The organism is Sphingomonas leidyi, from assembly GCF_011761945.1.
Taxonomy (GTDB): Bacteria; Pseudomonadota; Alphaproteobacteria; order Sphingomonadales; family Sphingomonadaceae; genus Sphingomonas; species Sphingomonas leidyi.
This window is the reverse complement of record NZ_JAASQV010000002.1, coordinates 447,959-669,313: the sequence shown is the minus strand read 5'-3', so window position 1 is coordinate 669,313 and position 221,355 is coordinate 447,959. Positions and strand designations below refer to the sequence as shown.

General features: G+C 68.9%; 230 protein-coding genes, 1 tRNA gene, 1 other RNA gene and 1 riboswitch (2 of these 233 only partly in view). Of the genes, 150 read left to right on the top strand and 82 right to left on the bottom strand.

Going from position 1 to position 221,355, the window contains the following annotated elements; genetic code table 11:
• The 3 genes in view from FHR20_RS12970 to hemC are tightly spaced (at most 31 nt apart) and all read right to left on the bottom strand, a layout consistent with a single transcriptional unit that may run on beyond the window.
• On the bottom strand, nt 1-392 hold the 5' portion of the coding sequence (locus FHR20_RS12970) for a hypothetical protein (RefSeq protein WP_167300027.1). 442 nt of this gene lie to the left of the window's left edge; the window shows 392 of its 834 coding nt (coding positions 1-392); the start codon lies at nt 390-392; its stop codon lies off the left edge, out of view.
• Between the two features lie 31 nt (nt 393-423).
• Complete coding sequence (locus FHR20_RS12965; protein WP_167300026.1) at nt 424-1,092, bottom strand: uroporphyrinogen-III synthase; 669 nt, start codon at nt 1,090-1,092, stop codon at nt 424-426.
• Complete coding sequence (gene hemC, locus FHR20_RS12960) at nt 1,089-2,003, bottom strand: hydroxymethylbilane synthase (RefSeq protein ID WP_167300025.1); 915 nt, start codon at nt 2,001-2,003, stop codon at nt 1,089-1,091. The genes FHR20_RS12965 and hemC overlap by 4 nt, the downstream gene beginning before the upstream one ends.
• A 204-nt stretch (nt 2,004-2,207) precedes the next feature.
• Here hemC and tsaD point away from each other — a divergent pair, with 204 nt between their 5' ends.
• From tsaD to FHR20_RS12945, 3 genes are read left to right on the top strand one after another with little or no spacing between them, the layout of a single operon-like run.
• A complete protein-coding gene (tsaD, locus tag FHR20_RS12955; protein WP_167300024.1) occupies nt 2,208-3,233 on the top strand; it encodes a tRNA (adenosine(37)-N6)-threonylcarbamoyltransferase complex transferase subunit TsaD in 1,026 nt (341 codons plus the stop codon).
• Nucleotides 3,230-4,210, top strand: a complete 981-nt coding sequence (locus tag FHR20_RS12950; RefSeq protein WP_167300023.1) for an NAD(P)H-dependent glycerol-3-phosphate dehydrogenase — start codon at nt 3,230-3,232, stop codon at nt 4,208-4,210. The genes tsaD and FHR20_RS12950 overlap by 4 nt, the downstream gene beginning before the upstream one ends.
• Nucleotides 4,207-4,743 carry a DUF1697 domain-containing protein gene (locus tag FHR20_RS12945; protein WP_167300022.1) on the top strand — a complete coding sequence of 179 codons (537 nt, stop codon included), beginning with the start codon at nt 4,207-4,209 and terminating at the stop codon, nt 4,741-4,743. Before FHR20_RS12950 ends, FHR20_RS12945 begins: the two co-directional genes overlap by 4 nt.
• On the opposite strand, the gene FHR20_RS12940 is transcribed toward FHR20_RS12945, so the two are convergent.
• Nucleotides 4,740-4,898: a DUF1674 domain-containing protein gene (locus FHR20_RS12940; protein WP_167300021.1), complete on the bottom strand. Its 159-nt coding sequence runs from the start codon at nt 4,896-4,898 to the stop codon at nt 4,740-4,742. The genes FHR20_RS12945 and FHR20_RS12940 overlap by 4 nt on opposite strands.
• Nucleotides 4,899-4,933: 35 nt before the next feature.
• Here FHR20_RS12940 and FHR20_RS12935 point away from each other — a divergent pair, with 35 nt between their 5' ends.
• From FHR20_RS12935 to purH, 5 genes are all read left to right on the top strand, one after another.
• Nucleotides 4,934-6,229, top strand: coding sequence for a transcription antitermination factor NusB (locus FHR20_RS12935; protein WP_167300020.1), 1,296 nt, complete (start codon nt 4,934-4,936; stop codon nt 6,227-6,229).
• Nucleotides 6,230-6,266: 37 nt separating this feature from the next.
• Entirely contained in the window at nt 6,267-6,923 is a 657-nt protein-coding gene (gene rpe / locus FHR20_RS12930; RefSeq protein WP_086127823.1) for a ribulose-phosphate 3-epimerase, read from the top strand.
• Nucleotides 6,920-8,653: a heparinase II/III domain-containing protein gene (locus tag FHR20_RS12925; protein WP_167300019.1), complete on the top strand. Its 1,734-nt coding sequence runs from the start codon at nt 6,920-6,922 to the stop codon at nt 8,651-8,653. The genes rpe and FHR20_RS12925 overlap by 4 nt, the downstream gene beginning before the upstream one ends.
• A gap of 35 nt (nt 8,654-8,688) precedes the next feature.
• A complete protein-coding gene (locus FHR20_RS12920; RefSeq protein ID WP_167300018.1) occupies nt 8,689-8,895 on the top strand; it encodes a hypothetical protein in 207 nt (68 codons plus the stop codon).
• A gap of 102 nt (nt 8,896-8,997) precedes the next feature.
• Nucleotides 8,998-10,569, top strand: a complete 1,572-nt coding sequence (purH, locus tag FHR20_RS12915) for a bifunctional phosphoribosylaminoimidazolecarboxamide formyltransferase/IMP cyclohydrolase (RefSeq protein WP_167300017.1) — start codon at nt 8,998-9,000, stop codon at nt 10,567-10,569.
• An 18-nt stretch (nt 10,570-10,587) separates the two neighbouring features.
• Here the strand turns inward: purH and FHR20_RS12910 are convergent, their stop codons facing one another.
• The 5 genes from FHR20_RS12910 to nadB form a co-directional block, all read right to left on the bottom strand.
• Nucleotides 10,588-12,117 carry a lipopolysaccharide biosynthesis protein gene (locus FHR20_RS12910; protein WP_243857309.1) on the bottom strand — a complete coding sequence of 510 codons (1,530 nt, stop codon included), beginning with the start codon at nt 12,115-12,117 and terminating at the stop codon, nt 10,588-10,590.
• Nucleotides 12,114-14,870 (bottom strand): DNA polymerase I, encoded by a 2,757-nt coding sequence (gene polA, locus FHR20_RS12905; protein WP_167300016.1) that lies wholly within the window; start codon nt 14,868-14,870, stop codon nt 12,114-12,116. The genes FHR20_RS12910 and polA overlap by 4 nt, the downstream gene beginning before the upstream one ends.
• Nucleotides 14,871-15,053: 183 nt before the next feature.
• Nucleotides 15,054-16,175, bottom strand: a complete 1,122-nt coding sequence (locus FHR20_RS12900) for a serine hydrolase (protein WP_286712379.1) — start codon at nt 16,173-16,175, stop codon at nt 15,054-15,056.
• 163 nt (nt 16,176-16,338) lie between these two features.
• Entirely contained in the window at nt 16,339-17,736 is a 1,398-nt protein-coding gene (locus FHR20_RS12895) for a glycosyltransferase family protein (protein WP_167300015.1), read from the bottom strand.
• A 32-nt stretch (nt 17,737-17,768) separates the two neighbouring features.
• Nucleotides 17,769-19,373, bottom strand: a complete 1,605-nt coding sequence (gene nadB, locus FHR20_RS12890) for an L-aspartate oxidase (protein ID WP_167300014.1) — start codon at nt 19,371-19,373, stop codon at nt 17,769-17,771.
• A 78-nt stretch (nt 19,374-19,451) separates the two neighbouring features.
• Between nadB and FHR20_RS12885 the strand changes: the two genes are divergently transcribed.
• Nucleotides 19,452-20,360: a CE1 family esterase gene (locus FHR20_RS12885; RefSeq protein ID WP_208413578.1), complete on the top strand. Its 909-nt coding sequence runs from the start codon at nt 19,452-19,454 to the stop codon at nt 20,358-20,360.
• A 55-nt stretch (nt 20,361-20,415) separates the two neighbouring features.
• Here FHR20_RS12885 and FHR20_RS12880 read toward each other — a convergent pair whose 3' ends face one another.
• From FHR20_RS12880 to FHR20_RS12870, 3 genes are read right to left on the bottom strand one after another with little or no spacing between them, the layout of a single operon-like run.
• Nucleotides 20,416-21,087: a TrmH family RNA methyltransferase gene (locus FHR20_RS12880; protein WP_167300012.1), complete on the bottom strand. Its 672-nt coding sequence runs from the start codon at nt 21,085-21,087 to the stop codon at nt 20,416-20,418.
• Between the two features lies 1 nt (nt 21,088).
• Nucleotides 21,089-22,012, bottom strand: a complete 924-nt coding sequence (locus tag FHR20_RS12875; RefSeq protein ID WP_167300011.1) for an ABC transporter ATP-binding protein — start codon at nt 22,010-22,012, stop codon at nt 21,089-21,091.
• Between the two features lie 48 nt (nt 22,013-22,060).
• Nucleotides 22,061-23,155: a sensor histidine kinase gene (locus tag FHR20_RS12870; RefSeq protein ID WP_167300010.1), complete on the bottom strand. Its 1,095-nt coding sequence runs from the start codon at nt 23,153-23,155 to the stop codon at nt 22,061-22,063.
• Nucleotides 23,156-23,253: 98 nt separating this feature from the next.
• On the opposite strand from FHR20_RS12870, the gene FHR20_RS12865 reads away from it, so the two are divergent.
• A complete protein-coding gene (locus FHR20_RS12865; protein WP_086127833.1) occupies nt 23,254-23,487 on the top strand; it encodes a zinc-finger domain-containing protein in 234 nt (77 codons plus the stop codon).
• Here FHR20_RS12865 and FHR20_RS12860 read toward each other — a convergent pair.
• Complete coding sequence (locus tag FHR20_RS12860; RefSeq protein WP_167300009.1) at nt 23,484-24,554, bottom strand: sensor histidine kinase; 1,071 nt, start codon at nt 24,552-24,554, stop codon at nt 23,484-23,486. The genes FHR20_RS12865 and FHR20_RS12860 overlap by 4 nt on opposite strands.
• An 81-nt stretch (nt 24,555-24,635) precedes the next feature.
• Between FHR20_RS12860 and tldD the strand changes: the two genes are divergently transcribed.
• From tldD to FHR20_RS12845, 3 genes are read left to right on the top strand one after another with little or no spacing between them, the layout of a single operon-like run.
• On the top strand, nt 24,636-26,057 hold the full coding sequence (tldD, locus tag FHR20_RS12855) for a metalloprotease TldD (RefSeq protein ID WP_167300510.1): 1,422 nt from the start codon (nt 24,636-24,638) through the stop codon (nt 26,055-26,057).
• The gene (locus tag FHR20_RS22865; RefSeq protein ID WP_167300008.1) at nt 26,054-26,557 is read left to right on the top strand and encodes a CPBP family glutamic-type intramembrane protease; all 504 of its coding nucleotides are present in this window, start codon (nt 26,054-26,056) and stop codon (nt 26,555-26,557) included. The genes tldD and FHR20_RS22865 overlap by 4 nt, the downstream gene beginning before the upstream one ends.
• Nucleotides 26,558-26,567: 10 nt before the next feature.
• Nucleotides 26,568-27,506 (top strand): DUF5996 family protein, encoded by a 939-nt coding sequence (locus FHR20_RS12845; RefSeq protein ID WP_167300007.1) that lies wholly within the window; start codon nt 26,568-26,570, stop codon nt 27,504-27,506.
• A 4-nt stretch (nt 27,507-27,510) separates the two neighbouring features.
• Here the strand turns inward: FHR20_RS12845 and FHR20_RS12840 are convergent, their stop codons facing one another.
• Both FHR20_RS12840 and FHR20_RS12835 read right to left on the bottom strand, forming a co-directional pair.
• Nucleotides 27,511-27,807, bottom strand: a complete 297-nt coding sequence (locus FHR20_RS12840; protein ID WP_167300006.1) for a CcdB family protein — start codon at nt 27,805-27,807, stop codon at nt 27,511-27,513.
• Nucleotides 27,807-28,013, bottom strand: coding sequence for a type II toxin-antitoxin system CcdA family antitoxin (locus FHR20_RS12835; RefSeq protein WP_341786443.1), 207 nt, complete (start codon nt 28,011-28,013; stop codon nt 27,807-27,809). The genes FHR20_RS12840 and FHR20_RS12835 overlap by 1 nt, the downstream gene beginning before the upstream one ends.
• 87 nt (nt 28,014-28,100) lie before the next feature.
• On the opposite strand from FHR20_RS12835, the gene FHR20_RS12830 reads away from it, so the two are divergent.
• Nucleotides 28,101-28,301 carry a putative signal transducing protein gene (locus FHR20_RS12830; RefSeq protein ID WP_167300004.1) on the top strand — a complete coding sequence of 67 codons (201 nt, stop codon included), beginning with the start codon at nt 28,101-28,103 and terminating at the stop codon, nt 28,299-28,301.
• A gap of 1 nt (nt 28,302) precedes the next feature.
• On the opposite strand, the gene FHR20_RS12825 is transcribed toward FHR20_RS12830, so the two are convergent.
• Together FHR20_RS12825 and FHR20_RS12820 are read right to left on the bottom strand one after the other, a co-directional pair.
• Nucleotides 28,303-28,794 (bottom strand): hypothetical protein, encoded by a 492-nt coding sequence (locus tag FHR20_RS12825; RefSeq protein ID WP_167300003.1) that lies wholly within the window; start codon nt 28,792-28,794, stop codon nt 28,303-28,305.
• 129 nt (nt 28,795-28,923) lie between these two features.
• Nucleotides 28,924-29,454: a TetR/AcrR family transcriptional regulator gene (locus FHR20_RS12820; RefSeq protein ID WP_167300002.1), complete on the bottom strand. Its 531-nt coding sequence runs from the start codon at nt 29,452-29,454 to the stop codon at nt 28,924-28,926.
• Between the two features lie 129 nt (nt 29,455-29,583).
• Between FHR20_RS12820 and FHR20_RS12815 the strand changes: the two genes are divergently transcribed.
• The 7 genes from FHR20_RS12815 (at nt 29,584) to FHR20_RS12790 (ending at nt 37,412) form a co-directional block, all read left to right on the top strand.
• Entirely contained in the window at nt 29,584-30,198 is a 615-nt protein-coding gene (locus tag FHR20_RS12815; protein WP_167300001.1) for a glutathione binding-like protein, read from the top strand.
• A 122-nt stretch (nt 30,199-30,320) separates the two neighbouring features.
• Nucleotides 30,321-31,484, top strand: coding sequence for a lycopene beta-cyclase CrtY (crtY, locus tag FHR20_RS22860; RefSeq protein ID WP_243857308.1), 1,164 nt, complete (start codon nt 30,321-30,323; stop codon nt 31,482-31,484).
• Nucleotides 31,481-32,959, top strand: coding sequence for a phytoene desaturase (locus tag FHR20_RS12810; protein ID WP_286712389.1), 1,479 nt, complete (start codon nt 31,481-31,483; stop codon nt 32,957-32,959). Before crtY ends, FHR20_RS12810 begins: the two co-directional genes overlap by 4 nt.
• A gap of 64 nt (nt 32,960-33,023) precedes the next feature.
• Nucleotides 33,024-33,605: an LOG family protein gene (locus FHR20_RS12805; RefSeq protein WP_167299999.1), complete on the top strand. Its 582-nt coding sequence runs from the start codon at nt 33,024-33,026 to the stop codon at nt 33,603-33,605.
• Nucleotides 33,602-34,615, top strand: a complete 1,014-nt coding sequence (locus FHR20_RS12800; RefSeq protein WP_167299998.1) for a squalene/phytoene synthase family protein — start codon at nt 33,602-33,604, stop codon at nt 34,613-34,615. Before FHR20_RS12805 ends, FHR20_RS12800 begins: the two co-directional genes overlap by 4 nt.
• A 44-nt stretch (nt 34,616-34,659) precedes the next feature.
• Nucleotides 34,660-36,486: an ABCB family ABC transporter ATP-binding protein/permease gene (locus FHR20_RS12795; protein WP_243857307.1), complete on the top strand. Its 1,827-nt coding sequence runs from the start codon at nt 34,660-34,662 to the stop codon at nt 36,484-36,486.
• 8 nt (nt 36,487-36,494) lie between these two features.
• A complete protein-coding gene (locus FHR20_RS12790; RefSeq protein ID WP_243857306.1) occupies nt 36,495-37,412 on the top strand; it encodes an alpha/beta fold hydrolase in 918 nt (305 codons plus the stop codon).
• Here the strand turns inward: FHR20_RS12790 and FHR20_RS12785 are convergent.
• The gene (locus FHR20_RS12785) at nt 37,409-38,869 is read right to left on the bottom strand and encodes a helicase HerA domain-containing protein (protein ID WP_167299996.1); all 1,461 of its coding nucleotides are present in this window, start codon (nt 38,867-38,869) and stop codon (nt 37,409-37,411) included. The two genes, FHR20_RS12790 and FHR20_RS12785, sit on opposite strands and share 4 nt — an antisense overlap.
• Nucleotides 38,870-39,015: 146 nt before the next feature.
• Here FHR20_RS12785 and FHR20_RS12780 point away from each other — a divergent pair, with 146 nt between their 5' ends.
• The 8 genes from FHR20_RS12780 to FHR20_RS12745 all read left to right on the top strand — a co-directional run bounded on the left by FHR20_RS12780 (nt 39,016) and on the right by FHR20_RS12745 (nt 45,366).
• Complete coding sequence (locus FHR20_RS12780; protein ID WP_167299995.1) at nt 39,016-39,546, top strand: hypothetical protein; 531 nt, start codon at nt 39,016-39,018, stop codon at nt 39,544-39,546.
• A gap of 38 nt (nt 39,547-39,584) precedes the next feature.
• Nucleotides 39,585-41,354, top strand: coding sequence for a DNA helicase RecQ (gene recQ, locus FHR20_RS12775; RefSeq protein ID WP_167299994.1), 1,770 nt, complete (start codon nt 39,585-39,587; stop codon nt 41,352-41,354).
• On the top strand, nt 41,351-41,839 hold the full coding sequence (locus tag FHR20_RS12770; protein WP_167299993.1) for a hypothetical protein: 489 nt from the start codon (nt 41,351-41,353) through the stop codon (nt 41,837-41,839). The genes recQ and FHR20_RS12770 overlap by 4 nt, the downstream gene beginning before the upstream one ends.
• Nucleotides 41,836-42,270 (top strand): protein tyrosine phosphatase family protein, encoded by a 435-nt coding sequence (locus tag FHR20_RS12765; protein ID WP_167299992.1) that lies wholly within the window; start codon nt 41,836-41,838, stop codon nt 42,268-42,270. The genes FHR20_RS12770 and FHR20_RS12765 overlap by 4 nt, the downstream gene beginning before the upstream one ends.
• Nucleotides 42,267-42,626, top strand: coding sequence for a hypothetical protein (locus FHR20_RS12760; protein WP_341786442.1), 360 nt, complete (start codon nt 42,267-42,269; stop codon nt 42,624-42,626). The genes FHR20_RS12765 and FHR20_RS12760 overlap by 4 nt, the downstream gene beginning before the upstream one ends.
• A gap of 66 nt (nt 42,627-42,692) precedes the next feature.
• Complete coding sequence (locus FHR20_RS12755; RefSeq protein ID WP_167299991.1) at nt 42,693-43,664, top strand: sterol desaturase family protein; 972 nt, start codon at nt 42,693-42,695, stop codon at nt 43,662-43,664.
• The gene (locus tag FHR20_RS12750) at nt 43,598-45,175 is read left to right on the top strand and encodes a GMC family oxidoreductase (RefSeq protein ID WP_167299990.1); all 1,578 of its coding nucleotides are present in this window, start codon (nt 43,598-43,600) and stop codon (nt 45,173-45,175) included. The genes FHR20_RS12755 and FHR20_RS12750 overlap by 67 nt, the downstream gene beginning before the upstream one ends.
• Nucleotides 45,175-45,366 carry a hypothetical protein gene (locus FHR20_RS12745; RefSeq protein WP_167299989.1) on the top strand — a complete coding sequence of 64 codons (192 nt, stop codon included), beginning with the start codon at nt 45,175-45,177 and terminating at the stop codon, nt 45,364-45,366. Before FHR20_RS12750 ends, FHR20_RS12745 begins: the two co-directional genes overlap by 1 nt.
• Nucleotides 45,367-45,465: 99 nt before the next feature.
• On the opposite strand, the gene FHR20_RS12740 is transcribed toward FHR20_RS12745, so the two are convergent.
• Entirely contained in the window at nt 45,466-46,881 is a 1,416-nt protein-coding gene (locus tag FHR20_RS12740; protein WP_425057381.1) for an ammonium transporter, read from the bottom strand.
• A 26-nt stretch (nt 46,882-46,907) separates the two neighbouring features.
• Nucleotides 46,908-47,246, bottom strand: a complete 339-nt coding sequence (locus tag FHR20_RS12735) for a P-II family nitrogen regulator (RefSeq protein WP_086127851.1) — start codon at nt 47,244-47,246, stop codon at nt 46,908-46,910.
• Between the two features lie 243 nt (nt 47,247-47,489).
• Here FHR20_RS12735 and FHR20_RS12730 point away from each other — a divergent pair, with 243 nt between their 5' ends.
• The 6 genes from FHR20_RS12730 (at nt 47,490) to FHR20_RS12705 (ending at nt 53,046) form a co-directional block, all read left to right on the top strand.
• Nucleotides 47,490-48,230 carry a sterol desaturase family protein gene (locus FHR20_RS12730; RefSeq protein ID WP_167299987.1) on the top strand — a complete coding sequence of 247 codons (741 nt, stop codon included), beginning with the start codon at nt 47,490-47,492 and terminating at the stop codon, nt 48,228-48,230.
• A 73-nt stretch (nt 48,231-48,303) separates the two neighbouring features.
• A complete protein-coding gene (locus FHR20_RS12725) occupies nt 48,304-49,152 on the top strand; it encodes a MipA/OmpV family protein (RefSeq protein WP_167299986.1) in 849 nt (282 codons plus the stop codon).
• 36 nt (nt 49,153-49,188) lie between these two features.
• A riboswitch (TPP riboswitch) is annotated at nt 49,189-49,298 on the top strand.
• Between the two features lie 33 nt (nt 49,299-49,331).
• A complete protein-coding gene (gene thiC / locus FHR20_RS12720; protein WP_167299985.1) occupies nt 49,332-51,191 on the top strand; it encodes a phosphomethylpyrimidine synthase ThiC in 1,860 nt (619 codons plus the stop codon).
• Between the two features lie 254 nt (nt 51,192-51,445).
• On the top strand, nt 51,446-51,925 hold the full coding sequence (locus FHR20_RS12715; protein ID WP_167299984.1) for a DUF1579 domain-containing protein: 480 nt from the start codon (nt 51,446-51,448) through the stop codon (nt 51,923-51,925).
• A 136-nt stretch (nt 51,926-52,061) separates the two neighbouring features.
• Entirely contained in the window at nt 52,062-52,427 is a 366-nt protein-coding gene (locus FHR20_RS12710; protein ID WP_167299983.1) for a hypothetical protein, read from the top strand.
• Between the two features lie 109 nt (nt 52,428-52,536).
• Nucleotides 52,537-53,046: a Rid family hydrolase gene (locus FHR20_RS12705; protein ID WP_167299982.1), complete on the top strand. Its 510-nt coding sequence runs from the start codon at nt 52,537-52,539 to the stop codon at nt 53,044-53,046.
• A 108-nt stretch (nt 53,047-53,154) separates the two neighbouring features.
• On the opposite strand, the gene FHR20_RS12700 is transcribed toward FHR20_RS12705, so the two are convergent.
• Nucleotides 53,155-53,478 (bottom strand): hypothetical protein, encoded by a 324-nt coding sequence (locus tag FHR20_RS12700; protein WP_167299981.1) that lies wholly within the window; start codon nt 53,476-53,478, stop codon nt 53,155-53,157.
• 8 nt (nt 53,479-53,486) lie between these two features.
• Nucleotides 53,487-54,413 (bottom strand): hypothetical protein, encoded by a 927-nt coding sequence (locus FHR20_RS12695; protein ID WP_167299980.1) that lies wholly within the window; start codon nt 54,411-54,413, stop codon nt 53,487-53,489.
• Nucleotides 54,414-54,664: 251 nt separating this feature from the next.
• Between FHR20_RS12695 and FHR20_RS12690 the strand changes: the two genes are divergently transcribed.
• Both FHR20_RS12690 and FHR20_RS12685 read left to right on the top strand, forming a co-directional pair.
• A complete protein-coding gene (locus tag FHR20_RS12690; RefSeq protein ID WP_167299979.1) occupies nt 54,665-55,066 on the top strand; it encodes a VOC family protein in 402 nt (133 codons plus the stop codon).
• Between the two features lie 53 nt (nt 55,067-55,119).
• Entirely contained in the window at nt 55,120-55,329 is a 210-nt protein-coding gene (locus FHR20_RS12685; protein ID WP_167299461.1) for a hypothetical protein, read from the top strand.
• A 64-nt stretch (nt 55,330-55,393) separates the two neighbouring features.
• Here the strand turns inward: FHR20_RS12685 and FHR20_RS12680 are convergent, their stop codons facing one another.
• The 4 genes from FHR20_RS12680 to FHR20_RS12665 form a co-directional block, all read right to left on the bottom strand.
• Complete coding sequence (locus FHR20_RS12680) at nt 55,394-56,050, bottom strand: DUF6891 domain-containing protein (protein WP_167299978.1); 657 nt, start codon at nt 56,048-56,050, stop codon at nt 55,394-55,396.
• Nucleotides 56,051-56,125: 75 nt separating this feature from the next.
• Nucleotides 56,126-57,580 (bottom strand): S41 family peptidase, encoded by a 1,455-nt coding sequence (locus tag FHR20_RS12675; RefSeq protein ID WP_167299977.1) that lies wholly within the window; start codon nt 57,578-57,580, stop codon nt 56,126-56,128.
• Between the two features lie 68 nt (nt 57,581-57,648).
• Complete coding sequence (gene ung / locus FHR20_RS12670) at nt 57,649-58,350, bottom strand: uracil-DNA glycosylase (protein ID WP_167299976.1); 702 nt, start codon at nt 58,348-58,350, stop codon at nt 57,649-57,651.
• Between the two features lie 30 nt (nt 58,351-58,380).
• Nucleotides 58,381-59,067 (bottom strand): endonuclease III domain-containing protein, encoded by a 687-nt coding sequence (locus FHR20_RS12665; protein WP_167299975.1) that lies wholly within the window; start codon nt 59,065-59,067, stop codon nt 58,381-58,383.
• A 78-nt stretch (nt 59,068-59,145) separates the two neighbouring features.
• Here FHR20_RS12665 and FHR20_RS12660 point away from each other — a divergent pair, with 78 nt between their 5' ends.
• The 4 genes from FHR20_RS12660 to FHR20_RS12645 all read left to right on the top strand — a co-directional run bounded on the left by FHR20_RS12660 (nt 59,146) and on the right by FHR20_RS12645 (nt 60,854).
• Nucleotides 59,146-59,493 carry a GFA family protein gene (locus FHR20_RS12660; RefSeq protein WP_167299974.1) on the top strand — a complete coding sequence of 116 codons (348 nt, stop codon included), beginning with the start codon at nt 59,146-59,148 and terminating at the stop codon, nt 59,491-59,493.
• Nucleotides 59,494-59,531: 38 nt separating this feature from the next.
• Nucleotides 59,532-59,903 carry a tRNA-binding protein gene (locus FHR20_RS12655; RefSeq protein WP_167299973.1) on the top strand — a complete coding sequence of 124 codons (372 nt, stop codon included), beginning with the start codon at nt 59,532-59,534 and terminating at the stop codon, nt 59,901-59,903.
• Between the two features lie 78 nt (nt 59,904-59,981).
• Nucleotides 59,982-60,554 (top strand): hypothetical protein, encoded by a 573-nt coding sequence (locus FHR20_RS12650; protein WP_167299972.1) that lies wholly within the window; start codon nt 59,982-59,984, stop codon nt 60,552-60,554.
• A gap of 87 nt (nt 60,555-60,641) precedes the next feature.
• Entirely contained in the window at nt 60,642-60,854 is a 213-nt protein-coding gene (locus tag FHR20_RS12645; protein WP_167299971.1) for a DUF4287 domain-containing protein, read from the top strand.
• Here the strand turns inward: FHR20_RS12645 and ubiG are convergent.
• Nucleotides 60,851-61,582 (bottom strand): bifunctional 2-polyprenyl-6-hydroxyphenol methylase/3-demethylubiquinol 3-O-methyltransferase UbiG, encoded by a 732-nt coding sequence (gene ubiG, locus FHR20_RS12640; protein ID WP_167299970.1) that lies wholly within the window; start codon nt 61,580-61,582, stop codon nt 60,851-60,853. The genes FHR20_RS12645 and ubiG overlap by 4 nt on opposite strands.
• Before the next feature lie 84 nt (nt 61,583-61,666).
• Here ubiG and FHR20_RS12635 point away from each other — a divergent pair, with 84 nt between their 5' ends.
• From FHR20_RS12635 to FHR20_RS12620, 4 genes are all read left to right on the top strand, one after another.
• Nucleotides 61,667-62,947, top strand: coding sequence for an aspartate kinase (locus FHR20_RS12635; protein WP_086127871.1), 1,281 nt, complete (start codon nt 61,667-61,669; stop codon nt 62,945-62,947).
• Between the two features lie 163 nt (nt 62,948-63,110).
• A complete protein-coding gene (locus FHR20_RS12630) occupies nt 63,111-63,833 on the top strand; it encodes a hypothetical protein (RefSeq protein ID WP_243857305.1) in 723 nt (240 codons plus the stop codon).
• A gap of 38 nt (nt 63,834-63,871) precedes the next feature.
• Nucleotides 63,872-64,903, top strand: a complete 1,032-nt coding sequence (locus tag FHR20_RS12625) for an NAD(P)H-dependent flavin oxidoreductase (RefSeq protein WP_208413576.1) — start codon at nt 63,872-63,874, stop codon at nt 64,901-64,903.
• Between the two features lie 39 nt (nt 64,904-64,942).
• The gene (locus FHR20_RS12620; protein ID WP_167299968.1) at nt 64,943-65,383 is read left to right on the top strand and encodes a TonB family protein; all 441 of its coding nucleotides are present in this window, start codon (nt 64,943-64,945) and stop codon (nt 65,381-65,383) included.
• Here the strand turns inward: FHR20_RS12620 and FHR20_RS12615 are convergent.
• Both FHR20_RS12615 and FHR20_RS12610 read right to left on the bottom strand, forming a co-directional pair.
• Nucleotides 65,380-66,348 (bottom strand): hypothetical protein, encoded by a 969-nt coding sequence (locus FHR20_RS12615; RefSeq protein ID WP_167299967.1) that lies wholly within the window; start codon nt 66,346-66,348, stop codon nt 65,380-65,382. The genes FHR20_RS12620 and FHR20_RS12615 overlap by 4 nt on opposite strands.
• Complete coding sequence (locus FHR20_RS12610; protein WP_167300506.1) at nt 66,348-66,689, bottom strand: PadR family transcriptional regulator; 342 nt, start codon at nt 66,687-66,689, stop codon at nt 66,348-66,350. The genes FHR20_RS12615 and FHR20_RS12610 overlap by 1 nt, the downstream gene beginning before the upstream one ends.
• Before the next feature lie 181 nt (nt 66,690-66,870).
• Here FHR20_RS12610 and ptsP point away from each other — a divergent pair, with 181 nt between their 5' ends.
• The 6 genes from ptsP (at nt 66,871) to FHR20_RS12580 (ending at nt 74,662) form a co-directional block, all read left to right on the top strand.
• On the top strand, nt 66,871-69,150 hold the full coding sequence (gene ptsP / locus FHR20_RS12605) for a phosphoenolpyruvate--protein phosphotransferase (protein ID WP_167299966.1): 2,280 nt from the start codon (nt 66,871-66,873) through the stop codon (nt 69,148-69,150).
• Nucleotides 69,151-69,259: 109 nt separating this feature from the next.
• Nucleotides 69,260-70,186, top strand: coding sequence for a helix-turn-helix domain-containing protein (locus FHR20_RS12600; RefSeq protein ID WP_167299965.1), 927 nt, complete (start codon nt 69,260-69,262; stop codon nt 70,184-70,186).
• Between the two features lie 77 nt (nt 70,187-70,263).
• Nucleotides 70,264-71,232, top strand: coding sequence for a tol-pal system YbgF family protein (locus tag FHR20_RS12595; RefSeq protein ID WP_167299964.1), 969 nt, complete (start codon nt 70,264-70,266; stop codon nt 71,230-71,232).
• Nucleotides 71,210-72,211 carry a tRNA lysidine(34) synthetase TilS gene (tilS, locus tag FHR20_RS12590; protein ID WP_167299963.1) on the top strand — a complete coding sequence of 334 codons (1,002 nt, stop codon included), beginning with the start codon at nt 71,210-71,212 and terminating at the stop codon, nt 72,209-72,211. The genes FHR20_RS12595 and tilS overlap by 23 nt, the downstream gene beginning before the upstream one ends.
• Before the next feature lie 68 nt (nt 72,212-72,279).
• Complete coding sequence (gene ftsH / locus FHR20_RS12585) at nt 72,280-74,241, top strand: ATP-dependent zinc metalloprotease FtsH (RefSeq protein WP_167299962.1); 1,962 nt, start codon at nt 72,280-72,282, stop codon at nt 74,239-74,241.
• Nucleotides 74,242-74,302: 61 nt separating this feature from the next.
• Nucleotides 74,303-74,662: a hypothetical protein gene (locus FHR20_RS12580; RefSeq protein WP_167299961.1), complete on the top strand. Its 360-nt coding sequence runs from the start codon at nt 74,303-74,305 to the stop codon at nt 74,660-74,662.
• Between the two features lie 4 nt (nt 74,663-74,666).
• Here FHR20_RS12580 and FHR20_RS12575 read toward each other — a convergent pair whose 3' ends face one another.
• Nucleotides 74,667-75,743, bottom strand: a complete 1,077-nt coding sequence (locus tag FHR20_RS12575; RefSeq protein ID WP_167299960.1) for a DUF3667 domain-containing protein — start codon at nt 75,741-75,743, stop codon at nt 74,667-74,669.
• Between the two features lie 50 nt (nt 75,744-75,793).
• Between FHR20_RS12575 and FHR20_RS12570 the strand changes: the two genes are divergently transcribed.
• From FHR20_RS12570 to FHR20_RS12530, 9 genes are all read left to right on the top strand, one after another.
• Nucleotides 75,794-77,047, top strand: coding sequence for a glutamate-5-semialdehyde dehydrogenase (locus FHR20_RS12570; RefSeq protein WP_167299959.1), 1,254 nt, complete (start codon nt 75,794-75,796; stop codon nt 77,045-77,047).
• Nucleotides 77,044-77,391 (top strand): hypothetical protein, encoded by a 348-nt coding sequence (locus FHR20_RS12565; protein WP_243857304.1) that lies wholly within the window; start codon nt 77,044-77,046, stop codon nt 77,389-77,391. The genes FHR20_RS12570 and FHR20_RS12565 overlap by 4 nt, the downstream gene beginning before the upstream one ends.
• Nucleotides 77,388-78,056, top strand: a complete 669-nt coding sequence (locus FHR20_RS12560; RefSeq protein ID WP_167299957.1) for a nicotinate-nucleotide adenylyltransferase — start codon at nt 77,388-77,390, stop codon at nt 78,054-78,056. The genes FHR20_RS12565 and FHR20_RS12560 overlap by 4 nt, the downstream gene beginning before the upstream one ends.
• Before the next feature lie 80 nt (nt 78,057-78,136).
• Entirely contained in the window at nt 78,137-78,445 is a 309-nt protein-coding gene (gene rsfS, locus FHR20_RS12555; RefSeq protein ID WP_167300505.1) for a ribosome silencing factor, read from the top strand.
• A gap of 28 nt (nt 78,446-78,473) precedes the next feature.
• Entirely contained in the window at nt 78,474-78,896 is a 423-nt protein-coding gene (locus FHR20_RS12550; RefSeq protein ID WP_167299956.1) for a 23S rRNA (pseudouridine(1915)-N(3))-methyltransferase RlmH, read from the top strand.
• A 4-nt stretch (nt 78,897-78,900) separates the two neighbouring features.
• On the top strand, nt 78,901-80,073 hold the full coding sequence (locus FHR20_RS12545) for a peptidoglycan DD-metalloendopeptidase family protein (protein ID WP_167299955.1): 1,173 nt from the start codon (nt 78,901-78,903) through the stop codon (nt 80,071-80,073).
• 66 nt (nt 80,074-80,139) lie between these two features.
• Nucleotides 80,140-81,492, top strand: a complete 1,353-nt coding sequence (locus tag FHR20_RS12540) for a S41 family peptidase (protein WP_167299954.1) — start codon at nt 80,140-80,142, stop codon at nt 81,490-81,492.
• A gap of 3 nt (nt 81,493-81,495) precedes the next feature.
• Complete coding sequence (locus tag FHR20_RS12535; protein WP_167299953.1) at nt 81,496-81,981, top strand: disulfide bond formation protein B; 486 nt, start codon at nt 81,496-81,498, stop codon at nt 81,979-81,981.
• The gene (locus FHR20_RS12530; protein ID WP_167299952.1) at nt 81,978-82,511 is read left to right on the top strand and encodes a demethoxyubiquinone hydroxylase family protein; all 534 of its coding nucleotides are present in this window, start codon (nt 81,978-81,980) and stop codon (nt 82,509-82,511) included. The genes FHR20_RS12535 and FHR20_RS12530 overlap by 4 nt, the downstream gene beginning before the upstream one ends.
• A gap of 234 nt (nt 82,512-82,745) precedes the next feature.
• Here FHR20_RS12530 and FHR20_RS12525 read toward each other — a convergent pair whose 3' ends face one another.
• Nucleotides 82,746-84,230 carry a hypothetical protein gene (locus FHR20_RS12525; RefSeq protein ID WP_243857303.1) on the bottom strand — a complete coding sequence of 495 codons (1,485 nt, stop codon included), beginning with the start codon at nt 84,228-84,230 and terminating at the stop codon, nt 82,746-82,748.
• A gap of 98 nt (nt 84,231-84,328) precedes the next feature.
• Between FHR20_RS12525 and FHR20_RS12520 the strand changes: the two genes are divergently transcribed.
• The gene (locus tag FHR20_RS12520; protein ID WP_167299951.1) at nt 84,329-85,576 is read left to right on the top strand and encodes a putative DNA modification/repair radical SAM protein; all 1,248 of its coding nucleotides are present in this window, start codon (nt 84,329-84,331) and stop codon (nt 85,574-85,576) included.
• A gap of 34 nt (nt 85,577-85,610) precedes the next feature.
• Here FHR20_RS12520 and FHR20_RS12515 read toward each other — a convergent pair whose 3' ends face one another.
• The gene (locus tag FHR20_RS12515; protein WP_167299950.1) at nt 85,611-86,084 is read right to left on the bottom strand and encodes an Lrp/AsnC family transcriptional regulator; all 474 of its coding nucleotides are present in this window, start codon (nt 86,082-86,084) and stop codon (nt 85,611-85,613) included.
• 108 nt (nt 86,085-86,192) lie between these two features.
• Here FHR20_RS12515 and FHR20_RS12510 point away from each other — a divergent pair, with 108 nt between their 5' ends.
• The 11 genes from FHR20_RS12510 to FHR20_RS12465 all read left to right on the top strand — a co-directional run bounded on the left by FHR20_RS12510 (nt 86,193) and on the right by FHR20_RS12465 (nt 97,683).
• Complete coding sequence (locus FHR20_RS12510; protein WP_167299949.1) at nt 86,193-86,552, top strand: VOC family protein; 360 nt, start codon at nt 86,193-86,195, stop codon at nt 86,550-86,552.
• A gap of 63 nt (nt 86,553-86,615) precedes the next feature.
• Nucleotides 86,616-87,806: a parallel beta-helix domain-containing protein gene (locus tag FHR20_RS12505; RefSeq protein WP_167299948.1), complete on the top strand. Its 1,191-nt coding sequence runs from the start codon at nt 86,616-86,618 to the stop codon at nt 87,804-87,806.
• Nucleotides 87,803-88,822 (top strand): SO2930 family diheme c-type cytochrome, encoded by a 1,020-nt coding sequence (locus FHR20_RS12500; RefSeq protein ID WP_167299947.1) that lies wholly within the window; start codon nt 87,803-87,805, stop codon nt 88,820-88,822. Before FHR20_RS12505 ends, FHR20_RS12500 begins: the two co-directional genes overlap by 4 nt.
• 22 nt (nt 88,823-88,844) lie before the next feature.
• Complete coding sequence (locus FHR20_RS12495; RefSeq protein ID WP_167299946.1) at nt 88,845-90,242, top strand: UdgX family uracil-DNA binding protein; 1,398 nt, start codon at nt 88,845-88,847, stop codon at nt 90,240-90,242.
• Between the two features lie 75 nt (nt 90,243-90,317).
• The gene (locus FHR20_RS22700; protein ID WP_208413574.1) at nt 90,318-90,464 is read left to right on the top strand and encodes a hypothetical protein; all 147 of its coding nucleotides are present in this window, start codon (nt 90,318-90,320) and stop codon (nt 90,462-90,464) included.
• A gap of 106 nt (nt 90,465-90,570) precedes the next feature.
• On the top strand, nt 90,571-91,194 hold the full coding sequence (locus FHR20_RS12490; RefSeq protein ID WP_167299945.1) for a CerR family C-terminal domain-containing protein: 624 nt from the start codon (nt 90,571-90,573) through the stop codon (nt 91,192-91,194).
• Complete coding sequence (locus FHR20_RS12485; RefSeq protein ID WP_167299944.1) at nt 91,191-92,198, top strand: HlyD family secretion protein; 1,008 nt, start codon at nt 91,191-91,193, stop codon at nt 92,196-92,198. The genes FHR20_RS12490 and FHR20_RS12485 overlap by 4 nt, the downstream gene beginning before the upstream one ends.
• Nucleotides 92,199-92,316: 118 nt before the next feature.
• Nucleotides 92,317-94,044: an ATP-binding cassette domain-containing protein gene (locus tag FHR20_RS12480; protein ID WP_167299943.1), complete on the top strand. Its 1,728-nt coding sequence runs from the start codon at nt 92,317-92,319 to the stop codon at nt 94,042-94,044.
• Nucleotides 94,041-95,171, top strand: coding sequence for an ABC transporter permease (locus FHR20_RS12475; RefSeq protein WP_167299942.1), 1,131 nt, complete (start codon nt 94,041-94,043; stop codon nt 95,169-95,171). Before FHR20_RS12480 ends, FHR20_RS12475 begins: the two co-directional genes overlap by 4 nt.
• Nucleotides 95,171-96,274 (top strand): ABC transporter permease, encoded by a 1,104-nt coding sequence (locus tag FHR20_RS12470; RefSeq protein WP_167299941.1) that lies wholly within the window; start codon nt 95,171-95,173, stop codon nt 96,272-96,274. Before FHR20_RS12475 ends, FHR20_RS12470 begins: the two co-directional genes overlap by 1 nt.
• A gap of 5 nt (nt 96,275-96,279) precedes the next feature.
• Complete coding sequence (locus FHR20_RS12465; protein ID WP_167299940.1) at nt 96,280-97,683, top strand: efflux transporter outer membrane subunit; 1,404 nt, start codon at nt 96,280-96,282, stop codon at nt 97,681-97,683.
• A gap of 25 nt (nt 97,684-97,708) precedes the next feature.
• Here FHR20_RS12465 and FHR20_RS12460 read toward each other — a convergent pair whose 3' ends face one another.
• From FHR20_RS12460 to FHR20_RS12450, 3 genes are read right to left on the bottom strand one after another with little or no spacing between them, the layout of a single operon-like run.
• Nucleotides 97,709-99,301, bottom strand: a complete 1,593-nt coding sequence (locus tag FHR20_RS12460; RefSeq protein WP_341786441.1) for a sensor histidine kinase — start codon at nt 99,299-99,301, stop codon at nt 97,709-97,711.
• Nucleotides 99,286-99,987, bottom strand: coding sequence for a response regulator transcription factor (locus FHR20_RS12455; RefSeq protein ID WP_167299939.1), 702 nt, complete (start codon nt 99,985-99,987; stop codon nt 99,286-99,288). The genes FHR20_RS12460 and FHR20_RS12455 overlap by 16 nt, the downstream gene beginning before the upstream one ends.
• A gap of 11 nt (nt 99,988-99,998) precedes the next feature.
• Complete coding sequence (locus FHR20_RS12450; RefSeq protein WP_167299938.1) at nt 99,999-101,606, bottom strand: DUF4153 domain-containing protein; 1,608 nt, start codon at nt 101,604-101,606, stop codon at nt 99,999-100,001.
• A 112-nt stretch (nt 101,607-101,718) separates the two neighbouring features.
• On the opposite strand from FHR20_RS12450, the gene FHR20_RS12445 reads away from it, so the two are divergent.
• On the top strand, nt 101,719-103,008 hold the full coding sequence (locus tag FHR20_RS12445; protein WP_167299937.1) for an Hsp70 family protein: 1,290 nt from the start codon (nt 101,719-101,721) through the stop codon (nt 103,006-103,008).
• Between the two features lie 150 nt (nt 103,009-103,158).
• Here the strand turns inward: FHR20_RS12445 and copD are convergent, their stop codons facing one another.
• Complete coding sequence (gene copD, locus FHR20_RS12440) at nt 103,159-104,076, bottom strand: copper homeostasis membrane protein CopD (protein WP_167299936.1); 918 nt, start codon at nt 104,074-104,076, stop codon at nt 103,159-103,161.
• A gap of 2 nt (nt 104,077-104,078) precedes the next feature.
• Nucleotides 104,079-104,447: a copper homeostasis periplasmic binding protein CopC gene (gene copC / locus FHR20_RS12435; protein ID WP_167299935.1), complete on the bottom strand. Its 369-nt coding sequence runs from the start codon at nt 104,445-104,447 to the stop codon at nt 104,079-104,081.
• A 196-nt stretch (nt 104,448-104,643) separates the two neighbouring features.
• Between copC and FHR20_RS12430 the strand changes: the two genes are divergently transcribed.
• The 5 genes from FHR20_RS12430 to FHR20_RS12410 all read left to right on the top strand — a co-directional run bounded on the left by FHR20_RS12430 (nt 104,644) and on the right by FHR20_RS12410 (nt 108,874).
• Nucleotides 104,644-104,910, top strand: coding sequence for a hypothetical protein (locus FHR20_RS12430; RefSeq protein ID WP_167299934.1), 267 nt, complete (start codon nt 104,644-104,646; stop codon nt 104,908-104,910).
• Entirely contained in the window at nt 104,907-105,347 is a 441-nt protein-coding gene (locus tag FHR20_RS12425) for a periplasmic heavy metal sensor (protein WP_167299933.1), read from the top strand. Before FHR20_RS12430 ends, FHR20_RS12425 begins: the two co-directional genes overlap by 4 nt.
• Nucleotides 105,344-105,910, top strand: a complete 567-nt coding sequence (locus tag FHR20_RS12420) for a sigma-70 family RNA polymerase sigma factor (protein WP_167299932.1) — start codon at nt 105,344-105,346, stop codon at nt 105,908-105,910. Before FHR20_RS12425 ends, FHR20_RS12420 begins: the two co-directional genes overlap by 4 nt.
• A 76-nt stretch (nt 105,911-105,986) precedes the next feature.
• The gene (locus FHR20_RS12415) at nt 105,987-107,891 is read left to right on the top strand and encodes a copper resistance system multicopper oxidase (RefSeq protein ID WP_167299931.1); all 1,905 of its coding nucleotides are present in this window, start codon (nt 105,987-105,989) and stop codon (nt 107,889-107,891) included.
• Nucleotides 107,888-108,874 (top strand): copper resistance protein B, encoded by a 987-nt coding sequence (locus FHR20_RS12410; RefSeq protein ID WP_167299930.1) that lies wholly within the window; start codon nt 107,888-107,890, stop codon nt 108,872-108,874. The genes FHR20_RS12415 and FHR20_RS12410 overlap by 4 nt, the downstream gene beginning before the upstream one ends.
• Nucleotides 108,875-108,916: 42 nt before the next feature.
• Here FHR20_RS12410 and FHR20_RS12405 read toward each other — a convergent pair whose 3' ends face one another.
• Complete coding sequence (locus FHR20_RS12405) at nt 108,917-110,146, bottom strand: MFS transporter (protein WP_167299929.1); 1,230 nt, start codon at nt 110,144-110,146, stop codon at nt 108,917-108,919.
• A 71-nt stretch (nt 110,147-110,217) separates the two neighbouring features.
• Between FHR20_RS12405 and FHR20_RS12400 the strand changes: the two genes are divergently transcribed.
• The 3 genes from FHR20_RS12400 (at nt 110,218) to FHR20_RS12390 (ending at nt 112,536) form a co-directional block, all read left to right on the top strand.
• A complete protein-coding gene (locus FHR20_RS12400) occupies nt 110,218-110,997 on the top strand; it encodes an AraC family transcriptional regulator (protein ID WP_208413573.1) in 780 nt (259 codons plus the stop codon).
• 91 nt (nt 110,998-111,088) lie between these two features.
• Nucleotides 111,089-112,183, top strand: a complete 1,095-nt coding sequence (locus tag FHR20_RS12395; RefSeq protein WP_167299928.1) for a membrane dipeptidase — start codon at nt 111,089-111,091, stop codon at nt 112,181-112,183.
• 89 nt (nt 112,184-112,272) lie between these two features.
• The gene (locus FHR20_RS12390) at nt 112,273-112,536 is read left to right on the top strand and encodes a hypothetical protein (protein WP_167299927.1); all 264 of its coding nucleotides are present in this window, start codon (nt 112,273-112,275) and stop codon (nt 112,534-112,536) included.
• A gap of 115 nt (nt 112,537-112,651) precedes the next feature.
• On the opposite strand, the gene FHR20_RS12385 is transcribed toward FHR20_RS12390, so the two are convergent.
• Complete coding sequence (locus FHR20_RS12385; protein ID WP_208413572.1) at nt 112,652-113,362, bottom strand: class I SAM-dependent methyltransferase; 711 nt, start codon at nt 113,360-113,362, stop codon at nt 112,652-112,654.
• Between the two features lie 260 nt (nt 113,363-113,622).
• Here FHR20_RS12385 and FHR20_RS12380 point away from each other — a divergent pair, with 260 nt between their 5' ends.
• Nucleotides 113,623-114,744, top strand: coding sequence for a sensor histidine kinase (locus FHR20_RS12380; protein ID WP_243857302.1), 1,122 nt, complete (start codon nt 113,623-113,625; stop codon nt 114,742-114,744).
• Complete coding sequence (locus FHR20_RS12375; protein ID WP_167299924.1) at nt 114,734-115,474, top strand: LytR/AlgR family response regulator transcription factor; 741 nt, start codon at nt 114,734-114,736, stop codon at nt 115,472-115,474. Before FHR20_RS12380 ends, FHR20_RS12375 begins: the two co-directional genes overlap by 11 nt.
• Nucleotides 115,475-115,526: 52 nt before the next feature.
• Here FHR20_RS12375 and FHR20_RS12370 read toward each other — a convergent pair whose 3' ends face one another.
• Nucleotides 115,527-115,868 carry a UrcA family protein gene (locus tag FHR20_RS12370; protein WP_167299923.1) on the bottom strand — a complete coding sequence of 114 codons (342 nt, stop codon included), beginning with the start codon at nt 115,866-115,868 and terminating at the stop codon, nt 115,527-115,529.
• A 312-nt stretch (nt 115,869-116,180) separates the two neighbouring features.
• Between FHR20_RS12370 and FHR20_RS12365 the strand changes: the two genes are divergently transcribed.
• Nucleotides 116,181-118,040, top strand: coding sequence for a beta-propeller domain-containing protein (locus FHR20_RS12365; RefSeq protein WP_167299922.1), 1,860 nt, complete (start codon nt 116,181-116,183; stop codon nt 118,038-118,040).
• Nucleotides 118,041-118,293: 253 nt separating this feature from the next.
• Here the strand turns inward: FHR20_RS12365 and FHR20_RS12360 are convergent.
• Nucleotides 118,294-118,384: transfer RNA gene (locus tag FHR20_RS12360), tRNA-Ser, on the bottom strand.
• A 78-nt stretch (nt 118,385-118,462) separates the two neighbouring features.
• Between FHR20_RS12360 and FHR20_RS12355 the strand changes: the two genes are divergently transcribed.
• A complete protein-coding gene (locus FHR20_RS12355) occupies nt 118,463-119,335 on the top strand; it encodes a peptidylprolyl isomerase (RefSeq protein WP_167299921.1) in 873 nt (290 codons plus the stop codon).
• 48 nt (nt 119,336-119,383) lie between these two features.
• Here FHR20_RS12355 and FHR20_RS12350 read toward each other — a convergent pair whose 3' ends face one another.
• From FHR20_RS12350 to FHR20_RS12335, 4 genes are read right to left on the bottom strand one after another with little or no spacing between them, the layout of a single operon-like run.
• Nucleotides 119,384-119,983 (bottom strand): ABC-type transport auxiliary lipoprotein family protein, encoded by a 600-nt coding sequence (locus FHR20_RS12350; protein ID WP_167299920.1) that lies wholly within the window; start codon nt 119,981-119,983, stop codon nt 119,384-119,386.
• Between the two features lie 8 nt (nt 119,984-119,991).
• Nucleotides 119,992-120,957, bottom strand: a complete 966-nt coding sequence (locus FHR20_RS12345; protein ID WP_086127924.1) for an MlaD family protein — start codon at nt 120,955-120,957, stop codon at nt 119,992-119,994.
• Nucleotides 120,957-121,778: an ABC transporter ATP-binding protein gene (locus tag FHR20_RS12340; RefSeq protein WP_167299919.1), complete on the bottom strand. Its 822-nt coding sequence runs from the start codon at nt 121,776-121,778 to the stop codon at nt 120,957-120,959. Before FHR20_RS12340 ends, FHR20_RS12345 begins: the two co-directional genes overlap by 1 nt.
• Nucleotides 121,775-122,887: an ABC transporter permease gene (locus FHR20_RS12335; protein ID WP_167299918.1), complete on the bottom strand. Its 1,113-nt coding sequence runs from the start codon at nt 122,885-122,887 to the stop codon at nt 121,775-121,777. The genes FHR20_RS12340 and FHR20_RS12335 overlap by 4 nt, the downstream gene beginning before the upstream one ends.
• 61 nt (nt 122,888-122,948) lie before the next feature.
• Between FHR20_RS12335 and FHR20_RS12330 the strand changes: the two genes are divergently transcribed.
• Entirely contained in the window at nt 122,949-123,620 is a 672-nt protein-coding gene (locus FHR20_RS12330) for an HAD family hydrolase (protein ID WP_167299917.1), read from the top strand.
• 59 nt (nt 123,621-123,679) lie between these two features.
• Here FHR20_RS12330 and FHR20_RS12325 read toward each other — a convergent pair whose 3' ends face one another.
• From FHR20_RS12325 to FHR20_RS12315, 3 genes are all read right to left on the bottom strand, one after another.
• On the bottom strand, nt 123,680-124,885 hold the full coding sequence (locus tag FHR20_RS12325) for a DUF445 domain-containing protein (RefSeq protein ID WP_167300502.1): 1,206 nt from the start codon (nt 124,883-124,885) through the stop codon (nt 123,680-123,682).
• A gap of 88 nt (nt 124,886-124,973) precedes the next feature.
• Nucleotides 124,974-128,129: an efflux RND transporter permease subunit gene (locus tag FHR20_RS12320; protein ID WP_167299916.1), complete on the bottom strand. Its 3,156-nt coding sequence runs from the start codon at nt 128,127-128,129 to the stop codon at nt 124,974-124,976.
• Nucleotides 128,130-128,141: 12 nt separating this feature from the next.
• A complete protein-coding gene (locus FHR20_RS12315; RefSeq protein ID WP_380926316.1) occupies nt 128,142-129,341 on the bottom strand; it encodes an efflux RND transporter periplasmic adaptor subunit in 1,200 nt (399 codons plus the stop codon).
• 246 nt (nt 129,342-129,587) lie between these two features.
• Between FHR20_RS12315 and FHR20_RS12310 the strand changes: the two genes are divergently transcribed.
• Entirely contained in the window at nt 129,588-129,848 is a 261-nt protein-coding gene (locus FHR20_RS12310) for a GlsB/YeaQ/YmgE family stress response membrane protein (RefSeq protein WP_086127930.1), read from the top strand.
• 80 nt (nt 129,849-129,928) lie between these two features.
• Nucleotides 129,929-130,651 carry an SIMPL domain-containing protein gene (locus FHR20_RS12305; protein WP_167299914.1) on the top strand — a complete coding sequence of 241 codons (723 nt, stop codon included), beginning with the start codon at nt 129,929-129,931 and terminating at the stop codon, nt 130,649-130,651.
• 61 nt (nt 130,652-130,712) lie between these two features.
• Here FHR20_RS12305 and FHR20_RS12300 read toward each other — a convergent pair whose 3' ends face one another.
• The 3 genes from FHR20_RS12300 to FHR20_RS12290 form a co-directional block, all read right to left on the bottom strand.
• Nucleotides 130,713-130,967, bottom strand: coding sequence for a GlsB/YeaQ/YmgE family stress response membrane protein (locus tag FHR20_RS12300; protein ID WP_086128432.1), 255 nt, complete (start codon nt 130,965-130,967; stop codon nt 130,713-130,715).
• A gap of 181 nt (nt 130,968-131,148) precedes the next feature.
• Nucleotides 131,149-131,448 carry a CtrA inhibitor SciP gene (gene sciP / locus FHR20_RS12295; protein ID WP_086127932.1) on the bottom strand — a complete coding sequence of 100 codons (300 nt, stop codon included), beginning with the start codon at nt 131,446-131,448 and terminating at the stop codon, nt 131,149-131,151.
• A gap of 104 nt (nt 131,449-131,552) precedes the next feature.
• Complete coding sequence (locus FHR20_RS12290; RefSeq protein ID WP_306298540.1) at nt 131,553-131,747, bottom strand: hypothetical protein; 195 nt, start codon at nt 131,745-131,747, stop codon at nt 131,553-131,555.
• A 190-nt stretch (nt 131,748-131,937) separates the two neighbouring features.
• Here FHR20_RS12290 and mnmA point away from each other — a divergent pair, with 190 nt between their 5' ends.
• Nucleotides 131,938-133,047 (top strand): tRNA 2-thiouridine(34) synthase MnmA, encoded by a 1,110-nt coding sequence (gene mnmA / locus FHR20_RS12285; protein WP_167300501.1) that lies wholly within the window; start codon nt 131,938-131,940, stop codon nt 133,045-133,047.
• A gap of 193 nt (nt 133,048-133,240) precedes the next feature.
• Here mnmA and FHR20_RS12280 read toward each other — a convergent pair whose 3' ends face one another.
• On the bottom strand, nt 133,241-134,131 hold the full coding sequence (locus tag FHR20_RS12280; RefSeq protein WP_243857300.1) for an alpha/beta fold hydrolase: 891 nt from the start codon (nt 134,129-134,131) through the stop codon (nt 133,241-133,243).
• 172 nt (nt 134,132-134,303) lie between these two features.
• On the opposite strand from FHR20_RS12280, the gene FHR20_RS12275 reads away from it, so the two are divergent.
• The gene (locus FHR20_RS12275; RefSeq protein WP_167299912.1) at nt 134,304-134,786 is read left to right on the top strand and encodes a nuclear transport factor 2 family protein; all 483 of its coding nucleotides are present in this window, start codon (nt 134,304-134,306) and stop codon (nt 134,784-134,786) included.
• 83 nt (nt 134,787-134,869) lie between these two features.
• Here the strand turns inward: FHR20_RS12275 and FHR20_RS12270 are convergent, their stop codons facing one another.
• From FHR20_RS12270 to pdxH, 3 genes are read right to left on the bottom strand one after another with little or no spacing between them, the layout of a single operon-like run.
• Nucleotides 134,870-135,673, bottom strand: a complete 804-nt coding sequence (locus tag FHR20_RS12270; protein ID WP_167299911.1) for a PhzF family phenazine biosynthesis protein — start codon at nt 135,671-135,673, stop codon at nt 134,870-134,872.
• Nucleotides 135,674-136,582, bottom strand: a complete 909-nt coding sequence (locus tag FHR20_RS12265) for a cation diffusion facilitator family transporter (protein WP_167299910.1) — start codon at nt 136,580-136,582, stop codon at nt 135,674-135,676.
• Nucleotides 136,583-136,592: 10 nt separating this feature from the next.
• A complete protein-coding gene (pdxH, locus tag FHR20_RS12260; RefSeq protein ID WP_167299909.1) occupies nt 136,593-137,231 on the bottom strand; it encodes a pyridoxamine 5'-phosphate oxidase in 639 nt (212 codons plus the stop codon).
• A 29-nt stretch (nt 137,232-137,260) separates the two neighbouring features.
• Between pdxH and ku the strand changes: the two genes are divergently transcribed.
• The gene (ku, locus tag FHR20_RS12255; RefSeq protein WP_167299908.1) at nt 137,261-138,103 is read left to right on the top strand and encodes a non-homologous end joining protein Ku; all 843 of its coding nucleotides are present in this window, start codon (nt 137,261-137,263) and stop codon (nt 138,101-138,103) included.
• Nucleotides 138,103-140,517, top strand: a complete 2,415-nt coding sequence (ligD, locus tag FHR20_RS12250; RefSeq protein ID WP_208413570.1) for a DNA ligase D — start codon at nt 138,103-138,105, stop codon at nt 140,515-140,517. Before ku ends, ligD begins: the two co-directional genes overlap by 1 nt.
• On the opposite strand, the gene FHR20_RS12245 is transcribed toward ligD, so the two are convergent.
• Nucleotides 140,496-141,665: an acyltransferase family protein gene (locus FHR20_RS12245; protein ID WP_167299907.1), complete on the bottom strand. Its 1,170-nt coding sequence runs from the start codon at nt 141,663-141,665 to the stop codon at nt 140,496-140,498. The two genes, ligD and FHR20_RS12245, sit on opposite strands and share 22 nt — an antisense overlap.
• Before the next feature lie 179 nt (nt 141,666-141,844).
• Between FHR20_RS12245 and FHR20_RS12240 the strand changes: the two genes are divergently transcribed.
• From FHR20_RS12240 to FHR20_RS12195, 10 genes are all read left to right on the top strand, one after another.
• Complete coding sequence (locus FHR20_RS12240) at nt 141,845-143,974, top strand: TonB-dependent siderophore receptor (protein WP_167299906.1); 2,130 nt, start codon at nt 141,845-141,847, stop codon at nt 143,972-143,974.
• A 23-nt stretch (nt 143,975-143,997) separates the two neighbouring features.
• The gene (locus tag FHR20_RS12235) at nt 143,998-144,624 is read left to right on the top strand and encodes a DUF4198 domain-containing protein (protein WP_167299905.1); all 627 of its coding nucleotides are present in this window, start codon (nt 143,998-144,000) and stop codon (nt 144,622-144,624) included.
• Between the two features lie 107 nt (nt 144,625-144,731).
• Complete coding sequence (locus FHR20_RS12230; protein WP_167299904.1) at nt 144,732-147,215, top strand: circularly permuted type 2 ATP-grasp protein; 2,484 nt, start codon at nt 144,732-144,734, stop codon at nt 147,213-147,215.
• Complete coding sequence (locus FHR20_RS12225; RefSeq protein WP_167299903.1) at nt 147,215-148,192, top strand: transglutaminase family protein; 978 nt, start codon at nt 147,215-147,217, stop codon at nt 148,190-148,192. The genes FHR20_RS12230 and FHR20_RS12225 overlap by 1 nt, the downstream gene beginning before the upstream one ends.
• The gene (locus FHR20_RS12220; protein ID WP_167299902.1) at nt 148,192-149,145 is read left to right on the top strand and encodes a DnaJ C-terminal domain-containing protein; all 954 of its coding nucleotides are present in this window, start codon (nt 148,192-148,194) and stop codon (nt 149,143-149,145) included. Before FHR20_RS12225 ends, FHR20_RS12220 begins: the two co-directional genes overlap by 1 nt.
• Before the next feature lie 72 nt (nt 149,146-149,217).
• On the top strand, nt 149,218-150,102 hold the full coding sequence (locus tag FHR20_RS12215; RefSeq protein ID WP_208413569.1) for a YihY/virulence factor BrkB family protein: 885 nt from the start codon (nt 149,218-149,220) through the stop codon (nt 150,100-150,102).
• The gene (gene fabI, locus FHR20_RS12210) at nt 150,099-150,902 is read left to right on the top strand and encodes an enoyl-ACP reductase FabI (protein WP_167299901.1); all 804 of its coding nucleotides are present in this window, start codon (nt 150,099-150,101) and stop codon (nt 150,900-150,902) included. The genes FHR20_RS12215 and fabI overlap by 4 nt, the downstream gene beginning before the upstream one ends.
• The gene (locus tag FHR20_RS12205) at nt 150,899-151,423 is read left to right on the top strand and encodes a GNAT family N-acetyltransferase (protein ID WP_167299900.1); all 525 of its coding nucleotides are present in this window, start codon (nt 150,899-150,901) and stop codon (nt 151,421-151,423) included. The genes fabI and FHR20_RS12205 overlap by 4 nt, the downstream gene beginning before the upstream one ends.
• Nucleotides 151,423-152,493 carry a chorismate synthase gene (gene aroC, locus FHR20_RS12200; protein WP_167299899.1) on the top strand — a complete coding sequence of 357 codons (1,071 nt, stop codon included), beginning with the start codon at nt 151,423-151,425 and terminating at the stop codon, nt 152,491-152,493. Before FHR20_RS12205 ends, aroC begins: the two co-directional genes overlap by 1 nt.
• A 194-nt stretch (nt 152,494-152,687) precedes the next feature.
• Complete coding sequence (locus tag FHR20_RS12195; RefSeq protein ID WP_167299460.1) at nt 152,688-152,960, top strand: hypothetical protein; 273 nt, start codon at nt 152,688-152,690, stop codon at nt 152,958-152,960.
• A gap of 93 nt (nt 152,961-153,053) precedes the next feature.
• On the opposite strand, the gene FHR20_RS12190 is transcribed toward FHR20_RS12195, so the two are convergent.
• Together FHR20_RS12190 and FHR20_RS12185 are read right to left on the bottom strand one after the other, a co-directional pair.
• Nucleotides 153,054-154,343 (bottom strand): adenylosuccinate synthase, encoded by a 1,290-nt coding sequence (locus FHR20_RS12190; RefSeq protein WP_167299898.1) that lies wholly within the window; start codon nt 154,341-154,343, stop codon nt 153,054-153,056.
• Between the two features lie 138 nt (nt 154,344-154,481).
• Complete coding sequence (locus FHR20_RS12185; RefSeq protein WP_167299897.1) at nt 154,482-157,796, bottom strand: PAS domain-containing protein; 3,315 nt, start codon at nt 157,794-157,796, stop codon at nt 154,482-154,484.
• 137 nt (nt 157,797-157,933) lie between these two features.
• On the opposite strand from FHR20_RS12185, the gene FHR20_RS12180 reads away from it, so the two are divergent.
• Both FHR20_RS12180 and FHR20_RS12175 read left to right on the top strand, forming a co-directional pair.
• Nucleotides 157,934-158,938 carry a fumarylacetoacetate hydrolase family protein gene (locus tag FHR20_RS12180; RefSeq protein ID WP_167299896.1) on the top strand — a complete coding sequence of 335 codons (1,005 nt, stop codon included), beginning with the start codon at nt 157,934-157,936 and terminating at the stop codon, nt 158,936-158,938.
• 36 nt (nt 158,939-158,974) lie between these two features.
• The gene (locus FHR20_RS12175) at nt 158,975-159,547 is read left to right on the top strand and encodes a methylated-DNA--[protein]-cysteine S-methyltransferase (protein WP_167299895.1); all 573 of its coding nucleotides are present in this window, start codon (nt 158,975-158,977) and stop codon (nt 159,545-159,547) included.
• Here FHR20_RS12175 and FHR20_RS12170 read toward each other — a convergent pair.
• The 4 genes from FHR20_RS12170 to FHR20_RS12155 form a co-directional block, all read right to left on the bottom strand.
• The gene (locus tag FHR20_RS12170; RefSeq protein WP_167299894.1) at nt 159,544-160,083 is read right to left on the bottom strand and encodes a 2'-5' RNA ligase family protein; all 540 of its coding nucleotides are present in this window, start codon (nt 160,081-160,083) and stop codon (nt 159,544-159,546) included. The two genes, FHR20_RS12175 and FHR20_RS12170, sit on opposite strands and share 4 nt — an antisense overlap.
• The gene (locus FHR20_RS12165; RefSeq protein WP_167299893.1) at nt 160,083-163,424 is read right to left on the bottom strand and encodes an error-prone DNA polymerase; all 3,342 of its coding nucleotides are present in this window, start codon (nt 163,422-163,424) and stop codon (nt 160,083-160,085) included. The genes FHR20_RS12170 and FHR20_RS12165 overlap by 1 nt, the downstream gene beginning before the upstream one ends.
• Nucleotides 163,421-164,989 (bottom strand): DUF6504 family protein, encoded by a 1,569-nt coding sequence (locus FHR20_RS12160; RefSeq protein WP_167299892.1) that lies wholly within the window; start codon nt 164,987-164,989, stop codon nt 163,421-163,423. The genes FHR20_RS12165 and FHR20_RS12160 overlap by 4 nt, the downstream gene beginning before the upstream one ends.
• A 166-nt stretch (nt 164,990-165,155) precedes the next feature.
• Entirely contained in the window at nt 165,156-165,905 is a 750-nt protein-coding gene (locus tag FHR20_RS12155; protein ID WP_167299891.1) for an ImuA family protein, read from the bottom strand.
• A gap of 124 nt (nt 165,906-166,029) precedes the next feature.
• Here FHR20_RS12155 and FHR20_RS12150 point away from each other — a divergent pair, with 124 nt between their 5' ends.
• The 9 genes from FHR20_RS12150 (at nt 166,030) to FHR20_RS12110 (ending at nt 174,765) form a co-directional block, all read left to right on the top strand.
• Entirely contained in the window at nt 166,030-168,168 is a 2,139-nt protein-coding gene (locus FHR20_RS12150; RefSeq protein ID WP_243857298.1) for a M3 family metallopeptidase, read from the top strand.
• The gene (locus FHR20_RS12145) at nt 168,165-168,818 is read left to right on the top strand and encodes a hypothetical protein (RefSeq protein ID WP_167299890.1); all 654 of its coding nucleotides are present in this window, start codon (nt 168,165-168,167) and stop codon (nt 168,816-168,818) included. The genes FHR20_RS12150 and FHR20_RS12145 overlap by 4 nt, the downstream gene beginning before the upstream one ends.
• 150 nt (nt 168,819-168,968) lie before the next feature.
• A complete protein-coding gene (locus tag FHR20_RS12140) occupies nt 168,969-170,240 on the top strand; it encodes a 3-methyl-2-oxobutanoate dehydrogenase (2-methylpropanoyl-transferring) subunit alpha (protein ID WP_167299889.1) in 1,272 nt (423 codons plus the stop codon).
• A 29-nt stretch (nt 170,241-170,269) separates the two neighbouring features.
• Nucleotides 170,270-171,274 carry an alpha-ketoacid dehydrogenase subunit beta gene (locus FHR20_RS12135; protein ID WP_167300497.1) on the top strand — a complete coding sequence of 335 codons (1,005 nt, stop codon included), beginning with the start codon at nt 170,270-170,272 and terminating at the stop codon, nt 171,272-171,274.
• Nucleotides 171,275-171,279: 5 nt separating this feature from the next.
• The gene (locus FHR20_RS12130; RefSeq protein WP_167299888.1) at nt 171,280-172,545 is read left to right on the top strand and encodes a dihydrolipoamide acetyltransferase family protein; all 1,266 of its coding nucleotides are present in this window, start codon (nt 171,280-171,282) and stop codon (nt 172,543-172,545) included.
• 2 nt (nt 172,546-172,547) lie between these two features.
• Entirely contained in the window at nt 172,548-173,120 is a 573-nt protein-coding gene (locus FHR20_RS12125) for an MAPEG family protein (RefSeq protein ID WP_167299887.1), read from the top strand.
• A 9-nt stretch (nt 173,121-173,129) separates the two neighbouring features.
• Nucleotides 173,130-173,630: a GNAT family N-acetyltransferase gene (locus tag FHR20_RS12120; protein WP_208413568.1), complete on the top strand. Its 501-nt coding sequence runs from the start codon at nt 173,130-173,132 to the stop codon at nt 173,628-173,630.
• Between the two features lie 9 nt (nt 173,631-173,639).
• Nucleotides 173,640-174,464 (top strand): protein phosphatase 2C domain-containing protein, encoded by an 825-nt coding sequence (locus FHR20_RS12115; RefSeq protein ID WP_167299886.1) that lies wholly within the window; start codon nt 173,640-173,642, stop codon nt 174,462-174,464.
• 1 nt (nt 174,465) lies between these two features.
• Entirely contained in the window at nt 174,466-174,765 is a 300-nt protein-coding gene (locus tag FHR20_RS12110; protein ID WP_167299885.1) for a YciI-like protein, read from the top strand.
• A gap of 6 nt (nt 174,766-174,771) precedes the next feature.
• Here FHR20_RS12110 and FHR20_RS12105 read toward each other — a convergent pair whose 3' ends face one another.
• Nucleotides 174,772-175,710 (bottom strand): hypothetical protein, encoded by a 939-nt coding sequence (locus FHR20_RS12105; RefSeq protein WP_167299884.1) that lies wholly within the window; start codon nt 175,708-175,710, stop codon nt 174,772-174,774.
• Nucleotides 175,711-175,825: 115 nt separating this feature from the next.
• Here FHR20_RS12105 and rarD point away from each other — a divergent pair, with 115 nt between their 5' ends.
• The 5 genes from rarD to FHR20_RS12080 all read left to right on the top strand — a co-directional run bounded on the left by rarD (nt 175,826) and on the right by FHR20_RS12080 (nt 178,604).
• On the top strand, nt 175,826-176,734 hold the full coding sequence (gene rarD, locus FHR20_RS12100) for an EamA family transporter RarD (protein ID WP_167299883.1): 909 nt from the start codon (nt 175,826-175,828) through the stop codon (nt 176,732-176,734).
• Nucleotides 176,735-176,901: 167 nt separating this feature from the next.
• Nucleotides 176,902-177,237 (top strand): ArsR/SmtB family transcription factor, encoded by a 336-nt coding sequence (locus FHR20_RS12095; RefSeq protein WP_167299882.1) that lies wholly within the window; start codon nt 176,902-176,904, stop codon nt 177,235-177,237.
• Complete coding sequence (locus FHR20_RS12090; RefSeq protein ID WP_167299881.1) at nt 177,234-177,629, top strand: VOC family protein; 396 nt, start codon at nt 177,234-177,236, stop codon at nt 177,627-177,629. Before FHR20_RS12095 ends, FHR20_RS12090 begins: the two co-directional genes overlap by 4 nt.
• Nucleotides 177,626-178,072, top strand: coding sequence for an SRPBCC family protein (locus tag FHR20_RS12085; protein WP_167299880.1), 447 nt, complete (start codon nt 177,626-177,628; stop codon nt 178,070-178,072). Before FHR20_RS12090 ends, FHR20_RS12085 begins: the two co-directional genes overlap by 4 nt.
• Nucleotides 178,065-178,604, top strand: coding sequence for an SRPBCC family protein (locus FHR20_RS12080; RefSeq protein ID WP_208413567.1), 540 nt, complete (start codon nt 178,065-178,067; stop codon nt 178,602-178,604). The genes FHR20_RS12085 and FHR20_RS12080 overlap by 8 nt, the downstream gene beginning before the upstream one ends.
• Before the next feature lie 255 nt (nt 178,605-178,859).
• Here FHR20_RS12080 and FHR20_RS12075 read toward each other — a convergent pair whose 3' ends face one another.
• On the bottom strand, nt 178,860-180,053 hold the full coding sequence (locus tag FHR20_RS12075; protein ID WP_167299879.1) for an acetyl-CoA C-acyltransferase: 1,194 nt from the start codon (nt 180,051-180,053) through the stop codon (nt 178,860-178,862).
• A 97-nt stretch (nt 180,054-180,150) separates the two neighbouring features.
• Here FHR20_RS12075 and FHR20_RS12070 point away from each other — a divergent pair, with 97 nt between their 5' ends.
• A complete protein-coding gene (locus FHR20_RS12070; protein ID WP_167299878.1) occupies nt 180,151-180,519 on the top strand; it encodes a DUF427 domain-containing protein in 369 nt (122 codons plus the stop codon).
• Here the strand turns inward: FHR20_RS12070 and FHR20_RS12065 are convergent.
• The 5 genes from FHR20_RS12065 to FHR20_RS12045 are packed head-to-tail and all read right to left on the bottom strand — an operon-like array spanning nt 180,509 to nt 183,951.
• A complete protein-coding gene (locus FHR20_RS12065; RefSeq protein ID WP_167299877.1) occupies nt 180,509-181,285 on the bottom strand; it encodes a crotonase/enoyl-CoA hydratase family protein in 777 nt (258 codons plus the stop codon). The genes FHR20_RS12070 and FHR20_RS12065 overlap by 11 nt on opposite strands.
• A gap of 39 nt (nt 181,286-181,324) precedes the next feature.
• Nucleotides 181,325-181,924 (bottom strand): winged helix-turn-helix domain-containing protein, encoded by a 600-nt coding sequence (locus FHR20_RS22855; protein ID WP_286712480.1) that lies wholly within the window; start codon nt 181,922-181,924, stop codon nt 181,325-181,327.
• A gap of 49 nt (nt 181,925-181,973) precedes the next feature.
• Nucleotides 181,974-182,852: a transposase gene (locus FHR20_RS12055; RefSeq protein WP_208413566.1), complete on the bottom strand. Its 879-nt coding sequence runs from the start codon at nt 182,850-182,852 to the stop codon at nt 181,974-181,976.
• A complete protein-coding gene (locus tag FHR20_RS12050) occupies nt 182,840-183,772 on the bottom strand; it encodes a hypothetical protein (RefSeq protein WP_167299876.1) in 933 nt (310 codons plus the stop codon). The genes FHR20_RS12055 and FHR20_RS12050 overlap by 13 nt, the downstream gene beginning before the upstream one ends.
• 17 nt (nt 183,773-183,789) lie before the next feature.
• The gene (locus tag FHR20_RS12045; RefSeq protein WP_167299875.1) at nt 183,790-183,951 is read right to left on the bottom strand and encodes a hypothetical protein; all 162 of its coding nucleotides are present in this window, start codon (nt 183,949-183,951) and stop codon (nt 183,790-183,792) included.
• Nucleotides 183,952-184,074: 123 nt separating this feature from the next.
• Here FHR20_RS12045 and FHR20_RS12040 point away from each other — a divergent pair, with 123 nt between their 5' ends.
• On the top strand, nt 184,075-184,515 hold the full coding sequence (locus FHR20_RS12040) for a PaaI family thioesterase (RefSeq protein WP_167299874.1): 441 nt from the start codon (nt 184,075-184,077) through the stop codon (nt 184,513-184,515).
• Nucleotides 184,515-184,886, top strand: coding sequence for a PaaI family thioesterase (locus tag FHR20_RS12035; RefSeq protein ID WP_167300493.1), 372 nt, complete (start codon nt 184,515-184,517; stop codon nt 184,884-184,886). Before FHR20_RS12040 ends, FHR20_RS12035 begins: the two co-directional genes overlap by 1 nt.
• Here the strand turns inward: FHR20_RS12035 and FHR20_RS12030 are convergent.
• On the bottom strand, nt 184,883-186,121 hold the full coding sequence (locus FHR20_RS12030; protein ID WP_167299873.1) for a PQQ-dependent sugar dehydrogenase: 1,239 nt from the start codon (nt 186,119-186,121) through the stop codon (nt 184,883-184,885). The two genes, FHR20_RS12035 and FHR20_RS12030, sit on opposite strands and share 4 nt — an antisense overlap.
• Nucleotides 186,122-186,481: 360 nt before the next feature.
• Between FHR20_RS12030 and rimP the strand changes: the two genes are divergently transcribed.
• From rimP to pnp, 13 genes are all read left to right on the top strand, one after another.
• A complete protein-coding gene (gene rimP, locus FHR20_RS12025; RefSeq protein WP_167299872.1) occupies nt 186,482-187,030 on the top strand; it encodes a ribosome maturation protein RimP in 549 nt (182 codons plus the stop codon).
• Nucleotides 187,030-188,640: a transcription termination factor NusA gene (nusA, locus tag FHR20_RS12020; protein WP_167299871.1), complete on the top strand. Its 1,611-nt coding sequence runs from the start codon at nt 187,030-187,032 to the stop codon at nt 188,638-188,640. Before rimP ends, nusA begins: the two co-directional genes overlap by 1 nt.
• Nucleotides 188,640-188,867, top strand: a complete 228-nt coding sequence (locus FHR20_RS12015; RefSeq protein WP_167299870.1) for a tautomerase family protein — start codon at nt 188,640-188,642, stop codon at nt 188,865-188,867. The genes nusA and FHR20_RS12015 overlap by 1 nt, the downstream gene beginning before the upstream one ends.
• On the top strand, nt 188,848-189,612 hold the full coding sequence (locus tag FHR20_RS12010; protein ID WP_167299869.1) for a DUF448 domain-containing protein: 765 nt from the start codon (nt 188,848-188,850) through the stop codon (nt 189,610-189,612). The genes FHR20_RS12015 and FHR20_RS12010 overlap by 20 nt, the downstream gene beginning before the upstream one ends.
• Nucleotides 189,613-189,620: 8 nt before the next feature.
• Nucleotides 189,621-192,338 (top strand): translation initiation factor IF-2, encoded by a 2,718-nt coding sequence (infB, locus tag FHR20_RS12005; RefSeq protein ID WP_167299868.1) that lies wholly within the window; start codon nt 189,621-189,623, stop codon nt 192,336-192,338.
• Between the two features lie 108 nt (nt 192,339-192,446).
• Nucleotides 192,447-192,872, top strand: coding sequence for a PaaI family thioesterase (locus tag FHR20_RS12000; RefSeq protein ID WP_167299867.1), 426 nt, complete (start codon nt 192,447-192,449; stop codon nt 192,870-192,872).
• Complete coding sequence (gene rbfA / locus FHR20_RS11995) at nt 192,869-193,273, top strand: 30S ribosome-binding factor RbfA (RefSeq protein ID WP_167299866.1); 405 nt, start codon at nt 192,869-192,871, stop codon at nt 193,271-193,273. Before FHR20_RS12000 ends, rbfA begins: the two co-directional genes overlap by 4 nt.
• 66 nt (nt 193,274-193,339) lie before the next feature.
• Entirely contained in the window at nt 193,340-194,023 is a 684-nt protein-coding gene (locus FHR20_RS11990; RefSeq protein WP_167299865.1) for a hypothetical protein, read from the top strand.
• A gap of 17 nt (nt 194,024-194,040) precedes the next feature.
• Nucleotides 194,041-194,616 carry a thymidine kinase gene (locus tag FHR20_RS11985; RefSeq protein WP_167299864.1) on the top strand — a complete coding sequence of 192 codons (576 nt, stop codon included), beginning with the start codon at nt 194,041-194,043 and terminating at the stop codon, nt 194,614-194,616.
• 56 nt (nt 194,617-194,672) lie between these two features.
• The gene (locus tag FHR20_RS11980) at nt 194,673-195,068 is read left to right on the top strand and encodes a DUF6491 family protein (RefSeq protein WP_167299863.1); all 396 of its coding nucleotides are present in this window, start codon (nt 194,673-194,675) and stop codon (nt 195,066-195,068) included.
• Nucleotides 195,069-195,106: 38 nt separating this feature from the next.
• A complete protein-coding gene (truB, locus tag FHR20_RS11975; protein WP_167299862.1) occupies nt 195,107-196,099 on the top strand; it encodes a tRNA pseudouridine(55) synthase TruB in 993 nt (330 codons plus the stop codon).
• A 20-nt stretch (nt 196,100-196,119) separates the two neighbouring features.
• Nucleotides 196,120-196,389 carry a 30S ribosomal protein S15 gene (rpsO, locus tag FHR20_RS11970; RefSeq protein ID WP_086127986.1) on the top strand — a complete coding sequence of 90 codons (270 nt, stop codon included), beginning with the start codon at nt 196,120-196,122 and terminating at the stop codon, nt 196,387-196,389.
• A gap of 171 nt (nt 196,390-196,560) precedes the next feature.
• On the top strand, nt 196,561-198,915 hold the full coding sequence (gene pnp / locus FHR20_RS11965) for a polyribonucleotide nucleotidyltransferase (protein ID WP_167299861.1): 2,355 nt from the start codon (nt 196,561-196,563) through the stop codon (nt 198,913-198,915).
• 94 nt (nt 198,916-199,009) lie between these two features.
• Here the strand turns inward: pnp and FHR20_RS11960 are convergent, their stop codons facing one another.
• Nucleotides 199,010-199,903, bottom strand: a complete 894-nt coding sequence (locus FHR20_RS11960) for a LysR family transcriptional regulator (RefSeq protein WP_167299860.1) — start codon at nt 199,901-199,903, stop codon at nt 199,010-199,012.
• A gap of 107 nt (nt 199,904-200,010) precedes the next feature.
• Here FHR20_RS11960 and FHR20_RS11955 point away from each other — a divergent pair, with 107 nt between their 5' ends.
• From FHR20_RS11955 to FHR20_RS11940, 4 genes are read left to right on the top strand one after another with little or no spacing between them, the layout of a single operon-like run.
• Nucleotides 200,011-201,000, top strand: coding sequence for an aldo/keto reductase (locus FHR20_RS11955; RefSeq protein ID WP_167299859.1), 990 nt, complete (start codon nt 200,011-200,013; stop codon nt 200,998-201,000).
• Complete coding sequence (locus tag FHR20_RS11950; RefSeq protein ID WP_341786440.1) at nt 200,997-201,491, top strand: (R)-mandelonitrile lyase; 495 nt, start codon at nt 200,997-200,999, stop codon at nt 201,489-201,491. The genes FHR20_RS11955 and FHR20_RS11950 overlap by 4 nt, the downstream gene beginning before the upstream one ends.
• Entirely contained in the window at nt 201,491-201,715 is a 225-nt protein-coding gene (locus FHR20_RS11945; RefSeq protein WP_167299858.1) for a tautomerase family protein, read from the top strand. The genes FHR20_RS11950 and FHR20_RS11945 overlap by 1 nt, the downstream gene beginning before the upstream one ends.
• 37 nt (nt 201,716-201,752) lie before the next feature.
• Complete coding sequence (locus tag FHR20_RS11940) at nt 201,753-202,817, top strand: NAD(P)-dependent alcohol dehydrogenase (RefSeq protein WP_167299857.1); 1,065 nt, start codon at nt 201,753-201,755, stop codon at nt 202,815-202,817.
• Nucleotides 202,818-202,872: 55 nt separating this feature from the next.
• Here the strand turns inward: FHR20_RS11940 and FHR20_RS11935 are convergent, their stop codons facing one another.
• Nucleotides 202,873-204,324 (bottom strand): nucleotidyltransferase family protein, encoded by a 1,452-nt coding sequence (locus FHR20_RS11935; RefSeq protein ID WP_167299856.1) that lies wholly within the window; start codon nt 204,322-204,324, stop codon nt 202,873-202,875.
• Nucleotides 204,293-204,632: a transfer-messenger RNA gene (gene ssrA, locus FHR20_RS11930) on the bottom strand. Before ssrA ends, FHR20_RS11935 begins: the two co-directional genes overlap by 32 nt.
• 58 nt (nt 204,633-204,690) lie before the next feature.
• Between ssrA and FHR20_RS11925 the strand changes: the two genes are divergently transcribed.
• Nucleotides 204,691-205,122 (top strand): RrF2 family transcriptional regulator, encoded by a 432-nt coding sequence (locus FHR20_RS11925; protein WP_167299855.1) that lies wholly within the window; start codon nt 204,691-204,693, stop codon nt 205,120-205,122.
• A gap of 48 nt (nt 205,123-205,170) precedes the next feature.
• Here the strand turns inward: FHR20_RS11925 and mscL are convergent, their stop codons facing one another.
• Nucleotides 205,171-205,602 (bottom strand): large conductance mechanosensitive channel protein MscL, encoded by a 432-nt coding sequence (gene mscL, locus FHR20_RS11920; RefSeq protein ID WP_167299854.1) that lies wholly within the window; start codon nt 205,600-205,602, stop codon nt 205,171-205,173.
• 158 nt (nt 205,603-205,760) lie between these two features.
• Here mscL and FHR20_RS11915 point away from each other — a divergent pair, with 158 nt between their 5' ends.
• The 5 genes from FHR20_RS11915 to FHR20_RS11895 all read left to right on the top strand — a co-directional run bounded on the left by FHR20_RS11915 (nt 205,761) and on the right by FHR20_RS11895 (nt 208,983).
• Nucleotides 205,761-206,351 carry a LemA family protein gene (locus FHR20_RS11915; RefSeq protein WP_167299853.1) on the top strand — a complete coding sequence of 197 codons (591 nt, stop codon included), beginning with the start codon at nt 205,761-205,763 and terminating at the stop codon, nt 206,349-206,351.
• Between the two features lie 173 nt (nt 206,352-206,524).
• Entirely contained in the window at nt 206,525-206,926 is a 402-nt protein-coding gene (locus FHR20_RS23035) for a TPM domain-containing protein (protein WP_167299852.1), read from the top strand.
• Nucleotides 206,923-207,783, top strand: coding sequence for a TPM domain-containing protein (locus FHR20_RS11905; RefSeq protein ID WP_167299851.1), 861 nt, complete (start codon nt 206,923-206,925; stop codon nt 207,781-207,783). The genes FHR20_RS23035 and FHR20_RS11905 overlap by 4 nt, the downstream gene beginning before the upstream one ends.
• A 1-nt stretch (nt 207,784) precedes the next feature.
• On the top strand, nt 207,785-208,456 hold the full coding sequence (locus tag FHR20_RS11900) for a TPM domain-containing protein (RefSeq protein WP_167299850.1): 672 nt from the start codon (nt 207,785-207,787) through the stop codon (nt 208,454-208,456).
• Nucleotides 208,453-208,983, top strand: a complete 531-nt coding sequence (locus FHR20_RS11895) for an NUDIX hydrolase (RefSeq protein ID WP_167299849.1) — start codon at nt 208,453-208,455, stop codon at nt 208,981-208,983. The genes FHR20_RS11900 and FHR20_RS11895 overlap by 4 nt, the downstream gene beginning before the upstream one ends.
• 45 nt (nt 208,984-209,028) lie before the next feature.
• Here FHR20_RS11895 and FHR20_RS11890 read toward each other — a convergent pair whose 3' ends face one another.
• A complete protein-coding gene (locus FHR20_RS11890) occupies nt 209,029-209,313 on the bottom strand; it encodes an NADH dehydrogenase ubiquinone Fe-S protein 4 (RefSeq protein WP_167299848.1) in 285 nt (94 codons plus the stop codon).
• A gap of 11 nt (nt 209,314-209,324) precedes the next feature.
• On the bottom strand, nt 209,325-211,754 hold the full coding sequence (gene hrpB / locus FHR20_RS11885; protein ID WP_167299847.1) for an ATP-dependent helicase HrpB: 2,430 nt from the start codon (nt 211,752-211,754) through the stop codon (nt 209,325-209,327).
• 60 nt (nt 211,755-211,814) lie between these two features.
• Here hrpB and FHR20_RS11880 point away from each other — a divergent pair, with 60 nt between their 5' ends.
• Nucleotides 211,815-212,030: a hypothetical protein gene (locus tag FHR20_RS11880; RefSeq protein WP_167299846.1), complete on the top strand. Its 216-nt coding sequence runs from the start codon at nt 211,815-211,817 to the stop codon at nt 212,028-212,030.
• A 3-nt stretch (nt 212,031-212,033) separates the two neighbouring features.
• Here the strand turns inward: FHR20_RS11880 and FHR20_RS11875 are convergent, their stop codons facing one another.
• Entirely contained in the window at nt 212,034-213,047 is a 1,014-nt protein-coding gene (locus FHR20_RS11875; protein WP_167299845.1) for a polyprenyl synthetase family protein, read from the bottom strand.
• Between the two features lie 76 nt (nt 213,048-213,123).
• On the opposite strand from FHR20_RS11875, the gene FHR20_RS11870 reads away from it, so the two are divergent.
• The 5 genes from FHR20_RS11870 to FHR20_RS11850 are packed head-to-tail and all read left to right on the top strand — an operon-like array spanning nt 213,124 to nt 217,816.
• On the top strand, nt 213,124-213,408 hold the full coding sequence (locus FHR20_RS11870; protein WP_167299844.1) for a chorismate mutase: 285 nt from the start codon (nt 213,124-213,126) through the stop codon (nt 213,406-213,408).
• The gene (locus FHR20_RS11865; RefSeq protein ID WP_167299843.1) at nt 213,405-214,118 is read left to right on the top strand and encodes a hypothetical protein; all 714 of its coding nucleotides are present in this window, start codon (nt 213,405-213,407) and stop codon (nt 214,116-214,118) included. The genes FHR20_RS11870 and FHR20_RS11865 overlap by 4 nt, the downstream gene beginning before the upstream one ends.
• A gap of 10 nt (nt 214,119-214,128) precedes the next feature.
• Complete coding sequence (locus FHR20_RS11860; RefSeq protein WP_167299842.1) at nt 214,129-215,250, top strand: glycoside hydrolase family 130 protein; 1,122 nt, start codon at nt 214,129-214,131, stop codon at nt 215,248-215,250.
• The gene (locus FHR20_RS11855) at nt 215,247-216,812 is read left to right on the top strand and encodes an alpha-amylase family glycosyl hydrolase (protein WP_167299841.1); all 1,566 of its coding nucleotides are present in this window, start codon (nt 215,247-215,249) and stop codon (nt 216,810-216,812) included. Before FHR20_RS11860 ends, FHR20_RS11855 begins: the two co-directional genes overlap by 4 nt.
• Nucleotides 216,809-217,816: a glycosyltransferase family 4 protein gene (locus tag FHR20_RS11850; protein WP_167299840.1), complete on the top strand. Its 1,008-nt coding sequence runs from the start codon at nt 216,809-216,811 to the stop codon at nt 217,814-217,816. Before FHR20_RS11855 ends, FHR20_RS11850 begins: the two co-directional genes overlap by 4 nt.
• 96 nt (nt 217,817-217,912) lie before the next feature.
• Here FHR20_RS11850 and FHR20_RS11845 read toward each other — a convergent pair whose 3' ends face one another.
• The 5 genes in view from FHR20_RS11845 to FHR20_RS11825 are tightly spaced (at most 50 nt apart) and all read right to left on the bottom strand, a layout consistent with a single transcriptional unit that may run on beyond the window.
• Nucleotides 217,913-218,902 (bottom strand): D-cysteine desulfhydrase family protein, encoded by a 990-nt coding sequence (locus tag FHR20_RS11845; RefSeq protein ID WP_167299839.1) that lies wholly within the window; start codon nt 218,900-218,902, stop codon nt 217,913-217,915.
• Nucleotides 218,899-219,672: an enhanced serine sensitivity protein SseB C-terminal domain-containing protein gene (locus FHR20_RS11840; RefSeq protein ID WP_167299838.1), complete on the bottom strand. Its 774-nt coding sequence runs from the start codon at nt 219,670-219,672 to the stop codon at nt 218,899-218,901. The genes FHR20_RS11845 and FHR20_RS11840 overlap by 4 nt, the downstream gene beginning before the upstream one ends.
• Before the next feature lie 30 nt (nt 219,673-219,702).
• The gene (locus FHR20_RS11835; protein ID WP_243857297.1) at nt 219,703-220,179 is read right to left on the bottom strand and encodes a hypothetical protein; all 477 of its coding nucleotides are present in this window, start codon (nt 220,177-220,179) and stop codon (nt 219,703-219,705) included.
• A gap of 50 nt (nt 220,180-220,229) precedes the next feature.
• Complete coding sequence (locus tag FHR20_RS11830; protein ID WP_167299837.1) at nt 220,230-220,373, bottom strand: hypothetical protein; 144 nt, start codon at nt 220,371-220,373, stop codon at nt 220,230-220,232.
• A protein-coding gene (locus FHR20_RS11825; protein WP_167299836.1) for an AAA family ATPase crosses the window boundary here: on the bottom strand, nt 220,370-221,355 show its end. It continues 2,422 nt past the right edge of the window; only the last 986 of its 3,408 coding nucleotides appear in the window; its start codon lies off the right edge, out of view; the stop codon is at nt 220,370-220,372. Before FHR20_RS11825 ends, FHR20_RS11830 begins: the two co-directional genes overlap by 4 nt.

The following is a 221,355-nucleotide window of genomic DNA, read 5'->3' as shown; positions in this document are numbered from 1 at the left end:
AGCGGCTGGCCGCGCTCGAGCGCGCGGCGCGTCGCGAGGACGATCATCATCCGCTCGGCCCGCGTCGCATAGGAAGCGGCGTTGCGGGCGCTGCCATCGGCGTCGCGCAGCCGCAGCTCGATCTGGTCGAGCTTGCCCGCCAGCTGCGTCTCGCGGGCGCTGAGCGTGGCAAGGTCGGTGCCCGGCGGCAGCGCCGGGATTGCCGGCTGGGCGCTGGCATTGGGAGAGGGCAGGGGCGCCGGTGCGGGCGCGCGCGGCGAAAGGCCGCCGGCCAGTCCCACGGCACCGATGGTCACACCTATTCCGCCGGCGAAGGCGATCGTGCCGATCAGGCTGGCGCTGCGCCACCAGGGCACGCGCGGCGCCGCGGGCGCGAAGGTCTCGTCGCTCATGGGCCCTTATTCGCCGTGTGGCCCTGCCCGGTCAATCGGCGAGCTGCAGGGCGAGTGCGATCAGCGTGTCCGCCTGCACGTCCGCGGCGATCTCGACGCGGCGCCAGCCCGGGCCGGCCGCGGCGGCCGCGCGGGCGCTGATCGCGGCGATGCCGATGGTCGCGCGGTGCTCGGGCGCCACCAGTTCGGCGAGCCGGGCTCCGGCCCGGGCGGACTGGACGAGCGCGATCGCCCCGTGCAGCCGCGCCGCCTGTTCGGGCGCGATCGCCAGCGGCTCGCTGGCATAGACGGTGATCGCCCGGGCGATGATGCCGCCGGCTTCAAGCATCCGCGTGCGTCCGCCCAGCAGCAGCGCGCGGCGCACCCCGGCGGCTGCGGCCGCGACCAAGAGGGCGGCCCCGTCCTCCCTGCCGGCAGAAGCGATGGCGAAGCCCGCGTGCCGCGCCGCCTCGGCGGTCGCGCTGCCCACGGCATGCACGGGCAGGCCCCGTAGCGCGCCCAGCTGCGGCCCGCCATGGCGCAGGGCATTGGCGCTGGTCAGCAGCAGCGCGTCGAACGCCGCGGGATCGGGCGCGCGCCAGGGGACCGGCCCGGCGGCGAACAGGGGCAGGCGGATCGCCGTCCGCCCCGCCGCCTCGATCGCCGCGGCGGTCGCGCCGTTGCCGGGCTCGGGCCGGAGCACGGCGATCGGGCGGCTCACCCCTCGAACAATCGGCGCACCGCTGCCGGCGCCCGTGCCAGCAGGTCGCGGGCAAGCGCGGCGGGCAGGGCATGGTCGAGCGGTGCCCCCTCGATCGCGCCATGGACATGGGCGGCGCCGTCTTCCGAGAGCAGCTCGGCCTCGAGCGTCAGGATGCCGCCCGCGATCGTCGCCAGCGCGGCGACGGGCGAGTGGCAGCCGGCCTTGAGCGCCGCCAGCAGCGCGCGCTCGGCGGCGATGCAGGCATGCGTCTCCACATGGTCTATCGCCCGCAGCATCTCGCGGGCATGGGCATCGTCGGCGCGAATCTCGACGCCCACTGCTCCCTGGGCCGGCGCGGGGAGGAGGATGTTGGTGGGGATCGGCGTGCCGACGTCATGGCGCCGGAGCCGGTCGAGTCCGGCCGCGGCGAGCAAGGTCGCATCGGCCTCGCCCTGCGCCAGCCGGGCCAGCCGCGTGTCGACATTGCCGCGGAACAGCGTGACCGAAAGATCGGGCCGCAGCCGCCGGATCTGCGCGGCCCGGCGCGGCGAACTGGTGCCCAGCACGCCGCCCTGCGGGATCGCCGCGATCGACGGGGCACCGACCAGCCGGTCGCGCACATCGGCGCGGGGCAGCATCGCGGCGATGGCGAGCATATCGGGGCGCAGCGTCTCGACGTCCTTCATCGAATGGACCGAAGCGTCGATCTCGCCGGCGAGCAGCGCCCGGTCGAGCTCCTTGGTCCACAGCGCCTTGCCGCCGATCTCGGCGAGCGGACGGTCCTGCACCTTGTCGCCGGTGGTGCGGATCACGACGATCTCGAAGTCGCTCGCGGGCCGCCTGTGCGCGGCGGCGAGCGCGTCGCGCACCATCTCCGCCTGTGTCAGCGCGAGCGGCGAACCCCGGGTACCCAGTTTGAAAACGGCCATGTCCGCCGCCTTACCGGCTTGGTCGCCGCTTGTCGAAGCGGACGCGGAGGCGCGGAGCACGCGGAGATGGGGCAACCGGCCGCGCCGCGGCCCCGTCTCCCCATTTCTTCTCCGCGCCTCCGCGTGAACCAAAAGCCGCCCGAACTTCGACAATCGCCGCCCGACACCCTAGATGCGCAGACAACGGAGTATGAAACGAACGACATGGCCCTGATCCTCGGCCTCGAATCGAGTTGCGACGAAACCGCCGCCGCACTGGTCACCACCGACCGGCGGGTGCTGGCGCACAAGCTGGCGCGGCAGGAAGCGGCGCATCGCCCCTATGGCGGCGTGGTGCCCGAGATCGCGGCGCGCGCGCATGTCGAGGCGCTGGGCCCGTTGATCGAGGGCGCCTTTGCGGAAGCCGGCGTCACGCTCGCCGATGTCGACGCGGTCGCGGCGACCGCCGGCCCCGGGCTGATCGGCGGAGTCATGGTCGGCCTCGTCGCCGGCAAGGCGCTGGCGCTGGCGGGCGGCAAGCCGCTGATCGCGGTCAACCATCTCGAGGGGCATGGCCTGTCGCCGCGGCTCACCGATCCCGATCTGGAATTTCCCTATCTGCTGCTGCTCGTCTCGGGGGGCCATTGCCAGTTGCTGCTCGTCGAGGGCGTGGGCCGCTACCGGCGCCTCGCCACCACGATCGACGACGCCGCGGGCGAGGCGTTCGACAAGACCGCCAAGATGCTGGGACTCGGCTTTCCCGGCGGCCCGGCAGTGGAGGAAGCGGCGGCGCGCGGCGATCCCGGGGCAGTGCCGCTGCCGCGCCCGCTGCTCGGCTCGGCGGAACCGCATTTCTCCTTCGCCGGCCTGAAGAGCGATGTGGCGCGCAAGGTCGGCCGCTATGATGCCGAGGATATCGCGGCGTCCTTCCAGCAGGCGGTGGTCGATTGCCTGGTCGATCGCACGCGCCGGGCGCTGGCGAAGGTGGAGGCGACGGCGCTGGTGGTGGCGGGCGGCGTCGCGGCGAACAAGGCGGTGCGCGGCGCCCTGGAACGATTGGCCGCGGAAGCCGGCATGCGCTTCGTCGCGCCGCCGCTCTGGCTCTGCACCGACAATGCGGCGATGATCGGCTGGGCGGGAGCCGAACGGTTCCTGGCGGGGTTCAGCGATCCGCTCGACACGCCGGCGCGGGCGCGCTGGCCGCTCGATCCGGATGCGGAGAAGGTTCGCGGCGCGGGAGTGAAGGCATGAGGATAGGCGTGATCGGTGGCGGCGCCTGGGGGACGGCCCTGGCCCAGGTCGCGGCGCGGGGCGGCAGCGAGGAGGTGCTGCTCTGGGCGCGCGAGGCACAGGTGGTGGAGAGTGTGAACCTCCGCCACCGCAACGATCTGTTCCTTCCGCAAGTGCCCCTCAGCCCGAGCATCCGCGCCACGCGCGAACTTGGCGACCTTGCGGACATGCAGGCGTTGCTGGTGGTGGCCCCGGCCCAGCATGTCCGCGCCGTCCTGTCCGAGACGCCGGTCGGCGACACGCCGCTGGTCCTCTGCGCCAAGGGGATCGAGGCCGGTACCAAGCTGCTGGTCGGCGAAGTAGCCCATCAGGTCGCCCCGCGGGCACCGCTCGCGGTGCTCTCCGGTCCCACCTTCGCCCACGAAGTCGCGGCCGGCAAACCCACTGCCGTTACCCTGGCCTGCGAGGACGAGGGGCTGCGCACCCGCCTCGCCGAGCGGCTGGCGGGGCCTGCCTTCCGCACCTATGGCTCGGGAGATCTGGTGGGCGCGGAGATCGGCGGGGCGGTCAAGAACGTCCTCGCCATCGCCTGCGGCGTGGTGGAGGGCGCCGGCCTGGGCCTCAATGCCCGCGCCGCGCTGATCGCCCGGGGCTTTGCCGAGATGACGCGCTTCGGCCTTGCCCGCGGCGCCCAGGCGGAGACGCTCACCGGCCTGTCCGGCCTGGGCGATCTCGTTCTCACCTGCTCCTCCACCAATTCGCGTAACTTCTCCCTCGGTCTCGGCCTCGGCCAGGGGAAGCAGGCCGCGGCGCTGATGGCCGACCGCAAGACCGTGGCCGAAGGCGCCTTCACCGCGCCCGTCCTGCGCGAAGCCGCGCGGGACGCGGGGATCGACATGCCCGTCACGCGCGCGGTCAACGACCTGCTGGAGGGCGCGCCCGTCGCCCGGGTGATCGAGGAGCTGCTCAGCCGGCCCTTGCGGGAGGAGCTGCAGTGAAGTGGGCGGCGATGCTCCGGGGAATCAACCTGGGCAAGCGCCAGCTCAAGTCGGCGGAGCTCAAGGCCGTGGTCGAGGGGATGGGCTTCACCGAGGTGAAGACGATCCTCGCCTCGGGAAATGTCGTGTTCGAGGCCGGCGACGCGGCGCCCGAGGCCATCGAGCGCGATCTCCACGCCGCGCTGGAGCGCGCCACCGGCCTCAAGTCCGAAGTGTTCGTGCGCAACCGGGCCGATCTCGAGAAGCTGGTCGAGGCCAATCCCTTCCCCGAGGAAGCGAAGGCGCGGCCCAGCTATCTCCTCGTCACCTTCCACCGCGCGCCGCCGGACCGGGCGGCGATCGGCCGGCTGGCGGAAAGCCATGACGGCCCCGAGCGCATGGTGGTGGTGGGCCGCGAACTGTTCACCGACTTCCCCGAGGGCCAGGGCCGTTCGACCCTGGTTCCCGCGATGCAGAAGGCTAGGCTGGCCCAGGGCAATACCGGGCGCAACTGGAACACCGTGCGCAAGCTGCTCGCCGCGCTGGGCGACTAGAAATCGACGGCGATGCCCTTCAGCTCCCAGTCGCCATAGCGGGTGGGATTCTGGCCGAGCGGGTCCCGGGTCTCCCTTGCCGGCTCGGGCTTCGGCACCGGCGGACTCGGCGTCAGATACGCGGGCGGTTTCACATTTGCGGGGCGCTGGGCCATAGGCAGCAGATCGTCCTTCCCAACGCCGAGGTCAAGTGAAGCCGCCGCGCCGCCATTCTCCCCGTCCTTCTCCCCGCCAGGCGCCCGACGCTCCCGGCGTTCCCACGCGCCGGGCCGCGCTCAGGCTGCTCGATGCGGTGCTCCGGCGCGGGCTGGCGCTGGAGCAGGCGCTCGACTCGGCGGCGCAGGGCCTTGCGCCCAATGATCGCGGCCTTGCCCATGCCATCGCCGCCGAGGTGCTGCGCCGGCTCCCCGATCTCGACGCGCTGATCGATTCGGCGACGAAGCAGCGTCTTCCCGACGATGCCAAGGCACGTTTCGCGCTGCGCATCGCGCTCGTCCAGGCGCTGGCGCTCGGCACGCCGGGCCATGCCGCGATCGCCACCGTGCTGCCGCTCGTCGATGGCGGACCGCGCAAGCTGGTGCACGGCGTGTTCGGTGCGCTGGTCCGCCAGGGTGCGACGCTGCCCGAGCCGCCGACCCTGCCCGATGCGGTGGCGCTGCGCTGGCACGCCGCCTGGGGCGACCAGGCGATCGAGGATGCCGAGCGTGCCATCGCGGTTCCGCCGCCGCTCGACCTGACCCTGCGCGACCCTGCGATCGTGCCCGACCTGCCCGGCACCAGCCTGATCGCCGGCCATCTCCGCCTCGACGAGAAAGGCGCGGTGGCAATGCTCCCCGGCTATGCCGAGGGCGAATGGTGGGTACAGGATCTCGCCGCCTCGCTCCCCGCCCGGCTGATCGGCAAGGGCAACGGCACCGCGCTCGACCTCTGCGCCGCCCCGGGGGGCAAGACGCTCCAGCTCGCCGCCGCCGGTTGGCGGGTGACCGCGGTCGACATTTCCGAAAGTCGTCTGGCGCGACTTCACGAAAATCTGGAGCGCACCGGCCTCGGCGCCGAAGTGATCGCCGCGGACCTGCTCGGCTGGGCGCCCGCGGCGCCCGCCGATGCGGTCCTGCTCGATGCGCCGTGCAGCGCCACCGGCATTTTCCGCCGTCATCCCGACGTGCTCCATCGCGTCCGTCCGAGCCTGATCCGGGAAATGGCCGAGCTGCAGGGCAGGCTCCTCGCCCGCGCCGCGGATTGGGTGAAGCCCGGCGGCACGCTCGTCTTCTCGACCTGCTCGCTCGAGCCCGAGGAGGGCGAGGCGCAGCTCGCCGCGTTCCTCGAGGCGCGTTCCGACTATGCGATCGCGCCGGTCCGGGCCGAGGCGCTTCCCCATGGCGTGGTGCCCCGCGACGACGGCAGCCTTCGCCTGCTCCCCGGAACGCTTGCCGATGCCGGCGGGTTGGACGGTTTCTTCATCGCGAGGCTCGTCCGCAACGGCTGAGGTTGCGCGCGAATCGCGGGGTGCCTAAGGATTCGTCATGGCCGTCCGCATCGCACCTTCGATCCTCTCCGCCGATTTCGCCAAGCTGGGCGAGGAAATCCGCGCCATCGACGCGGCGGGAGCCGACTGGATCCATGTCGACGTGATGGACGGGCATTTCGTGCCCAACATCACGATCGGCCCGGGCGTGATCAAGGCGTTGCGCCCGCACACGGCCAAGCCGTTCGACGTGCACCTGATGATCGCCCCGGTGGATCCGCTGCTCCAGGCCTTTGCCGATGCCGGTGCCGATTGCATCTCGGTCCATCCGGAATCGGGCCCGCATCTCCACCGCACGCTCCAGACGATCAAGGGCCTGGGCAAGCGCGCCGGCGTGGTGCTCAATCCTTCCACGCCGGTGGACGCCGTCGACTATGTCATGGACATGATCGACCTCATCCTGGTGATGAGCGTGAACCCCGGCTTCGGCGGGCAGAAGTTCATCGAGAGCCAGCTGGGCAAGATCGCCGAGCTGCGCAGGCGGATCGATGCCAGCGGCCGCGCGATCGACCTGGAGGTGGATGGCGGGATCGACCGCGAGACGGCCCCGCGCGCTATCGCCGCGGGTGCCGATGCGCTGGTCGCCGGCACCGCCACCTTCACCGGCGGCCCCAGTCGATACGCGGCGAACATCGCCGCCCTGCGAGGCGGGTGAGCGATGAGAGGATCGACTCCGGAGCCGACGGAGTCGAGCAGGGCAAGCGGCTCATCCGCACGGGCGGGGAACGCGGGCTCAGCCTTGCCGAGCGCATCTCCGAGCGCTTCCAGCGCCTCGCCTGGCGTACGCCGCTCCACAATATGCGCCTGAAGGGCCGGCACCCCCTGAAACTGATCGCGGTGGGCGAGGACCCGTTCTTCGGCGATGTCGAACGGGGCAACGCGCTGCTCGACGGCATGGTGCGTTTCCGGGGGGAAGAGCGTTCGATCGCCGGGCTCGACTTCACCCGGCCCGACTGGTCGGTGGCGATGGGCGCGTATCTCCACGGCTTCGGCTGGCTGCGCGATCTCTCCAGCGTCACCACCCGCGTCACCGCGGCGCCGATCGCCGAGGCGCTGATGCAGCGATGGCTCGCCGTGCATGGCGACAAGGTCTCCGATCCCGCCTGGCGCGCCGACCTGGTCGGCCGGCGCATCCTCGCCTGGACTGCCCATGCGCCGCTGATCCTTTCGGCCAACGACCTGGTCTATCGCTCCTCGGTGCTCCACGCGCTGGCCAAGGGCGCGCGCCATCTCGATCGCGCCGCCGATCGCGTCCCGCTCGGCACGCCGCGCATCGCCGCCTGGTGCGGCGTGCTGGCTGCCGGGCTGATGATCCCGGGCGGCGATCCGCGCCGTTCCTTCGGCGAGACCGGGCTGCGCCGCGCGCTCGAACAGTCGATGTTCGACGATGGCGGCACCGTCGGCCGCTCGCCCTGGGGCCAGCTCGATGCGGTGCAGCTGCTGACGATCCTGGCCAACGCCTATGAGGCGCGCCGGCTCGAGCCGCCCGCTTTCGTCGCCTCGGCGCTGGGCAGGATGGTCACCGCGCTGCTCGGCGTCTGCCATGGCGACAAGGGCCTGGGCAGCTGGCAGGGCAGCGCCCCCGTGCCCGGCGCGCTGATCGAGCAGGCGGTGGAGGCGACGGGCGTGCGCACCCGCCCGCTCAAACAGGCGCGCGAATGGGGCTATCAGCGGCTGAACGCCGGCGGCACGGTGCTGATCGTCGATGCGGCACCGCCGCCGCTCGCCCGGCTGGCCGCGGGCGGCTGCGCCTCGACGCTCGCCTTCGAGCTTTCGGACGGGCCGCACCGGATCGTCGTCAATTGCGGCGGCTCGAACATGGCCAATGCCGCGCTTCCCGCCGCGCTGAGCGAGGGCCTGCGCACCACCGCCGCGCATTCCACCCTTGTGCTGGCCGACAGCAATTCGACGGCGATCCACCCGGACGGCTCGCTGGGCCGCGGCGTTGTGGAAGTCGAGCTGGCGCGCACCGAAAGCGAGAATGGCAGCCGGATCGAGGCGAGCCATGACGGCTATGTCCGCCGCCTGGGCTTCGTCCATCGCCGGCTGATCGCACTGGGCGGCGATGGGCGCGACGTGCGCGGCGAGGACATGCTGCTTCCCGCCGACAAGCGGAAACGCAAGACGAACACGCCGTTCGCGATTCGCTTCCACCTGGCGCCCCAGGTCGAGATCTCGCCCACGGCCGACGGCCAGGCGGCGATCCTGCGCCTGCCGAGCGGGCATCTGTGGCAATTCCGCTGCAAGGGCGGCGCGCTTGCCTTCGAAGACTCGCTCTGGATCGACGGCACGGGCAAGCCGGTGCCGACGAAGCAACTGGTGATCACCGGCGAATCGCTCGCGGGCGGTGCAAACGTCAGCTGGCTGTTCCACCGCGCGAAGTGATAGGGCTCCCCCGCTGATTCGGGGGAGGAAGCGGGATGGCGCAGGTCGAAGTGTTCGATGAGGAGGACGCGCGCGAGCCGTTGTTCGTCGGTGAGTTCGGGTTTCTGCCGCGGGCCGGCGAAAGCCTGTCGATCGAAGTCGACGGCGCCTTCAGCTACTATCGGGTGACCGAAGTGTGGTTCCGTCACGACGAGGAAAGCGACGCGTTCCAGCCCTGCCTGCGCGTCGAACTCGAAGACTAGTCGTTTTCGGTAGGGCGGCACCGGCCCGCTCGCGATTCAGCGAAGCCGAAAACGACGCTAGGGGTTGCGCCCGGCGCCCCGATCCGTAGAGGGGCTTGCCGCATGGATCAGGTGAAAATCAGGCGCGCACTCCTCTCGGTCTCCGACAAGACCGGGATCGTCGAACTCGCACAGGCGCTGGCGGCGCAGGGAGTCGAGCTCGTCTCGACCGGGGGCACCGCCACCGCGCTCCGCAATGCCGGGCTCGCGGTTCGCGACATCTCCGACCTCACGGGCTTTCCCGAGATGATGGACGGACGCGTGAAGACGCTGCATCCCAAGGTGCATGGCGGCCTGCTCGCGATTCGCGGCAACGAGGACCATGAGACGTCGATGGCCGAGCACGAGATCGCCCCGATCGATCTCGTCGTGGTCAATCTCTATCCCTTTGCCGAGACGGTGGCGCGCGGCGCGAACCGCGACACGATCATCGAGAATATCGACATCGGCGGCCCCTCGATGGTGCGCTCCGCGGCGAAGAACCACGAGAGTGTCGCGATCCTCACCGATCCGGCCGACTATGCGCTGGTGGCGGACGGCACGACCACGCTGGCCCAGCGGCGCAAGTTCGCCGCCAAGGCCTATGCCGCCACCGCCGCCTATGACGCGATGATCGCCAGCTGGTTCGGCGTGGTCGATCAGGGCGAGCAATTCCCCGACACGATGCACCTTGCCCTCAAGCGCGGCCAGGAGCTGCGCTATGGCGAGAATCCGCACCAGAAGGCAGCCTTCTACATCCATGGCGGCCCGCATGTGCAGGGCATCGGCCAGGCGCGCCAGGTCCAGGGCAAGGAGCTGAGCTACAACAATTACAACGACGCGGATGCCGCCCTCGAGCTGGTCAGCGAGTTCCGCGACGGCCCGCCGACCGTCGTGATCGTCAAGCACGCCAATCCCTGCGGCGTGGCGAGCGCGGCGACGCTTGCGGATGCCTATGCCGCGGCCTTTGCCTGCGACACCGTCTCGGCGTTCGGCGGAATCATTGCCGTGAATCGTCCGCTCGACCGCGCCACCGCCGAGCAGATCACGTCGATCTTCACCGAAGTCGTGGTCGCTCCGGGGGCCGATGAAGAGGCGCTCGCGCTGTTCGAGGCGAAGAAGAATCTGCGCCTGTTGCTGACCGAGGGCCTGCCCGATCCGGCGCGCGGCGGCCTCACGGCCAAATCCTTCGCGGGCGGCTGGCTGGTCCAGAGCCGCGACAACGGCATCGTCGCGCGCGAGGACCTGAAAGTGGTGACGAAGCGCGCGCCGACCGAGCAGGAGCTGGCGGACTGCCTGTTCGCCTGGACGGTGGCCAAGCACGTCAAGTCGAACGCGATCGTCTATGCCAGGGACGGCAGCACCGCCGGCATCGGCGCCGGCCAGATGAACCGGCTGGAGAGCGCGCGCATCGCCGCCTGGAAGGCGAAGGACGCCGCCGACAAGGCCGGCTGGGCGCAGCCGCGCACGATCGGCTCCGCGGTCGCCTCCGATGCCTTCTTCCCCTTTGCCGACGGTCTGCTCGCCGCGGTGGAGGCCGGGGCGACGGCGGTGATCCAGCCCGGCGGCTCGATCCGCGACGACGACGTGATCGCGGCGGCCGATGCGGCCGGCCTCGCGATGGTCTTCACCGGCATGCGGCATTTCCGGCACTAAATGGGGAAGGAAGGGGAGCTAGAGCTTCCCTTCCGTCGGCAGCGTCGCTTCGCCGGCCGCCGGCATCTTGCGGAACAATGCCCGGTCCTCCGGGCCGAAGCCGAACTTGATGATCACGAACAGATAGGTGACCAGGATCGCCGGCATGCCGATGCTGAGCTCGGCCCATTCATAGTGCTTGGGCAGGCTGGCGAATGCGCCGCCGACCAGGCTGGCGATCGCGATCGCGGCAAAGAAGCTCGGGCGGATCGAGACGACCGGCGCGCCGGTGAGGCGATAGAGCAGGGCGGCCTTCACCGCGGATCCGATGGTCAGCGACACGGCCAGCGCCAGCGCCGGTCCGGCCGCCTGGACCGGTTCGGGCCAGCCCTGCGCCCGTGCGACGAAGACGAACACGAAGCTCAGCGCGATCTGCAGCAGCAGCACGCATACCGAGACCGCCAGATTCTTGTGGCGGGCGATATAGACCAGGCCGGTCTCGCAGACCGCGCCGGTCGAGGCGAGCACTTCGGCGACGAGCAGGATGCACAGCGCGCCGGCGCCGATCACGAACTCCTTGCCGATCAGGCCCATCACGCCCTCGGCCGGGAGCGAGAACATCACCGCCAGCGCCGCCTGCGCGCTCGTCACCCAGAAGCCGACCTGGCGCACCTGCTTGGCGACGGCGGCCCTGTCGTCCTCGGCCAGCGCCTTGGTGACGACCGGCCCCAGGATCGGATCGAAGCTGGATTTGAGCCGCTGCGGCACCGATGCCACCTGCTGCGCCATATAGTAGATGCCCACCACGGCCGGGCTGAACAGCAGCGCGAGAATGAAGCGGTCGACATTGCGCGTCGCCCATTCGATCGCATCGGCGCCGGCAAGCGGCGCGTTGGCGCGTGCGAGCCACCAGATCGAGCTGGGCCGCGGCCGCCAGCCATGCGGCAGGCCATATTCCCTGACGAAGGGCAGGATCGAAGCGGCGAGGGCCGCGACCATCGACAGCGCATAGGCGAAGATCAGCCCGTCGCGCGCCGAGACATAGGAAAAGGCCCAGGCGGCGATGCTGATCGTCCAGGGCTCGATGATCGCCCGCGCGGTCACCGCCGCGCCGATATTGTGGCGATAGGCACAGGCCGAGAGCGCGACGTCGGAAAGCGCCGGGCACAGCACCACCAGCGCGATCAGCGGCTCGAGCCCGGTCACCTGGCTGTTGGGAAACATCGCCTGGGGGAAGAGGATCAGCACGCCGCTGGCGATCAGCGAGGCGATCAGCGCCACCACCATCGCATCCCACACGACATGCGCATGCGGCCGATCGGTATCGGCCAGCGCCTGGGCAAGCCCGCGCTTGAGGCCCAGCGTGGCCAGCAGCGCCGCAACCTCGATCACCAGGACTGCGATCGCATAGCGGCCGACAATGTCCGGGCCATAGGCGCGGCCGGCGATGAACAGGAACGGCAGGCGCGCGGCGAGGCGCAGGACGAAGCCGAGGATGTTGGTCCGCCCGCCCCGGGCGAGCGCGTTGATGTCTTCGCCCCCCGACAGCGCCGTCACGGTCTCGCTCAATGCGCCGCGCCCCAGCTCGGGCCCACGCCGATCTCGACGCCCAGCGGCACGCTGAGCTTCACCGCGGGCTCGGCAGCGGTCGCCATCACGCGCTGGATGACCGGCCTGGCGGCCTCCACATCGCCCTCGGGCAGCTCGAACACCAGCTCGTCATGCACCTGGAGCAGCATCTTTACGTTCGGCAGGCCCGCTTCGAGCAACGCCGGGCCCATCCGCGCCATCGCCCGCTTGATGATGTCTGCGCTGGTGCCCTGGATCGGCGCGTTGATCGCGGCGCGCTCGCTGCCGGCGCGCTCGTTCGGATTTGCCGACTTGAGGCGGGGGAAATGCGTCTTCCGGCCGAACAGCGTCGTGGTGTAGCCGCGCTCCTTGGCCAGGTTCAGCGTATCGGCGATGTAGCGGTTGATGCCGGGGAAGCGCTCGAAATAGCGGTTGATCATCGCCTGTGCCTCGTCCGGCGTCACGTCGAGGCGGCCGGCCAGGCCCCAGCGCGAGATGCCGTAGAGGATCGCGAAGTTGATCGTCTTGGCGCGACCGCGCGTGTCGCGGTTCACTTCGCCGAACAGCTCCATCGCGGTGCGGTTGTGAATGTCCTCGCCGTGCTCGAACGCCTCGCGCAGGGCAGGCACGTCGGCGATGTGCGCGGCCAGGCGCAGTTCGATCTGCGAATAGTCGGCCGAAAGAATCACATTGCCGGGTTCCGCCACGAACGCGTCCCGGATTTGTCTGCCGGTCTCGGTGCGGATCGGGATGTTCTGGAGGTTGGGATCGGTCGAGGAGAGCCGCCCGGTCTGTGCGCCGGTCAGGCTGTAGCTGGTGTGCACGCGCCCCGTCGCCGGGTTGATCTGGGCCTGGAGCGCATCGGTATAGGTGGATTTGAGCTTGGTGAGCTGGCGCCAGTCGAGCACCTTCAGCACCATCTCGCGGCCGGGCGAATCCTTGTCGGCCGCGATGCGCTCCAGTTCGTTCACGTCGGTGGAATAGACGCCGGACTTGCCCTTGCGCCCGCCCTTGATCCCCATCTTGTCGAACAGCACGTCGCCCAGCTGCTTGGGGCTGCCGATGGTGAACTTGAAGCCGGCCAGCCCGTGGATCTCTTCCTCCAGCGCGGCGATCTGGTGCGAGAAGTCGGTCGAGAGCCGGTGGAGCACCTGCGCATCCACCTTGATGCCTGCGCGCTCCATGCCCGCGATCACGCCGACCAGCGGCCGGTCGACCATCTCGTAGACTCGAGTCGAGCCCTCATAGGCGAGCCGCGGCTTGAAGCGGCGCCACAGCCGCAGCGTCACGTCCGCATCTTCGGCGGCGTAGCGGGTGGCGGCCTTGAGATCGACCTGGCCGAAGCCGAGCTGGTTCTTGCCCGTGCCGACCACGTCCTTGTAGGCGATGCAGCTGTGCGAGAGGTGAGTGGCGGCCAGTTCGTCCATGCCGTGCCCGTGCAGGCCGGCATCGAGATCGAAGCTCATCACGATCGTGTCGTCATAAGGGGCGACTTCGATGCCGCAGCGGCCGAGGACGATCAGGTCGTATTTGAGGTTGTGGCCGATCTTGAGGACGGCGGGATCCTCGAGCAGCGGCTTCAGCTTGGCGATCGCCGCGGCGCGATCGATCTGCACCGGCTTCTCGGCGAACATGTCGGTGCCGCCATGGGCGATGGGAATGTAGCAGGCCTTGTTCGGCGCCAGCGCCATCGAGACGCCGACCAGCTCCGCGCGCGTGGCGTCGACCCCGGTGGTCTCGGTGTCGACCGCCACCCAGCCCTGGTGCCGCGCCTGGGCGATCCACCGGTCGAGCGCGACTTCGTCCACCACGGTCTCATAGCCGTCGTGATCGCAGGGCGGATCTTCCTCCAGGCCCGGCGTCTCGTGCGTCTCGACCGGCGCATCCGCCACCGCCGACAGCCGGTTGAGCAGCGTGCGGAAGCCGTGATGCTCGAGGAACGCGCGCAGCGGCGCGTCCGGGATGCCCTTGAGCTCGAACGCTTCCAGCGGCTCGGGCAGCGGCACGTCGCTCGCCAGCTGGACCAGCTTGTGCGAAAGCCGGGCCATCTCGGCATGCTCGATCAGATTGTCGCGCATCTTCGACGGCTTCATCGAAGGCGCCGCCTCCAGCACGTCCTCGACCGTGCCGAATTCCTGGATCAGCTTGGCGGCGGTCTTGGGGCCGACGCCCTTCACGCCGGGAACATTGTCGACGCTGTCGCCCATCAGCGCCAGCACTTCGCCCAGCTTCTCGGGGAGCACGCCGAACTTCTCTTCGGTATCCTTGGGCCCCAGCCGCCGGTTGTTCATCGTGTCGAGCATGTCGACGGACGGGTCCGTCATCAGCTGCATCAAATCCTTGTCGGAGCTGACGATGGTCACGCTCCAGCCCTGGGCCAGCGCCGCCTTGGTATAGCTGGCGATCAGGTCGTCGGCTTCCCAGCCCGCTTCCTCGATGCAGGGCAGCGAGAAGGCGCGCGTCGCGTCGCGAATCATCGGGAACTGGGGCACCAGGTCCTCGGGCGCGGGCGGGCGGTGCGCCTTGTACTGGTCGTACAGCTCGTTGCGGAAGGTGTGCTCGCTCTTGTCGAGCACCACCGCCATATGGGTCGGGCCGTCGGCCTTGTTCAGTTCGTCGACCAGCTTCCACAGCATGGTCGTATAGCCATAGACGGCGCCCACCGGCTCGCCATGCTTGTTGGTGAGCGGTGGCAGCCGATGATAGGCGCGGAAGATATAGCCGGAGCCGTCGACGAGATAGAGATGGGGCATCGCCGCGCCGGGATAGCCGAGCCCGTGCGCCGAACAAAGCCCGCTTTGCTCCAGTTTGCGCGGTGGCGGAGGATTTCGGGCCCGTCCCGCCGTCCCGGACGGATTTGGCCGGCGTCGCGGGGCATGGCCGGGCGGTAGCCGTCGCGCATCGGGCGACCGGGCATTCCGCCCCCTGCGCGCGAACTAGTTGCGATAGGTCACGATTGCCTGCGCCACCTGCTGCATCAGCATCTGGCGTTCGCGCACCGGGCGGTGCGTGTCGCCGATCATGATCGCCAGCGCATAGGATTTGCCGTCCGGTGCCGTGAGGATGCCGACATCGTTGAAGCCTGCGGTGCGCGCACCCAGGTCCTGGCCGGTGCCGGTCTTGTGGCCATAGGTCCATCCCGGCGGCACCGCGCCATGCACGCGGGCGCGGCCGGTCTTGGCGCCGTCCATGGTCTGGAGCAGCCAGGCGGTCGCGGTCGGCGACAGCAGCTCGCCGCGCTTCAGCCGGGCAAGCGCCACCGAGATGCCCGCGGCGGCGGCGCCGTCGGGCGGATCCTTCACATAGGATTCGAATGCCGCGAGGCGCACGGCGGGCGAGAGGCGCGAGCGGGCGATCGCGAAGCTGTTGCCCATCGAATATTCGGGCTTCCAGGCGAGGCCCGCGGTGCCGGCCTGGAGCAGTTTCTCGCCGGGGCCGAAGCGCACGCCGGTGATGCCCTTGCGCGCGAGGAAGGTGCGGACGGCGTCGGGCCCGCCGACCAGCCGCAGCAGCTTGTCGTTGCAGGTGTTGTCGCTCATCTGCATCGCGCGGCGGATGATCTCGCCGACGCTGGCGGTATAGCCGGCATCGCCCTTCACCAGCGCGGCGACCGGCTGGTGGAACAAAGTGAAATCGGCCCTGGTGATCGTGATCGGGTCCTCGAGGCGGATCCTGCCCTGGTCGACCTGGTCGAGCACCGTCATCGCCACCCAGAGCTTGGACACGCTCTGCTGCGGCATCGGCCGTTCGCCGTTGGAAGCGACGATCCAGCCATCGTCGATGCTGGTCACCGCGACGCCGACAAGGCCTTCGAAATTGTTGGTGATGCCGCGGATCGCCTGGTCGAGCGCGCGCGGCGCCGGGGCAGTGGGCTTCCATGCCGAAGCCTTCGCCTTGGCATCGCCCCATGGGAAGGCGAGGCTCACGCCATAAGCGGCGGGCAGATAGGTGGCGAGCGACGGATCGCCATGCACGGTACAGCCTACCAGCATCGCCGGGCCGAGGCCCGCGATCGTCACTGCACGCTGAAACGTCGAGAAGTCCTCGAACTTAAACACTTAACACGACCCCTTGCCCGTCTGCGACCATGCGGCGGATGTGTTTCGCGGGAAAGTCCGCGCCACGCCGGGTTGCGACGAATACCAGCCTTGTAGCGGTGAAGCGTGAACGCAGCGAAAACGCTCCGCGATTTTTCGGCGGAACCCGGGGAAAGACCGGAGCTCAGTTGCCGCTGGCGCGAAGCCATGCGTCGATCCCGGTCGCGGCGGGATCGGGGGTGCAGCCGCCGGCGCGGCGCAGGACGCAGCCTGGCGCGTCGGTGCGGCCGGGCGCGGCGCAGGCCTCGAGCCGATATTGCTTCGGCAGCTCCGCGGCATGGGCGCGCGGCGCCACCACCGTGTCGAAGGCCCCGGCATGGCGCATGGCTTCCTCAGGCGTTCCAAGCACATAGATCGGCGTATCGCGGCGATAGAGCGCATAGGCGCCCGCAACGGTGTCGCGCGGGCGATAGAGCGCCAGGCCGCAGGTTCCCGGCGGCCGGCCCGCGCGTTCGAGCGCGGCGGCGAGATCGGCCTCCAGCGACCAGTTGGGGCGGAAATGCCCGGCCGCCAGCGCCGCCGAAGCCATGCCCCACAGGGCGAGCGTCCCCGCGGTTGCCAGCGCCAGCCGACGGCGCGGCAGCCGGCGGAGCAGTTCGGCGCTGCCGATCGCGGCCAGGATCACCAGCAGCGCGGTGCTCGCCAGCACGAAGCGATATTCCTTGTGCCCGATCAGCGAATGGAAACCGAGATGCACCAGCGCCACCCAGAGCAGCGCCGGATAGCGCTTCGCCCCGATCCAGGCGAGCAGCAGGATCGGTGCCGTCGCCAGATACCAATACCAGGCGATCAGCGAGAAATAGCCGTAAAGGGGCATCTCGCCATAGGCGCGGGCGCGCCCTTCGATCAGGTTGATCCGCGCCGCCTCGATCATCCAGCGGAACGGCGAGGCGCCCATGGCGAGGTTGGCGGCGGCGTCGATCGCCAGCGCCGCGCAGCCGCCCGCGATCATCGGCAGCCAGGCGCCGCGCCAGTCCCGCCGCGCGGCGAGGATCGCCAGGGTGAGCAGGGCGGGGCCATATTGGATGCGCGCGACGAAGCAGAGCCCCATCAGCAGCCCGGCGGCCGCGAATTGCCGGGGACCCGGCCGCGCATGCGCGAGCAGCAGCCAGATCGCGCCCATCAGCAGTGCGAGACCGATCGGCTCGGAGAGCGCGCGCGGGGCGAAATAGACCAGTTCGAACCAGGTCGCCGCGACGAATCCCGCCACGATCCCGTGCAATCGCGAGAGCCGGAGCCCGAGCGACACCGCCGCGCCCACGATCACCAGCGACAGCGCCGCCAGCGCCAGCCGCACCAGCAGCAGGTGGAGCATGGTATCGGGCGAAAGCGCGTGCCCCAGTCCCATCGGCACGGCGAGCAGCTCGGGGATCAGCCAGCTGCGCAGGCCCGCGCGATAGTCCCAGGTCTGCACCCAGGGGCCGGCCACCAGGTGCCAGGCCGGCTCCAGATATTGCCAGATCTCGTCGAACCAGCCGACCATGAAGGGAATCGAGGCGGCGATGCGCAGCGCGGCCGCCAAGGCGATCGCGCCCCAGAAGATCCGTCCGCCGCTCAGGGCACCAGCACCGTGTCGACCGCCACCGGCAGCGTCTCGGGATAGTCGAGCGTGTAATGGAGCCCGCGGCTTTCCTTGCGGTGGAGCGCGGAGCGGACGATCAGGTCGGCGCTCTCGAGCAGGTTGCGCAGCTCGATCAGGTCGGGCGTCACGCGGAAATGGCCGTAATAGTCCGCCACTTCCTCGCGCAGCATCTTGATCCGGTGCGCCGCCCGCTCGAGCCGCTTGGTGGTGCGCACGATGCCGACATAGTTCCACATGAAACGGCGGATCTCGGTCCAGTTCTGCTTGATCACCACTTCCTCGTCGGAATCGGTGACCCGGCTCTCGTCCCAGGGGCGGATGGCGGGGGGCGGGGCAAGCTCGCCCCAATGCGCGGTGATGTGGCGGGCCACCGCCTCGCCGAACACGAAGCATTCGAGCAGCGAGTTGGACGCCAGGCGATTGGCGCCGTGCAGCCCGGACTGGCTGACTTCCCCGGCGGCGTAGAGATTGGGCAGGTCGGTGCGCCCGTCGCGATCGATCACCACGCCGCCGCAAGTATAGTGCTGGGCGGGGACCACGGGGATCGGCTCGCGCGTCATGTCGATGTCGAGGTCGAGCAGCCGGGCATGGATGGTCGGGAAGTGCTGCTTCACGAATTCCGCGCCCATATGGCTGATGTCGAGATGGACATAGTCGAGGCCGAGCCGCTTGATCTCATGGTCGATCGCGCGCGCCACGATGTCGCGCGGCGCCAGCTCGGCCCGGGGGTCGAGCTCGGGCATGAAGCGGCGGCCCGCCTCGTCGCCCGCATCCGGCGGCAGCAGCAGCCGGCCGCCTTCGCCGCGCACCGCCTCGGTGATCAGGAAGTTCTTGACCTCGAGATTGTAGAGGCAGGTGGGATGGAACTGCATCATTTCCATGTTCGAGATGCGGCAGCCCGCGCGCCACGCCATGGCGATGCCGTCGCCGGTCGCGCCGCGCGGCGCGGTGGAGAAGAGATAGGTGCGCCCCGCGCCGCCGGTCGCCAGCACGGTGGCGCGCGCGGTGAACAGCTCGACGCGGTTGGTCCGCCGGTTGAAGGCATAGACGCCCCAGACGTTGCCCGCGCCCGAATAGCGTTCCTCATGCCGGCTGGTGGCGAGGTCGATCACCACCATGTCGGGCACCAGGGTGATGTTGGGATTGGCCTGGGCCGCCTTGAGCAGCGCGGTCTGCACCGCCAGGCCGGTCGCGTCGTCGACATGGACGATGCGGCGATGGCTGTGCCCGCCCTCGCGGGTGAGGTGGAGCGTGCCGCCCTCGGTGTTGAAGGGCACGCCGATCTCCGCCAGCCGGGCGATCGCGGCGGGGGCGTTCTCCACCACCATCTCCACCGTCGCGCGGTCGTTGAGTCCGGCGCCGGCGATCATGGTGTCCTCGATATGGCTCTCGAACGTGTCGCCCGGCTCGAGCACCGCGGCGATGCCGCCCTGCGCCCAGGCAGTCGATCCTTCCGCGAAGCCGCCCTTGGCGAGCACGGTCACCTTGAAGCGCTGGGCGAGGTTGAGCGCGGCGGTGAGTCCCGCCGCGCCCGATCCGATGACGAGGATGTCGCTGCTATGGGGATCGTGCGCCATGTCTTCGCTGGATGTCTCTTCCGCTGGTTCCCGCCCGGACTAGGCGCTAGGCAGGGGTGCTGGCAACGGGAGAGAGATATGCGCCGCCAAAGCCTGGGTTTCGCGATCGCCGCGCTGGCGGCGCTCTGGGCCGCTCCCGCCGCCGCGGCCGGCTGCACGCTGGGCGCGCCCGGCGAGACGGTGCGCGTGGCGGTGGGCGCGACGGGGCGGTCCGCGATGCTGCATCTGCCCGAAGGCTTCGCGCGCACGCGCCCGGCGCCCCTCGTCCTGCTGCTCCACGGCAGCGGTGGTTCCGGGAAGGCGATATTGGAGAATTCGAAGCTCGCTGCGGCCGCCGATCGTCACGGCTTCATCGTCGTCGCGCCCGATGCCGGCATCCCGGTGCAGATGGGCTTTGTGTGGAACATACCGGGCGTCCCCACCGTCACCGGCAGGATCCCCACTGCGGAGGACGCCGACGACGTCGCCTTTCTGAAGGGCGTGATCGACTGGCTGGCGGCCAATCGCTGCGTCGACCGGACGCGCGTCTATGCCACCGGCCTTTCGGGCGGCGGGCGGATGAGCAGCTGGCTCGGCTGCGTCGCCGCCGATCGCTTCGCCGCGATCGCGCCGGTGGTCGGCCTGCGCGCCGGCAACCCGCTGGCGAGCGATCCGCGCCTGCCCGATCCCGCCACCTGCCGGCCGGACCGGCCGCTGCCGGTGATCGCCTTTGCCGGCGATGCGGACAGGACCAACCCGATCCAGGGCGGCGGCGCGGGCTATTGGCAATATACCATGGCGACGGCGCTCGCCCGCTGGGCCGATCTCGACTTGTGCCGGGCGGGGCCGGTGCAGCGCGACATCGACGCCAAGCTCTACGAGATCCGCTATTCGGACTGCCGCGCCGGCGCAGAGGTGACCGGCCGGATCACCCGCGGCGCCGGCCATGTCTGGGCGGCGGACAATGACGCGATATGGGCTTTCTTCGCCCGGCATCGCCGCCGCTGATGGGCGCAGCGAAGCGCGGCGCATACCGGGGATGGGACGGATCGCGGCCGAAATCTCAATCCTGTGGCATCACCGTCGGCAGCGGGACCTCGCGCGGGCCGCGTCGGTCGCGTAGCCGGTACTTGCTCTGATATTCGCGACGCTGGCGGCACACCTCGTACATCACGATGCCCGAGCTGGTACCCAGGTTCAGGCTCTCGATCATTCCGAACATCGGGATGCCGACGCACATCTCGCTGCGCTCGACGGCGCGGTCGCTGATACCGATCGCTTCGCTGCCGAACCAGACCGCGAGCTTGGTAAAGGCAGTGAAATCCCCCTCGTGGAGGTAGATGCTCCTCTTGCCCTTCACATGGGGCGAGGTCACGATCGAGATGAAGCCGTTCTTCTCGAGATGATCGAAACAGGCATCGGTCGAATCGAAGCGCTTCACGAAGGTCCATTTGACTGCCGAAACCGAGGTCTTGGAGATTCCCCTGTCTCCTCGCAGTTCCTGCCAGTCGTCTGGTAGCGATCCGCGACTGTCCACCACATAGACCTTCTCGACTCCCAGCGCGTTGGCGTTGCGGATCACGGTGCCGATGTTCTTGATGTCGGTCGGGTTCTCGATCACCGCGATCAGGTTCTTGCAGCGAAAGTCCTTGATCGCGTCGGCGCGCAGCCGCGCAGTGTTCTTCGGCTTGGCCCGATCCTCGGGTGTGGGTATTTCGTCGTCGGTATCGTGCATGTCAGCCGTTCGCCGCCCGGGTGAGGTTGAGGAACACGTCCTCCAGGTCCGCCTCGCGCGTCGAGACGTCGACGATGCCCAGGCCGGCGCCCTGCACCGCGCCCAGCACCTCGCCGGCATTGGCCTGGTCCTTGCGATAGGTGATGACCAGCGTGCGCGCGCCCTTCATCTCCACCTTCTGGAAGCAGGGATTGGCCGGCGGCGTCGCCACGTCGCGGTCGACGGTCACCTCGACCACCTTCTCCTGCGCCATCCCCACCAGTTCGCGCGTCGGCTTGTTGGCGATCAGCCTGCCATGGTTGATGATCGCGATCCGGTCGCACAATTGCTCGGCTTCCTCGAGATAATGGGTGGTCAGCACCACCGTCACTCCGCGCTGGTTGAGCTGGCGGACATAGGCCCAGAGCTGCTGGCGCAGCTCGACGTCCACGCCCGCGGTCGGCTCGTCGAGCACCAGCACCGGCGGCGAATGCACCATCGCCTTGGCCACCATCAGCCGGCGCTTCATGCCGCCCGACAGCGTGCGCGAATAGGCATCGGCCTTGTCCTCCAGATGGACCGCGCGCAGCAGCCCCATCGCATCGAACCGGTCCCTGGCCACGCCGTAGAGCCCGGCCTGGATCTCCAGCGTCTCCTTGGGCGTGAAGAAGGGATCGAAGATGATCTCCTGGTTGACGATGCCGATGCTGGCCTTGGCGTTGCGCGGATGCGCGTCGATGTCGAAACCCCAGATCGAGACCTTGCCGCCGGTCTTGTTGACCAGCCCCGCCAGGATGTTGATCAGCGTCGACTTGCCCGCGCCGTTCGGGCCGAGCAGCCCGAAGATCTGCCCGCGCGGCACGTCGAACGTCACCCCGTCGAGCGCGCGCTTGCCGCCCTGATAGGTCTTGGAGAGGTCCTGGATCGCGATGGCAGCCTGAGTCATGCGCTCGCGCATATCGCGTTGCGGCGGCCGGGCAAAGGCCCGGCGGCGTCAGGCGGCGTCGCGCAGCCCGACGGCCGGGGGAATGGGCAGCCGGATCGTCGCCCGATAGCCCTGGTCGATCGGCCCCCCTTCGAGCGAGGCGGCATCGGCATAGACCATCTCGAGCCGCGTGCGCGTGTTGGCCAGGCCGATGCCATGGCCGTCGCGCCGGTCCTGGGGGGCGTTCTCTCCCTCCCAGCGATTCTCCACCGTCAGCACGAGCATGTCGTCCTCGCGGCGGGCGCGTATCGCGATTTCGCTCTTGCCCGACACCGTCTCGACCCCGTGCTTGATCGCATTCTCCACCAGGGGCTGGAGCAGGAAGCTCGGCACCGGCGCGGCACCGAGCCCGGCGGCAACGTCCATGATGATTTCCAGCCGCTCGCCGAAGCGGGCGCCTTCGATCTCGAGATAGCGCTCCACCGTTTCCAGCTCCTCGGCAAGCGGCAGGCTCTGGGTCTCGATGTCCATCGACGCCTGGAGGAAGTTGGCGAGCCCCTCGGTCATCTGGTTCGCCTCGCTGGTGCGCCCGGTCACGATCAGGCTGGAGACGACGTTGAGCGAATTGCACAGGAAATGGGGGTTGAGCTGGAGCCGCAGCATCGTGAGCTCGGTCTCCAGCTGCACCACCCTGGCCTCGGCCAGTTCGCGCTCGCGCAGCCGGATCTCGCGAATGGTTCCGGTGATGACGAACAGCGACAGGTTGCAGGCGTCGATCATCATGTAGATCATGTTGACGACGAGCAGCGCCTGGCTGGAATGATCGGGAATGCGCGTCGGCAGGAATTCGTGAATCGCGAACTGCCCGCCATAATCCGCCGCGGTCTGTAGCGTGGCGGTAAGGAACAGCCCCGCCACTCCCAGCGGAATCACGAGCACCAGCCGCTTGCCGACCGCCCATCGCAGCATCGCATACGGCAGCACGGTCAGCAGGATCGAGCTGGCCGTTCCCCAGATCAGGGCCATCAGCTCGCCCAGGCCCGCCACCTGACCCGTGAGAAACTGGCCCGGCATGATCACCGAACATACCGCCCCCCACATCACGGCCGTGAGCTGGGCCGCCTGTTTCGGGGTGGGCGGCACGATGTCGAACCGGTTGGTCATGGCGTGGCAGGATACTGACACACGGCGCCGATAGGCAAGCTGCACGGAATCTCGCGCACGCGTTGCGAGACGCGACCGCGCTTGCTATCGGCAGATTCATGACCGCGCCCCTGCCCGAGACCATCCGCACCGCTTCCGCCCGCGTCGCCTGTGACGGCACCGGCCCCGGCTTGCCCGCTGCCCTGGGCCATCCGCGCGTGTTCCTGCAGATCGACGAGCATGGCTATGTCGATTGCGGTTATTGCGATCGCCGCTTCGTGCTGATCGGCGGCCCGGCCGACGGCGCCGACCAGAGCCGGCTGCCCGATCATCCGGCCGGCGCGAGCATCTAGCCTCCCGCCAGCTTCAGCGGCAGCCGCACCGCCGCCCGGAATCCGCCCGCGACGGCACCGGTTTCCAGTGACGCCTCGCCGGCGAACAGCATCTCCAGCCGCGCCCGCGTATTGGCCAGGCCGATGCCCCGGCCGGGCCGAGACGGCGCCGTGGCCGGTGCCGCCGATCGGTTCTCCACCGTCAGCACCAGCTGTGTGCCCGCCCGGGCCGCCGCGATGCGAAGGCTGGCCGCGCCGGGGCTCGCCTCGACGCCGTGCTTGATCGCATTCTCCACCAGGGGCTGGAGCAGGAAGCCCGGAACCAGCGCGGTGCCCAGCGCACCCGGGGCATCGGTCGCCACCGTCAGCCGTTCGCCGAAGCGCGCCCGTTCCAGATCGAGATAGCATTCGATCAGCTCCAGTTCGCGCGCCAGCGGCACTTCGGAGCCGTCCAGGTCCATCGCCGCGTGGAGGAACTCGGCCAGGCCTTCCGCCAGCCGGCTGGCCTCGTCCGCCCGGCCGAGCGCGATCAGCCCCGAAAAGGCGTTGAGCGAATTGTACAGGAAGTGCGGGTTGAGCTGGAGCCGCAACAGCGTGAGTTCGGCGCGGAGCCGCGCGATCTCGGCGCGGGCAAGTTCGCGCTCGCGGCTGCGGATTCGCTGGAGCACGCCGGTCACCACGAAGACGGCGCCGGCACAGGCATAGATCAGGAAATAGATGATCCGGACGATCAGCGTCTCTTCGGGCGAATGCGTGGAAAGGCGGGTGGGGAGCAGGCGGTGGACGAACGCCTGGATGCCGAAATCGCTCGCGGTCTGGATCACCGCCGCGCCCGCCAGCGCGGTCAGGCCGATCGCCGCACCCAGCCAGAGCGGCTTCCCGTTGCTGGCGGAGAGGCCGAGATAGACGGTCACGGTCAGCGCCGCGCCGGAGAGCATCACGCCGGTCTGCGCCACCCATTCGGCGCCGCGGAGCTGGTCGGCGGCGGCCAGGCTCGGCAGCAATATCGCCGCGATGCCGATCCACAGGATCGCGCCGAGCCGGATAGCCTGGCGTGGCGGGGGAATCTGGAAGTCGAGCCTGGGCATGCGCATCCGGAGCTGGGAATCGTGGCAGATACCGTCGCAAAGCCATATGGCGTCCGTCGGCGGCGCGCCTATATCTGGGGCATGTACAGCGATCCACGCAACTTCCTCTATCGCGACGGCTTCGATCCCGAGGCCGCGGCGAAGCTCACTGCCGAGGCGCTTCGCAGCGCGGAGGATGGCGAGCTCTATCTCCAGTATCGCAAGACCGAGGCGTTCGGCTTCGACGACGGCCGGCTGAAGACCGCTTCGTTCGACACGCAATCGGGCTTCGGCCTGCGCGCCGTATCGGGCGAGACGACGGCGTTCGCCCATGCCAACGAGATTTCGCCCGCGGCGATTCGCCGCGCGGCCGAGACGATGGCGCTGATCGATCCGGCGAAACGCGGCAAGGCGCCGCCGCCCCAGGGGAACAACCGCCACCTCTATACCCATGCCGATCCGCTCGACCTGGTACCCTTCGCCGACAAGGTGAACCTGTGCCAGTCGATCGACGCCGCCGCGCGCGCCCGCGATCCGCGCGTGGCGCAGGTCTCGGTCGGGCTCACCGGCTCGTGGAGCGTGGTCGAGATCGTCCGGCCGGACGGCTTCGTCGCCACTGATGTCCGCCCGCTGGTCCGCCTCAACGTGTCGATCGTGGTCGAGCAGAACGGCCGCCGCGAGACCGGCAGCTTCGGCCTGGGCGGCCGGACCCTCTACGACAATCTCTTCCGGCCGGAGACGTGGAACCGCGCGATCGACGAGGCGCTGGCCCAGGCACTCGTCAATCTCGATGCAGTGGATGCCCCTGCGGGCGACATGACCGTGCTGTGCGGTCCGGGCTGGCCCGGCGTGCTGCTCCACGAAGCGGTGGGCCATGGGCTCGAGGGCGATTTCAACCGCAAGGGCACTTCGGCCTTTTCGGGCCGGATCGGCGAGCGGGTCGCGGCGCCGGGCGTTACCGTGGTCGATGACGGTTCGATCACGGACCGCCGCGGATCGCTGTCGATCGACGATGAAGGCACGCCCACGCGCGAGACCGTCCTGATCGAGGACGGCATCCTCAAGGGCTATATGCAGGACCGGCTCAATGCCCGGCTGATGGGCGTCGATCCCACCGGCAATGGTCGCCGCGAATCCTTCCAGCATGCGCCGATGCCGCGCATGACCAATACCTTCATGAAGGGTGGCCAGGACGATCCCGCCGAGCTCCTGAGCCGCGTGAAGAAGGGCATCTACGCCAAGTCCTTCGGCGGCGGGCAGGTCGACATCGTCTCGGGCAAGTTCGTCTTCTCCTGCACCGAGGCGTACAAGATCGAGGACGGCAAGCTGGGTGCCCCGATCAAGGGCGCGACGCTGATCGGCGACGGCCCGTCGGTGCTCACCCGCGTCACCGGCATCGGCAACGACTTCGCGCTCGACGAAGGCGTCGGCATGTGCGGCAAGGGCGGGCAGAGCGTGCCGGCCGGCGTCGGCCAGCCGACCCTGCTGGTCGAGGGGTTGACGGTGGGCGGCACCGCGGCGTGAGCCGGGTCGGGCGCCGTCTCCGCGCGGCGCTCGGCACCTGGCCGGACGCGCACGGCTGGCGGCGGGTCGGGTTCGAACTCCTCTGGGGCTTGCCCCTTGTCGCGCTGCTCGCCTTCGCGGCCGGGCTCGCGCGGTTCGATCCGATGGCGTTCGGCCCGCAATGGCTGGCATTGTTCTTCGGCCTGATGCTGGTGCCGGCGCTAGGCGAGGAACTGGCGTTCCGCGCGCTGCTCGTCCCGCCGCCCGGTCGCCCCTTCGCGCCGTGGCAATGGGCAATCGCGGTCGGCGCGTTCATCCTCTGGCATCCGCTTCAGGCGCTCATTTTCGGCCCGCCCTGGTCGGCGATCTTCCTGGCGCCCGGTTTCCTGGCCATCGTGGCGGTGCTCGGTAGCTTGCTGGTCCGTCTCTATCGAGCGACCGGGAGCATCTGGCCGTGCGTCCTGGTCCATTGGTCGGTGGTGGCCGGGTGGAAGCTGTTGTTCGCCGGCCCGATCGGATAGGATCGGGGGCATGACCCAGGCGTTGCCCCGACTCGACTGGTCCGGCTGGCGCGAGACCGCGCAGCATCTGCACCTGATCACCCAGATGATCGGCAAGATCCGTCTCGCGCGGACGCCCTGGCTCAACCATGGCTGGCACGTCGCGCTCTATCCGACGGCGCGGGGCCTCACCACCGGCCCGATCCCCTGTCCGGAGGCGACGCTCCAGCTCGATCTCGATCTGCAGGCCGGCGAGCTGCTGCTCGCCACCGATGGCGGGAGCGAGGCCGGCCTGCCGCTCGGCCCGGGCAGCATCGCCGATTTCCACGCGGCGCTGGCCGGCGCGCTTGCCGCGCTCGGCACGCCGGTGACGTTCAACGGGGTGCCGAGCGAGATACCGGAAGCCGTCCCGTTCGCGCAGGACGGGGCGCACCGGCCCTGGGACGGCGAGGCGGTGCGCGATTTCCACCGCGCGCTGCTGTGGATCGATCGCGGCTTCCAGCAATTCCGCACCGGCTTTCTCGGCAAGGCGAGCCCGGTGCATTTCTTCTGGGGCAGCTTCGATCTTGCGGTGACTCGCTTCTCCGGGCGGACGGCGCCGTTGCATCCCGGGGGCATTCCGGGGCTTCCCGATGCCGTGACTTGCGAAGCCTATAGCCATGAGGAAGCGAGCGCCGGCTTCTGGCCCGGCAGCGATGCGTTCCCGAAGCCGGCCTTCTACGCCTATGGCTATCCCGCGCCCGCCGGCTATGGGGAGGCGAAGCTCCCGGCACCCGCTTATTACGACACCGGTCTCGGCGAATGGCTGCTCGACTATGACGCGGTGCGCGCGGCGGACGATCCCAGGGCGCTGCTGCTGGACTTCCTCCAGGCGAGCTATGATGCCGTCGCCGATCTCGGCCATTGGGACCGCGCCCATCTCGAATGCGTGCCGGGCGTCCCCCGCCGCCCGCGCGCGGTCCAGCGATGAGGATTCAGAAGCCCGAGATCAGCATGTCGAGGGCGCTGGCCACGGAAAACTCCTGATCGGCGACCGATGCGATGCAATGGCCGAGCGCGCCGACGGGAATCGCGGAAGCGAAATGGGTGAGCATCAGCATTTCGCTTCCCGCAACGTCGAGCAACGGCGTCAGCCCGCGATCGACTTGGACGGCGTCGTCGGGGCGGACCAGCGGCGCGACGAAACGTGTGTTGAGATGGCGCAGCAGGTCGCTCTGACAGTCGAGCAGCATCGATCCATCGATCGAACGATAGACGTCGAATTTCGCCATCAGAACATGCGGTATTTGGCAAGGGGCAGGCCATGCTCCGCAACCCAGGCGTTGTTGGCGTCGATGGCTTCCTTGCTTTCTTCCTGCCATCGCCGGATCCGTTCCTTCTTGCTGGCATCCCGCAATGCCGCCTCGCAAATCTGCGACAGGTTCAGCCCAGCCTCTCGCGCCGCCGCGACCACGCCGGTATCGAGCGAGAGATTCACTGCTTTGCGCTTGCCCGAAGAAAGGGAATCCGGTTTCATGCGCAGAAATTATGCGCATGGTTCTTGCGCGTCAACATGGAGGGAATCATGGCCCTGGTCGAACTCGGCCGCTACGACAGGCAGGAGGCTTTCATCGTCCAGGGGCGGCTGGAGGACGAGGAGATCCCCAGCTTCGTGTTCGACGCCGGGACCAGCATCGCCGATGGCTCGTACCTGCTGATCCCGGTGCGCGTGATGGTGGACGACGAGGACCTGGCGCGGGCGCGCGCGATCCTCGACGCCGTTTAGTTCAGGTCACGATCTTGACGGGGACCGTCGCGATCGCCTTCTTGCCGCAGAGGATCACGACCTCCTTGTATTTCGGCAGCGCGTTCTTGATCTCGGCCTTCACTTCCGCCGTCGTCACGACCTGCGGAGCCGGTCCGGTCGGCGCAAATGCGACGAAGTCGAAATACTGGGTCGGCGGCAGGTTCTTGGTGGTCGCGCCCCGGTTGAGCATCAGTTTCCAGCCGCCCGTCGAAGTGGTTGCCTGTCCGGCCACATGAAGCGTCGGAGTCTTGTGCGGTCCGGGCATCTTGTCGAGCCACGCTTTCCAGCCGGTCGTCTTGACCTTCTCGCAAGCATTGACCGGTGCGGTCGCGACCTTCGTCGATGTGCCCGAGACGTTCGCCGCGGCGGCATTCGATGCCGCTTGGCCGGTGGCGAGTGTCGCAATGACGGCCAGGCAAGGCCAGGCTATACGCTGCATGTTCCATTCTCCCCATGAGTCGTGGTCGGGCAATGCTGCGCTAGTTCGACTAGAAGTCAAACGGGTTCGCCGCCGAAATGGACATGCAGTGCAAGTCGCTGGATTGAAGCTTGATAACAAAGCTATTTGGCATCGTCGCCGAAATGCCCGCGAAGTATTTGTTCAGGCAAGGAGCAGTGCGGTTGCTTTCTTCGCGATGGCGATCAGTTCGGCGCGCGGGGTGCCGGCGCGGGCGCGGGTGCTCAGCGAATGGATCACCGAGGAAGCGATCTGCGCGTCGCCGCGCGGATCGGCGGTGCCAGCCTGTTCCATCAGCTTCTCGATCCACCCGTCCTGCAATTGCATGAAGTCGGCCAGCGCCGCGCGGATATCGGCATCGGCCACTGCCTCGGCCGCCGCGGTGTTCACCGCGATGCAGCCCGAAGGGCCGTACTCGCCGGTCAGAAAGCCCTCGATCGCGCCGAGGAACAGCGCCTTGAGCATCTTCTCCGGCGGATAGTGAACATCGTGGAGCGCGGCGAAGGTCGAATCGATGATGGCGTGCGTGCGCGCGAGGCCGGCAAGGTACAGCGCCTTCTTGTCTCCGAACGTCGCATAGAGGCTCGGCCGGTTCACGCCCGTCGCCGCGGCCAGCTCGTCGAGCGAGGTATTGGCATAGCCGAGCGTGCGGAAGCGCTGGAGCGCGGCGCGCAACGCCGCCTCCCGGTCGAACTTGCGCGGCCGTCCCCGCCCGCGCGGCGCTATTTTTGTATCGTTTCGCATTAAATTCCTTGACGCCCCGATTTTTGTGCGGGATCGTACAAAAATCAAGGGAGACTCGTCATGAAGCTCTATTTCACGCCTTTCGCCTGCTCGCTCGCCGCGCGCATCGCGCTCGAGGAAGCCGGGCTCGATGCCGAATATGTTCAGGTGCCCCGGGATCTGCGCCTGCCCGACGGACGCGATTTCACCGAGATATCGCCAATGGGCTATGTCCCCGCGATCGAGACCGGCACCGGCTTCGTCCTCACCGAGGGGCCGGCGGTCCTCACCTATATCGCCGAGCTGGCGCCGGAGGGTTCGCTCAGCTTCACCGGCTTTTCCGACGCGCATTACCGGATGCTCGCCTGGCTGAACTTCGTCAGCACCGAACTGCACAAGGCGGTGTTCATGCCGATCCTCGGCAAGGGTTATGGCGCGGCCGAGCAGGATGCCGCCCGGGCCCGCCATGCCCGGCCCTTCGCCGTGCTGTCGAAGCATCTCGAGGGCCGGGAGTATCTCGACGATCGCTTCACCGTCGCCGACGCCTATCTGCTCGCGGTGCTCAACTGGTGCGAATATTCGAAGGTGCCGATCGCCGAATGGCCGGTCCTGGCCGCCTATCGCGAACGCATCCGCGCCCGTCCGGCGGTGGCACGCGCGATGGCTGCCGAATGGCCCCTGCTCGAGGCCGCCTGACTCCTCTCCCGGGCTCCGGGCGTGGCCGCATCGCGGTCGTTCCCGCCACACCTGCCCCTTCCGCACGCGCGGAAGGGGCATTTTTGTTGGAATCGCGCGAATCGCTGGGTTAGGCCTGTGTCATGCCCGCAACGATCAACTGCGACGTGGCGATTGTCGGCGGGGGTCTTGCCGGCGGGCTGATCGCGCTCGCGCTGCGCCGCAAGCGCCCGGATTGCGATGTGCGCATCGTCGAGGGCGGGGGGCGGATCGGCGGCAATCATCTCTGGTCCTTCTTCGCTACCGATGTCGCGCCGGCCGACCGCTGGCTCACCGCGCCGCTGATCGGCCATGGCTGGACGAGCTACGACGTCGCCTTTCCGGCGATCTCGCGGACCCTGCGCACCGGCTATTATTCGATCGAATCGCGCCGGCTCGACCAGGTCGTCCGCGCCGAGCTGCCCGCGCATGCGGTGATGACCCGGCGCAAGGTGCTTGCCGCCAGCCCCACCGCGGTCGTCCTTTCCGACGGCGACCGGATCGAGGCGAAAGGCGTGATCGATTGCCGCGGCCCCGCCGATCTCGCGGCGCTGCACTGCGGGTGGCAGAAATTCCACGGCCGCGAGCTGGCGCTGGCCGAGGCGCACGGCCTGGCGCGGCCGAAGCTGATGGACGCCACGGTCGAGCAGCTCGACGGCTATCGCTTCGTCTATGCGCTGCCGTTCAGCCCCACCTGCGCGTTCGTCGAGGACACCTATTACAGCGATACGCCGGATTTCGACGCCGCGCTGCTCGGCGCGCGGATCGCCGCCTATGCCGATGCGCAGGGCTGGCAGGTCGACCATGTCGTGCGCGAGGAGAGCGGGGCGCTGCCCGTGGTGATGGGGGGCGACTTCGAAGCCTATTGGCAGGCGGGCGGCAACAAGGTCGCCAAGGCGGGCGGGCGGGCGGGCCTGTTCCATCCGCTCACCAGCTATGCGCTGCCGGATGCGGTGCGTACCGCCACGCTCGTCGCCGCGGCGAGCGATCTGGGCGGTGCGGCGCTGCATCGGCTGCTGCACGATTTCGCCCGATCGACATGGCGCCGCCGCCATTTCTACCGCATGCTCGCCGCCATGTTGTTCAAGGCCGCCGAACCTGCGGAGCGCTACCGCATCCTCCAGCGCTTCTACCGGCTCGATCCACAGCTGATCGGGCGTTTCTATGCGGGGCATTCCACCCTGTTCGATCGCCTGCGCCTGGTCTCCGGCAAGCCGCCGGTGCCGGTCGGCCGCGCGGTCTCGGCGATCCGGGAGTCGTTCCGGTGAAGCGGGCCGTGGTGGTCGGCGCGGGGATCGGCGGGCTGGCGCTTGCGATCCGGTTGCAGTCGGCGGGCGTCGAGACGGTGGTGCTGGAGGCGCGCGACAAGCCGGGCGGGCGCGCCTATTTCTGGGAAAGGGACGGCTTCACCTTCGACGCCGGACCCACCGTGATCACCGCTCCCGAGGCGCTGCGCGAGCTCTGGCAGCTTTCCGGGCACGACATGGCCGCCGATGTGAAGTTGAAGCCGGTCACGCCCTTCTATCGCCTGTCCTGGCCCGATGGCACGCGCTTCGACTATTCGAACGACGATCACCAGCTCGCCGCCGAGATCGCGCGGCTGGAGCCGCAGGACGTCGCCGGCTATGGCCGCTTCCTCGAATATGCCGCCGGCGTGTACGAGGAAGGCTATGTGAGGCTCGGCCATGTCGCGTTCCAGGACGTCATGTCGATGGTCCGCGCCGCGCCTGCGCTCGCCAAGTACGGCGCATGGCGTTCCGTCTATGCCAAGGTGGCGAGCTTCATCCGCAACGAGAAGCTGCGCCAGGCCTTTTCCTTCCACACGCTGCTGGTCGGCGGAAATCCGATGACGGCGAGCGCGATCTATGCGCTGATCCACCAGCTCGAGCGCCAGAGCGGGGTCTGGTGGGCGGAGGGAGGCACCAACCGGCTCGTCGCCGGGATGGTCCGCCATTTCCAGCGGCTGGGCGGCACGCTGCGGCTTGGCGATCCGGTGACCGGCATCGACACCCTGGGCGATCTCGTGACCGGGGTGCGCACGGCGAGCGGCCGCGAGCTGCAGGTCGATGCGCTCGCCTGCAATGCGGACGTGGTCCACAGCTATCGCGACCTGCTGAAGGGCTCGCGCTCCAGCCAGCGCGCGGCGCAGGCACTGGTGCGCAAGCGCTTCTCGCCGTCGCTGTTCCTCGTGCATTTCGGCGTGCGCGGGACCTTTCCCGATATCGCGCACCATTCGGTGCTGTTCGGCCCCCGCTATCAGGGCCTGCTCGCCGACATCTTCGATCACGGCGTGCTGAGCGAGGATTTCTCGCTCTATCTCCATCACCCGAGCGCGAGCGATCCCATGATGGCACCCGCCGGCCATGCGACCTTCTATGCGCTGGTCCCGGTGCCGCATCTCGGCAAGTTCCCGGCGGACTGGAGCGAAATCGCTCCGATCCTGGAGGAACGCATCCTCGCCGAGATCCAGCGGCGACTGATCCCGGATCTCAAGGATCGGATCGTGACGAAGTTCAGCTATGCGCCGCCGGACTTCCGCGACGATCTCGGCGCGCATCTGGGTTCGGCCTTCAGCCTCGAGCCGATCCTCACCCAGAGCGCCTGGTTCCGCACCCACAATCGCGACGATGCGATCCACAACCTGTTCTTCGTCGGCGCCGGCACGCATCCCGGCGCCGGCATTCCCGGCGTGGTCGGCAGCGCGAAGGCGACCGCGGCGTTGATGCTGGGGGACGGCAAGTGAGCGGCTTGCCCCGGCGCGCATTCTGGCCGAAGGCGGGTCGGATCATGGCTATCGGGAAGATCAAATGAAGCGCGTCGCAGTGTATTGCGGTTCGGCCACGCCGGCCGACCCCGTCTATATCGAGGCCGCGCGCCATGTCGGCCGCACGCTGGCACAGCGCGATATCGGCATCGTCTATGGCGGCGGCCGGCTCGGCCTGATGGGCGCGGTCGCCGATGCGGCGCTGGAGGCCGGCGGCGAAGTGATCGGCGTGATCCCCGAGCTGCTGGTCAATGCCGAAGTCGCGCATCGCGGCTGCACCGAGCTCCACGTCGTCGCCACCATGCACGAGCGCAAGGCGCGCTTCACCGACATCGCCGACGGTTTCATCAACTTGCCGGGCGGCACGGGCACGATGGACGAGCTGTGGGAAGCGCTCAGCTGGGCCCAGCTCGGCTATCACACCGATCCCGTGGGCCTGCTCAACATCGCCGGCTATTATGACAAGCTTGTCGAGTTCTGGCAGCATATGGGCAGCGTCGGCTTCGTCCGCCCGCAGCACCAGAACATGCTGATCGTCGACAGCACGCTCGAGGGGCTGCTCGACAAGATGGTCGGGGCCAAGCCCGTCGAGACGATCGTCCAGATGCGGCGCGGCGATCTGTGAGATCCCCGCTTCCTGCGCGTGCCGCGATCATCGCGACCGCGCAGGAAGCGATTGCGCGGGGCTCGAGGAGCTTCGCCGCCGCCAGCCGGCTGTTCGAGCGCGAGACGCGCGAGCGGGCCTGGCTGCTCTATGCCTGGTGCCGCGCCTGCGACGACCTTGCCGACGGGCAGGATCATGGCGGCGAGGCGCGAGCGGCGGATGCCCGGGCCGGCCTGGCGCGCATCCGGCTGCTGACCGACGCGGCGCTCGCGGGGGAGCGGGTGGGCGATCCCGCCTTCGATGCGCTGCGCATCGTCGCTGCCGAGGCGAACCTGCCGCACCGATTTGTCCGGGATGTGGTCGAGGGCTTCGCGCTCGATGCGGCGGGGTGGATGCCGCGGCACGAGGACGACCTGTATCGTTATGCCTATCACGTCGCCGGCGCTGTCGGCTGCCTGATGGCGGTGCTCATGGGCGTCTCGCCGGAGGATGAAGCGACGCTCGACCGCGCCTGCGACCTCGGCATCGCCTTCCAGCTCGCCAATATCGCGCGCGATGTCGAGGCGGACGACCGGATGGGGCGCTGCTATCTGCCCCGGGACTGGCTGACCGAAATGGACATCCCGCCCGGGCAGCACCTGCAGCCGCGCTTTCGCCCGCGCCTCGCCATTCTCGCCGGCCGGCTCACGCGGAGCGCGGCGGATCATGCCGAGAGCGCCCGGGGCGGCACGCCGGCGCTCGGCTTTCGCTCGGCCTGGGCGGTGCTCGCTGCCGCCGGCATCTATGGCGATATCGCGAAGAAGGTCGCCGAGCGCGGCGAGCATGCATGGGATCGCCGCGCCGCCACCTCCGGCTTCGAGAAGATCGGCTGGATCGCCCGGGCCTGGTGGCAGGCGCTGCGCCGGCGGAATTTCCATCCTGCGGCCCCGCGCGATCCAGCGCTCTGGACGCGCCCCCGCCAGCCCGGGCCGGGGCCCGCCGGCGACTCCCCGCGGGCCGGTCCATCACGCTTCCCTGTCCGGGGCCCGTAGCCAACCGTTGCATCCCGGCGCCGAGCGTCCCAGATTTGGCGGCGATGGCTTCCAATCCCGATGCACCCGCCGGCGAGCGCCCGATGCTCGCGACGCTGCGGCGTTTCCTCCCCTATCTGTGGCCCAAGGATGCGCCGGGGTTGCGCGTGCGCATCGTCGTCGCGCTCGGCCTGGTGGTCCTGTCCAAGCTGGTCCAGGTCTATGGCGCGCCCTTCGCGCTGCAGGGCGCGATCGATCGGATGGCGGGCGGGTCGCGCGATGCGGTGTGGCTCGTCGTGGCGCTGGTCGCCGGCTATGCCGCTGCGCGCTTCGGCACCGTCCTCTTCGACAATCTGCGCAACGCCGTGTTCGAGAAGGTAGGGCAGGACGCCACCCGCCGCCTGGCGGCCGATGTGTTCCGCCACCTCCACCAGCTTTCGCTGCGCTTCCATCTCGAGCGCCGCACCGGCGCGATCACCAAGGTGGTCGAACGCGGCACCAAGAGCATCGATACGATGCTCTATTTCCTGCTGTTCAACATTGCCCCGACGATTCTCGAGCTCGCGCTCGTCCTGGGCATCTTCTGGACGCGCTACGGGGCGTGGCTGGTTGCCGGCACCCTGGCGATGGTGGTGCTCTACATCGCCTTCACGCGCTGGGTAACCGACTGGCGCTCCAAGCTGCGCGAGAAGATGAACGACCTCGATACCGGTGCCGTCGCGCACGCGGTCGATTCGCTGCTCAATTTCGAGACGGTGAAATATTTCAACGCCGAGGCACGCGAGGCGCGGCGCTACGAGAATGCCGTCACTGCCTATGCCCGCGCGGCGACCACCAGCGAGAACAGCCTTGCCTGGCTCAACATCGGCCAGGCGCTGATCACCAACTTCATGCTCGGCGCGGGCATGGCGCTGGTGGTGTTCGGCTGGAGCAGCGGCAAGTTCACCGCGGGCGACGTCGTGCTGGTCTCGACGCTGCTGTCGCAGCTGTTCCGCCCGCTCGACATGCTCGGCTGGGTCTATCGCACCATCCGCCAGGGGGTGATCGACATGGGGAGCATGTTCGACCTGCTCGACGCGCATGCCGAGGTTCGCGATGCGCCGAACGCCGCGACGCTCGTCGTCACTCGCGGCCATGTCCGTTTCGAGGACGTGCATTTCGGCTATGACCCTGACCGCGAGATATTGAAGGGCATCGATCTCGACATTCCGGCCGGCGCCACCGTCGCGGTGGTCGGCCCCTCGGGTGCGGGCAAGTCGACGCTGGCGCGGCTGATGTACCGCTTCTACGACGTCACCGGCGGCCGCATCACCATCGACGATTGGGACATACGCGACGTGACCCAGGCGTCGCTGCGCGGCAGCATCGGCATCGTCCCGCAGGACACGGTGCTGTTCAACGACACGATCGGCTACAACATCGCCTATGGCCGAGAAGGCGCGAGCGACGACGAGATCGCAGCGGCGGCGCGGGGGGCGGCGATCGCCGGCTTCATCCAGTCGCTGCCCGCGGGTTTCGATACCCGGGTCGGCGAGCGCGGGCTCAAGCTTTCGGGCGGCGAGAAGCAGCGCGTCGCCATCGCGCGGACGCTGGTCAAGGATCCGCCGATCCTGATCCTCGACGAAGCCACGAGCGCGCTCGACAGCCGGACCGAGGCGGACATCCAGGCGACGCTGGAGGCGATCGAGCATGGCCGCACGACCATCGTCATTGCCCATCGGCTCTCGACGGTGGTGCATGCCGACCGGATCATCGTGCTGGAGGCCGGCCGCGTCGCCGAGCAGGGCACGCACGCCCGGCTCTTGCGCAAGAACGGTCTCTATGCCGAGATGTGGGCGCGGCAGGCGCAGGAGCGCGCGGCCGAGGGCGGAGAGGAAGTCCCCGCCGAATAGGAGGGATGATGCTCTGGTTCCTGGTGGCGCTGGCAGTGGTGGTCGGCGCGCTCGTCCTCTGGTCGGCCTATGTCTCGCGCGGCGTCGAGCGCTGGGTGCCGATGGACGGCAGGCACGTCGAGGTGCCGGGCGCGCGGATCCATTATGTCGAGACGGGCCCTGCCGATGCACCCGCCATCGTGATGATCCACGGCATCATGAGCCAGCTGCGCGTCTTCACCTATGCGCTGGCCGGCCGGCTGGCCGCGGACCGCCGCGTGATCGTGATGGACCGCCCCGGCTGGGGCTATTCCACGCTCACCGGGTCGCGGCTCGACATTCCGGGCCAGGCCGATGCCGTCGCTGCCGCGATCCGGGCGCTGGAGCTGGAGAAGCCCCTCCTCGTGGGCCATTCGATGGGCGGCGCGGTGAGCCTGGCGCTGGCGCTGCGGCACCCCGATGCGGTGCGCGGCCTCGGGTTGATCGCGCCCTATACGCAGCCGATCGATGTGCCGCCGGCGCCACTCGCCGGGCTGCAGGTGCCGGCCTTGCTTCGCCCGCTGATCGCCTGGACGATCGCGGTGCCGCTCTCGATGCGCACCGGCAAGGCGAAGACGGCCGCGGTCTTCGCGCCCGATCCGGTCCCCGGGGATTTCGCGATTCGGGCCGGCGGCGCGCTCGCCATCCGGCCGCGCAGCTTCCAGATGGGCTGTTACGAGATCGAGATGGGGCCCGCCGCGATGCAGGCCCAGGCGCCGCGCTATGGCGAGATCGCGGTGCCGGTTTCGATCCTCTACGGCCGGCAGGATGCGCTGCTCGATCCCGAGCTGCATGGCGGCAGGACCGCCGGCGCCGTGCGGAACGGCAACGTCGAATATCTCGATGGCGGCCATATGCTGCCGGTGACGCATGTCGACGCCACCGAGGCCTGGCTGCGCAGGCTCTAGCCGCCGATCTCCGCCGGCTGGGTGGTCCAGCCGAGCCGCGGTATCGTGATCGAGCGCTTGCCCGAAAGGTCCGTGCGGGTCACGAACAGCTCGCGGCTCTCGATATATTGCAGCAGCCGGCGCACGCGGCCGAGCGAGCTGGTGCCATAGGTGGCGGCGATCTCGGTGTCGCTCGGACAGGGTGCCCCTTCGCGTGCCGCGCGGGCGACGAGCAGGAACGGGCCCAGCATGTCGTCGGGCAAGGCGCGTGCCGCGTCCAGCGCCTGGGCCCAATCCGCGTCCGGATCGCCATGGATGCCGGCGCGCGCAGCCGAGAGCCGGCGGACGAAGGCGGAAAGATCGAGCGGCGGCCGGGCGAGGCCGACCATCCGGCAGCGCACCAGGAAATCCTGATAGAGCACGGAAGGCGAGCGATAGGCGCTCTCCGTATCGGTGACGATGTCGCGCAGCACCTCGGCGATCTTGGCGGCGGCTTCCTCGGGATCGACGTCGGGGATTTCCTCGCGCGCGGGCGCCGAACGGGCAAGCGCTTCGAGCAGCCGGTCCGAGGCGAGCTGGGGCGCCTGCACCGGCGCCGGCGGGGCAGGGGGCGTCCATTCGGGCTCGGCGGGGGCGAGCAGCAAGTCCTTCAGTTCCGCCGAGGGTGCCTCGGGCAGCGGAGTCAGCTTGGGGCTGCCGCTGCGCGCGCTGGTCTCCACCGCGCCGATCTGCACCGAGATCGGCCGGCGCGACACGGCGGGGCCGAGCGCGAGGAAATGGCCGCGCGCGAGATCGCGGATCGCCTCGGCCTGGCGGCGCTCCATGCCGAGCAGATCGGCGGCGCGCGCCATGTCGATGTCGAGGAAGGTGCGGCCCATCAGGAAATTGGAAGCCTCGGCCGCCACGTTCTTGGCCAGCTTGGCAAGGCGCTGGGTGGCGATCACGCCCGCCAGGCCGCGCTTGCGCCCGCGGCACATCAGGTTGGTCATCGCCGAGAGCGAGGCGCGGCGCACCTCCTCCGCCACTTCGCCGCCTCCCGAAGGCGCGAACAGCTGGGCCTCGTCCACCACCACCAGCGCCGGATACCAATGGTCGCGCGGCGCATCGAACAGCGCATTCAGGAAAGCGGCGGCGCATTTCATCTGCCCCTCGGCTTCCAGCCCCTCCAGGCTGAGCACCACCGAAGCCCTGTGCTCCCGAATCCGCGTGGCGAAGCGCGCGATCTCGCGTTCCGAATAGTCGGCCGCCTCGATGGCGATATGGCCGTATTTGTCGCCGAGCGTGACGAAGTCGCCCTCGGGGTCGATCACCACTTGCTGGACATGGCCGGCGCTCCGCTCGAGCAGCCGGCGCAGCAGGTGCGACTTGCCCGACCCCGAATTGCCCTGGACGAGCAATCGCGTCGCCAGCAGCTCTTCGAGATCCATGGCGACGGCATCACCCTTGCCGTCCATCCCCATGTCCACGCGCACCGTCATCGCCGGATGCTTTGGCCGATGGCGGTGGCGGGGGGAAGCTCGGTTCGCCGAAAAGCTGTGGGCGGTATGCGTTCGCGGCGCCGGGCCGCGCTTGCCGTGTCGCGCCGCTTCGCGGATAGTCGCCGGGCGACGGGGAGGCGATGGACATGCGAACACGGGCTTCGGGGGCGTTCATCGCCGCATTGCTGCTGCCGGCGACCGCGCAGGCCCAGGCGGTGAAGCTCGCGCCCGGCGAGGAAGCCGCCTTTTCGCTCGACGGGCGGGCGCCCGGCGAGGTCCGGCGGGCACCCGCCACGCCGACGCCGTTCGAGGTCGCGGTCGGCCGCGAGTTCGCGGGCCTGACGCCGCCCAAGGCGCCTGTGCCCGAAGCGGCGCCGCTGCCGAACGATGCCGGCCTCCCGCCCATGCCGGTGCCGGATCCCGGCAAGCTCCGCTTCCGTTTCCTGCTGGTGCCGGGCGCCGGCCATGCGCTGCTGATCGTTCACAACGGCTATCGGCAGGCGCTGCTCTATCGCGCGCGGATCTGGGCGAAGGGCGGCAACGGGCCGACCGATGTGTGCCTGGTGATGCCCGGCAAGCCCGGGATCGAGCATTGGCCCTATGCGATTGCCGCCATCGAGGTCAGCGCCTTCGAACTGGTCGACTGGAAGCCCGAGGACGGCGTTCCCTGCAAATAGCCTCGACTTCGCCGGTCGTCCCCCGCTAACCGGGCGCGATGGCTCCCGCGATCGAAACCCTTCGCCGCGTCTTCGGCTTCGACAGTTTTCGCGGCGTCCAGGCGGATGTGGTGGATCGTGTCCTGGCCGGCCGGCGCACCCTTGCGGTGATGCCTACCGGGGCGGGCAAGTCGCTCACCTATCAGCTGCCCGCGGTGATGCTCGAGGGCACCTGCGTCGTCGTATCGCCGCTGATCGCGCTGATGCACGACCAGCTGCGCGCCGCCGAAGCGGTCGGCATCCGCGCCGCCACGCTCACTTCGGTGGACGAGAATCGCGCCGAGACGATCGAGCGCTTCCGCGCGGGCCAGCTCGACTTGCTCTATGTCGCGCCCGAGCGCGCCTCGGGCGAAGGCTTTCGCAACCTGCTGGGGCAGGCGAAGCTGTCGCTGTTCGCGATCGACGAGGCGCATTGCGTCTCCGAATGGGGGCATGACTTCCGCCCGGATTATCGCCTGCTCCGCCCGCTGCTCGATCGCTTTCCCGACGTGCCGCGCCTCGCGCTCACCGCCACCGCGGACGCGCATACCCGCGCCGACATCCTCGAGCAGCTCGGGCTGCCGCAGGAGGGGCTGATCGTCGCCGGCTTCGACCGGCCCAATATCCGTTACGCGATCACCCCGCGCGAGAACACGACCCGCCAGGTGATCGACCTGATCGCCGAGACGCCCGGCCCCGGCATCGTCTATGCCCAGACCCGCGCCGGCGTGGAGAAGCTGGCCGAGAAGCTCGCCGCCGAGACTGGCCGGCCGGTGCTGCCCTATCATGCCGGGCTCGATCCGGCGGTCCGCCGCCGCAACCAGGCGGCGTTCGTCGCGTCGGAGGAGATGGTGATCGTCGCCACCGTCGCCTTCGGTATGGGGATCGACAAGCCGGACGTGCGCTTCGTCGCCCATGCCGGCCTGCCCAAGTCGATCGAGGCCTATTATCAGGAGACGGGCCGCGCGGGCCGCGACGGCGATCCGGCAGTGGCACACCTCTTCTGGGGCGCCGACGATTTCGCCCGTGCGCGCCAGCGAATCGGCGAAGTCGAGCCCCAGCGCCAGCCCGGCGAGCGCGCCCGGCTGACGGCGCTTGGCGCGCTGGTCGAGACCGCGACCTGCCGGCGCCGCATCCTGCTCCGCCATTTCGGCGAGGAGCCGGCGGAGCAGTGCGGCAATTGCGACAATTGCCTGAGCCCGCCCGCCGCGATCGACGCCACGGTGACGGCGCAGAAATTCCTCTCGGCGGTGTTCCGCACCGGCATGATGTTCGGCACCGGCTATATCGAGAGCATCCTGCTGGGCCAGTCGAGCGAGCGCAGCCTGACGAACGGGCACGAGACTCTCTCCGTCTTCGGCATCGTCGACGGCGAGGAGGCGGCGCTGATCAAGCCGGTCGCCCGCGCCCTGCTGCTGCGCGACGCGCTGCGCGCCAACGATCATGGCGGGCTGGAATTCGGGCCCGAGGCGCGTTCGATTCTGAAAGGTGGCGCCACGGTGGCGCTGGTGCTTCCGCCCAAGCGCGAGCGCCGGCGGCGCGGCGGCAAGTCGGGCGCCCCCAATCCCGTCGGCAATCCGCTGTTCGAGGCGCTGCGGGCCAAGCGCCGCGAGATCGCCCAGGAGACCGGCCTGCCGCCCTATGTGATCTTTCACGATTCGGTGCTGCGCGACATGGCCATGCTCATGCCCGACAGTATCGCCGCGATGGGCAACATATCGGGCGTTGGCGCGCGCAAGCTCGATGCTTATGGTGACGCCTTTCTGCAAGTGATCCGCGAGACTGCATGAGGACGATCCTGCTCGCCACCCTGGTCCTGCTCGCCGCCTGCGCGCCGCAGCGCGCGCGGGTCCCGACCATGCCCGTGCCTTCGATCATCGCGATGGACCGCAACAGCTGGGGCCACCTGGTCTCGCGCTGGACGATCGACGGGGCGGGCAAGGGCACCTACACCCTGGCCGAGCCCGATGCGTACAAGCCCGAGCGGCTGGTGACGCGGCGCTTCTCCGCCGGCGGCGCCGGCTTCGCCGAGATCCGCGGGCTGCTCGCCCTGGGCGAGGCGCAGGCAGAGAGCGAGCTCGACTGCGGCGACCGCATCACCGATCAATTTTACGGAACGGTCCGCTGGGACGATGCCAGCCTGACCTATGACATGGGCTGCCAGAATCCCGCCACCGAGGAGGTGCTCAAGGGCATCACCGCGGCCGAGCGCCGGATCGCCGCCTGGGCCGCCAACCAGCCGATCACGGAAACCCGGAAAGTGGAGAATCAATGACCAGCCCGCGCCGCGTCGACGACAGCATCTCGGTCGCCCCCCAGATCGCGCCCGAGGACATCGCCCTCCTCGCCGAACAGGGCTTTTCCTATGTGATCAACAATCGCCCCGACGAAGAGGAGATGGGCCAGCCCGAGGGCGAGGCGATCCGCGCCGCCGCCGAGGCGGCCGGGCTCGGCTATGCCGCGATTCCGGTCACCCATGCCGGCTTCTCCTCCGCCCAGGTCGAGGCGATGGCCGCGGCGTTGGCGGAGGCCAAGGGGCCGGTGCTCGCCTATTGCCGCTCGGGCACGCGCTCGTGCAACCTCTGGGCGCTGGCCGAGGCGGCGCGCGGCGGCGATCCGGCCGAGATCACCGCCAAGGCAGCCCAGGCCGGCTATGACATATCGGGCATCCGTCCGTTGCTGGACCAGCTTTCCGGCCGGGCGTGAGCAAGCTCGCCATCTTCGGCGGCTCGATCGTCGCCGTGCTGGTGCTCGCGCTGCTTGCCCGGCTGCTCGGGCTCGGCGGCGCGCGCATCGGCAGCGCCGAGGAAGCGCGCGCGGCCGCCGAAGCGATGATCTCCGGCTTCGAGGGCGGCGCGGTGGCGCTCGGCAGCGACGGCAGGGCCGCGCTGGTGCACGGCGGCGCGGCCGATGCGGCGCTGCTCAAGGTCCATGGCGCGCGCATCGCGGCGCGGCACCTGCGGGCGCCGTTCGTCACCGCGCCGGCATCCGGGGGCCTTGCGATCGACAGCGGCGATGCGCGCTTCGGCACGGTGGTGCTCAAGGGCGTGACGGCGCTATGATCCGATGCGCGCGCCGATGCCGCAGCGCGGCGTGACTCGCTACTGACATTGCGGTAAGCAAGGCCGATGCCCGAGATGCCCCTGCTCTTCGATCCGGTGAACTATGCCATCCCCGGTTTCGTGGCGCTGATCGTCGTCGAGATGCTGATCGCCCGGACGCGCGACCGGCAGCGCTATTGCCCCCGCGACACGCTCACCTCGCTGTTGCTCGGCTTCGGCAGCACGGTATCCAGCGCGCTCACCGCCGGGCTGGTCTTCGCCATTTCGATGTGGGTCTACCAGTTCCGCTTCTTCACCATCGGCTTCGCCTGGTATTGGTTCCCGGTCGCCTTCGTGCTCGACGATCTCGCTTATTATTTCGCGCACCGCACCGGGCACCGCGTCCGCTGGTTCTGGGCGAGCCACGTCATCCACCATTCCAGCCAGCACTATAATCTGTCGACCGCGCTGCGGCAGACCTGGACCGGCTTTGTCAGCCTGAGCTTCCTGTTCCGCCTGCCGCTGTTCCTGATCGGCTTCCATCCGCTGATGATCTTCTTCTGCGCCGGGCTGAACCTGATCTACCAGTTCTGGATCCATACCGAGACGATCGGCCGGATGCCGCGCTGGTTCGAGGCGGTGATGAACACCCCGTCGCACCACCGCGTGCATCACGCCACCAATCCGCGCTATCTCGACAGGAACTATGCCGGCGTCTTCATCGTCTGGGACAGGCTGCTCGGCACGTTCGAGGCGGAGCGCGACGACGAGCGGCCGCGCTACGGCATCGTCAAGGATCTTGGCAGCTTCAACCTGTTCTGGGCCGCCTTCCACGAATGGGTGGGCATCGCGAAGGACGTGTGGGCCGCGCCGGACCTGAAGTCCCGAATCCTGTACATGATCGCGCCGCCGGGCTGGAGCCATGACGGCAGCCGCGATACATCCGAGACCATCAAGGCGCGCTGGGAGGCGCGAGAGCAGCGGGGGATCGCGTGGAAGCAGCCGACATCGTCGTCATCGGTGGAGGATCGGGCGGGAGCGCCGTCGCAGGCCGCCTGAGCGAAGGCGGCAAGTACAGCGTCGCGGTGCTGGAGGCCGGTGGCCGCAACACCGGCATCAAGACGCGCATGCCCGGCATGCTGCCGTTCCAGGGGCCGGCGACCAACTGGGCGTTCGAGACGGTGCCGCAGCGCGGGCTGAACGGCCGGCGCGGCTATCAGCCCCGGGGCAAGGGGCTGGGCGGGTCGAGCGCGATCAACGCGATGCTCTATGTCCGCGGCCATGCCAGGGACTATGACGAGTGGCGCGATCTCGGCTGCCCCGGCTGGGGCTGGGACGAGATGCTTCCCTGGTTCCGCCGCTCCGAACGCAATGTCCGCGGCGCCGATGCCTTCCACGGCGACAGCGGCCCGCTCTGGGTGAGCGACCAGCTCTATGCCCATGGCGGCAGCGAGGCGTTCGTCGAGGCCGCGGGCGCGCTGCAGATCCCGCGCAACGACGATTTCAACGGCGCGCACCAGTCGGGCGCCGGCCTCTATCAGGTGACGCAGCGCAGCGGCGAGCGCTGGACCGCCGCGCGCGCCTATCTCGAGCGTCGCGAGAGCCTAGAGATCATCACCGAGGCCAGCGTGGAGCGCGTGCTGTTCGAGGACGGCCGGGTCTGGGGCGTCGCCTATCAGCGCGACGGCGTGGCCCGCGAGATCCGGGCGCGCCGGGCGGTGGTGCTCGCCGCCGGCGCCTTCCAGACGCCGCAGCTGCTGATGCTCTCCGGCATCGGCCCGGGCGAGCATCTGCGCGAGATGGGTCTGTCGGTGCGGATCGACCGGCCGGCGGTGGGCGGCAATCTCCAGGACCATCTCGACTATGTCGCCGCGTTCGAGACGCCGGGCAGCTATTTCCTCGGCCGCTCGGGCATGGGCACGTTGAAGTCGCTGGGATCGATGGCGCGCTGGATGCTCACGCGCAAGGGCGGCATGACGAGCCCCTATGCCGAGGCCGGCGCCTTTCTCCGCAGCGATCCGGCGCTGGCGCGGCCCGACATCCAGCTCCATTTCCTGATCGCGATCGTCGAGGATCATGGCCGTACGCCGGTGCAGGGGCACGGCTTCAGCTGCCATGCCTGCGTGCTGCGGCCCGAGAGCCGCGGCACCGTTCGCCTCCAATCGCTCGACCCGCGCGTGGCGCCGCTGATCGATCCCGATTTCCTCGGCGACCCGCGCGACCTGGAACGGCTCAAGCAGGGCGTGCGGATGATGTACCGCATCCTCGAGGCGCCGCAGCTGGCCCAGTATAAGGGCCGCGACCGCTATCCGATCGACCTGGCCGACGATGCCGCGCTCGAGCGGCTGATCCGCGCGCGGGCGGACACGATCTACCACCCCGTCGGCACCGCCCGCATGGGCTCGGACGAAGGCGCGGTGGTGACGCCGCGGCTCAAGCTGCGCGGGGTGGAGGGGCTCTACATCGCCGATGCCTCGATCATGCCGCGCCTGATCGGCGGCAACACCAACGCGCCGACCATCGTGATCGGCGAGCGCTGCGCCCGGTTCATCGAGGAGGATCTGGGCTGATGGAGCCGTCGGAGCGGCTCTTCTGGACCGTGCTCCTCATGGCCGTCTTCTGCGCAGGACAGGCGATCCGCGATGTGCGCCGTCGCAACTATCCCATGGCAGTGCTGGCCACGCTCTGCATGTTGCTTGTCCTCTCGACGCCGATCGGTTCGTTCACCGCCAGGATCGAATTGCCGCGAAACAGCCGGTAAAAAAGGGCCGATGGTCGAGACCACCGGCCCAAGTCGTCCGCAGGAGGAACCTCGGTTGGGCGCCGCGCGCAGGAGAGATGCGCGCGGCGCCCGATCTCGTCAGTAGTTGTAGGCGCGCTCGCCATGGGCATTGATGTCCAGGCCCTCGACCTCGACTTCCTTGCTCGGGCGGATGCCGATCGTGAACTTGAGCAGCAGGAACAGCACCAGCGACACGCCGCCCGAAAGAGCCAGCGTGGTCAGCACGCCCTGGGTCTGCACCCAGAGCTGGCTGGCCATGTCGTACTTGCCGGCCACTGCCGGGATCACGGTGAAGTCCATGAAGCCCTGGCCGCCCAGCGCCGGATCGGCGACCACGCCGGTGCCGATCGCGCCGATGATGCCGCCGATGCAGTGCACGCCGAACACGTCGAGCGTGTCGTCATATTTCAGCGCGTTCTTCACCGTGGTGACGAAGAAGAAACAGCCGACCGAGGCGACCGCGCCGAGCACCACCGACGTCATCGGTGCGGCGAAGCCCGCCGCCGGGGTGATGGCGACCAGGCCGGCGACCACGCCCGACGCGGCGCCCAGCAGCGACGGCTTGCCGTGCACCACTTGCTCGATGATCGCCCACATCGCGCCCGCCGCGGCGGTGGCGACCATGGTGTTGATGAAGGCGAGCGAGGCGAACTTGTTGGCCTCGAGGTTGGAGCCGGCGTTGAAGCCGAACCAGCCCACCCAGAGCAGCGAGGCGCCGATCATCGTCATGGTCAGCGAATGCGGCGGCATCGGCTCGCTCTTGTAGCCCACGCGCTTGCCGATCACGAGGCAGCCGACCAGGCCGGCGATGCCCGCATTGATGTGCACCACGGTGCCGCCCGCAAAGTCGAGCGCGCCCTTGCCCCACAGATAGCCATGGTCGTCGGGCAGGCCGGCGGTGAAGTCCGGGCCCGGCCAGTACCAGACCATGTGCGCCATCGGATAATAGACCAGGATCGACCAGGCGACGACGAAGAGGATCAGCGGCGTGAACTTCACCCGCTCGGCAAAGGCGCCGACGATCAGCGCGGGCGTGATCATCGCGAAGGTCATCTGGAAGACGACGAAGGTCGTCTCGGGCAGATAGACGCCGTTCGAGAAGGTCGCGGCGAAGGTGTTGGCGTCGACGCCCTTCATCAGCGCCTTGGAGAAGCCGCCGACGAACAGGTTGAGCGCGCCGCCATTGGTGAAGGCCATCGAATAGCCGATGGTGACCCAGAGCAGCCCGGCGACGCAGACGATGGTGAGCACCTGCATCAGTACCGAGAGCATGTTCTTGGTGCGCACCAGGCCGCCATAGAAGAGCGCCAGGCCCGGCACCGACATCATCAGCACCAGCGCGGCGGAGACCAGCATCCAGCTGACGTCGCCCTTGTTGACCATCGCGTCGGTCGGCACGACCGGCGCGGCGGCAGGCGCCTGTGCCAGCGCCGGCCCAAAGAAAAATGGGGCGGCGAACAGGGCGCCGAGCCCCGCTCCCGCGGCAATCTTCATCGCTAGTTTCATCTGGACCCCCATCTTCACAACGCCGTCTCGTCGGTCTCGCCCGTGCGGATGCGCACGGCCTGGCCGACATCGAGGACGAAAATCTTGCCATCGCCGATCGCGCCGGTGCTGGCGGCGGCCTGGATCGCTTCGACGGCGCGGTCGGCCAGGTCGGCGCCCACCACGACCTCGATCTTGATCTTGGGCACCATGTTGGTGCTGTATTCCGCGCCGCGGTAGATTTCGGTCTGGCCCTTCTGGCGGCCGAACCCCTTGACCTCCGACACGGTCATGCCCGCGACTCCCACGCCCGTGAGCGCCTCGCGGACCTCGTCCAGCTTGAACGGTTTTATGATGGCGATGATGAGTTTCATGTCGCCCCCTCGTTGGCGGTTATCCCGGGGGATGCAGGAGCAAGGGGCGTGCCAGAGGCAAGAATCGCGCGATTCCGTGCGATTCCCGCGCAATCAAATGTTACGCCGCGGTAGATTTTTGTGCAGATGCGAAAGGATGCCCAAAAAACGGGCAGAATTTGTTGCGAGACCGGTTCGATCCCGCGGGCCGGCGCGCGGGCGTCGCCGGATGCGGCGCCGTGCGGGATCGGCTATGGCGGCGTGGTGACGCTTGCCATCTTCCTCTCCGCGCTCGCGATGACGGCGATCGTCGGCGTCCGCTATCTGCTGGCGAGCGGGGGCTTCGCGCTGGCGACCCGGCTGCGGCATCCCGGCCTGTATCGCGGGCTCGATCGCCAGATCCGCCGCGAGATCGGCTGGAGCCTCGCCTCCGCGGCGATCTATGGCGTGCCGGCCGGCATCGTCGCCTGGGGCTGGGCCCATCGCGGCTGGACGCGGATCTATGCCGATGCCCATGCCTTCCCGCTCTGGTATCTCCCCGTCGCGGTGCTGCTCTATCTGCTCGCGCACGATGCCTGGTTCTACTGGACGCACCGCTGGATGCACCGGCCGGCGCTCTTCCGCCGCATGCATATCGTCCATCACGCCAGTCGCCCGCCCACCGCCTGGGCGGCGATGAGTTTCCATCCGTTCGAGGCGATCACCGGCGCGGTGGTGATTCCCGGCCTCGTCTTCCTGATCCCCATCCATGTCGGCGCGTTGGGGCTGGTGCTGGCGATCATGACGGTGATGGGCGTCACCAACCATATGGGCTGGGAGGTCTGGCCGCGCTGGGTCTGGCGCGGGCCGCTCGGCGCCTGGCTGATCACCGCCAGCCATCACCAGCGCCACCATGAGCGCTATCACTGCAATTTCGGCCTCTATTTCCGCCATTGGGACCGGCTGTGCGGCACCGATGCCGGGCTCGGCGGCTTCGCGCCGCCCGAAGGCCCCAACCGGTCCTGATTCGCTGCCGATCGCAGGAACCGGGTTTGCGCAGGCTGCGTTTCGCAGCTGCAACATTCGGGAAACCCAGTTCATGCGTATCCACTCTGTCGCGCCCTTCGCGGCGCTGTGTCTCGTCGCCGTCCCCGCCGCCGCGCAGGACGAGGCTCCACCCGCCCCGCGCGCGAAGGGCGATTTCGCGATGATCGGCGTCGGCGCGGCGGTGCTGCCCGATTACGAAGGCTCGAACGACTATCGCTTCGCGCCCGTGCCGTTCGCCATCGGCAAGCTTTCCGGGTTCGGCTTCGAACTCGCGGGCACCCGGCTGAGCATAGACCTGATCCCCGATCGCTCGGCCAGCGGCCTCGATTTCCAGGCCGGTCCCACGGTCAACGTCAATTTCAATCGCACCAGCATCGGGGCCATCGCGGATCCGCGGATCCGGGCGCTCGGCAAGCTCGACGCGGCGATCGAGGTCGGCGGCTTTGTCGGCGTCGCCAAGACCGGGGTGTTCACCAGCGATTACGACCGGATCGCCTTTCGCGCTTCCTATCGCCATGACGTAGCCGGCGTGTCCAAGGCGGGCGTGTTCAACCCGTCGATCACCTACATGACCCCGCTCAGCCGCAAGGCGATGGTCGGGCTGTTCCTCTCTGCGACACGGGTGGAGAAGGGCTATGCCACCACCTATTTCGGCGTGACCCCGGCCGGCTCGGCCGCCAGCGGCCTGGCCGTGTGGAACCCCAGGGGCGGCTGGAAGGACTGGACCGCGGGCCTGGGCGGCGCGGTGTCGCTCAACGGCGACCTGACGCATGGCCTCCAGCTCTTCGCGGGCGGCACCTATCGCAGGCTGATCGGCGATTTCGGCGATTCGCCGATCGTCCGCACCGCCGGAGCGCGCGGCCAGTGGCTGGGCGCGGCCGGTCTCGCCTATAGTTTCTGAGCCGCTGGACCTGGCGCGCCCGAGCGCCTAAGAGTCCGGCCATCCCCGGGGGAGCGCTGATGCGCGCTTGAGAGGAAGGCTGCAGCCTTCGACCCGCTGAACCTGATCCGGTTGAGACCGGCGTAGGGAGGGAGCGGCCTTTACCCGAAGACCGTCCTCTCCCGCCATGGAGAAGACGAATGGCCGACATCCCCGCCAAGACCGAACTCGCCGTCACCACCGGTGCGATCCGCGGCTCGAAGAAGATCCATGCCGGCCCGCTGAAGGTCGCGATGCGCGAGATCCATCTCGAGCCGAGCTCGGGCGAGCCGCCGGTCCGCGTCTACGACACCTCGGGCCCCTATACCGATCCCGACGCCCGTATCGATATCATGGCCGGCCTGCCCGAGCTCCGCCGCGACTGGATCCGCGCGCGCGGCGACGTCGTGGAAGTGCCGCAGCGCGAGGTCCGCCCCGAGGACAATGGCCAGCTCGGCCCCGATCGCTCCGGCGGCGTCCAGCCCTTCCCGAACGTCCGCAAGCAGGTGCTGCGGGCCAAGCCGGGCATGAACGTCTCGCAGATGCACTATGCCCGGCGCGGCATCGTCACGCCCGAGATGGAATATGTCGCCGAGCGCGAGAATCTCGGCCGCGAGCGCCTCAAGGAATATGCCCGCGACGGCCAGAGCTGGGGCGCCGCGATCCCCGATTACGTGACCCCCGAGTTCGTCCGCGACGAGGTTGCCCGTGGCCGCGCGATCATCCCCAACAACATCAACCACCCGGAATCGGAGCCGATGGCGATCGGCCGCAACTTCCTGGTCAAGATCAACGCCAATATCGGCAACTCCGCCGTCGCCTCGAACGTGGCGCAGGAAGTCGACAAGATGGTCTGGGCGATCCGCTGGGGCGCCGACACGATCATGGACCTGTCGACCGGCCGCAACATCCACGACACGCGCGAATGGATCCTGCGCAACGCTCCGGTGCCGGTCGGCACCGTGCCGATCTACCAGGCGCTGGAGAAGGTCGGCGGCATCGCCGAGGACCTCACCTGGGAGATCTTCCGCGACACGCTGATCGAGCAGGCCGAGCAGGGCGTCGACTATTTCACCATCCATGCCGGCGTCCGCCTGCCCTATGTGCCGCTCACCGCGAAGCGCGTCACCGGCATCGTCAGCCGCGGCGGCTCGATCATGGCGAAATGGTGCCTGGCGCACCACAAGGAGAGCTTCCTCTACGAGAAGTTCGACGAGATCACCGAGATCATGAAGGCGTATGACATCGCCTATTCGCTCGGCGACGGCCTGCGCCCCGGCAGTATCGCCGATGCGAACGACGAGGCGCAATTCGCCGAGCTCTACACGCTGGGCGAGCTGACGAAGCGCGCCTGGGCGCAGGACGTGCAGGTGATGATCGAGGGCCCCGGTCATGTGCCGATGCACAAGATCAAGGAGAATATGGACAAGCAGCTGGAGAGCTGCGGCGAGGCGCCCTTCTACACGCTCGGGCCGCTCACCACCGACATCGCGCCCGGTTACGACCATATCACCAGCGGCATCGGCGCCGCGATGATCGGCTGGTACGGCACCGCGATGCTCTGCTACGTCACGCCCAAGGAGCATCTGGGCCTGCCGGACCGCGACGACGTCAAGGTCGGCGTCGTCACCTACAAGCTCGCCGCCCATGCCGCCGACCTTGCCAAGGGCCATCCGGCCGCCAAGGTCCGCGACGATGCGCTGAGCCGCGCCCGCTTCGAGTTCCGCTGGCGCGATCAGTTCAACCTGTCGCTCGATCCCGACACGGCCGAACGGTATCACGATCAGACGCTGCCGGCCGAAGGCGCCAAGACCGCCCATTTCTGCTCGATGTGCGGCCCCAAATTCTGCTCGATGAAGATCACTCAGGAAGTGCGCGACTTTGCCGCGAAGCAGAATGCCCCGGTCCAGGGTTTCCTTGCGGCCGAGGACGCCGAAGCGGGCATGGCCGCGATGTCGCAGCTCTACCACGAGACCGGCCGCGAGCTTTACATGGGCCAGGGCGACCGCGAGCACGATTGAGGCAGCGCAAACGGGCCGGTTCGGTCGGCGCAGGCCGCCGCCTGCCGAGCAGCCGCTCGGCAAGTGGCGCTGCGCCTCGCGCGACGATCTCCCTGTCGGGCTGATGGCGCCCGCCGCCTTCGCGCCCGATCCGTGGCTCTTGGACCGTCTGGCTCCGCAACAGGCTGGAGACCTATCTCGGGGATAGGCCGCGGGGCCTTGACTCGATCGGAACATATTGGGAACTTCCGGGCTCTTCCAAGCTGGAGCCATGCATGTCCGATCCCGTCGAGCCTTGCCGCGATTTCGATTTCCAGCAGGGGCGCTGGAACGTCCGGCATCGCCGGCTCAAGGCACGGCTGGCGGGTTGCTCCGAGTGGGAGGAATTCGCCGGCACTAGCGAGCAGCGCCCGCTGCTCGGCGGCAACGGCAATGTCGAGGACAATCTGCTCCATCTGCCCGGTGGGAGCTATCGTGCCGTGGCGCTGCGCTCCTATGATCCGGCGAGCGCCAGCTGGGCGATCTGGTGGCTCGACGGCCGCGCCCCCCACAGGCTCGACGTGCCGGTGATCGGCCGGTTCGAGCATGGCGTGGGCAGCTTCTACGCGGACGACCTGCTGGACGGCCGCTCCGTACGCCTGCGGTTCCTCTGGCTGGGGACCGACGGCGATGCCCCGCGCTGGGAGCAGGCCCTGTCGCCGGACGGCGGGGCAAGCTGGGAGGCCAACTGGACGATGGACTTCACCCGCGCCTGATCCGATCCCCGCCCGGCGGAATCATCTCCGGAACGGATGAGCCTGCGTCCATTCCCGATGCATTGGGCGCTATTCCCCCGGGCATTCGCATCGGGGAGAGGGCATGGCGCGCGGCGGGAAACGATGGGCTGGAGCATTGCTCCTCTTCGGCGGGCTCGCCCCCGCCGCCGTGGCGCAGGAGCGGATCGCGCGCACCCCGGATTTCTCCGCGGTGACCACCGATGCGATGGCGCGCCGGCTCGTACGCGAGGGGCAACTGGTTGCGATCCGCCCCTTCCCGGGCGGCCCGGACGATATCGGCTATCTTTCGCCCGCGGCGGAGGCGGCGCGCCGGCACTTCATCGGCATGCTCGGCCGCTTCGCCGAACAGGACCTGATCGACAGTCTGGAGGTCCTGCCCGAATATCGCGGCGAGAGCATCGTTCCCGTGCGCCTGCGCTTCCGTGCCGATCATAGCCGCGGCGGTGGTGCGCCGTTCGAGGCCGTGGTCGAGATCTGGTGATCGTCCGCCCCGGCGACGGCGCGCTGGCGTCGGAGCGGGCGCCGGTGCAGGCTGCCGCCCGGCCGGGCCGCGAGAGCGAGGCAGCGGCGATACAGGGTGGAGGCAGACAATGGCACGGGGCACGAAGCGAAACATCGGCGGCGCGGCGAAGCGGGGGGGAGGGCGCCGCGCCATGGGGCTGGTCGCGACGGTGCTGGCCTGCGTGCCTGCCGCCGCGCAGGCCCAGCGCAGCGCGATGACCGTGATCATGCCGGAGAATTCCGGCGCCAGGGCCGCGCAGGAGGATTGGGGCTATGCCGAGGCGGTGGTGGCCGGCAACACCATCTATCTTTCGGGCGTGGTCGTGGGGCTCGCGCCGGGCGAGACCGATCTCGATGCCGCGTTCGACCGCGCGTTCCGCAGGATCGAGGCGACGTTGAAGCGTGCCGGAGCGAGCTGGGACGATGTGGTGGACATCACCAGCTTCCATACCGACATCCTGCCCCAGATCGCGGCGATGAAGCGAGTCAAGCATCGCTATGTCCATGCGCCCTATCCCGCCTGGACCGCGATCGACGTCGACCGCCTGCTGCCCGACAAGGGGCTGACGGAGATCAAGATCGTCGCGGTGAAACATTAGGTTGAGAACCCGGACAAGTCTCTGATTTTCCGGCACCATCCCCGCCTGCACGGGGATGGCGGAAACGAATATGCGGCCCCGACCTGGATCGGGCGCGCATATCCCCCGTCATTCCCGCGGCCGCAACATGCCTTCGATCATGGGCACCAGGCCGATCCAGTCGTGCGGCAGCCGGGCGATGAGGAAGCGCTCGATGCTGTAACCGGGGTCGGCAAGGATCGTCTGCGCCGTCCGCACCGCGCCGTGATAGGCGCGGCAGCCATCCGACCGGATCGTATAGAGGAATCCGCGATAGCCGAGCGCCGGGGGCGCTTCCCAGGCCGTGCCTGCTGCAAGGACATCGTGCAGCGCGACCAGCGCCGCGGCGGCTTGCGCGTCGAGCTGCCAGACCGGATTGGGCCGGCCACTGAAGACATCGAGCTCGACGCGCATCACCTGGTTCAGTTGATCACCACCGATTTGCCTGCGTAGAAGAAGTCGCAGAAATTGGTGTACGGCCCTCGCGCGCAGGTCTGCGGATCGGTGATCAGCACGCCGTTGCTGTCATAGTTGCGTGCTGCCGTGCTGCCTGGCTTGTGACCCCAGAAGCCGCCGCGCTGATGGCGATACCAGTGATAGTCATAGCCCGGCGCGATCACCAGCGCCATCAGGCGGCGGGGATACTCGCTTTGCGGCAGACAGTTGCACCGCTTCTTGAGGCCATCCGCCATCGCAGCCGCCGTCACCGTGTTGCAGGCCATGATGGACGTTCCCGCGCCATGCGCCCGGCCCGGCTGGGCAAAGGTGTTGGTGCGCCAGTTCCGCGCGTAATTGTAGCAGTTATTGTAGGGCTGGGTCGCCGGATTGTTCCAGAAGGCGGGATTATACTGGCTGACCTCATATTGGCACTGGCTGCACTTGCTGTCGGGAATGGTGGTGATGAGCGGGTTGCTCGGAGGCGGGGGCGGGGGCGGAGGTCCCGGCGGTTTCCGCATCAGGCGCGCCGTCACCTGCATCCATTCCAGCGCAGTCTCGCGCAGCTTCTCGTCGAGCGGCGTCACGGCGTGCTCGACCAGTCGGACCTCGGAGCGGAGCGGCATGGTCTCGATGAGCAGGCGCGCAAGCTCGCCCGCGGCATCGAGATTCTCCTTTCCCGTCGGCCCCACCGCGAATTTCTGCGGGAGCCCGCGCGGCGCCCGGACGTCGTCGAGGATATTCTCGACGCGAACCTCGCGGAAGCCGAGCCCGTTATATCCCGCGCCGGTCTTGGTCACCGCCGCGCGCATTTCACGGGCGGCACCGAGCAGCTTCCTGGCTGCCTCTTCCTCCGTGATCATCCAGACCGGATTGGGCCGGCCCGAGAACATATCCACTTCAATGCGTAGCATGATCGATTCTCCCCAGTAGAAGAATTTGCGTCATGCGACCCGCGAACTGTCGAAGAATATTATTGGCGGACCCGAGTTATCACGCGGAGTTTCGCTGCAATTCGTCAACGACTCGACGCATGGAGGCGACAGATAATCACCGTATTCGGGTTCAGGCAATCAAATACCCTGGAAGAATAGTCCATTTTGGGTAACAGCCTTTTCGGCGGGTGCGCTCAACCGGCCGCCACCTGATATGATCCGGAGGCAAGGTGTCCCAACTCGCGCATATCGCCCTCATCGTCCGCGACTATGACGAGGCGCTTGCCTTCTATGTCGGCACGCTGGGCTTCACGCTGGTCGAGGACAGCTACCAGCCCGAGCAGGACAAGCGCTGGGTCACGATCCGCCCGCCCGGCGCGCCGGAAGGGGCCACCACCATCCTGCTCGCTCGCGCCGCCTCGCCGGAACAGGAGGCCGCGATCGGCAACCAGGCCGCGGGCCGGGTCTTCCTGTTCCTCGCCACCGACGATTTCGAGCGCGACCATGCCGCCTTCGCCGCGGCCGGGGTTCGCTTCGTCCGGCCGCCGGCCGAGCAGCCCTATGGCAAGGTCGCGGTGTTCGAGGATCTCTACGGCAATCGCTGGGACCTGATCGCATTCGCCCCACGCTGAAGACGGCGGCGGTCCATCGATGCTAGCGTGCCCGTCCGAAAGGAGCCCCGCGCATGGACAATGAATCGCACCCCCTGCTCGCGCCGCAGACCGCCCGCACCACGCTCCGCGTCGGCGATCGCTTCGTGATGGAGGCGGAGGCGCGCGCCACCCCGCTCGGGCTGCTCGCGGCCGGGGGGATAGTCGCGGCGATCCTGCTCGCGATTCCGCCGATCGTGCGCGCCAGGCGAACCCAAAGGGCGCTTCCGCCGCCCCAGGTCTAACAATCCCGCGATCCCGGTGGGTGCCCCGGCGCCAACCGGATGGCGCCTGTGCCGGATCGGCCGCTCAGATGCCCCGGCGGCGCTTCCAGTCGAGCGCCACGCCGATGCGCTGGTCCCAGCTGCCGTCCCAGCGAGTCTCCAGTCCATGCGCCTCGAGCTCGGCGACGATCACGCGCGCGACCGCCAGCGCCGCATCCTCGCCCTCGTCGCAGGCACCATAGTTGAGATACAGCCCGCCGCCGTCCACGGCGCTTTCGGTGTCCTGCATATGATAGAAGGCATAGCCGCGTGCCGGCCCCCCGGCATCCTCTGCCGCGCGCACCTCGTCCCAGATCTCGGTCGCGCCGCAATTGCCGCAGCAGCTGAAGTTCTGGCGGGCGATCACGCCGCTCTCCTCCAGCGCGGCGAAGGCGGCGTCGAGCCGGTCGCAATCGGTCTCGTCGGGCCAGAGCCGCTCGACGGCGCGCTGCTCGGCCAGCGCCTGGCGAAGCAGCTTCTGCGCAAGCGGGCGCAGTTCGTCGGGAGACAGGTCGTCGGCAAAGGCGTCGGACGCGTTGGTCAGGATCGCGTCCTCGTCATAGAAGCCGCTCGCCACGTCGCGGCGGATCTGGTCGCGCACCCATTCGGTCTTCTCGGCCAGCGGCGTTGCCGGGGGTGCCAGCGCGGCCTCCGGGTGCGGCGCGGCGCGCTTGCCGAACAGGCGGCCGAACAGCGACTTCATTGCTTCCTCCATCGTCGGGAGGGGAAGATAGCAACCCCGGGGCCCCGCGCCTATGCCGCGTGCCGCAAAAACGGATCAGAACATGCCCGGCACGTCGCGCTGCGGCACGCTCGGCTGGGCAGGCGCGAGCAGTTCATGAGCCGCCGCGCTGCCCGTCTCGGTGGCGCTCCTCGCGGCGGCGGTGGCGGTCACGGCGCTGATCGGGGTGCAGCTCTTGCCCTGGATGAAGTCGAGTGCGGCGCGAGTCGACGCTTCGCGCGGATCGCCCATGGGATAGGCGATGTCGTCCGATGCGCGGCAGCTTGCCCGCACCGTACCGGCAAGCCCGGTGAAATAGGCGCCCTGGTGATCGCGATTCTGCAGGGCGAAGGCGATGATGCGGAACCGGTCGTCGCAGGCGGTCTTGTCGATGGCGATCTGGCCCACCGGCTTGCCATAGGTGTTGGTGCCGACCAGCGCGAGGTTGGTGCCGAGATAGGGCAGCATGCCGGCGACGATGAGCTCGCTGGCCGATGCGGTGCTGGACGTGCCGATAAAGGCGACCCGGGTCGGCGCGATCGACTGGGTCTGGGGAGCGAAATAGGCGGTGCTGTTCTCCGCCGACTTGCTCGGACGGAAGGTCATATAGTCGAACACGTCCGAAGTCGCCCGGTTCGCGCCCATCAGGTTGCCCATCAGTTCGGCGATCGAGACGAGCCCGCCGCCATTGTAGCGCACATCGACGATCACTTCGGTCACGCCGGCGGCGCGGAACTGGGCGAAGGCCGCGCGCAGCGGCGAATCGGCGGTGTTGATGAAGGTGCGCAGGTTGACATAGCCGACGCGGTGGCCGCCATCGTCGATGATCTTGGCGCCATAGCGCGAGGAGACCGGAGCGAGCGCATAGTCGGTCTTCGCGATGGTCACCACGCGGGTGCCGCCGGCGGCGTCGTTCACGCGCATGGTGCGGCTGGTGCCGGCGGTGTTGGGGCCGAGCGCGTCGGTCAGCGCGGCGGTGCCGCCGCCGGCGAGGATGTCGCTCACGTTGCGCAGGTTGGCGGCGCTGGTGCCGATCGCCTGGATCTCGGTGCCGCGGTCGATCCCGGCGGTGAGCGCGCTGGTGCCCTCGAACGTCTCGGCGGAGTAGAGCCGGTTGCCGTCGAGATAGAGGCGGAAGCCGAAGCCCGCGCTCGAGCCCGAATTATAATAGGCATTCTCCTCGGCGATCGAGGTGACGTAGGTGAAATAGCGGTCGCGCCCCTGGGCCCGCGCAGTGGCGGTGAGCGCGTCGACATAGGCGCCGACGCTGGCATAGGGCGTGGGGTCGAGGCTGGCGGGCAGCGTCTCGGGGAAGAGATACCATTCGTTGAGCTGCGCGGCGGCCCAGTCCTGGCGCTCGCGCAGCGTGCAGCCCGCGGCAGTCGGCGTGGGCGTGGTCGGCGTCGGAGTCACGCTGCCGGTCGATCCGCCGCCGCCCGAGACCGATCCGCCGCCCCCGCCGCTACAGGCGGAAAGGGAAAGCGCGATCAGGGCAGTCAGGGTACGACGCATGCAAAGTCTCCTCGGCGATCAGCGTAAGTCAAGCGCGGGACCAAGTCATCCGGTCGTATGTGCGAAATTCAGTCCCGAAGCGGCGGCAATGCCCAGTCGATCGGTTTCATGCCCCGGCTCTTCAGGAATTCATTGGCCTTCGAAAAGTGCCGGCCGCCGAAAAAGCCCGAATGGGCGGAAAGGGGGGACGGATGCGGCGCCTTGAGCACCAGATGGCGGCCGCCGCGATCGATCGAATCGACGAACGCGGCCTTTTTCTGGGCATGGCTGCCCCAGAGCAGGAAGACCACCGGCTCGGCCCGGGCGTTGACGAGGCGGATCACCGCATCGGTGAACCGCTCCCAGCCGCGCCCCTGATGCGATGCGGCCATGCCCATCTGCACGGTGAGCACCGCGTTGAGGAGGAGCACTCCCTGATTCGCCCAATGTTCGAGGAAGCCGTGCCGCGCCGGCGCGATGCCCAGATCGGCCTCCATCTCCTTGTAGATGTTGACCAGGCTGGGCGGAGTGCGCACGCCCGGCCGCACCGAGAAGCACAGCCCGTGCGCCTGGCCCTCGCCATGATAGGGATCCTGGCCGAGGATGACGACGCGAACGTCCCCGAGCGGCGTCAGGTCGAGCGCGCGGAACCATTCGCTGCCCGCCGGGAAGATGCGCTTGCCCGCCGCCTTTTCGGCGACGAGGAACTGGCGCAGCGCCGCCATGTACGGATCGGCGAACTCGCCCTGCAGCGGTTCGAGCCAGCTCGGATGGAGTTTCACCTCGGCCATGGCCTCCTGTCCGAAAGCCGTGCGGTCCTGTCAATCGCTCCGCGCGCGGCAATCGGTCCGCAACGGACAATGCGCGCAGTCGGCGGCATCGAACCGGCACAGCGTCTGGCCGAGCTTCTTGGTGCCGATATGGAAGTCGAGAAAGTCGCGGCCCTGCCATTCGGGCATCGCCCGGGTCACGGCCTCGCTGGCGGCGCGGCCCTCGGCGCCGCGGCGGACGAAACCGGTGCGCTGGAGCACGCGCAGCACATGGCTGTCGACGATCAGCACCGGGCGGTCGAGCGTGCTGGCATTGAGCGTGGCGGCGGCGACCTTGCGGCCGACCCCCGGCAGCCGCTCCAGCCAGGCCAGCGCGTCGTCGAGCGGCAGGTCGCCGAGAAAGCCGAGGTCGAACCCCCGGCGCTCCGCCACGATCCGCCCGAGCGCGCGAGTCACATAGCGCGCCTTGTCCTCGGCATGGGTGACCGCGCCGATGCAGCGCAGCACTTCCCCCGGCCCCGCGGCGAGCACGCGCGCCGGCGTGGCGAACGCGGCGACGAGCCGGTCATAGGCGGCCAGCGACACCGCGTCCCTGGTCCGCCCGCTGATCATCGACTTGACCAGCGCCCCGATCGGCGAGCGCCGGGGTAGCGGTCCGGCCGAAGCGCGGATAGGCTCCAGCGCGCGCTGCCAGCGCTGGATGTCGTCGTGCCCGCAGAATCCGAAGCCCGATTGCATGACGGCAGATTGGAACAAAATAAGAACAATGGCAATGGGCCAGCCTGCACATTGTCCATGGCAAGAGGAGGAGAGCCGATGCCGTTCACCGGAAGCTGCCATTGCGGCGCGATCGCCTATACGGTCGCGGAGGATCCGCCCGGCCAGGCGATGCAGTGCAATTGCTCGATCTGCCGCCGCAAGGCGCCGCTCCACCACTTCACCACGCCGGAGCGGTTCACCCTTCACACCCCGCGCGAGGCGGTGGCGACCTATCGCTTCAACCATCACGTCATCGATCATCACTTCTGCCGGAACTGCGGCGTCGCGCCCTTTGCCGAGGGGCAGGGGCCGAACGGACCGATGGTGGAGATCAACCTGCGCTGCGCCGACGGGATCGACCTCGATGCCCTCAACGTGCAGCGCTATGACGGGGCGAGCCGCTAGCGCTGGTCCTGGCGGCGCGGCGATGGCAGAGGGGCGGCATGCACCTGTCCCATGATCCCGCCGCCCCCGCCGCCGAGACGATCGGCTTCGACCAGTTCCTTGCCGTCGACATCCGCGTCGGCACGATCGTCGAGGCGCTGCCTTTTCCGGAAGCGCGCAAGCCGGCCTACAAGCTGCTCATCGATTTCGGCCCCACGATCGGCCGCAAGCGCTCCTCGGCGCAGATCACCGAGCATTACGCGCTGGAGGAACTGCCCGGGCGCCAGGTTGCCGCAGTGGTCAACTTCCCGCCGCGCCAGATCGGCAAGTTCATGTCCGAGGTGCTGACGCTCGGCTTTCCCGACGCGACCGGCAAGGTGGTGCTGTTTCATCCCTCCATGCCGGTGCCCGATGGCGGCCGGCTCTTCTGATCGGTAGCGTTAACATTTTCGTTGAAACGTTCCGGACACAGGCATAGCCTCGCCGCAAAATAACGAGGGGAGGCAAATATGACCAAGCGACTGGCGCTCGTCGCCATGGCCTTGTCGATTCCGGCGGGGCTCGCATCCGCACCGCTCGCCGCGCAGGACGCGGCGCCGGCGGCGGAGCCCGAAATACTCAACAACGCCGATCCGGACAGCTTCCAGGTCTATGGCCTGCCGGGCGGGGCCAAGCCGGCGTCGATCAAGGATGCCAAGGTCCAGTTCGGCAAGGCGATCCGGATCGAGACGCCAGGGGGCGGCAATGTCTGGAGCGTCGGAGTGAACGCGCCGCTCCAGGCGGGAGCGAAGAAGGGCGACAAGCTGCTCATCGCCTTCTACGCGCGGGTGGCGAAGCCGGCCGAAGGCGCCGCCACCGCGACGATCGCCTCGGCCCAGCTCCAGCTTGCCGCGGCACCCTATACCAGGCTGTTCGGCGAGGGCGTCACGGTCGGGCCCGAGTGGAAGCTCTACAAGGTCGCCGGCCATGCCGATCGCGACTATGCCAAGGGCGAGCTGGCCGCGGCGCTGCACATCAACACCGCCAGGCAGACGCTCGACATCGGCGCGATGGCGGTGCTGGACTTCGGCCAGAAGCCCTGAGCCGCGTGCGGAAGGGAAGGCCGCGGTTGCGTCGCGGCCATGCATGGGCCAGTTCGTCCCGACGATAGATATCCGGAGAGCGAACGCGTGGCTGACGAACCCATCAAAGGACCGGCTTCCTATTTCCCGTCCATCGAGAAGAAATATGGGCGGCCCATCGGCGAATGGCAGGCACTGGTGCGCAAGGCGCTGCCGGCGAAGCACATGGAACTGGTCGCCATGCTGAAGGACGAGCACGGCATGGGCCATGGGCATGCCAATGCCGTGGTCGCCCATGTGCTGGCGTCGGACAAGGGCTAGGCGCGTACCACCGTGACCAGATAGTTCAGCGCCTCGCCGGTGCCGGTCACGAAGCCGCGCGCCGGCGAGAAGCCCAGGCCGGTGCGGTCGATCACCTTCAGCCCGGCGGCGGTCAGCAGTTCCTCCAGCTCCTCGGGGCGGAGGAACTTGCGCCAGTCGTGCGTCCCCGGCGGGATCGCGCCCATGCCCTCGGCCAGGGTGATCATCGCCAGGTGCGAGGCGAGCGTGCGGTTGGGGGTGGAGAGGATCATCAGCCCGCCCTCGGCCAGCGCGCCCGCCAGCGCGGCGACGAACGCCGCCGGATCGGTGACGTGCTCGATCACTTCCATCGAAGTGACGAGGTCGAAGGTCCGTCCGGGCAGGTCCTCGATCCCGCCGGCGACATATTCGATGGCGAGCCCCGTGGCGGCGGCGTGCGCGCGGGCGGCGCCGATATTCTCCGGCGCGGCGTCGATTCCGGTCACCGCCGCGCCCAGTCGGGCGAGCGGCTCGGCGAGCAGGCCGGCGCCGCAGCCGACATCGATCGCGGCCTTGCCCGCCAGCGGCGTGAAGCGGGTGGAATCGCCGCCCCAATGCGCATCGACCGCGGCGCGGACATAGCCCAGCCGCGCCGGATTGAGCCGGTGCAGCATCGCCGAGGAGCCCTTCGGATTCCACCAGTCCGCGGCGAGCTTGCCGAAATGCTCAGCTTCACGCGGGTCAATCGTAGCTTTGGTTGCGCTTGCCATGCGCCGCTCCTATCAGGGCGCCCCATCATCGTCATCCCCGCGAGAGCAGGGACCCAGGCCCGCAAAGCAGACAGGCTCTTTTCCATGGCGCGTATCGTGATGAAGTTCGGCGGCACTTCGATGGCTGGCATCGAGCGCATCCGGAGCGTCGCGGCGCGGGTCAAACGCGAATGGGAAGCCGGCAACCAGGTGGCGGTGGTCGTCTCGGCCATGGCCGGCGAGACGGACCGGCTGGTCAATTTCTGCCGCGAGGCGAGCTCGCTCTACGATCCGCGCGAATATGACGTGGTCGTGTCGAGCGGCGAGCAGATCACTTCCGGCCTGCTCGCGGTCGCGCTCCAGGCGATCGGCGTGCCCGCGCGTTCCTGGCTCGGTTCGCAAGTGGCGATCCACACCGATGCCGCGCATGCCAAGGCGCGCATCCGCTCGATCGATTCCGCCGGACTCGAAGCGGGCTGGTCGCGCGGCGAGGTCGCGGTGATCCCCGGCTTCCAGGGCATCGCCAATGACGGAAGCAACCGCGTCACCACGCTCGGGCGCGGCGGGTCGGACACTTCGGCGGTGGCGGTGGCGGCGGCGGTGAAGGCCGATCGCTGCGACATCTATACCGACGTGGACGGTGTCTACACCACCGATCCGCGCATCGTCCCCCGGGCCCGCAAGCTCAAGAAGGTGACATACGAGGAGATGCTGGAGCTCGCCAGCGTCGGGGCCAAGGTGCTCCAGACGCGCTCGGTGGGCCTGGCGATGAAGGAACAGGTCCGCGTGCAGGTGCTGTCGTCGTTCACCGGCGACGATGCGCCGATGGCGGACACGCTGCCCGGAACGATGATCGTGGGCGAAGAGGAGATTCAGGACGTGGAAAGCCAGCTCATCACCGGCATCGCGCACGACAAGAACGAAGCGAAGATCACCCTCACCGCGGTGCCGGACAAGCCCGGCGCGGTGGCGACGATCTTCAATCCGCTGGCCGAGGCCAACATCAACGTCGACATGATCATCCAGAACATCGCGCACCAGAGCACGGGTTCGGCAAGCGCGACCGACGTGACCTTCACCGTGCCGGCGGCCGATCTGGCGCGCTCGATCGAAGCGCTCAACCAGGCCAAGGGCTCGATCGGCTTCACCGATCTGCTGCAGGACACCCGCGTCGCCAAGATCTCGGTGGTGGGTGTCGGCATGCGCAGCCATGCGGGCGTGGCCGCGACCATGTTCAAGACGCTTGGCGAGCGCGGAATCAACATCCAGGCGATCACCACGTCGGAGATCAAGGTCAGCGTCCTGATCAACGAGGACGAGACCGAGCTGGCGGTGCGCATCCTCCATACCGCCTATGGCCTCGACGCGACCGACGAAGCGGCCTGATCCGCTTTTCCGCCACCGCCGCAACATGTCGTAACATGCGGCGCGATGCTGCCATGTTTCGGTCGCGCTGCCGCCGTGGCGCAATGGTTGGGGCGAAGGCGTGATGCGGTGGCCCTCCCGTCCCTTCGCCGATTCGGGACTGCTCCGCAGGCGGAGCGCCGCGTTGCTGCTCGCGCTTGTCATCGAGCTGTTGCTGGTGCTGCTCCTGCTCTTCTTCGTGCCACCGGTGCCGGGCCGCAAGGATGGCGGGCGCACCACCGTGTTCGGGATCGAGGCGTCGAAGGGCGAGGACAGCCCCGACAAGAAGCCGGCCGAAAGGCAGCAGCAGAAGAAGGCCGCGAAGGCCCAGCGTGCCCAGGCCCAGACCCAGCCGCCGCCGCCGGTGCCCGTGCCGATCGAGACGCCGGTGCCGGTGGGGCCGCCGACCTTCCTCAAGCTGAGCCGCAACGATTATCAGCAGGGCGACATCGCCAAGGTGCCCAGCCACGCCTCCACGGCGGATGGCGCGGAGAGCGAAACCGCCGATTCGGGCGGCGGGGGCGGGGCGGGCGACACGCCGACCGCCGGCCGCAAGGGCCGGAACGGCGAGACGCTCTATGTCGCCGAATGGGTGCGCGAGCCGACCAACGCGGAGCTCAATCCCTATGTCAACGAGAATCGCGCGCGCTTCCCCGGCTATGGCCTGGTCGCCTGCCGCACCGTGGCGCGCAACCGGGTCGACGATTGCTATGAGCTGGAAGAGACGCGCGGCACGGGCTTCGCCGGATCGGTTCGCCAGGCTGCGTTCCAGTTCCTCGTCCGCGCCCCGCGGGTGGGCAAGAAGCTGATGGTCGGCGAATGGGTGATGATCCGCATCGACTATCGCCGGACCGTCCGCGAACCCTGACCCTTGCCGGGTGGCGCTCCGCAAGGCTAGGCGGGGGGATGACCAACATATCTTCCATCGGCGCCGAGCGCCTGGGCCGCCGCATGGCGCGCGGCTGCGCGTTCCTGGGTTCCGAAGTCGCCATCCTGGGCGGCGCCATGTCCTGGGTGTCCGAGCGCAACCTCGTCGCCGCCATCTCCAATGCCGGCGGCTTCGGCGTGATCGCCTGCGGCGCGATGACGCCCGAGCTGCTCGATGCGGAGATCGCCGGGACCAAGGCGCGCACCGCGAAGCCCTTCGGCGTCAACCTGATCACCATGCACCCGCAGCTGTTCGAGCTGATCGAGGTCTGCAACCGGCATGGCGTCGGCCATGTCGTCCTCGCGGGCGGGCTGCCGCCGGCGGGTTCGCTCGATGCGATCAAGGCGAACGGCGCCAGGCTGATCTGCTTCGCCCCCGCGCTCAGCCTGGCCAAGAAGCTGATCCGCTCGGGCGTCGACGCGCTGGTGGTCGAGGGCATGGAGGCCGGCGGCCATATCGGCCCGGTCTCGACCAGCGTGCTCGCGCAGGAGATCCTGCCCGAAGTGGCCGAGCAGGTGCCCGTGTTCGTCGCGGGCGGCATCGGCCGGGGCGAGGCGATCGCCGGCTATCTCGACATGGGCGCGGCGGGCGTCCAGCTGGGCACGCGCTTCGTCTGCGCGACCGAGAGCATCGCGCATGCAAACTTCAAGAAGGCCTTCATCCGCGCCTCGGCGCGCGATGCCACCGCCAGCGTGCAGATCGATCCGCGCCTGCCCGTGATCCCGGTGCGGGCGCTCAAGAATGCCGGCGGCGAATTGTTCACCGCCAAGCAGCGCGAAGTCGCGCAGCTGCTCGACGAGGGCAAGGTCGCGATGGCCGAGGCGCAGCTCCAGATCGAGCATTACTGGGCCGGGGCGCTGCGCCGCGCGGTGATCGACGGCGATGTCGAGCATGGCAGCGTGATGGCGGGTCAGTCGGTCGGCATGGTGACGAAGGAAGAGCCGGTCGCGGACATCATCGCGACGCTGATGGCCGAGGCGGCCCATGCGCTGGAGAAGCGCGCGGCCTGACGCTTGCCGAAGGGGCGCGGGCGTAAGAGGCTCGCGGCCATGGCCATCGTCATGGGATCGGTCGCGGGCCAGGGCGGAGCTGCGGCGGCCGAAGGGGCATCGCCACCCGTTGCCGTGCCGGCGGAGCGGCCGTCTTCGCCGACGCCGTCGCCCATGGCCGAGAGCGGGGAGGGCAGGCTGTTCCCGGCAAGTTGGGCCGAGATGCCCAGCCAGCGGCTGCTGGGCAAGCACAACCCGCCGCGCGCCCGCTATGAAGGCGTCAGCGGCGGCGCGCTCCTCGCCTGCCATGTTCTGCCTACGCGCCGGCTCGCCGATTGCGAGGTGCTGCGCGAGACGCCGGAAGGCTATGGCTTCGGCAAGGCGGCGCGGGAGGCGGCGACGGATTTCCGCGTGAGCCCGCCGATGCTCGGCGGCCAGGTCGTTGCCCGTGGCCGGGTGGCGATCCCCGTCGCCTTCCGCAACCGCGAGCCCCGGCCCTAGCGGCGCTCCTTGCAGAGCTGGTACAGCTCCTTCACGCATTGCCAGGCGGAGATCGCCACGACCACCACGACGGCGATCTCGAGGCTCTTGTCGAGGCTCTGCTGGATCTTCGCGACCTTGTCCGCATCGGTGCCGGCGACGATCACGATCTGCCCCGCCGCGCGCAGCGCCGCGGCGATGGCGAGCGTGCCCGCGGTGCTGCCCAGGATCAGCGCGGCGCGCAGCGGCTTCCAGGCCGGCCGGAGGAAGCCGATCAGGCTCAGCAGGATCCGCGCCCAGACCAGTACCACCACCGGCCAGTAGAGCGTGGCCCAGACCGGCGCGGCGGTGATCACCGTTCCGTCGTCGTGCGGGAAGAAGGGGATGGTGAAGCCGCCCGCCCACCAGATGAGGAAGCCGATGCCGAAGGCGATCTCGAACGCCGGCTCCCAGCGCTTGCGCGGCGGCAGCTCAAGGCGGAGCTTGCCGAGGTGGGGCAGTTCCTCGAGTTCTTCGGGCTTCCAGCGGGCGAGATAGGTGTCGAGCCAGGCGGTTCGCTCGATCACCGCGAAGATCAGCGTGATCAACGCGCCCATGGTGAGCAGCGTATTCGTGGCGTCGCCGAGCCCGTGGGAAAGGGCCTGGAAGAAGGGCTGGCTGCCCACCGCGACCCGGCCGGCGATCTTCACGACCTCGATGACTCCGAAGAGGGCCAGCATGATTCGCAACACGAACCAGTAGAAGGGAAACAGTTCCGCGCCGATCAGCACCTGCTGGTCGTGATACTGGCCGGAGACCGTGAGCGGATGGCCGAATTCCCTGAGGATCTGGCTGACCTCGCCCTTGTCGAGCGGGCGGCCGAGCGCCTCCTCGCTATCCTCGATGCGGGCGGCGATCAGGTCCGCCAGCTCGGCGACGATGTCGTCGGCCTTGGCCGAGGGCAGGTTCCAGCGCACCGCGCCGAGATAGCGTTCGATGAGGTCCATCACTTTTCTCCCTCGGTGAGGCGCAGGATCGATTCCGAGATCGCGTTCCATTCGGCGAGCAGCTGGCCGAGCACGTGCAGGCCGTCCGGCGTCAGGCGGTAGAAGCGCTTGTTGCGCCTGGCTTCCTCGCGCCATTCGCTGGTGAGCAGCCCCTGCGCCTCCAGCCGGCGCAGCAGGGGATAGAGCGCGCCTTCGTCGATCGGCAGCCCCGCCGCTTCCAGGCTGGTGCGCAGCGTGTAGCCGTAACGCTCCTCGCGCAGTGCCCCGAGCACCGCCAGCACCAGCGATCCGCGCCGCAGCTCGACGCGCAGTTTCTCGAACAGGTCTTCCTCGACCGGCATCGTCCTGTGCCTCATATCGTGTATGATACATACTATGTAACATACAGTATATGAGCCCGCAAGCGCCCGCGATGCGCGGGCCTCCGGCGATTTTGCGGCTCCCGCGGCCGATCGGGCGCGCCCGCCGCACTTGTTTCGCCGGTGCATGGCGCACGCGAACACAATCTGTTAGCGCGCATCCATGCCCGTTTCCGCAGCCGCCTCGGCCCGTGAGATACTGACGCGCCTCCACGACGTGATGGCGTCGCGCAACCCGGCGCAATCGAAGCTCAATTCGGTGGTCAACATCATCGGCGAGGCGCTGTCGAGCGAGGTCTGCTCCATCTATCTGCTGCGCGAGGGGTTGCTGGAGCTCTTCGCGACGCGCGGCCTGGCGCAGGAGGCGGTCCATGTCACCAAGCTCGCGCTGGGCGAGGGCCTGGTCGGCACGATCGCCCAGAATGTGGAGACGCTGAACCTCGACGAGGCCGAGCTGCATCCCGCCTTCGCCTATCGTCCCGAGACGGGCGAAGAGGCGTTCCACAGCTTCGCCGGCGTGCCGATCATCCGGCGCGAGCGGGCCGTGGGAGTGCTTGCCGTGCAGCATGCGGAATCGCGCCGCTACGAGAGCGAGGAGATCGAGGCGCTGCAGACCGTGGCGATGGTGCTTTCCGAACTGATCGCCAATGCCGATCTGATCGATCTGGCGAGCGGCGGCGGCTCCACCCGGCTCCAGTCGACCGCCCCCGAGCTGGGCCATGGCTTCAAGCTGGTCGACGGCATGGCCGCCGGCGTCGCGGTCTTCCACCAGCCGCGCATCGTGATCGAGCATACCGTCGCCGAGGATACCGAGGCGGAGCGCCACCGCGTCTATGCCGCGTTCGACAAGATGCGCGAGCAGATCGACCGGATGGCGAGCCAGGCCGAATTCGGCGGCGGCGGCGAGCAGGACGAGATCCTCGCGACCTACAAGATGTTCGCCTATGACGAAGGCTGGTCGCGCCGGATCAACGAGGCGATCGATTCGGGCCTTACCGCCGAGGCGGCGATCGAGCGCGTCCAGCAGCGCACGCGCCAGCGCATGCGCGAGATCGACGATCCGCTGCTGCGCGACCGGATGCACGATCTGGAGGATCTGTCCAACCGGCTGCTCCGCATCGTCTCGGGCCAGCTCGGCACTGCGGCGCAGATGGGGCTGCGCCAGGATTCGATCCTGATCGCGAAGAATCTCGGCCCGGCCGAGCTGCTCGAATATGATCGCCGGCGCCTGAAGGGCGTGGTGCTGGAGGAAGGCTCGCTCACCGCGCACGTCACCATCGTCGCGCGCGCCATGGGCGTGCCGGTGCTGGGGCGCGTCCGCAACATCCGCCAGATGATCGCCGAGGGCGACATGCTGCTGCTCGACACGAGCGAGGAGAGCCTGTTCGTCCGCCCCACCCAGGCGATGCAGGAGGCGTTCGAGGCCAAGCTCGAGCTCAGCCAGAAGCGCCGCGCCGCCTTCGCCCGGATGCGCGGCGTCGCTCCCGTGACGACCGATGGCCACCGCGTGACGGTGATGGTCAATGCCGGCCTGCGCGACGACATGGCCGCGCTCGACCTTACCGGCGCCGACGGCATCGGCCTGTTCCGCACCGAATTCCAGTTCCTCGTCTCGGCCACCCTGCCCCAGCGCGAGATGCAGCGCCGCCTCTACAAGGACGTGCTCGACGCGGCGGGGGACCGGTCCGTCACCTTCCGCACCGTCGATATCGGCGGTGACAAGGCGCTGCCCTATCTCAACCATGACGAGGATGGCGAGGAAGAGAATCCCGCGATGGGCTGGCGGGCCTTGCGCCTCGCGCTCGATCGCGACGGGCTGATGAAGGCGCAGGCGCGCGCGCTGATCGAGGCGGGTGCCGGCCGCACGCTCAACATCATGTTCCCGATGGTCTCGGAACCCTGGGAGTTCGATGCGGCGCGCGAGCTGTTCGAGGCGCAGCGCAGCTGGCTCGCCGCGCGCGGGCGCAAGATGCCGACCGAGATCCGCTATGGCGCGATGCTCGAGGTGCCGGCGCTGGCGGAAGTGCTCGACCTGCTGCTGCCGCGGCTCGACTTCCTGTCGATCGGCACCAACGACCTCACCCAGTTCCTGTTCGCCGCCGATCGCGCGCATCCAAAGCTGGCGTTGCGCTATGATTGGCTGAGCCCGTCGATCCTGCGCTTCCTCAAGCGCGTGGCGGACCAGTGCCGGGCGGGCGGCGTGCCGGTGGGCGTGTGCGGCGAGATGGGCGGCCGGCCGCTGGAGGCGCTGGCGCTGCTCGGGCTCGGCATCGATCGCCTGTCGATCACGCCCGCCGCGGTGGGGCCGATCAAGGCGATGGTCCGGTCGATCGACCGGGGGGCGCTGATGGCGGCGATGGCCCGGATGCTGGCCGATCCGGGCAGCTCGCTGCGCGACCAGCTGGAGGCATGGGCGAGCGAACATTCCGTCGAACTGGCCTGATCTGCCGGCAAAATCACCCTGGCCGGCGTTGACAGGCGGGGCTTGGTGAACGACAGCTTCAGCCGTCGGCGGGAGCAACGGGCGCAACCCTTCCGCCCGGAGAGTATGGATGGAAGGCGAAGCCGCCGAAGACCCGACCCTGTTTCCCGCCAGCGTGGGCGAGAAGCTGCGTGCCGCGCGCGAGGCCCAGGGCCTCGACCTTCCCGAGATCGCCGCGCGTACCCGCATTCCGCAGCGCCATCTCGAGGCGATCGAGAAGGGCAATTACGCCGGGCTTCCGTCGATCACCTATGCGCTGGGCTTCGCCAAGGCCTATGCCCGTGCGGTCGGCGCCGACGAAGTGATGATCGCGCGCGAGCTGCGCACCGAGCTCCACCGCAATCCCGAGCGCGCCGCGCCGGTTCCCGCCTATGAGACCAGCGATCCGGCGCGGGTGCCACCGCGCGGGATCGTCATCTTCGGCGTCGTCCTGGCGCTGCTGCTGGTGGTGGGCGGGGTGCTCTATTACGGCACCGACCTGTTCCGCGGCAGCGCACCCGCACCCGAGACGCTGGCGACCGAGGAGCCGCAGGCGAACCTGGCCGACAATGCCAGCATCGCCAACGTCGCCACGCCCGTGGCGGCCGGCGGCGGCCAGGTCTCGCTGGTCGCGCTCGACACCGTCTGGATCCGCGTCACCGATGCCAAGGGTACCAAGCTCGTCGAGAAGGAGCTCGCCCCCGGCGAGCGCTACGACGTGCCGGCCGATGCCGATCATCCGCGCATCCGCACGGGCGGCCCCGAGAAGATCCAGGTGACGCTCAACGGCTCCAACGTCGATCCGCTCGGCCGCGCCGGCACGACGGTGGATGTCGAGGTGAGCGCCGATGCGCTGCGCGCCCGCGGCCAGCCGGGTGCCTCGCCGACGCCGGCCGCGCCGGCCGCCGGGGGGCCGGCCGCGCGCCGCGAGCGTCCGGCCGCGCGCCTCTCCGTCGCGACTCCGGCGCCGACGCCGGTCGAACCGGCTGCGACGAGCACTGGCAACAGCGCGCCGTAAGGACTGGCGAGGCGTGCGGCCTCCCGGCTATAGCGGACGAGTTCTCCATGTCTGACCTGCACCGGGGGGTGTGATCGATGCGTTTTCTTCTTGCCGCCACTGCAATGGCCGTCGTCTTCGGCGCCGGCACCGCCCAGGCCCAGGATTCCGCGCTCTCCGGACGCGTCGACCGGCTTGAGCGCGAGATGCGCGCCGTACAGCGCAAGGTGTTCCCGGGCGGCGCCGGCCAGACGGTGGAGCCGCAGATCACGCCCGAGACCAGCACCAGCGTGCCCGGCACGCCGTCGGGCACGCCGCTGATCGACTTGACCCAGCGCGTCACCGCGATCGAGGAGCAGCTGCGCACGCTCACCGGCCAGGTCGAGCAGGGCCAGTATCGCCTGCGCCAGCTCGAGGACGCCTTCGCGGCCTATAAGCGCGGCACCGATGCGCGTATCAAGGGGGTCGAGGACCGGGCGACCGCCAATGCCGCGCTGGGCGGCGAGGATATGACGGTGCCGGGCGATACCGCCGGCGCGGCGATCCGTCCGCCGGCGACCGGCACCCGCCCGGCCACACCGCCTCCGGCCGCGGGCACCGCCACGCCGGCCACGCCCAAGCCCACCGGCACGCGCGCCCAGCAGGTGGCGGCGATCGAGAAGCCCAATACGGGCGATCCGGCCGAGGACGGCTATACTTATGGCTTCCGCCTGTGGCAGGCGAAGCTCTATCCGGAGGCGCGCCGCGAGCTCGAGGCGGTGGCGACCAAATATCCGACGCATCGCCGCGCCAGCTATTCGCAGAACCTGCTCGGCCGCGCCTATCTCGATAGCGGCGCGCCCAGCCTGGCGGCGGTGGCCTTCTACGAGAATTACAAGAAGAACCCCAAGGGCGAGCGTGCGCCCGACAGCCTCTATTATCTGGCCCAGGCGCTCATCAAGCTGAAGAAGCCCGCCACGGAGGTCTGCAAGGTCTATACCGAGCTCGACCAATTATATGGCGACAAGCTCTCGGCCGAGATGAAGACCGGCATGGCGGAGGGCCGTGCAAGCCAGAAGTGCAAGTGACCGGCCGACGCTCGACCGGGAAAGGGTCGAGCGCTTCCGCCGGGATTGCGAGGCGCTGACCGGCGGCGCTGCGGGCGAGGGGCGCCATCTGGCCGTTGCCGTTTCGGGCGGGCCGGATAGCCTGGCGCTGCTCCTGCTGGCCCATGCGGCCTTTCCGGGCGCGGTGATCGCGGCGACCGTCGATCACGGCCTGCGCCCCGAAGCGGCGGACGAAGCGGCGCTCGTCCGGCGGCTATGCGATCGGATCGAGGTGCCGCACGAGACGCTCGCCGGAAGCGTGCCCGTCGCGGGCAATCTCCAGCAGGGCGCGCGGGCGCTGCGTTATGCGCTGCTCGCCGATTGGGCGGCGGGCCGGTCCGCCTGGCTCGCGACGGCGCACCAGCAGGACGATGTCGCCGAAACCTTCCTGATGCGTGCCCGGCGCGGCGCGGGAGTGGGCGGGCTTGCCGCGATGGCGGCGGCGCGGCCGCTCGGCGGCGTCACGCTGATCCGGCCGCTGCTCCATTGGACGCGGGAAGAATTGGAGGTGCTCGTCGCGGATGCGGGGATCGTGCCGGCGCGCGATCCCTCCAACGCCGATCCGCGTTTCGATCGCGCCCGCATCCGCGCCTTGCTGGCCGAGGCGGGGGAATTGCCCGCCGATCGGCTTGCCGCCGCCGCGCGCAACCTGCGCGATGCCGAGGATGCGCTGGCCTGGGTCGTCGATCGCGAATGGCGCGCGCGCGCGGTGGCCGAAGGCGGCGCGGTTTCGCTCGATCCCGGCGGCTTGCCCCGGGAACTTCGCCGCCGCCTCGTCGAGCGGGCGGTGGCGACCGTCCGCGCCGCGCACGACCTCGGCCCCGATTGGCGGGAGACCGGGCTCGATCCGCTGCTCGCCGCGCTCGACGCCGGAGGCACCGGTACGATTGCGGAAGTGATCGGGAAGGCGAGGGCCGCTATCTGGCATTTCGCGCTGGCGCCACCGCGTCGATCACACTGATCGACGCTGTTCCATTGCCATTAACTTGGCCGTGCCTATCTTGGGCAGCGGAAAGGTACCGAATCCGCATGAGCGACAACGACAAGCAGCAGGGCCCCGACAATGGGGGCAGCAACCCCTGGATGAAGAGCCTGTTGATCTGGGTGGGCATCCTGGCGGCGCTCGCCCTGTTCGTGACGATCTTCGACAATCGCAACGCCACCGCGCCGGGCGATGCCGTGGCCTATTCCGATTTCATGGCCAAGGTGAACAATGGCGAAGTGAAGTCGGTGAACATCTCGCGTGCCACCGGCGTGGTCAGCGGCGAGCTGTCGAACGGCGGCAAGTTCCGCACGAACGCGCCCGAGGATCCTTCGATGATCGGGACGCTGCTCGCGAAGAACGTGAAGGTCTCGGCCCGCGCCGAGGAAGGTCCGAACATCTGGATCTACCTCCTCTACCAGTCGTTGCCGTTCCTGCTGATGCTCGGCATCGCCTTCTTCGTGATCCGCCAGATGCAGAAGGGCTCCGGCTCGGGCGCGATGGGCTTCGGCAAGTCGCGCGCGCGCCTGCTGACGCAGAAGGAAGGCAAGGTCACCTTCGACGACGTGGCGGGCATCGACGAGGCGCGCGAGGAGTTGCAGGAGATCGTCGAGTTCCTCAAGGACCCGACCAAGTTCGCCCGCCTGGGCGGCAAGATCCCCAAGGGCGCGCTGCTGGTCGGCTCGCCCGGCACCGGCAAGACGCTGCTCGCCCGCGCCATCGCCGGCGAGGCAGGCGTGCCCTTCTTCACGATTTCGGGTTCGGACTTCGTCGAGATGTTCGTCGGCGTCGGCGCGAGCCGTGTTCGTGACATGTTCGAGCAGGCCAAGAAATCGGCCCCGTGCATCGTCTTCATCGACGAGATCGACGCCGTCGGCCGTTCGCGCGGCGCCGGCCTCGGCAACCAGAATGACGAGCGCGAGCAGACGCTCAACCAGCTGCTCGTGGAAATGGACGGCTTCGAGGCAAACGAAGGCATCATCATCATCGCGGCGACAAACCGCCCCGATGTGCTCGATCCCGCGTTGCTCCGTCCGGGCCGCTTCGACCGCCAGGTCCAGGTGCCGCGTCCGGACATCGAGGGCCGGGTGAAGATCCTCCAGGTCCATATGAAGAAGGTGCCGCTGGCGCCCGACGTCGAGCCGCGGGTGATCGCGCGCGGCACCCCGGGCTTCTCGGGCGCCGATCTCGCCAACCTCGTCAACGAAGCCGCGCTGCTCGCTGCCCGCCGCGGCAAGCGGCTGGTCGCGGCGCAGGAGTTCGACGATGCGCGCGACAAGGTGCTGATGGGCGCCGAACGCCGCTCGATGGTGATGACCGACGACGAGAAGCGGATGACCGCCTATCACGAGGCCGGCCACGCCCTGGTCTTCGCGCACGAGCCGACCGCCGACCCGATCCACAAGGCGACGATCATCCCGCGCGGCTTCGCGCTCGGCATGGTCCAGCCGCTGCCGGAGCGGGATTCGTACAGCTATCACCGCGACAAGATGCATGCCGATATCGCCGTCGCGTTCGGCGGCCGCATCGCCGAGGAGCTGATCTTCGGCTATGACAAGGTCTCGTCGGGTGCCTCGAACGACATCATGCAGGCGACGCGTCTCGCCCGCGCGATGGTGACGAAATGGGGCCTGTCGGACAATGTCGGCCCGCTCGACTTCTCGGAGAGCGACGAATCCTATGGCTATGCGATCTCCCGCGCCAAGCCGATGTCGGACGAGACCGCGCGATTGATCGACAGCGAAGTGAAGCGTTTCGTCGAGCGTGGCCTCGAGCGTGCGCGCCAGCTGCTGACCGACCATATCGACCAGCTCCACACGATTGCCCAGGCGCTGCTCGAGTATGAGACGCTGACCGGCGAGGAGATCAAGCGGCTGATCGCCGGCGAGGATCTGGGCCGGCCGGATCCGGGCACCACGACGCGCCCGGTATCGGTGGCAGGCACGTCGATCCCGAAGATCACCAAGTCCAAGGGCCCGTTCGGGCAGCCGACGCCGCAAGGCGCCTGAGTTCCGCCATCATCGGCTGTGAAAAGCCCTCCCACGCGCGATCGGGGGAGGGTTTTTTCACATGCTGCATCCGGTTCTCTTCCTGCTGCTTGCGGCGGGCACGGTGCCGATGACGGTCGCCGAGTTCCTCGCCAAGGCCGATTCGCTCAAGGCGAAGGGGATGCTCGCTGCCTTCTCGCCCGACTATAGGCTGCTGCGCGAGGAGATGGAGCAGGTGGCTACCGGCTGGCGCGCCGAGCTGGCCGCGCAGCAGGCGTCCGGGCGCAGGCCGCACAGCTGCCCGCCACCCAAGGGGCAGGTCAAGATGGGCGGGCCGGAGCTGCTCGCCGAATTCCAGAAGATCCCGCCGGCCCGACGCGGCATCAGCGTGAAGACTGCCTTCTACGCCATCATGCAGCGTCGCTATCCCTGCCCCGCCTGAGCGCTCAGCCGAACAGCCCCAGCGCCACCAGGATCAGCACGAAGATCGCCAGGATCCAGGTGATGAAGAAGGTCAGCACCCAGGCGCGCATGAACGCGGAGAACCAGCCCAGCTGATAGGCCTGCTGGAGCTGGCGCGTCACATGGACGAAAGGAAGCGCGAGCGCCGCCACCGCCAGCCAGCCGCCGCCCAGCCCGGCCGCGGCGACGATCGCCACCAGGATGTAGAAGAGCGACATGAAAGTGATGGAATAAGTGACGAACACCGCATGATCGTAGAGCTTGTATTGCCGCTTCCAGAAGAACAGCGCCCATAGGAACGGCACCGAGAGCGGGATCAGCAGCCAGGAGAATTTGTAACTGGCCGACTGGAGCTTGTACATCATCAGCGCCGGGTTCTTCTGCCACTTCTCGATGCCGTGATCGAGCGCGTGCCAGCCGGTATGGGCTTGCGCGGCCGTCCCGTCGAGATGGCCGCCGCCCAGCGACTGTGCCGCCTTGTCGAGCCCGGCCAGCCCCTGCTGGGCATCGGCAATGCGCTCGCGATACTCTGCCTTGTCCTCCTCGTCGGTGGCCGCGGCGAGCTTTCGCTGCGCCTTGTCGAGCTTGGCCTGCGTATCCTTGCGGGCATAGTCGATCGCGGCGAAGGGCTTCATGTTGCCGGCATTGAGCTCGGTCGGCGCCGAAATCCCTACCCAGGAGAAGACCGCGAACATCGCGAAGACCGAGAAGAGGAAGATCGCCATCGGCGAGACGAAGCGCGCGCGCTCGCCGGCGATGTAGCGCCGGGTCAGCTCGCCGGGCCGCCAGGCGAGCATCGGCAAAGTGCGCCACAACTTGCCCTCGAAATGGAAGACGCCGTGCAGGATGTCGTGCCCGATCGCCGAGAGCGAACGATGGACATGCCCGGCCTGGCCGCAATTATGACAATGCGATCCGATCAGCGCCGTGCCGCAATTGAGGCACAGGCCATGCCCGTCGCCGCCCGCCGCGCCATGCCCTTCGCCCGCCCGCGGCTCGACCGCGCGGCCGAGCAACGCCCCCGTCGCCAGTTCCCCGGCTGCTTCGATTCCCCCCGACATGGCGCCGGACCTATCAGCTTGATCTTGCACGTGCTAGGCGCAAGCGCAGCATGACCGACACCGCAGCCCTGATCGCCCAGATGGCGCAGCGCGCCCGCCGCGCCGCCGTGCAGCTCGCCGCCATGCCGGCCCCGGCCAAGGCCGCCGCGCTGCGCGCCGCCGCCGCTGCGATCCGGGCCGATACGCAGGCGATCCAGGCCGCCAATGCCGAGGACATGGCCGCCGCCGAGGCCAATGGCCTGTCGGGCGCATTGCTCGATCGCCTGAAGCTCGATGCCGGGCGGATCGAGGCCATGGCCGGCGGCGTCGAGGCCGTGGCCGCGCTCGCCGACCCGGTCGGCGACGCGATCGACCGGGTCGAGCGGCCCAATGGCCTGGTGCTGACGCGCGTTCGCGTGCCGATCGGAGTGATCGGCATCATCTATGAGAGCCGGCCCAACGTCACCGCCGATGCCGGCGCGCTCTGCGCCATGGCGGGCAATGCCGCGATCCTGCGCGGCGGCTCCGAAGCGATCCGCTCGAACCGCGCCATCCATGCGGCGCTCGCCCGCGGCCTGGCGGCGGGCGGCATGCCCGAGGATGCGGTGCAGCTGGTCCCCGTCACCGATCGCGCCGCCGTCGGCGCGATGCTCGTCGCCGACGGGGCGATCGACATGATCGTGCCCCGCGGCGGCAAGAGCCTCGTCGCCCGCGTGCAGGCGGAGGCGCGCGTTCCCGTGCTCGCCCATCTCGACGGGCTCAACCATACCTATATCGACGGCGCCGCGGATCCCGCGATGGCGCGCGACCTGGCGCGCAATGCCAAGATGCGGCGCACCGGCATCTGCGGCGCCACCGAGACGCTGCTGATCGACCGTGCCTTCGCCGATCCGAAGCCCGTGCTGGCCGCGCTGGCCGATGCCGGCTGCGAGCTGCGCGGCGATGCCGAGATCCGGACGATCGAGCCGCGTGCGGTGGCCGCCAATGCGGAGGATTGGGACACCGAATATCTCGATTCGATCCTGTCGGTGAAGCTGGTCGACGGGGTGGATTCGGCAATGGCCCATATCGCCGCGCACGGCTCGCATCATACCGATGCGATCGTCACGGCCGACCAGGCCATAGCGGAGCGGTTCCTGGCGCAGGTCGACAGCGCGATCGTGATGTGGAACGCCTCCACCCAGTTCGCGGATGGCGGCGAGTTCGGCCTGGGCGCCGAGATCGGCATCTCCACCGGTCGCCTCCATGCCCGCGGCCCGGTGGCGCTCGAAGGGCTGACGACGTACAAATGGGTGGTGCGCGGCACGGGGCAGGCACGGCCGTGAGCGACACCGTGACGCTCTGGCGTCCGGTCGGCCCCGCGGAGCTTGCGTTGATCGAGGCGACCGGCATGGCCGCCTTCCCACCGCGCCTTCCCGGGCAGCCGATCTTCTATCCGGTTACCAGCGAAGACTATGCGGTGAAGATCGCGCGCGACTGGAACGTGCCGGAGAGCGGCGCGGGTTTCGTGACGCGCTTCGAGGTGCTGCGTGCCTTCCTCGCCGACTATCGGGTCGAGGACGCCGGCGGTCGCGCGCACCGGGAATATTGGATCCCGGCAGCACGGATGGACGCGTTCAACGCGGCGATCACAGGCCCCATCGAAGTGGTGAGGCGTTTCCCCGAATGAAGCGCATCGGCCTGCTGGGCGGCTCATTCAATCCGGCGCATCTCGGGCATCGCAAGCTCTCGCTCCACGCCATCCGGGCGCTGGGGCTCGACGAGGTGTGGTGGCTCGTCTCGCCGGGCAACCCGCTGAAGGACAAGGCCGGCATGGCGCCGTTCAAGGCGCGGATGGCGTCGGCCCAGCGCATGGCGCGGCATGCGCCGATCCGCGTGTCGGGCATCGAGAAGCGGATCAAGACCCGCTACACCGCGGACACGATCCGCAAATTGCCGCGGCTCTTCCCGCGCCATCGCTTCATCTGGCTGATGGGGGCGGACAATCTGGCCCAGTTCCACAAATGGGAGCGCTGGCGCGATATTGCCGAACAGGTTCCGATTGCGGTGATCGCCCGTCCGGGGTATGATCGCGAGGCCCATGCAAGTCCTGCAATGGGTTGGCTGCGGCGCGCTGTGCGGCCCGCAGGCCAGGCGAAGAACTGGACGCGTTGGAGATTGCCGGCCCTCGTGCTGTTGCGCTTCCGCCCCGATCCGACTTCGGCGACGAGCCTTCGGGCCGCCGATCCCGCCTGGCACCGGCGTTATGCGGGTGCCCGTCAAAGTGTAACTTTGATGGGAGAAGCTACCGCGTCGTCTCCACAACAAGTTCGCACAGACAAGTTGCAACCCTAGGAGGCCCCTTGGCCATATCGTCCAATGTTCTGCGTTCGCCCGATGCCGCTGGTGGCACCGAGGCGCTGCACCAGCTCGTGATGACGTCGCTCGACGACGATCAGGCGGTCGAGACGGTCTCGATCCCGCTCGCCGGCAAGAGCAGCATCGCCGACTATATGGTCGTGGCATCCGGCCGTTCGACGCGCCAGGTCGCGTCGATGGCGGTGAAGCTTGCCGACAAGATCAAGGCCGAGTTCGGCCGCACCCCGCGGGTGGAGGGCCTGCCCACCGCCGATTGGGTGCTGATCGACGCGGGCGACGTGATCGTCCACCTGTTCCGCCCCGAAGTGCGCAGCTTCTACAATCTCGAGCGGATGTGGTCGTTCGGCGAAGCCGGCCAGGCGTGATCCGCTAGAAAGGGGGGCGGCACGGGCGATGCAGCTCCATATCGTCGCGCGCGGGAAGATCGGCCGCAGCCCGGAGGCGGAGCTGGTCGATCGCTATCTCCGGCGCATCCAGTGGCCGACCCGGGTGACCGAGCTGCCCGATACGGGCGGCAAGGTTCCCGAGCTTTCGGGCAGCACCCGGATCGTCCTGCTCGACGAGACCGGCGAGAACCTGCCCTCGCGCGTGCTCGCCGAGCGGCTGGGCGCCTGGCGCGACGACGGGGTGCGCGAGGCGCGCTTCCTGATCGGCGCGGCGGACGGGTTCGAGGATGCCGATCGCGCCCAGGCCGATCTGCTGCTCAGCTTCGGCCGCGCCACCTGGCCGCACATGCTGGCCCGGGCGATGCTCGCCGAGCAGCTGTGGCGCGCCACTTCCATCCTTGCCAACCACCCCTATCATCGCGAAGGCTGAGCCCGTGCTCCGCCCGCTGATCCTCGGCGCCAGCCTGCTGGCGATTCTCGCCACCGGCAGCTTCGCCGCGGCGCAGGCGCCGAGCCTCGGCGAGCAGCAGGGGCGCCTGCGCGAGGCCAACGCCCAGAGCAGGGCGGCGCAGGCGCGCAGCGCGCAGCTCGAGCGCCAGGCTGCCTCCGAGCGCGACCAGGCCGCCCGCGCCCGGGCGCAGGAAGCCGCCGCCGCCGAGCGGATCAAGGTGGCCGAGGCCGATATCGCCGCGGCGCGCGCGCGCATCGGCATCGTCGATCGCCAGCTCGCCGCGCAGCGCACGCGCGTCGCCGAGCGCCAGGGGCCGATCCTGCGCCTGATCGCCGCGCTCCAGTCGATGGCCCGCCGCCCGGCGGTGCTCGGCCTGGTCCAGCCCGGATCGACCAGCGACATGGTCCATGTCCGCGCCGTGCTCGGCACGGTGATGCCCGTGGTCGAGGCCCGCACCCGCGACGTGCGCGCGGAGCTCGGCCGCGTCCGGGCGCTGCGGGCCGATGCGCTCGCCGCAGTCGCGAGCTTCCGCGACGCGCGGCGCCGGATCGAGGATGAGCGGATCGCCCTGGTCCGGCTCGAGGCGGATCACCGCGCCCGCTCCGCCCAGCTCGCCTCAAGCGCCCTGGTCGAATCGGACCGCGCCATCGCGCTGGGCGAGCGCGCCCGCGAGATCGCCGACCAGATGGAGACAGCGGGCCAGGCCGCAGGAATCCAGGCCGATCTCGCAATGCTTCCCGGCCCGCTGCCGCGCCCCGGCAGCGCCGTCGCCGCGCCCTCGCGCAAGGCGGGCCCTCCCTATATCCTGCCGGTCGCCGGCGCGGTCGTCACCGGCATGGGCGAGCTGTCCTCCACCGGAGTGCGCGCCCGCGGAGTCACGCTTGCCTGCGCGGCCGGCAGCGACGCCGTCGCCCCCGCGCCCGGCCGCATCCTCTTCGCCGGCCCGTTCCGCGACTATGGCGGAGTGGTGATCATCGACCATGGCAATGGCTGGACCAGCTCGGTCACCGGGCTGGGCGGCACCAGCGTCCGCGTCGGCGAGCATGTGGCGCAGGGCGCGCGCATCGGCCGCGCTCCGGGCGGCGACGCGCCGCGCATCACCGTCGAGCTCCGCCGGCGCGGCGAGCCCATGGACCTTGCGCGCCTGCTCGGCTGATTGTGCCGTGCATTTGCCGCGATCCCGTCCTAGATTGATCCCCGAACGCGTTTCCGGAAAGTAATTATGCTTCGTTCGTTCCTTCAGGTCACCGCCGCGGTCGGCGCGCTGGCGCTCGTTCCCGTTGCTTCCGGCGCCATGGCCGGCGTGGACACTTCGAGCTTCAAGGAGCTCGATACCTTCATGGAAGTCTACAGCCAGGTGAAGGCGAACTATGTCGAGAAGGTCGACGACGCGACGCTGATGAAGGGCGCGATCCAGGGCATGCTCGCCGCGCTCGATCCGCACAGCAGCTATGCCGACGGGCTCGATTTCGACAATCTGAAGATCCAGACCGACGGCAATTACGGCGGCCTCGGCCTCACCGTCACCCAGGAGGACGGGGCGGTGAAGGTGGTGGCGCCGACCGAGGACACGCCGGCCGCGCGCGCGGGCATGAAATCGGGCGACTTCATCACGCATATCGACGGCAAGTTCATCGTCGGCGGCAGCCTGGACGAGGCGATCGAGAAGATGCGCGGCAAGCCGGGCACCAGCGTCACGCTCACCGTGATCCGTCCGGGCGCCGACAAGCCGCTCACCTTCACCATGAAGCGCGAGATCATCGTGCAGCGGCCGGTGAAGTGGGACGTCAAGGACGGCGTCGGCATCATCAACATCAACACCTTCACTGCCCAGACCGGGGCGGACACGATCAAGGCGATCCAGGAGATCGACAAGAAGCTGGGCCGCAAGCCGCTCGGCTATGTCGTCGATCTGCGCGAGAATGGCGGCGGATTGCTCAGCCAGGCGATCGAAGTGTCCGACATATTCCTGTCGCATGGCGAGATCGTCTCGCAGCGCGGCCGGGAGAAGACCGATATCGAGCGCTGGTATGCCGATGTGAGCGAGCCGGGCATCGTCTCGGTTCCGGGCGACCTCGCCAAGGGCCTGCCGGTGGTCGTGCTGATCGATGCGGGCACCGCCTCCGCCTCGGAAATCGTCGCGGGCGCGCTGCAGGACCATCACCGCGCGCTCGTGATGGGCGTGCGCAGCTTCGGCAAGGGCTCGGTCCAGTCGATCCTGCCGATGGGCCCGCGTGCGGCGCTGCGCCTCACCACGGCGCGCTACTACACGCCTTCGGGGCGCTCGGTGCAGGAAGGCGGCATCAAGCCCGACCTGCTGGTGCCCCAGCTCACCGATCCCGACTACAAGACCCGGCCCTCGATCCGCGAGGCGGACCTGCGCGCCCACCTGATCAACAACGACAAGGTCGACGATTCGGTGCTCGAGGACGATCAGCGCGCCGATCCGCGCTTCGCCAAGACGGCGGACCAGCTGAAGAAGGAAGGGATCGACGACTTCCAGCTGCATTATGCGCTGCAGACCATTTCCCGCCTCGGGCCCAAGACCCAGGTTGCCGCGACACGGAGCAAATAAGCCATGCGCAACGACGGCCTCCGCATCGCGCGCTGGATCGCGCTCCTCCTTCCCCTCGCGCTGGTGGGCGGCGCGCATCTCTCCGAATTGTTCGGGCTGGTGCCGTGCGAGATGTGCTGGTGGCAGCGCTGGCCGCATTATGCCGCGGTGCTGATCGCGCTGGCTTCCTTCCTGGTGAAGGATCGCCGTGCCCAGCTCGGGCTGGTCCTGCTCGCCGGCACGGCCGTGGCGATCAGCGGCGGCATCGGCGTCTTCCATGCCGGCGTCGAGTATAAATGGTGGGAAGGCATCACGGCGTGCACCGCCCAGGTGCATGGCGACAATCCGATGGACATGCTGAACGACGCGCTGCGCCGGCCGCTGATCCGCTGCGACGTGCCGCAATGGACGTTGTTCGGGATCAGTCTGGCCGGCTTCAACGCGATCCTCTCGCTGGGCGGGGCGATCCTGATCTTTCTGCTCGCCGCCCGCAGGGGCACCCGGGCATGAGCTGGAAGCCCGGCGATCGGCGCGAGGGGATGTCCTCGATGGTTCGCGTCGACCAGGCGGGCGAATATGGGGCGACGCGCATCTATGCCGGCCAGCTCGCCGTGATGGGCGATCGCACGCCGATGGCGCGGATGATCGCCGGCATGGCCAGCCAGGAAGAACGCCACCGTGCCTTCTTCGATGCGATGATCGCACGCCGCGGAGTGCGCCCGACTGCGCTCCAGCCCTTCTGGAACATCGCCGGCTTCGCGCTGGGCGCGGCCACGGCGGCGATGGGGCCCGAGGCGGCGATGGCCTGCACCGCCGCGATCGAGACCGAGATCGACTTGCATTACCAGCAGCAGCTCGAAGAGATCGGCACCGGCGATCCCGAACTCGCCGAGGCCGTGGCGAAGTTCCGCGACGAGGAGCTCGAGCACCGGGATACCGCGCTCGCGCACGGCGCGGAGCACGCTCCGGCCTATCCGCTGCTGTCCGGATTGATCCGCGCCGGCTGCCGCGCTGCCATTGCGATATCGAAACGGATATAAAGCCCCCATTCAGCCGTTTTGGACCAGGCACGGCACATACAGGAGTAAGCCGATGTTGAACCGGATCATGATCGCAGGCGCCCTCGCCGCCATCCCGATGCTGCTGCCCGCTGCCGCGCATGCCCAGAATGCGCCGCAGAACGGCGTGCTGGTGATCTATGGCAAGGACAAGTGCCCGACCAATTCGAACGGCGAGGAGATCGTGGTCTGCAAGCGCCTCGACGAGCGCGAGCGCTATCGCATCCCCTCGAACCTGCGCGAGGAAGCCGGTCCGCCGCAAAAGACCGAGAGCTGGGCGGTGCGTTCGCAGGACGCGCTCACTTCGGGCAATTTCGGCACCGGCAGCTGCTCGACCACCGGCGCCGGCGGCGGCACCGGCTGCTTCGTCCGGCAGGCGACCATCGCCCGCGCCGATGCCCGGGCCCGCAAGAAGGCCGAAGAGAATCTGCCGCTGCCTTGAGGCAGGCCGCTAGGCCCGCTCGCGCGGGGGGGCGAGTCCGGCGGGGAGCAAGCCCCGATCGGCCAGCGCCCCACCCATTCCGGCGGCTGGCGGAGCACGCAATCGGCGATGATCCACAGCATCACCATGGCGCGTGCGGCAGCGGCGCAGGCGATGTCGATGGTGCTCGCCGCCGGCCAGGCGCCATCCATCCCGGCGAAGAACCAGAATTCGGCGAAATAGGCGAAGATCCCGGTCACCGCGAACAGCGCGACTGGCCATAGGCGCGGCGCGGTCATCACCAGCATCGGCCATAGCCACAAGTCGAACTGGGGCGAATAGACCTTGTTGGTCAGCATGAACCAGGCGAGCAGCGGCGTGGACAGCAGCCATAGCCGCGCATGGTGGCGCCGCCAGCCCAGGCCGATAATGGCTGCGCCGCCGATCGCAAAGGCGAGCGCGGCGCAAAGATTCTTGCCCGCTATGTCGAGCTGCAGGATGCCGAGATTGCCCAGCACGTCCCAGGTCCCGGCCATCGTGCCGCCGCGCGCTTGCGAGAAACGGTAGAATTCGCTCCAGTTCGCCGGCGCGAGCAAGGCGATCGGCAGGTTCACCGCCAGCCAGGCGCCGATCGCGGCGAGCTTCACCCAGCCGGTGCGCACGACGCGGTGGAGCCAGCCGCGGCCCCGCTCGAAGAATGCCGAGAGGACGAACAGGGGCAGCATCACGATCGGGAACAGCTTGGCGGCCACGCCCAGCCCCGCCGCGGCGCCCGCGCCGATCAGCCGGTTCTCGCGCGCCAGCAGCATCGCCCACACCGCCAGCGTGACGGCAATCATGTCCCAGTTATGCCCGACATAGAGGATCAGCGGCGGCGCGGCCGCCCACCACCAGAGCCGCCGTCGGTCCATCCCGGCGCGGCGGAACATCCAGAGGATCAGGAAGGCGAGGGCGATGTTCCCTGCCGTCACCACGCCGAGGAACTTGGCGTCGTTGGCGTGGCGCCCGAAGATCAGATGCGTCGCGGCGCCCTCGATCCAGATCGCCGCCCCGGTCAGCACCGGATATTCGATCGGGGTCTGGAGATAGGGGATCTTGCCCTTGTCCACGCCGCGCGCCGTCCAGAAGGGCACCGCATCGCTGTAGCAGCCGGTGAGATACTGTTCCGAATCGGTCCAGCCACCCGGCATGCAATGCTGCTTGAAGCCGAAGCCGAGCAGGCAGGTGATCGCCAGCGCGATCAGCAGCGCGCGAAAATGCCGGTCGATCCTCAATCGCATCGCTGTCCCCTTCAATCCTTCCCCGCCGGGTCGGGGAGGGGCCGATCTCCTCCCACAACCTGCTGGACACCGCAATATCTGGAACATAAAGCGAACATATGTCGCAGCTCGATCTCCGCGCGAAGCTCGCCATCCTGGCGGATGCCGCCAAATACGACGCCAGCTGCGCCTCCTCGGGCACGACCCGGCGCAATTCGGCGGGCGGCAAGGGGCTCGGCTCGACCGAGGGCATGGGCATCTGCCATGCCTATGCGCCGGACGGGCGCTGCATCTCGCTGCTCAAGATCCTGCTGACCAACAGCTGCATCTTCGACTGCCATTATTGCATCAATCGCAAGAGTTCGAACGTCCGCCGCGCGCGCTTCACGCCCGAGGAAGTCGTCGACCTCACGCTCGGCTTCTACCGGCGCAACTATATCGAGGGGCTGTTCCTCTCCTCGGGCATCATCCGTTCGAGCGACTATACGATGGAGCAGATCGTCCGCGTCGCGCGGCTCCTGCGCGAGGTCCACGACTTTCGCGGCTATATCCATCTGAAGGCGATTCCCGATGCCGATCCCGAGCTGGTGCGCCAGGCCGGGCTGCATGCCGATCGCGTCTCGATCAATGTCGAGCTGCCGACCGTGGCGGGGCTGGCCCGGCTGGCGCCCGAGAAGTCGGCACCCCGCATCGAAGACGCGATGCGGGACGTCCGCGCCGCGATCGACGATGGCGCCGATGCGGGCAGGCGCTACAGGGCCGCGCCGAAATTCGCGCCCGCCGGCCAGTCGACCCAGATGATCGTCGGCGCCGATGCCGCCACCGATGGGGACATCATCGCGCGCGCCGCCGGGCTCTATGACCGGTTCCGGCTGCGCCGCGTCTATTATTCGGCGTTCAGCCCGATTCCCGATGCCAGCGCCATATTGCCGCTCCGTCACCCGCCGCTGATGCGTGAGCACCGGCTCTACCAGTCCGACTGGCTGATGCGATTCTACGGCTATGCGCCGCGCGAAGTGGCCGAGGCGGCCGATCCCGTCACCGGCATGCTCCCGCTCGACATCGATCCCAAGCTCGCCTGGGCCTTGCGGTTCCGCGCGCATTTCCCCGTCGACGTCAACCGCGCGCCCCGCGAGGCGCTGCTCCGCGTGCCGGGGCTCGGCGTCAAGGCGATCGACGCGATCCTCGCCGCGCGCCGCTGGCGCCGGCTGCGCCTGGCCGATATCGCCCGGCTGACGGCGTCGATCGCCAGGGTCCGCCCCTTCCTGATCGCCGAGGACTGGCGCCCGGTCGCGCTGGCCGATCGGGCCGACCTGCATGCGCTGGTCGCGCCGAAGCGGGAACAGCTCGAACTGTTCGCGGCATGAGCGGGCTGCCGGCCTGGCGGTGCGCGCGAAGGGCCTAGTCGGCGATCGGCACGAACAACCCGCGCTTGCCCACGCCCAGCGCGACATTGGTGGTGAAGCGGCGTACGTTCGGATTGTCCGCCATCAGCCGGCTCATCAGCGCGTCATAGGCGCCGACATCGGGCGCGACGACGACCAGCACGAAATCGGCGGTGCCGGTGACGTAATAGACCTGCTGGATCTGCTCCTCCGCGCCGAGCCATTGGCGCAGCCGGGCGATCAGTTCGGGCCGTTCGCGCTCGATCTCGAGTGCCGCCAGGAAGAAATTGGGCTTTCCCGCCTTGAGCGGATCGATCACGGCGATCTCGCTCAGGATCACGCCCGTCTCGCGCAGCCGCTTGAGGCGCCGCTGCACCGCCGATGCCGAAAGCCCGACCTGCCCGGCCAGCGCATCGGCGGTCTGCGCCGCGTCGCGCTGGACCAGGGCGAGGAGCCTGCGGTCGAAGCGGTCGAGATCGGATTGGGCCATTCGCCGCACCCTAGCGCGCAAATGCGCCGAAATCTGCCGATCTGACTCCCTTCTTCGCGGAAAAGCCGCGCGGGCGCGCCCCTATCTCCCGGTGCGAAGGAGAGTTCCATGATCGACCATATCGAGATCCGCACCACCCGCCTGGCCGAGAGCCTGGCCTTTTATGCCGACGCCCTGGCGCCGCTCGGCTATACCCAGAAGGTCGACGGCCCGGCCAAGGGCTTCGGCAACGAGACCGTGCTCGACCTGTTCCTGGTCGAGGGCGAAGCGGCGTCGGATCTCCACTTCGCCTTCACGGCTCCCGATCGCGCCACGGTCGACCGAATCTATGCCGCCGGCCGAGACGCCGGCCATGTCCTCGACCGCGCGCCCGCGCTCGCCCCGCATATCCATCCCAACTATTATGCCGGATATCTTCGCGACCCCGACGGGCGATTGATCGAGTTCGTCTGCCACGGCCCTAACTGACAGGCCTGTCAATTTCTCCCGATCGGCGTATCATCTTCAAAAATACGCAAGAGGGAGAGAGGGATGCTTCGATTCTGCGCGCTCGCCGCGGTGCTGCTCGCCGCCACTCCGGCCCTGGCCCGCGATATCGTCGTCGAGGCCGGGCCCAATGCCCAGGAGCGGCTCCAGTCCGCGCTGCTCGACGCCAGGCCGGGCGACACCGTCCGCATCGGCGCGGGCCGCTTCGAGCTGACCGACGGGCTCAGCCTCGACGTCAACGGCGTCACGGTGCGCGGCGCCGGCACCGAGCGGACGGTGCTCAGCTTCAAGGGCCAGCTGGGCGCGGGCGAGGGGCTGCTCGTCACGTCGGACGATGTGGTGCTGCGCGACTTCGCGGTGGAGGATTCGAAGGGCGACGGCATCAAGTCCAAGGGGGCCGACCGGATCGTCTACAAGAATGTCCGCGTCGAATGGACCGGCGGGCCCAAGGCGACCAACGGCGCCTATGGCGTCTATCCGGTCGAGAGCGAGGACGTGCTGATCGACGGCGTCACCGTGAAGGGCGCTTCGGACGCGGGCATCTATGTCGGCCAGTCCAACCGGATCGTCGTGCGCAATTCCACGGCGATGTACAATGTTGCCGGGATCGAGATCGAGAATAGCGGCCTTGCCGAAGTCACCGGCAATCTCGCCGCGCACAATACCGGCGGTATCCTGGTGTTCGACCTGCCGGCGCTGCCGAAGCGCGGGGCGGGCTATGTCCTGGTCAAGGGCAACAGGGTGGTCGACAACGATACGCCCAATTTCGCTCCCCCGGGGAATACCGTCGCCACTGTCCCCACCGGCACCGGCGTGCTGGTCATGGCCGAGAACGACGTCAGCGTCACCGGCAATGAGCTCAGCGGCAACGGCACCGCCAACATCATGGTCGTCGCCTATCGCCAGCCCTTCGAGGACAAGGGCTATGATCCCTATCCCCGCAACATCCGCCTCGCCGGCAACAAGCATGGCCGCACGGGCTTTGCGCCGGCCATGCCCGGCGGCAAGGAGCTTGCCGCGGCCCTGGGCGGCACGCTTCCGCCGGTCTTCTGGGACGGCACCGGCGGCGACAAGGTGCGCCTTGTCGGCGATGACGGGCCGGTGCTGGCCCTCGGCCTCGCGCTCGGCGCCGGTATCGAGACCGCCAAGCCGCAGCTGATCAAGCTCGACAACGCGGCCCCGTCGCCCTGGCGGACGTTCAAGCTGCCGGCCGCGATGGAGGCGGCCGCCAAATGAAGGCGCTGCTCGGCGCGGTTGCCCTGTTCGCCGCCGCGCTGATCGGCCGGCCGGGCGGCGTGAACGATGCGGCGATCACCGGCGAGGGCTATCCCGCGCGTCTTTCCGAATTCGGCTTCTTCACCGATCTCGCGGCGCGCATGCCTGCCCAGGGCCTGTTCCGCTACGACCTCGATACTCCGCTCTTCTCGGACTATGCGGCCAAGGAGCGCTATATCTACCTGCCCGCCGGCGCCCGGGCGAAATATGATCCCGACGGGCCGCTCGACCTCCCCGTCGGCGCGGCGCTGGTCAAGACCTTCGGCTATCCGGTGGACGGCCGGTTCAAGCCGCTGGAGACCCGCGTGCTGCTCCACCGGGCCGGCGGCTGGGTGCCGATTCCCTATGTCTGGAACGCCGAGGGCAGCGATGCCGATATCCGGCGCGCCGGCACGCGCATCCCCGTCGCCTTCGTCGATCCCTCCGGCGAGCGGCACGCCATCTCCTATGCCGTGCCCAACCAGAACCAGTGCAAGGATTGCCACGGCCTTGCCGGCCGGGTCACGCCGATCGGCATCAAGGCGCACTATCTCAACCATGGCGGGCAGCTCGAGAAGATGCTGGCCGCCGGCATGCTCGACCGGCTTCCGCCCGACGCGCCCCGCGTCGCCCGCTGGGACGACCAGGCCGCGCCGCTCGATGCGCGCGCCCGCGCCTGGCTCGAGATCAACTGTGCGCATTGCCACAATCCGCGGGGCGCCGCCTCCAATTCGGGCCTGTTCCTCGACCTCGCCCGCACCGATCCCGAGCAGCGCGGGCTGTTCAAGCGCCCCACTGCCGCCGGCCGCGGGGCAGGCACGCGCGACTTCGACATCGTTCCCGGTGTGCCCGACGCTTCGATCCTGCTCTACCGGATGGAATCGACCGATCCCGGCATCGCCATGCCCGAGCTCGGCCGGGCTACCGTCCACAAGGAAGGCGTCGCGCTGGTCCGCCAGTGGATCGAATCGATGCCGAAATCCGCGCCGGGGCGTTAGAACCCTCCAACCGGAGGGCAAAGTGCGCGTCGTTACCCTGGCAGGCGAAGACGATTTCGAAGGCTGGCGCGATGCCGCGCGCGGGCTTGCCCGGGCCGGCGTCCCCGCATCGGAAATCCTCTGGCAGATCGGCAAGGCCCCGACGGACCTGTTCGCCGGCGAAACCGCGCTGCCGCCGGCCGCGCCCGGCGCCCTCAAGGTCCCGCGCGCGTTCGTCGATCTCGCCCGATCGGCGATCCTGCACCGCGACCGCGAGCGCTTCGCCCTGCTCTATGCGCTGCTCGCCGGCGATCCCCGCCGCATCGCCGACCCGGCCGATCCGCGCGTCCGCCGGATCGAGGCGATGGCGCGCGAAGTCCGCCGCGACATCCACAAGATGCGCGCCTTTGTCCGCTTCCGCGAAGTGGGAGAGGCCCTGCCTTTCCCCGGCACCGGCGAACCAAACACCCGCTATGTCGCCTGGTTCGAGCCGGCCCATCACATCGTCCGCGCCAATGCCCGCTTCTTCGTCGAGCGCTTCGCGAACATGCGCTGGTCTATCCTCACGCCCGCACTCTCGCTCCATTGGGACGGCGAGACGCTCCGCGAAGGCCCCGGCGCCGCCAGGGCGGACGCCCCCGGGGAAGATCCGGTCGAGGATATCTGGAAGACCTATTACGCCGCGATCTTCAATCCGGCCCGGCTCAAGACCGGTGCGATGCTCCGGGAAATGCCGCGCAGATACTGGAGAAACATGCCCGAAACCGCGTTGGTACGGGAGCTGGTCGCAACCGCGCGCCAGCGGGAGACGGCGATGGTGGCGACGGCACGTGCCGGGCCGGGCGGCAATGCCGAGGCGGTATGGCGGGCGCTGCGCGACGAGGCCGCGCACTGCACCCGCTGCGACCTGCACCGGCATGCCACGCGGACCGTGTTCGGCGAAGGCCCGGCCGATGCCCGGATGATGCTCGTCGGGGAACAGCCCGGCGATCAGGAGGATCTGGCCGGCCGCCCGTTCGTCGGCCCTGCCGGGGCCGTGCTCGATCGCGCCATGGCTGCGGCCGGGATCGATCGCGACACGGTGTACCTCACCAATGCGGTCAAGCACTTCAAGTTCGAGCGTCGCGGCAAGCGCCGTATCCATGCCAGGCCCGATGCCGGCGAGATCCAGGCCTGTCGCTGGTGGTACGAGCAGGAACGATCGCTGGTGAAGCCCGAGATGACCGTCGCGCTGGGTGCGACCGCCGCTCGCCAGCTGCTCGGCAAGGCAGGGACGGTAGCGGCGATGCGCGGCCGGCCGATCGCGCTGCCCGAAGGCGGGCTAGGCTGGGTGACGATCCACCCCAGCTATCTCCTCCGCCTGCCCGACCGGGCAAGGGCGGAGGACGAATTCGCGGCGTTCGTGGAGGATCTGGCGGAGGCCGCGAAGCTGCTGGCCTGATCCGGGCCTCCCCCCGCAAGCTGCGGGGGGAATTCTCGGAAGCCGCGCGTTGTCATGGCCTGAAGGAGAAAGCACATGCGCACCCTATGCATGGCCGGCGCGTTGGCGCTGGCCGCGATGGCCCTGGCCGGTTGCCACGGGGATGGCCGCCCGGGCTATGATGGCGACCATCATCACAGGGATCATCCGCATCGAGGCGACCACGATCGCGATCGTTCCTGATCGGATCCCAAGCCGCTGAACCCCCGGCGCCGCTGCGCGTCATGCGGCGGGGCTTGCTCCCTGCATCGTCGTGCAGTATTGTTCGTTCGAACGAACAGAGTGTGCGATGACCAGCCAGACGCTGATCGAAACGGCGATCGACCAGTTCGGCCGCCACGGCTTCGAAGGTGCGAGCACGCGGGAGATCGCGCGCGCCTCGGGCACGGCGATGTCCTCGATCACCTATCATTTCGGCGGCAAGCAGGGGCTGTACCTGGCCGCCGCCGATCACATCGCCGCCTGCGTCCGCGAGATCCAGGGCCCCGCGCTCGAAGTCGCCCGCGAAACCGCGCGCGCCGGCACGCGCGAACAGGCGACCGAGGCGCTGCTCGCCTTGCTCGACGGCTTCGCGCTGATGATGATCCGCCCCGAATCCGAAGCCTGGTCGCTGTTCATCACGCGCGAGCAACAGGCCCCTACCGAGGCATTCGACCGGATCTATACCGGCGTGATGCAGGAGGTCGTCGGGGTCTTCGTCGCGCTCCTTGCCCGTATCCGTACCGATCTTGGCGAGCGCGAGGTGCTGGCCATGGGGATCATGCTGTTCGGCCAGACGCTGGTGCTGCGCGTCTGCCGTGCCGCCGTCACCCGCATCCTCTCGGTCGAGACGATCGACGAGCGCACCCGGACGCTCCTTCGCGCGCGGCTGCGCGCCAATGCCCTCTGCATCCTGTCGGAGAATGCCGCATGAACCGCCGCCGCATCGCGATCCTCGTCGTCATCGTCGTGCTGGTGATCGCCGCGATCGCCACCGGCGGCTTCGGCCTGTTCAAGGCGCGGGACGACGGCGCGCTCAGGCTGAACGGCAATGTCGACATTCGCGAAGTCGATCTCGGCTTCCGGGTGAGCGGCCGCATCGCCGCGATCGGAGTGGAGGAAGGCGCGCATGTGAAGCAGGGCCAGCTGCTCGCCACGCTCGATGCCGCCACGCTCGACAGCCGTATCGCCCAGGCGGACGCGCAGGTGTCGCAGGCCGAGGCGCAGCTCGCCAAGCTCCGCAACGGCAATCGCGCGCAGGACATCGCCCAGGCCCGCGCCCGTGTCGATGCCGCCGCCGCGGTCGCCCGGGATGCCGAGCGCGACTATGCCCGGCGCCAGCCGCTGGTCGAACCCGGCGCGATCAGCCGGGACGTGTGGGAGCAGACGGTGGCGACGCGCGACAAGACGCGCGCCGATCTCGCCCAGGCCCGCCAGGCGCTCTCGCTGATGAACGCCGGGAGCCGCAAGGAAGACGTCGCCGCGGCGGCCGCCGACGTCCGTTCCGCCCTTGCCGCGCGCCAGGGCGCTGCCACCGATCTCGGCGATGCCCGGCTGCTCGCCTCGACGGATGGCACGGTCGTGACGCGTGCGCGCGAGCCGGGTGCGATCGTCCAGCCCGGCGAGACGGTGCTGACGCTGGCGATCCTGCGGCCGCTGCGCGTGCGCGCCTATGTCGCGGAGAGCGATCTCAGCCGGATCGGCCCGGGGATGAAGGTGACGGTCACCGCCGACGGCAACCCGAAAGACTATCACGGCACGATCGGCTACATCTCGCCGCGCGCCGAGTTCACGCCGAAGACGGTCGAGACCGAGAATCTGCGCACCGATCTCGTCTATCAGCTGCGCATCATCGTCGACGATCCGGACGATGCGCTGCGCCAGGGCCAGCCGGTCAGCGTTTCGGTCCCGGGCGCACGTCCGAAGCACAAGGATTGAGGGGGGTGGCGGTCCTTCCTCGAATCCTCCCCCGGAGGGGGAAGGGAACCGCCGGCGCAGCCGGTGGTGGAGGGGGCGTGCCGCAAGCGACATCGCCGAAGGATCGGGCGGGCGCCCGATGACCGAACCCCTCGCCCGCACCGCCGACCTGGTGAAATGCTTCGGCGACAATCGCGCGCTCGACGGCGTCGCGATGGCGATCGCGCCGGGGCGGATCACCGGGCTGGTCGGGCCGGACGGGGCGGGCAAGACCAGTTTGATCCGCATCCTCGCCGGGCTGATGGCGCCAAGTTCGGGGACCGTGGAGATGCTCGGCGGCAAGCCCGGGGAAAGGCTCGACGATCTCGGCTACATGCCCCAGCGCTTCGGACTCTACGAAGACCTGTCGGTCATCGAGAACCTCAGGCTCTACGCCGAAGTGCGCGGCCTGCCGCGCGACGCGCAGCAGGCGAGCTTCGATCGGCTGCTGGCGTTCACCGATCTGGCCCGCTTCCAGGACCGGCTGGCGGGCAAGCTCTCGGGCGGCATGAAGCAGAAGCTGGGCCTTGCCTGCGCGCTGGTGAAGACGCCCAGGGTGCTGCTGCTCGACGAGCCCGGCGTCGGTGTCGACCCGATCAGCCGCCGCGAACTCTGGAGCATGGTGGGGGATCTGACCGGGCAGGGCATCGGCGTGCTCTGGTCGACCGCCTATCTTGACGAGGCGGAGAAGTGCGACACCGTCTATCTGCTCAACGAGGGGCAGTTGCTGTTCGACGGGCCGCCGGCGGAGCTGACCGGCCGGGTCAAGGACCGAGTGATCCGCGTGACGGGTTTCAAGGAGCGCCGCCGGGCCTTCCTCACCCAGGCGCTCGACCGCGACGATGTGATCGACGGCACGATCCAGGGCCGCTCGGTGCGCCTGCTGCTCCGCGACGGCAGGCCGGTGCCCGATGCCGGCGCCTTCGCGGCCGGCCCGGGCACCGAAGTCCACGCGGCCGCTCCGCGCTTCGAGGACGGGTTCATCGAGCGGCTGGGCGGCGGCCCCAAGGGCACCTCCGCACTGGCGGAACGCTATCGCACCATCCCCGAAACCGATGTCGATGCGATCGAGGCGAATGGCCTCACCAAGGTCTTCGGCGAGTTCACCGCAGCCAGGGACATGAACTTCCGCATCCCGAGAGGCCAGATATTCGGGCTTCTCGGCCCGAACGGAGCGGGCAAGTCGACGACCTTCAAGATGCTCTGCGGGCTGCTTTCGCCGACATCGGGGACCGGCGCGGTCGCGGGCAGGTCGCTGCGCCACAGCCGCGCCGATGCCCGTGCCCAGCTGGGCTATATGGCCCAGAAATTCTCCCTCTACGGCGATCTCTCGGTTCGCCAGAATCTCGACTTCTTCGCAGGGGCCTATGACCTGCCGCGCGACAAGGCGCGCCGCGCGATCGCGGCGATGATCGAGATCTTCGAGCTGCAGGACAAGCTCGACGTCAACGCCGGCACGCTGCCCCTGGGCTTCAAGCAGCGCCTCGCCTTGGCCTGCGCGGTGATGCACGAGCCGCCGGTGCTGTTCCTCGACGAACCGACTTCGGGCGTCGATCCGGTCACGCGCCGCGAATTCTGGATGCACATCAACGGGCTGGTCGAGAAGGGCGTGACCGTGCTGGTCACCACCCACTTCATGGACGAAGCCGAATATTGCGACCGCGCGACGCTGATCTACCGCGCCGAACAGATCGCCACCGGCACGCCCGACGAGCTGAAGGCCGAGGCCGCCCGTCGCACCGGGGCGGAGGACCCGACGATGGAGGACGCCTTCATCGCCCTGATCGAGGCGTTCGACCGCAAGCGGGAGGAGAAGGAAGCCGCATGAGTTTCCGCTTCGACCTCAGGCGCCTGGCGGCGCTGGTCCGCAAGGAGGGCGCGCAGATCCTGCGCGATCCCTCGACCTTCCTCATCGCCTTCGTGCTGCCGATGATCCTGCTCTTCCTGTTCGGCTATGCGGTCTCGCTCGACAGCACGTGCACCCGGGTGGGGCTGGTGATCCAGGACGGCAGCGCTCCTGCCCTGCGCCTTGCCCAGGCCTATCGCAGCTCGCGCTATTTCCAGGTGACCGAGGCGCGCAGCGTGGCCGAGGTGCGCGACAAGCTGATCGACGGCGAGCTGCGCGCGCTGATCGTCATCCCGCAGGATTTCGGCCAGGGCGTGAAGCGCGGCAAGGTGCCGCCGATCCAGATCGTCACCGACGGCTCCCAGCCCAATACCGCCAATTTCGCCGCGGCCTATGGCGAGGGTGTCCGCGCGACCTGGGCCGCCGCCGAGGGGCTGGAGCGCGACCCCGGCGCCCGCGAAGCGCCGGTCACCATCTCGGCGCGCTACTGGTACAACCCCGAGCTCAAGAGCAAGTTCTTCCTCGTCCCCGGATCGATCGCCAATGTGATGACGATGGTCGGCACCCTGCTCACCGCGCTCGTCGTCGCGCGCGAATGGGAGCGGGGGACGATGGAAGCGATGATGGCCACGCCGATCTCGATGGCGGAGTTCATCGCCAGCAAGGTCATCCCCTATTTCTTCCTGGCCCAGGCCTCGATGACGCTCTGCGCGGTGATCGGGATTTGGATATTCGGCGTGCCGTTCCGGGGCTCGATCTTCGCGCTCTACGCCATCTCCTCGGCCTTTCTGATGCCGGCGCTGGGCCTGGGCCTGTTCATCTCGGCCGCGACCAAGAACCAGTTCGTGGCGAGCCAGGTGGCGTTGCTTTCCGCCTTCCTGCCCACCTTCCTGCTCTCGGGCTTCATCTTCGAGATCGGCTCGATGCCCTGGCCGATCCAGGCGCTGACCTATATCGTCCCCGCGCGCTACCTGATCCCCAGCCTCGAGACGGTGTTCCTTGCCGGCGACCAATGGGGGCTGATCCTCCCCAATATCGGCATCATGCTCGTCTTCGGCATGGTCTTCTTCACATTGTCCTTTCGCGTCACGCGCCGGAGCCTCGACTGATGCGGCGCTTGCTGGCCATGATCGTCAAGGAGATGTGGGCGGTGCTGCGCGATCCGCAGGCGCGGCTGGTGCTGTTCGTGCCGCCGCTGATGCAGCTCTTCATCTTCACCTATGCGACCACGCTCGACGTGAAGAATGTCGATATCGGCATCCTCGACCGCAGTTCGGGCGCGCATTCGGTCGAGCTGGTCCAGCGCATCGCCGGCAGCCCCAATTTCCGCCGGATCGAGCGGCTGGCGACCCCGGCCGTGCTCAAGTCGGCGATCGACAACCAGAAGGTGATCGCCGCCCTGGTGATCGACGAGGATTTCGACCGCAAGCTGGCGCGCGGCGAGAGCGCCACCATCGGCCTGGTGCTCGACGGCCGCCGCTCCAACGCGGCGCAGATCGTGGCCGGCTATGTCACCAACATCGCCGGCACCATGGGCGCCGAACTCGCGCCCGCGCAGGTCCGCGGCGCGGCGGGCGGCAGCGTGGTGACCAACTGGTACAATCCGGCGCTCGACTATATCTGGTTCACGCTGCCTTCGCTGGTCGCGATCATCACGTCGGTGGCGGGCCTCGCCATCACTTCGCAATCGGTGGCGCGCGAGCGCGAGCTGGGGACGTTCGACCAGTTGATGGTCTCGCCGCTGCGCGTCCATGAGATATTGATCGGCAAGATGGTGCCGCCCTTCGTGATCGGCATGATCAACGGCAGCGTCTATCTGGTGGTGGCGCCGCTGGTCTTCGGTGTGCCCTTCACCGGATCGCTGCTGCTCTTCTGGCTGTCGCTCGGCATGTATCTGCTCGCGCTGATCGGCATGGGCATGCTCGTCTCCGCGGCTTCGCAGACGCAGCAGCAGGCCTTTCTCGGCGTGTTCCTCGTCACCACGCCGCTGATCCTGCTTTCGGGCTATGCCAGCCCGATCGACAACATGCCCGACTGGCTGCAGACCATCACCTATCTCGATCCTGCCCGCTATTTCCTCGTCATCGTCCAGGGGCTGTTCCTCAAGGCGATGCCGGCGGCGGCCGTGTTCCATCAGCTCTGGCCGCTCGCGCTGATCGCCTGCGTCACGCTCTCCGCCTCGGCCTGGCTCTTCCGCGCGCGCATGGAGTGATCCCGATGATCCGCTCGCTTCCCCTGTTCCTGCCGCCCCTGCTGCTGGCTTCGGCCTGCACGGTCGGGCCGGACTATCATGCGCCCGAGACCAGGGCGGCGCCCGAATGGCTGGAGGCCGGCGCGCCGGGCCAGGTCGATCTGACATGGTGGGACCGGTTCGGCGATCCGCAGCTCTCCGCGCTGGTGCGGCGGGCGGTGGCCTCCAGCCCCGATCTCAAGGAAGCGCAGGGCCGGCTCGCCGAGGCGCGGGCCAATCGCGAGGCGATCGCGGGCGGGCGGCTGCCCAGCGTGACCGCCACCGGCTCCGGAACCGAGAATGTGCTGAGCAACAACGGCCAGCTGCCGATCGGGAGCATCCCCTTTCCCGGCTTCTCGCGCGACTTCCCGCTCTTCGACCTGGGCTTCGACGCGAGCTGGGAAATCGATCTCTGGGGGCGCCGCACCCGCCAGATGCAGGGCGCGGCGGCACGCGAGCAGAGCGCGGAATTCGCCCGGCGCGACGTGATGCTGACGCTGATCGCCGAAGTGGTGCGCAGCTATATGGACCTGCGCGCCGCCCAGGCCGATACCGCCACCGCCGAGCAGCAGGCGCTTTCCAATGCCGAGCTGGCCCGCCTTACCCGCCTGCGCTTCGATGCGGGCGAGGCGTCGCGCCTCGATCTCGATCGTGCCGACGCCGCCGCCAGGGCAAGCGCGGCGGCGGTGCCCAATGCCAGGGCGCAGGCCGGGGCCGCGGCCTATCGCATCGCCACGCTCGCGGGCGTGGCGCCCGAACAGCTGGTGCCCGAGCTGCAGGCGCCGGTCGCGCTGCCGGCGAGCCCCGACGCGATCCTGGTCGGGCTCCGCTCGGAACTGCTCGAGCGCCGCCCCGATGTGCGCCGCGCCGAGCGCGACCTGGCCGCGGCCACGGCCGATATCGGCGTCGCGACCGCCGATCTCTTCCCGCGCTTCAGCCTGCTCGGCAGCATCGGCCAGCAGGCGCGCAAGCCCGGCGATCTCTTCTCCGGCGATTCCACGCGCCTCCAGATCGGGCCCAGCTTCTCCTGGCCGATCTTCCAGGGCGGCACGATCCGCGCCCAGATCCGTGCCGCCGATGCGCGCGCCGATCAGGCGGCGGCCCGCTATGAGAAGGCAGTGCTTGGTGCGCTTTCGGACAGCGAGGCTGCGATCAACCGCTTCCTCAACGCCCGTACCGCCGCGGACGAGGCCGCCGCATCGCTCGAGCGCGAGCAGGGTGCCTTCGCGCTTGCCCGGAAGCGCGCGGACCGCGGCGAGGACGATCGCCTGACGTTCGAGCGCGCGCGCCAGTCCCTCCTCTCCGCGCAGCAGCGCGACCAGCAGGCGCGCGCGGCCAAGGCGCAGGCGGCGACTGCGCTCTACAAGGCACTGGGCGGGGGCTGGAGCTGAGCGCAGCCGCGGCCGGCCCGAATCGCTAGGCGGCCGGCACGCGGATCTCGAAGCGGGTCCCGCGCTCCGCCGCCGCCAGCGCGATCGTGCCGCCATGCGAGGCGAGCAGCGAACGGGCGATCGGCAGGCCCAGCCCGGTGCCGCCGGCGGCGCGGCGGCTGGTGAAGAAGGGCTCGAAGATGCGGGCGCGATCGGCGTCCGGGATGCCGGGGCCGTTGTCGGCGACGGCCAGCAGGATCTCGCTTCCCGTTTCCGTTGCAGCGATCCGCACGCGATCGGCACCGGCCTGGCGGCTGTTTTCGACCAGGCTGCCGACGATCGCTTCCAGCATCGGCCCGGGCAAGGCGGCGCCGGGCAGCGCGTCGGGCAGGTCGATCGTGACGACCAGCCCGCGATCCGCCCAGGCATCGGCGATCCGGTGCAGCGCCAGCGCAATGTCGGCCGAGGCGCCGGTCTCGGCTTCGGCCATGTCGGCGCGGGCCAGTTCGAGCAGCCGGGTGACGAGCTGGGCGAGCCGGTCGGCATCGGCGCCGGCATTGGCGAGGAAGCGGCGGCGGTCGGTCTCGTTCATTTCCGCATGGTGATCCTCGAGGATCTCGATCACGCCGCGGATGCCGGCCAGGGGCGTCTTGAACTCGTGGCTCACCGCATGGGCGAAGTCGCGCAGATAGCGGGAGCGCCGGTCGATCGCGCCGGCCATGGTGGCGAAGTCGGCATATAGCGCCTGGATCTCGATCGCGGCAGTGCGCGGCACGTCGGGCACGATGCCGCCGCCGCGCGCCACGTCGCGAGTCGCCTGGCTCAGCATCTCGATCGGCCGGGCGATGCCGCGCGAGAGCAGGCCGCTCAGCACGACGAGCGTGGCGAAGATCGCGCCGATGCCGAACAATATCTTGCCGCGATCCTCATAGAGCCCGCGGAACAGCGCGCGCGGCGAGCGCGAGAGCAGCAGCACCGCGACGACCTTGCCGTTCACCAGCACCGGGCGGGCATGATGGATGCGCAGGCCCGATGCGCGGCTCAGCCATTCAAAGGCATATTCGGGATGATAGTCGCCGCGGCGGCGCAGCACGGTCTCGGGCCGTCCGCCGGCCGCCGCCGCGAGTTCGGCCAGGCCGGCCAGGCTCTTGCCGGTGTTCCTGCCGATCAGGATGCGGCCGTCGGGGGCGAGCAGGAGGATCGAGGCGAGCGTCGCGTCTCCGGTGGCGTTGACCAGCGGAGCGAGCCGGCCGGCGGCAGCCAGGGCATCGGGGGCCGCGCTTCCCGGCAGCGCGACCGGCTCCGGGCGCTCCGGCAGCGGCCTGGTGCCGAGGTCGATGGTAGAGAGCGGCCCGCCCGCGATCCCGCTCGAGGTGCGGTGCGGCTCGCGCACCAGCTCGGGCCCGACCGAGCTCGGCCATTCGGCGCTGGCGACGGCGGCGAGCGCGGTGCCCTGGGCGATCAGCTCCGCCTCGGTCTGGCGCACCAACGTATTCTCATAGACGCGCAGGAACAGGGCGCCGATGCCGGGCAGGGCGGCGACGAACATCAAGGTGGCGAGCAGGATCGTGCGCAGCCGCAGCCGCGGCCAGTGGCGCCGCACCGGCGCCTTGAGCGCTTCGATCAGGCTCCGGAACACGGGCCGATGCGATATCCGATGCCGGGCCGCGTCTCGATCAGGTCCTGCGCGCCGGCCTGGGCGAACTTCGCGCGCAAGTTGCGGACATGGCTGTCGATCGTCCGGTCGGTGAGCGCGAAGCCCGGGCCGCGCAGCCGATCGATCAGCGCGTCGCGGCTGAACACCTTGGAGGGCATGGCCGCCAGCGTGCGCAATATGCCGAACTCGGTGACGGTGAGCGGCACGGGGGCGCCCGCCCAGCTGGCGTCCCAACTCTCGGGGTCGAGCGCGAGCCGGCCGTGACGGATCGCTCCGGCGGCACGATCGACGGCGGGCGGGTGCGCGGCGGTGCGGCGGAGCACCGCCATCACCCGGGCCACCACTTCGCGCGGCGAGAAGGGCTTGGTGACATAGTCGTCGGCGCCCAGCTCGATGCCGAGGATCCGGTCGATCTCGTCGTCGCGCGAGGAGAGGAACAGGATGGGCAGGCCGCCCTCTGCGCGCAGTCTGCGGCAGACTTCCAGCCCGTCCATGCGCGGCATGTTGATGTCCAGCACGATCAGGTCGGGCTGGCGGCTCTCCGCGATCCGCAGCGTTTCCTCGCCATCCGCCGCCTCGATCGTCTCCAGCCCCGCCTTGGCGAGCGCGAAGACGAGCAATTGCCGGATGTGCGGATCGTCATCGGCGACGAGGATGGTGCGGGGCATGGGGCATTGGATCATCGCGAGGGTGCTCCGGTCAACGGCGGAGTGGCGTTGGCGACGGCATTGGCGATGGCGTCGCCGGTCGGCGCGGTGGCCGGGCCTGCCATGGGAGCGGGCTGCTCGACGGCGATGGGCCGGATCGTCCCGCCGCAATCCCGTTCCGTGCCTGGCGACGCCGGAGCCGCGATGGGCGGATTGGGCCCGAGCAGGCGCCGCGCCGTCTCCAGCCGATATCGTCCGCGCCAGGTCCAGCTCCGCCAGCCGGCTTGGCGCCGCGCGAGGTCGGCCATGACCAGTCCGCGGACATGGCGCACCCGGTCGCGGAACGCGGGCGGCAGCGGCCGGCGCTCGAGCGCGACCAGGGCGAGGAGCGAGGAGGGGCCGGTTTGCGCGAGATAGCAGAGGTCCAGCTCCACTCCGCGCCCGCCCGTTTCGCGGGCATGGCGCACATTCCAGGCGGCGGCGCTCGCCTCGAGGTCGACGATGCTTGTCGCGCTCAGCACCAGGGCCGCCATCAGCGCATTGGCGTTGATCAGCCAGGCGGCGCTCCTGCCCCGGAGCATCCGCCAGCAGATCAATGCGAGCCCGATCGCCACCAGCCCCATCCAGGCGAGCGCGGCGATGCGGAAGCCGGTGAGCGAATAGGCGGCGACATAGTCGAGCGTGCGCAGGATCGAGGACGCGACGAGGAACAGGTTCTGCGCCACCCACAGCACCACCAGCCGGCGGATCGCCGGATTGGCGGCGCTGGCCGAGCCGGGCTTCAGCGCCGCCAGCACGAACAGCCCGGCAAGCAGGGCGGTGGCGATCAGCGGATAGGCGCCGCGATGGGCATAGTCGGCAAGCGTCACCCCCCCGGGCAGGGGCGCGCCGCTCCACAGAAAGGCGAGGTCGAGCCCGTTCTGGATCGCGAACACCAGGTTGAACAGCAGGAGCGAAAGCAGCAGCGAGGGGGCCGGGATGCCGGGCCGGGCGATCTCCGGGCGCGGCAGGAGGGCCGCGGCGCGCGTGGCCCAGCGGGTGGGGCGCAGGCTCGGCCAGACCAGCGCCAGCAGCATGGCCCAGAACAGCAGCTCGGCGAAACCGGGCAGGCGGACCCGGGTGAACGCCTGGGCGATGATCGGGTTGGCGCTGGCGAACAGCGCGACGAACAGCGCGGTCATCGCCAGCGGCAGGGCGAGCAGGCCGGCGAGCCCCGCCGGGCTATGCCCGGCGCGGCGCTGAGGCAGGCGGGCGAGGCGGATCAGGTCGAGCACGGGGGCGAGCGGCCCGCTCAGCCCGTGCGCGGCCAGGCGCAGGCTCCAGCGCCAGGCATCGTCGAACCTGCCGATGCGCGGCATCAGCGCGGCGATCGAAAGCGCGCTCCAGAACAGCGCCCATCCAAGGCCGCCGGGATCCTGCGCCAGTACGATCGCGAACCCCGCCGCGATCGCCAGCGCCACCAGGCTCGGCCGCCGCCGAAGCGCCGGGCGGGTGGCGAGCAGCGCGCCGATCCAGGCAAGGGCGAAGCCGCCGATCCACGATCCCGCCGCGCCGTCGAAGAACAGCCGGTCCATCGCGGCGATGATCGCGATCGCGGCGGCGATCTTGCACAGGAAGGTGAAGCGTGCGGTGCGGGCCATGCGGGTCTCCCAGGTTCGGGAGCGTCGATGCGCCCGCACCGTCCAGCCGGAGCACAGCGGGCCAAGGAGAGGTTGTGCAGGATCGATGCAGGGCGATAGAGGCGCCCGGACCATGACTGCGCTTCCCGCCCTCGGCTTCGATTTCGGCACCACCAATTCCGTCGCGGCGCTGGCGGGCGATGGGGGGTCGGAGCTGGTGCGGCTGGCAGGGCCCGAACGCGGCGATCCCGTCTTCCGCTCGGCGCTCTGCTTCTGGCAGGACGAGGCGGAGCGCGGCGGGCTGGGCGTCGCGGCCGGCCCCTGGGCGATCGCCGAATATCTCGACTTTCCCGAGGGCAGCCGCTTCCTCCAGTCGTTCAAGTCGGTCGCGGCGAGCGCGAGCTTCGAGCATGCCATCGTCTTCGAACGGCGGCTGCGCTTCGAGGAGCTGGGCCGCACTTTCCTGGCGCTGATGGCGGCGCGGGCCGAGGGGGCGCTGGCCGGCGGCGCGCGGCGCGTGGTGGTCGGCCGCCCCGTCGAATATGCCGGCAGCCGGCCGGACCCGGCGCTCGCCCGGCAGCGCTACGACGCGATGTTCGCCGGGTTCGGTGCCGAGGTCTATTATGTCTATGAACCGCTGGGCGCGGCGTTCAGCTATGCGACGCGGATCGCCGAGCCGGCGACTGTGCTGGTGGCGGATTTCGGCGGCGGCACCAGCGATTTCTCGGTGGTGCGGATCGAGGCGCCGGGAGCGGTGCGGCGCTGCTCCCCGCTCGCCCATGCCGGCGTCGGCATCGCCGGCGACCGGTTCGACCAGCGCATCGTCGAGCATCTGATCCTGCCGCTGCTCGGCAAGGGCGGAAGCTATCGCTCGTTCGACAAGGTGCTGGACATTCCGGCGGGCTGGTTCGCCGATTTCTCGGACTGGTCGCGCCTGGCGCTGATGCGCAACCGCAAGACGCTCGCCGAGCTGGAGAAGCTCCGGCGCGCGGCGCTCGATCCGCAGGCGATCGGGCGGATGATCGCGGTGATCGAGGGCGAGCTGGGCTATCAGCTCTATCATGCGGTCGGCGCGCTCAAGCGGGCGCTCTCCGCCGAGGAAGCCGCGCATTTCCATTTCGAGGGCGGCGACCTGGCGATCGAAGCCGATGTCACCCGTGGCGAATTCGAAGCGTGGATCGCACCCGACATGGCCCGGATCGAGGCGGCGGTGGATCGGGCGCTGGCGCTTGCCGGCATGGATGCCCAGGCGATCGACCGCGTGTTCCTGACGGGCGGCACGTCGCTCACGCCCCGCGTCCGCCGGCTGTTCGAGGCGCGTTTCGGCGGGGAAAGGATCGCGGCCGGCGGCGAGCTCACGTCGATCGCGCATGGGCTCGCGCTGATCGGCTGTCAGGAGGACGTATCCGCCTGGGCGGCTTGAGGCGCGGCCGGTCAGCGGCTTGCGGAATGCCTTATTCGCCCGTGCGAGCGGGCGCCCTTCGACCGGCGGGGAATGTTATGCGCGCCTGCCCGCCCGGAAATAGGCGGTGGGCGGTCCCCGGGATAGGCTGTAGATCGGCAACCGGCCTGCTCATGCCGTTGCGACGATCGGTTGCAAGGTGCCGAGCCATGCGACGAGCGCCAGCACGGTCGCCGCGCAGGCGGCCTCCAGGGCCAGGCTGATCCGCAGCGCGACGACGGCGCCGCGATGGTCGTCCGCCTCGATGCGGGCGCGCAGCGCCGGCGCGAGCCGATATCGGTTCGCCGCCGCCAAGCCGAGCATCGCCGCGAACAGCGCCAGCTTGAAGAGAAGCAACTGCCCGTAGAGCGTGCCGGGCAGCGCCGCCATGTTGGAGGGGCCGACGAGCAGCAGCATGTTCACCAGTCCGCTGGCGACGATGGCCGCCACCACCAGGGTGCCGATATGGGAGAAGCCGTCCAGCGCACGGTGGGTGGCGCGGAGATGGTCGGCATCCATGCGCGCTGCCGGCCGCGCCACCAGCAGCAGCAGATAGAGGAGCGCGCCGACCCAGGCACCGGCGGCAACGAGGTGGGCGATGTCGGCGCCCAGGTGGAGCCAGCCGATCCCGCCCTCGTCCATGGCGCCGTGCCCCGACCAGGCCAGGGTGCCGAGCGCGGTGCCGCCGCCGGTGGATGCCGCCGCGAGTGCGGCGCCGGGCCTTCCCGCGGCCAGGAACGCCGAAAGGACGAGGAGCACCAGCCCGGCGATGCGCGCCGCCCAGGCCTTGCCCAACGGCATGTCGGTCAGGATCGTCGATATCGTCCCGGCATCCACTTGCCCGACCGGCATGCCTGCCATGGCCGCCGCGGTCACCACCAGGCCGAATGCCGACAATCCGATTCCGACGAGCCCGGTCGCGATCATGATGCCGCGCAGGGGCAGCGCCGCGCGCGCGCCGGCGACGCACAACGCGAAGAAGGGCACGCCGAACGCCGCCGCCAGGTCGAGATAGAGCGCGAGCCTGATGGCGACGCCGAGCGCGTCCATGCTCACTTCACCTTGAACGTGTAGCTGCCCTGCACCCGGTGCGTGTCGTTGGAGACGGCATGCCAGTCGAGCTTGTAGGCGCCGCGGGGCAATGGCTTCGCCAGGGACACGATCATGGTCTTGCCGTCCGGCGAGAGGGCGGTGGTGAGCTGCATCTTCATTGGCGCGGACATCTTCATGCCGGGCATGTCCGTCATCACCAGGTCGACGCCCGAGAACTTGTCGACGAGCGCTTCCGAGAAGACCAGCTGCAGCCTGGCCGGCGCGGCGGCGATCGAATCGGGCGCGGGGGTGGCGGACATCAGCTTCGGATGGGCCAGCGCGGGCGTCGCCATCACGAACGCGGCGGCAGTGAGGATTCCAAGGCGCATTGTCGAAACTCCATGAGCCGGCCAGCTGCCGGCACGATCGATACGCGGGGCGGGGATCGATCCCTCATCCCGGGGCGTCCCATGTCGTGGCCGCCGGTCGCGCGTCGCCCCTGTGCCGGCACCGGCAACGGCTCTAGAATGGGCGAGGGCGCATGCGCTCGGCTGCGTATTGGAACGAAGGGAAGTGGAGCGGACAATGGAAACCGAGATCGACGCAGCGCTGCGCAGGCTGGCGGCCACGGATCATCCCGGGCTCGACGGGATGGAGGATGCAGTGCTGGCGGGCCTGAGGGCAAGGCGCGAAGCGCGTACGGGGATCCGCATGGCCGCAATCGCCGGCATCGGTGCCGTTGCGCTGGGCGCGGCGGCTGCCGGGCCCGGCACGTCGCCCGCTTCCGCGGCGGCGCCCTTTGGCGGGGCCGCTTCGCTGGCGCCGTCGACGCTGCTCCTGGCCGAGCGATGAGGCAGGCCAGGCTTGCGGCCATCGTCGCCGCCATCGCGTTTCTGGCTGCCGTCGCCGGGGTCTGGGTGGGCCGTGCGCTGATCCCGGTACAGGGGCATCAGGGCTCGGAACTCCATGCGGTGCTGCACCACCAGCTGAAGCTGGACGACGGGCAGAAGGCGCGGATCGAAGCGCTCGAACAGAGTTTCGCGGTCCGCCGCCAGGCGCTGGAGCTCGAAATGAAATCGGACAATGCCCGGCTGGCCGAAGCGATCGAAGCCGAGCATGGCATCGGCCCGCGCGTGACCGCGGCCGTCGATGCCTCGCATCGCGCGATGGGTGAGCTGCAGAAGGAAACGCTGGCGCACATCTTCGCCATGCGGGAAATCCTGCGGCCCGACCAGCAGGCCGTGTTCGATCGCGCAGTGGTTCATGCGCTCACCGCCGACGCGCGGTGAGGTCCGACTATGGTTCCCTGTCCGATGGCGACCTCGCCACGCTGGCCGTGGCGGGAACCGACGCTGCCTATGCAGAGATCGTGCGCCGCCATCGCAGCCCCGTCTATCGGCTGATCCTCGGCAATGTCTCCGATGCCGACGAGGCGCTGGACCTGACCCAGGAGACATTCCTCTCGGCGCATCGGGCACTGCGCCGCTACGATCCGGCGCGGCCGATGCGCAGCTGGCTGGCGGCTATCGCCCTCAACAAATGTCGCGACTGGGGACGACGCCGGACCGTCCGCCGGTTCTTCACCTTCGCCCGCGATGTCGACGACATGGCCATGGCGGTGCCGGACGATCGGCCCGATCAGGAAAGGATGGCGGGCGACCGCCAGGCGCTCGCGCGCCTTCGCCGCGCGATCGCCGATCTTCCCGCGTCGCTCCGCGAGCCGCTTGTCCTGCACGCGATCGAGGGCATGAGCCAGGCCGAAACCGCTTCGGTGCTGCAGACCACCGTAAAGGCGGTCGAGATGCGCCTCCGCCGTGCCCGCATCAGGCTGGGCGAAGCGCTGGGGCGTTGATCCGGCGGATCCGTGAGGGGTGGCCGCCGCTGCCGCGTATCGGATGGAAAGCACAACTCCCAGTACAGGGGCGATGATGACGAAGACGATCGACCGGCGGACGCTGTTGCGCGGGGCCGGGCTTGGTGCCGGCGGGCTGGCGCTTGCCGCATGGATGCCGGCCTGGGCCCAGAGCGTCTCGCCCGGCCTGACGCCCGACCTGCCGACCGTTTCCGGCGAGGACATCAGGCTCAGGATCGCCCGCCAGCGCATGGCGATCGATGGACGGCACTATCGGGCGATCGGCGTCAACGGCACGGTGCCGGCGCCGCTCATCCGCCTGCGCGAGGGGCAGCATGTCCGCCTGCACGTCGAGAACGCGCTCGACGAGGACAGCTCGATCCACTGGCACGGCCTGATCGTGCCGGCCCAGTTCGACGGCGTGCCCGGCGTTTCCTTCCCTGGAATCACGCCGCGCTCGACCTTCCGATACGATTTCCCGATCCGGCAGAACGGCACCTATTGGTATCACAGCCATTCCGGCGGACAGGAGCAGCTGGGCCTGTACGGCCCGCTGATCATCGATCCCGCCGGCCCCGATCCCGTTCGCTACGATCGCGAGCATGTGATCCTGCTGTCCGATCACAGCCGGTCCAGCCCCGAGGCGATCTTCCGCAACCTGAAGGCGATGCCGGGCTATTACAATTATCAGCGCCAGACGCTGGCGGGGCTGCTGGCCGGCCGCGATCAGAAGGGCAGGGATCGCGCGGAATGGGGCAAGATGCGGATGGACCCGGCGGACATCTCCGACGTGACCGGCGCCGCCTATACCTATCTCGTCAACGGGCATGGGCCGTTCGACAACTGGACCGCGCTGTTCAAGCCGGGCGAGCGGGTGCGGCTGCGTTTCGTCAATGCCGCGGCGATGACGAGCTTCAACGTGCGCATTCCCGGGCTGCGGTTCACCATCGTCCAGGCCGATGGCCAGCATGTCGTGCCGGTCGAGGTCGACGAGTTCCAGATCGGCGTCGCCGAGACCTATGACGCGATCGTCACGCCGATGGAGGACAAGGCGTTCACGCTGGTCGGCGAGGCCATCGATCGCTCGGGCATGGCGCGCGCCACGCTGGCGCCCCGGCCCGGCATGGTGGCCGCGGTGCCGCCGCTGCGCCCGCGTCCGCTCGCGACGATGAAGGACATGGGCATGGACATGTCGTCGATGGATCATGGCGGCGGCGATGCGTCCGGCGGCATGCAGGGGATGTCGCACGGCGCGATGCCCGCCCCGCGGGGCGTCGATCCCAGCGCCGAGCGGAATGCCTCGGCCAGGCTCGGCGGTGCTGCCGCCGCACCGCCGAGCCTGGCGGGGATGGACCATTCGCGGGTGGATCCTTCGGCGACGGGCGGCACACCGGGCGCCGACATGGCCGGCATGGACATGGGCGCCATGCGGATGCGCGACTTCTCCTATGCGCCCGAGGTGCGGAAGACGCCCGGCGTCCAGACCCTCTCGCCGATGCCGATGGACCGCACCGGAGAGCCCGGCCAGGGGCTGGAGGATGTCGGCCACCGCGTGCTGGTCTACAAGGATCTGATGGCGCTCGATCGGAACCCCGATGTCCGCGCGCCGTCGCGCAGCCTCGACATCCATCTCACCGGCAACATGGAACGCTTCATGTGGGCGTTCGACGGCGTGAAGATGTCGGACACGATGGAGCCCTTCCCGTTCGTCGAGGGCGAGCGGGTGCGGGTCAACCTGATCAACGACACGATGATGGGCCACCCCATCCACCTTCACGGGCATTTCTTCGAGCTGGTCACCGGCCATGGCGACCATGCGCCGCGCAAGCATACGGTGATCGTGCAGCCCGGCGGCAAGGTGACCTGGGACTTCACCGCCGACGCCGTGGGCGACTGGGCGTTCCACTGCCACCTGCTCTACCACATGATGGCGGGGATGATGCGGACCGTGAGCGTCCGGCCGAAGGGAGGCCCGGCATGATCCGGCGCGTCGCGATCCTCGCCGCCGGCACCGCGCTCGCGATGGGCGCGCCGGCGGCCGCGCAGGACCATTCCATGCATGGCATGCCGATGCCGAAGGCCCCCGCGAAGCCGAAGCCGGCCGCGCCGCAACAGGAGGCGAAGCCCGATCCGGACAAGCCCGCGGACGGCGGGCCGACGGACCATGGCGGAATGGATCACGGGACGATGCCCGCGATGCAGGCGGCCGGCACGGCGCTCGAGGCCGGCGATGCGCCGGCCCCGGCGCCGCCGACCGACCATTATGCCGACCGGTTCTTCCCGGCGGCGGAGATGGAACGGTCGCGCAAGGTCTCGATGCGCGAGATGGGCGGCCGGCCCCTCGGTTCGGTCCTGTTCAACCTTGCCGAGTTCCAGCCGCGCTCGGGGGGGAGCGCCTATCGCTGGGAAGGCGAGGGCTGGTTCGGCGGCGACGTCAATCGCCTGACGGTGAAGAGCGAGGGCGAGGGCCTGGTGCGCGGCGGCATCGAGAGCGCCGAGGTCCAGCTGCTCTACAGCCGCGCCGTCGATCCCTATTTCAATCTGCAGGCCGGCGTGCGGCACGATTTCCGGCCAGGCCCGGCGCGGACCTATGCCACGCTCGGCTTCGAGGGACTGGCGCCCTATATGTTCGAAGTCGAAGGAGCGGTGTTCCTGTCGACCAGGGGCGAGCTTCTCGGCCGGCTGGGCGGCTATTACGACCAGCGCATCACCCAGCGGCTGATCCTCCAGCCGCGCGCCGAGTTCAACCTCTCGGCCCAGGACATGCCGGCACAGCGCATCGGCTCCGGGCTGACCAGTGCGGAACTCGGCTTGCGGCTGCGCTACGAGATCGCGCGGCGCTTCGCCCCCTATGTCGGGCTTTCCTGGGAGGCGAAGGCGGGGCGCACCGCCGCCTATGCCCGGGCCGATGGCGAGAAGCCGTCCGCGCTCGGCCTGGTGGCAGGCGTCCGCTTCTGGTTCTGAAGCCGGCGGTTCCTTCGGGCCCTTCCGGATCGCCGGACGCGATCAGCGTGGCGCCGGATCGCCTTCCCGCTCGATATTCGGAAGCAGCGCGGTGAGGAGGCCGATCGCCGGCAGGAAGGCGCAGATCTGATACACCGTCTCGATGCTGGTGGTGTCGGCGAGCCATCCCAGCGCCGCGGCGCCGAGGCCGCCCATGCCGAAGGAGAAGCCGAAGAACAGGCCCGAGATCATGCCGACCTTGCCCGGCACCAGCTCCTGCGCGAAGACCACGATCGCCGGGAAGGCGGAAGCCAGGATCAGGCCGATCGGAAGCACCAGCACGCCGGTCCAGAACAGGCTGACATAGGGCAGCAGCAGCGTGAAGGGCAGGGCGCCGAGGATCGAGAACCAGATCACATATTTGCGTCCGAACCTGTCCCCCAGCGGTCCGCCCGCGATCGTGCCGACCGCCACTGCCGCCAGGAAGGCGAACAGATAGAGCTGGGCGCTCTGCACCGACACCTGGAAACGATGGATCAGGTAGAAGGTGAAGTAGCTCGTGAGGCTGGCGAGATAGACATATTTGGAGAAGATCAGCGCAAGCAGGATGAGGATGCCGCGTGCCGCATGCCCCTTGGGAAGCAGCTCGGCAGCGGATGCGCGGCGCCCCGCATGCAGCCGCGCCAGCCCATGATGGCGATACCAGGCGGCGACGTTCCACAGGACGGCGCCCGAAAGCAGTGCCAGCAGCGCGAAGAAGGCGAGGCTCGACTGGCCCCAGCGCACCACCACCAGTGCCGCGGCGAGCGGGCCCAGCGCCTGGCCGGCATTGCCGCCGACCTGGAACAGGGACTGGGAAAGGCCGTGGCGCTGGCCTGCCGCCATGCGCGCCACACGGGAAGATTCGGGATGGAAGACCGAGGAACCGATGCCGAGCAGCGCCGCGCCCGCCAGGACCATGCCGTAGCTGTGCGCGATCGACAGGATCGCCAGCCCCGCCAGCGAGAAGAGCGTGCCGCCGGGGAGCGCGAGCGGCGTGGGGCGCTTGTCCGCGTACAGCCCGATCAGCGGCTGCAGGATCGACGCGGTGATCTGATAGGCAAGCGTGACGAGGCCGATCTGGCCGAAGCTCAGCCCCAGATCGGTCTTGAGGTTGGGATAGATCGCCGGAAGCAGCGACTGCATCATGTCGTTCAGCAAGTGGCAGAAGCTGATCGCGACGATCACGCCGAACACCGTTCCGTTCATCTCTGCCTGCGGGGCGTCCATCGTCGCTGCACGGGTGTCGCTCATCATTCGCTCCTTGTCGGCGCGGCACTAGCCGTCCAGAAGGCGTCCCGCTTCGCTAGATGGGATAAATTATTTTGATAACGGGACAGTCAACCTATCGTGCACCCGACGATTATGAGGACGTGCCGCGCCCCGTGGTCGGCATCGGCAATGATTATCCGCCCTCGTTCGAACTTGCCGAGCACCGGCATGGCCGGGCCCAGTTCCTCTATGCGGCGAGCGGCGTCGTCGCGGTCAGCACCCCCGAAGGCGCATGGGTGGCCCCGCCCGAGCGCGCGGTGTGGATCCCGGCCGGAACGCCCCATGCGGTGCGCATGGTCGGCGCCGTCCAGACCCGCAGCGTGCTGATCGAGGCGGGCGCCTGCCCGGCGCTTGGCGGAGCGTGCCGCGTGGTGGCGGTCTCGCCGCTGCTGCGCCAGCTGCTGGTCTGCGCCGCGGAAGTGCCGGTCGAATATGACGAAGCGGGGCGCGACGGGCTGGTGATGCAATTGCTCGTGGCGGAGATCGACCGGGCGCCGATCATCCCCATCCTGGTGCCGTTCCCGCGCCAGGTCGCACTGGCGGCGCGGTGCCATGCCTTTCTCGAAGCGCCGCGTGCGAGCGCCACGATCGACGAATGGGCGGATGCGCTTGCGATGAACCGCCGCCGTTTCACTCGGCTCTTTCGCCGCGAGACGGGCATGAGCTTCACCGAATGGCGCCAGCAGGCCTGTCTCTCGGTCGCGCTGCCGCGGCTTGCCGCCGGAGAACCGGTCACCGCGGTCGCGCTGGATCTCGGCTATGAAAGCCCCGCCAATTTCTCGACCATGTTCAAGCGCGTGCTGGGGGCGCCGCCGAGCCGCTATCGGCAGTGACGTGCCCGCCGTCGCGGCGCGTCCGCGCAAGGGGCTGGCGTGCCGGGCGCACGCGGCTATGAAATCGACGAGGAGCCTGGGAGGAAGCGCGATGTGGACGAGACGATCGGTTGCGGGCGCGCTGGCGGCCACGCTGGGAGCACCCGCGCTGGCGCGCGGGGCGGAACGGAACAGGCTGTTCTTCGATTCGCTGAGCTTCCTTCCCGAGGATCTGGGCCAGATCGCCGCCGCCGGCCTGGGCGGGATGATCGCCGATGTTTCCGATCTGATCGCCACGCGCGATGCGGATGGCGTTCCGCGCTACAGCCGCAACTTCGCCGCCAATGATCCGGCGATCGACAAGGCCGTCGAGCGATTGCGGCGCACGCCGTTCGCCTATCTTGCCAGCAAGGGCAGCGAGATCGGAGCCCGGTCCGGCTGCGCGGTGTTCCTGCAGTTCCAGTCGACCGAGATGATCGAGCGCGATCTCTCGCGGATCGCCCATTTCCACGAAAAGGGCCTGCGGGTCCTGCAATTCACCCACCACAACAACACCCTGTTCGCAGGCGGCGCGCTGGAGACGCGGCAGACCGGCCTGACGCCGCTCGGCATCGAAGGACTGGCCGAGATGAACAGGCTGCGGATATTGCCGGACGTGTCGCACGGCTCGGTCCCGACCATGATCGAGGCGGCGACGCGGTCGAAGACGCCGATAGCGCTGAGCCATGGCGCGGCGCGGGCGATCGTCGATCATCCGCGCTGCGCTCCCGACGAAGCGATCCGCGCGATCGCCGGGCGCGGCGGCGTGATGGGGATCTTCATGATGAGCTTCTGGCTGACCCGCCGGAATCCGCCCACGGTCGCCGACTATGTGGCCCAGATCCGCCATGTCGTGAAAGTGGGCGGCCTGGAAGCGGTAGGCGTCGCCAATGACTTTCCGATGGCCGGCCAGCCCAATCTGATCAAGCTCGGCAACGACAACGGCAAGGGCGTGCAGGAATATCTCGACTGGTGGCGCGCGCTGCGGCGCCAGGGCGTGCCGGGGTTCGAATGGACGCCCGAGCACGTCGTCATCCCGGAGCTGAACCGGATCGACCGCATGGCTCGGATTTCGCAGGCGCTCGGGCAGGCCGGCTTTCGCCCGCGCGAGGTCGACAAGATCATGGGTGAAAACTGGAAACGGCTTCTGACCGACGTGCTCGGATAGAGGCACCGCCTCGATGGGCCGGCCTCTGCCCGGAAAGTCCGCTTTCGCCTGCCATTGCGGGCCCCCGATGCCGCTGGCATCAGGTTGGAATGCATCGCGCCTTTCTCCTTCTCGCCGGCCTGTTCTGGACGCTGCTGCTCGCGATGGCCATCTTCGCCTGGTGGCGGAACGGCGCGTTCCATCCCGACCTATATTACCTCCTTGGCATTCCGGTCGGCATGGCTTCGATCACCATGCTCGTCGGCCGGTTTGCGACAAGATCCCATGCCGGCGTCGGGATTCTGCTCGCGGCCACCGGGCTGGCAGCTTTCGCCACGCTCCTGTGGGGCAGTGTCTGGGGCGCCGATGTCTAGGCAGCGGATGTGCGCGGACGCCAGATTATCGCCATGAGAATGCCGGCCGCGCCGCAGGGCTTCCCGGCTCCGGGAAGGCACGGCGGCGACGGTCCGGCGTGCGGAGCTATCCCTGTTAGCCCGGCTTGCGGAAACGCAGGACGAACTGATCGGTCTTGCCGCGTATCGAGGGATCGAAGACGTTCGCGGAGTGGGGATCCGCCGGATTCCGCAGGGCGCTGGATTCGCCATCGAGGACGAACCCCGCCCTGGTCACTTCGCTCTTGACCAGCGCCTCGTCGATCCGATGCATCTTGGCCATCCCGGCATCATCGAGGCCCGGCGCGCCGGCGTGATCGAGAATGACGTAGAGGCCGCCGGGCTTGAGCGCGTCGAAGACCTGCTTGTTCAGCATCGATGTTCCCGCGGCGCCCAGCCAGATATGGACATCGTGATAATTCTGCGACGTCCATACCAGATCGGCCTTCCTGGGTAGATCGAACGGCCGGTCATTGGCGACGATCTCATGGACATTGCCGCGGCCCGGCTCGCCCGACACGGGTGGCGGGAGCGGACGGCCCTTGGCCCTGTCGAGCAATATCTGGGGGGTGACGGCATAGACCGCCCCGCCCGAGCCGGCGGCTAGGCTGAACAGCCTTGTGAAATAACCCTTTCCCGGCAGGAAATCGACGATCGTCTCGCCTCCCCGCACCTTGGCGAAGGCGAGCATTTCGGCCGGCTTGCGGTCCGGATCGCGAGTCCTGTCCGGATCGGGTCGGCCCGCATCCGCAAGGATGGCCTGCCATGAAATCTGCGCCACGACGGCACAGGGAGCGAATATGGCCATGAGCGCTGCGGTTGCCAGCAGAGCATGCGGCCGCCGGCCGAGGGGAAGAATCACGGCGAGTCCTTTCATCTGGTTCCATCCCGAAGAGAGCCTGCCGGAGCGCCCGGCGCCCTCGGGTTTCGATGAACGTCCGACAGCCTTCGATCAGCGACACGGCACCGGCTTCTACGGTTGCCGCCCCGGCGCTATGATCCATCATGCCCGAGGAACCTGCAGCGGACCCGTACGAAGAACCAGATCTCTCGCCACGGGTCGCCTTGTTGTCGATCGCCGGTTTCTGGTTGTTCTATTGCGCCATCGTCACGGTGCGTTCGGCGGTCATCGGGCAGGCCGGCCAGCTCGACATTCTGGCCAGGCGTCTGGCGATCATGCTCTTCAGCATGGGACTCACCTGCCTGCTCTACCTGATATTGCGCAGGATTCCGACGAGCTCGCTGCGGCGCGGCATGATCGCGGCGGGCCTGCTGGCGGCGCCGGCGGCGCTCGCCTTTTCTTCCGTCAACTGGGTAGTGTTCGACGTCCTGAAATCCCCCTGGGCAACAACCGCGACCGGTACGGGCAGCCCGCCTTCCGGCGCGCAACGGTCCGGCCGGATGATGGTGCAGGTCGGGGGAACGAACGCCGACGACGCCGATATGGCAGTGGTCAAGATGATCGCGGACAGCGCCGTGAACAGCTATTTCTTCTTCGTCGGCTGGGCAGCGCTGTATCTGGCGCTTCGCTATGCCGCGGAAGTCGGCGCGTTGGAGCGCAAGAACGCTGCGTTCCGCGCCGCGGCGCAAGCCGCCGAGCTGCGGGCGCTGCGATATCAGGTCAACCCGCACTTCCTGTTCAACACGCTCAATTCCTTGTCTACCCTGGTCATGGCCGGGAGGCGTCCCGCCGCCGAACGGATGATCATCAATCTCTCGAGCTTCTTTCGGGCCAGCCTGGTCGGAGACCCGAGCGAGGATGTGCTGCTGACCGAGGAGATCCGGCTCCAGCGCCTGTATCTCGAGATCGAGCAGGTCAGATTTCCCGACCGGTTGCGTCTCGCCATCGATCTGCCGGACAATCTGCGCGATGCCCTCGTCCCCGGGCTGATCCTGCAGCCGCTGATCGAGAACGCCGTGAAATATGGCGTGTCGCGATCGCGCCGCCCCGTTACGATCGGCATCCGTGCGAGCGCGCAGCAGGGCCTCCTGCTTCTGACGGTGCAGGACGATGGCGAGCCGGGCGCCGTCGGCAAGGGCCCCGAGGGAGGGACCGGATTGGGCTTGCGCAACGTCGCCGATCGCATCGCAGCGCGGTTCGGCGCCATGGGCTATTGCCGCGTGCGCCCGCTCGATTCCGGTGGATTCCGCGTCGATCTCGCAATGCCGCTGACCTTCGATGAACATTGAGCCGACCCTGCGAACGCTGATCGTGGACGACGAGCCGCTCGCGATCGAGCGGCTGGTCATGCTTTGCTCGCACGTCCCCAATCTCTCGCTGGCCGGGACCGCATCCGATGGAGAGGTCGCGCTGCGGCTGGCAAGATCGCTGTCGCCCGACCTTGTGCTTCTCGACATCGCCATGCCGGAAGTGGACGGCATGGATGTGGCGAAGGCGCTCTGCGCCGGGGAGCGGCCGCCGGTCATCGTCTTCTGCACGGCGTTTGACGGCTTTGCCCTGGCGGCATTCGATGTTGCCGCCGTCGACTATCTTCTGAAGCCCGTGACGTCCGAGGGGCTGGTGCGGGCAGTTGCGCGCGCGCGCCGGCGGATGGCCGGCCCGGAGCGCCAGTCCATCGCCCAGTCCGATCGGATCGAGGAATTCTGGGTTCCCCATCGCTCGGAGATGGTGCGCATCGCGGCAATGGATGTCGAACGGATCGATGCGATGCGCGACTATATGTCGTTGCAGGTCGGGTCGCGCAGCTTCCTGCTGCACCGGACACTCGGCGACCTCGAGCGCCGGCTCGACCCGGCCAGGTTCATTCGCGTTCACCGCTCGACGATCGTCCGGCGGGATTTCATCGCCAGGCTGCGCCATGACGGGCTCGGTATCTGGTACGCGATGCTGGCCGATGGAGCCGAGGTCCGGGTAGGCCGCTCCTATCTGGCAGCGGTGAAGGCCCTGGCCGGCCGGTGAGCCTGCCAGAGCCTTTGAGGGCGCCGGAGCGCGTGGCCGCGCCGCGGAGCCGTCATCGCGTGCGGCTGTCCATGCCGGCCGATGCGAGACGATCTTCATGCGCGCGGGAAGCCAATGTCGCGATCCTGACGTCCGCTTCGTGCACCGCGGCGGTGCGGCAGCGCGCGCTCTCGGTCGATGGCAATATGCCGATGCGCGGATAGTCGCTGCAAACACGCTCCGCTGCCCGGCGTACCCGCGCTCGCGCCGTCCTGACGCCGGTATCGGTCGCAAGGTCGAGATCGTGGGTGGAGACCAGGATCTTGCCGGTTCCGCGCATGTCGGTGTCGGCGGCGGCGACACCGGAGGAGCCCAGGAGGGCGAGAGACAATAGTCCCGAATATATGATACGCATCAGACCATTCCCATGCTGTTCCGTTCAATCGCCCATTCCCGAGAAGGGCGATGGCTGAAGGATATTCGATGGGGCCGGTGAAGCGTCGCGCCGTTCGATCAACCGGGGGCCCGCTTCTATCAAGCGCCGCCGCAGCCGATGAACGACAGACGGGGTTCGACGAGCGGCCCGGTGCGGCGCCCCCTCTCGAGGCGCGCAGCGAAAGGCCCAGGCCGTTTCGCAAGCAGTTGATCGCTGCGAAATATGTGACATAATAACATTACATACTCGTCAGGGAGAGGCTGTATGCGGGGATTTGCGTTGGCACTTGTCATGTCGGCCTTGCTCGGCGGCTGCACCGCTCCCGCCGCACCCGCCAGACAGGACACTAGCGCGATGCGGGCCTTTGCGGGCGACAAGGAACTGGCCGCGTTCATGCGCCGGATAGCCGCCAGGCAACGTGTCGCTCCGCCACCTTCGCCAGTGATGTATGACATGCCGGCGCCGGCGCCGGTGGCTGCGCCTGCCGAAGCAGCCGATGCAATGGTGGTGACCGGCATGAAGGCGCCCGGCATCACCAATACCCAGGAAGCCGATGTCGACGAGGGAGGTATCGTCAAGGTCGCCGGCGACCACCTCGTCATCCTGCGGCGCGGGCGGCTGTTCACGGTCTCGCTTGCCGGGAACGGCATGACCCCCGTCGATCATGTCGATGCCTTTCCGCCGGGCACGTCCGGCGATGCCTGGTATGACGAGATGCTGGTGCATGACGACCGGGTGATCGTGGTGGGCTACAGCTATGAGCGCGGCGGCACCGAGATCAATCGCTTCCGGATCTCGCCGACGGGCAAGCTGCGCTACGAGGACAGCTATCACTTGCGCTCGAACGACTATTATTCGGCGAGCAACTATGCCTCGCGTCTCATCGGCGCGAAGCTGATCTTCTACACGCCGCTCCATATCGATGCGCGCAAGCCGTTCGAGGCGCTGCCCGGTCTGCAGCGCTGGTCCGGCAAGCGGGATGCGCCATTCAGCCGCACCATGCCCGCGACCCGGCTCTACGTGCCCGAGCCGCTGCGCCGCGCGCCGAGTGCCGACATGTCGACGCTGCACAGCGTCACCCAGTGCGACCTGGCCGCGCCGCGCATGACCTGCAGCGCCACCGCGGTGCTGGGTTCTTCCTCGCGCACCTTCTATGTCTCCGGGGAAGCGGTCTATGTCTGGACGGATGGAGTCCGTGCCAAGGGCGCCCGGTCCGGTTCGTTCGTCTACCGGCTGCCGCTCGATGGCTCGGCGCCGAGCGCCGCCCAGGCCTGGGGCGGGCCGGTCGACCAGTTCTCCTTCTCCGAGGACCGCACGGCGAAGCGCCTCAATGTCGTCGTGCGCGCCGACAGCGCCGGCGATGCGATGTGGCGGTCCGAGCGGACCGAAGGCGCCACGGCGCTGCTGACGCTCCCGATCCCGGGCTTTGGCGACGGTTCGCGCATCGTTCCCGCCTCCGCCTATCGCGCGCTGCCGGTCGAGAAGGACAGCTGGAACTTCCACAATCGCTTCGTCGGCAAGCACCTCCTCTACAGCGCGGGCGATTTCAACGAGCATAGCGGCGCGAAGCCCGTCTATGCGGTGCCGTTGAACGGCGGGGCGATCGTGCGGATCCCGTTGCCGCACGGCGTCGACCGGATCGACATCATCGGGGCCGACGCCGTCGCCATCGGCAACGACATGAAGGAGCGGCTTGGCTTCAGCGCGATCGAGCTGGCTGGTCCGGTGCGGCTTGGAGACACCTATTTCCTGCCGGCGGCCCATGAGGGCGAGCGCCGCAGCCAGGCCTTCTTCTTCCGGCCGGACGACGATAGTCGCGATGGCGCATCGGGCATGCTGGGCCTGCCGGTCACCCGCGATCTCGGCAATTCCCCGGCCGCGCGCTTCCTGGGGTCGGGATCGGCGATCGCCTTTCTCCGGCGCGATGCGCGTCGATTCTCCCCGGCGGGAGAACTGGTCGCCAATGCCGAGCGCGCGCGCGACGATGCATGCAAGGCGTCCTGCGTGGACTGGTACGGCAATGCCCGGCCGATCTTCCTGGGCAGCCGCGTATTCGCGCTGATGGGTTACGAGCTGGTCGAGGGGCGCGTCATGGGAGGGCTCATCGGCGAGCGGGCGCGGATCGACTTTTCGCCGCATGTGGGACGATGAACGCAGTCGCCCGAGGAAGGGCAGAAGGCACCTGCATTCGCGGCCTCCCTTGTGCGCCGACGGCGCTCTGCACGGCCAGGATCCGATCCATTCGTCCGCAACGGGTCGCGGGCCGGATTGCGGGAGCAGTCCCTGGAAATGCCCTTGATGGGATCAAAGTGTCTCGGCGGAGCGCAGCGGAAACAGTTCGAACCCGTCAGGGTTCGCAAGCGCGAACGGGCGCCCGAGCCTATGCGAGGCCCTGGAACAAAACTGGCGGAGCGGGAGGGATTCGAACCCTCGATACGGTTTTGCCGTATACTCACTTTCCAGGCGAGCGCCTTCGACCACTCGGCCACCGCTCCGCATGTCCCGGAAGTTGCGTGCCGTAGCGATTGGCGGGCCCCTAGGCAAGCAGGTGGTGCCGTGGCACTCTTCGCGCCATGCTGAAGCCGATCCTAGCGCTCGCCGCGTTCGCCGCCCTTCCCGCCATCGCCCAGACCGCCGCCCCTTCGCCGGCCGATCCTGCGCCCGCGGACTGGAAGGCGATTCCCGACAACGAGATGCTGGTGATGACGCTGCAGGGCGGCCATCAGGTCTTCATCCGCCTCGCTCCGCGCTACGCCCCCGCGCATGTCGCCAACATCCGCAAGCTCGCCGAGGCGCATTGGTGGGACGGCACCAGCGTCTATCGCGTGCAGGACAATTACGTGACGCAATGGGGCGGCGGCGACGACAAGACCACGCTCCCGCCCGGCGTGATCGAGAATCCGCCCGCCGAATATGAATGGCCCGGATTCGATGCCGTGCGGAGCTTCGCCTTCGCCAAGCCCGACAGCTATGCCGCGAAGACCGGCCTCAGCGCCGATGGCTGGCCGCTCGCCAATTACGGCGCGACCAGCGCGCTCGCCCATTGCTATTCGATGGTCGGCGTCGCGCGCGACCTGGCGCCTTCCACCGGCAGCGGTGCCGAACTGTACACGGTGATCGGCCATGCCCCGCGCCCGCTCGACCGCAACATCGCGATCGTCGGGCGCATCGTGGAAGGCATGCAATGGCTCTCCAGCCTGCCGCGCGGCACCGCCCAGCTCGGCGTCTATGCCAAGGACCAGACGCCGACGCCGATCCTCTCGGTGCGCCTCGCCAGCCAGCTGCCCGCGGACGAGCGCCCGCACTTCCAGTATCGTGCGACCGACAATCCCCGCTTTGCCGCCTGGATCAAGGCGCGCGAGAATCGGGACGGCGCCTTCTTCACCGTGCCGATGGGCGGCGTCGACCTGTGCAACGCATTGCCGGCGGTGCGCCGGGCGCCATAGACCGGCAAGGCCGTCATCCCGGCGTCCGCGCGAATGACGGACTAGTCCCTATTTCCCCACCCAGTCGGCGACCTGGGCGGCGACCTGGTTCGCCGCCTGGTTGAGCGCCGCGGCGACCAGATCGGGCTTCACCTCGGCGAGCGGGGCGCGCGCCTCGAAGCGGCGCTTCTGGAACTTGGTGGCGTCGTCGCCCCGCACCAGCAGCGCGTCGAACTGGACGACCGCCTCGTTGCTGTCGGCATCCACGCCGAACCGGCGCAACTCGCCCGAGAGCACGGCGCCGGGATCGATCTGCGACTGGCGATAGCTCAGCACCGGCCGCCCGGTGCGCGCCGAGATGGTATCGCCGACCAGCCGCGCGAACAGGCGCGGCGGCGCTTCCACCCATTGCGCGTCCTTCACATAGGCGACGGCATTCTCGCCCGAATGGACCGGCACGCGCGTCGTCGCCAGCTCGTGCGGCACCGTCGGGAACAGCACGGTCACCGTGGTGCCCGAGGCGGGCGTCTGCACGTCGCCGGGCTTGATCTGCTCGGCGGCCTCGAGCGTGAGGAACGGCACCTTGGGCGGCTTGCCGCCAAAGGAGACGCAGCCGGAGAGCGTGGCGGCGAACGGGGCGGCCAGCAGGAGCAGGGCGAGCTTCTTCATCGCGGGCCTCACTTGTTGGGCTTGTAGTCAGGGAGCTTCGGGCTGCCGACCAGGCTGGACGCGCCGCCCTGGTCGATCTTGTCGGCGACCGAGGACAGCGACTGCGCCATCTGGCGCAGATCCTGGATCAGCTGGCCGATCTCGGGCACGGTCTTCTTCGAGAAGGCCTGCACGCCCGGCCGGGCGTCGCCCAGCATCGCCTCGAGCGTGTCCATGCTCTTCTTGGCCGAGGCGATCGTCTGGTTGAGATTGGCGATGGTCGGCTTGACGTCGTCGGCCACCACGCCGTTGGTCGTCTTGGCCAGCTCGCCGATCTGCTCGGTGGCGGTGCCGAACTTCTGGATCGCGACGCGAGTCTCGGCCAGCGTCGCGGCGATCTCGGGCCCGCGATCGGCGAGCGCGTCGGTCAGCCGGTTGGTGTTCGCCAGGATGCCGGCGATCGAGGCCTGGTTCTTGTCGCTCATCAGCTCGGTCAGCCGCTCGGTCAGCGTGGTCAGCCGCTCGAGCAGCTTGGGCGCCGAGGAGAAGATCGCGCCGAGGCCGCCGGGCTTGGTCGGGATCACCGGCACGCCGAGCGGGCATGCCGCCTCGGGGCGTTCGTGCGGGCATTTGATCGGCGGCGCGCCCTTTACCGCCCCTTCGAGCTGCACGGTGCTGGGGCCGGTGAAGCTGCTCTGGATCGTCGCAGTGGTGCCTTCGAGGATCGGCACTTCGTTGCGCACCGCGACGCGCACCCGCACCAGCTGGGGATCGGGCTTCCAGAATTCGATCGACTTCACCTGGCCCGAAGGCACGCCGGAAAACGACACTGCCGAGCCCGGATTGAGCCCGTCGACCGACTGGCGGAAGAAGATGTCGTACTCGCGCTCGTTGCCGCCGCTCAGCCGGGCGAGCCAGACGATGAACAGGGCGAGCACCGCGAGCAGGATCAGCACGACGGCGCCGACGAGCACGTGATTCGATCGAGTTTCCATCAGCCCCTGTCCTCAGCCCGATGCGCCTTGCTGCCGGCGACTGCCGCGCGCCCGCGCGGTCCGTTGAAATATTCCTGGATCCATGGGTGATCCAAGGCGAGCAGTTCGGGAATCGTCCCGACTGCGATCACTTTCCTGTCCGCCAGCACCGCGACCCGGTCGCAGATGGCGTAGAGCGTGTCGAGATCGTGCGTGATCAGGAACACGGTGAGCCCCAGCGTCTTCTGGAGCGAGGCGGTGAGCTCGTCGAACGCCGCGGCGCCGATCGGGTCGAGTCCGGCGGTGGGTTCGTCGAGGAACAACAGCTCGGGATCGAGCGCGAGCGCGCGGGCCAGGCCGGCACGCTTCTTCATGCCGCCCGAAAGCTCGGCGGGATATTTGGGCGCGGCTTCGGGCGGCAGGCCGGTCATCACTACCTTGTAGGCGCCGATCTCCTCGAGCAGCGCCTGGTCGAGCTGCGGGTAATATTCCTTGAGCGGGACCTGGACATTCTCCGACACGGTGAGGGTGGAGAACAGCGCGCCGCCCTGGAACAGGATGCCCCAGCGCCGGCGGATCGCGGTCGCCTCGGTCTCCTCGCGGCCGATGGTATTCTCGCCGAACACTTCGATCTCGCCCTCGATCGGCGTCTGCAACCCGATGATCGAGCGCATCAGCACCGATTTGCCGGTGCCCGAGCCGCCGACCACGCCCAGGATCTCGCCGCGCCGCACGTCGAGATCGAGCCCGTCATGGACGATCTGATCGCCGAATCCGGTCTTCAGGTTGCGGACACGGATGACGATGTCGTCCCGCGAGGCGGAAGGGGCGGGGGCGCTCATATCCACCCGATCTGGCTGAAGAACACGGCGAAGAAGGCGTCGAGCACGATGACCAGGAAGATCGCCTGGACCACTGCGGTGGTGGTGCGCCGGCCGACCTGCTCGGCATCGCCCTCCACCTGCATCCCCTGGAAGCAGCCGGCGATGGCGATGATCGCGCCGAACACCGGCGCCTTGATCAGCCCGACCCACAGATCGTCGAGCGGCACGACTTCGCGGATGCGCTGGACGAAGGTGATCGGCGGAATGCCGAGCTGCACCCAGCAGAGCAATCCGCCGCCGATGATTCCGATCAATGCCGAATAGAAGCCGAGCAGCGGCAGCATCGTCACCACCGCGATCGTGCGCGGTACCACCAGCGCCTCCATGGGCGAGACGCCGATCGTACGCATCGCGTCGATCTCCTCGGTCAGCTTCATCGTGCCGATCTGGGCGGCGAAGGCCGAGCCCGAGCGCCCGGCGACCATGATCGCGGTCATCAGCACGCCCAGCTCGCGCAAGGTGATGCGGCCGACCAGGTTGATCGTATAGACCTCGGCGCCGAACTGGCGGAGCTGCACCGCGCCCTGCTGCGCGATCACCACGCCGATCAGGAAGCTCATCAGCCCGATGATGCCGAGCGCCGAGACGCCGACCACTTCGAAGCGATGGACCGTCGCATGGAAGCGGAAGCGGCGCGGGTGCGTCGCGACGTTCCAGAAGGCGATCACGGTGGCGCCCATGAAGCCGAGCAGGCCGTAGAGCGTATGCATCGCGGTGAACACCGCGTCGCCGATCTCGGCGAGCAGATGGACGAAGGGACTCTCCGGCTTGGGCGGCAGCTCGATTGGATGCTCGGCGGCGACGACCTGGTCGAACAGATGCCGGCTGGCCGGCTGGAGGCCCTCGACCGCCGCTTCCCTGTCGCGTGCGAAGCGATGGATGACCCAGGCGCCGACCGTGTCGATCCGCGCGACCTGGGACAGGTCGATCCGCGCGACCTGGCCGTCGACGCGGTCGAGCCGGTCGGGAAGGTCGCCCAGGCTGGCGAGCGACAAATTGCCGGTGAAGCGGAGCACCGCCCCGCCGCTGTCGGAATCAACCCGTTCGAAGTCGGCCAGGACGCTCATCGCCGGCACCTTTCCGCGATTCGGACTGGATCGGCAAGCGTTGCCGCTCGTAGATGCTTCAATGCAGTTTCTCGCAATCTACGACATGGACAAGACCATCACCGCGGCGCCGACCTGGACGCGCTTCCTGGCCATGGCGGCCCGGTCCCGCGCACCCTGGCGGCTGGCGCTGTTCCCGGCGGTGGGGGTGGCCGGGATCGGCTATCTGCTCAAGCTGATCGATCGCGCCGGCCTCAAGCAATTCTCGCAGCGGCTGTTGCTCGGCGGCGCATTGTCCGCCGACGAAATGGCCCGGGTGGCGCAGGCGTTCGCGGCGCACGAGGCGGTGCATGGCGTGTTGCAGGGCGCACGTGCCCAGATCGCGGCGGATCGTGCGGCGGGCTATCGCCTCGTCATGGCGACGGCCTCGCACGGCTATTATGCCGCGGCGATCGGGCGCCTGCTGGGCTTTGACGACGTGATCGCAACCGAGGCGAAGCGCGATGGGCAAGGCCGGATTCTCTCCCTGATCGAAGGGGATAACTGTTACGGGCCCGCAAAGCTCCGCCGGATCGAGGGCTGGATGGCGGCACAGGGAATCGCGCGGGGCGGCGCGCATGTCCGCGCCTATTCGGACCATGTCTCGGATGCCCCCCTGCTCGGCTGGGCGGATGAGGGGTTCGCCGTCAACGCGCATGGGCCGCTGCGCAGGCTCGCCGCGGAAAGGGGCTGGCCGCTGCTCGACTGGCGATAGTCCCGCAGCCGGGCTCCGGCCGGACCGGGTTCGGGGCATGCCGGGCAAGGGCGCGGCACTCATAGAAGCGCGTCGATCGTGTGGATGAGGACGCCGACCAGGCCGCCCACCAGGGTGCCGTTGATCCGGATATATTGGAGGTCGCGGCCGACGGCATTCTCCAGCCGGCCGGTGATCGTCCGCGCGTCCCAGCCCTTGATCGTGTCGGAAACGAGGCGGACGATGCCGTCGCCATAGTCGGCCGCCGCGCCGACCGCGCTGCGCCGGGCGAAGCGGTTGATCGTCTCGGCGAGCTTGCGGTCCTGCTGCAGCGTGACGCCGAACTGGCGCAGCGTCTCGCCCATCCGGCCGCCAAGCGCCTTGCCGGGATCGCGGGCGAGGCGGAGCAGCGCGGCGCGGCTCGTCTCCCACAGCCCGTCGATCCAGCGCTGGAAGGCCTGGTTCTCGAGCATCTCGAGCTTGAACGCCTCCACCTTGTCGCGCAGCTCGGGCTTGTGCTGCAGGTCATGTGCGAGCCGCTCCAGCCCTTCCTCGGCCTTGGCGCGGAGCGGATGGCCCGGATCCTCGGCCATTTCGCCGAGCAGCTTGTCGAGCCCCTCGATGATCTTGTTGGCCAGCGTCTCGTCGAGCCCGGTCCAGCGCATGACCGCGCCGGCGCGGCTATGGACCATCTCGCGGATCATGTGCTCGTTGGCGTCGAGCACCTTGGCCGCCCAGCGGATCATGCCGTCGAGCAGCGGCAAATGCCGGCCATTGGCGATGGCGGCGCCCAGCGCCTGGCCGAACAGGGGCGCCACGTCGATGGCGCGCAGCCGGGCGGCGATCGCGCCCTTGGCCATGCCGCCCAGCCGCTCCTGGTCGAGCGATTCGAGGAAATCGGCGGCCAGGCGCCCGGCGCTGCGCCCGATCCGGCCATCGGCGTGCACCGGATTGGCGAGCCAGCGCCCGGCCGCGCCCGCCACGTCGAGCCGCTGCATCCGCCGGGCCACCACCTTGGGCGTGAGGAAATTGTCGCGCAGGAACTGGGCGAGGGTGCTTGCGATCCGGTCCTTGTTGCGCGGAATGATCGCGGTGTGGGGAATCGGCAGGCGGAGCGGGTGGCGGAACAGCGCCGTCACTGCGAACCAGTCGGCCAGTCCGCCGACCATCGCCGCCTCGGCAAAGGCGCGGACATAGCCGATCGCCGGATGGAGATGATCGAAGGCGCGCGTGAGCAGGAAGAGGACGGCCATCGCCACCAGCAGGCCGGTCGCGACCAGCCGCATCCGGCGAAGGCCGGCAGGGGCAGGCTCAGACGAAAGGGGAGCGCGCAACATGGTCACGCACTCCCCAATACATCAGACGGGATCAAGTTCACTCCGCGGGCTGCGGCGAATCGTCCCCCGGCTTGTGTTCGATCGTCCCGCCGCCATGGCCATGGCCGATGACGCGGCTGCCATCGTCGCCCGGCTTGAAGGTGAGCAGGCGGCGCGACAGCCGCGGTCCGAGCCATTGCTCGAGCCCGACCGCGAGGCTGAACAGCGCGGGCACCATCACCAGCGTGAGCACCGTCGACAGGATCAGGCCGCCGATCACGGTGATGCCCATCGGCGCGCGCCACGAGCTGTCGCCGCTGAGGGAGATCGCAGTCGGGATCATGCCGGCGACCATCGCCACCGTGGTCATCACGATCGGTTGGGCACGCTTGTGCCCGGCGTCGACGATCGCGGTGAACTTGTCGACGCCCTTGGCCATCTCCTCCAGCGCGAAGTCGACGAGCAGGATCGAGTTCTTGGCGACGATGCCGAACAGCATCAGCGCGCCGATCAGCACCGGCATCGAGATCGGCTGGCCGGCGATCCACAGCGCGATCAGCCCGCCCAGCGGCGCATTGAGCAGCGAGCCCATGTTCACCAGCGGCGACATGAAGCGGCGATAGAGCAGCACCAGCACCGCGAAGACCAGGAACACGCCCGACATCAGCGCGATGACGAAGTTCTTCACCATCTCGCCCTGCCACTTGGCCTGGCCCACGGTCATCTCCGCCACGCCGATCGGCAGGTTCTTCATGATCGGCAGTTCGTGGATCTTCTGCTGCGCGACGCCCGAGACCACGGCCTTGCCCGTCTTGGGATCGGTCGCCAGGTCGGCGCCGACGACGACACGCCGCTGCAGGTTCAGCCGCTCGATCTTGGTCGGGCCGGTGCCGAAGGCGATGTCGGCCACCGTGCCGAGCTGGACCGAACCGCCATTCTGCGTCTGCACCGGCAGGTTCTTGATCGTGTCGAGCTTGGCGCGGGCATTTTCCTGCAGCGCCACCCGGATCGGGATCTGGCGATCCGTCAGCGAGAATTTCGCGCTGTTCTGGTCGATGTCGCCCAGCGTCGCGATGCGGATCGCGCTCGAGAGCGCCGCCGTGGTGACGCCGAGATTCGCCGCCAGGTCGAGCCGCGGCTTGATCACGATTTCCGGCCGGTTGAGGTCGCCCGCGATGCGCGGCGCCACGAGTTCGGGCATCTTCGACATCTGCGCGACCAGCGTGAGCGCGGTCTTGGTGAGCAGCGCGGGATCCTCGCCGCCCAGCGTGATGGTCAGCGCGCGGCCGCTCGATCCCCAGCCGCCCTGGGCGCGGAAGCCCACTCGCGCATCGGGGATCTTGAGCAGGTCGGGCGCGAGGCGGCGCGTGAACTGGTCGCTTGTCTCGGTGCGCTTCTCCTTGAAGATGACCAGCACGCGGCCGTTGCCGACACCGGCGCGCTCGTAGAGATTCTCCACGTTCGGCTCGGTGCGCAGCCGTTCGGCGACCTGGCGGACGACGCGATCGGTCTGCTCCAGCGTGGTGCCCGGCACCATCTCGACATTGACGCTCACCTGGTCCTCGTCCTGCGTCGGCTGGAAGGTCATCGGCAGGATGAAGAAGAAGGCCACGGTCATGACCAGCGACAGGAAGAAGCCGAGGATCGCCGACCAGCGATGCCGCAGCGTCCAGCGCAGCAGCTTCACATAGGCATCCATGATCAGGCCTTCGCCGTGCGACGCATGGCCCTTGGCCTTGAGGAAATAGGCGGCGATCATCGGCGTTACGAGGCGTGCCACGGCAAGGCTCATCAGCACCGAGGCGACGACCGTGAGGCCGAAATTCTTGAAGAACTGGCCCGAGATGCCCGGCATCAGGCCGACGGGGAGGAACACCGCGACGATCGACATGGTGGTGGCGAGCACCGCGATGCCGATCTCGTCGGCCGCGTCGATCGATGCCTGATAGGCCGATTTGCCCATGCGCATGTGCCGGACGATGTTCTCGATCTCCACGATCGCGTCGTCGACCAGCACGCCCGCCACCAGCGAAAGCGCCAGCAGGGTCATCTGGTTCAGCGTGAAGCCCAGCAGGTCCATGAACCAGAAGGCCGGGATCGACGAGAGCGGGATGGCGAGCGCCGAGATGACGGTGGCGCGCCAGTCGCGCAGGAAGATCAGCACCACGATGACGGCGAGCACGGCGCCCTCGATCATCGCTTCCATCGCCGAATCATATTGCTGCTCGGCGTATTTGCTCCAATTGGCCAGCAGCTCGAAATGAACCTTGTCGTTGTTCTTCTCGAGCTGCTTCAGCTTCTTCTGGGCCTCGTGATAGATCGTCACGTCCGAGGCGCCCTTGGCGCGCTGGATGTCGAACGAGATCACGGCATGGCCGTTGAACCGGGCCGCGCTGCGCAGCTCGGCATAGCTGTCGGTCACGCTGGCGATGTCGGCGAGGCGTACGGTGCGGCCGCCGCCGAGCGCGATCTGGGTCTGACCCAGCGAATAGGCGTCCTTGGCGTTGCCGAGCACGCGGACCGACTGCTCATAGCCGGAAATCTCGGCGCGCCCGCCCGCCGCGTTCATGTTCACCTGGCGCAGCTGCTGGTTCACCTGGCTGGCGGTGAGGCCATAGGACTGGAGCCTGGCCGGATCGAGCTGGACGCGGATCTCGCGGTTGACGCCGCCATTGCGGTTCACCGCCGACATGCCCTCGATCGAGAGCAGGCTCTTGGCGACCGTATTGTCGATGTACCAGCTCAGCTGCTCGACCGTCATGTCGGGCGCGATCGCAGTGAAGCTGGCGATGTCGTTGTCGCTGGCCGAATCGACGCGGCCGATCTGCGGCTCCAGGATGCCGTCGGGCAAGTTGCCGCGAACCTGCTGGATCGCGCTGCGCACATCCTCCACCGCGCGATCGATCGGCGTGCCGATCGCCAGCTGCACGACGGTCTGCGAATTGCCCTCGGTCACCGTCGAGTTGATCTCGTCGATGCCCTGCAGGCTGCGCACGGCGCTTTCCACCTGCTGGGTGATCTGCGTCTCGAGCTCGCTCGGCGCGGCGCCCGGCTGGCTGATCGAGATCCAGACGATCGGGAAGTCGATGTCCGGATTGTTGTTCACGTCCATCCGGTTGAAGCTGACGAGGCCAGCCACCGTGAGGAACAGGAAGAGGACGATCGGCGGAACCGGGTTCCGGATCGCCCAGGCGGAGATGTTCCGGAAGCTCATGACCTACGTCCCTTACTGCTTCTTGAGGAGCTGGGGGATGACCTTCTGCCCCGGATTCAGGAACGCGCCCGCCGTGAGCACCACGCGCTCGCTGCCGGCCAGGCCTTGGGCGATCGAGACGCCCGCATCGGTCACCTCGCCGGTGACGACCGGCGTGCGGACGGCCTGATCCTTGGCATCGAGCGTATAGACGTAATTGCCCTGCGCGTCGGTCTGGATCGCGGACTGGGGCAGGATCACCGCATCCTTCGCGCCGGTGATGATCTGCGTGCTGGCGAATCCGCCCGGGCGGAGCGCCGGATCATAGCTGAGCTGGATGCGGGCGATGCCCTGGCGGGTGCTCGGATCGATCACCGGCGAGACCTGCCACACCGTGCCGCTGAACACCTGGGTGCTGCCGGTCGGCGTGACCTGCGCGGTCGAGCCGACATGGGTGCGCAGGAGATCCGCCTCGGCAAGCTGCGCGCGCAGCTCCATCTGGCCGCCCATCGCCATGCGGAAGAGCACGCCCGAGCCGCCGCTGACGATCTGGCCCGGCTCGACCTGGCGCGTGAGCACCAGGCCGGCTTCCGGCGCGCGGATGTCGAGCCGGTGATTGCGCGCCTGGGTCTCGGCGAGCTGGGCGCGGGAGACGCGGACGCGGGCGGAGGCCTGGTCGCGCGCGGCGGTCAGCCGGTCGATATCGGCCTTGGAGACGAAGCCGTTCGAGACGAGGCCCTTCGCGCGATCGAGGTTCGCCTGGGCAAGCTTGGCATCGGCTTCCGAGACGCGCACGGAGGCGGCGAGCGAATCGGCGGTCTGCACCTGGACCGAGCGATCGACGGTGGCGAGGACCTGGCCCTTGGCGACCCAGGTGCCCGGCTCGACGAGCACGCGCGTGACGAGGCCGCCTTCGCCGACCACGCCCACCGGCATCTCGCGCTTGGCGGCGAGGCTGCCGGTGCCGCTGATCACCGTCTGGACCGACTGGCGGCCGGGAATGGCGATGGTGACGGTGGGGATCTGGGACTGGTTGGCCTGTTGCGCACCGCCCTTGCCCGCGGCCGCCTTGGTGGCGGCGCCGTCCTGCTTGCCCATCATGAAATAGGCGGCGATGCCGATCACCACCACCAGGGCCAGCGTGATCCACAGCCAGCGCCGCGACTTCGGCGCTTCCTCACCACTATATTCCAGCCGCTCCCGTCGTCCGAACATCCCTGCCTCGTAATTAATGTGCGACATTCCGATCCGGCCGAATGGCCGCTGCCCCCAATGAGGTCGCACTGTATTAGATGAATAAGGCACCAGCCACAAGAGCCGTTTCGCTTGGCGCGGGCAAATGCCCGTTTCGGTCTTTTTTCGCAAGTATCCGGAATGTTTCCCGAACCATTTCCGACAAGAAACGGTTGCATTGGCGGCGTTACGGCGCGACGTTCGCGCGCGGTCCGGGGGAGACGGACCGAATCGAGGAGGGATTCAATGCCTCATGGGATTATTGGGTGGCTGCTCATCGGCCTCGTTGCCGGAGCGCTTGGCAAGCTGATCATGCCGGGCAAGGACCCCGGCGGCGTGATCGTCACGATCCTGATCGGTATCGCCGGCGCGCTGCTGGCTTTTTACCTGACGCCGATGCTCGGCCTCGACGTGCGCGACAGCACCTGGCAGGCCTATGCCGCGGCGACTGCCGGCTCGGTGGTGCTGCTGGCGCTGTACCGGCTGGTGATGGTCCGCCGGGTCTGAGGGCCTTTTTCCGTTCAGCTTCCATTTGTCCCGCGTGCGGCAAGCCGGGCGCGGGACAAATCGTTTTTGGAGCGTATCGAATGATTCGGACTGTTCTTGCCACTTCCGCCGCGCTGCTCACGGCTGCGGCGCTGCCGGCTGCCGCGCAGCAGGAAATGCGCCCCGTGCTGCTCGACGGCACGGTGCTCGACGTGAGCGCCACCGGGATCAGCACCAGGGTGCCCGATCTGGCGGTGATCCAGGCGGGTGTCGTCACCCAGGCGGCGACCGCTGCCGAGGCGATGCAGCAGAACAGCGCGCAGATGACCAGGGTGCTGGCCGCGCTGCGCAAGGCCGGCGTCGCCGAGCGCGACATCCAGACCGCGACGATCGGCCTCGCGCCGCAATATCGCTATGCGCAGAACGAGCCGCCGGTGATCACCGGCTATCAGGCCTCGAACCAGGTCTCGGTCCGCTTCCGCGACGTGGCCAGGAGCGGCACGATCCTCGACACGCTGGTGCGCGAGGGCGCCAACAACATCTCGGGTCCCGAGCTGACGGTCGACAAGCCCGAGGGCGCGCTCGACGAGGCGCGGGTGGACGCAGTGACGAAGGCGCGGGCACGGGCCGAGCTCTATGCCCGGGCGGCGGGGCTCAAGGTCGACCGCATCCTGGCGATCTCGGAGGGCGGGGCGCTGCCCAATCCGCCGATGCCCGTGATGATGATGCGCGCCGCCGCGGCGCCGATGGCGGACAAGACCGAAGTGGCGGCGGGCGAGCGCGAGCTCAACGTCACCGTCACCGTGCGCTTCCTGCTCAAGTAACCGGACATGAAAAGGGGCCGTCCCTCGCGGGGCGGCCCCTTTTGCCTGCGGTCGCCGGAGTTCAGCGCAGCGAGCCGCGGCGGACCAGGTTGACCAGCGCGAGCAGGACGATCGCGCCGACCAGCGACACCAGGAACGTCGTCGGCGTGATGGCGCCGTTGATGCCGCCGCCGCCGAACAGCCAGCCGCCGATAAAGGCGCCGACGATCCCGACGATCACGTTCAGAAAGATGCCCTGCTGGGCATCGGTGCGCATCACGATGCTGGCGAGCCAGCCGACGACGCCGCCGATGACCAGCCAAACGATAAGACCCACCATAAGTCCCTCCGTTGTTTCGGCCCGATGATCGGGCGACGAAACAAAAATGAGTGGACGGTCATGTTGGTTCCGTACCGAAATTTTCGGCCGGTCCGGAACTTTTCCGCGAGCTCCGGAAAGAAAACGGCCCGTCCCGGCAAGCCGGGAACGGGCCGATATTGCGCCTTGAGGGAGGTGCTCAGTATTTCTGCTGGCGCTCGTAGAGCGAGCGATAGTGCTGGATGCGGGTCACCCGCAGGCCGGGCATGCCCGAGCGGTCGATCGCGCGCTGCCAGCCCGCGAATTCCTCGACGGTGAGGCCATAGCGTTCGCAAACCTCGTCGACGCTGAGCAGGCCGCCGTTCACGGCCGCCACCACCTCTGCCTTGCGGCGCACGACCCAGCGGGTCGTCTCGGGCGGGGGAAGCGTCTCGAGCGTAAGCGGCTCGCCGAGCGGGCCAATCACTTTCGCCGGACGGATCTTTTGATTCTCAATCATCTACTCGCCTTTCGGGGCGGGGGGCCCCCGCTACGCAAACTCTACGAACGACCGATATTCGCTGCTTTTGAACATCGGCTAAATCGCCTCGGTAAATTCGATCTTCATTCTTCCTGCCGCCGGGCGAGCGCACGCGCCGCAAGGCGGTGAAACGCCCCGTGCGCGGGTGCGAGCAGCTGCTCGACCGGCGCGATCAGCGCCAGCCGGGCCTGCGCGCGTGCCGTGGGGCTCGCCGCCTGGCGCGCCGCCACGCCGACCAGCAATACCGCCAGTTCGGTCGGCATGGCCGTGATGGCCACATCGCGTTCCAGTCTGGCGAAACTCAGGTCCACGCTCTCTTACCCATCCGACAGGTCGATTTCGGATGAGGCGTTCTAGCCCAAAGTCTTGAAGGGTCCGTAAAGCAGGTGAAAACGCGCGCTTAACCAGCGTTACCGGAATCCCACCGGGGTGGCGCGCCGCCCCGCGAACGCCTAAATGCGCGCGATCATGATCGCAGGAGACTTCCAGCTCGAAGCGCCGCTCAAGGCCAGGCGCATCGTCGTCGCCATGTCCGGGGGCGTCGATTCCTCCGTCGTCGCCGCGCTCGCCGCGGCCACCGGCGCCGAGACGATCGGCGTGACGCTCCAGCTCTACGACCATGGCGAGGCGGTGGGCCGCGCCGGCTCCTGCTGCGCCGGCCGCGACATCCGCGACGCGCGGGCGGTGTGCGACCGGCTGGGGATCGCGCACTATGTCTTCGACCACGCCTCGCGCTTCAAGACCGACGTGATCGACGATTTCGCCGACGAATATCTTGCCGGCCGCACCCCGATACCCTGCGTGAAGTGCAATATGGGGCCCAAGTTCACCGATCTGTTCGCGCTCGCCCGCGACCTTGGCGCCGATTGCCTCGCCACCGGCCATTATGTCCGTCGCGTCATGGGGCCGCAGGGCGCCGAGCTGCACCGCGCGCACGATCCGGCGCGCGACCAGAGCTATTTCCTGTTCGCGACCACGGCGGCGCAGCTCGATTTCCTGCGCTTTCCGCTGGGCGGCATGCCCAAGCCGCAGGTGCGCGAACTCGCCGCCGAACTGGGCCTGGGCGTCGCCGCCAAGCCCGACAGCCAGGACATCTGCTTCGTTCCCGATGGCGACTATGCCAGCCTGGTGAAGAAGCTGCGTCCCGAGGCGGAGGCGGGCGGCGATATCGTCGACGAAGCCGGCAAGCTGCTGGGGCGGCACCGGGGGCTGATCCATTTCACCGTCGGCCAGCGCCGCGGGCTCGAGATCGGCGGCGCGCCCGAACCCTATTATGTCCTGCGCCTCGATCCCGAGACCCGCCAGGTCGTCGTCGGCCCCAAGCGGGCGCTGGCGGTGCGCGCGGCGCGGATCGAGGGGATCAACTGGCTGGGCGGCGATCATGCCGGGCCGCTTACCGCCAAGGTGCGCAGCCTCGCCAAGCCGGTGCCGGCACGGCTGGAGGGCGACCGGGTCGCGTTCGAGGCCCCCGAATATGGCGTCGCGCCCGGCCAGGCCGCCGTGCTCTATGCGGGCGATCGCGTGCTGGGCGGCGGCTGGATCGCCGAGACGGAGCGGGCCGAGCTGCTCCCGGCCTGAGCCGCGCGGCGCCCCGCCCCATTTGAGGCGCATCTCGCTGGAATAATTACCCCTTCTTCGTCATCCCCGCGCAGGCGGGGATCCGGAGTCGCGGGCGATACGGCAAGGAAACCCCGGGTCCCCGCCTGTGCGGGGAGGACGGTTGCCGGACAATCCTTCCAAGGGACAGGCCTTCCGGGGGACAGGCGCCAGCCTATTTCAGGAACGCCACGATCGCGTCCGAAGTGGCTTCGGGCTGTTCCTCCATCAGCCAATGGCCCGATGCCGGTATCACCACCTGGGTCACGTTCGCCGCCGCGGCGCGCGCCACCGTTGCCATGGTCGGCCCGAACGACTTCTCCCCGCCGATCGCCAGCACCGGCATGGTCAGCTTGCCGCGGGCGAGCAGCGCCCGGTCGTCGATCGCGTCCTGGTCGAACGCGGCGAACTGGCTGAACCCGGCATGCATTGCGCCCGGCAGCGCGTAGAGCGCGGCATAATGGACGCGCGAAGCCTCGTCGAACCTTGCCGGATCGGCCGAGAATTCGTTCCAGAAGCGATCCAGATAGATGCGCTCGCGCCCGGCGACGAGGCGCTCCATGTCCGGTCCGCCGAAACGGAAATGCCAGAGCAGCGGGTTCTTGAGGATCTCCTCCCAGGGGCCGATGCCGGGGATCGGCGCGTCCATCAGCACGAAATGCGGGACGCGCGCCGGATAGCGGGCGACGAAGGCATAGCCGACCATGTTGCCGATATCGTGCGCCACCACGTCCACCCGGTCGACGCCGAGTGCGGCGAGCACGCCCGCCACATCCTCCGCCTGGGTCTTCTTGTCATAGCCGCCCGCGGGCTTGGCCGAGAGGCCCAGGCCGCGCAGATCGGGGACGATCACCCGGCGGTTGCGCACCAGCCGTGCGGCCAGCGGCTCCCACATGTCGCCGGTCTCGCCATAGCCGTGCAGCAGCAGCACTGCCGGTCCGCTGCCGCCGACGCGGACATGGAGGGTGGTGCCGTTGGTCGCGATTTCCCGCGTGCTGAATTCGGCGGGATAGGGCGCCACCTGCGCCGCCGCCGGCATGGCGCATGCAAGCGCCAGAGCTGCCAAGCCAAATTTCCACATCGCATTTCTCCTCCGCAGAGGGACGATGATTCGCCCGGGCCGCGATGATGACTCCGAAACGATCCGCACGCCAATCCCGCCGGCTGCTCCCCGGCGCCGGCGCTTTGCGCAGGCGGGATGTTGTGTGTTATATGGGTGACACACAAGGGAGAAATGCATGTTCCTGGCCGCCGCACTCGTGCTGCTCGTTCCCCAGTCCGCGCCCGCTTCCCCGGATTCCGCGCTGCTCGCCGAAGTGAAGGCCGCCGATGCCGCGCTGTTCGACACGTTCTTCGAGCGTTGCGACCCCGCCCGGCTGACATCGCTGGTGACGCCCGATTTCGAGATGTATCACGACAAGGACGGCGTGGTGGCGACCAGCGGCGCAGCGTTCGTGGCGCTCTATGCCAAGCAATGCGAGGCCCGGAAGGCGCCCGGCGCCTGGCGCAGCCGCCGGGCATTGCTGCCCGCGTCGCTGCGCGTCGACCCGGTGCCGGGCTATGGCGCGATCGAGGAAGGCGACCATTTCTTCTACGAGCGGCACGGCGACGGGCCGGAGAAGCTGGTGGGCCGCGCGCATTTCGTCCAGCTGTGGAAGAAGGCGCCGGACGGCTGGCGGGTAGCGCGGATCCTCAGCTACGCGCATCGGGCGGTGGACTGACGCCGATAGCCTCCATGGCCGTCATCCCGGCCTTGAGCCCCGGGATGACGATGAAGGATCAAATACTTGCTTGGGTTCTCACCCTAAAGCGCGAATTCTCCCATGATCACCGTCGCGCATTTGCCGCCCAGGATCACCCGGTCCCCGGCCAGCCCGCAGGCGAGATGGCCGCCGCGCTTCGAGGCCTGGAAGGCGCTGAACGTGTCGCGACCGAGGCGCTTCGCCCAATAGGGCGCGAGCACCGAATGCGCCGATCCGGTGACCGGATCCTCGTCGATGCCCGCGGCCGGCGCGAAGACGCGGCTGATCACGTCGGTGTCGGTGCCCGGCGCCGTCACGATGTTGAGCGTGTCGCCGATCGCGGCGAGCGCCGGGAAATCGGGGCGCAGCGCCAGTACCGCCTCGGCGCTTTCCAGCACGGTCAGGTCATAGCCGTTGGGATGGCGCAGCGTCTCGGCGAGCCCGACGCCGAGCGCGGCGAGCAGGCCGGGCACCTCGGCGGGCTCGGGCGGATAGGCGGGCAGGGCCATCGCATAGCCGGAGCCGCCGGCGGCTTCGTCGCGGCGCACTTCGAGAATGCCGGCCCTGCGGGTGCGGAAGGTGACGCGATCGCGCGCCGGCTCGGCGGAAAGGACGAAATGCCCGCTCGCCAGCGTCGCATGGCCGCAGAGCGCGACTTCGACGGCGGGCGTGAACCAGCGCAGCTCGAAATCGGCCGCGCCGCTGGCATCGGGCAGGAGGAAGGCGGTCTCGGAGAGGTTGTTCTCCTCCGCGATCTGCTGGAGCACCGCATCCGCCAGCCATTCGCGCAGCGGCATGACCGCGGCGGGATTGCCGGTGAAGGGGCGGTCGGCAAAGGCGTCGATCTGGGCGAAAGGCAGGTTCACTCAGCTATCCTTCAGCAAATTGGCTTCGATCATCGGGTTCTCGGGGGCGTCGCAATGGCCTTCGGGATCGACATGGATCAGGATCTCGGTGCCCGGAAAGGCCGCGCCCAGCTCCTTCTCCAGCGCTTCGACCACGTCATGCGCCTGCTGGATCGTCATCGCCGGGTTCATCGATATGTGGAACTGGACGAAGTCGGCGGCGCCGCTGCTGCGGGTACGCAAGTCGTGCAGGCTCTTGAGCGCGGGGTGGCGCGCGGCGACTTCGACAAAGGCACGGCGCTTCTCCTCCGGCCATTCCTTGTCCATCAGCTGGTCGATCGCCGCCTCGCTGGCGCGCCAGGCGCCGAACAGCAGCCAGAAGGCGATGGCGATGCCGAACACCGGATCGGCGCCGACCATGCCCCAGGCATCGAGCACCAGCGCGACGATCACCGCGCCATTGAGCAGCAGGTCGGACGTATAGTGGATCCGGTCGGCCCCGATGGCGACCGATCCGGTCCGGTTGATGACATGCTGCTGGTAGCGGGTGAGCGCGAGCGTGACGACGATCGCGATCATGCTCACCGCGATGCCCGATTCGGGCGAGGCGGAGACGTCGCCGCCCTGCAGCCGCGTGATCGCGCGCATCAGGATGGCAAGCGCGGAGATGGCGATCACCACCACCTGGAACAGCGCGGCCAGCGCCTCGGCCTTGCCGTGCCCGAAGCGGTGCTCTTCGTCGGCGGGCTGCGAGGCCCAGTGGACACCGCCCAGCGTGACCAGCGAGGCGAACAGGTCGAGCACCGAATCGGCGAGGCTGGCAAGGACGGCCACCGAGCCCGTCTCGACCGCAGCCCAGGCCTTGAGCGCGCCGAGCAGGATCGCGCTGCACACGCTGGCGATGGCGGCGCGGCGGGCGAGGTTGGTCATGGCCGGCCGCTCACGGGTAGAGCAGGCCTTCGGACCAGCCCTGGCCGGCGCGAGCGAACAGCCGGCGCTCGTGCAGGCGGTGGGCGCGGTCCTGCCAGAATTCGATCCGGTGCGGCGTGACGCGGTAGCCGCCCCAGTGCGGCGGGCGCGGCACGTCCCGGCCTTCGAAGCGGGCCTTCACTTCCTCGAAACGGGTCTCGAAGGTCTCGCGCGTATCGAGCGGGCGCGACTGGTCCGAGGCCCAGGCGCCGAGCTGCGAATCGCGGGCGCGGGTGGCGAAATAGGCGTCGCTCTCTGCATCGGTGGCGAAGCCCACTCTGCCTTCGATGCGGACCTGGCGGCGGAGCGACTTCCAGTGGAATAGCAGCGCGACGTTCGCGCCCTCGTCCAGGTCCTGCGCCTTGCGGCTCTCGCGGTTGGTGTAGAAGACGAAGCCTTCGGGGCCATGCCCCTTGAGCAGCACCATCCGGGCCGAGGGCTGGCCGTCCGCGTTCACCGTCGCCAGCACCATCGCATTCGAGTCGTTGGGCTCGCTCTCGCGCGCTTCGCGGTACCAGCTGTCGAACAGTTCGAACGGATCGGTGCTCATGCAGGGGGCTCTAATCGTCCCCCGAACGGGTGTCGAGGAACGACTCCCTTGCTGGCACATTGAATCGGCTTCGCAACGAGGAGGCGAGGATGGCGGCGCGTGCCTATTGGCAGGGACAGATCAGGCTGGCGCTGGTCTCGATCCCGGTCGAGATCTACGCCGCGACCCGATCGGGCGCGCAGATCGCCTTCCACCAGATCCACGCGCCGAGCGGCAAGCGGATCCGCTACGAGAAGGTGGCGCCGGGCGTTGGGCCGGTGGAGCCCGAGGAGATCGTGAAGGGGTTCGAGGTCGCAAAGGGCGAATATGTCCTGCTCGCCCAGGACGAGATCGATGCGGTGAAGCTCGAATCGAAGCGGACGCTCGAGCTCACCCGGTTCGTCGACATGGACGAGATCGACGTGCTCTATTTCGAGCGGCCCTATTTCGTGGTGCCTGCGGACGATCTGGCCGAGGAAGCGTTCATCGTGCTGCGCGAGGCGCTCAGGCGCACCCGCAAGGTGGGGCTGGGTCAGCTGGCGATGCGCGGGCGCGAATATCTGGTGAGCCTGAAGCCGTGCGGGCGCGGCATGGTGCTGGAGACGCTGCGCTATGCCGATGAGGTGAACAAGGCGCAGGGCTATTTCCGCGACATTCCGGACGATGCGCCCGATCCCGAGCTGCTCGGGCTGGCGGAGAGCCTGATCGGGAAGAAAGTGGCGAAGTTCGACCCCAGGACGTTCCACGACCGCTATGTCGATGCGCTCAGGGACCTGATCGAGCGGAAGAAGAAGGCGCACGGGAGGAAGATCGTCGAGGAGAAGGAGGATGCCGGTGCCGGACGCGGCGCGAACGTGGTCGACCTGATGGCGGCGCTCAAGAAATCGCTCGAGAAGCCGGAGGCGAAGCCGCGCCGGGCGGCGAAGAAGGCGCCGGCCAGGAAGCGCGCCTGATGGCCCGGGATCCGCTCGGCCGGTACAATGCCAGGCGCGACTTCGCGAAGACGGCCGAGCCCGCGGGCAAGCCGGCCCGGGCCGGCGGGCATCGTTTCGTCGTCCAGAAGCACGACGCCACGCGTCTCCACTGGGATTTCCGGCTGGAGATGGACGGGGTGCTCAAGAGCTGGGCGGTGACGCGCGGACCGAGTCTCGATCCCGCCGAGAAGCGCCTCGCGGTGCGCACCGAGGACCATCCGCTCGCCTATGCCGATTTCGAGGGGACGATTCCCGAGGGCGAATATGGCGGCGGCACGGTGATGCTGTGGGACGACGGGACCTGGGCGCCCGTCGACGGAAAGAGCGGGAAGGACCTGGCGAAGGGGCACCTTCACTTCACGCTCGACGGCCAGCGGATGAAGGGCGAATGGCTGCTGATCCGGCTGAAGCCGCGCGGCAGGGAGAAGGCCGAGAACTGGCTGCTCCGCAAGCTCGACGACCGGTTCGCGGGCGCCACCGACGCGCTGGTCGAGACCGGGCTGACCAGCGTGAAGACCGGGCGCACGATGCAGGAGATCGACGAGGGCGCGAAGCCGTCGAGCCCGGCGAAGAAGAAGGCGGGCGGCAGGAACCCCAAGTTCCGCAAGCCCCAGCTCGCCACGCTGGTCGACAGCGTGCCCGCGGGCAACCAGTGGCTGCACGAGGTCAAATATGACGGCTATCGCGCCTTGCTCAGTCTCGGCGACAAGGGTCCCAGGATCTACACCCGTACGGGGCTCGACTGGACCGATCGCTTCCCCGGCATCGCCGAAGCGGCCGCCAGCCTCCCGGGCCCGGCGCTGATCGACGGCGAGATCGTCGCGTTCAAGGGCGGCAGGCCCGATTTCTCGACGTTGCAGGAAGTGCTGTCGCGCGGCGACGGCGAGGGGCTGACGATGTTCGCCTTCGACCTGCTCGAAGCGGACGGCGAGGATCTGGCCAAGCGCCCCCAGCTCGCCCGCAAGGAACGGCTGCGGGCGCTGCTGGAGGGCGCCGATCCGCGCATCCGCTTCTCCGAGCATGTGCTGGGCAGCGGCGAGAAGCTGTTCGAGGCGATGTGCCGCGAAGGCTATGAAGGCGTGGCCTCCAAGCGGGCCGACGCGCCCTATCGCGGCGCGCGGACCAAGGCCTGGCGCAAGACCAAATGCCTTCGCCGCCAGGAATTCGTGATCCTGGGCTGGCTGCCGTCCTCCGCCAGGGGACGCGGCTTCCGCTCGCTGCTGCTCGGAACGAACGGGCCGGACGGGCTGGCCTATGCCGGCAAGGTCGGCACCGGGTTCGGGATGGCGGCGCTCCGGGATCTGCGCGAACGTCTCGACCGGATCGCGGTGCAGGATCCCGCTGCCGAAGTGCCCCGGGCAGAGGGGCGCGGCGCGCATTGGGTGAAGCCCGAACTGGTCGCCGAGATCGCGTTCGGCGAATTCACTGCCGACAATGTCGTCCGCCACGCCAGCTTCCTCGGCCTGCGCGAGGACAAGCCGGCGTGGCAGGTCGTGGCGGAGAAGCCGGTTGCGGCGCCGGCACCGCTCGAATCGCGCGTGGCGATCAGCAGCCGCGAGCGCGTGATCTTCCCCGGCGACGGCCTGACCAAGGGCGACCTGGCCGATTATTATCTCGCCGTCGCTCCCATCCTGCTGCCCTGGCTCGCCGGCCGGCCGGTCAGCCTGGTCCGCTGCCCCCAGGGCCGGGGGCGGGCCTGTTTCTTCCAGAAGCACGACGCCGGCAGCTTCGGCGAGCATGTCCATCACGTCGACGTGCGCGAGAAGGACGGCTCGATCGAACCCTATCTCCATGTCGACGATGCCGATGGGATCATGGCCTGCGTCCAGATGGGGACGATCGAATTCCATGGCTGGGGCAGCCTGGTCGCCGATATCGAGAAGCCCGACCGGCTGGTGTTCGATCTCGATCCCGACGAGGGGCTCGACTGGGCCGATGTCAGGAAGGCCGCGGCCGACCTGAAGGAACGCCTCGCCGAGCTGGGGCTGACCAGCTGGCCGATGCTGTCGGGCGGCAAGGGCGTGCATGTGGTGGTGCCGCTGGCGCCGAAGGCGGAATGGCCCGAGGCGAAGAGCTTTTGCGAGCGCTTTGCCCGCGCGCTCGCGGAAGCCGAGCCGGACCGTTTCACCGCCAACCTCAAGAAGGTCCACCGCAAGGGCAGGATCTTCATCGACTATCTGCGCAACCAGCGCGGCAGCACGGCGGTGCTGCCCTATGTCGTCCGCGCCCGCGAAGGCGCCCCGGTGGCCGCGCCGGTCGGCTGGAGCGAGCTGCGCGACATCGACGGCCCCGGACACTTCACTCTTCGCGACCGCGCCGCGCTGATCGAGCGCGCGACCGGGCGGGCGCTCGCGGGCTGGGGGCTGGCGGATCAGACACTACCCGAAATCTGATCCCGGCCCAGCCAGCCGCGCAGCCGCGTGCGGATCGGCAGGTCCCACCAGGCATGGGCCGCCCAGGCGACCAGCAGCAGGAACGGCACCAGCGCGACGCCGATCGCGACCAACCCGGCCTGCGAAGCGCGGCCGTTCGCGACGAAATTCATCCAGACATAGAGGAAGGGGAAGTGGGTGATGTAGATCGGATAGGAGATGCGTCCGCTCGCCTTGCACAGCCACAGCATGCCGCGCCCAGGCTCGGAATGGCGACCGGCAACGATGATCGCGGGGAACAGCAGCACCACGCACGCCGCCTCATAGAGTCCGTTGAGCTTCACGCCGCCCACCGCCGGCAGCGTCGGGAAGGCCGTGGCGGCGAGCATGGCCAGCGACAGCGGCAGCCAGCCGATGCGCATGTTCGGCAGGCGCTCGCGCACCCGGTACAGCCACAGGCCGGTGACGAACGGGAAGCACAGGCGCACCGGCGCCATCCAGAAAGTCTCCCAATAGGAGCCCTGGTCGAGCGAGCCCAGCATTCCTGCGCTGACCACCAGCACCGCGCCGCTCAGCAGCGCCAGTGCCGCCAGCGCCGTCGCCGACAGGCGGCGCAGCACCAGGGCATAGGCGAGGTTGCCGATATATTCCTGGAACAGCGTCCAGATGGGCCCGTTCAGCGGATGGGTGTCGGTCCAGCGATTGGGCAGCGACCAGCTGGGCAAGGCGAACAGGCACAGGGCGAAGGCACCGAGCACCGCGCGCAGCGGAACCGCCTGGGCCTGGCCGGCAAAGGGATCGAGCAGATAGCTGGCCAGCCCGAGCAGCGCGCCGAGGATGACGAGCGGGTGCAGCCGGATCAGGCGCAGCGCGAGGAACCCTCTTGTGCGCATTTTCCCCCAGCGATCGTCATAGGCATAGCCGATCACGAATCCCGACAGCGCGAAGAAGAAGTCCACGGCGAGCGGCGCATGGTGGAGCGCCACCCGGGCGCCGTCCCATTTCACGGTGATGCCCTGGATGTGGAAGAGCACCACGATCAGCGCGGCGGTTCCGCGCAGGCCGTCCAGCACTTCGAAATGCGCTTTCCCGGTGGCCGTCCTGTCGGGCGCGTCTGCCCGCGCCGTCGCGATCGCTTCGCCTGCCGTCCTGTCAGCGCTGTCGGTCACCCGGTCCCCCTCCTTGGTGCTTTGTCCGGATTGGTGTCCGCTCGCCGGGCAAACTGCAAGGCCGATCGCCGCCCGCGGAAGGCGTCCGTTGTTAGTTGCAAACGATTCTTAATATCACTAATGGCCCGGCAGGGCGCGCGGAACGGCATGCGCGTTGATCTGAAAAAGGGGTCGTCGACTTGAACCTGAAGCTTTCCCTCTGGCTGGGTGCGGCGCTGGCCGGGCTGGCCAATCCGGCCTTCGCCCAGACGGAAGATGCCCCGAAACCGGCCGAGGATGGCGAGATCGTCGTCAGCGGCCGCTACACGCTGCCCGACAAGATCGATACCGCGACCGGCCTGGGCCTGACCGTGCGCGAGACGCCGCAATCGGTGAGCATCGTCACCGCGCAGCGCATCCTCGACCAGAATCTGATCAGCATCGCCGACGTGATCCAGAACGGCGTGGGCGTGACCGTGAACGAAGTCGACGACGTGCGGAACAGCTTCTATGCGCGCGGCTTCGAGATTCGGAACACGCAGCTGGACGGCGTTCCCACCAACTGGACGCTGGCCGGCAGCGCGGGCGAGACCAATATCGACGTGTCGATCTTCGAGCGGGTGGAGATCGTGCGCGGCGCGACCGGCCTGCTGAGCGGCGCGGGCGATCCCTCCGCCTCGGTCAACCTGGTCCGCAAACATGCCGATGCGCGCGACTGGGGCGGCTATGTCAACGCCAGCTATGGCAGCTGGAACACCTGGCGCATCTCGGGGGATGTGGGCGGGGCGATCACCGCCGACGGGCGCGTCCGCGTCCGCGCGGTCGGCCGCTACGAGCAGGGCGATTCCTATATCGACCTCTACCGCAACAAGAAGTTCGTGCTCTACGGCGTGATCGACGCCGATGTGACCGATAATACGCTGCTGCGCATCGGCATCAGCCACCAAGAAGCCAGGCCCGAGGGCGCGACCTGGGGCGCACTGCCGACCTTCTACAGCGACGGCAGCCTGACCGACTGGCCGCGCGACAAGACGCCGGCGGCGCCCTGGACGCGCTGGGACACCACCAACCAGAACATCTTCGCCACGATCCGCCACGAATTCAGCGACCGCTGGAGCATCGTCGCCAACTACAACCGCGTGAAGAACGCGCAGCAGACCGAGCTGCTCTATCTGTCGGGCCTGGTCGACAAGGCGACCGGCCGGATCCAGTTCGCCTTTCCCTACAAGGACCAGGGCAACAATATCCAGAACAGCTTCGACGGGCAGATCAAGGGCCTGGTCAATCTGTTCGGGCGCGACCACGAGGTGGTGCTGGGGGCGCTGCGCAGCACGCAGGACCGCGACACCGCGACCTTCGCCGCGCTCGCTTTCCCGCCGGGCACCGATTTCGAGCGGTTCGGCGGCAGCACCTATCCCTATCCCGGCTTCTCGACCACGCCGGCGGTGGGCGAGAAGACCAAGATCACGCAGGAAGGCTATTATGGCGCAGTGCGGCTGAACGTCTCGAACCAGCTGAAGATCATCGGCGGCGGGCGCCTGGCAAGCTGGAACATCACCGGCGTCCAGTTCGGCGTGGCCACCGACTATGGCAACAGCAACGAGTTCATTCCCTATGTCGGCGCGCTGTACGACATCGCGCCGAACCACCGGCTCTATGCGAGCTACACGCGGATCTTCCAGCCGCAGAACGCCCGCGACCGCAACTTCAACCTGCTCGCGCCGCTGAACGGCAAGGCCTATGAGATCGGCCTGAAGAGCGCCTTTTTCGGCGAGGCGCTGCAGACCTCGCTCGCGCTGTTCCGCATCGAGCAGGACAATGTCGCGCAGAACGACATCGTCGTCACGCCGCCCAATGGCGGGCTGCCGCAACAGACCTATGTGGCGGCCCAGGGCGTCACCAGCCAGGGCTTCGAAGTGGAGGTCACCGGCCGGCCGCTGCCCGGCTGGAACGTCAATTTCGGCTATAGCCAGTTCAAGGCCGAGGACCGCAACGACGTGCCCGCCAACACCGATCAGCCGCGCCGGCTGCTCAAGCTGTTCACTACCTATACGGTGGACCGCCTTACTTTCGGTGGCGGCGTCAACTATCGCAGCCAGGCCTATACGCCGAGCACCAACCCGGTGACGCTGGCGCCGTTCGACTTCCGGCAGGACGGCTATGCGCTGGTCAACCTGATGGCGCGCTTCGCGGTGACCGAGCGGCTCCAGCTGCAGGCCAATGTCGAGAACCTGCTCGACAAGACCTATTACAGCCAGGTCGGCTTCTTCAGCCAGTATCGCTACGGCGCGCCGCGCAATTTCACCGTGAGCGCCAATTACCGCTTCTAGGCAATCCGGACAGGAGAGACGAAATGAAGACGCTGTTCCTTGCTGTCATCGCCGTGCTGGCGGCCATCCCCGCGGCGGCGCACGAGGTCTGGATCGAACGCGATGGCACGGGCCCGGCGCGCATCTATCTGGGCGAGCCGGCCGAGGCGGTGCCCGCCGACGGCGACCCCGAATGGCACCATCTCCAGCAGCCGCAGCTGATCGGCGCCACCGGCACGCTGACGCGCCGGGCCAACCATATCGAGGCGGCGGTTTCCGGCAGCGGCGACCTGCGGGTGCGCGACGATGCGGTGTTCGCCCCCTGGCAGGCCGGCGAGGCGAAGCAGGGCGCGATCTTCTATGCCCGTGCCGGCCGCGCCGAGACCGGCCACAAGCTCGATCTCGAGCTGGTGCCCGTGGCGGCGAACGGCGACACGTTCACGCTGCTCTTCCGCGGCAAGCCGCTCGCCCATGCCAAGCTCGCGATCGTCACGCCCGATCGCTGGCAGAAGCATTTCGCCACCGATGCCGAGGGGCGGATCACCGTGCCCCGGCTCGGCAGGGGCCGCTATCTGGTCGGCGCCTCGCACGTCGAGAATGCGCCGGCGAAGCTGGGCGGGCAGGACGTGGCGAGCGTGATGCACATCTCGACGCTCACTTTCGTGCGCTGAGAGGGGGCGGGGTGCGCGCGTCGGGGCGGGGCCCGCGCGGCGCATCCCATGTTGCCACGCAGCGGGGATTCCCGCACTAGGTCCCCCGGGATAGCTGGGGACGAAGCTTGGCGAGCAGCGCCGCACCTCTGTTCGACGCGCGAAGGATCGCCGATCGATGGATCGCGGACTATTGCGCCTCCGGCACGGCGGACGACATGCTCTGCGCCCATGCCCGCGACGATGCCGCCTGGCGCGCCGCGTTCGAGGAGCTGGCCGGGCTCTCGGGCGACAATCTGGAAGGCGCGCGCGAGCGGGCGCGCCGCCATGCCGAGGACATCGGCACCGGCTTCCGCGTCGCCGGTGAAGGCGAGGAGCGCCCCTGGCCGCTCTCTCCCGTCCCGCTGCTGATCCCCGAGGCCGAATGGCGGGGCATCGCCGCGGGCGTCGTCCAGCGCGCCGAAGTGATGGAGCGCGTGCTCGCCGATCTCTATGGCGAGGCCCGGCTGGTCGCCGACGGGCATGTGCCCGCCGCGCTCGTCACCGGCAGCCCGTTCTTCCTGCGCCCGCTCGCGCGTCTCGTGCCGCCGGGCGGCTGCCACCTCCAGGCAGTGGCGATCGACCTGGGTCGCGGCCCGGACGGCGCATGGCGCGTGCTCGCCGACCATCTGCGCGCGCCGGCCGGCGCCGGCTATGCGCTCGAGAACCGGCTGGCGATGGCGCAGGTGCTGGACGGGCTCCAGCTCCGGCTGAACATCGCCCGGCACGCGCCCTTCTTCGCCGCCTTTCGCGACGGGCTGGCCAAGCGCTGCCGGCGCGCCGAGCCGCGCATCGCGCTGCTCACGCCCGGCCGGCTCGACCCGAGCTATGCCGAGCAGGCGCATCTCGCCCGCTATCTCGGCTGGCTGCTGGTCGAGGGCGGCGATCTCGCGGTGCTCGACGACCGGCTCTATGTCCGCACCATCGTCGGGCTGAAGCGCGTCGATGCGCTGTGGCGCCGGCTCGATCCGCGGCTGCTCGATCCGCTGGCGCTCGACAGCCATTCGACCGTCGGCGTGCCCGGGCTGGTCGACGCGATGGCCGCGGGCAATGTCGTGATCGCCAATGCGCCCGGCGCGGGCCTGCTCGAGGCGCCCGCCTTTGCCGCCTTCCTCCCGCAACTTGCCGAGCTGCTGACCGGCGAGGCGCTGAAGCTGCCCGGCATCGCCACCTGGTGGTGCGGCCAGGATGCGGCGCGCGACCATGTCGAGGCGGCGCTCGACACCCTGCTTGTCGCGCCGGCCTTCGGCGTCGCGCCGCTCGGCCTGCCCGAAGGCAGGCCGGTGCTCGGCTCGGCGCTCCAGGGCGAGGCGCGCGCCGCCCTGCGCGCCGACATGGCGCGCCGGCCGCAGGATTATGTCGGCCAGGAAGTCGCCCACCTCTCGACCATGCCGGTGGTGGCCGAGGGCCGGCTCGTCGCGCGCCCCTTCACGCTGCGGGTGTTCGCGGCGCGTGGGGCGGACGGCGCCTGGACGGTGCTCCCCGGCGGATTCGCGCGGATCGGGGAACATGCCGATGCCCGTGCCGCGGTGATGGGCGAGGGCATGTGGTCGGCGGACGTCTGCGTCCATGGCGCGGATCCGGTCGAGCCGGTCTCGCTGCTGCCCGCGGGCGATTCCACCCGGCTGCGGCGCAACCCGGGCACGCTGCCCAGCCGCGTCGCCGACAACATGTTCTGGCTCGGCCGCTATCTGGAACGCGGCGAGGCGCAGCTGGGCGTGATCCGGGTGCTGCTCGGCAATTCGATCAGCGCGGACACCGGCGCCGCCCTTGCGGCAGACACGGTGCGCCGGCTCGCCGACATCCTGGTCGCCGGCAATGCCGCGCCGGCGCCCAAGGCGCTCCGCCGCGCCGACCTGACCGAGCTCGCCCGCGCCGCGCTCGAGGGTGGCGAGGGATGGTACAGCGTCGCCGCGATCAACGCGCAGGCACGCATGATCGGCGGCGTCTCGCGCGACCGGCTGGCGGCGGACATGGTGCGGCTGCTCGACGCGCCCTTTCCGGCGCGCGGGGAGCTGCTGGACAAGGCCGGCGCGCTCCAGCGGCGCTATTCGGCGCTGGCGGGGCTCGCCGCCGAGCATATGGGGCGCACCGATGCCTGGCGGTTCCACGACATGGGCCGGCGGATCGAGCGGGCGCTGGCGACGCTCCGCTTCCTGCGGGCGTTCGGCCGGGCGGACGCGACCGGCGACGATCTCGGCACGCTCCTCGACCTGGCGGACAGCCAGATCAGCTATCGCCAGCGCTATCTGACCGGCATCGCCCGCGTGCCGGTGCTCGACCTGGTCGCGCTCGATCCGGGCAACCCGCGCGGCATCGCCCATCAGGTGGCGGCAATCTCGGGCCATCTGGACGCGCTGCCGGTGCTCTCCGACGACGGGCTGGCCGAGCCGCAGCAGGAGCAGGCGCGCGAACTGGCGGCGATCCTGGTGACCGCCCATGCCACGCGGATCGACGATGCAATGCTCGCGGGGCTGGAGCTGCGCCTCGCCCATCTCTCCGATGCAGTCGCGCGGCGCTATTTCCTGCAGGGGGCGGAGCCGCTGCGCGCGGCCGGGCTGGTCCTCGCCTGATGCTCTATCGCATCCGCCATGTGACGCGGTTCGACTATGCCCAGCCGGCGGCGTTCGCGCGCTGCAACCTGCGATTGAAGCCGATCCTGTGGTCCGGCCAGCACGTGCTCGACCATGCCCTGTCGGTCGAGCCGGGCGGGCGCATCTTCCCGGCGCGGGCCGAGGCGGGGCTCGCCAATGTCGTGCGGCTGGTGCTCGAGGCGCCCACCAACAGGCTGACGATCGAGAGCAGCGCGCGCATCCGGGTCGACCGGCCGATCCCGGTGCCGTCGCCGGGCGACCGCACGCTCGCCGATATCGCCGGGCTGGCGCGGGCCAGTCGCGACGTTTCGCCGGCGGGCCCGGCCGCCTATCTCTTCCCCTCGCCGCAGATCCCGCTCGACGCGGCGATCGCGGAATGGTGCGCACCCGATCTGGCGCCCGATCGCGGCGTGCTCGATGCCGCCCATGCGCTTGCCGTGCGGATCCAGCGCAGTTTCGACTTCGATCCCAGCGCCACGCTGGTCGACACGCCGCCGCGTGCCGCCTTCGACAAGCGGCGGGGCGTCTGCCAGGATTTCGCGCAGATCATGATCTCTGGCCTGCGTGCCGCCGGCCTGCCTGCCGCCTATGTCTCCGGATATCTCCGCACCCTGCCGCCGCCCGGCCGGCCGCGGCTGGTGGGCGCGGATGCGACGCATGCCTGGGTGCTGGTCTGGGCCGGGCCCGAGCTGGGCTGGGTCGGCGTCGATCCCACCAACGGCATCTGGATGGCCGAGGACCATGTCGTGGTCGCGATCGGCCGCGACTATGCCGAGATCGCGCCGATCGACGGCATCGTCCTGGGATCGGGCGCGCAGGACATGCACGTCTCGGTCGATGTCGAGCCGCTGGAGGAGACGGCGGCATGGCCTGTATTCCGGGAGGGGAGTTTGTTCCCCGGCCCTTGCGTTAGCGGGCGGACACGCCGAAATACGGCGCGTTCGAAGGGGTTTTGATGGCAGCTGATCCGTATTCCGTCCTGAACGTGGCGCGTGGCGCGAGCGAGGCCGATATCAAGAAGGCCTATCGCAAGCTCGCCAAGGAGCTGCATCCGGACCGCAACAAGGACAATCCCAAGGCGGCGGAGAAGTTCAGCCAGGTCACCCAGGCCTATGACCTGCTGACCGACAAGGACAAGCGCGCCCGCTTCGATCGCGGCGAGATCGATGGCGACGGCAATCCCGTGAATCCGTTCGGCGGCTTCGGCTCGGGCATGGGCAGCGGCGGTCAGGGCGGCTTCCGCGCCGATTTCGGCGGCGGCGGCGAGGCGGGCGGCTTCGGCGATATCTTCGAGGGGCTGTTCGGCGGGATGGGGGCGCGGCGTGGCGGCGGCGGCTTCTCCGGGGGCTTTGGCGATTTCGGCCGCCGCGCCGCGCCCAAGGGCGCGAACATCGCCTATCGCCTGGCGGTGAGCTTCGAGGATGCGGCCAGGCTGGCGGCACAGCGCATCACGCTGCGCGACGGCAAGACGATCGACCTGAAGCTTCCCGCCGGGCTCGAATCCGGCACCCAGATGCGCCTTGCCGGCAAGGGCGAGGAAGGGCCGGGCGGTGCGGGCGACGCGATCGTGACGATCGAGATCCAGCCGCACCGCTTCTTCCAGCGCGACGGCGACGATATCCGGCTCGACCTGCCGGTGACCCTGTCCGAGGCCGTGCTCGGCGCGGAGGTGCGCGTGCCGACGCCCGATGGCGCGGTGATGCTCAAGGTGCCCAAGGGTTCCTCCTCGGGCAAGACGCTGCGCCTCAAGGGCCGCGGCTTCCACAAGAAGGCCGCGGGATCCACTGGCGGGCGGGGCGACCTGCTCGTCACGCTGATGGTCGAGCTGCCGGTGGACGACGATGCGCTGATCGAGTTTGCCAGGGGCTGGCACGACAAGGGGAACCCGCGTGGCCGCATGGGCGTCTAACACCTTGTGACAACAGGGGAAGATTCGGGTGACGCGAAAGCGGGGCCGGGGCTTGGATCCCGCATCCTCGCCTTGCTCGCCCGCATCGGACTGGGCCCCCGATTCTGGCATGTGGTCAAGCGGGTGCTGGTCGGCACGTTCCAGGACGGATTCACCTATGCCGGCAACCTGGCCTATCTCAGCCTGGTCACGCTCTTCCCCTTCTTCATCGTCGCCGCCGCGATCGCGCAGCTGATCGGCCGCAGCTCCGAGGGCATCCACACGCTCGATGCGTTCCTGCGTACCGTGCCGCCCGACGTGGCCGAGCTGCTGCGCAAGCCGGTGTCCGACGTGCTGATGGCGCGGACCGGCAACCTGCTCTGGTTCGGCGCGATCGTCGGCCTGTGGACCGTGGCCGGCTTCATCGAGACCATCCGCGGCATCTTGCGCCAGGCGTATGGCGTCCGCTCGGGCACGCCCTTCTGGCAATATCGGCTGGGGGCGATCGGGATGATCATCGCCTCGGTGATCATCACCATGGCGGCGTTCAGCTTCCAGGTGATCCTGACCGCCGTCGAGCAGTTCCTCTACACCATCTTCCCCTGGGCATCCGAGGCGCAGCGCATCGTCTCGCTGAGCAAGATCGCGCCCGCCATCGCGCTGTTCGGTGCGCTCTACATCCTGTTCTACTCGCTCACCCCCGGCCGCTACCGGAAGAGCAGATGCCCCAAATGGCCGGGCGCGCTGTTCACCGCGGCCTGGTGGCTGCTGGTCACTGCCCTGCTGCCGAAGATCCTCGGCACGCTCGGCAATTACGACCTCACCTATGGCAGCCTGGCCGGCGTGATGATCGCGCTGATCTTCTTCTTTCTCGTCGGACTGGGGCTCGTCGTCGGCGCGGAGTTGAACGCGGCTCTGGCGGAAACGCCCGAGAACGGTCTAGAGGAACCCAGAGAAAGGGAGAATACGCCGTCGTGACCGGATTGATGCAGGGCAAGCGCGGGCTGATCATGGGCCTCGCCAATGACAAGAGCCTCGCCTGGGGCATCGCGAAGAAGCTCAGCGAACAGGGTGCCGAGCTGGCGTTCAGCTATCAGGGCGATGCGCTGCTGAAGCGCGTGAAGCCGCTGGCCGAGCAGCTGGGCTCGGATACGCTGATCGATTGCGACGTGTCGGACATGGACGCGCTCGACACGGCGTTCGCCACGCTCAAGGCGAAATGGCCGACGATCGACTTCGTCGTCCACGCGATCGGCTTCTCGGACAAGTCGCAGCTGCGCGGGAAGTTCTACGACACCACGCTCGACAATTTCCTGATGACGATGAACATCTCGGCCTATTCGCTGGTCGCGGTGGCCAAGCGCGCGCGCGAGATGATGCCGGACGGCGGCTCGATCCTCACGCTCACCTATTACGGGGCCGAGAAGGTGATCCCGCACTATAACGTGATGGGCGTCGCCAAGGCCGCGCTGGAGACCAGCGTGAAATATCTCGCGGTCGACATGGGGCCGGAGAATATCCGCGTGAACGCGATCTCGGCCGGCCCGATCCAGACCCTCGCTGCGCGCGGGATCGGCGACTTCAACTATATCCTGAAGTGGAACGAGTTGAACTCGCCGCTCCGCCGCACCGTGACGATCGAGGATGTCGGCGGCGCCGGGCTCTACATGCTCTCGGACCTGGCGGCCGGCGTCACCGGCGAGATCCACCATGTCGATGCGGGCTATAACGTGATCGGCATGAAGGCCGAGGACGCGCCGGACATCGCGCTTTCGTGAGCATCGCCATTCGCCCTGCGACGGGCGGGGACGTCGCCGCGATCGACGCCCTGCTCCGCCGGGCCTTTCCGGCGGAGGACGAGGCCAGGCTGGTCCAGCGGCTGTGCATCGACGGCGACATGGTGCTGACCCTGGTGGCGGACGACGAGGAGACCGGCGCGCTGGCCGGCATGATCGCGTTCAGCCGGATGGACGTTGCCATCGCCGGCAAGCCGATCGCGGCGGTGGCGCTCGCGCCGCTGGCCGTCGGGGCGGCCTGGCGCAGGCAGGGCGTGGGCGAGGCGCTGGTGCAGGCCGGGATCGCCCAGCTTGCCGATGCGGGCGCGATGCTCGCCTTCGTGCTCGGCGATCCGGCATATTATGGCCGATTCGGCTTCGCGGCGGAATGGGCGCGCGGATTTGCCTCGCCCTATGCCGGCGACTATCTGATGGCGCTGCCGCTGCAGGGCGGCGCCATGCCGTGCGGGGTGCGCGGCGCCGCGACGCACGCACCGGCGTTCGCACAGCTGGGCGGGGAATAGTGAGCTTCAACACCTTCGGACGCGTCTTCCGCTTCACCACCTGGGGCGAGAGCCACGGCCCGGCGCTGGGCGCGGTCGTGGACGGCTGCCCGCCGGGGCTGGCCCTGTCCGAAGGCGATATCCAGCCTTTCCTCGACAAGCGCCGCCCCGGCCAGTCGCGCTTCACCACCCAGCGCCAGGAGCCGGACCAGGTCCGCATCCTCTCGGGCGTGTTCGAGGGGCGCACGACCGGCACGCCGATCGCGCTCCACATCGACAATGTCGACCAGCGCTCCAAGGACTATTCGGAAGTCGCCAAGGCCTATCGCCCCGGCCATGCCGATTATGCCTATGACGCCAAATACGGCTTTCGCGACTATCGCGGCGGCGGGCGCAGCTCGGCGCGCGAGACGGCGGCCCGGGTGGCGGCGGGCGCGGTGGCGCGGCTGGTGATTCCCGAAGTCACGATCCTCGCCTGGGTCGAGGCGATCGGCGGCGACGCGATCGACCCCGCCAATTTCGATGCGGCCGAGATCGGCAACAACCCCTTCTTCTGCCCCGACGCCGAAGCCGCCAAGCGCTGGGAGGCGCTGGTCGACGGCGCGCGCAAGGCAGGCTCGTCGCTCGGCGCGGTGATCGCCTGCGAGGCGAGCGGCGTGCCCGCCGGCTGGGGGGCGCCGCTCTACGCCAAGCTCGACAGCGAGCTGGCCGCCGCCTGCATGTCGATCAACGCCGTGAAGGGCGTCGAGATCGGCGACGGCTTCGCGGCCGCCGCGCTCACCGGCGAACGGAATGCCGATGCGATGCGCCCGGGCAATGACGGCAGGCCCGTCTTCCTCGCCAACCATGCAGGCGGCATCGCGGGCGGCATCTCGACCGGCCAGCCGGTGCGCGTGCGCGTGGCGTTCAAGCCGACCAGCTCGATCCTGACGCCGGTCGAGACCGTGACGCGCGAAGGCGAGGCGACCGAGATCATGACCAAGGGGCGCCACGATCCCTGTGTCGGCATCCGCGGCGTGCCGGTGGTCGAGGCGATGGTCGCACTCGTCCTCGCGGACCAGAAGCTGCTCCACCGCGCGCAGACGGGCTGAGCGCTCCGCAGCCCGGGGCGGGGCGCGATCCTCCCCTCCCGGCAATCTTCGCGTCTTCGGCCCGTCCCTCGTCCGGCTCGGCTCGCTGCCCAGCCGTGCGCGGGCCGGGGCTGGCCGTAACATCGGGAAACAATCCGGACATGCGCGGCGGCTCGAAGGGTCTTCGGCAAAAACCGAAGGAGGATTGCCCCGTTATGTTGCTCAAGACCCTGATCGGCGCCGCGGCGCTGCTGGCTGCCCCCGCGGCCTTCGCCCAGACGACTTCCCCCACCGATCCGTCCGCGACCTCGCCGACGGAGCACCCTGCTCCTGCGCCGGCACCCGATCCGAGCGCCAATCCCCCGGCGCCCGCGCCGGATGCCGCCACGGCCACGCCCGCGCCCGATCCGGCTTCCCCCAGCCAGGATCCGGCGATGTCCGAAGATTCGGACAAGCGTGGCAAGAAGGACAAGAAGAAGCCCCATTAAGGGCTCCTGACGCAGGGGATGCGCTACCCGCTCTGGCCGGACGGGTAGCGCATTGCCTCGGCGGTCCGCGCGTCGATCGCGGGCCGGGCCGGATCAGTCCGCGAAGGGATCGCGGACCAGGATCGTGTCCTCGCGCTCGGGGCTGGTCGAGACCAGGGCCACCGGGCAGCGGATCAGCTCCTCCACGCGGCGGATATATTTGATCGCGGCCGCCGGCAGTTCGGCCCAGCTGCGCGCGCCCGCGGTGGTTTCCTGCCAGCCCGGCATCGTCTCCCACACCGGCTCGACCGCGGCCTGATCGGCGGCGTTCGAGGGATAATAGTCGATCGCCTCGCCGCGCAGCCGATAGCCGACACAGACCTTGATCTCGTCGAAGCCGTCGAGCACGTCGAGCTTGGTCAGCGCGATGCCGGTGATGCCGGAGACGGCGGCCGACTGGCGCAGCAGCACCGCGTCGAGCCAGCCGCAGCGGCGCTTGCGCCCGGTGACGGTGCCGAACTCGCGGCCGCGCGTGCCAAGCCGCTCGCCCACGTCATTGTCCTGCTCGGCGGGGAAGGGGCCCGAGCCGACGCGGGTGGTATAGGCCTTGGCGATCCCCAGCACGAAGCCGACCGCGCCCGGGCCCATGCCCGAGCCCGAAGCGGCGGTGCCCGCCACCGTGTTCGACGACGTGACGAACGGATAGGTGCCGTGATCGATGTCGAGCAGTACGCCCTGCGCGCCTTCGAACAGGATGCGGCGGCCGCGCTCGCGGGCGGCATTGAGCGCGCGCCATACCGGCTGGGCAAAGGGCAGGACGAAGCCGGCGATCTCGCGCAACTGCTCGACCAGCGCCGCGCGGTCGATCGGCGGCTCGCCGAAGCCGGCGCGGAGTGCGTCGTGATGCGCGGTCAGGCGATCGAGCTGGGGGCCGAGATCGTCGAGATGGGCCAGGTCGCAGACGCGGATGGCGCGGCGGCCGACCTTGTCCTCATAGGCGGGGCCGATGCCGCGCCGGGTGGTGCCGATCTTGCCCGCGCCGCTCGCATCCTCGCGCAGCCCGTCCAGGTCGCGGTGGAAGGGCAGGATCAGCGGGCAATTGTCGGCGACCATCAGCGTGTCCGGCGTCACGTCCACGCCCTGGGCGCGGATCCGCTCCACTTCGTCGCGCAGCGCCCAGGGATCGAGCACCACGCCGTTGCCGATCACCGAAGGGGTGCCGCGCACGATGCCCGAGGGGAGCAGCGAGAGCTTGTAGACATTCTCGCCGACCACCAGCGTGTGGCCGGCATTGTGGCCGCCCTGGAAGCGCACGACCATGTCGGCGCGCTCGGCGAGCCAGTCGACGATCTTGCCCTTGCCTTCGTCGCCCCATTGGGCGCCGATAACCGCTACATTTGCCATGGATACACGTCTCCGCCTGCCGGGGCGGGCCCGAAGCCGCCCTTCGACAGGACTCGGCGGCTGGGCGGTACGGAGGCCGGGGCGCGGGGCGCCGGAGCCGCGGCGCGCATGGCCCGCGCCGGCGATTCGGTCAAGACCCTATGCGTCCAGCGCGGCGCGAACGGCGGTGGCGAGGCGATCGAGATCGAAGGGCTTGGCGAGGATCGTCTCGCCCGCCACGCGCGCCGTTTCCGGGGCATAGCCGCTGGTCAGCAGCACCCGGAGCCCGGGCAGCTTCGTGCGGGCGCGGGCGGCCAGCTCATGGCCGGTCAGCTCGGGCATCACCACGTCGCTGAACAGCAGCGAGACGTGCGGCACCCGGTCGATCAGCCGCAGCGCCTCGGGGCCGTCGCGCGCGCCGAGCACCTGATAGCCGAGCTCGCGCAGCGCCTCGATCGAATAGTTGCGCACCCGTTCCTCGTCCTCGACGACGAGCACCACTTCGCCGGGCCGGCCGCCGGCGGGCGCCGACGCGGCCCGCTCGGACCGCGCCGCCGGTGCTTCGCCCTGGTGGACGGGCAGATAGAGATGCACGGTGGTGCCCCGGCCCGGCGCGGTCTCGATCCGCACCGCGCCGCCCGACTGGCGGACGAAGCCGAACACCTGGCTGAGCCCGAGGCCGGTACCCTTGCCGACGCCCTTGGTGGTGAAGAAGGGGTCGAAGGCGCGCGCGGCGACTTCGGGCGTCATGCCGGTGCCGCTGTCGGCCACGGCGATCTCGACATAGCTGCCCGGCTGCAGTTCCAGCCCCGCCGCCTCGGCCGCGTCGAACCGCGCATTGGCGGTGGTGAGCACCAGCCTGCCGCCGCCCGGCATCGCGTCGCGCGCATTGACCGAGAGATTGAGGATCACATTCTCGAGCTGGTTGGGATCGGCCAGCAGCGGCGCGATGCCGGGCGGCAGCACGGTCTCCACCGTCACGTCGTCGCCCAGGGTGCGGACGAGCAGTTCGATCATGCTCTCCACCATCGCATTGGTGTCGATCGCCACCGGAGCGAGCGGCTGCTGGCGCGAAAAGGCGAGCAGCCGCTGGGTGAGGCCCGCAGCGCGAGTGGCGCCGTCGCGCGCGGCGGTGATGTATTTGCCGATGTCGCGATTGCCCTGCTTCAGCCGCCGCTCGAGCAGGTCGAGCGCGCCGATCACCACGGCGAGCATGTTGTTGAAGTCGTGCGCGATGCCGCCGGTGAGCTGGCCGACCGCTTCCATCTTCTGCGCCTGGCGCAGCCGCGCCTCTGCCGCCATCAGCTGCTCGGTGCGCTCGCGCACGGCCGCCTCGAGCGCCTCGCGCGAACGGGCGAGCACTTCGCGCGCATCGACAATGTCCTGGATATCGGTGCAGGTGCCGAACCAGCGGGTGATCCGGCCCCGCTCGTCCCGTACCGGCTGGGCGCTGCCCAACACCCAGCGATACCGGCCCGAGCGATGGCGCAGCCGATATTCGATCCGATAGCGCTCGCCCGTTTCCAGGCTGTGGTGCCACTCGGCCCAGGTGCGTTCGCGGTCGTCGGGGTGGAACATGTTCTTCCACGCCTCGCCATCGGTGCTGCCCGGGGGCACGCCGGTATATTCGTACCAGCGGTCGTTGTAATAATCGTGATAGCCGTCGGGCAGCGACGACCAGACCATCTGGTCGATCGAATTGGCGATGGCGCGGAACTTGGTTTCGCTTTCCCGCAGCGCCGCCACTGCCTCGATGCGTTCCACCGCGTCCCAGGCCGTTTCCGCCACCGCTTCGACAAAGGCGACTTCCTCGGCCGACCAGCGGCGCGGGGCGGCGGTGTTGATCGACATCACCGCCACCCATTGCCCGCCGCGCAGCAGCGGCACGCCCACGCCCGCGCCGGCGATGTGCGCCAGCCCCGGCGCCTCGCGCGCGACGTCGTGGAGCACCACGGTGCGCCCGATGCGATAGGCGCGGGCATTGTCTCCCAGCGCGTCGATCGCCAGCGTGTCTTCCAGCGGAGCCAGCACGTCATTGCTCCAATGCGGGCCGAAGCGCACTTCGTCGCCCTGCACGCGGTGGAAACCCACCCGGTCGAGCCCCAGCTGCTCGCCCAGCGCCGCCGCAGTGAAACGCATCACCGCGTCGGCCGAATCGAGCGCCCGCTGATGATCGGCCAGCGCGCCGAGAAACGCCTGGGCTTCGTTCGCCTCGCGCAATTCCTCTGCGGCGTCGCGCGCGGCTTCCTCGGCCAGCTTGCGCTCGGTGATGTCGAAGGCGACGCCGGGGAAGCGTAGCGGGCGGCCTTCGTCGTCGAAGGTCGCGCGGCCCTGGGCGCTCACCCAGCGCAGCGTGCCGTCGGGCTGGATCAGCCGATATTCCTCGTTGAACGGAACGCGCTCGCCAAGCGTGCGGGCGATGCCCGCTTCCAGCCGGGCGCGGTCGCCGGGATGCACGTTGACGAAGAACTGCGCGATCGGCGTGCCCGTGCCGGCCAGCCCCTCGTCGACGCCGTAGAGGCGCAGGAAGCGGGCATCCGCCGCGACCAGGTCGGCAGGCACGTCCCATACCCAGGTGCCGACGCCGAGCGAGGCGTTGAGGGCGAGCTGCAGCTGCTCCTCGCTCCGGCGCAGCGCCTCTTCCGCCGCCGCGCGCTCGCTCACGTCGTTGGCGGCGACGAAGATATCGGTGGTGTTGCCGCGCTCGTCCTTGACCGGCTGATAGACGAAATCGAGGAAGCGCGTCTCGGGCGGCGCATCGGCGCTGCGCTGGAGCAGCACCGGCACGCCGTCCGCGCGGAAGGGCTCGCCGCTGGCATGGACGGTGTCGAGCAGGGCGACGAAACCCTGGTCGACCAGCTCCGGCAGCGCCTCGGCCACCGTCCTGCCGAGCACCGGGCGCCCGCCGACCAGCGCGAGATATTCCGAATTGGCGAATTCGAAGCGATGCTCCGGGCCGTGGAGCAGCGCAATCGCGCCGGGCGCCTGCTCGAACAGGTCGCGCAGACGCGCCGCTTCCGCCAGGCGCGCCCGCTCGGCCAGCACGGAGCGCGTCGTCTCGTTGCCCTGATTGATCAGCCCGCATACCCGGCCCGCGCCGTCGCGAATCGGCGTGAAGCTGTAGTTCCACCAGGTCTCCTGGCTGCGGCCGGCGCGTTCCATCGCCAGGAACTGGTCGTAGATCGCGAAGCCCCGCCCCGTGGCAGTCACGCTTGCCATCTGCGGGCCCACCACGTCCCAGATGTCGCGCCACACTTCGCGCGCCGGGCGGCCCAGCGCGCCGGGATGGCGCTCCGCCGGGATCGGCGCCCAGGCATCATTGTAGAGGAGGTGGAGATCCTCGCCCCAGTAGATGGCGGTGGGAAAGGTCGAGGCGAGTGCCAGGTCGAGCGCGAAGCCGAGCGCGTCGGGCCAGGTTTCGGGCGGCCCGAGCGGGTGGTTCGCCCAGTCGAACGTGCGGATTCGTTCCGCCATCTCGCCTTCGTGATCCAGAAAGCGCGGGGCGGCGTCCATGGCCCCAACCGATGCGGGGGCCCGGCGCGCGAGTCAACCGACCGAGTCAACTCGACTTGCCCGCGCGGGCGGCTATGGATGGAGCAAAGGAGAGACCGATGAAGCTCGCAAGCCTGAAGAACGGCCGTGACGGCAAGCTGGTAGTCGTATCGAACGACCTGGCCTGGTATGCCAGTGCCGACATGATCGCGCCGACGCTGCAGGCGGCACTCGACAATTGGGACCGGGTCGAGGCCGATCTGCGGAACCTCGCCACCGATCTCGACCATGAAGTGATCCCGCGCGAGCGTTTCCACGAACGGCTTGCCGCCGCGCCGCTGCCGCGCGCCTATCAATGGGCCGATGGCTCGGCCTATGTGAACCATGTCGCGCTGGTGCGGCAGGCGCGCGGGGCGGAGATGCCCGAGAGCTTCTGGCACGATCCGCTGATGTATCAGGGCGGCAGCGACGGGTTCCTCGGCCCGCGCGACCCGATCCCGCTCGCCGACGAAGCCTGGGGCTGCGACCTGGAAGGCGAAGTGGTGGTCGTCACCGGCGACGTGCCGCTGGGTGCGAGCCGCGAGGAGGCGCTCGCCGCGATCCGGCTGGTCGGCCTCACCAATGACGTTTCGCTGCGCAACCTGATCCCCGGCGAGCTCGCCAAGGGCTTCGGCTTCTTCCAGTCCAAGCCGGCCAGCGCCTTCTCGCCGGTCTTCGCCACGCCCGATTCGCTGGGGGACTGGTGGCAGGACGGCAAGCTCCATCGCAGGCTGATGGTCGATGTGAACGGCAAGCCCTTCGGCCGGGCCGAGGCCGGGGTGGACATGACCTTCGACTTCGGCACCCTGGTCGCCCATGCCGCGAAGACGCGCAAGCTCGGCGCCGGCACGATCATCGGCTCGGGCACGGTTTCGAACCGCGGCGCGGATGGCGGGCCCGGCACGCCGGTGGGCGAAGGCGGCGTCGGCTATTCGTGCATCGCCGAGATCCGGACGATCGAGACGATCCGCGGCGGCGCACCGGTCACGCCCTTCCTCAAGGCCGGCGACACGGTGCGCATCTGGGCCGAGGACGACCGGCACCACCCGATCTTCGGCGTGATCGAGCAGACCGTCGGGGGATAGGTTGCGAACCCGGCCCGGCCTCCCGATCTCCGTGTCATGACGATGGAGAACGGCTATTCGGTGTTCGAGACCGCCGCGGGTTTCGCCGCGATCGGCTGGAACGCCAGCGGCATCCGCAGCTTCCGACTGCCCCCTGGCACGGCGCGGGAGGCGGAGCGTTCGCTGCTGCGCCGCCTGCCGGATGCGAAGGCGGTGCCGCCGCCGCCGCAGGTGCAGGCCGTGATCGATGATGCGCGGCGCTATTTCGCCGGGGAGCGCGTCGACTTTGCGGGCGTGGCCGTCGATCTCGGGCGGCAGGAGCCCTTTTTCGACCGCGTCTATGCCCATGTGCGCCAGCTCGGCTGGGGCGAGACGGCGACCTATGGCGCGATCGCCAGGGCGCTCGACGCGGGGCCGGAATTCGCGCGCGACGTCGGCCAGGCAATGGCGGCCAATCCGGTGCCGTTGATCATTCCCTGCCACCGCGTGACGGCCGCGAACGGGCGCATCGGCGGCTTCTCCGCGCCTGGCGGGTCGCTGTCCAAGGCGCACATGCTCGCCCTCGAGGGCGTCGAGGTGCAGGACGGCATCGTCACCCGCGACATGCCGCAGCTGGGCCTGGGCTTCTAGAAGCCGAACGATCCCTGCCGGTCGATCAGCGGCCAGCGGCCCAGCTCGATATGCTGGTGCGCGCCCAGGATCGAGTGGATCAGCACGAAATCGGTCGCATCCCAGCCGATCGGCTCGATCCTCTGCGTGAAGGGGCGGCCCTTGCGATAGAGCAAGGTGACGTGCGGGTGGAACTCCCAGCCCCGGCGGAGCAGCGTGGCGGCGGCCAGGCCGCGCTGCAGCTGGCGGCCCAGCTCGGCGAGCGCGTCGATCTTGCGGGCGGGCCGCAATGCGATCGAGTCGCCGCCCGCCGAGACGCGGTCGAGCATGACCGGCACCGGCGCCGCCGCGACCTGCGCGCCGATCGCGATCAGCTGCTTGGCCTCGGCATAGGGGCGGTGGTCGAAATCCTCGGTGATGCCGAGAGTCATGTGCAGCCGGTCATTCCCTACCAGGGCATCGGCCAGCCCGAGCCGGTCGCGCTGGACGCCGATCAGGTTGCGGGCCAGCGGTGCCGGGCGCAGCGCGTAGAACAGGCGGTGTCCGTGGATCGGCATCAGTGGAAGTCCCGCGAGCGCACCGGAATCAGGTCCGGCGCCTTGAGGCTGCGGCGCGGCGGCCCGCTGTCGGCGGGGCGCTGGCGGGGCGCGGGCCGCTCGCGCGGGTCGATCTCGCCGCCATGCGTCGCCCCGTCGCCGGGCATGGTCGCGCGGGGCAGGTCGAGTTCGCCGACTTCGCGCAGCCATGGCGTGAGGTCGGTGATCCGTTCGGCGACGAGATGGATGACGATGCCTTCGCGCTGCACCCGGCCGGCGATCGCCAGCATCGTCGCCGACATCACGGTGCGGCGATCGGCTTCGAACCGGTCTGCCCAGAGCACGGCATTGGCGATGCCGGTCTCGTCCTCCAGCGTGACGAACACCACGCCCTTGGCGCTGCCCGGCCGCTGGCGGACGAGGATCAGGCCGGCGACCTCCACCCGCTGCCCGTCCTTCATGTCCAGCAGGTCCGCGCAGCGTGCGATCCGCCGGGCCGCGAGCCGTGCGCGCAGGAAGGAGAGGGGGTGGGCGCGCAGCGACAGCTGGGTGGCGCGATAATCCTCCACCACTTCGCGCCCCTCGGTGAGCGGCAGCAGCGCCACCTGCGGCTCGGTGATCTCGGCCATGCTCGCATTCATGCGGGCATCGGCGGCGGCGAACAGGTCGAGCGGCGCCTGTCCCAATCCCCGGATCGCCCAGAGCGCCTGGCGCCGGTCCAGGCCGAGTGCCCGGAAGGCATCGGCGCGCGCCAGCCGTTCGAGCGCGGCGGGTTTCACGCGGGCACGGCGCCAGACGTCCTCGATCGAAGCGAAGCGGGCCTGTGCGCGCGCCTTCAATATGGCCTCGGCATCTTCCTGGGACAGCCCCTGCACGATCCGCATGCCGAGCCGGATCGGCTGCAGGCCCGCCCAGTCCGCTTCGGTGCCGCAGAAGCGTGAATCCCGTGCACGCGGGTTCGATCCCTCGGGCACCATCCGCGTGTCCCAGTCGCTGTCGTTGATGCAGACGGCGCGCGCTTCCACCCCATGCGTGCGCGCATCGCGGATCAGCTGGGCGGGCGCATAGAAGCCCATCGGCTGCGCGTTGAGCAATGCCGTGCAGAACACGTCCGGGTGATGGCATTTCATCCAGCTCGAGGCATAGGCGATCTTGGCGAAGCTGGCGGCGTGGCTCTCGGGAAAGCCGTAATTGCTGAAGCCCTTGATCTGCTCGACCATCTGCGCGGCGAAGGTCTCGCTGATCCCGTTCCTGCGCATGCCCTCGATCAGCTTGGGGCCGAACTCGCCGATATCGCCGCTCGACTTGAACGTCGCCATCGCGCGGCGCAGCCGGTCCGCCTCGCTGGCGGTGAAGCCGGCGCCGACGATCGCCACCTGCATCGCCTGTTCCTGGAACAGCGGCACGCCCAGCGTCTTCTTCAGCACCGCCTTCAGCCTGGGCGAGGGATAGTCGACCAGCTCCGGATTCTGCCGGCGCTTCAGATAGGGGTGGACCATGTTGCCCTGGATCGGCCCGGGCCGGACGATCGCGACCTGGATCGCGATGTCGTAGAAATTCACGGGCTTCATCCGCGGCAGCATCGACATCTGCGCGCGGCTCTCGATCTGGAACACGCCCAGCGTATCCGCCTGCCGGATCATCTCGAAGGTCGGCGCGTCCTCGCCCTGCATCAGCGGCGCGGCGAGGGTGAGATGGATGCGCTTGTGCGCGGCCAGCAGGTCGAAGGCGCGGCGCATGCAGCCGAGCATGCCGAGGCCGAGGATGTCGACCTTCATGAAGCCCAGTTCCTCGATATCGAGCTTCTCCCATTCGACGACATGGCGATCGATCATCGCGGCGGGTTCCACCGGGATCAGGTCGTGCAGCCGGTCGCGGGTGAGCACGAAGCCGCCGGGATGCTGGGAGAGGTGGCGCGGCGTGTCGACCAGCTGGCGCGCGAGCTCCAGGGTCAGCGCCAGCCGCGGATCGTTGCGGTCGAGGTTGAGCGTATCGGCATGGCGGTCGTCGACGTCGTTCGACCAGCCCCAGACCTGGGAGGAGAGCGCCGCGGTCATGTCCTCGGGCAGGCCCATCGCCTTGCCGACCTCGCGCAAGGCGCTGCGCGCGCGGAAGCGGATCACCACCGCGGTGAGCGCGGCATGATCGCGGCCATAGGTGTCGTAGATCCACTGGATCACTTCCTCGCGCCGCTCATGCTCGAAATCGACGTCGATGTCGGGCGGCTCCTTGCGCTCGGTCGAGATGAAGCGTTCGAACAGCAGCTGGTGTTCGATCGGATCGATCGACGTGATGCCCAGCGCGAAGCAGATCACCGAATTGGCAGCGCTTCCCCGCCCCTGGCAGAGGATCTGCTGGCTCAGCGCGAACTGGACGATCGAATTGACCGTGAGGAAATAGGGCGCGTAGCCCATCTGCTCGACCAGGCCGAGTTCATGGGCGAGCAGGTCCCGGTGCGCCTGCGAGGGCTTGCCGGCGAATTTCTGCCTGAGCCCGTTCCAGGCGAGCGCGGCGAGCGCCTCCTGCGCGCTGCGGCCATGGATGACCTCTTCCTCGGGATATTGGTGCCTGAGGTCGCGAAGAGTGAAGGTGCAGCGCTCGGCGATCGCCTCGGAGGCGGCGAGCGCCTGCGGATAGTCGCGGAAGCGGCGCGCCATTTCCTCCGGCGACTTCAAGTGCCGGTCGGCGCTGCGTTCGCGGCGGAAGCCGAGTTCGTCGATCGTGCATTTCTCGCGGATCGCCGTGACCACGTCCTGCAGCATGCGCCGGTCGGGCGTGTCGTAGAGCACGTCGCCGGTGGCGAGCGGCGTGAGGCCGAAGCGGCGGGCGGCGAGGTTCAGTTCGTGCAGCCGCATCGCGTCGCCCGGGCGGCGATGCTGCGTGAGGCAGACATGGCCGCGCTCCCCGAACAGGTCCGCAATCCATTGGAGGGCCTGGGGGTCGCCGCGATCGGCGAGGCCGGGCACCAGCGCGCCGACCATCCCCTGCGCCGCCTCGGCCAGGTCCTCCCAATGGAGGAAGCACTGCCCCTTCTCGCCCTTCTGCGCGTCCGCCCGCGACTTGCCGAGGGTGAGCAGCCGGGTGAGCCGCGACCAGGCGGCACTGTCTTCGGGCCAGACCAGCACCGAACTGCCATCGGCCAGGTCGAGCCGGCAGCCGGCGATCATCCGGATCGGCACGCCGAGATCGCTGAACTGCTCTGCCGCGACCAGCGACCGCACCACCCCGCCCACCGAATTGCGATCGACGATGCCGAGCGCGGGCAGGCCGAGCAGCGCGCCCGTGCGGAACAGGTCCTCGGGCGAGGAGGCGCCGCGCAGGAACGAGAAATGCGTGGTCACCTGGAGTTCGGAATAGGTCATCCGAACACGCCGTGGAGATACCAGCTGAGATCGCCGGTCACCGCGCGCTCGCCATCGCCCGAGCGGAACAGCCAGTAGCGGCGGCCCGTCTCGTCCTCGACGCGGAAATAGTCGCGCACGCTCATCCGCTCGGCATCGCGCTTCCACCATTCGCCCTGGATGCGCTCGGGCCCGTCGGCATGGATCACCTGATGGGCGCGCCCGCGCCAGGTGAAGCGGCGCGGGGCATGGTCGGGCAGCTCGGCCATGACGTGATCGAGTCGTTCGGGCCGGGCGAGCAGCCGCGCCGGGCGCGGCCAGCCCGGGTGCCAGGGCGGCAAGGGCGGGTTGCGATCGAGCTGGCGGACATCGTCGAGCTTCGCGCGCAGCGCTCCGCGCGCGGGCGGATCGAGCACCGGCGCGCGCATCAGGGATCGCTCGGGCACGTCGCTTTCCACCGGCCGCATCCGCCACATGGCCGCCGGGCCGATCCGCGTCGCCAGCGTGTCCACCAGCGTGGCGAGGTCGGGCGCGGCTTCCTCGTCCAGCCGCTCGATCGCCGGCTCGGGCCCGAGCATGGCGGCGCGGCGGACATGGAGGGTAATCGCATCGATGCCGTAACCCGGCTCGACATCCTGGATTCGGCGCTTGAGCAGGCGGAGCAGATGGGCGCCGTTGCGATTGGGGCGGGCAAGGCCGATGCGGATGCGCTGCGGCACGCCGTCGACGCGTTCGGCGATGCACTCGAGCGCCTGCACGCCCAGCCCCTCGGCCTCGAGCGCGGCGGCGAGGCGCGGCGTGAGCACGCCCAGCCAATGCTCGATCGCCTCGGCGGTGGCGATCGGCTCGGCGAAGCGCTGGCGGACGGCGATCGCCTCGGGCGGGATCACCGGGGCGAGCGGTTCGGCGACGCGGCCCAGCGCCTGGTCGAGCCGCAGCACCGTAGCGGCGCCGAAGCGGCGGACGAGCGGCGCGCGGGGCAGGGCGGCGAGCTGGCCGATCCGGTCGATGCCCAGGCGCCTGAGCAGTTCCACTGCCGCCGCGTCGATGCGCAGCGCCGGGGTGGGGAGGTCGTCGAGCGCGCGGGCCTGCTCGCCGGGCGGGCAGATGCAGTTGCCCTGGAACCGCGCGAGCGCCCAGGCGGCGCCGGGGGTGTCGGCGATGGCGATGCGGGCGGCGAAGCCGGCGCGCGCGAGCAGCGTCACGATGCGCCGCGCCATCCCTTCCTCGCCGCCGAACAGATGCGCGGTGCCGGAAAGGTCGAGCATCAGTCCCTCCGTTCCGGACACCGCCACCACCGGCGACCAGCGCCGCGCGGCAAGGATCGCCAGGCTCTCGAGCGATGCGAGATCGCCCTCCGGATCGGCCGGGCGGATGTCGAGCCCCGGCACCTGCGCACGTGCCTGGGTGACTGCCATGCCGGGCCTCAGCCCCAGCGCCTGGGCGGCGGGGCAGGCGGCGGCGATCTCGATACGGCTGCCGTTGCGGAGGGAAGTGACGAGGGGCTTTAATTCCTCCCCGGAACGGGGAGGGGGACCAAGGCGCGAAGCGGCTTGGTGGAGGGGGGCTTCCACCGGCGACAGCATTTGAGGAGAACCCCCTCCACCACCGCCTGAGGCGGTGGCCCCCCTCCCCGTTCCGGGGAGGAGTTGAGGTTCATCCTCCTGCGCCCATCTGGCGCCCGGCCGCCAATGCCCCTCGTGCTGCGCGGGCTTGCGGAGCGGGGCTTGCGGAGCGGGGAGCGCGCGCGCGTCAGGCCGCGCGCCGGCGCGCCGTTCCGCCCGCCACAGCCTTTCGATCGGCCACAGGGGAAGGAAGAGCGCAGCGACCCGTTGCATCGCATGCCTCCACTATCGTCTCGAAACCCTCGCCCCCCTTTTGCCGCGCCAGCTCCAGCCGCCAGCGCGGCCGCCCGACGCCCGCCACCGGCAGCGGCGCCGAAGGGGCGCAGGTCACGCGCCAGCGCGTCACCGCCGCCGAAGGCATGCCGATCGGGTCGCTCCCCTCGCGCGCGGCGCGCTTCAGCAGCAGCGCGATCGTCCGCCCGCCCTCGGCCGCCAGCTGGAGCCGGCGCGTCGCGGTCATGTCCGCGCGCCTGGCCTCGCCGATCACCGCGCCCAGTCCGCGGTGGCGCAGCCCTTCCTCCATGATCGCCAGCAGTTCGGCATCGTCCTTCGCCTCGGCATAGATCAGGCGCTTGGGATCGAGCCCCGACTGGGCGAGACCGGGCGCGAACAGGTCGCGCCGCCGCACCACCCAGAGCACCGGGCCCCAGGCGCGCGCCGCGATTCCGGCGAGGAACAGGGTGGCCGCGCAATCATCGGCCATGTCGCTCGTGCCCGCCGCCACTTCGTGCAGGGCGTCGAGCCTGAAGCCGCCATCGGCGAGGCGCGAATCGATTGCCTCGATGCCGAAGGGCAGCGAAGGCCGCCGGCGGAATCCACCGGTCTCGAGACCGCGCAGCGTGTCGCGCAATTGCTTCAGGACGGCAGGATCGGCCATAGGGCGCACGACTCGGAGAACAGAATGTTCCTATTCTGTTCCTTATTGCCGACGAGTCAATTGCCATTCCGCGGCACCTCCCTAAGCTCGGCTCGATTCACCGATTCCAGGGAGCCTTCGGAACTTGATCCGCAACCTCAGCCGCCGCCAGGCGCTTCTCGGCACCAGCGCCTTGCTCGCAACGCCTTTCATGGGGAGCCTGATGGCCAAAGCCGCCGACATCGTGGACGCCGCGCCTCTGCTCAAGCCCTGGCCGGGCGGCTATGGCGGCGTGCCTCCCTGGGACAAGTTCAAGGTGGAGATGTTCCCTGCCGCCTTCGAAGCGGCGATCGCCGAACAGCGCCGGGAGATTCATGCGATCCGCGACGCGCGCACCGCCCCCACCTTCCACAGCGTGATCGAGCCGATGCAGAAGGCGGGCGACACGATGGACCGTGTCGAATCGGCCTGGGGCGTCTATGAGAGCAACCTGGCCGACAAGCAGGTCCAGGCGATCGATCGCGAATGGAGCCCCAGGCTCACCAGGGCGAATGACGAGCTGTTCCTCGATCCTTTGCTCTTCGCGCGGATAAAGGGCGCGTACGACACGCGCGCCGGCCAGAAGCTCGATGCGCAGCAGCTGCGCCTGCTCGAGCGCAGCTATCGCGGCTTCGTCCGCCGCGGCGCCGCCCTTTCCGATGCCGATCGCGCCGAGGTCAGCCGGCTCAACCAGGCGCTCGCCTCGGCCTTTTCCGATTTCAGCCGCCATCTGCTGGCGGACGAGGAGACCTGGATCGTCCTCGATTCCGAAGCCCAGCTCGCCGGGCTGCCGGACAGCTTCAAGGCCTCGCTCGCCAGCGCCGCCGCCGATCGCGGGCTGGCCGGCAAATGGGCGGTGGTCAACACCCGCTCCTCGGTCGCGCCCTTCCTCACCTATTCGACCGACCGGGGGCTGCGCGAGAAGGTGTGGCGCGCCTTCGTCTCGCGCGGCGACAATGGCAATGCGAACGACAACAAGGCGGGCATCGCCGAGATACTGAAGCTCCGCCAGCAGCGCGCCAGGCTGCTCGGTTTCAGGAACCATGCCTATTACCGCATGGACGACACCATGGCCGAGACCCCGGCCAATGCGATGAAGCTGATGATGGCGGTATGGCCCGCCGCCCGCGCCCGCGTCACGCAGGAAGTCGCCGACATGCAGGCGCTCGCCGATCGGGAAGGGGCGAAGATCGCCATCGAGCCCTGGGACTATCGCTTCTATGCCGAGAAGGTCCGCAAGGCGAAGTACGACCTGGATGAGAGCGAGGTGAAGCCGTATCTCGAGCTCGGCAACATCCTCCAGGGCGCCTTCTACGCTGCCGGCCGGCTCTACGATCTCGGCTTCCGGGAAGTGAAGGACGTGCCGGTCTTCGATCCCGCCGTGCGGACCTTCGAAGTGACCGATACGCGCACCGGCAAGAACATCGGCATCTTCTATTTCGACGGCTATGCCCGGTCGGGCAAGCGCTCGGGCGCCTGGGCGACGCGCTATCGCGGCCAGCAGAAATTCGGCGGCGTGCGCAACACGCTGGCTTCGAACAACAATAATTTCGTCAAGGGCGGCGCCGGCGAGCCGACGCTGATCAGCCTCGACGATGCGACGACGCTGTTCCACGAATTCGGCCATGCGATCCACAGCCTGCTCCAGAACGTCACCTATCCGGGGCTGGCCGGCACGCCGCGCGACTTCGTCGAATATCCCAGCCAGGTGAACGAGAACTGGCTGCTCACCCGCGACGTGCTGGATAAATACGCGAAGCACTACAAGACCGGCGCGCCGATGCCGCAGGCGCTGGTCGACAAGATCGAGAAGTCGTCGACCTTCAACCAGGGCTTCGACACGGTCGAATATCTCGCCTGCGCGATCCTCGACATGCAGCTGCACGACCGCGAAGTGCCGGTGACCGACATCGCCGCGTTCGAGAAGGAAGCGCTGGCGGCACTCGGCATGCCGAAGGAGATCGTGCTGCGCCACCGCATGCCGCAGTTCGGCCACCTCTTCTCGTCCGACGCCTATTCGGCCGGCTATTATTCCTATCTCTGGTCCGAGACGATGGACGCGGACACCTGGGCGGCGTTCCAGGAGGCGGGCAATGTCTGGGACAAACCGACCGCCGATCGTTTCCGCGCGACTTTGCTTTCCACCGGCAACGAGACCGACCGCAAGCTCGCCTATCGTGCGTTCCGGGGAAGGGATCCGGACGTGTCGGCGCTGTTCAGGCGGCGCGGGTTCCCGGTCGCATGAAGGCTGCGCTCGCCATCGCCCTGATGCTCCTCGCGCCCGGTATTGCCTGGGCGCAGGACGCGCCAGTGCCCAAAACCCACTATCTTCCGCCGGATTTCGCGCCGAACAAAGACGGGTTCCTCGAAGGCTGGTTCGGCAAGCATCTCGCCTCGATGGAAGAGCCGGTGCTGTGGGCGCCGCATGCACTGGACGGTTATCGCAGCCGCTTCCGCATGCTGGTGCTGCCCAGTTTCTCCCAGCCCTATGTGATCCGTATTGATCAGCGGGCCGATGGCCGGGCGCTGATCCACTACACGCTTACCAACGGCAGGGGCGGCTATGGCCCGGGCGTGGCCATCCGCCGCAAGACGCAGGCGCTCGATGCCGATCGCTTCGCGCGGGTGACGGATGCGCTCGCCGCCGCTCGCTTCACCGCGCGCCTGCCCGACAATGGGGGCGGCCAGGAGTTCGCCGACGCCCCGCGCGACGAGGAGATGGCGATCTGCATGGACGGCACCCAACTGGTATTCGAGCTGCTCGACGCCGCCGGCGATCATGTCGTCACCCGCCACGAATGCACCCTCGACGTACAGACTCGCGCGTTGGTGGCGGCCATGCTGAATGCGGCGGATATCGTGCCCGATGGGAAGCGCGGCGACCCGATGCCCTGACCCTCGCTTCGACGCGAATTCCCAGCATTTCGGGCGGCATTTCAGGTCAGCACCCCTGACCTACTTGCGCCGGGCTTTGAAATTTTATAACAATAGCGCGAAACGTGATTCCCGCGCGTTTGGCGACGGGAGCCTATGTCCGGAGAGCCCATGTCGAGCGAGCGCGATCGCGCCAATCTGCCCCCGCTTGCGCTGCACGTGCCCGAGCCGCGATTCCGCCCGGGGGACGAAGCGGACTTCAGCGACATCGTGGTGCCGCCCGCCGGCGTCACCCGCCGCCCCGACACCGCCGATGCGGCTTCCAGTTTCCATGAGCTGGCGTACGGCCTGGTCCGCGTCCTCGATGACGAGGGCAATGCGGTCGGCCCCTGGGATCCGCGGCTCGATGCCGATGCCAAGCGCCGCATGCTCCGCTCGATGGCGCTCACCCGCGCGTTCGACGAGCGCATGTTCCGTGCCCAGCGCCAGGGCAAGACCAGCTTCTACATGAAGTCCACCGGCGAGGAGGCCGTCTCGATCGGAGCGGCGATGGCGCTGGCCGGCGACGACATGTGCTTCCCCTCCTATCGCCAGCAGGGGATCCTCATCACGCGCGGCTATCCGATCGTGCAGATGATGAACCAGATCTATTCGAACAGGGCCGATCCGCTCGAAGGGCGCCAGCTGCCGATCATGTATTCCTCGAAGGAGTTCGGCTTCTTCTCGATCTCGGGCAATCTCGCCACCCAATATCCCCAGGCGGTCGGCTGGGCGATGGCGAGCGCGGCCAAGGGCGATACGCGCATCTCCGCCACCTGGTGCGGCGAAGGCTCGACGGCGGAGGGCGACTTCCACTCGGCGCTGACCTTCGCGACGGTCTACAAGGCGCCGGTTATCTTCAACGTCGTCAACAACCAATGGGCGATATCGAGCTTCTCCGGTTTCGCCGGGGCCGAGGCGACCACCTTCGCCGCGCGCGCGATCGGCTATGGCATTGCCGGCCTGCGCGTCGACGGCAATGACGCGCTGGCGGTGTACGCGGCCACCGAATGGGCCGCCGAGCGCGCGCGGACCAACCAGGGCCCGACGCTGATCGAGCATTTCACTTATCGCGCCGAGGGCCATTCGACCTCCGACGATCCCACCGCCTATCGCTCGGCCGGCGAGCCCAATGCCTGGCCGCTCGGCGATCCGATCCGCCGGCTGAAGGAACATCTCATCGCCATCGGCGAATGGGACGAGGCGCGCCACGCCGCGCAGGACCTGGAGCTTGCCGAGCTGGTCAAGGCCTCGCAGAAGGAAGCGGAGAAGAACGGCATCCTCGGCCATGGCATGCACCAGCCCTTCGAATCGATGTTCGAAGGCGTGTTCGAGACCATTCCCTGGCACCTGAAGGAACAGCAGCAGCAGATGCTGGACGAGCAGAAGGCGGCCGGCCTGTGAGCGACGAGATCGTGGGCGACGTGACGCAGATGAACATGATCCAGGCGATCAACTCCGCCATGGACGTGATGATGGCGCGCGATCCGAACGTGATCGTGATGGGCGAGGATGTCGGCTATTTCGGCGGCGTCTTCCGCGCCACTGCCGGCCTCCAGGCCAAATATGGCAAGGCGCGCGCCTTCGACACGCCGATCACCGAGATCGGCATCATGGGCGTGGCGATCGGCATGGGCGCCTATGGCCTGCGCCCGGTCCCCGAGATCCAGTTCGCCGATTACATCTATCCGGCGCTCGACCAGCTCGTCTCCGAAGCGGCGCGGCTGCGCTATCGCTCGGCGGCGGACTTCACTGCGCCGATCACGATCCGCTCGCCCTATGGCGGCGGCATCTTCGGCGGCCAGACCCATTCGCAGTCGCCGGAGGGCATCTTCACCCATGTCTCGGGCATGAAGACGGTGATCCCCTCGACGCCGTACGACGCCAAGGGCCTGCTGATCGCGGCAATCGAGGACAATGATCCCGTCCTCTTCCTCGAGCCCAAGCGCATCTACAACGGCCCGTTCCACGGCCATTACGATCGTCCGGCCAAGACCTGGGCCGATCATCCCGGTGCCCAGGTGCCCGAGGGCCATTATCGCGTCGAGCTGGGCAAGGCCGCGGTGGTCCGCCCGGGCGAGGCAGTGACGATCCTCTGCTACGGCACGATGGTGCACGTCGTCGCCAACACGGTCGAGGAACTCGGCATCGATGCCGAGATCGTCGACCTGCGCACGCTGGTGCCGCTCGACATCGACACGATCGAGGAATCGGTGAAGAAGACCGGCCGCTGCCTGATCGTGCACGAGGCGACGCGCACCTCGGGCTTCGGCGCCGAGCTTTCGGCCCAGGTGCAGGAGCGCTGCTTCTACCATCTCGAAGCCCCGATCGAACGCGTGACCGGCTTCGACACGCCCTATCCGCACAGCCTGGAATGGGCCTATTTCCCCGGGCCGGTGCGCATCGGCACCGCCCTCAAGAAGATCCTGAAGGACTGACCCGCATGGCACGCTTCACCTTCCGCCTGCCCGATATCGGCGAAGGCATTGCCGAGGCCGAGATCGTCGCCTGGCACGTCAAGATCGGCGACAAGGTGTCGGAGGACCAGCAGGTCGCCGACATGATGACCGACAAGGCCACGGTCGAGATGGAATCGCCCGTCTCCGGCGTGGTGGTCGAGCTGGCCGGCGAAGTCGGCGAGATGGTGGCGATCGGCTCGGCGCTGATGGTGATCGAAGTCGAGGGCGACGCCGCCGAGACTGCGCCGGTGGCTGCCGAGGCTCCGGTCGAGCGGCAGGTCGAGGCAGAGGCGCCCCGCGTGGAAGAGGTCGTGGAGGCCGCTCCGGCACGCGTGCCCGCGTCCGCTCCGGAACCCGTGCCGGTCGCGGCACCCGAGCCCGCCGCCCACAGGCAGGTCCTCGCCTCGCCCGCGGTCCGTGCCCGCGCCAAGGATCTCGGCATCGATCTCGCCGTGGTGAAGGCGGACGGCAACCACATCCGCCACGCCGATCTCGACGCCTATCTGCGCTATGGCAGCGCCCAGGGCTATCACGCTCCGCACGCGTCGCGGGCCCGCGACGACCAGCCGATCAAGGTCATCGGCATGCGCCGCCGCATCGCCGAGAACATGGCCGCCTCGAAGCGCGCCATCCCGCACTTCACTTATGTCGACGAGATCGACGTCACGGCGCTCGAGGCGATGCGCGGCGACCTCAACGACAATCGCGGGGCGCGCCCCAAGCTGACCATGTTGCCGTTCCTGATCGTCGCGATCTGCCGGGCGCTGCCCGATTTCCCGATGATCAATGCGCGCTATGACGACGAGGCCGGCGTGGTCACGCGCCACGGCCGGGTGCATCTCGGCATGGCGGCGCAGACCGATGCCGGGCTGATGGTGCCGGTGATCCGCGACGCGCAGGACAAGAATGTCTGGCAGCTCGCCGCCGAGATCAGCCGCCTGGCCGAGGCGGCGCGCACCGGCAAGGCCAAGTCGGAGGAGCTGTCGGGCTCCACCCTCACCGTCACGTCGCTCGGCCCGCTCGGCGGCATCGCCACCACGCCGGTGATCAACCGGCCCGAAGTGGCGATCATCGGGCCGAACAAAATCGTCGAGCGTCCCATCTTCCAGGGCGACGAGATCGTCCGCGCCAAGCTGATGAACCTGTCGATCAGCTGCGACCACCGCGTCGTCGATGGCTGGGATGCGGCGAGCTTCGTCCAGGCGGTGCGGAAGCTGCTCGAAACCCCTGTCCTCCTGTTCGCCGACTGAGCATGGCGGGGCGGGCCACCATCGCCGGTGCCGTCGCCGCCTCGCTCCCCGTCGCGATCGGCTTGTGGCTGGCGCTGCGCCACGGCTTGCCGCCGATCGCGGCCCAGCCGATGCTGTTCGCGCTCCAATGCTCGGGCGCGGTGGTGCTGCTCGCGCTCGTGCCCGGCATCGAGGCGGTCGCGCATGAGCGGCTGTTCCACCGCTCGATCGATCCGCTGGCCGGCGCCGATTCGCCGCGGTTGGTCGTCAACCAGCGCTATATCCAGAACACGCTCGAGCAGCTGGCGGTGCTGCTGCCGGGCCTGTTCCTGCTCGCCCATTACGAGCCCGACCTGCGCCTCATCGCCGCCACCGCGATCGTCTGGACGCTCGGGCGCTGGGCATGGTGGGTCGGCTATCACATCCATCCGCTGTGGCGCGGGCTCGGCGTCTATTCGATGTTCCTCGGGATGGTCGTGCTGCTCTGGGGCGTCGGTCGATTCGGGTTCGATCTGGCCGGCTGGCCCGGCGTGGCGGCGCTGCTCGGCCCCTTCGCGTTGATCGAGCTCTGGCTCTTCCGGGTGCTCCGCCGCTAGGATATGGCAATGCAGGACTTGCTTCAGTGGCGGCCGATGACGGCGGGCGATCTCGACGGTGTCGTCGCGGTGGCCCGTGTCGCCTTTCCCGACCATCCCGAAGGCCGCGCCTGTTTCGTCGAGCGGCTCGCGCTTGCGCCCGACACCTGTTTCGTGCTGGCGGGCGAGGGGCGGGTGGCCGGCTATCTGATCGCCTATCCCTGGCCGCTGGAGGCGATCCCGCCGCTCGATACGCTGCTGGGGGCGCTGCCGTCGAATCGGGACAGCTGGTATCTCCACGACCTGGCGCTGCTTCCCGAAGCGCGCGGCGGCGGCAATGCGCGGGCGGGGCTCGACCTGTTGTTCGCCGGGATCGACGCGCCGATCGCGCTGGTGTCGGTGAACGAATCCGCCGCCTTCTGGCAGGCCCAGGGCTTCGCGCCGATGGGCAGCCCGGCCCTCCAGGCCAAGCTTTCCAGTTATGGCCCGCATGCGCGTTACATGGTGCGGAGCGTCCCAAAGCCGGTGTAGACCGGGGCCATGCACTTCGATCTCCTCCAGTCGATCAGCCTCGCCGGCGATGTCTCCGTTCCCAATGACGACCGTGCGGGCTTCGCGCGCGCCCATGCCTGGGTGATCGACGGCGCCACCGATCTCGGTCCGCCGGGGCTGGTCGGCGCCCAGGGCGGCGCGGCCTGGCTGGCGAGCGTGGCGCAGGCGGCGTTCACCGGGTCCGGCGCTGCGACGATCGGCACGCTCTATGCCGATGTCGCCGCGCATATCCTGGCCGCCTGGGAACGCGATCGCACGCGCGATCCCGAGGATCGCTGGGAATATCCCCTTGCCTCGGCGCTCGCCGTCCGGCTCGGCGCGGAGGGGCTCGAGATCGGCTGGCTGGGCGATTGCGTCGGCTTTCTCCGCTCGGGCGGCGGGGTCGTGCGGCTCGGTCCGGAGCGGGAGATCCGCAATTCCGAGGCGGAGCGTGCCGCCAGCCTGGCCGAGCATGGCCTGGGCAGCCCCAAGCGCTCGGCGCCGATCCTCGCCAATCTCCGCGCGACGCGCGGCCGGCCCGGCATGCGCGTGCTCAGCGTGGATCCCGAGCACATGGCGCAAGTCGATACCGCCGGCATCGCCTGCGCCCCCGGCGACGAGGTCTTCCTGATGAGCGACGGCTATGCCGCGCTGATCGACAGCTATGCCGCCTATGACGATACCGCGCTGGTGGAGGCGATCCGCGCCCGCGGCCTTGCCGCCATCGCGGAGGAGCTGCGGGCGATCGAGCGCGCGGATGCCGCCTGCGCGCGCTTTCCGCGGTTCAAGGCATCGGACGACGCCACGGCCCTGTGGCTCCGCATCGGAGGCTGAGATGCACTGGATCCTGCGCTACGCCATCGCGCCCGACTATCTCGAACGCCGCGCCGGCTTCCGCGACGCGCATCTGGCCCTGGCCTGGGAAAGCGCCGATACGGGCGCGCTGATCCTGGGCGGCGCGGTCGGCGATCCGCCCGAGAGCGCCCTGCTGCTCTTTTCCAGCGAGGCAGCCGCGCGGGCCTTTGCCCGGGCCGATCCCTATGTCGCGAACGGACTGGTGACGGGCTGGGACGTGCTGCCCTGGAACACGGTGCTCGGGCGCGAGGCGGCGAACCCGGTGCGGCCCGCTGCCTGAACCCCGCTACTCCCTGGCGTAGATCGAGCGGCTGAGCGCGTCGCGTACCTGGTCGCGGCCGGCGGTGATGCGCGCGCGGGCATCCCGGTCGATCGCGCCCGTTTCCTCCGCCACCGCCCGGCGCCTGGCGCCCAGCGCGGCAAAGGCCGCGGCATCGGCGCCGTTGCGGAAGCCGAAATAGCCATTGGCGTTGTACCAGCTCCTGCGGGCGAGCAGCGCGCACAGCTCGGCAGTGGCGTCGAGCATCGCCTGCTGGTTGGCGAGCAGCGGATCCGTCGCCGCGTCGCCGGCGATCCTGGCGATGCCCAGCTTGGCCGCCCGGGGCAGGCTCGCGCTACCGATCGCTTCGGCCAGGGCCTTGCGCCGCGCGGTGCGCGCCAGGCTCTGCTCGCCGGCAAGCGCACGGATCGGCTCGATCGCCTTGCAGTTGCCGATCGCATGCGGGTTCTGCTGAAGCAGATAGGGGCTGTTGAGCGCGCCCGCGCCGAACTTGGCCAAGGCATCGGCAAAGGCGCGCTGCGCGACGACATCGGCCTGCAGCGCATCGGCATAGAGCTGCGAGACGGGCCCGCGGCCGGCGGCGCCGGCGGGCAGGAGCGGGGTGCCGTCCGCTGCCAGTTCGATCTCGGCGAAGCTGCTTGCGTCGGCGCGCGACTGGGTCTGGAACTGGCCGTGCGCGATCGCCGCCGCGCCGGCGCCGGCGCCGATCAGCAAGGCCAGCGAGCCGAGCTTCCATCCCAGATTCGCGTGCCGCGTCGTCGCCAGAAAGCCGATCAGCCATAGCACCAGCCCCGCCGCGGCGCCGCCGATCAGCAGCGCCGGCAACGGCAACGGCGAGCCGAAGCGCGGCCCCAGCAACGCCGCGAGCACCAGCACGGCGCCCCCGGCCAGAGTCGCGATCAGCGGATGGCCGTGCGGGCCTTCCTCATCCCAATTGTCCGACATGATTTCCCCCAGTTCCCGGCGACAGCCTAGCGGGGAAGCGTTTCCGTGCAATCGCTTTGGCGGTCCCAAGCCGGCCTTGCTTGCGCCGCGGCGCCCGCCCGCGCAAGGAGCCCGCATGACCAGCACCACCGCTACCGGACGCGCATCCGGGCACAAGGGCCTCGCCCTCGCCATCGGCGCCTATGGCATCTGGGGCTTCCTGCCGCTCTATTTCCACGTCCTGGCCAGCGTGCCGGCGCTGCAGATCCTGGCGCACCGCATCGTCTGGTCGGTGCTGTTCCTCGGCGTGCTGGTCTTCGCGCTCGGCCGGGCGGGCCCGATCTGGCGCGCGGCGCGCGGGCGCACCCTGTTGCTGCTCTGCGCCAGCGCCACGCTGATCGCGATCAACTGGTTCGTCTATATCTGGTCGGTCGAGACCGGCCATGTGCTGGAGGCGAGCCTGGGCTATTTCATCAATCCGCTGGTCAATGTCGCGCTCGGCATGCTCGTACTCGGCGAGCGGCTGCGGCGCTGGCAGGGAGCGGCGATCGCGGTGGCCGGTGCCGGCGTGCTGGTGATGGCGCTCGACGGCGGCGGGGCGATCCTGATCTCGCTTGCGCTCGCCTTCAGCTTCGGCCTGTACGGGCTGGTCCGCAAGGTGGTGGCGATCGATTCGCTGGGCGGGCTCACCGTCGAGACAGTCCTGCTGGTCCCCTTCGCCGCCGCATGGCTGGTCTACACCGCGGGACAGGGGACGAGCGGCTTCGGCGTGTCGGCCGGGCAGAACGCGCTGCTCCTCGCCGCGGGCGTGATCACCGCGACGCCGCTGCTGATGTTCGCCGCCGCCGCGCGGCTGATGCCGCTCTCGAGGCTGGGGCTGCTCCAATATATCGCGCCGACCATCCAGTTCTTCGTCGCGATCGCGCTGGGCGAGCCGCTGCGCACCGTCCACCTGATCACTTTCGCGCTGATCTGGGCGGGTTGCGCACTCTATGCCTGGGACAGCCTCCGCGCTGCCCGCGCGCCCATGCCGACAGACGCCTAGACTCCGCTTCAAATCCGGGATTGTCGCCGACGGGGTCCGCGCATGCGCGACTCCGCCGGGCCCCTTGTCGCGCCCGAAGCCGTGTCGCCGCGGAAGCGGTGCAGCCCTGTCGAAAATATTCAACCGATCGGTTGACTATTCCTGCTGCCGATGAGATATTAAACCACATGGTTGAATATCGACTCGACGCCACCTTTCACGCCCTTGCCGATCCCACGCGGCGCGGCATGCTCGCGCATCTCTCGCTCGGCGAGAAATCGATCGGCGAGCTGGCCGAGCCTTTCTCGATGACGTTCGCCGGGGCGGCCAAGCATGTGAAGGTGCTCGAAGGGGCGGGCCTCGTCGCCCGCCGCAAGGTGGGACGCAGCTATATGTGTGCCTTGAAGCCCGATCCGCTTGCCGAGGCCGATAAATGGCTGAAGCAATGGGAGAAGTTCTGGACCGTCCGCCTCGATGCGCTCGAAGCGATCATCGCCGCGGACCAGCGGGAGAAGCCCGAATGACGCATGCCACGCCCTTTCTGATGTTCCAGGGCGGCAAGGGCCAGGCGGCGCTCGATTTCTATGTCGAGACCGTGCCCGGCAGCCGGATCGAATCGGTCGAGCGTTTCGGCCCCGACGGGCCGGGGCCCGAAGGCACCATCCTGCGCGCCCATGCGGTGATCGCGGGGCAGAAGGTGATGGTCCATGACAGCTTCATCGCCCATGGCTTCGATTTCACGCCGTCCTGGTCCTTCTTCCTCGACGTGAAGGATCGCGCGGCGTTCGACCGGCTGTTCGCGGCCTTGTCCGCGGAGGGCGGCGTGCTGATGCCGCCCGATGATTATGGCTGGAGCAGCCGGTTCGGCTGGGCGAACGACCGGTTCGGCGTCTCCTGGCAGGTCAATCTGGCATGAGCGCGCCGGTGATCCTCACCGTCACCCGCACGTTCGCGGCGAACCCGGAGCGGGTGTTCGACGCCTGGCTCGATCCCGGGCAGGCGGCGCGCTTCCTCTTCGCCACGCCCGAGGGCGAGATGGTCCGCTGCGAGATCGATGCCCGGATCGGCGGCCGGGGGCTGATCGTCGAACGGCGCGCCGGAGGCGATGCCCATCACCGCCTCCGGTTCGAGGCGATCGACCGCCCGCGCCGCCTCGTCTTCCTCTTCTCGGCCGATCCGGCGGAGGAGGGGGAGTGGACGCGCGTCGCGATCGACATCGCGCCCACGCCCATGGGCTGCACATTGACGCTCACCCATGAAATGGACCCCGCCTGGGCAAGCTATGAGGAACAGACCCGCAAGGGCTGGACGATGATCCTCGAAAGCCTGGGCCGTATCACGGAGACGGAAAATGGCTGACACGCTGACTGCCGACACGATCACCCCGCAGATGCTCCGCTTCGAGCGCGACCTGGCCGCGCCGATCGAGACGGTGTGGCAATATCTGGTCGATCCGGAGCTGCGCGCCCGCTGGTTCATGGGCGGACCCACCGAGCCGCAGGTGGGCGGCAAGCTTGGCCTGACCTTCAACCATCAGGACCTGTCCGACGACGATGTGCCCAATCCCGAGCGCTACGCCGAATATGAGGGCAAGGCCTGGTCGGAGACCATCCTCAAGATCGAGCCGCCGCATCTCCTCGCCTTCACCTGGGACAATGGCGAGGCCGGGGAGGTGACGATCGAGCTGTTTGCCTTCGCTTCCGATCGCACCCGCCTCGTCCTCACGCACAACCGCCTGCGCGGGCCCGAGGATGCGCGCAGCTTCGGCGGCGGCTGGGCCGCGCATCTTGCGGTGCTGCAGAAGCGCCTGGCGGGCGCGCATGTCGCCAGTTTCTGGGACCTGCATACCGAGGCGGAGAAGCGGGCGGCGGAAGCGGTGGGGCTCGGCTGAGGCAGGGCGCGGCCATCCGGCCTTGCGATATGGGTTCCGCCTGCTTGGCTCGTGCGGCCGGGCCGCCCGCCCGGCTGCGCTTGCTCGACGGGTAGAATGCGGGGAACTCCCCGATCCGGGCATGTCGCCGCGCGAGAAGCCGGGATCGCAAGCCGTGCGTGGGCGACTATCCCCTTGAGACAACGGTGGTGCCATAACCGTCATCCCCGCCTGTGCGGGCATGACGAACGGAAATGGAGAAATGTGAGCCCCGACCTAGGGCAGCTCGAACAGCCCCGCCGCGCCCATGCCCCCGGCCGTGCACATCGAGACGACGACATGGCGCACGCCGCGCTTGCGCCCTTCGATCAGCGCATGGCCGACGAGGCGCGATCCGCTCATCCCGAACGGATGGCCGATCGCGATGGCGCCGCCATTGACGTTGAGCCGGTCGGGATCGATCCCCAGTGTGTCGCGGCAATAGAGGCATTGACTGGCGAATGCCTCGTTGATTTCCCACAGGCCGATATCCTCGACCCGCAGGCCGGCGCGCTTGAGCAGTTTGGGCACTGCGAAGACCGGGCCGATTCCCATCTCGTCGGGCTCGCAGCCGGCGACCTGGAAACCGCGATAGATGCCCAATATCTCCTTGCCCTCGGCCTCGGCGGTCTGGCGGTCCATCAGGATCTGCGCGGCGGCGCCGTCGGAAAGCTGGCTGGCATTGCCGGCGGTGACGTGCCGGCCCTGCGCGACGAACCGGCCGTCCTTCCATACCGGCTTCAGCGTGGCGAGCACTTCGGCGGTGGTGCCGGCACGGATGCCTTCGTCCTGGGTAACGGTGACGGTCTCGCTGCCGGTGCGGTTGCCTTCCTTGTCGAAGAGCGCCTTCGCCACGGTGATCGGCGCGATCTCCTCGGCAAAGGCGCCGCTTGCAAGACCGGCCGCCGCGCGCTGCTGGCTCGCCGCGGCGAAGGCATCCTGCGCCGCGCGGCTGATGCCGTAGCGCTCGGCGACGATCTCGGCGGTCTCGATCATCGGGATATAGGCGGCGGCCACCCGGTCGGTGACGGACTTGTTCGGATAGCGCGGCGCGTCGCGCATCGTCAGGCTGATCGATTCCATGCCGCCGGCCAGCGCGACGTCGATCTCGTCGGTCATGATCGAGCGCGCGGCCAGGGCAATGGCGGTGAGGCCCGATCCGCATTTGCGGTCGAGGCTGAAGGCGGGCACGCTGTGCGGCAGTCCGGCGGCGAACAGCGCCATCCGTGCCATGTTCGCGCCCTGCGTTCCCCATTGGTTGCCCATGCCGTAGAAGACGTCGTCGATCCGCGCCGGATCGATGCCGGCGCGTTCCACCGCCGCGTTCATCACATGGGCGGCGAGCACCGGCGCCTCGGTGTCGTTGAAATAGCCGCGACCCGCCTTGCCGATCCCCGTTCGCGCGGTCGAGACGATCACAGCTTCACGCATTGCGGCACCCTCCTGTTTTCGAAGATGCGGTATGGCCTTGCGTCGCCGCGATTGCAATGGCTCCGCGCCGTCCCATATCCGTCGGCGGAGGTGCGCCATGGCGAGCAGGCCGACACGGATTCCCGGGCCCGATCATCCGATCGCGATCGCACGGTCGGACGCGCATGTGGTGGTGCGGGCCGCCGGCAGGGTGATCGCCGACACCCGCCGCGCGCTGGAGCTCCGTGAGGCGAACTACCCGCCGGTCCTCTACATCCCGCGCGCGGATGCCGATATGGCTTCGCTCCAGCGGACCGACCATGCGAGCTATTGCCCGTACAAGGGCGAGGCCAGCTATTTCTCGATCCGCGGCGGGGCCGGGAATGCGGTGTGGAGCTATGAGGCGCCCTATGCGGCGGTCGCCGAAATCCGCGACCATCTGGCCTTTTATCCGGACCGGGTGGAGGCGATCGAAGTCAATCGCTGAACGCCGGCGGGCGCTTCTGCATATTGGCCATCACTGCTTCGATCTGGTTGGGCGTGCGCAGCAATGCGGCCTGTTCCCGGCTTTCGGCGAGCAGAATGTCGGCGGCTCCGGCCTCGAGATTGGCGAGCCGCTTGGCGGCGCGGATCGCATGCGGGTTGCGCCCGGCGATGGCCCGGGCGAGCGCCATCGCTTCTGCATGCGGCTCCTCGGCGATGCGCGTGACGAAGCCGAGCGCCACTGCTTCCTCCGCGTCGAATTCGCGGGCGGTATAGGCGAGTTCGCGCAGCACGTCGTCGCGGACATTGCCGCGCCAGAGCGCATAGCCGGCCATGTCGGGCACGATGCCCCATTTCATCTCCATCACCGAAAGCCGCGTGCCCGGCGCGGCGATTCGCACGTCCGCGCCGCTGGCGATCTGGAGGCCGCCGCCGAAAGCGACGCCATGCACCGCGGCGATCACCGGCACCGGCAGGGCGCGCCAGCCCCAGGCGACCTGCTGGAAATCATTGGCCAGGCCGTGGCTGCGCCGGGCGAGATCGATTCCCGATCCCCCCGCCGCCATGCTGGCCATGTCCAGGCCTGCGCAGAAGCCGCGCCCCTCGCCGGACAGCACGACGGCGCGGATGCCGGCCTCGCCCTCCAGCCGGGCGATCGCGGCGATGATCCCGGCGAACATCGCCGGATCGAGCGCGTTGAGCTTGTCGGGCCGGGCCAGCCGCACGTCCGCGACGCCGTCCTCGATCTCGATCCTGACGCGCTCTTCCATGCCTTCTCTCCTTTGCCTTGCGAACAGAATAGCGTGCAATCAGCCCACGCAAAGCCGGTAGCCGCGTCCCTTGTCGGTGCGCAGCATCGGCATGGCGAACCCCCGGTCGAGCTTGGCGCGCAGCCGCGAGACATGCACCTCGACGACATTGGTGCCGGGATCGAAGTCGAGGCCCCAGACCGCCGCCAGCAATTCGGAGCGCCCCGCCGGTCGATCGCCCTGGCGGACCAGGTGAAGCAGCAGCGCATATTCGCGGGGCAGCAGTGATATCGGCCGGCCGGCGCGCGTCACCCGGCGCTCGACGGGATCGATGCGAAGCTCGCCGAGCACGATTTCGGGCCGCCGCCGGATCCGCGCGGCAAGGCGGGCCGCCACTTCCTCGGCAGTGGCGGAAGCGGGCATCGCATCGTCGGCACCGGCATCGAGCGCCTGCGCCACGCTGCCCTCGATCGGCAGGAGCAGGAGGAGCGGCTCCTGCCAACCCAGTGCCCGGATCCGCGCCACGCTCTCGCCCGTGCCTGCGAACAGGCCCGCCGCCGCCTCCACCCCCGGTGCATAGGGGACGAGCCCCAGTCCGCGCGCCGCAGTGGCTCGGGCAAGGTCAGGGAGTTCGACGGTACAGGCGACACGCAGGGTCACGGCACCGAAGCTAGCGGCGATGACACCGTTTCGGCGGCAACCATGTCCGTTACGGAGCTAGTCTCGCCCGGGCATGGCCGGCGACGAAGCGGTCGGGATCGTCCGTCGCGCGGGAGAGCAGCATCGGCGCTTCGCCAGGCAGCGCCGAGACGAGCGCGTCGAGCGCGGTCACCCGCATCCTTGCGCAGGGATGGCGCAGGGCGAAGTGCTCGGCCAGGTCCAGCCCGTTGCCGACATGCACCGCGATGGCGACCAGGGCCTCCGCGGCGGTCACCGTCAGGCCCTCGGCGATGGTGCCGCGCCCGATATCGAAGCGATACTGGTCGAGCCAGGGCTGGGCGGGATCGGCGGCGAGGATGTTGAGCGAGACCGACATGCTGTCCGGCGGCAGCTGGACATGCACGTCGCGCCGCATCCGGTAGAGCATCAGCCTGCCGGGTTCGAGCCGCGCGCGCTCGACGAAGCGAAGCCCTGCATGCTCGCCGGGCAGGCCCGTGAGCGGCGCAGCATCATATTCGTAATAGTCGCTCCAATAGCCCGGGCCGAGATAGCCATAGGTAAGAAAATGGAAATTATGGTCGTGCGGCAAGTCGTAGAAGAAGGCCGCCGGCCCGCTGCGGCGGGTGGCCGAATCCGCGCGCGCCGGCCAGAAATTGGCGCGCAGCACATAGCGGCCATTGGGCGGGCGAAGCAGGAAGACCTGCGCGCCATAGCCATTGCCGGCATGCTGGGCGGCGCAGCGTGTCTTGAGTTCGGCGATCGCGAGGTCGGCGAGGAAATCGGAGTTGCGCCCCAGCCGCGCGAGCAGCGGCCCCCAGCTCGCGAACGCATCCTCGTCGCGCGCGTCGACGGGATAGGCGTCGAGCGTTTCGACCAGCTCGACCAGCTCGATCGCGCCGCCCTGGCCGGGATCGATCAGGCGCGGCATGCCGTGCTCAGCCGCGGGCGCACTGCTGCGAGTGTCCGTTCGGCGGCCTCGCGTATCTCGATATGCGGATCGCCTGCCGCCATCGCTTCGAGCCGGGGCAGGGCGGCGTGCGCATCGAGCGCCAGCCATTCGCGCATCGCCGCCCAGCGCAGATGGAAGGCCGGATCGCGCGTCGCCGCGTCGAATTGCGGGCCCGCATCCGCCCGCCCGGCGAGGCGGAGAAAGGCGAGCAGCATCTCGGCGCGCGAGGCCTGGTCGTCGCCGCTCGCGACCCGGAGCAGCTTGCCGTCGCCGATCGCATGCTCGCGCATCAACGGCGCGGCACCGGCCCGGATGGTCGCCACCAGCGTGACCACGTCGTTGCCGGCATCGGCAAGCAGCTGTGCCTCGCAGCGTCCGTCGATCGCGTGGACCTCGCCATCGGCGAGCCGCAGCGATTCCCGCTCTTCGCACGGCGGCGCTTCGGCGGCGCGGAAGTCCGGCCCGGCAGGCGCGGTCCGCCAGCGCCGCAACGTCGCGCCTCCCGCTCGGACGAAGCGCGTCACGGCGATCCGGCCGGAAAAGGTGCAGGCGGTCGGCGGTGGCCGCCGGCGCATCGCCGCCGCGCTGGTCACGCAGGCGGAGATCGCCACCGCGGGGCAATCGAACAGGACCGCGCCGATGCGGAGGCCGTCACGGTTCGCCTTGAACGGCGGCTCGAACAAAGGGTCGGCGGCGATCGCATCGATCAGCGGCTGGAGCAGTGCCCCGGCCCAGCCACCGTCGCCGAACAGCCGCGTAGCGCGGTGCGTCAGGGCCTCGGCATCCTCCGCGGCGCAATCGGCGAAGACCGTTTCGAGCATGCGATGCGCATCGCCATGCCGCCATTTCCGGATCGTACCCCGCCCAGCCTCCCGCGCGGCGACGAGCGCCGCGCGCATTCCGGCATCCATCCCGTTCATGCGAAATCGGGCGCGATCTCGTAGATCAGGATCGCGATGCCGACGATCAGCTCGAACAGATCGTCGACATCGTTCAGGGCCGTGCGCAGCGTTCCATGCAGCGCCACGCTGGTGCCCAGCTCCGGGATCTCTCCCAGATCGATCTTCAGCAATCCCATGCCTCCCTCCCTTCCGAAGGTTCCCCGATGGGGCCACGCTAGGGCGGGACGGGAATGGTGCATCTTACAACGATGTAATTGCCGCCATTTGCGTGCTTTCCGCGGCCGCGCTAGGGGGCGGCCATGCGCCAACCGGCCCCTTCCGCCTTCGACCCGCTGCGCTTCTTCGAGCTGCGCTATGCCAGCCACGGCACGCGGCTGGGCATCGGCTATCGCACCCATGGCCCCGATTGGGCCGAGCTCGAGCTGCCCTATCGCGAGGACATGATCGGCGATCCGGCCTCGGGCGTGCTCGCTTCGGGGCCCATCCTGGCGCTGATGGACATGGCGACCGCGGTTTCGGTCTGGCTGCGGGCCGGCGCCTTCGTGCCGCAGGCGACGCTCGATCTCAGGATCGACTATCTGCGCCCGGCGACGCCGGGCCGCACGGTGGTCGGCCGCGGCGAATGCTATCGGCTGACGCGTTCGATCGCCTTTGTGCGCGGCCAGGCGCATGACGGCGATCCGGACGATCCGATCGCCCATGTCGCCGGCACGTTCATGGCGACGGAGCGCTACCGGTGATCCTGCCTCCCTATGCCGAACTGCTTGGCCTCACGGTCGAACCCGGCGAGCGAGCGCCGGTGCTGGTGATGCCCTTTGGCGACGGCGTGCTCGGCCGCCCCGGCTTCCTGCACGGCGGCGCGATCGGCGGGCTGCTCGAAATGGCGGCGGTGGGTGCGCTCTGGCAAGCGCTCGGCTCCGACCAGACCCAGGTCAAGCCGATCAACCTGACCGTGGACTATATGCGCGGCGGCCGCGACAAGCCGACCCGGGCCCGCGGCGCGGTGACCCGGCTGGGCACGCGCGTCGCCAATGTCGAGGCGATCGCCTGGCAGGACGAGCCGGACCGGCCGATCGCCGCGGCGCGGATGAACTATCTGATCGTGCGCTAGGATCCTTTGGGCGTCAGCCTGAACAGCCGCCCATTGGCCTTGCCGGCGTCCTCGAGCAGCCATACCGCGCCGTCGGGACCCTGCGCCACGTCGCGGATGCGCATGTCCAGGTCCCATCGGTCGGCCTTGCTCGCCTTGTCGCCGTCGAGCGCGACGCGGATCAGCCCGCGGCCCGAAAGCGCGCCGATCAGCAGCGAGCCCTTCCATTTCGGGAACATGCCGCCCGAATAATAGATCATCCCGCCGGGCGAGATGGACGGGTTCCAATATGCCGCCGGCGCCTCGAAGCCGTCGCCGGGCGCATGACGGGGTATCGGCGTGCCGTCGTAATTGTCGCCGTCGGAAACCAGGGGCCAGCCATAGTTCCTGCCCTTGCGGATCAGGTTGACCTCGTCGCCGCCCTTGGGGCCCATCTCGTTCTCCCAGAGCCGGCCGCTCGCATCGAACACCAGCCCATAGGGATTGCGATGGCCGAGGGTCCAGGTCTCGGCGGGGACCAGATTGGGGCCGTCCACTGCCTGGGTGCGGGCCGGCGCGGTCTTGGCGAGCTCGGTGTTCCGGGGTGGATCGGTGACGGCCACCGTCGCCGTACCGGTCTTGCCCGCCCAGGGATTGCCGGGCGCCGGCTTGCCGTCGAGCGTCAGGTGCAGGATCTTGCCGAGCGCCTGGTTCGGATCCTGTGCCGGGGTGAAGCGCTGGCGCTCGCCCGAGGTTAGGAACAGCGACTTGCCATCGGGCGCGAAGGCGATGACCGCGCCGAACTGGCCGCCCTTGCCGTCCGACCCTGCGCGCCACAGCACCTGCGGGTCGACGAGCGTGGGCGCCGGGCCGTCGACAAGGGTCGCGCGGGCCATCGCCAGGCTGGATCCCTGGGGCCGCGGCTCGGCATAGGTGTAGTAGACCCGGTGGCTCTTCGCGAAATCGGGGGCGGGAATCACGTCGAGCAGCCCGCCCTGGCCCTGAAAGACCACGTCGACATTGGCGATCACCTGCCGCTGCCTGCCGTCCGCCGAGACGAGCAGGATCCTGCCCGCCTTCTCCGTCACCAGCATCCGTCCGTCGGGCAGGAAGGCCATCGCCCAGGGCGCATCGAACGCAGTGACCTGGGTCAGGGTGAAGGGTGGTCCGTCGTCCGCGGACGAGGGGCTTGCCTGTCGCGCCGAGAGCCCCGAGCCCGCATTGCAGGCGGCGAGCAATGCCAGCGCGGGCAAGGCCAGGCGAAGACTTTTCTGCATCGGGTCGATCCCTCTCTTCCGTTGTCGCGGCGTCGACGCGCCGGAGTCCGCTGCGGCCCCGGGCGCCGTTCCCGGTGCCAATTCTGCTTGTATCCCGGGCGCCTGCCAAGTGAGGAAGGCGGAAGGCGGGAACCGGGGGCAAGCGCCTTCGCGGGACTGGGGCGTGTCGCCATTGGCGATGCGCAAGGCCCTTCGCCCGCGGCGCGGAAAGATCCCGCTCCGGCCCGAATCCGATTGCTCTTGCCGCCGCGGCGCCGAGTGCGTATATCGCACCTGCTTTCTCGACATCGTCAAACATGCCGAGGTCGGGGCCCGCAGGGCTCCGGCGCCGAAGCTGCTTGACCAATTCCGGAGTGCCGCGTGGCGAATATTGCCGACCTCACCAAGCTGATCGAACCCGAAGCCAAGGCGCTCGGGCTCGCGCTGGTGCGCGTCAAGATGTTCGGCGGCACCAGCGATCCGACGCTGCAGGTGATGGCCGAGCGTCCCGACACCCGCCAGCTCACCATCGACGATTGCGCCGACCTGTCGCGCCGCATCTCCGATGTGTTCGATGCGCTGGAGGAGGCGGGCAAGGACCCGTTCGACCATGCCTATCGGCTCGAGGTCAGCTCGCCGGGGATCGACCGGCCGCTCACCCGGCTCCAGGACTATGCGGACTGGAAGACGCACGAGGCGCGGCTGAACCTGGCCGAGCCGCTCGAGGACGGTCGCAAGCAATTGACCGGCGACCTGATCGGCATCGAGGGCGACCTCGTCTCGATCGACGTCCGCAAGTACAAGGTGGTCAGCGTTCCGTTCGGCAGCATCGCCGACGCCAAGCTGCTGATGACCGACCGACTGATCAACGCAACCGCGCCGCTCTCCACCGAAGGCGCAGACGAATACGAAGCAGAGGAAAACGACTGATGGCCACCGCCATTTCCGCCAACAAGGCCGAGCTGCTCGCCATTGCCGATTCGGTCGCGAAGGAGAAGCTGATCGACAAGGCCATCGTCATCGAGGCGATGGAGGACGCGATCCAGCGCGCCGCGAAGAACCGCTACGGCGTGGAGAACGACATTCGCGCCAAGCTCGACCCGAACACCGGCGACCTGCGCCTGTGGCGCGTCGTCGAAGTGGTCGAGGCGGTCGACGACTATTTCAAGCAGGTCGACGTCAACCAGGCGCAGAAGCTCCAGAAGGGCGCGGCCGTGGGCGACTATATCGTCGATCCGCTGCCCCCGATCGAGTTCGGCCGCATCCAGGCCCAGGCCTCGAAGCAGATCATCTTCCAGAAGGTCCGCGACGCCGAGCGCGAGCGCCAGTATGAAGAGTTCAAGGACCGCCAGAACGAGATCATCACCGGCGTGGTGAAGCGCGTCGAGTTCGGCCATGTCGTGGTCGACCTGGGCCGGGCCGAGGGCGTGATCCGCCGCGACCAGCAGATCCCGCGCGAAGTGGTCCGCGTCGGCGACCGCGTCCGCTCGATCATCCTCAACGTCCGCCGCGAGAACCGCGGCCCGCAGATCTTCCTGAGCCGGGCCCACCCCGAGTTCATGAAGAAGCTGTTCGCGCAGGAAGTGCCCGAGATCTACGACGGCATCATCGAGATCAAGGCCGCTGCCCGCGATCCGGGCTCGCGCGCCAAGATCGGCGTGATCTCGCATGATTCGAGCATCGACCCGGTCGGCGCCTGCGTCGGCATGAAGGGCTCGCGCGTCCAGGCCGTCGTGCAGGAGATGCAGGGCGAGAAGATCGACATCATCCCCTGGTCGCCCGACACCGCGACCTTCGTCGTCAACGCGCTGCAGCCGGCCAATGTCAGCCGCGTCGTGATCGACGAGGAAGAGGACCGTATCGAAGTCGTCGTTCCCGACGATCAGCTCAGCCTCGCCATCGGCCGCCGCGGCCAGAATGTGCGCCTGGCCTCGCAGCTGACCGCCAAGGCGATCGACATCCTCACCGAGACCGACGCCAGCGAGAAGCGCCAGGCCGAGTTCGTCGCGAACAGCGAGATGTTCCAGAACGAGCTCGACGTCGACGAGACGCTGGCCCAGCTGCTGGTCGCCGAAGGTTTCTCGAGCCTCGAGGAAGTCGCCTATGTCGAGCTCGACGAGATCGCGTCGATCGAGGGCTTTGACGAGGAGCTCGGCCAGGAGCTGCAGAGCCGTGCCCAGGAAGCGCTGGAGCGCCGCGAGGAAGCCAATCGCGCCGAGCGCCGCGCGCTGGGCGTCGAGGACGATCTCGCCACCATGCCCTATATGACCGAGGCGATGCTGGTCACGCTCGGCAAGGCGGGCATCAAGACGCTCGACGACCTGGCGGACCTCGCCACCGACGAGCTGGTGCAGAAGAAGCGCGCTGAGCCGCGCCGCCGCAACGAGGACGCGCCGAAGCGCGAGCAGGACAAGGGCGGGATCCTGGCCGAGTACGGGCTCAGCGACGAGCAGGGCAACGAGATCATCATGGCGGCGCGTGCGCACTGGTTCGCCGACGAGGACGCGGCCGAAGTCGCGCCGGCGGAGGGCGAGGCCTGATGCCATTCATCGACATCCGTCTGGCCGGCCCGGCCACCCGCGCGCAAAAGGCCGGCATCGTCGCCGATGTAACGGCCTCCATGGTCGCGCGCCTGGGCAAGTCGGCGGGTGCCGTGCAGGTCAACATCACCGAGCTCAGCTTGGAGAATTACGGCGCGGGCGGTCAGCTGATCGCGGACCGCGACGCGCCGGTGAAGGGAGACGCGCATGCGGAACCCTCACAATGACACGGCACGGCTAAAGCCCAAGGCGACCCCCCCTTCCGCCGCGCGGGAGGGGCATGATCCCATGCGCACCTGCGTGCTGAGCCGCGAGGAGGCTCCGCGCGACGGGCTGATCCGACTCGCGCTCTCGCCGGATGGCGAAGTGCTGCCCGATGTCCGCGCCAAGGCGCCGGGCCGCGGCGCCTGGATCGGCGTGACCCGCGCCGAGCTCGACGCTTCGGGCAAGAAGCTCAAGGGCGCGCTCGCCCGTGCCTTCAAGGGCGCCGAGCTCCGCATTCCCGAGGATATCGGCGCGCGGATCGAGGAGCAGCTGCAGCGCAACGCGCTCGATCGCCTCGGCCTCGAGTTCAAGGCCGGGCATGTCGCGATCGGCGGCGACCGCATCCAGGAAGCCGCGCGCGGCGGCCGGCTCCACCTGCTGCTCCATGCGAGCGACGCGGGCGAGGACGGCGCGCGCAAGCTCGCCCAGGCCTGGCGCGTGGGCAGCGATCGCGAAGGCAGCGGGCTCAAGGGCTTAACATTGCCGATCCCGCGCACCATATTGTCCTTGGCGCTTGGCCGCGAAAATGTGGTACATGCCGGCCTGACCGACGCCAAAGCGGCTGCGCGGACGAGCGAAGCGCTCGATCGGTGGCTGCGCTTTATCGGATTCGATTCCACCCCTCGCCCTTGCGAAACCGCTTCGCAAGGCGCATCGGCGCTTCCGTCGGAAGCGTCCGAAGACGAACGACAGACTGAAGGACTTTAGGCAGGCGCATGAGCGACACCGATAACGATAAGCCGAAACTGGGCATGCGCGCACCGCTGGGGCTGAAGCGCACGGTCGAGACGGGCAAGGTGAAGCAGAGCTTCAGCCATGGCCGCTCGAACACCGTGGTCGTGGAAGTGAAGCGCCGCCGGGTCCTGGGGCCGCATGGCACTCCGCAGGACGAGGCACAGGCCGCGCCCGAGCCCGTCGCCGCGCCTGCCCAGCCGCCGGCGCCGCCCGCGCCGCCGCGCCCCGTCGCGCCCGCGCCGCGCCCGTCGAACGAGACGGCGCAGGAGCGTCAGGCCCGATTGCTGCGCGAGGCGGAAGACCAGCGCATGCAGGCGAACGAGGAAGCGCGTCGCCGCGAGGAGCGCGAGCGCGCCGAAGCGGCCGAAGCGGAAGCCCGCCGTATCGAAGAGAAGGCCCGTGTCGAGGCGGAAGCCGCCGAGGCGCCGCCGGCGCCCGAGCCCGAGCCCGCGGTCGAGAAGGCCGCCGAGGCCGCTCCGGCGCCCGTCGCTGCGCCGACGCCGGCCCCGGCTCCCAAGCCCGCACCGACGCCCGCGCCGCCCCCGGCCCCGGTCGCGCTGCAGCTCGATCCGAGCCGCCCGGCCCCGCGCCTGTTCACGCCGGTGCAGCGCCCCGAGATCCCCAAGCCGCAGCCCAAGCCCGAGCCGAAGCCCGAGGCTGCCGCTCCGGCGCCCGCCCAGGCCGCGCGTCCGGCCGGTGGCGGCGCGCCTGCATCGCGTCCCGCGCCCACGGGCGGCGCGCCGGTGCGGCGCGGCCCCGAGCCTGCGCGTCCGCAGCAGCGCGACCGCAAGGGCGACGATCGCCGCCAGTCGGGCAAGCTCACCGTCAATCGCGCCCTGGGCGGCGAGGATGGCGCGCGTGCCCGCTCGCTCGCCGCGCTGAAGCGCGCCCGCGAGAAGGAGCATCGCCGCTCGTACGGGGGTTCGTCGGCGCCGCGCGAGAAGCAGGTCCGCGACGTAGTCGTCCCCGAGGCGATCACCGTGCAGGAGCTCGCCAACCGCATGGCCGAGAAGGGCGCCGACCTGGTGAAGGCGCTGTTCAAGATGGGCATGCCGGTCACCGTCAACCAGACGATCGACCAGGATACCGCCGAACTGCTCGTCACCGAATTCGGCCACAACCTGCAGCGCGTCAGCGAGAGCGACGTCGATCTGGACGTGGCCGAGGCCGATGCCGAGGACACGCTGCAGCCGCGCGCGCCGGTGGTGACGATCATGGGTCACGTCGATCACGGCAAGACCTCGCTGCTCGATGCCCTGCGCGGCACCGACGTGGTGAAGGGCGAGGCCGGCGGCATCACCCAGCATATCGGCGCCTATCAGGTCACGCTGAAGGACAAGTCGAAGATCACCTTCCTCGACACGCCGGGCCACGAGGCGTTCACCCAGATGCGTGCCCGCGGTGCGGACATCACCGACATCGTCGTGCTGGTGGTGGCGGCGAATGACGGCCTGATGCCGCAGACGATCGAGGCGATCAACCACACCAAGGCGGCCGGGGTGCCGATGATCGTGGCGATCAACAAGGTCGACCTCGACAGCGCCAACCCGCAGCGCGTGCGCGAGCGTCTGCTCGAGCACGAGGTCATCGTGGAAGAGATGGGCGGCGAGACGCAGGACGTCGAAGTCTCCGCGCTCAAGAAGATCGGCCTCGACGCGCTGATCGAGAAGATCCAGCTCCAGGCCGAACTGCTCGACCTCAAGGCCAACCCGGACCGCGAGGCCGAAGGCACGGTGATCGAGGCGAAGCTCGACAAGGGCCGCGGCCCGGTCGCGACGATCCTCGTCAACCGTGGCACGCTCAAGGTGGGCGACGTGTTCGTCGTCGGCGCCGAGAGCGGCAAGGTCCGCGCGCTGATCAACGACAAGGGCCAGCAGGTCAAGGAAGCCGGTCCGGCCGTTCCGGTCGAAGTGCTCGGCCTCTCCGGCGTCCCGATGGCGGGCGATCCGCTCCAGGTCGTCGAGAACGAGGCGCGTGCCCGCGAAGTCGCCGAATATCGCTCGGGCGTCGCGCTGCAGAAGCGCACCACCCAGGCGCCGGCCAGCCTCGAGAGCATGTTCTCGGCGCTCAAGGAAAAGCAGGCGATGGAATATCCGCTGGTCGTCAAGGCGGATACCCAGGGCACGGTCGAGGCGATCGTCGCGGCGATCAACAAGATCAGCACCGACGACATCAAAGCGCGCGTGCTCCATTCGGGCGTGGGCGGCATCACCGAGAGCGACGTGACGCTCGCGGCCGCTGCCGGGGCGCCGATCATCGGCTTCAACGTCCGCCCGAATGCCAAGGCGCGCGAGATCGCCGAGCGGAACAAGGTGGCGTTCAAATATTATGACGTGATCTATGACCTGACCGACGAAGTCCGCGCGGGCATGGCCGGGCAGCTCGGTCCGGAAGCGTTCGAGACCGTCGTCGGCCGCGCGGAGATCAAGGAAGTCTTCTCGGCCGGCAAGCACGGCAAGGCCGCCGGTCTGCTGGTTACCGAGGGCGCGATCCGCAAGGCGCTCAAGGCGCGTATCACCCGGGACGACGTCATCATCTACCAGGGCGAGATCGCGTCGCTGCGTCGCTTCAAGGACGATGTCGCCGAAGTGCGCGCGGGCCTGGAGTGCGGCGTGACGTTCAGCCAGAACTTCACCGACATCAAGGCCGGCGACTATCTCGAGACCTTCGAAGTCGAGATGCGCGAGCGCACGCTGTAAGTCTCTCCCTCTCTCCGCTTGCGGGGAGAGGGCCGGGAGAGGGGGTTGTCGAGGGTGCGTCGCACTTGCCCCTCTCCCCGCCCTCTCCGCTGAAGGGGAGAGGGAGATATGGCTTCGATCTTCGACGATTTCCCGTCGCCTTCCTCGGCCCGGCTGCTTGGCTGGGAGATGCGGGCCTTCGACGCGGAAGCCAGGACGATCGAGATCGGCTTCACGATCGACGACCGGTTCCTCAATCCGGCGGGAACGGTGCAGGGCGGATTCCTGGCGGCGATGCTCGACGACACGCAGGGCCCCTGCCTGTTCGCGGCGAGCGACGGGCGGGTCTATGCGCCGACGATCGATTTCCATGTGGTGTGCCTGAAGCCCGCGCGGCCCGGGCGCTTCACCGGCAGGGGCAGGGTGGTGAGCCTGGGCAAGACGATCGCGGTCACCGAGGCCGAGTTGTTCGACGAAGGCGGCAACATGGTCGCCCGCGGCACCTTCACGGGCCGTGCGATGGAAGGCGCGATGGCGCGCCGGGGTGAGAAATGAAGACGCAGACCACCACCGAGGAACGTTCCGTCCGCCTGCTGCGCGTCGGCGAGCAGGTGCGCCACGTGCTGAGCGAGATCCTGCAGCGCGGCGACGTGCATGACGACACGCTGGCCAGCCACATGGTTTCGATCACCGAAGTCCGCATGTCCCCCGATCTGCGCCATGCCACGGTGTTCGTGAAGCCGCTGCTCGGCAAGGACGAGGAAGTGGTGATCAAGGCGCTCCGCACCAACACCGCCTATCTCCAGCGCGAAGTCGCGCACCGGGTGAAGATGAAATACGCGGCCAGGCTCAAGTTCCTGGCGGACGAGAGCTTCGACGAGGGCAGCCATATCGACCAGCTGCTCCGCTCGCCCGAAGTGGCGCGCGACCTGGGCGACGACCCCGCCAAGGGCTGAGCCGGGCGCACGGCGCCGCATCCCGGCAGGGATTGATTCCGCCCGCGCGCGGTGCAGTATCGTGCGATGCGCGCGCTGCTGCTCTTCTTCCTCTTCTGCTCGGCCTGGACGGTGCCCGCCCGCGCGCAGGTCGGCGCGCTCCAGACCGACTGCAAGCTGGGCGGCGGCGGCCCGAGCGGATACCAGTTTGTCGCAACCTGTGCCGGGCGGGCGAGGTCGCCCGACGGGCATTTCGCGGTGGTCCAGCGCGCCTATCGGGACAAGCAGCCGCCGATCGAGGTGCAGGATGCCCGGGGGCGCGTGGTCGCCCGGCTCTCCAGCATCAGTGACGACATGCCGTTCAGCGTCCATTGGGCGCCCAATTCGCGCTGGTTCTTCGTCAACCACCATGTCGGCTCGTTCATGGACGTGCTGCGGGTCTTCGAGATCGCGGGCGGCAAGGTGATCGAGCGCCCGGCGCTGGGGCGCGCGGCGGCGAAGATCGCGTCGTTGCGCTATCCCTGCCTGAGGCGCGACATGATCCTGCCCAATGGCTTGCGCTGGGCGCGCGGCGGCCACAGCATCGTGCTGGTGACGATCAGCCGTCCCGATGCCTGTAGCTCCGACTATACCAGCAGGCCGGGCAGCTGGCAGCCGCTCTGGATGATCGGCGATGCCCGGACCGGGCGGGTGGAAGCGCGGTCGATCCAGCCGAACCGCGACGCGCGCGGGCTTCGCGAGCCGCGCGGGGGGCTTTACTCGCGGCCCTGAGGCTCCGAAGAAGCCGGATGGCCAAGCTCTATTTCTACTATGCCTCGATGAATGCGGGGAAATCGACCACGCTGCTCCAGGCCGATTTCAACTATCGCGAGCGCGGCATGCGCACCTTGCTGTTCACGGCCGGCATCCATGATCGCGGCGGCAAGGGCGTGATCGATTCGCGGCTCGGCATCCGCGCCGTCGCCACGCCGTTCGAGGAAGCGACCGACCTGCGCCGCATCGCCGAGGACGCGCATTACGAATCGCCGCTCGCCTGCATCCTGGTCGACGAGGCGCAGTTCCTCTCGCCCGCCCAGGTCCGCCAGCTCGCCCATCTCGCCGACGAAGTGGGCATCCCGGTGCTCTGCTACGGCTTGCGCACCGATTTCCAGGGCCGGCTCTTCCCCGGCTCGGCCGAGCTGCTCGCGCTCGCGGACTCGCTCGTCGAGATCAAGTCGGTGTGCGAATGCGGGCGCAAGGCGACGATGAATCTGCGCGTCGATGGCGCAGGCAATGCCGTGCGACAGGGCGAGCAGCGCGAAGTAGGCGGCAACGAGCGCTATGTCGCGCTGTGCCGCCGCCACTTCATGCAGCGTACAGCCTGACTGTGCTAGTGGCGGGGGCAGGAGTGTTTCACATGGCCTTCGAAAGGAGACGCGCCATGTTCCGCAAGACTGTCCTCGCGCTGGCGCTGCCGGCGCTGTTCGTCACCTCGGCTGCAGCGGCGCAGCAGGCCGGCCCCACGCCGGGGCCGAAGTCGGGCGAGCCGGCGACGATCCCGTTCATGACCCGCAACGACATCCGCACGTTCGACTCCACCGATGATGGCGACGGCCTCTATATCCAGGATGTCCGGCGCAACTGGTATTACGTGACCTTCTTCGGCCGCTGCAACGAGCTGCCCTGGGCGATCGGCGTGGGCTTCAAGACCTTTGCCGGCGGCTTCCAGATCGATCGCGGCGACACGATCATCGCCGGGCGCGAGCGGTGCAGGATCGCCGACATCGTCCATAGCGGCCCGCCGCCCGCGAAGGTGAAGAAGGCCAAGGGCGCCTGACGCTGGCTCCGGCGGCCGGCCTCGGCTAGGGGCCGCCGATGCATGGCTGGATCATCCTCGACAAACCGCTTGGCCTCGGCTCGACCCAGGGCGTGAGCGCGGTCAAGCGCGCGCTGCGCGACGGCAAGTACGGCAAGTTCAAGGTCGGCCATGGCGGCACCCTCGACCCGCTGGCGACCGGCGTGCTGCCGATCGCGCTGGGCGAGGCGACCAAGCTGGCGGGGCGGATGCTCGACAGCGACAAGGTGTACGACTTCGAAGTCACCTTCGGCGTCGAGACCGACACGCTCGATCGCGAAGGCAAGCCGGTCGCCACGTCGGAGGTGCGCCCCACGCGCGAGCAGGTCGAAGCGGTGCTGGCGCGCTTCACCGGCCCGATCGAGCAGGTGCCGCCCGCCTATTCGGCGCTCAAGGTCGATGGCGAGCGTGCCTATGATCTCGCCCGGGCGGGGGAGGAAGTGAAGCTGGCGAGCCGGGACGTGACGATCCATGCCCTTCAGATCCTCCCCGGAACGGGGAGGGAGACCGCCGGCGAAGCCGGTGGGGGAGGGGGCGTTCCATCAAGGACTCCGTTCGTGGAGCTCCCCCTCCACCAGCCTGCGGCTGGTTCCCCTCCTCGTTCCGGGGAGGATCAAATCACCCTGCGCGCCCATGTTTCGAAGGGCACCTATATCCGCAGCCTCGCCCGCGACATCGCGCATGCGCTCGGCACCGTCGGCCATGTCACGATGCTGCGCCGGGTGAAGGCCGGGCCCTTCACCCTGGAACAAGCGATTTCGCTGGACAAACTGGACGAAGCCGCTAAGGGCCGCACCCTTGAACAAATCCTCCTGCCGCTGAGGGCGGGGCTGGACGACATCCCGGCTCTATCCCTCACCCCCGATCAGGCAGGGCTGCTCCGACAGGGGCAGGTTCTGATCGGGATCGCCAAGGAAGACGGCCAATATTTCGCGTGTCTGGAGGATATTCCGATCGCGCTGGTGGAGGCTCTATCCGGCCAGGTCCGGGTGGTCCGCGGTTTCAATCTGTAAGCGATGTCGAAGGAAACACCATGTCGATCACTGCCGAGCGCAAGGAAGCGCTCATCAAGGAACACGCCCGCGGCGGCACCGACACCGGCAGCCCCGAAGTGCAGATCGCGATCCTCTCGGAGCGCATCTCGAACCTGACCGAGCACTTCAAGACGCACGCCAAGGACAACCACTCGCGCCGCGGCCTGCTCATGCTGGTCAACAAGCGCCGTAGCCTGCTCGACTATCTGAAGAAGAAGGACGAGAGCCGCTACACCGACCTCATCGCGAAGCTCGGGCTTCGCAAGTAACCGAAAAGGCGGCCCCCGGGTCGCCTTTTTGTCATTCGGGCACGCTACCGTGCCGAACCGCCTCCGCATCGGAGGCACGACGGGGATCGGCAATCCGGCCGATCCTGGAGCCACGTATGGCTCACCTCATAGGCCCCCGCTGCATCGGGTAGCGGGAGTGAAGGAAATCCAATGTTCGACAAGAAGACTGTATCGATCGAGTGGGGCGGCAAGACGCTGACCCTCGAAACGGGCAAGGTTGCCCGCCAGGCCGACGGCGCCGTGATGGCGACTCTCGGCGAGACGGTGGTGCTCTGCGCCGTCACGGCCGCGAAGAGCGTGAAGGAAGGCCAGGACTTCTTCCCGCTCACCGTCCATTATCAGGAGAAATTCTCGGCCGCCGGGCGCATTCCGGGCGGCTTCTTCAAGCGCGAGCGCGGCGCCACCGAGAAGGAGACCCTGGTCTCGCGTCTCATCGACCGCCCGATCCGCCCGCTGTTCCCGGAAGGCTTCTACAACGAGATCAACGCCATCGCTCAGGTGCTGAGCTATGACGGCGAGAACGAGCCGGACATCCTGTCGATGGTCGCCGCGTCCGCCGCGCTCACCATCTCGGGCGTGCCGTTCATGGGCCCGATCGGCGCCGCCCGCGTCGGCTATGTCGATGGCGCGTACATCCTGAACCCGACCGACGAGCAGGTTGCCGCCGGCGAGCTCGATCTGGTCGTCGCCGCCACGTATGACGCGGTGATGATGGTCGAATCGGAAGCCAAGGAGCTTTCCGAAGAGATCATGCTCGGCGCCGTGCTGTTCGCGCACGACGCCTGCCGCGAAGTGATCAAGGCGATCGTCAAGCTCGCCGAGCAGTCGGCCAAGGATCCCTGGGAAATGGCGTCGCAGGACGACAACGCCAAGCTCAAGGACAAGATCAAGAAGCTGATCGGCAAGGACATCGCCGCCGCCTACAAGCTGACCGACAAGTCGGCCCGCTCGAACGCGCTGAACGAGGCGCGTGCCAAGGCCAAGGCGCAGTTCACCGAGGACGGCCTTTCGCCCCAGGAAGTCATGGCCGGCATCAAGCTGACCAAGAAGCTGGAAGCGGAGATCGTCCGCACCGCCATCCTGAAGGACGGCAAGCGCATCGACGGCCGCACCACCACGCAGATCCGCCCGATCGTGGCGGAGACGCACTTCCTGCCGCGCGCGCACGGCTCGGCGCTGTTCACCCGCGGCGAGACCCAGACCATCGCCACCGCCACCCTGGGCACCAAGGATGCGGAGCAGATGATCGACGGCCTCAACGGCCTGTCGTACCAGCATTTCATGCTGCACTATAACTTCCCGCCCTATTCGGTCGGCGAAGTGGGCCGCTTCGGCGCGCCGGGCCGCCGCGAAGTCGGCCATGGCAAGCTGGCGTGGCGCGCGCTGCACCCGGTGCTGCCGTCGAAGGACGAGTTCCCCTACACGATCCGCCTGACCAGCGACATCACCGAGTCGAACGGCTCGTCGTCGATGGCGTCGGTGTGCGGCGGCAGCCTCGCGATGATGGACGCCGGCGTGCCGATCAAGCGCCCGGTCTCGGGCATCGCCATGGGCCTGATCCTCGAGGGCAAGGACTATGCGATCCTGAGCGACATCCTGGGTGACGAGGATCACCTGGGCGACATGGACTTCAAGGTGGCGGGCACGTCCGAAGGCATCACCACGATGCAGATGGACATCAAGATCGCCGGCATCACCAAGGAGATCTTCGAGGCTGCGCTCAACCAGGCCAAGGAAGGCCGCGCCCATATCCTGGGCGAGATGAACAAGGCGCTGGGCGAGACTCGCTCGGAGCTGTCGGCGCACGCGCCGCGCATCGAGACGATCACGATCGACAAGACCAAGATCCGCGACGTCATCGGCACGGGCGGCAAGGTGATCCGCGAGATCGTCGCCACCACCGGCGCCAAGGTCGACATCGACGACGAGGGCGTGATCAAGATCTCGTCGTCGGACCTGACGCAGATCGAGGCCGCCAAGAACTGGATCCTCGGCATCGTCGAGGAAGCGGAGGTCGGCAAGATCTACACCGGCAAGGTGGTCAACCTCGTCGATTTCGGCGCGTTCGTGAACTTCATGGGCGGCAAAGACGGCCTCGTCCACGTCTCGGAGATCAAGAACGAGCGCGTCGAGAAGGTCTCGGATGCACTGAGCGAAGGCCAGGAAGTCAAGGTCAAGGTCCTCGAGATCGATCCGCGCGGCAAGGTCCGCCTGTCGATGCGCGTCGTCGACCAGGAGACCGGCGAAGAGCTGGAGGACACGCGTCCGGCCCGCGAGCCGCGCGAACCGCGCGGCGACCGTGGCGATCGCGGCGACCGTGGCGACCGCCGTCGTGACGGCGGCCGCGGCGGCGATCGTGGTCCGCGTCGCGAAGGCGGCGACCGCGATCGCGGTCCGCGCGGCGATCGTGGCGATCGTGGCCCGCGCCGCGAGCGCTCGGAATCGAAGGACGAGGGCGGCGAGAATATCGGCCTGCCGGCGTTCCTCACCGGCGGCGACGACTGATCGTCCGCCAGGCTGGCTAATGGGACAGGGGCTCGGGAAACCGGGCCCCTGTTTCATTTCAATGCCACTGCACCGAAAATCCACTGGCCCCGGGCTAGGCGCGGTAGCGCAGCGCCTCGACGATCGCGGCGAAGGCCGGGGTCGGCTGGCGCCGGCTCGGATAATAGAGATGATAGCCGGAAAAGGGCGGCGACCAGTCTTCGAGCACTGCCTCCAGCGCGCCGCTGTCGAGATGTTCGCGGACGAGGTTCTCCATCAGATAGGCGAGCCCGAACCCGTCCAGCGCCGCCTCGCGGATATGGAAGATGCTGTTGAAGGTCAGCTGCCCGTCCACCCGCACGCGCTGGGCCCGCCCGCCCCGTTCGAATTCCCAGGCATAGAGGCCGCGCAGCGTGGGCAGGCGCAGGTTGATGCAGCAATGGCCGGCCAGTTCCTGCGGCGTGCGCGGGCGGCCGGCCCTTGCGAAATAGCCGGGCGTCGCCACCACCAGCATCCGCATCTCCGGGCTGATCGGCACCGCGATCATGTCCTTGTCGATGATGTCGCCCAGCCGCACGCCCGCGTCGAACTTCTCGGCGACGATGTCGACCAGCCGATAGTCGGTCTCGATCTCCAGCCGGATGTCCGGATAGCGGGCGAGCACGCCGCGCAGCCGGGGCCAGAGCACGGTCTGGAGCGAGAATTCGTCGGCGGTGATGCGGATATTGCCCGCGGGCCGCTCGCGCAGGTCGTTGAGCGCCGCGACATGGGTCTCGATCTCGTCGAGATGGAAGGCGACCGAGCGCAGCATCCGCTCGCCGGCCTCGGTGGCGGTGACGCTGCGGGTGGTGCGGTTGAGCAGCCGCACGCCCAGCCGCTCCTCGAGCCCGCGCATGCAGTGGCTGAGCGCCGATGGCGTCACCCCCAGCTGCGCCGCCGCGCGCGTGAAGCTGCGCTCGCGCGCCACCGCGACAAAGGCAGCGAGATCGGCGAGGTCCTGACGGTTCATTGCTGAGAATTTCTCATAAACCCGTTCAGATTGCAGCCCCTAATCGGCGGGGCGATCCGCCCTATCTCTGTTGGGCACGGGGCCACCCCATCTCAGGAAGACAGGACATGCAGAAGCGCATTCTCGGCAACGGCCTCGAAGTCTCGGCGATCGGCTATGGCTGCATGGGGCTGGACTTCGCCTATGGCAGCAAGCTGAGCGCGGCGGAAAGCAGCGCGCTGCTCCGCGCCGCGGTCGATCTCGGCGTCACTTTCTTCGATACCGCCGAAGTCTATGGCCCCTTCACCAACGAAGGGCTGGTCGGCGAGGCGCTGCGCCCGGTGCGCGACCAGGTGGCGATCGCCACCAAGTTCGGCTTCGACATCGTGGACGGCGTGCAGCGGGCGGGCCTGAACAGCCGGCCCGAGCATATCCGCGCGGTTGCCGAGGCCTCGCTCCAGCGGCTCGGCATCGAGCGGATCGACCTGTTCTACCAGCACCGCGTCGATCCCGATGTGGCGATCGAGGACGTCGCCGGCGCAGTGAAGGACCTGATCGCGGAAGGGAAGGTCAAGCATTTCGGCCTGTCCGAGCCGGGCGCCGAAACGGTGCGCCGCGCGCATGCCGTGCAGCCCGTCACTGCGATCCAGAACGAATATTCGCTGTGGACGCGCGGCGTGGAGACCAACGGCATCTTCGCGGTCTGCGAGGAACTGGGCATCGGCCTGGTGCCCTATAGCCCGCTCGGCCGCGGCTTCCTTACCGGCGCGATGCACGCAGGCACCGCGTTCGGCGAAGGCGATTTCCGCAGCAAGCTGCCGCGCTTCACGCCCGAGGCGATGGCGAAGAACCAGGCGCTGGTCGACCTGCTCCAGCGCATCGCCGAGGGCAAGGGCGCGACGCCCGCCCAGGTCGCGCTTGCCTGGATCCTCGCCCAGAAGCCCTGGATCGTGCCGATCCCGGGCACCACCAAGCTGCACCGGCTCGAGGAGAATCTCGGCGCCGCCGCCGTGACGCTCACGCCCGAGGATCTTGCCGGCATCGCCGCCGCGCTCGCCGAGATCGATATCGAGGGCGAGCGCTATCCGGCCCCGCTGATGCAAGTCGTCGGCCGGTGAAGCCGGCACTGGCGCTTGCCGCGCTCGCCCTCATGGCCGGGCCGGCGGGCGCCCAGTCCCTTTCGCAGGAGAAGCGCATCATGAAGCTCAATCGCAGCGGCTCCCAGCCTTCGCAGAAGGGCCCCGCCGAATGGTTCACCGGATCGGTGCGCATCGACCCGCTCACCATCGCGCCGGAGCCGCGCTACGGGGTGGCGAGCGTCACTTTCGAGCCCGGCGCGCGCACCGCCTGGCACATGCATCCGCTCGGCCAGACGCTGATCGTCACTGCGGGGCTGGGCTGGACCCAGTGCGAGGGCGAGGCGATCGTCGAGATCCGCCCCGGCGACGTGATCTGGTGCCCGCCCGGCCATCGCCACTGGCACGGCGCCAGCCCCACCACCGCCATGACGCACATCGCCATCCAGGAAGCGCTGGACGGCAAGATGGTCGAATGGATGGAGCATGTGGCCGACGCCGAATATCTCGCCGGCCCGGCCGGCGAGCGCTGATGCCGCACGTCATGCTCCACCTCGCCGCCGGGCGCTCCGATACGGAGAAGCGGCGCCTGGCCGATGCGCTGGCCGATGCCGTGACGGCTGCGATCGGATCGCCGGCGGAGAGCATCTCCGTCGCGATCGAGGACGTGCCGATGGACGAATGGCCGCAATTCTATCGGCGCGAGATCGCCGTCCGGCCCGCGCTGCTGTTCAGGCCGCCGGGCTACACGCTCTGACCCCATTTCCTTCCCCCAAGACCAAGCAAGGACCATCATGCCCAGCCCAGCCAAGGCCTATGCCGCCCAGTCGGCGACCGCGCCGCTCGCGCCCTTCAGCTTCGCGCGCCGCGACCTGCTGCCCGACGACGTCTCGATCGACATCCTCTATTGCGGCGTCTGCCATTCGGACCTCCACACCGTGCGCGGCGAATGGGGCGGCACGCTCTATCCCTCCGTCCCCGGCCATGAGATCGTCGGCCGGGTGACCGCGGTCGGCGGCGACGTCACTCGCTTCGCGGTCGGCGATCTCGTCGGCGTGGGCTGCATGGTCGACAGTTGCGGCCATTGCCCGTCCTGCCATGCCGGCGAGGAGCAGTTCTGCGAGACCACCGGCTTTGTCGGCACCTATAATGGCGAGGACAAGGTGCTGGGCGGCCACACGTTCGGCGGCTATTCGGACCATATCGTCGTCAAGGACGTCTTCGTCGCGCGCATCCGCCACGACGAGAAGGACCTGGCCGCAGTCGCGCCGCTGCTGTGCGCCGGCATCACCACCTATTCGCCGCTCCGCCACTGGAATGCGGGGCCGGGCAAGAAGGTCGGCGTGGTCGGCATCGGCGGCCTCGGCCATATGGGCATCAAGCTCGCCGCGGCGATGGGCGCGCACGTCGTCGCCTTCACCACTTCGCCCGACAAGATCGAGGATGCGAAGAAGCTGGGCGCGCATGAAGTCGTGGTCTCGCGCGATCCCGAGGCGATGGCGGCGCACGCCAACAGCTTCGACTTCATCCTGAACACCGTCGCCGTGGCGCACGACCTCAACGCGTTCCTGGTGCTGCTCCGCCGCGACGGCACGATGACGCTGGTCGGCGCGCCCGAGCACCCGCATCCCTCCCCCGACATCTTCAACCTGCTGCTCAATCGCCGCGCGATCGCCGGCTCGCCGATCGGCGGCATGGTCGAGACGCAGGAGATGCTCGATTTCTGCGCCGAGCGCGGCATCACCGCCGATATCGAGAGGATCCGGATGCAGGATATCGAGACGGCCTATGCGCGCATGACGAAGAGCGACGTGAAGTATCGCTTCGTCATCGACATGGCTTCGCTGAAGGGGGCGTGAGGGCATTGGCCGCGCCGGAGTCCTTCCGGCGCGGCGCCGCCGCCGGCCGCCCGGATCAGAGCCGCTTCAGCGCGTCGAGCGAGATGCCGTCGGGAAGCCGGATGCCCAATTCGCCGAGCTTCTTCCGCGTTTCACTGCCGAACGGGTAATGCTCCTGGAATGTCCGATTGGAAAAGATCAGGCATTTGGAGAGCCAGTCGGTCGCGTCCTTGAACATGTTGGTCTTGCCCAGGGCATCGCATTCCTTGCGATAGGCGCGAACCTTGCCGATCGCGTCCGAACTACATAGCGCGCGATCGACGTCGCCGATCAGTGCATGGTCGCTCATCCTGAGGCAGCGCACGATGTGCCGGATCCACAGCGGACTGACGGCATTTGTCGGGCCATAGGCGTTTCGATCGAAGAATCGGTACATGGCATAGGCGGACAGGGCCTCCTGGTCCGTGCATCGCATCCCGAAGAGGCGATCGATCTCGTGCTGGGCAAGGGGCGCTCCCTCGCTGTTGTCGATGGAGAGCCTGTCCATCAGGTCGTCGAGCCACAGGTCGGCATGCCCGGCCAGCCGATCGAAATCATTCTGGATTTGCAGGATCTCGCCGATCAGGCGGCCCATTTCCTCCGTAGCGCCCTCGCGGCCTTCCACTTGATACAGCCGCTCGTGACTGATCACTGTCCAGGCATGCACCGTCACGGTGCGGAGCTGGATCTCGAACGGGAACCGCATCAGGTCTTCGACCCGGAGTTCGAGTTCGTGATACGCGTTTGCCAGCCGCTGCGCCTGATCCGAAGTCAGCCGTCCGCGCAGATGCACCCCGGTCCATCCGCCGGAGGGGCCGGCATAGTTGACTTCCTGGCCGTCCGCGCCCCGCAAGTCGCTCGTCGCCGATCGGAACGCCATGCGCAGGCGTTCGGTGATTGCCCCGGCAAGGTGAATTTCGGCGCTGTAGCTCGAGATCAGCCGGCAACCGATCGCGTCGGGAATGTGATGGAAGGGATGTTCCAACAGCCGGTGCAGGCGCTCCGCCGCGAGGTCGGCCTCCATCTGGTTGCCGCGCTTCTCCTTCAGCGCCGCAAACCGCTTGTCGTAGATCGAAGTGAACTTGCCGCGCAGGCTGTCAAGCTCCTTGACCCGGCTCTCGAACATCAATGGGCGATGATAGCCGGCGAGCATCGCACGCATCTCCTCCACGACGAAGCGAGCAATGGTCGCCATGATGGGATAGTTATTGTTGTACTGGCTGCGCAGCCGATGCAGCGCATCGGTATATTCCTGGCAATAAATGGTCATCGTCATCCCCCCGTCGCTTGGGATAACGATAATGCTGCCCGGCGAATTTGTAAGCGGCGGGGGCTGCATTTCTTGCAATGCGCCGATATCTTGCCGCGGCAATGCAATGGAAGCTTCCGCTGCGCGGTGCTCCGGGCCTCTTGCAAGGTCCAGGGGGTTCTGTTGCCCGGCCCCCCTGGTGGCCGCTGGATTCCGCTTCTGTTGCCCGGTGCGGTCCAACCGCGCATTTTAGAGTAACCTTGGGCCGTTAGGCCGTGGGGTTACGCCGCAATAGCGAGTGCTTCGTTATCGTTGGCACTTGTGTAACGGACCGTCGCGGTGGCCCATGCCGAGAGATAGTCAGCGCTTTTCAACACACGTCGATCCTAGTTCGGCCCCGTCATCAACTGCCTTGGCAGGTAGCTGGTGGTGGAGCCGCCGGGTACCGCCCCCGGGTCCGCTGCGCCTATTGCACGCCGTCGTTTATCCCCATAGCCGGCCGAAGCCGGCAGCCCCTATATAGGGGCTCGGCGATTAATGAAAAGGTCAGGCTGCATTCCCTAAGGCCTTCACAGTGCCGCAAACAATTGGCATGGAGGCTGCATCATGTTGACCCAGCGTTCCCGCTATGCGCTGCGCGCGATGCTTTTCCTTGCCGGACGGCCCGCTGCCGGCGCGCCCACGCCGATGAACCGCATCGCCGCCGAAGCGAACGTGCCGCGCAAGTTCCTCGAGCTGATCCTCGCCGATCTGCGCGAGGCGGGCTTCCTCAGCTCCACGCGCGGCAAGGCCGGCGGCTATCGCCTGGCGCGGCCGACGCACCTCATCTCGCTGGGCGAGATCATCCGGGTGATCGAGGGGCCGCTGGCGCTGGTGCCCTGCGTCAGCCGCACCGCCTATCGCCCGTGCAACGACTGCAAGGACGAGGCGAGCTGCGCGATCCGCCACGCCATGGCGCGCGTGCGCGACGAGACTGCGCGTATCCTCGACGGCACCAGCCTGGCCGATGCCGTCGCGGAAGACCTTGCCGCCGCCTAAAGTCGTCTTGGGCAGGGCGGCACTGACCCAGCGAAGCTGAAAGCGACTCTAGGCCGCGTTCTTCTTCTTCAGCTCGTCGCGAATCTCGCGCAGCAGCGTCACGTCGGCCGGTTCGGCGGCCGCGGCTTCCTCCGGCTTGGGAAGCATGCGGTTCACCGCGCGCACCAGCAGGAAGATGATGAAGGCGACGATCAGGAAATTGACCGCGGCGGTGACGAACGCGCCATAGCCGAACAGCGGCACGCCGGCCTTCTTCAGCGCGGCATAGTCGGTCGATCCGGCCAGGTTGGCGGGGATCGGGCCCAGCGCGATGAAATAGCTGGAGAAATCGAGCCCGCCAAAGATCTTGCCGATCAGCGGCATCAGCAGATCGTCGGTGAGCGAGCTGACGATCTTGCTGAAGGCGGCGCCGATGATGACCGCCACCGCAAGGTCGATCACGTTGCCGCGCGAAACGAACGCCTTGAATTCCTTGAACATCCCTTCGGCTCCCGTCTCCTGCCGCCGAGGTGCGGCATCCATGGCATGATGCACGGATGCGGACCGTTCGCAAATGCCGACTGTCCGATTTCGCTTTCGAACCCCGGTGTGGCCACGGTATAAGACACTCCGAACCAGATCCGGAGGATCATGACGTGATGAAGTTTCGTGCCGTTCTCGCCCTTGCCGGCGCCGCCCTGCTCTCGGCCTGCGGGCTCAACAGCGTGCCCACCGCGGAAGAGAATGCGAAGGCGAAATGGGCCGATGTGCAGGCCGCCTATCAGCGCCGCGCCGATACCATTCCCGCACTGGTCAACACGGTGAAGGGTGCCGCCGCGTCCGAGGGCAAGATCCTGACCGACGTGGTCGAGGCGCGCGCCAAGGCCACTTCGGTACAGGTCTCGGCGAACGATCTCACCGATCCGGCCAAGGTCCAGGCCTTCCAGGCGGCGCAGCAGCAGCTGAGCGGCTCGCTTGGCCGCCTGATCGCCAGCGTCGAGGCCTATCCGCAGCTCCAGAGCCAGCAGACGTTCAAGACGCTGATGGATCAGATCGAGGGCAGCAACAATCGCATCACCGTCTCGGTGCGCGACTATAACGCGGCGGTGCAGGCCTATAACACCCGCATCCGCACCTTCCCCGACGCGATCGGCGCCAAGATCTTCTACGGTGCCAAGCCGATCGTCCCGTTCCAGGCGCAGGCAGGTGCGGAGAAGATGCCCGAGGTCAGCTTCGGGAACAGCAACTGATCCTGCGGGCGCTCCTCCTCTGCGGAGCGCTCGCGGCCTGCAAGCCCGCGGCGCTCGATGCGCAGTCCAATGCCGCCGGACCCGGTGCTCCGGCGGCGGCGGCGCGCGCGGAAGAGGCCTGCAAGCCCGGGCCGCCCCAGTCGCACACGGCGCCGAAGGGATATGATTTCCCGGTGCTCAGCGGCCGGGTGGTCGATGCGGCGGGCCTGTTGTCCGTCAGCGAGCGGCGCAGGCTCTCGAACCGGCTGGTCGACGTCGAGAAACAGTCGAAGCACCAGTTCGTGGTGGTGACGGTGAAGAGCCTGGGCGGCCATGACATCGCCGATTACGGCCTGAATCTCGGGCGTAGCTGGGGCATCGGCCGCAAATGCTTCAACGACGGGGTGCTGCTGATCGTGGCACCCAACGAGCGCAAGGTCCGGATCGAAGTGGGCTATGGTCTCGAAAAGGCGCTGCGCGACGAGGAAGCGGGCGAGATCATCCGCAACGAGATCCTGCCGCGCTTCAAGGAAGGCAAATACCCCGAAGGCATCGCCGCCGGCAGCGAGGCCATCATTCGCGAGATCACCCGATGACATTGTTGCGTAGCCTGCTCGCCTTCCTGCTGGTCCTGGTGCCGCTCTCGGCCCAGGCGCAGCCCAATTTCCCCAAGCTGACCGGCCGCGTGGTCGACGACGCGCACCTGCTCTCGCCCGAGCAGGTCGCCCAGCTCACCCAGCTTTCGGACGATGTGGAGAAGGCCTCGTCGCGCCAGTTCGTCGTCGCGACCATCCCCGATCTCCAGGGCTATGACATCGAGAGCTACGGCTATCAGCTCGGCCGCGCCTGGGGGATCGGGCAGAAGGGCGTGAGCAACGGCATCGTCCTCCTCGTCGCGCCGAACGAGCGCAAGGTGCGGATCGAAGTCGGCTATGGGCTCGAGCCGATCATGACCGACGGCCTGTCCAGCCAGATCATCAACGAGACGATCATCCCCAGGTTCAAGGCCGGCGACATGGCCGGCGGCATCGTGGCGGGAGCACAGGCGATCGGCGCGCAGATGAAGCTGCCGCTCGAAGCCGCCGAGCAGCGCGCGCAGCAGCAACAGGCCCAGGTCACCCAGACGCGCCAGAAGAGCCATGGCGGCGGCGGCTTTCCCGTCGGCCTGGTGTTCTGGGGCATCATCCTGGTCTTCGTGATCCTGCCCATGCTCGGCATCTTCGGCCGGCGCCGGCGGCGCGGGCCCTGGGACCGGCCCTATCGCGGCGACGGCGGCGCACTGCCGATCATCCTCTGGTCGATCGCCAGCGAGATCGGCCGCGAAGCGAGCCGCGGCGGCGGCAGCGGCTGGGGCGGTGGAGGCGGCGACGGCTGGGGAGGCGGCGGCGGGGGCGGCGGCTTCTCGGGCGGCGGCGGATCGTTCGGGGGCGGCGGCGCCTCGGGGAGCTGGTGAGATGCGACTGACCGATCAGGACCGCGAGGCCGTTACCGCGGCCGTCACGACGGCCGAGCTGACCACCAATGGCGAGATCGTCACGGTCGTCGCCGGGCGTTCCGATGCCTATCATGACGTGGCGCTGCACTGGGCAGTGCTGGCGATGCTCCTCGTCCTCGCGCTGCTCGCCTGGCAGCCCTGGCCGGCGGAGTGGCTGCACACCCGCTTCGTCGACAGCTGGGCGCAGGTGGTGCCCGCGCGCTGGTATCTCACCATCGCGCTGGTGCTGATGGCGGCGACGTTCCTCGTCGCGCGGGTCGCGCTCGCGTTCGATGCGCTGCGGCTGTTCCTCACCCCCGGCGCGACCAAGACCCGCCGCGTCCACCGCCGCGCACTGGAGCTGTTCCGCGCCGCGGCCGAGAAGCGCACCCGCGGATCGACCGGCGTGCTCGTCTATCTGAGCCTGGCCGAGCATCGTGCCGTGATCCTGGCCGATGAGGGAATCCATTCGAAGGTGACCGCCGATGTCTGGGGCGCGGCGATGACGGCGCTGGTCGGCGGTCTCAAGGCGGATCGCGCGGGCGAGGGCATGGCCGAGGCGGTGCGCCAGATCGGCCTGGTCCTGGCCGAGCATTTCCCGCGCAGCGCGGACGATGTGAACGAACTCCCCGACCGGGTGATCGAACTGTGAGCGATGCGCCCGAGGAAGTCGCGTGGCAGGGCAAGTGGATCACGGCCAAGCGACGGGGGAAGTGGGAATATGTCGCGCGCGCGCGGGGCATCCGCGCCGCGGCGATCGTGGCGATCGACGCGGACGGCCATGTCCTGCTCGTCGACCAGTATCGCGTGCCGCTCGGCAAGCGCTGTCTCGAACTGCCGGCCGGGCTGATCGGCGACGAGGCCGGACACGAGGACGATTCGCCCTTCGATGCCGCGCGCCGCGAGCTGATCGAGGAAACCGGCTATGACTGCGCCGCGATAGAGGATCTGGGCGAATATCATTCCTCGCCGGGCCTGGTCAGCGAAAGCTTCACGCTGGTACGCGCCACGGGGCTGACCAGGGTCGGCGAAGGCGGCGGGCTGGCGGACGAGGACATCCTCGTCCACCGGGTGCCGCGCGCGGAGATCGCCGCCTTCGTCGCCGCCAAGCGCGCCGAGGGGCTGGCGATCGACGTGAAGCTGTTGCTGCTGCTGTCGGGCGCGCTGCTGGGGGATTAGGCCAGGCCGGTCGCCCCGGCGCCGACCTGGGCCGCCGCTATTTCGTCAGCGGAAATTGTCCGCATAGGCCTGGAGCTTCAGCTTGCGCTCGGGCGCGGCGACCACATGGAAGGCAAGGCCTTCGCGCTCGGCATAGGCGGTGGCGGCTTCCAGCGTCGGGAAGCTCATGCGCAGCTGCGTGGCGGTGGCGTCGCCGCCGGCCCAGCCGGTGAGGGGGTCGGCCTGTTGCTGGCGGACCGGCTCGAACTCGAGGATCCAGATCGTCGTGCGCGCACGACCCGACTGCATGGCGTTCTTGGGCTTCTGGTAGATGCGGGCGATCTTGGTCATGGCCACACCCCTTAGCGCGGGCCGGCGGCCCTTGCATCTGCCTTTTTCGTGCGCAACGTGGCGGAGGCGGCGGCGGGATCCTCGGGCCAGGGATGCCGGGGGTAGCGCCCGCGCATCTCCTTGGCCACGGCCGCCCAGCTGCCCTTCCAGAAGCCGGGCAAGTCGCGCGTCGTCTGGATCGGCCGGCCTGCGGGCGACGTGAGGCTGAGCACGAGCGGCGTGCCGTCGCCCAGTGTCGGATGGCTGTCGAGGCCGTAGAGCGCCTGGACCCGTACCTCGACCGTCGGGCCGCCCTCGGCCGCATAGTCGATCGCATAGGTCGAACCCTCGGGCGTTTCGAAGCGTGCCGGGGCAAGCCGGTCGAGCGCCTTCTGGCCGTCCCAGCCGAGCAGGTTGTTCAGCGCGGTGGTGAGCCCCTCGACCGTGTCGAGCCGGCGCTTGCCGGCGAGCAGGCCGGGCAGCCAGGTGTCGAGATCGGCAAGCAGGCGCGCGTCGGAGAGCGAATCGTTCCCGGCATAGGCGGCGCGGGTGCGCAGCGCCCGGGCGGTATCGGACCAGGGCAGCAGCGCAAGGCCGTGCTCGCGCACGCCTTCGAGCAGCGCCTTCTCGATCTCGGCGGTATCGGCGGCCGTGTCGGGCCCGCTGGACAGGCGGATCGCGCCGAGCCGGCGTTCGCGAAGCGCCTCGATCCGGCCGGTGGCGGGATCGAAGCGCACGCTGCGCCGGGTTTCGATGCGATCGGCGAACAGCGCTTCCACCTCGGCCGGATCGATCGGCGCGGCGGAAAGGATGCGGGCGCCCGCGGCCATGCCCTGCGTCTCGGCGACCGCCAGCCATTCGGCGCGGGCGAGCGAGGATGCCGGGTCGAGCCTGAATCCGCGCCCGCCGGCCGAGGCCCAGGTCTCGCCGCCGGCGTCCCGGCGCCTGGCGATGCGATCGGGGAAGGCGAGCGCGACGCAGGCGGCGGGGTCGCCGGCGCCGTCATCGCCGACCAGCCTCGCCCAGCGCTGCGCCAGCCGCCGGCCATTCTCCGCGCGTGGGCCGCGTTCGCTTCGCCAGCGGCGGAGGCGAAGGTCGAGGTCCGGATCATTGCCCCCCAGCCCGCGCTCGCCGAGCAGCACCGCGATTTCGGCGGCGGTGCGCGCCATGCCGCGCTCGGCGGCGCGAACCAGCATATGGCCGAGCCGGGGCGGCAGCGGCAGCCCGGCGATCGCCTTGCCATGCGCCGTCGGGCGACCGTCCTCGTCGAGCGCTTCCAGCGTCCCCAGCCGCCTGCGCGCTTCGGACACCGCGGCTTCGGGCGGCGGATCGAGCCAGTTGAGGTCGCGCGGATCGCGCACGCCCCAGAGCGCGCAGTCGAGCACCAGCGCCGAGAGATCGGCTTCCAATATCTCGGGCGGATCGAAGCGCGGCAGGCCCGCGGTCGCCGCTTCCTCCCACAGCCGATAGGCGGTGCCCGGGCCCTGGCGCGCGGCGCGACCGGCCCGCTGGGTGACGGCGGCCTGGCTGGCACGCTCCGTGACCAGCCGGGTCATGCCGGCGGCGCGATCATAGCGCGGCCGCCGGGCAAGGCCCGAATCGACCACCACGCGGATGCCGTCGAGGGTGAGCGAAGTCTCGGCGATCGAGGTGGCCAGCACGATCTTGCGCCGGCCCTCGGGGTCCGGCGCGATCGCGGCGCGCTGGGCGCCGGGCTCGAGCGAACCGTGCAGCTTGTGGACCACGGCGCCGGGCACGTCGCCGATCCGCTCCGCCGTTCGCTCGATCTCGGCGACGCCGGGCAGGAAGGCGAGTACGCCGCCATCGGTTTCGCGCAGCGCCGTGCGGATCGCGGCCGACACCGATTCCTCGATCCGTGCATCGGCGGCGCGGCCCAGGTGGCGCAGCTCCAGCGGCCAGCTGCGGCCTTCGCTCTCCACCACGGGCGCATCGCCCATCAGGCTCGAGAAACGCACGCCGTCGAGCGTCGCCGACATCGCGACCAGCCGCAGGTCCGGCCGCAGCGCCGCCTGCGCATCGAGCGCCAGTGCCAGCCCGAAATCGCTGTCGAGGCTGCGCTCATGCACTTCGTCGAACAATATGGCGGAAACGCCCGCCAGCTCGGGATCGGCCTGGATGCGATTGACGAAGATGCCTTCCGTCACCACGGTCACGCGCGTTGCCGCCGAACGCCTGCTGTCCATCCGCGTGGCATAGCCGAAGGTGTGGCCGACGCTCTCGCCCGCCAGCGCCGCCATCCGCTCGCCCGCCGCGCGCGCGGCCAGCCTGCGCGGGGAGAGCAGCAGCACCTCGCCGGTGCACCAGCCCTCGCCGAGCAGCGCCGGCGCCACCGCCGTCGTCTTGCCCGCGCCCGGCGGGGCGACCAGCACGGCGTTGCTGCCCGCGCGCAGGGCGCCGAGCAGGGCCGGCAGGACGGAATGGATCGGCAATGTCTCACGCATCACGCGCAACCAATTCCCCGAAGGCGGGTTTGGCGCAAGCGAAGCGTGAGGAGCGAAGACATGGCGAGGACCCTGGCACAGTTCAGCATCACCCCCGACAGCGACGGCGACTATACGCTGCACCTGGAGGACGACGACGGCGAAACGCTGGAGTTCACCGCCAGCTTCGAGCAGCTCGACCTGATCGTGGAAGCGATCGAGGACGTGATCGAAGGCGACGAGGAAGACGCGCTCGCCGGCGATGACGACGACGATGCGGAGCCCGAGGACGATTGAGCTTCAATAGGCCCGGGCGACCGCGAACTCCACTGCCTCGATCATCGCATCCCTGGCCGCGCCCGCCGCGAACCCGCCCAGCGCGTCGATCGCGCGCTGGCCGTAGTGCCGGGCGCGGGCCAGCGTGTCGTCGACCGAGCGGCTCGCCTGGACCAGCCGGATCGCCTCGGCGAAATCCTCGTCCGATGTGCGATGGCCGGCGATCGCGTCCTTCCAGAAGGCGCGTGCCGCCGCGTCGCCGCGGGCATAGGCGAGGATGACCGGCAGGGTCATCTTGCCTTCGCGGAAATCGTCGCCCGCGTCCTTGCCCATGGTGCCCGCGTCCGAGACATAGTCGATCGCGTCGTCCACCAGCTGGAAGGCGATGCCGAGATTGCGGCCATAGGCGTCGAGCGCCGCTTCCTCGGCTTCCGAACGCTCGGCCACCACCGCGGCGATCTTGCAGGCGGCGGCGAACAGGGCGGCGGTCTTGGCACCGATGATGTCGAGATAGCGTTCCTCGGCCAGGTCGATCCGGCGCACGGCGGTGAGCTGGTTGACTTCGCCCTCGGCGATCACGGCCGAGGCGTTGCTGAGGATCTTGAGCACCTTGAGGCTGCCGTCCTCGACCATCAGCTCGAACGAGCGCGAGAAGAGGAAGTCGCCGACCAGCACGCTCGCCGGATTGCCCCAGATGATGTTGGCGGTGCGGCGGCCGCGGCGCAGGTCGGAACCGTCGACCACGTCGTCGTGGAGCAGCGTCGCGGTGTGGATGAACTCCACCGCGGCGGCGAGCCGGTGGTGCCGCGTGCCCGAATAGCCGAGCAGCCTGGCGCTCGCCAGCGTGAGCATCGGGCGCATCCGCTTGCCGCCGCCGGCGATCAGATGGCCGGCGAGCTCCGGGATCAGCGGAATCTCGGACTGCATGCGATCGAGGATCACTGCGTTGACGAGGTTCATGTCCGGGGCGACCAGCGCCATCATCGGATCGAGCGAAGGGGCGGGGCCGCCGCCGAGGCGATGGATCGTGGCGCTCATGGGCAAAGCCTCTGGCGGGTGCGGCGGGCAAAGGCAAGGCTTGCGTGACCTTACGGCTATGCGCAAAAGGCCGGCCATGGCCGACGAGACTCTCAATCGCTATCGCCAGAGCATCGACAATATCGATGCCGCGCTCGTGTTCCTGCTCGCCGAGCGCTTCAAGGTGACGCAGGCGGTGGGGCGCTACAAGGCGGAGTCCGGCCTGCCGCCGGCCGATCCGGGCCGCGAGGATCGCCAGATCGCCCGGCTGCGCGAACTGGCCAAGACCGCGGACCTCGATCCGGAATTCTCGGAGAAGTTCCTGCGCTTCATCATCGACGAGGTGATCCGCCACCACGAGCAGCTGCGGGACGAGAAATGAGGCGGGCCGCCGCCCTGCTGCTGCCGGCGCTGGTGCTGGCGGGATGCGGCGGCAACGAGGCGCGGAAGCCCGCCGCTGCGCCCACGCCGACGCCCAGCACGCGCCCGGAACCTGTGGTGGATCCCGCCGCACGCCTTGCCGCCGCGGTGAAGGCGGCCTGGCCCGACGGCGTGAAGCAGGGGCCGATCACCTTCGACGACAGCAAGCTGGTCGACACCGGCTTCGGCCCGGTGCTGGTCAGCCACGGCCATGTCCGCGATGCCGCGCATGCCGATGCCGGCACGATCGCCGTCCATTATCTCGATGCCGACGGCGCGGGCTTCACGCTGCGCAAGAGCTTCCCCAAGGCGGCCGAGAGCGGCAGCTTCGGCGATCTTGCCGAATGGTCGGTCAGCGACAAGTTCCTCGACCGGCCGGTGATCCAGGTCGAGGGCGGCGGCACCTGGCAGGGCTATACCTGCAGCGTCACCACCCTGGTCGAGCTGCGCCCCGAAGGACCGGCGGAGATCGCGTCCTTCCCGTCGCTCTATGACGATGGCGGCGCGGTGGAGGACAGGCCCCAGTCGATCCGGGGCAGGATCGCCGATATCCGCAAGGGCCAGGGCTTCATCGTGAAGTTCGAGGGAACCCGATCCTTCACCGAGCGATACGTCTGGCGTGGCGGCAAGTACGAGCGCGAAGGCGGGGAAAGCCGGATACCGACCTGTTGAGGGGACGAACGTGGTGGCGGACGATGATTTCCTGATCTTCCGCCCCGACGATGTCGACCTGACCCGCTCGCCCTTGCGGCGCGGCGTGGGCGAGGCGACGCATGTGCTCGGTGCCTTCAACCCCGGCTTCGCGCGGCTGCCCGGGGGCAATATCCTGCTGATGGTCCGCGTGGCCGAGGCGCTGCGCGATCCCGTGGACGGGGACCATGCCCGGGCGATCCGCTGGACGCCGGACGGCTATGTCCTCGATCGCCATCCGCTCGCCGGCATCGACATGGACGATCCGCGCCAGTTCGCCTTGAAGGGCCGCAGCCCGCGCCTGCTCGGCCTCACTTCGCTCTCCTGGCTGCTTCCCGTCGAGCTCAGCCCAGACGCCGCCCGGGTCGTGAAGGTCCATTACGACAAGGCGATCCAGCCTTCCGCGAGCTTCCTGGACTATGGGGTGGAGGACGCCCGGATCAGCCTGGTCGGCGGCCGCTGGTGGATGACCGTGTGCGGCGTCTCCGCCGAGCGTCACTGCACCGCGATGTACCATTCGGTGAACGGGCTCGACTACAAGCTGCTCGGCGTGGTGCTCGACCACCAGAACAAGGACATGGTCCTGTTCGAGGGCAAGCCGGGCGGGAAATACATGGCGCTCACCCGCCCGCTCGGCGAAGTCTATTTCGCCTATCCCGAGGACAGCCCCTGGCTGGGCGGCCCGTCGATCAACCTGGCCCAGTCGCCCGACGGGCTGCACTGGAAGCCGCTCGACACGCCCGGCATCCGCGCGCGCAAGGGCACCAGCGCCACCCAGCGGATCGGCGGCGGCAGCCAGCCGGTGCTCACGCCGGCAGGCTGGATGCTGATCTATCACGGCGTCGAGAAGCGCGGCGCGGTCGGCGTCTATCGCAGCTTCTGGGCGCTGCTCGACCGGGACGATCCCTCGCGGATCCTGCGGCTGGAAGACGAGACGCCGCTGCTCGAGGCGAATCCGGCGCTCACCGATCCGATCGCCCACCAGCGCTATCTGCCCAGCCCCGTGGTGTTCACCACCGGCATCGCCGATGCCGGCGACCATTATGTCGTGGCCAGCGGCGAGGCCGATCTCGCCTGCCGCATCACCCGCATCGCAAAGGAGCGCTTCCGTTGAGCGAATGGTGGAAATCGGCCGTCATCTATCAGGTCTATCCGCGTTCCTTCCAGGATTCGAACGGCGACGGGATCGGCGACCTGAAGGGCATCGAGCGCCGGCTCGACGATCTGCAGGCGCTCGGCATCGATGCGATCTGGATCTCGCCGATCTTTCCCTCGCCGATGGCCGATTTCGGCTATGACGTCGCCGATTATCGCGACGTCGATCCGCGTTTCGGCACGCTCGACGATTTCGACGCGCTGCTGGCGGCGGCCCATGAACGCGGCATCCGCGTGCTGCTCGACCTGGTGCCCAACCACAGCTCCAGCGCGCATCCCTGGTTCGAGGAGAGCCGCGCCTCCCGCGACAATCCGAAGCGCGACTGGTACATCTGGCGCGATCCCGGGCCCGGCGGCGCGCCGCCCAACAACTGGATCAGCGATTTCGGCGGCCCGGCCTGGGAATGGGACGCGGCGACCGGCCAATATTACTACCACGCCTTCCTGAAGGAGCAGCCGGACCTCAACTGGCGCAACCCGGCGGTGCGCGCCGCGATGATGGACGTGCTGCGCTTCTGGTTCGCGCGCGGGATCGACGGGTTCCGGATCGACGTGCTGTGGCACATGGTCAAGCACGCCGACCTGCCCGACAATCCGGTGAACGCCGCATGGCGGCCGGGCGAGCCCGACTATACCCGGGTCCACCAGCTCCATTCCGCCGATCAGCCCGAAGTGCATGACATCGCCGCCGAGATGCGCGCGATCGCGGACGAATATGGCGCCCGCGTACTGATCGGCGAGATCTACCTGCCGGTGCCCAGGCTCATGGGCTATTACGGAACCGCGGAGCGGCCGGGCGTGCACCTGCCCTTCAATTTCCAGCTGATCGGCGCGGAATGGAATGCGCGCGGCCTGGCGGCGATCATCGATGCCTATGAAGGCGCGCTGCCGGCGGGCGGATGGCCCAATTGGGTGCTGGGCAATCACGATCGCCCGCGCATCGCCACCCGGGTGGGCCCGGCGCAGGCGCGCGTCGCGATGATGCTGCTCCTCACGCTGCGCGGCACGCCGACGCTCTATTATGGCGACGAGATCGGCATGGAGGACGTGGCGATCCCGCCCGACCTGATCCGGGACCCGCGCGAACTGAACGATCCCGGCATCGGCCTGGGCCGCGATCCGGTGCGCACGCCCATGGCCTGGGACGATTCGCCGAACGCCGGGTTCAGCGCCGCCGCGCCCTGGCTGCCGCTCCACCCCGACTGGCGCGTGCGCAACGTCGCCGCACAGCGCGGCGATCCGGCATCGATGTGGCGGCTGACCCGGAAGCTGCTGGCCCTGCGCCATGCCCATCCCGCGCTGGCGCTCGGCGACTATCGTCCCGTGGAGGCGAAGGGCGATCTGCTCGCCTGGGAACGCCGGCTCGGGCACGACCGGCTGCTGGTGGTGCTCAATCTCGGCGACCGGCCCCAGGGCTTTGCCATTCCCGAATGGGCGGAGGGGTTCGCCGTGCTCGCAGCGGCGCGCGGGGGCACGGATCCCGCGCTGCTTTCCCCCAATGAAGGCTTTGTGCTGGGATGAAGGTCGCGATGCTCGCCCCGATCGCCTGGCGCACCCCGCCGCGGCATTATGGGCCATGGGAGCTGGTGACGAGCCTGCTCACCGAGGCGCTGGTGGCACGCGGGATCGACGTGACGCTGTTCGCCACGCGGGATTCGATCACCGCCGCCAGGCTCGATGGCGTGGTGCCCGCCGGTTACGAGGAGGATCCCGGGATCGATGCGAAGATATGGGAATATGCCCATCTCGCGCATCTGTTCGAACGGGCGGACCGGTTCGACCTGATCCACAACCAGGCCGATTTCCCGGCCCATGCCTTTTCCCGACTGGTCGCCACGCCGATGGTGACGACGATCCACGGCTTCTCCAGCCCGCGCATCCTGCCGATGTACAAGCCGTTCGAGGATCGGGTGCACTATGTCGCGATCAGCGAAGCCGACCGGCATCCGGCGCTCCGCTATGCCGCGACGATCCATCACGGCATCCGCCTGGACGAGTTCCCGTTCGAGGCGGATGGCGGCGAGGACCTGCTGTTCTTCGGCCGGATGCATCCCGACAAGGGCGCGGCCGAGGCGATCCATGTGGCGCGCGCCACCGGGCGGCGGCTCAACCTCTACGGCATCATCCAGGACCAGGGCTATTTCGACCGCGAGGTGGCGCCCTTTCTCGACGGGCATATCGTCTATCACGGGCCGGTCGGCGGGCCGGAGCGGCTGCGCGCGCTGGGCAAGGCCCAGGTGCTGCTCCACCTGATCAATTTCGACGAACCCTTCGGCCTGTCGGTGGTCGAGGCCATGGCCTGCGGCACCCCGGTGATCGCGATCGATCGCGGGAGCATGGCCGAGCTGATCGTCGACGGCGAAACCGGCATGCTGGTCGATTCGGTGGGCGCCGCCATCACTGCGCTCGGGCAAGTGGAGGCGATCCACCGCGCCGCCTGCCGCGCGCGGGTGGCGGCGCATTTCTCGGTCGAGGCGATGGCGGATCGCTACATCGAACTGTACCGGCGGATATTGGACCAATAGCCGTCGCCCCGGCGCCCGGGCGTGCCCAGTGGGTCAAGTGCGCCCGTCGTCCGCGCGAAGGCGGGGAGGGCGGTTGAAGGACCTTGAGTCCCCGCCCTAAGCGAACGCCGGCTGATACGCGTAGAGCCCCGGCGTGCCTCCGGTCATCACGAACAGCACGTCGCCGGTGAGGCGCCCCTCGGCCAGCCCCGCCAGCGCGCCCGCGAACGCCTTGCCGCTATAGACCGGGTCGATCAGCAACCCTTCCGTCCGCGCCATCAGCCGGACGGCGGCCAGCATCGCCTCGGTCGGGATGCCATAGGCCTCGCCGCGCTGGGAGCCGTCGATCCGGATGTCCTCGGCGTTCAGCATGGCGCGCGCCAGCAGGCTGCGCGTCGCGTTGGCCAGCGCCAGCGTGCCCCGCTCGGCTTCCGCCGGCTCGGCGAGCACGGTGAAGGAAAGCACGCGCCGCGGATCGTCCATTCCCGCCGCGAGTCCGGCATGCGTGCCATGGCTGCCATTGGCGACGATGATCGTCCCGAACGAAAGCCCCAGCGCGACTTCCTGCGCCCGGATCTCCTCCGCGCAGGAGGCATAGCCGAGCGCACCGACCGGCGAGGACCCGCCGGCACCGACGACATAGGCCTTGCGCCCCTCGGCCCGCAGCGCCGCCGCCCGGGCATGCGCCGCCGCCAGCGCATCGGCGCCGCGCGGCAGGTGATGCACCCTCGCGCCGAACAGCCCGTCGAGCAGCTGGTTGCCGTTGTGGCGATAGCTGTCGTCCTCGCGCGGCACGGTGTCCGTCAGCATCAGCTCGGCGGCGAGGCCCATCCGCGCCGCCGCCGCCGCGCTCAGCCGCGCATGGTTGGATTGCCGCGCGCCGGTGGTGACGAAGGTGTCGCAGCCCTGGTCGATCGCCGCGCCGAGCAGGAATTCGAGCTTGCGCAGCTTGTTGCCGCCGCCGCCCAGGCCCATCAGGTCGTCGCGCTTCACGAACAGGCGCACGCCCCGCAGCCCCAGCGCCGCCTCGATCCGCTCCAGCCGCTGGATGGGAGTCGGCGCGTCGAACAGGGGGATGCGGGGGAAGGCGTCGAGCTGGCGAGTCAATGGAGTTCCCCGGGCTTGAGCCGGATGCCGTGTCCGGGGCCGGAACCCGGCGCGTTGACGACCAGATCGACCGGCATGCCCTCATGGGGGCCGCTCTGCAGCGTCTCGCGCAGCAGCGCCGCGATCGCGTCGGGCTCGGCGGCGCTGCGGATGTCGAGATACCAGCTGGCATTGCCTTCGGGCCATTGGGCCAGGGCGAGCCAGGCTTCCTGTACGGTGGGAGAATCGGCGACGGTCGCGACGATGCTCCGGATCAGCGCCTCGGGCCGTCGTGCCGGCGTGCCGAGCAGGATGCTCGTCTCCTTGGCGATGGTCCGGCGCACTGGCTTGCCGAGCAGATGCGCGAGATCGTCCGCCGACCAGAGTACGCCATAGGCCAGCCCGGGATTCAGCCAGGCGCCGCTCCGCGCGAACATCTCGAACAGCGTCTTGGCGGGCAGTCGCGCATAGCCGCTTCCCGCGCCGAAGAGCTCGGCCAGCCGCGCCTCGCTGGTGAAGATTGCCGGGATCGGATTTCCCTGGGGGTCGGCGACGTTGAGGATCTGCAGCGTCTCTCCGGCGCCGACGGTGCGCACGCTGGCTTCGGCCGGCGCTTCGGGGGTGGCGACGTAAAGCTCCGCTTCGAGCAGCATCCGCTCGAAATCGGGGCGTGCGGCGGGGTCGCGCGCCGCCGTCATCAGCGCAGCCTCGAGCGCGTTGTGCGGCGCGAAGGGCGGGGGCGACTCAGCCGGCTCCGCTTGCTTCCTGCCGCCGAAAAGATGCTTCCACACCGCCGCGTTCCCTCCATTCCGTTTCTGTCGCTACAGCGCCGGCTTGCAGCCGCGCGTCTGATAGACGCCGCGCAGGAAGCCGCGGCGCGCGAAGCCGGCGTCGACCGCGGAATTGAGCTCGCGCTGCGCCGATGCCGCGCCGCTGACTTCGCGGACGATGCCGCGGAACGGCACGATCAGCCCGGCCACGGTGTCGCCCGTGACCTTGACCTTGCGGCTCTTCTTGCGATCGACCCCGCCGACGAAATCGGGGCCCAGCGCTTCGCCGAGCTCGTCGAACGCGGCTGCGATGCGCGTGCATTTGGACAGGCCGGACAGGCTGTAGGGCGCGGCGGCGGCGCGCTGGAGCACCGGTGGGATCTTGGTCTTGACCACGCCGACATCCTTGGCGGGCTGCTCGGCGATCTCGCCGGCGCGATCGCCCGTCGATTGCTGCTTGTCCTGGGCGAAGGCGGGGCCGGCGGCGAGCGCCGCCACGGCCAGGCCGATCCAAAGGCTCGATCGCATGCATTTCCTCCTGTTGCCCGCCCCGTCGAACCGTTCGACGCGCGTATCGATCACAGGTTCCACCAGAGAAGGGCGACGAGCAGTGCGATGCCGACGATCGCCACCAGGCAGCCGGCCATTCCATAGCGCTTCGCAATGAGCCAGGCCGTCGCCTCCAGGCATTCCTGGATCACGGTCTCGATCACGAAGCTCATTCCGCCGCCAACAGGCTCTCGGCCCCGCCGAGATCGACCGAGACCAGCCGGCTGACGCCGCGTTCCACCATGGTGACGCCGAACAGCCGGTGCATGCGGCTCATGGTCGCGGCATTATGGGTGACGATGAGATAGCGCGTCGCGGTCTCCTCGGTCATTTTCTCGAGCAGGTCGCAGAAGCGATCGATATTGGCATCGTCGAGCGGCGCGTCGACTTCGTCGAGCACGCAGATCGGCGCGGGATTGGTGAGGAACAGGGCGAAGATCAGCGCGACGGCGGTCAGCGCCTGCTCGCCGCCCGAAAGCAGCGTGAGCGACTGGAGCTTCTTGCCCGGGGGCTGCGCCATGATCTCCAGACCGGCTTCGAGCGGATCGTCCGAATCGATCAGCTCCAGATGCGCCTGGCCGCCGTTGAACAGCGTGGTGAACAGCCGGCGGAAATGCTGGTCGACCGCTTCGAAGGCCGAAAGCAGCCGCTGGCGCCCCTCGCGGTTGAGCGTGCCGATCGAACCGCGCAGGCGGTGCACAGCCTGGGCCAGCTCGTCGCGCTCGGCGGCGTTGGTGGTGAAGGCGGCTTCCAGTTCGGCCAGCTCGGTCTCGGCGACCAGGTTGACCGGTCCGATCCGCTCGCGTTCGGCATTCAGGCGCTCGTGTGCGGCCGATTCGTCCTCGGGCGTGCGCACCATGGCTTCGTCGAACCCGGCCTTCTGGGGCAGCAGCGGCGGCGGGCATTCGAAGCGTTCGCCGGAGATGCGGCCCATCTCGATGCGGCGCGCCTCCTGATTCTCGGCGCGTGCCGCGGCGCCGGCGCGTTCCTCGCGCGCCTGGGCGAGAATCTCGTTGGCGCCGCGCACCGCGCCTTCGGTCTCGCGCACCGCCAGCTCCGCCTCGCGCTCGGCGGCCTGGGCTGCGGCGCTTTCGATGCGCGCCTTTCCGGCCGCGGCCTCGGCCTCGTCGAGCTGGGCGTCGAGCTGGGCGGGCC

Excerpts from the sequence above, each read along its gene's own strand:
- hemC (WP_167300025.1), bottom strand. The coding sequence starts at position 2,003 with ATGGCCGTTTTCAAACTGGGTACCCGGGGTTCGCCGCTCGCGCTGACA.
- tsaD (WP_167300024.1), top strand. The coding sequence starts at position 2,208 with ATGGCCCTGATCCTCGGCCTCGAATCGAGTTGCGACGAAACCGCCGCC.
- FHR20_RS12950 (WP_167300023.1), top strand. The coding sequence starts at position 3,230 with ATGAGGATAGGCGTGATCGGTGGCGGCGCCTGGGGGACGGCCCTGGCC.
- FHR20_RS12940 (WP_167300021.1), bottom strand. The coding sequence starts at position 4,898 with ATGGCCCAGCGCCCCGCAAATGTGAAACCGCCCGCGTATCTGACGCCG.
- rpe (WP_086127823.1), top strand. The coding sequence starts at position 6,267 with ATGGCCGTCCGCATCGCACCTTCGATCCTCTCCGCCGATTTCGCCAAG.
- FHR20_RS12920 (WP_167300018.1), top strand. The coding sequence starts at position 8,689 with ATGGCGCAGGTCGAAGTGTTCGATGAGGAGGACGCGCGCGAGCCGTTG.
- purH (WP_167300017.1), top strand. The coding sequence starts at position 8,998 with ATGGATCAGGTGAAAATCAGGCGCGCACTCCTCTCGGTCTCCGACAAG.
- polA (WP_167300016.1), bottom strand. The coding sequence starts at position 14,870 with ATGCCCCATCTCTATCTCGTCGACGGCTCCGGCTATATCTTCCGCGCC.
- nadB (WP_167300014.1), bottom strand. The coding sequence starts at position 19,373 with ATGGCGCACGATCCCCATAGCAGCGACATCCTCGTCATCGGATCGGGC.
- FHR20_RS12885 (WP_208413578.1), top strand. The coding sequence starts at position 19,452 with ATGCGCCGCCAAAGCCTGGGTTTCGCGATCGCCGCGCTGGCGGCGCTC.
- FHR20_RS12880 (WP_167300012.1), bottom strand. The coding sequence starts at position 21,087 with ATGCACGATACCGACGACGAAATACCCACACCCGAGGATCGGGCCAAG.
- FHR20_RS12875 (WP_167300011.1), bottom strand. The coding sequence starts at position 22,012 with ATGACTCAGGCTGCCATCGCGATCCAGGACCTCTCCAAGACCTATCAG.
- FHR20_RS12870 (WP_167300010.1), bottom strand. The coding sequence starts at position 23,155 with ATGACCAACCGGTTCGACATCGTGCCGCCCACCCCGAAACAGGCGGCC.
- FHR20_RS12865 (WP_086127833.1), top strand. The coding sequence starts at position 23,254 with ATGACCGCGCCCCTGCCCGAGACCATCCGCACCGCTTCCGCCCGCGTC.
- FHR20_RS12860 (WP_167300009.1), bottom strand. The coding sequence starts at position 24,554 with ATGCCCAGGCTCGACTTCCAGATTCCCCCGCCACGCCAGGCTATCCGG.
- tldD (WP_167300510.1), top strand. The coding sequence starts at position 24,636 with ATGTACAGCGATCCACGCAACTTCCTCTATCGCGACGGCTTCGATCCC.
- FHR20_RS12845 (WP_167300007.1), top strand. The coding sequence starts at position 26,568 with ATGACCCAGGCGTTGCCCCGACTCGACTGGTCCGGCTGGCGCGAGACC.
- FHR20_RS12840 (WP_167300006.1), bottom strand. The coding sequence starts at position 27,807 with ATGGCGAAATTCGACGTCTATCGTTCGATCGATGGATCGATGCTGCTC.
- FHR20_RS12830 (WP_167300004.1), top strand. The coding sequence starts at position 28,101 with ATGGCCCTGGTCGAACTCGGCCGCTACGACAGGCAGGAGGCTTTCATC.
- FHR20_RS12815 (WP_167300001.1), top strand. The coding sequence starts at position 29,584 with ATGAAGCTCTATTTCACGCCTTTCGCCTGCTCGCTCGCCGCGCGCATC.
- crtY (WP_243857308.1), top strand. The coding sequence starts at position 30,321 with ATGCCCGCAACGATCAACTGCGACGTGGCGATTGTCGGCGGGGGTCTT.
- FHR20_RS12805 (WP_167299999.1), top strand. The coding sequence starts at position 33,024 with ATGAAGCGCGTCGCAGTGTATTGCGGTTCGGCCACGCCGGCCGACCCC.
- FHR20_RS12795 (WP_243857307.1), top strand. The coding sequence starts at position 34,660 with ATGGCTTCCAATCCCGATGCACCCGCCGGCGAGCGCCCGATGCTCGCG.
- FHR20_RS12790 (WP_243857306.1), top strand. The coding sequence starts at position 36,495 with ATGCTCTGGTTCCTGGTGGCGCTGGCAGTGGTGGTCGGCGCGCTCGTC.
- FHR20_RS12785 (WP_167299996.1), bottom strand. The coding sequence starts at position 38,869 with ATGACGGTGCGCGTGGACATGGGGATGGACGGCAAGGGTGATGCCGTC.
- FHR20_RS12780 (WP_167299995.1), top strand. The coding sequence starts at position 39,016 with ATGCGAACACGGGCTTCGGGGGCGTTCATCGCCGCATTGCTGCTGCCG.
- recQ (WP_167299994.1), top strand. The coding sequence starts at position 39,585 with ATGGCTCCCGCGATCGAAACCCTTCGCCGCGTCTTCGGCTTCGACAGT.
- FHR20_RS12770 (WP_167299993.1), top strand. The coding sequence starts at position 41,351 with ATGAGGACGATCCTGCTCGCCACCCTGGTCCTGCTCGCCGCCTGCGCG.
- FHR20_RS12765 (WP_167299992.1), top strand. The coding sequence starts at position 41,836 with ATGACCAGCCCGCGCCGCGTCGACGACAGCATCTCGGTCGCCCCCCAG.
- FHR20_RS12755 (WP_167299991.1), top strand. The coding sequence starts at position 42,693 with ATGCCCGAGATGCCCCTGCTCTTCGATCCGGTGAACTATGCCATCCCC.
- FHR20_RS12745 (WP_167299989.1), top strand. The coding sequence starts at position 45,175 with ATGGAGCCGTCGGAGCGGCTCTTCTGGACCGTGCTCCTCATGGCCGTC.
- FHR20_RS12740 (WP_425057381.1), bottom strand. The coding sequence starts at position 46,881 with ATGAAGATTGCCGCGGGAGCGGGGCTCGGCGCCCTGTTCGCCGCCCCA.
- FHR20_RS12735 (WP_086127851.1), bottom strand. The coding sequence starts at position 47,246 with ATGAAACTCATCATCGCCATCATAAAACCGTTCAAGCTGGACGAGGTC.
- FHR20_RS12725 (WP_167299986.1), top strand. The coding sequence starts at position 48,304 with ATGCGTATCCACTCTGTCGCGCCCTTCGCGGCGCTGTGTCTCGTCGCC.
- thiC (WP_167299985.1), top strand. The coding sequence starts at position 49,332 with ATGGCCGACATCCCCGCCAAGACCGAACTCGCCGTCACCACCGGTGCG.
- FHR20_RS12715 (WP_167299984.1), top strand. The coding sequence starts at position 51,446 with ATGTCCGATCCCGTCGAGCCTTGCCGCGATTTCGATTTCCAGCAGGGG.
- FHR20_RS12705 (WP_167299982.1), top strand. The coding sequence starts at position 52,537 with ATGGCACGGGGCACGAAGCGAAACATCGGCGGCGCGGCGAAGCGGGGG.
- FHR20_RS12700 (WP_167299981.1), bottom strand. The coding sequence starts at position 53,478 with ATGCGCGTCGAGCTCGATGTCTTCAGTGGCCGGCCCAATCCGGTCTGG.
- FHR20_RS12695 (WP_167299980.1), bottom strand. The coding sequence starts at position 54,413 with ATGCTACGCATTGAAGTGGATATGTTCTCGGGCCGGCCCAATCCGGTC.
- FHR20_RS12685 (WP_167299461.1), top strand. The coding sequence starts at position 55,120 with ATGGACAATGAATCGCACCCCCTGCTCGCGCCGCAGACCGCCCGCACC.
- FHR20_RS12680 (WP_167299978.1), bottom strand. The coding sequence starts at position 56,050 with ATGAAGTCGCTGTTCGGCCGCCTGTTCGGCAAGCGCGCCGCGCCGCAC.
- FHR20_RS12675 (WP_167299977.1), bottom strand. The coding sequence starts at position 57,580 with ATGCGTCGTACCCTGACTGCCCTGATCGCGCTTTCCCTTTCCGCCTGT.
- ung (WP_167299976.1), bottom strand. The coding sequence starts at position 58,350 with ATGGCCGAGGTGAAACTCCATCCGAGCTGGCTCGAACCGCTGCAGGGC.
- FHR20_RS12665 (WP_167299975.1), bottom strand. The coding sequence starts at position 59,067 with ATGCAATCGGGCTTCGGATTCTGCGGGCACGACGACATCCAGCGCTGG.
- FHR20_RS12660 (WP_167299974.1), top strand. The coding sequence starts at position 59,146 with ATGCCGTTCACCGGAAGCTGCCATTGCGGCGCGATCGCCTATACGGTC.
- FHR20_RS12655 (WP_167299973.1), top strand. The coding sequence starts at position 59,532 with ATGCACCTGTCCCATGATCCCGCCGCCCCCGCCGCCGAGACGATCGGC.
- FHR20_RS12650 (WP_167299972.1), top strand. The coding sequence starts at position 59,982 with ATGACCAAGCGACTGGCGCTCGTCGCCATGGCCTTGTCGATTCCGGCG.
- ubiG (WP_167299970.1), bottom strand. The coding sequence starts at position 61,582 with ATGGCAAGCGCAACCAAAGCTACGATTGACCCGCGTGAAGCTGAGCAT.
- FHR20_RS12635 (WP_086127871.1), top strand. The coding sequence starts at position 61,667 with ATGGCGCGTATCGTGATGAAGTTCGGCGGCACTTCGATGGCTGGCATC.
- FHR20_RS12625 (WP_208413576.1), top strand. The coding sequence starts at position 63,872 with ATGACCAACATATCTTCCATCGGCGCCGAGCGCCTGGGCCGCCGCATG.
- FHR20_RS12620 (WP_167299968.1), top strand. The coding sequence starts at position 64,943 with ATGGCCATCGTCATGGGATCGGTCGCGGGCCAGGGCGGAGCTGCGGCG.
- FHR20_RS12615 (WP_167299967.1), bottom strand. The coding sequence starts at position 66,348 with ATGGACCTCATCGAACGCTATCTCGGCGCGGTGCGCTGGAACCTGCCC.
- FHR20_RS12610 (WP_167300506.1), bottom strand. The coding sequence starts at position 66,689 with ATGCCGGTCGAGGAAGACCTGTTCGAGAAACTGCGCGTCGAGCTGCGG.
- ptsP (WP_167299966.1), top strand. The coding sequence starts at position 66,871 with ATGCCCGTTTCCGCAGCCGCCTCGGCCCGTGAGATACTGACGCGCCTC.
- FHR20_RS12600 (WP_167299965.1), top strand. The coding sequence starts at position 69,260 with ATGGAAGGCGAAGCCGCCGAAGACCCGACCCTGTTTCCCGCCAGCGTG.
- FHR20_RS12595 (WP_167299964.1), top strand. The coding sequence starts at position 70,264 with ATGCGTTTTCTTCTTGCCGCCACTGCAATGGCCGTCGTCTTCGGCGCC.
- ftsH (WP_167299962.1), top strand. The coding sequence starts at position 72,280 with ATGAGCGACAACGACAAGCAGCAGGGCCCCGACAATGGGGGCAGCAAC.
- FHR20_RS12580 (WP_167299961.1), top strand. The coding sequence starts at position 74,303 with ATGCTGCATCCGGTTCTCTTCCTGCTGCTTGCGGCGGGCACGGTGCCG.
- FHR20_RS12575 (WP_167299960.1), bottom strand. The coding sequence starts at position 75,743 with ATGTCGGGGGGAATCGAAGCAGCCGGGGAACTGGCGACGGGGGCGTTG.
- FHR20_RS12570 (WP_167299959.1), top strand. The coding sequence starts at position 75,794 with ATGACCGACACCGCAGCCCTGATCGCCCAGATGGCGCAGCGCGCCCGC.
- FHR20_RS12560 (WP_167299957.1), top strand. The coding sequence starts at position 77,388 with ATGAAGCGCATCGGCCTGCTGGGCGGCTCATTCAATCCGGCGCATCTC.
- rsfS (WP_167300505.1), top strand. The coding sequence starts at position 78,137 with ATGACGTCGCTCGACGACGATCAGGCGGTCGAGACGGTCTCGATCCCG.
- FHR20_RS12550 (WP_167299956.1), top strand. The coding sequence starts at position 78,474 with ATGCAGCTCCATATCGTCGCGCGCGGGAAGATCGGCCGCAGCCCGGAG.
- FHR20_RS12540 (WP_167299954.1), top strand. The coding sequence starts at position 80,140 with ATGCTTCGTTCGTTCCTTCAGGTCACCGCCGCGGTCGGCGCGCTGGCG.
- FHR20_RS12535 (WP_167299953.1), top strand. The coding sequence starts at position 81,496 with ATGCGCAACGACGGCCTCCGCATCGCGCGCTGGATCGCGCTCCTCCTT.
- FHR20_RS12530 (WP_167299952.1), top strand. The coding sequence starts at position 81,978 with ATGAGCTGGAAGCCCGGCGATCGGCGCGAGGGGATGTCCTCGATGGTT.
- FHR20_RS12525 (WP_243857303.1), bottom strand. The coding sequence starts at position 84,230 with ATGCGATTGAGGATCGACCGGCATTTTCGCGCGCTGCTGATCGCGCTG.
- FHR20_RS12520 (WP_167299951.1), top strand. The coding sequence starts at position 84,329 with ATGTCGCAGCTCGATCTCCGCGCGAAGCTCGCCATCCTGGCGGATGCC.
- FHR20_RS12515 (WP_167299950.1), bottom strand. The coding sequence starts at position 86,084 with ATGGCCCAATCCGATCTCGACCGCTTCGACCGCAGGCTCCTCGCCCTG.
- FHR20_RS12510 (WP_167299949.1), top strand. The coding sequence starts at position 86,193 with ATGATCGACCATATCGAGATCCGCACCACCCGCCTGGCCGAGAGCCTG.
- FHR20_RS12505 (WP_167299948.1), top strand. The coding sequence starts at position 86,616 with ATGCTTCGATTCTGCGCGCTCGCCGCGGTGCTGCTCGCCGCCACTCCG.
- FHR20_RS12500 (WP_167299947.1), top strand. The coding sequence starts at position 87,803 with ATGAAGGCGCTGCTCGGCGCGGTTGCCCTGTTCGCCGCCGCGCTGATC.
- FHR20_RS22700 (WP_208413574.1), top strand. The coding sequence starts at position 90,318 with ATGCGCACCCTATGCATGGCCGGCGCGTTGGCGCTGGCCGCGATGGCC.
- FHR20_RS12490 (WP_167299945.1), top strand. The coding sequence starts at position 90,571 with ATGACCAGCCAGACGCTGATCGAAACGGCGATCGACCAGTTCGGCCGC.
- FHR20_RS12485 (WP_167299944.1), top strand. The coding sequence starts at position 91,191 with ATGAACCGCCGCCGCATCGCGATCCTCGTCGTCATCGTCGTGCTGGTG.
- FHR20_RS12480 (WP_167299943.1), top strand. The coding sequence starts at position 92,317 with ATGACCGAACCCCTCGCCCGCACCGCCGACCTGGTGAAATGCTTCGGC.
- FHR20_RS12475 (WP_167299942.1), top strand. The coding sequence starts at position 94,041 with ATGAGTTTCCGCTTCGACCTCAGGCGCCTGGCGGCGCTGGTCCGCAAG.
- FHR20_RS12470 (WP_167299941.1), top strand. The coding sequence starts at position 95,171 with ATGCGGCGCTTGCTGGCCATGATCGTCAAGGAGATGTGGGCGGTGCTG.
- FHR20_RS12465 (WP_167299940.1), top strand. The coding sequence starts at position 96,280 with ATGATCCGCTCGCTTCCCCTGTTCCTGCCGCCCCTGCTGCTGGCTTCG.
- FHR20_RS12455 (WP_167299939.1), bottom strand. The coding sequence starts at position 99,987 with ATGCCCCGCACCATCCTCGTCGCCGATGACGATCCGCACATCCGGCAA.
- FHR20_RS12450 (WP_167299938.1), bottom strand. The coding sequence starts at position 101,606 with ATGGCCCGCACCGCACGCTTCACCTTCCTGTGCAAGATCGCCGCCGCG.
- FHR20_RS12445 (WP_167299937.1), top strand. The coding sequence starts at position 101,719 with ATGACTGCGCTTCCCGCCCTCGGCTTCGATTTCGGCACCACCAATTCC.
- copD (WP_167299936.1), bottom strand. The coding sequence starts at position 104,076 with ATGGACGCGCTCGGCGTCGCCATCAGGCTCGCGCTCTATCTCGACCTG.
- copC (WP_167299935.1), bottom strand. The coding sequence starts at position 104,447 with ATGCGCCTTGGAATCCTCACTGCCGCCGCGTTCGTGATGGCGACGCCC.
- FHR20_RS12430 (WP_167299934.1), top strand. The coding sequence starts at position 104,644 with ATGGAAACCGAGATCGACGCAGCGCTGCGCAGGCTGGCGGCCACGGAT.
- FHR20_RS12425 (WP_167299933.1), top strand. The coding sequence starts at position 104,907 with ATGAGGCAGGCCAGGCTTGCGGCCATCGTCGCCGCCATCGCGTTTCTG.
- FHR20_RS12415 (WP_167299931.1), top strand. The coding sequence starts at position 105,987 with ATGACGAAGACGATCGACCGGCGGACGCTGTTGCGCGGGGCCGGGCTT.
- FHR20_RS12410 (WP_167299930.1), top strand. The coding sequence starts at position 107,888 with ATGATCCGGCGCGTCGCGATCCTCGCCGCCGGCACCGCGCTCGCGATG.
- FHR20_RS12405 (WP_167299929.1), bottom strand. The coding sequence starts at position 110,146 with ATGAGCGACACCCGTGCAGCGACGATGGACGCCCCGCAGGCAGAGATG.
- FHR20_RS12395 (WP_167299928.1), top strand. The coding sequence starts at position 111,089 with ATGTGGACGAGACGATCGGTTGCGGGCGCGCTGGCGGCCACGCTGGGA.
- FHR20_RS12390 (WP_167299927.1), top strand. The coding sequence starts at position 112,273 with ATGCATCGCGCCTTTCTCCTTCTCGCCGGCCTGTTCTGGACGCTGCTG.
- FHR20_RS12385 (WP_208413572.1), bottom strand. The coding sequence starts at position 113,362 with ATGGCCATATTCGCTCCCTGTGCCGTCGTGGCGCAGATTTCATGGCAG.
- FHR20_RS12375 (WP_167299924.1), top strand. The coding sequence starts at position 114,734 with ATGAACATTGAGCCGACCCTGCGAACGCTGATCGTGGACGACGAGCCG.
- FHR20_RS12370 (WP_167299923.1), bottom strand. The coding sequence starts at position 115,868 with ATGCGTATCATATATTCGGGACTATTGTCTCTCGCCCTCCTGGGCTCC.
- FHR20_RS12365 (WP_167299922.1), top strand. The coding sequence starts at position 116,181 with ATGTCGGCCTTGCTCGGCGGCTGCACCGCTCCCGCCGCACCCGCCAGA.
- FHR20_RS12355 (WP_167299921.1), top strand. The coding sequence starts at position 118,463 with ATGCTGAAGCCGATCCTAGCGCTCGCCGCGTTCGCCGCCCTTCCCGCC.
- FHR20_RS12350 (WP_167299920.1), bottom strand. The coding sequence starts at position 119,983 with ATGAAGAAGCTCGCCCTGCTCCTGCTGGCCGCCCCGTTCGCCGCCACG.
- FHR20_RS12345 (WP_086127924.1), bottom strand. The coding sequence starts at position 120,957 with ATGGAAACTCGATCGAATCACGTGCTCGTCGGCGCCGTCGTGCTGATC.
- FHR20_RS12340 (WP_167299919.1), bottom strand. The coding sequence starts at position 121,778 with ATGAGCGCCCCCGCCCCTTCCGCCTCGCGGGACGACATCGTCATCCGT.
- FHR20_RS12335 (WP_167299918.1), bottom strand. The coding sequence starts at position 122,887 with ATGAGCGTCCTGGCCGACTTCGAACGGGTTGATTCCGACAGCGGCGGG.
- FHR20_RS12330 (WP_167299917.1), top strand. The coding sequence starts at position 122,949 with ATGCAGTTTCTCGCAATCTACGACATGGACAAGACCATCACCGCGGCG.
- FHR20_RS12325 (WP_167300502.1), bottom strand. The coding sequence starts at position 124,885 with ATGCGGCTGGTCGCGACCGGCCTGCTGGTGGCGATGGCCGTCCTCTTC.
- FHR20_RS12320 (WP_167299916.1), bottom strand. The coding sequence starts at position 128,129 with ATGAGCTTCCGGAACATCTCCGCCTGGGCGATCCGGAACCCGGTTCCG.
- FHR20_RS12310 (WP_086127930.1), top strand. The coding sequence starts at position 129,588 with ATGCCTCATGGGATTATTGGGTGGCTGCTCATCGGCCTCGTTGCCGGA.
- FHR20_RS12305 (WP_167299914.1), top strand. The coding sequence starts at position 129,929 with ATGATTCGGACTGTTCTTGCCACTTCCGCCGCGCTGCTCACGGCTGCG.
- sciP (WP_086127932.1), bottom strand. The coding sequence starts at position 131,448 with ATGATTGAGAATCAAAAGATCCGTCCGGCGAAAGTGATTGGCCCGCTC.
- mnmA (WP_167300501.1), top strand. The coding sequence starts at position 131,938 with ATGATCGCAGGAGACTTCCAGCTCGAAGCGCCGCTCAAGGCCAGGCGC.
- FHR20_RS12275 (WP_167299912.1), top strand. The coding sequence starts at position 134,304 with ATGTTCCTGGCCGCCGCACTCGTGCTGCTCGTTCCCCAGTCCGCGCCC.
- FHR20_RS12265 (WP_167299910.1), bottom strand. The coding sequence starts at position 136,582 with ATGACCAACCTCGCCCGCCGCGCCGCCATCGCCAGCGTGTGCAGCGCG.
- pdxH (WP_167299909.1), bottom strand. The coding sequence starts at position 137,231 with ATGTGCCAGCAAGGGAGTCGTTCCTCGACACCCGTTCGGGGGACGATT.
- ku (WP_167299908.1), top strand. The coding sequence starts at position 137,261 with ATGGCGGCGCGTGCCTATTGGCAGGGACAGATCAGGCTGGCGCTGGTC.
- ligD (WP_208413570.1), top strand. The coding sequence starts at position 138,103 with ATGGCCCGGGATCCGCTCGGCCGGTACAATGCCAGGCGCGACTTCGCG.
- FHR20_RS12235 (WP_167299905.1), top strand. The coding sequence starts at position 143,998 with ATGAAGACGCTGTTCCTTGCTGTCATCGCCGTGCTGGCGGCCATCCCC.
- FHR20_RS12225 (WP_167299903.1), top strand. The coding sequence starts at position 147,215 with ATGCTCTATCGCATCCGCCATGTGACGCGGTTCGACTATGCCCAGCCG.
- FHR20_RS12220 (WP_167299902.1), top strand. The coding sequence starts at position 148,192 with ATGGCAGCTGATCCGTATTCCGTCCTGAACGTGGCGCGTGGCGCGAGC.
- FHR20_RS12195 (WP_167299460.1), top strand. The coding sequence starts at position 152,688 with ATGTTGCTCAAGACCCTGATCGGCGCCGCGGCGCTGCTGGCTGCCCCC.
- FHR20_RS12190 (WP_167299898.1), bottom strand. The coding sequence starts at position 154,343 with ATGGCAAATGTAGCGGTTATCGGCGCCCAATGGGGCGACGAAGGCAAG.
- FHR20_RS12185 (WP_167299897.1), bottom strand. The coding sequence starts at position 157,796 with ATGGCGGAACGAATCCGCACGTTCGACTGGGCGAACCACCCGCTCGGG.
- FHR20_RS12180 (WP_167299896.1), top strand. The coding sequence starts at position 157,934 with ATGAAGCTCGCAAGCCTGAAGAACGGCCGTGACGGCAAGCTGGTAGTC.
- FHR20_RS12175 (WP_167299895.1), top strand. The coding sequence starts at position 158,975 with ATGACGATGGAGAACGGCTATTCGGTGTTCGAGACCGCCGCGGGTTTC.
- FHR20_RS12170 (WP_167299894.1), bottom strand. The coding sequence starts at position 160,083 with ATGCCGATCCACGGACACCGCCTGTTCTACGCGCTGCGCCCGGCACCG.
- FHR20_RS12165 (WP_167299893.1), bottom strand. The coding sequence starts at position 163,424 with ATGACCTATTCCGAACTCCAGGTGACCACGCATTTCTCGTTCCTGCGC.
- FHR20_RS12160 (WP_167299892.1), bottom strand. The coding sequence starts at position 164,989 with ATGCTGTCGCCGGTGGAAGCCCCCCTCCACCAAGCCGCTTCGCGCCTT.
- FHR20_RS12155 (WP_167299891.1), bottom strand. The coding sequence starts at position 165,905 with ATGGCCGATCCTGCCGTCCTGAAGCAATTGCGCGACACGCTGCGCGGT.
- FHR20_RS12145 (WP_167299890.1), top strand. The coding sequence starts at position 168,165 with ATGAAGGCTGCGCTCGCCATCGCCCTGATGCTCCTCGCGCCCGGTATT.
- FHR20_RS12140 (WP_167299889.1), top strand. The coding sequence starts at position 168,969 with ATGTCGAGCGAGCGCGATCGCGCCAATCTGCCCCCGCTTGCGCTGCAC.
- FHR20_RS12135 (WP_167300497.1), top strand. The coding sequence starts at position 170,270 with ATGAACATGATCCAGGCGATCAACTCCGCCATGGACGTGATGATGGCG.
- FHR20_RS12130 (WP_167299888.1), top strand. The coding sequence starts at position 171,280 with ATGGCACGCTTCACCTTCCGCCTGCCCGATATCGGCGAAGGCATTGCC.
- FHR20_RS12125 (WP_167299887.1), top strand. The coding sequence starts at position 172,548 with ATGGCGGGGCGGGCCACCATCGCCGGTGCCGTCGCCGCCTCGCTCCCC.
- FHR20_RS12120 (WP_208413568.1), top strand. The coding sequence starts at position 173,130 with ATGCAGGACTTGCTTCAGTGGCGGCCGATGACGGCGGGCGATCTCGAC.
- FHR20_RS12115 (WP_167299886.1), top strand. The coding sequence starts at position 173,640 with ATGCACTTCGATCTCCTCCAGTCGATCAGCCTCGCCGGCGATGTCTCC.
- FHR20_RS12110 (WP_167299885.1), top strand. The coding sequence starts at position 174,466 with ATGCACTGGATCCTGCGCTACGCCATCGCGCCCGACTATCTCGAACGC.
- FHR20_RS12105 (WP_167299884.1), bottom strand. The coding sequence starts at position 175,710 with ATGTCGGACAATTGGGATGAGGAAGGCCCGCACGGCCATCCGCTGATC.
- rarD (WP_167299883.1), top strand. The coding sequence starts at position 175,826 with ATGACCAGCACCACCGCTACCGGACGCGCATCCGGGCACAAGGGCCTC.
- FHR20_RS12095 (WP_167299882.1), top strand. The coding sequence starts at position 176,902 with ATGGTTGAATATCGACTCGACGCCACCTTTCACGCCCTTGCCGATCCC.
- FHR20_RS12090 (WP_167299881.1), top strand. The coding sequence starts at position 177,234 with ATGACGCATGCCACGCCCTTTCTGATGTTCCAGGGCGGCAAGGGCCAG.
- FHR20_RS12085 (WP_167299880.1), top strand. The coding sequence starts at position 177,626 with ATGAGCGCGCCGGTGATCCTCACCGTCACCCGCACGTTCGCGGCGAAC.
- FHR20_RS12080 (WP_208413567.1), top strand. The coding sequence starts at position 178,065 with ATGGCTGACACGCTGACTGCCGACACGATCACCCCGCAGATGCTCCGC.
- FHR20_RS12075 (WP_167299879.1), bottom strand. The coding sequence starts at position 180,053 with ATGCGTGAAGCTGTGATCGTCTCGACCGCGCGAACGGGGATCGGCAAG.
- FHR20_RS12070 (WP_167299878.1), top strand. The coding sequence starts at position 180,151 with ATGGCGAGCAGGCCGACACGGATTCCCGGGCCCGATCATCCGATCGCG.
- FHR20_RS12065 (WP_167299877.1), bottom strand. The coding sequence starts at position 181,285 with ATGGAAGAGCGCGTCAGGATCGAGATCGAGGACGGCGTCGCGGACGTG.
- FHR20_RS12055 (WP_208413566.1), bottom strand. The coding sequence starts at position 182,852 with ATGCCGCGCCTGATCGATCCCGGCCAGGGCGGCGCGATCGAGCTGGTC.
- FHR20_RS12050 (WP_167299876.1), bottom strand. The coding sequence starts at position 183,772 with ATGCGCGCGGCGCTCGTCGCCGCGCGGGAGGCTGGGCGGGGTACGATC.
- FHR20_RS12045 (WP_167299875.1), bottom strand. The coding sequence starts at position 183,951 with ATGGGATTGCTGAAGATCGATCTGGGAGAGATCCCGGAGCTGGGCACC.
- FHR20_RS12040 (WP_167299874.1), top strand. The coding sequence starts at position 184,075 with ATGCGCCAACCGGCCCCTTCCGCCTTCGACCCGCTGCGCTTCTTCGAG.
- FHR20_RS12030 (WP_167299873.1), bottom strand. The coding sequence starts at position 186,121 with ATGCAGAAAAGTCTTCGCCTGGCCTTGCCCGCGCTGGCATTGCTCGCC.
- nusA (WP_167299871.1), top strand. The coding sequence starts at position 187,030 with ATGGCCACCGCCATTTCCGCCAACAAGGCCGAGCTGCTCGCCATTGCC.
- FHR20_RS12015 (WP_167299870.1), top strand. The coding sequence starts at position 188,640 with ATGCCATTCATCGACATCCGTCTGGCCGGCCCGGCCACCCGCGCGCAA.
- FHR20_RS12010 (WP_167299869.1), top strand. The coding sequence starts at position 188,848 with ATGCGGAACCCTCACAATGACACGGCACGGCTAAAGCCCAAGGCGACC.
- infB (WP_167299868.1), top strand. The coding sequence starts at position 189,621 with ATGAGCGACACCGATAACGATAAGCCGAAACTGGGCATGCGCGCACCG.
- FHR20_RS12000 (WP_167299867.1), top strand. The coding sequence starts at position 192,447 with ATGGCTTCGATCTTCGACGATTTCCCGTCGCCTTCCTCGGCCCGGCTG.
- rbfA (WP_167299866.1), top strand. The coding sequence starts at position 192,869 with ATGAAGACGCAGACCACCACCGAGGAACGTTCCGTCCGCCTGCTGCGC.
- FHR20_RS11990 (WP_167299865.1), top strand. The coding sequence starts at position 193,340 with ATGCGCGCGCTGCTGCTCTTCTTCCTCTTCTGCTCGGCCTGGACGGTG.
- FHR20_RS11985 (WP_167299864.1), top strand. The coding sequence starts at position 194,041 with ATGGCCAAGCTCTATTTCTACTATGCCTCGATGAATGCGGGGAAATCG.
- FHR20_RS11980 (WP_167299863.1), top strand. The coding sequence starts at position 194,673 with ATGTTCCGCAAGACTGTCCTCGCGCTGGCGCTGCCGGCGCTGTTCGTC.
- truB (WP_167299862.1), top strand. The coding sequence starts at position 195,107 with ATGCATGGCTGGATCATCCTCGACAAACCGCTTGGCCTCGGCTCGACC.
- rpsO (WP_086127986.1), top strand. The coding sequence starts at position 196,120 with ATGTCGATCACTGCCGAGCGCAAGGAAGCGCTCATCAAGGAACACGCC.
- pnp (WP_167299861.1), top strand. The coding sequence starts at position 196,561 with ATGTTCGACAAGAAGACTGTATCGATCGAGTGGGGCGGCAAGACGCTG.
- FHR20_RS11960 (WP_167299860.1), bottom strand. The coding sequence starts at position 199,903 with ATGAACCGTCAGGACCTCGCCGATCTCGCTGCCTTTGTCGCGGTGGCG.
- FHR20_RS11955 (WP_167299859.1), top strand. The coding sequence starts at position 200,011 with ATGCAGAAGCGCATTCTCGGCAACGGCCTCGAAGTCTCGGCGATCGGC.
- FHR20_RS11945 (WP_167299858.1), top strand. The coding sequence starts at position 201,491 with ATGCCGCACGTCATGCTCCACCTCGCCGCCGGGCGCTCCGATACGGAG.
- FHR20_RS11940 (WP_167299857.1), top strand. The coding sequence starts at position 201,753 with ATGCCCAGCCCAGCCAAGGCCTATGCCGCCCAGTCGGCGACCGCGCCG.
- FHR20_RS11925 (WP_167299855.1), top strand. The coding sequence starts at position 204,691 with ATGTTGACCCAGCGTTCCCGCTATGCGCTGCGCGCGATGCTTTTCCTT.
- mscL (WP_167299854.1), bottom strand. The coding sequence starts at position 205,602 with ATGTTCAAGGAATTCAAGGCGTTCGTTTCGCGCGGCAACGTGATCGAC.
- FHR20_RS11915 (WP_167299853.1), top strand. The coding sequence starts at position 205,761 with ATGAAGTTTCGTGCCGTTCTCGCCCTTGCCGGCGCCGCCCTGCTCTCG.
- FHR20_RS11905 (WP_167299851.1), top strand. The coding sequence starts at position 206,923 with ATGACATTGTTGCGTAGCCTGCTCGCCTTCCTGCTGGTCCTGGTGCCG.
- FHR20_RS11900 (WP_167299850.1), top strand. The coding sequence starts at position 207,785 with ATGCGACTGACCGATCAGGACCGCGAGGCCGTTACCGCGGCCGTCACG.
- FHR20_RS11890 (WP_167299848.1), bottom strand. The coding sequence starts at position 209,313 with ATGACCAAGATCGCCCGCATCTACCAGAAGCCCAAGAACGCCATGCAG.
- hrpB (WP_167299847.1), bottom strand. The coding sequence starts at position 211,754 with ATGCGTGAGACATTGCCGATCCATTCCGTCCTGCCGGCCCTGCTCGGC.
- FHR20_RS11880 (WP_167299846.1), top strand. The coding sequence starts at position 211,815 with ATGGCGAGGACCCTGGCACAGTTCAGCATCACCCCCGACAGCGACGGC.
- FHR20_RS11875 (WP_167299845.1), bottom strand. The coding sequence starts at position 213,047 with ATGAGCGCCACGATCCATCGCCTCGGCGGCGGCCCCGCCCCTTCGCTC.
- FHR20_RS11870 (WP_167299844.1), top strand. The coding sequence starts at position 213,124 with ATGGCCGACGAGACTCTCAATCGCTATCGCCAGAGCATCGACAATATC.
- FHR20_RS11865 (WP_167299843.1), top strand. The coding sequence starts at position 213,405 with ATGAGGCGGGCCGCCGCCCTGCTGCTGCCGGCGCTGGTGCTGGCGGGA.
- FHR20_RS11850 (WP_167299840.1), top strand. The coding sequence starts at position 216,809 with ATGAAGGTCGCGATGCTCGCCCCGATCGCCTGGCGCACCCCGCCGCGG.
- FHR20_RS11835 (WP_243857297.1), bottom strand. The coding sequence starts at position 220,179 with ATGCGATCGAGCCTTTGGATCGGCCTGGCCGTGGCGGCGCTCGCCGCC.
- FHR20_RS11830 (WP_167299837.1), bottom strand. The coding sequence starts at position 220,373 with ATGAGCTTCGTGATCGAGACCGTGATCCAGGAATGCCTGGAGGCGACG.